This is a genomic window from Citrobacter sp. CRE-46 (assembly GCF_059615875.1).
In genome coordinates this window covers 3,388,557-3,614,521 of the sequence record NZ_CM184341.1, presented here as the reverse complement: position 1 = coordinate 3,614,521, position 225,965 = coordinate 3,388,557, and the positions used below count along the sequence as shown (strand labels likewise).

At 50.9% G+C, this 225,965-nt stretch carries 245 protein-coding genes, 5 tRNA genes, 1 other RNA gene, 1 pseudogene and 1 riboswitch (2 of these 253 cut by a window edge); of the genes and pseudogenes, 160 read left to right on the top strand and 92 right to left on the bottom strand.

Annotated features, from left to right (window positions below):
• From AC534G_RS17785 to nei, 43 genes are all read left to right on the top strand, one after another.
• On the top strand, positions 1–356 hold the 3' portion of the coding sequence (locus AC534G_RS17785) for a gp16 family protein (RefSeq protein WP_046275144.1). It extends 193 nt beyond the left edge of the window; the window shows 356 of its 549 coding nt (coding positions 194–549); its start codon lies off the left edge, out of view; its stop codon occupies positions 354–356.
• Positions 353–748 (top strand): Mor transcription activator family protein, encoded by a 396-nt coding sequence (locus AC534G_RS17780; protein ID WP_046275145.1) that lies wholly within the window; start codon positions 353–355, stop codon positions 746–748. Before AC534G_RS17785 ends, AC534G_RS17780 begins: the two co-directional genes overlap by 4 nt.
• A gap of 3 nt (positions 749–751) precedes the next feature.
• A complete protein-coding gene (locus AC534G_RS17775) occupies positions 752–1,264 on the top strand; it encodes a hypothetical protein (RefSeq protein ID WP_046275146.1) in 513 nt (170 codons plus the stop codon).
• A 107-nt stretch (positions 1,265–1,371) separates the two neighbouring features.
• Positions 1,372–1,953, top strand: a complete 582-nt coding sequence (locus AC534G_RS17770; RefSeq protein WP_097471207.1) for a glycoside hydrolase family 108 protein — start codon at positions 1,372–1,374, stop codon at positions 1,951–1,953.
• 2 nt (positions 1,954–1,955) lie between these two features.
• Complete coding sequence (locus AC534G_RS17765) at positions 1,956–2,174, top strand: hypothetical protein (RefSeq protein ID WP_097471208.1); 219 nt, start codon at positions 1,956–1,958, stop codon at positions 2,172–2,174.
• Positions 2,167–2,574 (top strand): hypothetical protein, encoded by a 408-nt coding sequence (locus AC534G_RS17760; protein ID WP_046275149.1) that lies wholly within the window; start codon positions 2,167–2,169, stop codon positions 2,572–2,574. The genes AC534G_RS17765 and AC534G_RS17760 overlap by 8 nt, the downstream gene beginning before the upstream one ends.
• Positions 2,562–3,167: a hypothetical protein gene (locus AC534G_RS17755; RefSeq protein WP_046275150.1), complete on the top strand. Its 606-nt coding sequence runs from the start codon at positions 2,562–2,564 to the stop codon at positions 3,165–3,167. Before AC534G_RS17760 ends, AC534G_RS17755 begins: the two co-directional genes overlap by 13 nt.
• Positions 3,164–3,394, top strand: coding sequence for a TraR/DksA C4-type zinc finger protein (locus AC534G_RS17750; RefSeq protein ID WP_046275151.1), 231 nt, complete (start codon positions 3,164–3,166; stop codon positions 3,392–3,394). Before AC534G_RS17755 ends, AC534G_RS17750 begins: the two co-directional genes overlap by 4 nt.
• The gene (locus tag AC534G_RS17745; RefSeq protein ID WP_097471209.1) at positions 3,375–3,677 is read left to right on the top strand and encodes a DUF2730 family protein; all 303 of its coding nucleotides are present in this window, start codon (positions 3,375–3,377) and stop codon (positions 3,675–3,677) included. Before AC534G_RS17750 ends, AC534G_RS17745 begins: the two co-directional genes overlap by 20 nt.
• An 11-nt stretch (positions 3,678–3,688) precedes the next feature.
• On the top strand, positions 3,689–3,976 hold the full coding sequence (locus AC534G_RS17740; RefSeq protein WP_046275180.1) for a VpaChn25_0724 family phage protein: 288 nt from the start codon (positions 3,689–3,691) through the stop codon (positions 3,974–3,976).
• Between the two features lie 2 nt (positions 3,977–3,978).
• Positions 3,979–4,254 carry a hypothetical protein gene (locus AC534G_RS17735; protein WP_046275153.1) on the top strand — a complete coding sequence of 92 codons (276 nt, stop codon included), beginning with the start codon at positions 3,979–3,981 and terminating at the stop codon, positions 4,252–4,254.
• Positions 4,244–4,825 carry a DUF3486 family protein gene (locus AC534G_RS17730; protein WP_496594446.1) on the top strand — a complete coding sequence of 194 codons (582 nt, stop codon included), beginning with the start codon at positions 4,244–4,246 and terminating at the stop codon, positions 4,823–4,825. The genes AC534G_RS17735 and AC534G_RS17730 overlap by 11 nt, the downstream gene beginning before the upstream one ends.
• Positions 4,822–6,414 (top strand): terminase large subunit domain-containing protein, encoded by a 1,593-nt coding sequence (locus AC534G_RS17725; RefSeq protein ID WP_200019059.1) that lies wholly within the window; start codon positions 4,822–4,824, stop codon positions 6,412–6,414. Before AC534G_RS17730 ends, AC534G_RS17725 begins: the two co-directional genes overlap by 4 nt.
• On the top strand, positions 6,414–7,988 hold the full coding sequence (locus AC534G_RS17720) for a DUF935 domain-containing protein (protein ID WP_097471211.1): 1,575 nt from the start codon (positions 6,414–6,416) through the stop codon (positions 7,986–7,988). The genes AC534G_RS17725 and AC534G_RS17720 overlap by 1 nt, the downstream gene beginning before the upstream one ends.
• Positions 7,981–8,820 carry a phage head morphogenesis protein gene (locus tag AC534G_RS17715; protein WP_109862737.1) on the top strand — a complete coding sequence of 280 codons (840 nt, stop codon included), beginning with the start codon at positions 7,981–7,983 and terminating at the stop codon, positions 8,818–8,820. Before AC534G_RS17720 ends, AC534G_RS17715 begins: the two co-directional genes overlap by 8 nt.
• 135 nt (positions 8,821–8,955) lie before the next feature.
• Positions 8,956–9,999 (top strand): phage protease, encoded by a 1,044-nt coding sequence (locus AC534G_RS17710; protein WP_376741751.1) that lies wholly within the window; start codon positions 8,956–8,958, stop codon positions 9,997–9,999.
• Entirely contained in the window at positions 9,999–10,895 is an 897-nt protein-coding gene (locus tag AC534G_RS17705; RefSeq protein ID WP_191604197.1) for a Mu-like prophage major head subunit gpT family protein, read from the top strand. Before AC534G_RS17710 ends, AC534G_RS17705 begins: the two co-directional genes overlap by 1 nt.
• 83 nt (positions 10,896–10,978) lie before the next feature.
• Complete coding sequence (locus tag AC534G_RS17700; protein WP_181638954.1) at positions 10,979–11,446, top strand: hypothetical protein; 468 nt, start codon at positions 10,979–10,981, stop codon at positions 11,444–11,446.
• Positions 11,446–11,886 carry a gp436 family protein gene (locus AC534G_RS17695; RefSeq protein WP_046275161.1) on the top strand — a complete coding sequence of 147 codons (441 nt, stop codon included), beginning with the start codon at positions 11,446–11,448 and terminating at the stop codon, positions 11,884–11,886. The genes AC534G_RS17700 and AC534G_RS17695 overlap by 1 nt, the downstream gene beginning before the upstream one ends.
• Positions 11,886–12,428 carry a phage virion morphogenesis protein gene (locus AC534G_RS17690; protein WP_046275162.1) on the top strand — a complete coding sequence of 181 codons (543 nt, stop codon included), beginning with the start codon at positions 11,886–11,888 and terminating at the stop codon, positions 12,426–12,428. The genes AC534G_RS17695 and AC534G_RS17690 overlap by 1 nt, the downstream gene beginning before the upstream one ends.
• Positions 12,425–13,027 (top strand): hypothetical protein, encoded by a 603-nt coding sequence (locus AC534G_RS17685; RefSeq protein WP_496594445.1) that lies wholly within the window; start codon positions 12,425–12,427, stop codon positions 13,025–13,027. Before AC534G_RS17690 ends, AC534G_RS17685 begins: the two co-directional genes overlap by 4 nt.
• Positions 13,024–13,221 (top strand): DUF2635 domain-containing protein, encoded by a 198-nt coding sequence (locus tag AC534G_RS17680; RefSeq protein ID WP_046275164.1) that lies wholly within the window; start codon positions 13,024–13,026, stop codon positions 13,219–13,221. Before AC534G_RS17685 ends, AC534G_RS17680 begins: the two co-directional genes overlap by 4 nt.
• Positions 13,222–13,223: 2 nt before the next feature.
• The gene (locus AC534G_RS17675) at positions 13,224–14,702 is read left to right on the top strand and encodes a phage tail sheath subtilisin-like domain-containing protein (RefSeq protein ID WP_200019055.1); all 1,479 of its coding nucleotides are present in this window, start codon (positions 13,224–13,226) and stop codon (positions 14,700–14,702) included.
• 9 nt (positions 14,703–14,711) lie between these two features.
• The gene (locus AC534G_RS17670) at positions 14,712–15,068 is read left to right on the top strand and encodes a phage tail tube protein (RefSeq protein ID WP_046275166.1); all 357 of its coding nucleotides are present in this window, start codon (positions 14,712–14,714) and stop codon (positions 15,066–15,068) included.
• A 3-nt stretch (positions 15,069–15,071) separates the two neighbouring features.
• Positions 15,072–15,455, top strand: a complete 384-nt coding sequence (locus AC534G_RS17665) for a phage tail assembly protein (protein WP_046275167.1) — start codon at positions 15,072–15,074, stop codon at positions 15,453–15,455.
• Positions 15,456–15,553: 98 nt separating this feature from the next.
• On the top strand, positions 15,554–17,362 hold the full coding sequence (locus AC534G_RS17660; RefSeq protein ID WP_496594444.1) for a phage tail tape measure protein: 1,809 nt from the start codon (positions 15,554–15,556) through the stop codon (positions 17,360–17,362).
• Entirely contained in the window at positions 17,362–18,630 is a 1,269-nt protein-coding gene (locus tag AC534G_RS17655) for a DNA circularization protein (RefSeq protein ID WP_496594443.1), read from the top strand. The genes AC534G_RS17660 and AC534G_RS17655 overlap by 1 nt, the downstream gene beginning before the upstream one ends.
• Entirely contained in the window at positions 18,630–19,733 is a 1,104-nt protein-coding gene (locus tag AC534G_RS17650) for a phage baseplate assembly protein (protein ID WP_164562410.1), read from the top strand. Before AC534G_RS17655 ends, AC534G_RS17650 begins: the two co-directional genes overlap by 1 nt.
• A complete protein-coding gene (locus AC534G_RS17645; RefSeq protein ID WP_164562411.1) occupies positions 19,724–20,266 on the top strand; it encodes a phage baseplate assembly protein V in 543 nt (180 codons plus the stop codon). The genes AC534G_RS17650 and AC534G_RS17645 overlap by 10 nt, the downstream gene beginning before the upstream one ends.
• A complete protein-coding gene (locus AC534G_RS17640) occupies positions 20,263–20,715 on the top strand; it encodes a phage GP46 family protein (RefSeq protein WP_164562412.1) in 453 nt (150 codons plus the stop codon). Before AC534G_RS17645 ends, AC534G_RS17640 begins: the two co-directional genes overlap by 4 nt.
• Entirely contained in the window at positions 20,705–21,781 is a 1,077-nt protein-coding gene (locus AC534G_RS17635) for a baseplate J/gp47 family protein (protein ID WP_164562413.1), read from the top strand. Before AC534G_RS17640 ends, AC534G_RS17635 begins: the two co-directional genes overlap by 11 nt.
• Complete coding sequence (locus tag AC534G_RS17630) at positions 21,766–22,341, top strand: YmfQ family protein (protein WP_164562414.1); 576 nt, start codon at positions 21,766–21,768, stop codon at positions 22,339–22,341. Before AC534G_RS17635 ends, AC534G_RS17630 begins: the two co-directional genes overlap by 16 nt.
• 11 nt (positions 22,342–22,352) lie before the next feature.
• Positions 22,353–23,348 carry a hypothetical protein gene (locus AC534G_RS17625; RefSeq protein WP_496594442.1) on the top strand — a complete coding sequence of 332 codons (996 nt, stop codon included), beginning with the start codon at positions 22,353–22,355 and terminating at the stop codon, positions 23,346–23,348.
• Positions 23,348–23,929, top strand: coding sequence for a tail fiber assembly protein (locus AC534G_RS17620; protein WP_496594441.1), 582 nt, complete (start codon positions 23,348–23,350; stop codon positions 23,927–23,929). The genes AC534G_RS17625 and AC534G_RS17620 overlap by 1 nt, the downstream gene beginning before the upstream one ends.
• Positions 23,930–24,078: 149 nt before the next feature.
• Positions 24,079–24,648, top strand: a complete 570-nt coding sequence (locus AC534G_RS17615) for a recombinase family protein (RefSeq protein ID WP_164562416.1) — start codon at positions 24,079–24,081, stop codon at positions 24,646–24,648.
• Between the two features lie 469 nt (positions 24,649–25,117).
• Positions 25,118–25,861: a radiation resistance protein YbgI gene (gene ybgI, locus AC534G_RS17610; protein ID WP_016152273.1), complete on the top strand. Its 744-nt coding sequence runs from the start codon at positions 25,118–25,120 to the stop codon at positions 25,859–25,861.
• A 15-nt stretch (positions 25,862–25,876) separates the two neighbouring features.
• A complete protein-coding gene (pxpB, locus tag AC534G_RS17605; RefSeq protein WP_038638862.1) occupies positions 25,877–26,533 on the top strand; it encodes a 5-oxoprolinase subunit PxpB in 657 nt (218 codons plus the stop codon).
• Positions 26,527–27,459: a 5-oxoprolinase subunit PxpC gene (gene pxpC / locus AC534G_RS17600; RefSeq protein ID WP_038638865.1), complete on the top strand. Its 933-nt coding sequence runs from the start codon at positions 26,527–26,529 to the stop codon at positions 27,457–27,459. The genes pxpB and pxpC overlap by 7 nt, the downstream gene beginning before the upstream one ends.
• A complete protein-coding gene (pxpA, locus tag AC534G_RS17595) occupies positions 27,449–28,183 on the top strand; it encodes a 5-oxoprolinase subunit PxpA (protein ID WP_069323175.1) in 735 nt (244 codons plus the stop codon). Before pxpC ends, pxpA begins: the two co-directional genes overlap by 11 nt.
• A 51-nt stretch (positions 28,184–28,234) precedes the next feature.
• Complete coding sequence (locus tag AC534G_RS17590; protein WP_003831395.1) at positions 28,235–28,957, top strand: DUF969 domain-containing protein; 723 nt, start codon at positions 28,235–28,237, stop codon at positions 28,955–28,957.
• Positions 28,954–29,949: a DUF979 domain-containing protein gene (locus tag AC534G_RS17585; RefSeq protein ID WP_199981176.1), complete on the top strand. Its 996-nt coding sequence runs from the start codon at positions 28,954–28,956 to the stop codon at positions 29,947–29,949. The genes AC534G_RS17590 and AC534G_RS17585 overlap by 4 nt, the downstream gene beginning before the upstream one ends.
• Positions 29,950–29,958: 9 nt before the next feature.
• Positions 29,959–30,603: a pyroglutamyl-peptidase I gene (gene pcp / locus AC534G_RS17580; RefSeq protein WP_038638875.1), complete on the top strand. Its 645-nt coding sequence runs from the start codon at positions 29,959–29,961 to the stop codon at positions 30,601–30,603.
• A gap of 14 nt (positions 30,604–30,617) precedes the next feature.
• A complete protein-coding gene (gene nei / locus AC534G_RS17575) occupies positions 30,618–31,409 on the top strand; it encodes an endonuclease VIII (protein ID WP_110498557.1) in 792 nt (263 codons plus the stop codon).
• Here the strand turns inward: nei and AC534G_RS17570 are convergent.
• From AC534G_RS17570 to AC534G_RS17560, 3 genes and pseudogenes are all read right to left on the bottom strand, one after another.
• Positions 31,406–32,452 (bottom strand): AbrB family transcriptional regulator, encoded by a 1,047-nt coding sequence (locus tag AC534G_RS17570; RefSeq protein WP_038638880.1) that lies wholly within the window; start codon positions 32,450–32,452, stop codon positions 31,406–31,408. The two genes, nei and AC534G_RS17570, sit on opposite strands and share 4 nt — an antisense overlap.
• 174 nt (positions 32,453–32,626) lie before the next feature.
• Positions 32,627–33,910, bottom strand: coding sequence for a citrate synthase (locus AC534G_RS17565; RefSeq protein ID WP_006685463.1), 1,284 nt, complete (start codon positions 33,908–33,910; stop codon positions 32,627–32,629).
• Between the two features lie 203 nt (positions 33,911–34,113).
• Positions 34,114–34,224 (bottom strand): annotated as a pseudogene (locus AC534G_RS17560) (hypothetical protein).
• Between the two features lie 382 nt (positions 34,225–34,606).
• Between AC534G_RS17560 and sdhC the strand changes: the two are divergent.
• The 9 genes from sdhC (at position 34,607) to AC534G_RS17515 (ending at position 45,395) form a co-directional block, all read left to right on the top strand.
• A complete protein-coding gene (sdhC, locus tag AC534G_RS17555) occupies positions 34,607–35,011 on the top strand; it encodes a succinate dehydrogenase cytochrome b556 subunit (protein WP_042309715.1) in 405 nt (134 codons plus the stop codon).
• Positions 35,005–35,352 (top strand): succinate dehydrogenase membrane anchor subunit, encoded by a 348-nt coding sequence (sdhD, locus tag AC534G_RS17550; RefSeq protein ID WP_005122550.1) that lies wholly within the window; start codon positions 35,005–35,007, stop codon positions 35,350–35,352. Before sdhC ends, sdhD begins: the two co-directional genes overlap by 7 nt.
• Positions 35,352–37,118 carry a succinate dehydrogenase flavoprotein subunit gene (gene sdhA, locus AC534G_RS17545; RefSeq protein WP_110498556.1) on the top strand — a complete coding sequence of 589 codons (1,767 nt, stop codon included), beginning with the start codon at positions 35,352–35,354 and terminating at the stop codon, positions 37,116–37,118. Before sdhD ends, sdhA begins: the two co-directional genes overlap by 1 nt.
• 15 nt (positions 37,119–37,133) lie before the next feature.
• Entirely contained in the window at positions 37,134–37,850 is a 717-nt protein-coding gene (gene sdhB / locus AC534G_RS17540) for a succinate dehydrogenase iron-sulfur subunit SdhB (RefSeq protein ID WP_038638888.1), read from the top strand.
• 261 nt (positions 37,851–38,111) lie between these two features.
• Positions 38,112–40,913 carry a 2-oxoglutarate dehydrogenase E1 component gene (sucA, locus tag AC534G_RS17535; protein WP_038638891.1) on the top strand — a complete coding sequence of 934 codons (2,802 nt, stop codon included), beginning with the start codon at positions 38,112–38,114 and terminating at the stop codon, positions 40,911–40,913.
• Positions 40,914–40,927: 14 nt separating this feature from the next.
• Positions 40,928–42,151 (top strand): 2-oxoglutarate dehydrogenase complex dihydrolipoyllysine-residue succinyltransferase, encoded by a 1,224-nt coding sequence (gene odhB / locus AC534G_RS17530; protein ID WP_038638894.1) that lies wholly within the window; start codon positions 40,928–40,930, stop codon positions 42,149–42,151.
• A gap of 91 nt (positions 42,152–42,242) precedes the next feature.
• Entirely contained in the window at positions 42,243–43,409 is a 1,167-nt protein-coding gene (gene sucC / locus AC534G_RS17525) for an ADP-forming succinate--CoA ligase subunit beta (protein ID WP_038638897.1), read from the top strand.
• On the top strand, positions 43,409–44,278 hold the full coding sequence (gene sucD / locus AC534G_RS17520; RefSeq protein WP_003022929.1) for a succinate--CoA ligase subunit alpha: 870 nt from the start codon (positions 43,409–43,411) through the stop codon (positions 44,276–44,278). The genes sucC and sucD overlap by 1 nt, the downstream gene beginning before the upstream one ends.
• A gap of 226 nt (positions 44,279–44,504) precedes the next feature.
• Positions 44,505–45,395 carry a PocR ligand-binding domain-containing protein gene (locus tag AC534G_RS17515; protein WP_110498555.1) on the top strand — a complete coding sequence of 297 codons (891 nt, stop codon included), beginning with the start codon at positions 44,505–44,507 and terminating at the stop codon, positions 45,393–45,395.
• On the opposite strand, the gene cobA is transcribed toward AC534G_RS17515, so the two are convergent.
• Entirely contained in the window at positions 45,374–46,162 is a 789-nt protein-coding gene (gene cobA, locus AC534G_RS17510) for a uroporphyrinogen-III C-methyltransferase (RefSeq protein ID WP_199981177.1), read from the bottom strand. The two genes, AC534G_RS17515 and cobA, sit on opposite strands and share 22 nt — an antisense overlap.
• 405 nt (positions 46,163–46,567) lie before the next feature.
• Between cobA and AC534G_RS17505 the strand changes: the two genes are divergently transcribed.
• Positions 46,568–47,470, top strand: coding sequence for a LysR family transcriptional regulator (locus tag AC534G_RS17505; protein WP_038638907.1), 903 nt, complete (start codon positions 46,568–46,570; stop codon positions 47,468–47,470).
• Positions 47,471–47,552: 82 nt separating this feature from the next.
• Here AC534G_RS17505 and cobO read toward each other — a convergent pair whose 3' ends face one another.
• The 10 genes from cobO to glmS all read right to left on the bottom strand — a co-directional run bounded on the left by cobO (position 47,553) and on the right by glmS (position 58,658).
• Positions 47,553–48,155 carry a cob(I)yrinic acid a,c-diamide adenosyltransferase gene (gene cobO / locus AC534G_RS17500; protein ID WP_038638910.1) on the bottom strand — a complete coding sequence of 201 codons (603 nt, stop codon included), beginning with the start codon at positions 48,153–48,155 and terminating at the stop codon, positions 47,553–47,555.
• A 9-nt stretch (positions 48,156–48,164) separates the two neighbouring features.
• Positions 48,165–49,817: a class I fumarate hydratase gene (locus tag AC534G_RS17495; RefSeq protein WP_110498554.1), complete on the bottom strand. Its 1,653-nt coding sequence runs from the start codon at positions 49,815–49,817 to the stop codon at positions 48,165–48,167.
• Positions 49,818–49,879: 62 nt separating this feature from the next.
• The gene (gene glsA / locus AC534G_RS17490; protein ID WP_038638918.1) at positions 49,880–50,881 is read right to left on the bottom strand and encodes a glutaminase A; all 1,002 of its coding nucleotides are present in this window, start codon (positions 50,879–50,881) and stop codon (positions 49,880–49,882) included.
• A 70-nt stretch (positions 50,882–50,951) separates the two neighbouring features.
• On the bottom strand, positions 50,952–52,259 hold the full coding sequence (locus tag AC534G_RS17485; protein WP_038638921.1) for a dicarboxylate/amino acid:cation symporter: 1,308 nt from the start codon (positions 52,257–52,259) through the stop codon (positions 50,952–50,954).
• 165 nt (positions 52,260–52,424) lie between these two features.
• On the bottom strand, positions 52,425–52,745 hold the full coding sequence (locus AC534G_RS17480; RefSeq protein ID WP_496594440.1) for a DUF4387 domain-containing protein: 321 nt from the start codon (positions 52,743–52,745) through the stop codon (positions 52,425–52,427).
• Complete coding sequence (locus tag AC534G_RS17475; protein ID WP_110498553.1) at positions 52,742–54,112, bottom strand: acyclic terpene utilization AtuA family protein; 1,371 nt, start codon at positions 54,110–54,112, stop codon at positions 52,742–52,744. Before AC534G_RS17475 ends, AC534G_RS17480 begins: the two co-directional genes overlap by 4 nt.
• 3 nt (positions 54,113–54,115) lie before the next feature.
• Positions 54,116–55,357 (bottom strand): methylaspartate ammonia-lyase, encoded by a 1,242-nt coding sequence (locus AC534G_RS17470; protein WP_038638925.1) that lies wholly within the window; start codon positions 55,355–55,357, stop codon positions 54,116–54,118.
• The gene (locus AC534G_RS17465; RefSeq protein WP_038638927.1) at positions 55,357–56,802 is read right to left on the bottom strand and encodes a methylaspartate mutase subunit E; all 1,446 of its coding nucleotides are present in this window, start codon (positions 56,800–56,802) and stop codon (positions 55,357–55,359) included. The genes AC534G_RS17470 and AC534G_RS17465 overlap by 1 nt, the downstream gene beginning before the upstream one ends.
• Positions 56,803–56,814: 12 nt before the next feature.
• Positions 56,815–58,209 (bottom strand): methylaspartate mutase accessory protein GlmL, encoded by a 1,395-nt coding sequence (glmL, locus tag AC534G_RS17460; RefSeq protein ID WP_038638930.1) that lies wholly within the window; start codon positions 58,207–58,209, stop codon positions 56,815–56,817.
• Positions 58,209–58,658 carry a methylaspartate mutase subunit S gene (gene glmS / locus AC534G_RS17455; RefSeq protein WP_038638933.1) on the bottom strand — a complete coding sequence of 150 codons (450 nt, stop codon included), beginning with the start codon at positions 58,656–58,658 and terminating at the stop codon, positions 58,209–58,211. Before glmS ends, glmL begins: the two co-directional genes overlap by 1 nt.
• 1,219 nt (positions 58,659–59,877) lie before the next feature.
• On the opposite strand from glmS, the gene cydA reads away from it, so the two are divergent.
• From cydA to pnuC, 19 genes are all read left to right on the top strand, one after another.
• Positions 59,878–61,446 (top strand): cytochrome ubiquinol oxidase subunit I, encoded by a 1,569-nt coding sequence (cydA, locus tag AC534G_RS17450; protein ID WP_038638936.1) that lies wholly within the window; start codon positions 59,878–59,880, stop codon positions 61,444–61,446.
• Between the two features lie 15 nt (positions 61,447–61,461).
• On the top strand, positions 61,462–62,601 hold the full coding sequence (cydB, locus tag AC534G_RS17445; RefSeq protein ID WP_038638939.1) for a cytochrome d ubiquinol oxidase subunit II: 1,140 nt from the start codon (positions 61,462–61,464) through the stop codon (positions 62,599–62,601).
• Positions 62,602–62,615: 14 nt separating this feature from the next.
• Positions 62,616–62,729, top strand: coding sequence for a cytochrome bd-I oxidase subunit CydX (gene cydX / locus AC534G_RS17440; protein ID WP_061381940.1), 114 nt, complete (start codon positions 62,616–62,618; stop codon positions 62,727–62,729).
• The gene (gene ybgE, locus AC534G_RS17435) at positions 62,729–63,022 is read left to right on the top strand and encodes a cyd operon protein YbgE (protein ID WP_038638940.1); all 294 of its coding nucleotides are present in this window, start codon (positions 62,729–62,731) and stop codon (positions 63,020–63,022) included. The genes cydX and ybgE overlap by 1 nt, the downstream gene beginning before the upstream one ends.
• A gap of 275 nt (positions 63,023–63,297) precedes the next feature.
• Positions 63,298–63,702, top strand: coding sequence for a tol-pal system-associated acyl-CoA thioesterase (gene ybgC / locus AC534G_RS17430; protein WP_003831439.1), 405 nt, complete (start codon positions 63,298–63,300; stop codon positions 63,700–63,702).
• On the top strand, positions 63,699–64,391 hold the full coding sequence (gene tolQ, locus AC534G_RS17425; protein ID WP_003022976.1) for a Tol-Pal system protein TolQ: 693 nt from the start codon (positions 63,699–63,701) through the stop codon (positions 64,389–64,391). Before ybgC ends, tolQ begins: the two co-directional genes overlap by 4 nt.
• Positions 64,392–64,394: 3 nt before the next feature.
• Positions 64,395–64,823: a colicin uptake protein TolR gene (tolR, locus tag AC534G_RS17420; RefSeq protein WP_003022978.1), complete on the top strand. Its 429-nt coding sequence runs from the start codon at positions 64,395–64,397 to the stop codon at positions 64,821–64,823.
• Positions 64,824–64,887: 64 nt separating this feature from the next.
• On the top strand, positions 64,888–66,177 hold the full coding sequence (tolA, locus tag AC534G_RS17415) for a cell envelope integrity protein TolA (protein WP_110498551.1): 1,290 nt from the start codon (positions 64,888–64,890) through the stop codon (positions 66,175–66,177).
• Positions 66,178–66,305: 128 nt separating this feature from the next.
• Positions 66,306–67,598, top strand: coding sequence for a Tol-Pal system beta propeller repeat protein TolB (tolB, locus tag AC534G_RS17410; RefSeq protein WP_110498550.1), 1,293 nt, complete (start codon positions 66,306–66,308; stop codon positions 67,596–67,598).
• A gap of 34 nt (positions 67,599–67,632) precedes the next feature.
• Entirely contained in the window at positions 67,633–68,151 is a 519-nt protein-coding gene (pal, locus tag AC534G_RS17405) for a peptidoglycan-associated lipoprotein Pal (RefSeq protein ID WP_006685431.1), read from the top strand.
• A gap of 9 nt (positions 68,152–68,160) precedes the next feature.
• The gene (cpoB, locus tag AC534G_RS17400) at positions 68,161–68,949 is read left to right on the top strand and encodes a cell division protein CpoB (RefSeq protein WP_038638952.1); all 789 of its coding nucleotides are present in this window, start codon (positions 68,161–68,163) and stop codon (positions 68,947–68,949) included.
• Between the two features lie 165 nt (positions 68,950–69,114).
• A tRNA-Lys gene (locus tag AC534G_RS17395) sits at positions 69,115–69,190 on the top strand.
• A gap of 137 nt (positions 69,191–69,327) precedes the next feature.
• Positions 69,328–69,403 (top strand) — tRNA-Val (locus AC534G_RS17390).
• A gap of 3 nt (positions 69,404–69,406) precedes the next feature.
• Positions 69,407–69,482: transfer RNA gene (locus AC534G_RS17385), tRNA-Lys, on the top strand.
• A 146-nt stretch (positions 69,483–69,628) separates the two neighbouring features.
• A tRNA-Lys gene (locus AC534G_RS17380) sits at positions 69,629–69,704 on the top strand.
• A 32-nt stretch (positions 69,705–69,736) separates the two neighbouring features.
• Positions 69,737–69,812: transfer RNA gene (locus tag AC534G_RS17375), tRNA-Lys, on the top strand.
• Between the two features lie 29 nt (positions 69,813–69,841).
• A non-coding RNA gene (locus AC534G_RS17370) (RtT sRNA) lies at positions 69,842–69,967 on the top strand.
• 276 nt (positions 69,968–70,243) lie between these two features.
• A complete protein-coding gene (gene nadA, locus AC534G_RS17365; protein WP_085047486.1) occupies positions 70,244–71,287 on the top strand; it encodes a quinolinate synthase NadA in 1,044 nt (347 codons plus the stop codon).
• A gap of 26 nt (positions 71,288–71,313) precedes the next feature.
• The gene (gene pnuC, locus AC534G_RS17360; RefSeq protein ID WP_038638959.1) at positions 71,314–72,033 is read left to right on the top strand and encodes a nicotinamide riboside transporter PnuC; all 720 of its coding nucleotides are present in this window, start codon (positions 71,314–71,316) and stop codon (positions 72,031–72,033) included.
• On the opposite strand, the gene zitB is transcribed toward pnuC, so the two are convergent.
• Positions 72,030–72,971, bottom strand: a complete 942-nt coding sequence (gene zitB, locus AC534G_RS17355) for a CDF family zinc transporter ZitB (protein WP_069323184.1) — start codon at positions 72,969–72,971, stop codon at positions 72,030–72,032. The genes pnuC and zitB overlap by 4 nt on opposite strands.
• 113 nt (positions 72,972–73,084) lie before the next feature.
• Positions 73,085–73,459 (bottom strand): YbgS-like family protein, encoded by a 375-nt coding sequence (locus tag AC534G_RS17350; protein ID WP_110498549.1) that lies wholly within the window; start codon positions 73,457–73,459, stop codon positions 73,085–73,087.
• 316 nt (positions 73,460–73,775) lie between these two features.
• Here AC534G_RS17350 and aroG point away from each other — a divergent pair, with 316 nt between their 5' ends.
• Positions 73,776–74,828, top strand: a complete 1,053-nt coding sequence (gene aroG, locus AC534G_RS17345) for a 3-deoxy-7-phosphoheptulonate synthase AroG (protein WP_110498548.1) — start codon at positions 73,776–73,778, stop codon at positions 74,826–74,828.
• Positions 74,829–74,932: 104 nt separating this feature from the next.
• Here the strand turns inward: aroG and gpmA are convergent, their stop codons facing one another.
• The 7 genes from gpmA to modE all read right to left on the bottom strand — a co-directional run bounded on the left by gpmA (position 74,933) and on the right by modE (position 82,722).
• Positions 74,933–75,685 (bottom strand): 2,3-diphosphoglycerate-dependent phosphoglycerate mutase, encoded by a 753-nt coding sequence (gpmA, locus tag AC534G_RS17340; protein ID WP_038638971.1) that lies wholly within the window; start codon positions 75,683–75,685, stop codon positions 74,933–74,935.
• A 232-nt stretch (positions 75,686–75,917) separates the two neighbouring features.
• The gene (galM, locus tag AC534G_RS17335) at positions 75,918–76,958 is read right to left on the bottom strand and encodes a galactose-1-epimerase (RefSeq protein ID WP_069323186.1); all 1,041 of its coding nucleotides are present in this window, start codon (positions 76,956–76,958) and stop codon (positions 75,918–75,920) included.
• Positions 76,952–78,100: a galactokinase gene (galK, locus tag AC534G_RS17330; protein ID WP_038638977.1), complete on the bottom strand. Its 1,149-nt coding sequence runs from the start codon at positions 78,098–78,100 to the stop codon at positions 76,952–76,954. Before galK ends, galM begins: the two co-directional genes overlap by 7 nt.
• Positions 78,101–78,103: 3 nt before the next feature.
• A complete protein-coding gene (gene galT / locus AC534G_RS17325; RefSeq protein ID WP_069323188.1) occupies positions 78,104–79,150 on the bottom strand; it encodes a galactose-1-phosphate uridylyltransferase in 1,047 nt (348 codons plus the stop codon).
• 9 nt (positions 79,151–79,159) lie between these two features.
• On the bottom strand, positions 79,160–80,176 hold the full coding sequence (gene galE, locus AC534G_RS17320; RefSeq protein ID WP_038638984.1) for a UDP-glucose 4-epimerase GalE: 1,017 nt from the start codon (positions 80,174–80,176) through the stop codon (positions 79,160–79,162).
• Positions 80,177–80,393: 217 nt separating this feature from the next.
• A complete protein-coding gene (gene modF, locus AC534G_RS17315; RefSeq protein WP_085047484.1) occupies positions 80,394–81,866 on the bottom strand; it encodes a molybdate ABC transporter ATP-binding protein ModF in 1,473 nt (490 codons plus the stop codon).
• A 67-nt stretch (positions 81,867–81,933) separates the two neighbouring features.
• Positions 81,934–82,722 carry a molybdenum-dependent transcriptional regulator gene (modE, locus tag AC534G_RS17310; RefSeq protein WP_038638991.1) on the bottom strand — a complete coding sequence of 263 codons (789 nt, stop codon included), beginning with the start codon at positions 82,720–82,722 and terminating at the stop codon, positions 81,934–81,936.
• 130 nt (positions 82,723–82,852) lie between these two features.
• Here modE and AC534G_RS17305 point away from each other — a divergent pair, with 130 nt between their 5' ends.
• The 4 genes from AC534G_RS17305 to modC all read left to right on the top strand — a co-directional run bounded on the left by AC534G_RS17305 (position 82,853) and on the right by modC (position 85,724).
• A complete protein-coding gene (locus AC534G_RS17305) occupies positions 82,853–83,002 on the top strand; it encodes an AcrZ family multidrug efflux pump-associated protein (protein WP_003023026.1) in 150 nt (49 codons plus the stop codon).
• 198 nt (positions 83,003–83,200) lie between these two features.
• Entirely contained in the window at positions 83,201–83,974 is a 774-nt protein-coding gene (gene modA, locus AC534G_RS17300; protein ID WP_087857616.1) for a molybdate ABC transporter substrate-binding protein, read from the top strand.
• The gene (gene modB, locus AC534G_RS17295; RefSeq protein WP_038638996.1) at positions 83,974–84,663 is read left to right on the top strand and encodes a molybdate ABC transporter permease subunit; all 690 of its coding nucleotides are present in this window, start codon (positions 83,974–83,976) and stop codon (positions 84,661–84,663) included. Before modA ends, modB begins: the two co-directional genes overlap by 1 nt.
• A 2-nt stretch (positions 84,664–84,665) precedes the next feature.
• Positions 84,666–85,724, top strand: coding sequence for a molybdenum ABC transporter ATP-binding protein ModC (modC, locus tag AC534G_RS17290; RefSeq protein WP_038638999.1), 1,059 nt, complete (start codon positions 84,666–84,668; stop codon positions 85,722–85,724).
• Here modC and AC534G_RS17285 read toward each other — a convergent pair whose 3' ends face one another.
• Entirely contained in the window at positions 85,725–86,543 is an 819-nt protein-coding gene (locus AC534G_RS17285) for a pyridoxal phosphatase (protein ID WP_110498545.1), read from the bottom strand.
• A gap of 165 nt (positions 86,544–86,708) precedes the next feature.
• On the opposite strand from AC534G_RS17285, the gene pgl reads away from it, so the two are divergent.
• The gene (gene pgl / locus AC534G_RS17280) at positions 86,709–87,704 is read left to right on the top strand and encodes a 6-phosphogluconolactonase (protein WP_038639009.1); all 996 of its coding nucleotides are present in this window, start codon (positions 86,709–86,711) and stop codon (positions 87,702–87,704) included.
• 82 nt (positions 87,705–87,786) lie between these two features.
• Here the strand turns inward: pgl and AC534G_RS17275 are convergent, their stop codons facing one another.
• Entirely contained in the window at positions 87,787–89,070 is a 1,284-nt protein-coding gene (locus AC534G_RS17275) for a putative acyl-CoA thioester hydrolase (protein WP_110498843.1), read from the bottom strand.
• A 224-nt stretch (positions 89,071–89,294) separates the two neighbouring features.
• Between AC534G_RS17275 and hutI the strand changes: the two genes are divergently transcribed.
• The 5 genes from hutI (at position 89,295) to hutH (ending at position 95,607) form a co-directional block, all read left to right on the top strand.
• Positions 89,295–90,518 carry an imidazolonepropionase gene (gene hutI, locus AC534G_RS17270; protein ID WP_038639011.1) on the top strand — a complete coding sequence of 408 codons (1,224 nt, stop codon included), beginning with the start codon at positions 89,295–89,297 and terminating at the stop codon, positions 90,516–90,518.
• Positions 90,515–91,456 (top strand): formimidoylglutamase, encoded by a 942-nt coding sequence (gene hutG, locus AC534G_RS17265; protein WP_038639014.1) that lies wholly within the window; start codon positions 90,515–90,517, stop codon positions 91,454–91,456. The genes hutI and hutG overlap by 4 nt, the downstream gene beginning before the upstream one ends.
• An 86-nt stretch (positions 91,457–91,542) precedes the next feature.
• The gene (locus tag AC534G_RS17260; protein WP_038639017.1) at positions 91,543–92,262 is read left to right on the top strand and encodes a histidine utilization repressor; all 720 of its coding nucleotides are present in this window, start codon (positions 91,543–91,545) and stop codon (positions 92,260–92,262) included.
• A 137-nt stretch (positions 92,263–92,399) separates the two neighbouring features.
• On the top strand, positions 92,400–94,085 hold the full coding sequence (hutU, locus tag AC534G_RS17255; RefSeq protein ID WP_110498544.1) for a urocanate hydratase: 1,686 nt from the start codon (positions 92,400–92,402) through the stop codon (positions 94,083–94,085).
• Between the two features lies 1 nt (position 94,086).
• Positions 94,087–95,607: a histidine ammonia-lyase gene (gene hutH / locus AC534G_RS17250; protein WP_069323196.1), complete on the top strand. Its 1,521-nt coding sequence runs from the start codon at positions 94,087–94,089 to the stop codon at positions 95,605–95,607.
• Positions 95,608–95,702: 95 nt separating this feature from the next.
• On the opposite strand, the gene AC534G_RS17245 is transcribed toward hutH, so the two are convergent.
• Together AC534G_RS17245 and bioA are read right to left on the bottom strand one after the other, a co-directional pair.
• A complete protein-coding gene (locus AC534G_RS17245) occupies positions 95,703–96,179 on the bottom strand; it encodes a kinase inhibitor (RefSeq protein WP_038639028.1) in 477 nt (158 codons plus the stop codon).
• Positions 96,180–96,236: 57 nt separating this feature from the next.
• Complete coding sequence (gene bioA / locus AC534G_RS17240) at positions 96,237–97,526, bottom strand: adenosylmethionine--8-amino-7-oxononanoate transaminase (RefSeq protein WP_038639031.1); 1,290 nt, start codon at positions 97,524–97,526, stop codon at positions 96,237–96,239.
• Positions 97,527–97,602: 76 nt separating this feature from the next.
• Here bioA and bioB point away from each other — a divergent pair, with 76 nt between their 5' ends.
• The 5 genes from bioB (at position 97,603) to uvrB (ending at position 103,875) form a co-directional block, all read left to right on the top strand.
• A complete protein-coding gene (gene bioB / locus AC534G_RS17235) occupies positions 97,603–98,643 on the top strand; it encodes a biotin synthase BioB (RefSeq protein ID WP_038639034.1) in 1,041 nt (346 codons plus the stop codon).
• On the top strand, positions 98,640–99,797 hold the full coding sequence (gene bioF, locus AC534G_RS17230; RefSeq protein WP_110498543.1) for an 8-amino-7-oxononanoate synthase: 1,158 nt from the start codon (positions 98,640–98,642) through the stop codon (positions 99,795–99,797). Before bioB ends, bioF begins: the two co-directional genes overlap by 4 nt.
• Entirely contained in the window at positions 99,781–100,545 is a 765-nt protein-coding gene (bioC, locus tag AC534G_RS17225) for a malonyl-ACP O-methyltransferase BioC (protein WP_110498542.1), read from the top strand. The genes bioF and bioC overlap by 17 nt, the downstream gene beginning before the upstream one ends.
• Entirely contained in the window at positions 100,538–101,236 is a 699-nt protein-coding gene (bioD, locus tag AC534G_RS17220) for a dethiobiotin synthase (RefSeq protein ID WP_110498541.1), read from the top strand. The genes bioC and bioD overlap by 8 nt, the downstream gene beginning before the upstream one ends.
• 617 nt (positions 101,237–101,853) lie before the next feature.
• A complete protein-coding gene (uvrB, locus tag AC534G_RS17215) occupies positions 101,854–103,875 on the top strand; it encodes an excinuclease ABC subunit UvrB (protein WP_038639047.1) in 2,022 nt (673 codons plus the stop codon).
• 92 nt (positions 103,876–103,967) lie between these two features.
• On the opposite strand, the gene yvcK is transcribed toward uvrB, so the two are convergent.
• A complete protein-coding gene (yvcK, locus tag AC534G_RS17210; RefSeq protein ID WP_496594439.1) occupies positions 103,968–104,876 on the bottom strand; it encodes a uridine diphosphate-N-acetylglucosamine-binding protein YvcK in 909 nt (302 codons plus the stop codon).
• A gap of 289 nt (positions 104,877–105,165) precedes the next feature.
• Positions 105,166–105,311, top strand: a riboswitch (molybdenum cofactor riboswitch).
• Between yvcK and moaA the strand changes: the two genes are divergently transcribed.
• The 6 genes from moaA to AC534G_RS17180 all read left to right on the top strand — a co-directional run bounded on the left by moaA (position 105,299) and on the right by AC534G_RS17180 (position 108,745).
• Positions 105,299–106,288, top strand: coding sequence for a GTP 3',8-cyclase MoaA (moaA, locus tag AC534G_RS17205; protein ID WP_069323202.1), 990 nt, complete (start codon positions 105,299–105,301; stop codon positions 106,286–106,288). Its footprint overlaps the riboswitch before it by 13 nt.
• A gap of 18 nt (positions 106,289–106,306) precedes the next feature.
• Positions 106,307–106,819: a molybdenum cofactor biosynthesis protein B gene (moaB, locus tag AC534G_RS17200; protein WP_003035187.1), complete on the top strand. Its 513-nt coding sequence runs from the start codon at positions 106,307–106,309 to the stop codon at positions 106,817–106,819.
• Between the two features lie 2 nt (positions 106,820–106,821).
• A complete protein-coding gene (gene moaC / locus AC534G_RS17195; RefSeq protein ID WP_061381915.1) occupies positions 106,822–107,307 on the top strand; it encodes a cyclic pyranopterin monophosphate synthase MoaC in 486 nt (161 codons plus the stop codon).
• Entirely contained in the window at positions 107,300–107,545 is a 246-nt protein-coding gene (gene moaD, locus AC534G_RS17190; protein WP_038639062.1) for a molybdopterin synthase sulfur carrier subunit, read from the top strand. The genes moaC and moaD overlap by 8 nt, the downstream gene beginning before the upstream one ends.
• Before the next feature lies 1 nt (position 107,546).
• Entirely contained in the window at positions 107,547–107,999 is a 453-nt protein-coding gene (gene moaE / locus AC534G_RS17185; protein WP_110498539.1) for a molybdopterin synthase catalytic subunit MoaE, read from the top strand.
• Between the two features lie 41 nt (positions 108,000–108,040).
• Positions 108,041–108,745, top strand: coding sequence for a Bax inhibitor-1/YccA family protein (locus AC534G_RS17180; RefSeq protein WP_038639068.1), 705 nt, complete (start codon positions 108,041–108,043; stop codon positions 108,743–108,745).
• A 51-nt stretch (positions 108,746–108,796) separates the two neighbouring features.
• Here the strand turns inward: AC534G_RS17180 and AC534G_RS17175 are convergent, their stop codons facing one another.
• From AC534G_RS17175 to AC534G_RS17165, 3 genes are read right to left on the bottom strand one after another with little or no spacing between them, the layout of a single operon-like run.
• Entirely contained in the window at positions 108,797–109,759 is a 963-nt protein-coding gene (locus AC534G_RS17175; RefSeq protein WP_110498538.1) for a lysylphosphatidylglycerol synthase domain-containing protein, read from the bottom strand.
• Complete coding sequence (gene clsB, locus AC534G_RS17170) at positions 109,759–111,000, bottom strand: cardiolipin synthase ClsB (protein WP_038639075.1); 1,242 nt, start codon at positions 110,998–111,000, stop codon at positions 109,759–109,761. Before clsB ends, AC534G_RS17175 begins: the two co-directional genes overlap by 1 nt.
• On the bottom strand, positions 110,997–111,758 hold the full coding sequence (locus AC534G_RS17165) for an endonuclease/exonuclease/phosphatase family protein (RefSeq protein WP_069323204.1): 762 nt from the start codon (positions 111,756–111,758) through the stop codon (positions 110,997–110,999). Before AC534G_RS17165 ends, clsB begins: the two co-directional genes overlap by 4 nt.
• A gap of 132 nt (positions 111,759–111,890) precedes the next feature.
• Between AC534G_RS17165 and AC534G_RS17160 the strand changes: the two genes are divergently transcribed.
• Complete coding sequence (locus AC534G_RS17160) at positions 111,891–112,301, top strand: YbhQ family protein (RefSeq protein ID WP_006685384.1); 411 nt, start codon at positions 111,891–111,893, stop codon at positions 112,299–112,301.
• Here the strand turns inward: AC534G_RS17160 and AC534G_RS17155 are convergent.
• Genes AC534G_RS17155 through cecR form a run of 5 tightly spaced genes read right to left on the bottom strand, consistent with a single transcriptional unit; the run spans position 112,263 to position 117,904 of the window.
• A complete protein-coding gene (locus AC534G_RS17155; protein ID WP_110498537.1) occupies positions 112,263–113,369 on the bottom strand; it encodes an ABC transporter permease in 1,107 nt (368 codons plus the stop codon). The genes AC534G_RS17160 and AC534G_RS17155 overlap by 39 nt on opposite strands.
• A gap of 10 nt (positions 113,370–113,379) precedes the next feature.
• Positions 113,380–114,513 carry an ABC transporter permease gene (locus tag AC534G_RS17150; RefSeq protein ID WP_038639081.1) on the bottom strand — a complete coding sequence of 378 codons (1,134 nt, stop codon included), beginning with the start codon at positions 114,511–114,513 and terminating at the stop codon, positions 113,380–113,382.
• A complete protein-coding gene (locus AC534G_RS17145) occupies positions 114,506–116,242 on the bottom strand; it encodes an ATP-binding cassette domain-containing protein (RefSeq protein WP_085047471.1) in 1,737 nt (578 codons plus the stop codon). Before AC534G_RS17145 ends, AC534G_RS17150 begins: the two co-directional genes overlap by 8 nt.
• Positions 116,235–117,230 carry a secretion protein HlyD gene (gene hlyD / locus AC534G_RS17140; protein WP_069323206.1) on the bottom strand — a complete coding sequence of 332 codons (996 nt, stop codon included), beginning with the start codon at positions 117,228–117,230 and terminating at the stop codon, positions 116,235–116,237. The genes AC534G_RS17145 and hlyD overlap by 8 nt, the downstream gene beginning before the upstream one ends.
• Positions 117,227–117,904: a transcriptional regulator CecR gene (gene cecR, locus AC534G_RS17135; RefSeq protein ID WP_061381910.1), complete on the bottom strand. Its 678-nt coding sequence runs from the start codon at positions 117,902–117,904 to the stop codon at positions 117,227–117,229. Before cecR ends, hlyD begins: the two co-directional genes overlap by 4 nt.
• A gap of 221 nt (positions 117,905–118,125) precedes the next feature.
• Between cecR and rhlE the strand changes: the two genes are divergently transcribed.
• From rhlE to AC534G_RS17115, 4 genes are all read left to right on the top strand, one after another.
• On the top strand, positions 118,126–119,466 hold the full coding sequence (gene rhlE, locus AC534G_RS17130) for an ATP-dependent RNA helicase RhlE (protein ID WP_069323207.1): 1,341 nt from the start codon (positions 118,126–118,128) through the stop codon (positions 119,464–119,466).
• Between the two features lie 96 nt (positions 119,467–119,562).
• Positions 119,563–121,713, top strand: coding sequence for an ATP-dependent DNA helicase DinG (gene dinG / locus AC534G_RS17125; RefSeq protein WP_110498536.1), 2,151 nt, complete (start codon positions 119,563–119,565; stop codon positions 121,711–121,713).
• Between the two features lie 28 nt (positions 121,714–121,741).
• Positions 121,742–122,710 (top strand): DNA-binding protein YbiB, encoded by a 969-nt coding sequence (ybiB, locus tag AC534G_RS17120; protein ID WP_069323209.1) that lies wholly within the window; start codon positions 121,742–121,744, stop codon positions 122,708–122,710.
• A 163-nt stretch (positions 122,711–122,873) separates the two neighbouring features.
• Positions 122,874–124,004, top strand: a complete 1,131-nt coding sequence (locus AC534G_RS17115; protein ID WP_110498534.1) for a malate/lactate/ureidoglycolate dehydrogenase — start codon at positions 122,874–122,876, stop codon at positions 124,002–124,004.
• A 52-nt stretch (positions 124,005–124,056) separates the two neighbouring features.
• Here AC534G_RS17115 and ybiJ read toward each other — a convergent pair whose 3' ends face one another.
• The 3 genes from ybiJ to mcbA all read right to left on the bottom strand — a co-directional run bounded on the left by ybiJ (position 124,057) and on the right by mcbA (position 125,289).
• Positions 124,057–124,317: a DUF1471 family protein YbiJ gene (ybiJ, locus tag AC534G_RS17110; protein ID WP_006685371.1), complete on the bottom strand. Its 261-nt coding sequence runs from the start codon at positions 124,315–124,317 to the stop codon at positions 124,057–124,059.
• 301 nt (positions 124,318–124,618) lie between these two features.
• Positions 124,619–124,885, bottom strand: a complete 267-nt coding sequence (locus AC534G_RS17105) for a DksA/TraR family C4-type zinc finger protein (RefSeq protein WP_003831562.1) — start codon at positions 124,883–124,885, stop codon at positions 124,619–124,621.
• Positions 124,886–125,028: 143 nt separating this feature from the next.
• Complete coding sequence (gene mcbA, locus AC534G_RS17100; RefSeq protein ID WP_069323210.1) at positions 125,029–125,289, bottom strand: DUF1471 family periplasmic protein McbA; 261 nt, start codon at positions 125,287–125,289, stop codon at positions 125,029–125,031.
• Between the two features lie 211 nt (positions 125,290–125,500).
• Here mcbA and rlmF point away from each other — a divergent pair, with 211 nt between their 5' ends.
• The gene (gene rlmF, locus AC534G_RS17095) at positions 125,501–126,427 is read left to right on the top strand and encodes a 23S rRNA (adenine(1618)-N(6))-methyltransferase RlmF (protein WP_110498533.1); all 927 of its coding nucleotides are present in this window, start codon (positions 125,501–125,503) and stop codon (positions 126,425–126,427) included.
• On the opposite strand, the gene ybiO is transcribed toward rlmF, so the two are convergent.
• From ybiO to rhtA, 6 genes are all read right to left on the bottom strand, one after another.
• Positions 126,424–128,661 carry a mechanosensitive channel protein gene (gene ybiO, locus AC534G_RS17090; protein ID WP_038639109.1) on the bottom strand — a complete coding sequence of 746 codons (2,238 nt, stop codon included), beginning with the start codon at positions 128,659–128,661 and terminating at the stop codon, positions 126,424–126,426. The genes rlmF and ybiO overlap by 4 nt on opposite strands.
• A 117-nt stretch (positions 128,662–128,778) precedes the next feature.
• Positions 128,779–129,501, bottom strand: coding sequence for a glutamine ABC transporter ATP-binding protein GlnQ (glnQ, locus tag AC534G_RS17085; RefSeq protein ID WP_042309588.1), 723 nt, complete (start codon positions 129,499–129,501; stop codon positions 128,779–128,781).
• The gene (glnP, locus tag AC534G_RS17080; RefSeq protein ID WP_110498532.1) at positions 129,498–130,157 is read right to left on the bottom strand and encodes a glutamine ABC transporter permease GlnP; all 660 of its coding nucleotides are present in this window, start codon (positions 130,155–130,157) and stop codon (positions 129,498–129,500) included. Before glnP ends, glnQ begins: the two co-directional genes overlap by 4 nt.
• 137 nt (positions 130,158–130,294) lie before the next feature.
• The gene (glnH, locus tag AC534G_RS17075) at positions 130,295–131,041 is read right to left on the bottom strand and encodes a glutamine ABC transporter substrate-binding protein GlnH (protein ID WP_110498531.1); all 747 of its coding nucleotides are present in this window, start codon (positions 131,039–131,041) and stop codon (positions 130,295–130,297) included.
• Between the two features lie 365 nt (positions 131,042–131,406).
• A complete protein-coding gene (gene dps / locus AC534G_RS17070; protein ID WP_038639118.1) occupies positions 131,407–131,910 on the bottom strand; it encodes a DNA starvation/stationary phase protection protein Dps in 504 nt (167 codons plus the stop codon).
• 303 nt (positions 131,911–132,213) lie between these two features.
• Complete coding sequence (gene rhtA, locus AC534G_RS17065) at positions 132,214–133,101, bottom strand: threonine/homoserine exporter RhtA (protein ID WP_038639121.1); 888 nt, start codon at positions 133,099–133,101, stop codon at positions 132,214–132,216.
• A gap of 399 nt (positions 133,102–133,500) precedes the next feature.
• Between rhtA and ompX the strand changes: the two genes are divergently transcribed.
• On the top strand, positions 133,501–134,016 hold the full coding sequence (gene ompX / locus AC534G_RS17060; protein ID WP_003035257.1) for an outer membrane protein OmpX: 516 nt from the start codon (positions 133,501–133,503) through the stop codon (positions 134,014–134,016).
• 63 nt (positions 134,017–134,079) lie between these two features.
• Here the strand turns inward: ompX and AC534G_RS17055 are convergent, their stop codons facing one another.
• From AC534G_RS17055 to AC534G_RS17035, 5 genes are all read right to left on the bottom strand, one after another.
• Complete coding sequence (locus tag AC534G_RS17055; protein WP_496594437.1) at positions 134,080–135,666, bottom strand: phosphoethanolamine transferase; 1,587 nt, start codon at positions 135,664–135,666, stop codon at positions 134,080–134,082.
• Between the two features lie 276 nt (positions 135,667–135,942).
• Positions 135,943–136,071, bottom strand: a complete 129-nt coding sequence (mntS, locus tag AC534G_RS17050; RefSeq protein WP_003831584.1) for a manganase accumulation protein MntS — start codon at positions 136,069–136,071, stop codon at positions 135,943–135,945.
• 168 nt (positions 136,072–136,239) lie between these two features.
• Entirely contained in the window at positions 136,240–137,280 is a 1,041-nt protein-coding gene (locus AC534G_RS17045; RefSeq protein ID WP_326285074.1) for a phage integrase, read from the bottom strand.
• A gap of 3 nt (positions 137,281–137,283) precedes the next feature.
• Positions 137,284–137,853 carry a PH domain-containing protein gene (locus AC534G_RS17040; RefSeq protein ID WP_174770530.1) on the bottom strand — a complete coding sequence of 190 codons (570 nt, stop codon included), beginning with the start codon at positions 137,851–137,853 and terminating at the stop codon, positions 137,284–137,286.
• A gap of 13 nt (positions 137,854–137,866) precedes the next feature.
• Positions 137,867–138,463 (bottom strand): phage repressor protein CI, encoded by a 597-nt coding sequence (locus AC534G_RS17035; RefSeq protein ID WP_174771595.1) that lies wholly within the window; start codon positions 138,461–138,463, stop codon positions 137,867–137,869.
• Positions 138,464–138,563: 100 nt separating this feature from the next.
• On the opposite strand from AC534G_RS17035, the gene AC534G_RS17030 reads away from it, so the two are divergent.
• From AC534G_RS17030 to AC534G_RS16980, 11 genes are all read left to right on the top strand, one after another.
• Positions 138,564–138,785, top strand: coding sequence for a regulator (locus AC534G_RS17030; RefSeq protein ID WP_242457618.1), 222 nt, complete (start codon positions 138,564–138,566; stop codon positions 138,783–138,785).
• A 30-nt stretch (positions 138,786–138,815) separates the two neighbouring features.
• Entirely contained in the window at positions 138,816–139,319 is a 504-nt protein-coding gene (locus tag AC534G_RS17025) for a phage regulatory CII family protein (RefSeq protein ID WP_021293717.1), read from the top strand.
• 9 nt (positions 139,320–139,328) lie between these two features.
• Positions 139,329–139,502 (top strand): phage filamentation protein Fil family protein, encoded by a 174-nt coding sequence (locus tag AC534G_RS17020; protein ID WP_000643378.1) that lies wholly within the window; start codon positions 139,329–139,331, stop codon positions 139,500–139,502.
• 9 nt (positions 139,503–139,511) lie between these two features.
• Entirely contained in the window at positions 139,512–139,940 is a 429-nt protein-coding gene (locus AC534G_RS17015) for a hypothetical protein (RefSeq protein WP_163183934.1), read from the top strand.
• Entirely contained in the window at positions 139,940–140,341 is a 402-nt protein-coding gene (locus AC534G_RS17010) for a hypothetical protein (protein ID WP_174770527.1), read from the top strand. The genes AC534G_RS17015 and AC534G_RS17010 overlap by 1 nt, the downstream gene beginning before the upstream one ends.
• Before the next feature lie 67 nt (positions 140,342–140,408).
• Positions 140,409–140,642 carry a DUF2732 family protein gene (locus tag AC534G_RS17005; protein WP_032950234.1) on the top strand — a complete coding sequence of 78 codons (234 nt, stop codon included), beginning with the start codon at positions 140,409–140,411 and terminating at the stop codon, positions 140,640–140,642.
• Positions 140,633–140,962: a DUF3850 domain-containing protein gene (locus AC534G_RS17000; RefSeq protein WP_275148273.1), complete on the top strand. Its 330-nt coding sequence runs from the start codon at positions 140,633–140,635 to the stop codon at positions 140,960–140,962. The genes AC534G_RS17005 and AC534G_RS17000 overlap by 10 nt, the downstream gene beginning before the upstream one ends.
• Positions 140,952–141,821: a DNA adenine methylase gene (locus AC534G_RS16995; RefSeq protein ID WP_496594436.1), complete on the top strand. Its 870-nt coding sequence runs from the start codon at positions 140,952–140,954 to the stop codon at positions 141,819–141,821. The genes AC534G_RS17000 and AC534G_RS16995 overlap by 11 nt, the downstream gene beginning before the upstream one ends.
• Entirely contained in the window at positions 141,818–142,030 is a 213-nt protein-coding gene (locus tag AC534G_RS16990; protein WP_003838016.1) for a hypothetical protein, read from the top strand. Before AC534G_RS16995 ends, AC534G_RS16990 begins: the two co-directional genes overlap by 4 nt.
• A 1-nt stretch (position 142,031) precedes the next feature.
• Positions 142,032–144,047, top strand: coding sequence for a replication endonuclease (locus AC534G_RS16985; RefSeq protein ID WP_496594609.1), 2,016 nt, complete (start codon positions 142,032–142,034; stop codon positions 144,045–144,047).
• 119 nt (positions 144,048–144,166) lie between these two features.
• On the top strand, positions 144,167–144,373 hold the full coding sequence (locus tag AC534G_RS16980) for a hypothetical protein (RefSeq protein WP_000364823.1): 207 nt from the start codon (positions 144,167–144,169) through the stop codon (positions 144,371–144,373).
• Here AC534G_RS16980 and AC534G_RS16975 read toward each other — a convergent pair.
• From AC534G_RS16975 to AC534G_RS16965, 3 genes are read right to left on the bottom strand one after another with little or no spacing between them, the layout of a single operon-like run.
• On the bottom strand, positions 144,347–144,670 hold the full coding sequence (locus tag AC534G_RS16975; protein WP_012602735.1) for an Ogr/Delta-like zinc finger protein: 324 nt from the start codon (positions 144,668–144,670) through the stop codon (positions 144,347–144,349). The genes AC534G_RS16980 and AC534G_RS16975 overlap by 27 nt on opposite strands.
• Entirely contained in the window at positions 144,667–145,728 is a 1,062-nt protein-coding gene (locus AC534G_RS16970; protein WP_199966252.1) for a phage portal protein, read from the bottom strand. Before AC534G_RS16970 ends, AC534G_RS16975 begins: the two co-directional genes overlap by 4 nt.
• Complete coding sequence (locus AC534G_RS16965; RefSeq protein WP_003838038.1) at positions 145,725–147,500, bottom strand: terminase large subunit domain-containing protein; 1,776 nt, start codon at positions 147,498–147,500, stop codon at positions 145,725–145,727. Before AC534G_RS16965 ends, AC534G_RS16970 begins: the two co-directional genes overlap by 4 nt.
• 161 nt (positions 147,501–147,661) lie before the next feature.
• On the opposite strand from AC534G_RS16965, the gene AC534G_RS16960 reads away from it, so the two are divergent.
• The 25 genes from AC534G_RS16960 (at position 147,662) to AC534G_RS16840 (ending at position 165,840) form a co-directional block, all read left to right on the top strand.
• Positions 147,662–148,465 carry a GPO family capsid scaffolding protein gene (locus tag AC534G_RS16960; RefSeq protein WP_096878326.1) on the top strand — a complete coding sequence of 268 codons (804 nt, stop codon included), beginning with the start codon at positions 147,662–147,664 and terminating at the stop codon, positions 148,463–148,465.
• A 61-nt stretch (positions 148,466–148,526) separates the two neighbouring features.
• Positions 148,527–149,549: a phage major capsid protein, P2 family gene (locus tag AC534G_RS16955; RefSeq protein ID WP_003838043.1), complete on the top strand. Its 1,023-nt coding sequence runs from the start codon at positions 148,527–148,529 to the stop codon at positions 149,547–149,549.
• Between the two features lie 3 nt (positions 149,550–149,552).
• Positions 149,553–150,254, top strand: a complete 702-nt coding sequence (gene gpM, locus AC534G_RS16950) for a phage terminase small subunit (RefSeq protein WP_199966254.1) — start codon at positions 149,553–149,555, stop codon at positions 150,252–150,254.
• A gap of 96 nt (positions 150,255–150,350) precedes the next feature.
• Positions 150,351–150,803 carry a head completion/stabilization protein gene (locus tag AC534G_RS16945; protein ID WP_024143839.1) on the top strand — a complete coding sequence of 151 codons (453 nt, stop codon included), beginning with the start codon at positions 150,351–150,353 and terminating at the stop codon, positions 150,801–150,803.
• Positions 150,800–151,306, top strand: a complete 507-nt coding sequence (locus AC534G_RS16940) for a phage tail protein (RefSeq protein ID WP_199966256.1) — start codon at positions 150,800–150,802, stop codon at positions 151,304–151,306. The genes AC534G_RS16945 and AC534G_RS16940 overlap by 4 nt, the downstream gene beginning before the upstream one ends.
• Positions 151,303–152,010, top strand: a complete 708-nt coding sequence (locus AC534G_RS16935) for a hypothetical protein (RefSeq protein WP_199966258.1) — start codon at positions 151,303–151,305, stop codon at positions 152,008–152,010. Before AC534G_RS16940 ends, AC534G_RS16935 begins: the two co-directional genes overlap by 4 nt.
• The gene (locus AC534G_RS16930) at positions 152,007–153,134 is read left to right on the top strand and encodes a DUF2586 domain-containing protein (RefSeq protein ID WP_048225933.1); all 1,128 of its coding nucleotides are present in this window, start codon (positions 152,007–152,009) and stop codon (positions 153,132–153,134) included. Before AC534G_RS16935 ends, AC534G_RS16930 begins: the two co-directional genes overlap by 4 nt.
• Complete coding sequence (locus AC534G_RS16925) at positions 153,131–153,586, top strand: phage protein (RefSeq protein WP_000044253.1); 456 nt, start codon at positions 153,131–153,133, stop codon at positions 153,584–153,586. Before AC534G_RS16930 ends, AC534G_RS16925 begins: the two co-directional genes overlap by 4 nt.
• A gap of 9 nt (positions 153,587–153,595) precedes the next feature.
• On the top strand, positions 153,596–153,889 hold the full coding sequence (locus tag AC534G_RS16920; protein WP_048225932.1) for a phage holin family protein: 294 nt from the start codon (positions 153,596–153,598) through the stop codon (positions 153,887–153,889).
• Complete coding sequence (locus tag AC534G_RS16915; RefSeq protein WP_000175561.1) at positions 153,886–154,227, top strand: M15 family metallopeptidase; 342 nt, start codon at positions 153,886–153,888, stop codon at positions 154,225–154,227. The genes AC534G_RS16920 and AC534G_RS16915 overlap by 4 nt, the downstream gene beginning before the upstream one ends.
• Positions 154,227–154,607 carry a hypothetical protein gene (locus AC534G_RS16910; RefSeq protein ID WP_496594435.1) on the top strand — a complete coding sequence of 127 codons (381 nt, stop codon included), beginning with the start codon at positions 154,227–154,229 and terminating at the stop codon, positions 154,605–154,607. The genes AC534G_RS16915 and AC534G_RS16910 overlap by 1 nt, the downstream gene beginning before the upstream one ends.
• Positions 154,537–154,725: a hypothetical protein gene (locus tag AC534G_RS16905; RefSeq protein WP_024137079.1), complete on the top strand. Its 189-nt coding sequence runs from the start codon at positions 154,537–154,539 to the stop codon at positions 154,723–154,725. The genes AC534G_RS16910 and AC534G_RS16905 overlap by 71 nt, the downstream gene beginning before the upstream one ends.
• Positions 154,712–154,969 (top strand): putative phage tail assembly chaperone, encoded by a 258-nt coding sequence (locus AC534G_RS16900; protein WP_021293731.1) that lies wholly within the window; start codon positions 154,712–154,714, stop codon positions 154,967–154,969. The genes AC534G_RS16905 and AC534G_RS16900 overlap by 14 nt, the downstream gene beginning before the upstream one ends.
• A complete protein-coding gene (locus tag AC534G_RS16895; RefSeq protein ID WP_371321192.1) occupies positions 154,966–155,160 on the top strand; it encodes a DUF6890 family protein in 195 nt (64 codons plus the stop codon). Before AC534G_RS16900 ends, AC534G_RS16895 begins: the two co-directional genes overlap by 4 nt.
• On the top strand, positions 155,157–157,217 hold the full coding sequence (locus AC534G_RS16890) for a phage tail tape measure protein (protein WP_199966260.1): 2,061 nt from the start codon (positions 155,157–155,159) through the stop codon (positions 157,215–157,217). Before AC534G_RS16895 ends, AC534G_RS16890 begins: the two co-directional genes overlap by 4 nt.
• Positions 157,214–157,543 (top strand): DUF2590 family protein, encoded by a 330-nt coding sequence (locus tag AC534G_RS16885; protein WP_000004502.1) that lies wholly within the window; start codon positions 157,214–157,216, stop codon positions 157,541–157,543. Before AC534G_RS16890 ends, AC534G_RS16885 begins: the two co-directional genes overlap by 4 nt.
• A complete protein-coding gene (locus tag AC534G_RS16880; protein ID WP_086551040.1) occupies positions 157,540–158,724 on the top strand; it encodes a baseplate J/gp47 family protein in 1,185 nt (394 codons plus the stop codon). The genes AC534G_RS16885 and AC534G_RS16880 overlap by 4 nt, the downstream gene beginning before the upstream one ends.
• Complete coding sequence (locus tag AC534G_RS16875) at positions 158,717–159,304, top strand: phage tail protein (RefSeq protein ID WP_048998134.1); 588 nt, start codon at positions 158,717–158,719, stop codon at positions 159,302–159,304. The genes AC534G_RS16880 and AC534G_RS16875 overlap by 8 nt, the downstream gene beginning before the upstream one ends.
• Positions 159,305–159,314: 10 nt before the next feature.
• On the top strand, positions 159,315–161,537 hold the full coding sequence (locus tag AC534G_RS16870) for a phage tail protein (RefSeq protein ID WP_496594434.1): 2,223 nt from the start codon (positions 159,315–159,317) through the stop codon (positions 161,535–161,537).
• Between the two features lie 11 nt (positions 161,538–161,548).
• Positions 161,549–162,082, top strand: a complete 534-nt coding sequence (locus AC534G_RS16865; RefSeq protein WP_096878336.1) for a tail fiber assembly protein — start codon at positions 161,549–161,551, stop codon at positions 162,080–162,082.
• Positions 162,072–162,797, top strand: coding sequence for a hypothetical protein (locus AC534G_RS16860; RefSeq protein WP_199966262.1), 726 nt, complete (start codon positions 162,072–162,074; stop codon positions 162,795–162,797). Before AC534G_RS16865 ends, AC534G_RS16860 begins: the two co-directional genes overlap by 11 nt.
• Positions 162,769–163,314 (top strand): baseplate complex protein, encoded by a 546-nt coding sequence (locus AC534G_RS16855; RefSeq protein WP_137397120.1) that lies wholly within the window; start codon positions 162,769–162,771, stop codon positions 163,312–163,314. The genes AC534G_RS16860 and AC534G_RS16855 overlap by 29 nt, the downstream gene beginning before the upstream one ends.
• Positions 163,314–165,017, top strand: coding sequence for a hypothetical protein (locus tag AC534G_RS16850; protein WP_199966264.1), 1,704 nt, complete (start codon positions 163,314–163,316; stop codon positions 165,015–165,017). The genes AC534G_RS16855 and AC534G_RS16850 overlap by 1 nt, the downstream gene beginning before the upstream one ends.
• Before the next feature lie 105 nt (positions 165,018–165,122).
• Positions 165,123–165,455 (top strand): hypothetical protein, encoded by a 333-nt coding sequence (locus AC534G_RS16845; RefSeq protein ID WP_001738742.1) that lies wholly within the window; start codon positions 165,123–165,125, stop codon positions 165,453–165,455.
• A 148-nt stretch (positions 165,456–165,603) separates the two neighbouring features.
• On the top strand, positions 165,604–165,840 hold the full coding sequence (locus AC534G_RS16840; RefSeq protein ID WP_199966266.1) for a hypothetical protein: 237 nt from the start codon (positions 165,604–165,606) through the stop codon (positions 165,838–165,840).
• A gap of 195 nt (positions 165,841–166,035) precedes the next feature.
• Here the strand turns inward: AC534G_RS16840 and AC534G_RS16835 are convergent, their stop codons facing one another.
• The gene (locus tag AC534G_RS16835) at positions 166,036–167,046 is read right to left on the bottom strand and encodes a hypothetical protein (RefSeq protein WP_233618222.1); all 1,011 of its coding nucleotides are present in this window, start codon (positions 167,044–167,046) and stop codon (positions 166,036–166,038) included.
• A gap of 185 nt (positions 167,047–167,231) precedes the next feature.
• On the opposite strand from AC534G_RS16835, the gene mntR reads away from it, so the two are divergent.
• Complete coding sequence (gene mntR / locus AC534G_RS16830) at positions 167,232–167,705, top strand: manganese-binding transcriptional regulator MntR (protein WP_038639127.1); 474 nt, start codon at positions 167,232–167,234, stop codon at positions 167,703–167,705.
• A complete protein-coding gene (locus AC534G_RS16825; protein WP_038639130.1) occupies positions 167,702–168,811 on the top strand; it encodes an anion transporter in 1,110 nt (369 codons plus the stop codon). Before mntR ends, AC534G_RS16825 begins: the two co-directional genes overlap by 4 nt.
• 94 nt (positions 168,812–168,905) lie before the next feature.
• On the opposite strand, the gene ldtB is transcribed toward AC534G_RS16825, so the two are convergent.
• Positions 168,906–169,826, bottom strand: coding sequence for a L,D-transpeptidase (gene ldtB, locus AC534G_RS16820; protein ID WP_038643088.1), 921 nt, complete (start codon positions 169,824–169,826; stop codon positions 168,906–168,908).
• A 394-nt stretch (positions 169,827–170,220) separates the two neighbouring features.
• Between ldtB and AC534G_RS16815 the strand changes: the two genes are divergently transcribed.
• Together AC534G_RS16815 and AC534G_RS16810 are read left to right on the top strand one after the other, a co-directional pair.
• The gene (locus AC534G_RS16815) at positions 170,221–170,667 is read left to right on the top strand and encodes a hypothetical protein (protein ID WP_033878385.1); all 447 of its coding nucleotides are present in this window, start codon (positions 170,221–170,223) and stop codon (positions 170,665–170,667) included.
• Positions 170,664–171,020: a hypothetical protein gene (locus AC534G_RS16810; RefSeq protein ID WP_033878387.1), complete on the top strand. Its 357-nt coding sequence runs from the start codon at positions 170,664–170,666 to the stop codon at positions 171,018–171,020. Before AC534G_RS16815 ends, AC534G_RS16810 begins: the two co-directional genes overlap by 4 nt.
• Before the next feature lie 70 nt (positions 171,021–171,090).
• Here the strand turns inward: AC534G_RS16810 and AC534G_RS16805 are convergent, their stop codons facing one another.
• The 20 genes from AC534G_RS16805 to AC534G_RS16710 all read right to left on the bottom strand — a co-directional run bounded on the left by AC534G_RS16805 (position 171,091) and on the right by AC534G_RS16710 (position 191,523).
• Positions 171,091–173,436, bottom strand: a complete 2,346-nt coding sequence (locus tag AC534G_RS16805; RefSeq protein WP_033878389.1) for an SHOCT domain-containing protein — start codon at positions 173,434–173,436, stop codon at positions 171,091–171,093.
• 2 nt (positions 173,437–173,438) lie between these two features.
• Positions 173,439–173,747: a hypothetical protein gene (locus tag AC534G_RS16800; protein ID WP_128969887.1), complete on the bottom strand. Its 309-nt coding sequence runs from the start codon at positions 173,745–173,747 to the stop codon at positions 173,439–173,441.
• A gap of 74 nt (positions 173,748–173,821) precedes the next feature.
• Complete coding sequence (locus AC534G_RS16795) at positions 173,822–174,118, bottom strand: hypothetical protein (protein ID WP_033878393.1); 297 nt, start codon at positions 174,116–174,118, stop codon at positions 173,822–173,824.
• A gap of 79 nt (positions 174,119–174,197) precedes the next feature.
• Positions 174,198–174,518 (bottom strand): hypothetical protein, encoded by a 321-nt coding sequence (locus tag AC534G_RS16790; RefSeq protein ID WP_033878395.1) that lies wholly within the window; start codon positions 174,516–174,518, stop codon positions 174,198–174,200.
• Between the two features lie 16 nt (positions 174,519–174,534).
• The gene (locus AC534G_RS16785; RefSeq protein ID WP_033878396.1) at positions 174,535–175,074 is read right to left on the bottom strand and encodes a hypothetical protein; all 540 of its coding nucleotides are present in this window, start codon (positions 175,072–175,074) and stop codon (positions 174,535–174,537) included.
• The gene (locus AC534G_RS16780) at positions 175,074–175,286 is read right to left on the bottom strand and encodes a hypothetical protein (RefSeq protein ID WP_033878397.1); all 213 of its coding nucleotides are present in this window, start codon (positions 175,284–175,286) and stop codon (positions 175,074–175,076) included. The genes AC534G_RS16785 and AC534G_RS16780 overlap by 1 nt, the downstream gene beginning before the upstream one ends.
• Positions 175,279–175,734, bottom strand: a complete 456-nt coding sequence (locus tag AC534G_RS16775) for an endonuclease domain-containing protein (protein ID WP_033878398.1) — start codon at positions 175,732–175,734, stop codon at positions 175,279–175,281. Before AC534G_RS16775 ends, AC534G_RS16780 begins: the two co-directional genes overlap by 8 nt.
• Entirely contained in the window at positions 175,712–176,008 is a 297-nt protein-coding gene (locus AC534G_RS16770) for a hypothetical protein (RefSeq protein WP_033878400.1), read from the bottom strand. The genes AC534G_RS16775 and AC534G_RS16770 overlap by 23 nt, the downstream gene beginning before the upstream one ends.
• Positions 176,009–176,069: 61 nt before the next feature.
• The gene (locus tag AC534G_RS16765; protein ID WP_496594433.1) at positions 176,070–179,750 is read right to left on the bottom strand and encodes a phage tail tip fiber protein; all 3,681 of its coding nucleotides are present in this window, start codon (positions 179,748–179,750) and stop codon (positions 176,070–176,072) included.
• Positions 179,750–180,166 (bottom strand): DUF6950 family protein, encoded by a 417-nt coding sequence (locus AC534G_RS16760; RefSeq protein ID WP_033878401.1) that lies wholly within the window; start codon positions 180,164–180,166, stop codon positions 179,750–179,752. The genes AC534G_RS16765 and AC534G_RS16760 overlap by 1 nt, the downstream gene beginning before the upstream one ends.
• 79 nt (positions 180,167–180,245) lie before the next feature.
• Entirely contained in the window at positions 180,246–180,734 is a 489-nt protein-coding gene (locus AC534G_RS16755) for a hypothetical protein (protein ID WP_033878402.1), read from the bottom strand.
• A 65-nt stretch (positions 180,735–180,799) separates the two neighbouring features.
• Positions 180,800–183,655, bottom strand: coding sequence for a tail fiber domain-containing protein (locus tag AC534G_RS16750; RefSeq protein WP_202859671.1), 2,856 nt, complete (start codon positions 183,653–183,655; stop codon positions 180,800–180,802).
• A 52-nt stretch (positions 183,656–183,707) separates the two neighbouring features.
• Positions 183,708–184,736 (bottom strand): hypothetical protein, encoded by a 1,029-nt coding sequence (locus AC534G_RS16745; RefSeq protein WP_152065732.1) that lies wholly within the window; start codon positions 184,734–184,736, stop codon positions 183,708–183,710.
• A gap of 7 nt (positions 184,737–184,743) precedes the next feature.
• Positions 184,744–185,142 (bottom strand): hypothetical protein, encoded by a 399-nt coding sequence (locus AC534G_RS16740; protein WP_033878234.1) that lies wholly within the window; start codon positions 185,140–185,142, stop codon positions 184,744–184,746.
• Positions 185,135–185,437 carry a hypothetical protein gene (locus AC534G_RS16735; protein WP_033878235.1) on the bottom strand — a complete coding sequence of 101 codons (303 nt, stop codon included), beginning with the start codon at positions 185,435–185,437 and terminating at the stop codon, positions 185,135–185,137. Before AC534G_RS16735 ends, AC534G_RS16740 begins: the two co-directional genes overlap by 8 nt.
• A gap of 124 nt (positions 185,438–185,561) precedes the next feature.
• A complete protein-coding gene (locus AC534G_RS16730) occupies positions 185,562–186,647 on the bottom strand; it encodes a phage major capsid family protein (protein WP_496594432.1) in 1,086 nt (361 codons plus the stop codon).
• 42 nt (positions 186,648–186,689) lie between these two features.
• Entirely contained in the window at positions 186,690–187,499 is an 810-nt protein-coding gene (locus AC534G_RS16725; protein ID WP_496594431.1) for an HK97 family phage prohead protease, read from the bottom strand.
• Positions 187,500–187,552: 53 nt separating this feature from the next.
• Positions 187,553–189,118, bottom strand: coding sequence for a phage portal protein (locus AC534G_RS16720; protein WP_033878238.1), 1,566 nt, complete (start codon positions 189,116–189,118; stop codon positions 187,553–187,555).
• Entirely contained in the window at positions 189,115–189,597 is a 483-nt protein-coding gene (locus AC534G_RS16715) for a hypothetical protein (RefSeq protein WP_033878239.1), read from the bottom strand. The genes AC534G_RS16720 and AC534G_RS16715 overlap by 4 nt, the downstream gene beginning before the upstream one ends.
• Positions 189,598–189,627: 30 nt before the next feature.
• On the bottom strand, positions 189,628–191,523 hold the full coding sequence (locus tag AC534G_RS16710) for a terminase gpA endonuclease subunit (protein ID WP_103753481.1): 1,896 nt from the start codon (positions 191,521–191,523) through the stop codon (positions 189,628–189,630).
• Positions 191,524–191,764: 241 nt separating this feature from the next.
• Here AC534G_RS16710 and AC534G_RS16705 point away from each other — a divergent pair, with 241 nt between their 5' ends.
• The 4 genes from AC534G_RS16705 to AC534G_RS16690 all read left to right on the top strand — a co-directional run bounded on the left by AC534G_RS16705 (position 191,765) and on the right by AC534G_RS16690 (position 193,582).
• Positions 191,765–192,193, top strand: a complete 429-nt coding sequence (locus tag AC534G_RS16705) for a GntR family transcriptional regulator (RefSeq protein ID WP_033877628.1) — start codon at positions 191,765–191,767, stop codon at positions 192,191–192,193.
• Complete coding sequence (locus AC534G_RS16700) at positions 192,190–192,765, top strand: YadA-like family protein (protein WP_051429409.1); 576 nt, start codon at positions 192,190–192,192, stop codon at positions 192,763–192,765. Before AC534G_RS16705 ends, AC534G_RS16700 begins: the two co-directional genes overlap by 4 nt.
• A 133-nt stretch (positions 192,766–192,898) precedes the next feature.
• Positions 192,899–193,060: a hypothetical protein gene (locus AC534G_RS16695; RefSeq protein ID WP_158662736.1), complete on the top strand. Its 162-nt coding sequence runs from the start codon at positions 192,899–192,901 to the stop codon at positions 193,058–193,060.
• Positions 193,061–193,402: 342 nt separating this feature from the next.
• Positions 193,403–193,582 (top strand): hypothetical protein, encoded by a 180-nt coding sequence (locus AC534G_RS16690; RefSeq protein WP_033877630.1) that lies wholly within the window; start codon positions 193,403–193,405, stop codon positions 193,580–193,582.
• Positions 193,583–193,606: 24 nt separating this feature from the next.
• On the opposite strand, the gene AC534G_RS16685 is transcribed toward AC534G_RS16690, so the two are convergent.
• The 3 genes from AC534G_RS16685 to AC534G_RS16675 form a co-directional block, all read right to left on the bottom strand.
• Positions 193,607–193,921: a hypothetical protein gene (locus tag AC534G_RS16685; RefSeq protein WP_033877631.1), complete on the bottom strand. Its 315-nt coding sequence runs from the start codon at positions 193,919–193,921 to the stop codon at positions 193,607–193,609.
• 2 nt (positions 193,922–193,923) lie between these two features.
• On the bottom strand, positions 193,924–194,139 hold the full coding sequence (locus AC534G_RS16680; RefSeq protein WP_033877632.1) for a hypothetical protein: 216 nt from the start codon (positions 194,137–194,139) through the stop codon (positions 193,924–193,926).
• A gap of 184 nt (positions 194,140–194,323) precedes the next feature.
• Complete coding sequence (locus AC534G_RS16675; RefSeq protein ID WP_033877634.1) at positions 194,324–194,929, bottom strand: hypothetical protein; 606 nt, start codon at positions 194,927–194,929, stop codon at positions 194,324–194,326.
• Positions 194,930–196,039: 1,110 nt separating this feature from the next.
• Here AC534G_RS16675 and AC534G_RS16670 point away from each other — a divergent pair.
• Genes AC534G_RS16670 through AC534G_RS16655 form a run of 4 tightly spaced genes read left to right on the top strand, consistent with a single transcriptional unit; the run spans position 196,040 to position 197,596 of the window.
• The gene (locus AC534G_RS16670; protein WP_234620575.1) at positions 196,040–196,210 is read left to right on the top strand and encodes a hypothetical protein; all 171 of its coding nucleotides are present in this window, start codon (positions 196,040–196,042) and stop codon (positions 196,208–196,210) included.
• A 9-nt stretch (positions 196,211–196,219) separates the two neighbouring features.
• The gene (locus AC534G_RS16665) at positions 196,220–197,083 is read left to right on the top strand and encodes a cell division protein ZapB (RefSeq protein ID WP_033877635.1); all 864 of its coding nucleotides are present in this window, start codon (positions 196,220–196,222) and stop codon (positions 197,081–197,083) included.
• Entirely contained in the window at positions 197,070–197,279 is a 210-nt protein-coding gene (locus AC534G_RS16660; protein WP_033877636.1) for an FmdB family zinc ribbon protein, read from the top strand. Before AC534G_RS16665 ends, AC534G_RS16660 begins: the two co-directional genes overlap by 14 nt.
• A complete protein-coding gene (locus tag AC534G_RS16655; protein WP_033877637.1) occupies positions 197,276–197,596 on the top strand; it encodes a hypothetical protein in 321 nt (106 codons plus the stop codon). The genes AC534G_RS16660 and AC534G_RS16655 overlap by 4 nt, the downstream gene beginning before the upstream one ends.
• A gap of 14 nt (positions 197,597–197,610) precedes the next feature.
• On the opposite strand, the gene AC534G_RS16650 is transcribed toward AC534G_RS16655, so the two are convergent.
• The 4 genes from AC534G_RS16650 to AC534G_RS16635 form a co-directional block, all read right to left on the bottom strand.
• Positions 197,611–198,156, bottom strand: coding sequence for a hypothetical protein (locus AC534G_RS16650; protein WP_343465976.1), 546 nt, complete (start codon positions 198,154–198,156; stop codon positions 197,611–197,613).
• 342 nt (positions 198,157–198,498) lie between these two features.
• Positions 198,499–199,395: a TIR domain-containing protein gene (locus AC534G_RS16645; protein WP_033877639.1), complete on the bottom strand. Its 897-nt coding sequence runs from the start codon at positions 199,393–199,395 to the stop codon at positions 198,499–198,501.
• A complete protein-coding gene (locus AC534G_RS16640; protein ID WP_033877640.1) occupies positions 199,395–199,682 on the bottom strand; it encodes a YuaX family protein in 288 nt (95 codons plus the stop codon). The genes AC534G_RS16645 and AC534G_RS16640 overlap by 1 nt, the downstream gene beginning before the upstream one ends.
• 352 nt (positions 199,683–200,034) lie before the next feature.
• On the bottom strand, positions 200,035–200,556 hold the full coding sequence (locus tag AC534G_RS16635) for a glycoside hydrolase family protein (RefSeq protein WP_051429411.1): 522 nt from the start codon (positions 200,554–200,556) through the stop codon (positions 200,035–200,037).
• A 48-nt stretch (positions 200,557–200,604) separates the two neighbouring features.
• On the opposite strand from AC534G_RS16635, the gene AC534G_RS16630 reads away from it, so the two are divergent.
• Both AC534G_RS16630 and AC534G_RS16625 read left to right on the top strand, forming a co-directional pair.
• The gene (locus AC534G_RS16630) at positions 200,605–201,165 is read left to right on the top strand and encodes a hypothetical protein (RefSeq protein WP_033877641.1); all 561 of its coding nucleotides are present in this window, start codon (positions 200,605–200,607) and stop codon (positions 201,163–201,165) included.
• Positions 201,165–201,818: a DUF2163 domain-containing protein gene (locus tag AC534G_RS16625; protein ID WP_078168526.1), complete on the top strand. Its 654-nt coding sequence runs from the start codon at positions 201,165–201,167 to the stop codon at positions 201,816–201,818. The genes AC534G_RS16630 and AC534G_RS16625 overlap by 1 nt, the downstream gene beginning before the upstream one ends.
• A gap of 84 nt (positions 201,819–201,902) precedes the next feature.
• Here the strand turns inward: AC534G_RS16625 and AC534G_RS16620 are convergent, their stop codons facing one another.
• Both AC534G_RS16620 and AC534G_RS16615 read right to left on the bottom strand, forming a co-directional pair.
• Positions 201,903–202,079: a hypothetical protein gene (locus AC534G_RS16620; RefSeq protein WP_158662715.1), complete on the bottom strand. Its 177-nt coding sequence runs from the start codon at positions 202,077–202,079 to the stop codon at positions 201,903–201,905.
• Positions 202,080–202,158: 79 nt separating this feature from the next.
• Entirely contained in the window at positions 202,159–203,658 is a 1,500-nt protein-coding gene (locus AC534G_RS16615; RefSeq protein ID WP_033877642.1) for a recombinase family protein, read from the bottom strand.
• A 39-nt stretch (positions 203,659–203,697) separates the two neighbouring features.
• Here AC534G_RS16615 and AC534G_RS16610 point away from each other — a divergent pair, with 39 nt between their 5' ends.
• A complete protein-coding gene (locus AC534G_RS16610) occupies positions 203,698–205,293 on the top strand; it encodes an ABC-F family ATPase (RefSeq protein WP_149282224.1) in 1,596 nt (531 codons plus the stop codon).
• A gap of 187 nt (positions 205,294–205,480) precedes the next feature.
• Here the strand turns inward: AC534G_RS16610 and AC534G_RS16605 are convergent, their stop codons facing one another.
• Together AC534G_RS16605 and AC534G_RS16600 are read right to left on the bottom strand one after the other, a co-directional pair.
• Positions 205,481–207,844, bottom strand: a complete 2,364-nt coding sequence (locus AC534G_RS16605) for a glycoside hydrolase family 31 protein (RefSeq protein WP_162620733.1) — start codon at positions 207,842–207,844, stop codon at positions 205,481–205,483.
• 17 nt (positions 207,845–207,861) lie between these two features.
• Complete coding sequence (locus AC534G_RS16600; protein WP_110498528.1) at positions 207,862–209,163, bottom strand: MFS transporter; 1,302 nt, start codon at positions 209,161–209,163, stop codon at positions 207,862–207,864.
• 288 nt (positions 209,164–209,451) lie between these two features.
• On the opposite strand from AC534G_RS16600, the gene AC534G_RS16595 reads away from it, so the two are divergent.
• On the top strand, positions 209,452–210,525 hold the full coding sequence (locus AC534G_RS16595; RefSeq protein WP_038643091.1) for a LacI family DNA-binding transcriptional regulator: 1,074 nt from the start codon (positions 209,452–209,454) through the stop codon (positions 210,523–210,525).
• On the opposite strand, the gene AC534G_RS16590 is transcribed toward AC534G_RS16595, so the two are convergent.
• The 4 genes from AC534G_RS16590 to AC534G_RS16575 all read right to left on the bottom strand — a co-directional run bounded on the left by AC534G_RS16590 (position 210,522) and on the right by AC534G_RS16575 (position 216,306).
• On the bottom strand, positions 210,522–211,784 hold the full coding sequence (locus AC534G_RS16590; protein WP_110498527.1) for a DUF1479 domain-containing protein: 1,263 nt from the start codon (positions 211,782–211,784) through the stop codon (positions 210,522–210,524). The genes AC534G_RS16595 and AC534G_RS16590 overlap by 4 nt on opposite strands.
• A gap of 146 nt (positions 211,785–211,930) precedes the next feature.
• Positions 211,931–212,746 carry a Cof-type HAD-IIB family hydrolase gene (locus AC534G_RS16585; protein ID WP_110498526.1) on the bottom strand — a complete coding sequence of 272 codons (816 nt, stop codon included), beginning with the start codon at positions 212,744–212,746 and terminating at the stop codon, positions 211,931–211,933.
• Positions 212,747–212,968: 222 nt separating this feature from the next.
• Entirely contained in the window at positions 212,969–215,401 is a 2,433-nt protein-coding gene (locus tag AC534G_RS16580) for a glycyl radical protein (RefSeq protein ID WP_110498525.1), read from the bottom strand.
• Positions 215,402–215,406: 5 nt separating this feature from the next.
• Positions 215,407–216,306 carry a glycyl-radical enzyme activating protein gene (locus AC534G_RS16575; protein WP_110498524.1) on the bottom strand — a complete coding sequence of 300 codons (900 nt, stop codon included), beginning with the start codon at positions 216,304–216,306 and terminating at the stop codon, positions 215,407–215,409.
• A 132-nt stretch (positions 216,307–216,438) separates the two neighbouring features.
• Here AC534G_RS16575 and fsa point away from each other — a divergent pair, with 132 nt between their 5' ends.
• Together fsa and AC534G_RS16565 are read left to right on the top strand one after the other, a co-directional pair.
• Entirely contained in the window at positions 216,439–217,101 is a 663-nt protein-coding gene (fsa, locus tag AC534G_RS16570; RefSeq protein ID WP_110498523.1) for a fructose-6-phosphate aldolase, read from the top strand.
• A 174-nt stretch (positions 217,102–217,275) separates the two neighbouring features.
• Entirely contained in the window at positions 217,276–218,217 is a 942-nt protein-coding gene (locus AC534G_RS16565) for an Rpn family recombination-promoting nuclease/putative transposase (protein ID WP_110498522.1), read from the top strand.
• 48 nt (positions 218,218–218,265) lie between these two features.
• Here AC534G_RS16565 and moeB read toward each other — a convergent pair whose 3' ends face one another.
• The gene (gene moeB / locus AC534G_RS16560; protein ID WP_069323222.1) at positions 218,266–219,015 is read right to left on the bottom strand and encodes a molybdopterin-synthase adenylyltransferase MoeB; all 750 of its coding nucleotides are present in this window, start codon (positions 219,013–219,015) and stop codon (positions 218,266–218,268) included.
• The gene (gene moeA / locus AC534G_RS16555; protein WP_038639168.1) at positions 219,015–220,250 is read right to left on the bottom strand and encodes a molybdopterin molybdotransferase MoeA; all 1,236 of its coding nucleotides are present in this window, start codon (positions 220,248–220,250) and stop codon (positions 219,015–219,017) included. The genes moeB and moeA overlap by 1 nt, the downstream gene beginning before the upstream one ends.
• A gap of 175 nt (positions 220,251–220,425) precedes the next feature.
• Here moeA and AC534G_RS16550 point away from each other — a divergent pair, with 175 nt between their 5' ends.
• The 5 genes from AC534G_RS16550 to gsiC all read left to right on the top strand — a co-directional run.
• The gene (locus AC534G_RS16550) at positions 220,426–221,214 is read left to right on the top strand and encodes an aminoglycoside adenylyltransferase family protein (RefSeq protein ID WP_110498521.1); all 789 of its coding nucleotides are present in this window, start codon (positions 220,426–220,428) and stop codon (positions 221,212–221,214) included.
• Positions 221,215–221,403: 189 nt separating this feature from the next.
• Positions 221,404–222,369 (top strand): beta-aspartyl-peptidase, encoded by a 966-nt coding sequence (gene iaaA / locus AC534G_RS16545; protein ID WP_069323360.1) that lies wholly within the window; start codon positions 221,404–221,406, stop codon positions 222,367–222,369.
• A complete protein-coding gene (gene gsiA, locus AC534G_RS16540; RefSeq protein ID WP_110498520.1) occupies positions 222,356–224,227 on the top strand; it encodes a glutathione ABC transporter ATP-binding protein GsiA in 1,872 nt (623 codons plus the stop codon). Before iaaA ends, gsiA begins: the two co-directional genes overlap by 14 nt.
• A 28-nt stretch (positions 224,228–224,255) precedes the next feature.
• A complete protein-coding gene (gene gsiB, locus AC534G_RS16535) occupies positions 224,256–225,794 on the top strand; it encodes a glutathione ABC transporter substrate-binding protein GsiB (RefSeq protein WP_110498519.1) in 1,539 nt (512 codons plus the stop codon).
• A gap of 46 nt (positions 225,795–225,840) precedes the next feature.
• A protein-coding gene (gsiC, locus tag AC534G_RS16530) for a glutathione ABC transporter permease GsiC (RefSeq protein ID WP_110498518.1) crosses the window boundary here: on the top strand, positions 225,841–225,965 show its 5' end (the start). It continues 796 nt past the right edge of the window; the window shows 125 of its 921 coding nt (coding positions 1–125); it begins with the start codon at positions 225,841–225,843; its stop codon lies beyond the right edge, outside the window.

Here is a 225,965-nt window from a genome sequence, read left to right as displayed (position 1 = left end):
CGCGTCGCATGTCTTCTCCGTCAGATACAAGCCTTAAAATCCGCGCGGTCTGGCGCACTATGCACAGCGATGGCTTCGTCCGTGACGGTAGTGATGCTGGCCTCGATCGCTTTGTTAAGCGCCATACCAACCAGATTAACGGCGGTCAGGGTGTCGCCAGTGTCGAATGGCTTCGAGGTGATATGGAGGTTAACTTTCTGGAGAGCCTCAAGCAGTGGCATATTCGGGCGATGAAAAAGTCGCTGACTGAACATGGGCTGCGCCTACCGATGAACCCCCGCACTGGCGATGAAGTCAGGGACTACGACACAATTTGCTGGGCCTATTCTGAAGCCGTGAAAAGGTGGACAAAATGAATGGCGAACTCTTTGATGATGTACGCGACGACAGTATTCTTGACCATATTGATGATGAAATTGAAGGGGCACGATTCCCTTCACTGTTGTCCGAACTGAATGCGCTACTTCGCGTCGAGCTGGAGCGTCTGGGTTACGAGCCTAAACATTCGATTGAATTAGTTGCCGCTATCAGCAGTAAAATTGGCGGAATGCAGGTTTATTTTCCACGTGGTCAGGTACTGGAGTATCTGGTTCGTGACATGCGAATCTGGCGTGACTTCACTGGCGATAATGTTCCCGAATTGGTAGAGCGCTACCATGTGACCTACAAAACAGTGTATAAAGCTATCAAACGAATGCGTAGACTGGAGCAACGCAAATATCAACCGGATTTATTTGGCAAGGACTAATGTATGAAATTCTCAAACGTTTTAATTCTGGCTATTGTTTTAGGTGGGGGTTATTCATATTTTTTCCCGAAAAAAGAACCGCAAACTATTAATGAAAAACTAATTGCTCAGTTTGATAAACAAGATGTTATTAAACGTAATGATTGGGAAAAGGGTAACATCATTGATGGGGTTCAGATATTTTCTGTCCGCAAAGACTATTCAGTATTCCAAAGCGTCTGGGCTTTGGGAAAAGATGAAGCAAGTGTCATGGTTTTGACTGAAGGTAAAACACCAAAAATTGAAGCCGCTTTTGCTTTAAGTCAATGTAATCAGTTGGCCAAAGCGGTAGCTGACAGCGATGATTCTACTGTTCACGATGCAGTTTTTTCCATTTTTCAGAATGCTCTTGCGACTGATAAAGATAAAAACGGTATCTTACGTGCCACTGGTAATGTAGATGGAAAATCTTATGATATATCCGTCCGTACTATAGGTTCCACGGTAACATTCGGTTGCGGCATCAGAACTACTTGATAGCACAACTATATTAAATGAAGCCGGTAAATCCGGCTTTTTTTATACCTGCAACAAAATGAATGAAAGTGACATTTACCTCTTTCCTTCATAAAAAAGGTGCAGGCATGACAACTCAACTCCTTTCTCCAGCCTTTCAACACGCACTCGACTTCGTTCTCGCCAGAGAAGGCGGCTATGTCAACGACTCCACCGACAAAGGTGGTGAAACTAAGTTCGGTATTTCCGATAAACGCGATGGTATTGCTGACGGCAAAACTGACGTAAACGGCGACGGCAAACCCGATACCACCATTAAAGAACTTTCCGCCGAACAGGCTGCTCAGATTTATTACCGGGATTACTGGCAGGCGGCGTATTGCACCAACTGGCCAGATGGCATCTCACTTTTCGTATTCGATGCTGCCGTACAGCATGGCGTGAAAGCCGCGATTCGTCAGCTTCAGTCGGCAGCAGGCGTGACCGCCGATGGCATCGTAGGGCCGAACACCAACCGGGCTGTCATTGGCGCTGACCCGGAATGGTTATTAAACCGGTGCTTCCTGCGCCGTTCCCGCTTCTACGCCGACATCATCAAATCAAATGCTTCCCAGGGTAAGTTTCTCAGTGGATGGTTTAACCGTCTTGATGAACTGGCGAACGCCTGTCAGGAAGTTATCGGCGGTTCAGTTTCTGTTACCCGGAGCTGAGCATGGGAAAAGGATGGGACGCGTCAATGCTTCAGGGGCGGCGTGATCGTCTCCGTCAGGAGGTGCTGCATCGTGTGGCGAACGGCCCGCCTCCCGCTCCTGTTGATTACACTGGCTGCGATGGTACTCACGCGAGCTTCTATCGCAAAGGCTGGGACTCCGTTGATATCAGAGACATCGTCTGGCAGTGCCAGCGTTATAAGGAAAAACACTGTGTTTAAATCGTTTGATACGACCTGGTTAAAACAGGCATTACTCCGCGTTTGTCAGTCCGGCTGGACCATCCTGGTGCTGGCAGGCATCTCAATGTTTCTGTGTAGTTTCCACGGACGACCTGCCTTCATGGTGTGGTGGCTGGCATTCTCCGGGGTGGTACTGCTGGGGTTCAGTATCTTCCTGGGTAACCTTCCATATCGTCTGATTCAGGCAGAGCGTCATCTCAATCGTTACGCTTATTTCTGGTCGTGGGTTATCTGGGCGGGCGGCTTCATTTGCCTTTTACTTAGTTCACTATATGCAACACCCGCTATCCTTTTACTTCTTTTTCCGGCTGGTGCTTTTCTTGGCGTCCTCTTCTGTTTGTGGGTTTCGCGTAAGGGGCTGCTCGCATGGATCCAGTAACCCTCACCACCATCGCTTCCGTGCTGCTCAAAGCTGGTCCCTCTCTCGTTCGTACCGTTGGCGGCTGGTTTGGCGGTGATGCCGCCAGGACTGCAGATTCCGTCGCCGGCATTGTTGAAACCGTTAATGGAGCCATCAACCCCCAGGACCAGCAGCGGGTGCTTGAGCAGAAGCTGGCCCAGTTGCCACCCGAGCAGTTCGTCCAGCTTGAATCCCTGAGAGTCCAGCTGGAACAGTATCAGCTTGAGCGTCAGAAGGCGCTGCTGGCAGACCAGCAGGCCGCACACCACGAACAGCAGGAAACCATCCGCAACGGTGACAACGCCACCGACGAATATGTCCGCCAGACCCGGCCACGTATGGCGCGACTGTCGCTCTACAGCAGCATTGCTTATGTGATGCTGATGTCGCTGGGGCAGCAGGCTGGCGCTATTGCAGCCGGGTTTGGTCATGTTTTTTCCATGCCAGCCCCTGACTGGGATATCTCCCTGATGCTGGCGACACCGGCGCTGGGATATCTCGGTTTCAGGACACTGGACGGCTTTGCCCGATACAGCAAATCCAGTAAGCACAAGGCGGTGATGCCCAAATGACAGATTCCTTTGATCATGCCAGCAACCTCGAAACCGAAGAACGACAGCGCGTGTTAAACAGCCATTTAAACCGGGTTAAAGAGCAGCCTGACGAACCCGGTTTCTGTAACGACTGCGGTAATGACATTCCGGCCGACAGGTTGGCTGCCTGCCCCGATGCGGTGACCTGTTTCACCTGTCAGGACATCAGAGAAAAAAGGGGGAAGCGTGGACTGGGAAGTCGTTAAAGGTAACTGGGCGATCATCTGGGCACTGTTCATGTCAGGCGTGAACCTGCTCCATCTTCTGCTGGCGAAAACCTATGCCCGCCGTGAGGAGATGGAGAAAGTCAGCGGCCGGCTGAACATTCTTGAAAAAGCTGTTGAGGGTATGCCAACCCGTCAGGAACTGCACAACCTGCAGCTTGATATGAGCAATTTGCGTGGTGAGATACGTGAATTCTCCGGCACGCTCAGACAGGCATCCCGCATCAGCGATTTACTTCTGGAAAATGAACTGAAGGACAAATAGAGGCTATGAGCATGCGTGATTTACTCGACCAGGACCAGCGTCTGGTCCTTTTGCGATCTCTTCTTGACTGTGGCGACAGTGCCAATGAGTCAATCCTGCAGACCTGTCTGCAGACATATGGCCATAAGGTTTCCCGCGATACCGTTCGCACCCAGCTTGCCTGGCTTCGTGAGCAGGGCCTGGTTACGCTGAGCGATGTCTCGGGCTGCTATGTGGCGGAAATCACCGGCCGTGGTGATGAGGTGGCCAGCGGTCTTGCTACCATTCCCGGTGTTAAAAAACCACGGCCACGGGGGTAATCATGACAAAGCCCAAGCCACTGACCCGGGGAGAACGAGAGGTTATCCGCAAACTTGCCACGGTGATTGTCTGCGCTGACGTTGAGGTCAACATGATCGCCAAATTTTATGAAGAGAAACTGGGGAAGCCCTACGATCGCAACGCGCCCGACAGCTATCTCAATACCTTCCTGAACAGCGACCCGGAATGTAAACGGCTTAACCAATTGCTGAAGCGTGATATTGAAACCTGCCGCAACGACCTCGCAGAAGGTCTGGGGAGGGAGCTTGGCAAATGAACAACGTCCGACCCGTGGACGCCCCTCAAAGATAGACCTCCTTCCGGATGTGGTTCGCGACCAGCTGCACCAGCTGCTGCGCGACAAACGTCACACCCAGGAAGAAATCCGCGAAGCCATCAACGACCTGATAGCTGAGCACAACCTGCCGGAGGACATGAAACTCTCCCGCACCGGTCTGAACCGCTATGCCAGCCGTATGGAAGAGTTCGGCTCTAAAATCCGCGCCTCCCGTGAGATGGCTGAAATCTGGGCTGGCAAACTGGGCTCAGCGCCGACCTCTGACGTCGGCAAGCTGCTGATGGAGTTTGTGAAAACGCTGGCGTTTGAAACCTCCATGTCCATGGCCGAGAGCGACAACCCGGTAGAGCCAAGAGCCCTGGGGCAGCTGGCACTGGTTGCCCAGCGACTGGAAGCCGCCGCGATGGCCAGCCACAAACGTGAGAAGGAAATCCAGCAGGCCTTTGCCGAGAAAGTCGCTGCAGAGGCGGAAACCATCACCAAAAAAGCCGGGCTGTCAGCGGAGACCGCCGCTGATATTCGTCGCCAGATTCTGGGGATTGCAACATGACCTATACCCAGCAGGAACAGTTACGTAATCAGTCTGCGGCCGCGATTATTTCCGGCCGTTTTGACGCAGATCAGGTACTGCTGCCTTATCAGCGCCGGTGGATTGCGGATGATGCCCAGCTCAAGATTGCGGAGAAATCGCGCCGTACCGGTCTGACCTGGGCAGAGGCGGCTGATGCGGCACTGAATGGCTCCCTTTCTGCCAGTGCTGGCGGTAGCGATACTTTTTACGTCGGCACCACCAAGGATATGGCGCGAGAGTTTATCGATGCTTGTGCGATGTGGGCAAAGGCCTACGGTCTGGCAGCCTCTGATACCGGTGAAGAAGTGCTTAACGATGATGACAAAGATATCCTGGTCTACGTTATCAACTTTGCCAGCGGCTTCAAAATCAAGGCGCTGTCCTCCAACCCGTCGAACCTGCGTGGTATGCAGGGCAACGTCATCATTGATGAAGCCGGTTTCCAGAAAGACCTTGCAGCGGTACTCAAAGCGGCACTGGCGCTCACCATGTGGGGGGCAAAAGTCCGTCTTATCTCCACCCACAACGGTATTGAAAACCTGTTCAACACCCTGATACAGGACAGCCGCGCCGGTAAAAAACGCTATTCCGTTCACCGGGTCGATATCGAAACGGCGATTAATGAGGGGCTCTACCGGCGCATTTGCCAGGTAAAAAAAGACACCTGGTCTGCGGAGAAAGAAGCGGAATGGCTGACTAACCTGCTGAGTGATACGGCCACCGAGGAAGATGCCCGGGAAGAATATTACTGTGAGCCGAAGAACGGCGGTGGCACGTATCTGCCACGCTCGATACGTGAACGAGCGGCTCGCGGCTCCGGCCCCGTTCTGCGCTTCACCGGAACGGCTGCGTTCAATGCCACGCCCGAAGGGATTCGTGCGAGAGAGATGCAGGAGTGGATTGAGAAGGCCATTCAGCCTGAGCTGGATAAGCTTCCGCAAAATCTCCGACACTGCCTCGGAGAAGACTTCGCCCGCTCCGGCCACTTGACGGTTTACGCCCCGATGACGGTCAATGATGACACCACCCGTATCGTGCCGTTCCTGGTGGAACTGGCCAACGTGCCCTACAAGCAGCAGGAGCAGGTGCTGTTTTATATCTGCGATCGCCTTCCCCGCAGGGATGGCATCAAGCTCGATGGCCGTGGGAACGGTAACTATCTGGCCGAGCAGGCTGCTGAACGTTATGGCGATGAGGTTGAAGTGGTCATGCCTTCCGTTGGCCACTATCGGGAGAACATGCCGCGCTTTAAATCGGCCTTTGAAGACGACGAAATGGTGCTGCCTAAGCATGAAGATGTTATCAGCGACCTCGGGCAAATCGTCATCCAGCGCGGTACGCCGGGAATTGATGACCGGGAGAATACCGGCAGTGATGGCCACAAGCGCCACGGTGACAGCGCCTATGCCATCTTCCTGGCGTTCCTGGCCAGTAAAGAAGAGTGCCGTCGGTATGAGCTGCACCGTCTCAATAAAACCCGGGATACCAGACACCGTCCGGACGGCGATGACGATCGCCGTCAGATGCATCTGACCCGGGGTCTTAAAAATCAGCGGGGATTACTCTGATGCTTAAACAACTTGCCGGCGCGGTTCGCCGCCTTCTGCACCCCGCGACAGGGGATGCTGTTGTCGTCAATGACACTGATATAACAGAGGCTGAGGCGCGCGGCCGCAGTATGAGCGTCCGCCGTCCTTCATCGGGGGTCAGCGTGGCCAGCACCTTATCCCCGAGCCGTCTGGCGGGAATACTGCGCAATGCCGCCGACGGAAATGCCCGTGATTACTTCATCCTGGCAGAAGAGATGGAGGAGCGGGACCTCCATTACGCCAGTGTGCTTCGTACCCGCAAACTGACGGTGGCGGGAATTGTGCCAACGGTGGTCGCCGCCAGTGATGATGACAACGACGTGCAGCTCGCTGACGCAGTACGCCACCTGATGGAGCAGCCGCAGGTGCCTGAGCTGCTCTTCGACCTGCTTGACGGGCTGGGCAAAGGCGTCAGTGTCTGTGAAATTCTGTGGAATACGCGGGAGGCGATGTGGAAGCCCCGTGATTATGAGTGGGTGGACCAGCGTTTCCTGAAGCCAGACCTCGATACCCTGCGCGAGTTCCGGCTTATTACCGAGAAGGAGCCTGTCGAGGGTGAGCCACTGAATCCGGGCAAGTACATTGTTCATCAGCCCCGCCTGAAGTCTGGCCTGCCGCTACGCAACGGGCTGGCCCGTCTGGTTGCCGTGATGTACATGCTGAAGTCATTCACCGTGCGGGACTGGTGGGCGTTTGGCGAGAAATTTGGTCTGCCTATGGTCGTCGGACGATACGGTAACAATGCCAGCCCTGAGCAAATCCGCACGCTCATAGATGCCATTGCCTCACTGGCGTCTGATGCCGGCTGCGCCATTCCTGAGAGCATGAAGCTCGACATGGTGGAGACGGCGAGCCGTACCGGCGGTGGCGCACTGTTCAAAGAGATGGCCGACTGGTGTGATGCCCAGACCAGTAAAGCGGTGCTGGGCCAGACCATGACCACCGATGACGGTAGTTCCCGGGCACAGGCCGATGTGCATGACAGGGTGCGCATGGACATTGCGCGTTGGGATGCGCGGCAACTGGCGGACACGCTCAATGAGTTTCTGGTACGCCCCTTCATCCAGTTCAACTATGGTCCCCAGGAAAACTACCCGCGTATCGAGCTGCGACTCAGCGAACCTGAAGACCTGAAGGCATTCGTGGATGCACTGACCCCGCTGATTGACCGGGGGATGAAGGTTCAGGAGTCGGAAATTCGTGACAAGTTTGGTCTGGCAGAGCCGGAAGCCGGTGCAACGGTTCTGGCACCGTCAAGTACCTTTACCGCGTTCGCCTCTGCAACGGCTTTGAATCGCGAGCAAATTGCCCTCAACCGCAGCCAGGAAGATGATATTGATGCTCTGGTGGCCGAAGGCCTCAAAGACTGGGCGCGTACCGGTGATGCCTTCACCAGTCCGGTGCTGCAACTGGTGAACGAGGTGGACACTTTTGATGAGTTCCTTGCCCGCCTGCCGGAGCTGCAGCAGTCACTGAAGCCGGATGAGTTCGTGCAGCAGCTGGCGCTGCTGAGTTTTAAAGCCCGTGCACTGGGAGATGTTAACGATGGCTGAACCGTCCATTGCCCCGAAGGAAGCACTCGCCTGGCTGAAGTCCAAAAACCTGAAGCCGGGGTTTGATTATCGCGATGTCTGGCGTGACGAGCAGAGCGTCGGCTTTACCGTGGCAAAGATGACCCAGCTCGATTTGCTGCAGGATGTGAAGACGATCCTGGAGGAGGCGCTGGAGAACGGGCAGACCTTTGCGCAGTTTCGTGAAACGCTCAAACCCCTGCTGGTGAAACGTGGGTGGTGGGGTATGCAGATGATGGATGACCCGCTGACGCAGGAGACCAGAGCAGTGCAGCTTGGCAGCGACAGACGCCTGCGTACCATTTACGACACTAACATGCGCACGGCTCGCAGCGCGGGCCAGTGGGAGCGTATCGAGCGCACCAAACGTGCCATGCCCTATCTGCTTTACACGCTGGGTCCGTCGCGCGAGCACCGGCACGAACACCAGCAATGGGCTGACCTCTGCCTGCCAGTCGATGACCCCTTCTGGGCTACGCACATCGGCCCCAACGGCTGGGGCTGTAAATGCGGGGTGCGACAGGTCAGTAAGTATGAGTACCAGCAACTGCAGCAGAATGGCGTCACCCGCACCGTGCAGCAGCTCGATGACAACGGCAAACCGACAGGCCATGTCACGCGCAGTTCTGTGCCGGTGCGTACCGAAGCACCGCCAGTCAAACGGGTGAAATGGCTGAACAAACGCACCGGTGAAGAAGATATGGTGCCGGAGGGTATCGACCCGGGCTGGGACTACAATCCCGGCACAGGCCGCCGGGTGGAGCTTGAGCGCCAGCTGCAGATGAAACAGCAGGCCTTTGACGCAGGTGAGTAAGCGAAGCGGTAACGCACCTGAATCGCTCATGGTGACGTTATCGCGCTTTATGATACGATGACGTTCTGAAATTTTCTTAAACGCTTACAGCGATTTTTAAACGGGTTTTAAACGGGGTTCCCCGTCTCGTATACAGTGAAGCCGGTAAATCCGGCTTTTATTTTCCCTTCCGCATACTGTCCGTACCCTTTTTCAACGGACAGCATCATGAGCAAACTGCTCCCGCAAATCGAACTTCTGGCTCTCTGTTTCGAACTGCCATCGGCTGACGATGACGCGCCGCTGCCTGAGTGGCTGCCGATGATACCGGCGGGCACGTTCGCCGGCCGCGATGGTCGCTCCTGGGTGAACAACCAGCCCGACGCGGTTATCAGTGCCACCCTGAGCTATCCAAAGCTTCCGTTTGATATGGAACACGCCACCGAGCTGAAAGGCCCAAAGGGCGAAGAAGCCCCTGCGTATGCCTGGCTTGACGACTATCGCGTCCGCGATGACGGCGTCATAGAAGCACACGTCGAATGGACGCCCGATGGTGAAGCACTGGTCCGTGGCAAGAAGTACCGCTATTACAGCCCTGCATTTGGTTATACCGCCGACGGTCAGGTGACCCGCATTTCCAGCGCGGGCCTGACCAACAAACCCAACCTTGATTTTCCTGCCCTTAACTCGGAGAACCACGAGATGACCGTACCTGTCCAGATTGTGACGGTGCTGGGACTCGCTGCTGCTGCGTCTGTCGATGACGCGGTAAAAGCCATCCAGCAAATTAAAGACCGCGAAACGGTGGCGCTGAACCGCGCTGAAAACCCGGACCTGTCGAAGTTCATTCCTGTCGAGACGCACCAGCTGGCGCTCAACCGTGCCGAGAGCGCGGAAGGCAAACTGAAAGTGCTGGACGATAAGGCTGCAGTTGCTCTGGTGGATGCCGCCATTGCCGACGGCAAGGTCGCCCCGGCCAATCGCGAGATGTACCTCGCCACCTGTCGCAGTGAGGCGGGTCGTGAACAGTTCGCGAGCTTCGTGAAGACTGCCCCGGTACTGGTCAGCGCAGACCCGACTAAGGGCAAGGACGACAAAGGCAACGTCACCCTGAATGAAGCCGAGATTGCCATGTGCCGTTCCATGGGGGTCACCCAGGAAGAGTTTCTCGCCGCCCGTAATAAAGAAGGAGCCCGTTAATGGCCGTCACGATTGATGCAAGCATTCTTAATGCCCTCAGCACGTCCCTGAGTGCTGCCTTTACACGTGGTGTGGGGCGTATCACTCCTCAGTTCCGCTCGGTAGCAACGGTGGTGCCGAGCAGCGGCGCATCCAACACCTATGGCTGGCTCGATGATTTCCCGGGAATTAAAGAATGGGTCTCCACCCGTCAGCTTCTGACGTTAAAAGAGATGGGTTACAGCATCACCAACAAGACCTGGGAAAGCTCCATCAAGGTCAAGCGTGAAAAAATCGAAGATGACCAGCTTGGTCAGTACTCGGTTATCGCTGAACAGTTTGGTCGCAGCGTCACCATGTTCCCTGATTCGCTGGTCTTTAAGCTGCTGTGCGACGGTTTCACCACGACCTGTTTCGACGGTCAGTATTTCTTTGACAGCGATCACCCTGTTGGTACAGGCACAGCCAGCAACGTTGTCGGCACGCCAGCGACAGATACCGGTGAATCCTGGTTCCTGGTGGATGCCACTCAGGCATTGCTGCCGATCATCTTCCAGGACCGCCGCCCGTTTGATTTCAAGGCGCTGGATGACCTGGACAATGAACATACGTTTACTAACAACGAATTTCTGTTCGGCACCGATGGTCGCTGCAACGTGGGCTATGGATTCTGGCAGACCGCAGTAGGCTCTAAAGCCGCCCTGACCACGGAGAACTATGAAGCAGCAGTCTCCGCAATGCTCAGCCTGACCAAGTCCAATGGTGAGCCACTGGGCGTATCTCCGACGTTGCTGGTTGTCGGTAAGGGTAACCGTGCTGCGGCGAAAAAACTGATTGAAGCCGTCAACAACGACGCTGGCGCATCCAACATCTACTACAAAGACGTGGATGTGCTGGTCTCCCCTTACGTGAAATAACACGTAATTACGTAACCCATTACGTCACTCGCGTTTAACCGGTCTTTAAGGCCGGTTAAACCGGACTCTAAGAGGATGGAATTGTGAGTGGAAAGAAAACAAAAGCAGCGGGTCAGCAAGTCACTGAAAACAGCTCTGGCAAGGCATCACCGACGGAAGTGGCATCGGTTGTTGTTACTGACAGTCCGGGACATGAGTCGCCAGTCGTCCTGTCAGGGCATTATCTTCCGGTGGGTTCACAACCCGTCAGCGTCCAGACAGGTGTAAGCGAGTCGGCAAAACCCCACGCACTTGTGCCTGACACCTATGATGTCGTAGCTCTTGAGGTTCGTGCCGTACGTGATACCGGCTTTTATCGCTGCGGACGCTTCTGGCCCCGTGAGCCAGTACATGTCTTTGCAAGCGATGACCCACTGGCGGATAACGCAGCCAACAATGCCCACTCTGGCATCCAGGCTGACTGCTTCATCAGCCATGAAGATGCTGCGCGTCTGAAGGCCGAGCCGATGCTGGTCGTGACAGTACTCGATGCAGTGGCGGAGCAACAATAATGGGCATTTACGTCACCCGGGACGACCTGCTGGCAGTGGACGGGTCTCTGGTCTGGAACATGGCCATTGACAAATCCACGCAGCAGCTGGACGAAGCGAAGATTGAAACGGCCATTGATGATGCTGACGCAGAGATTAATTCGTTTCTGGCGAAGCGTTTTCAGCTTCCGCTGAATATCGCCCCGATCCCGCGTCCACTTCATCGGGTGGCGGTGTCCATTGCGATTTACTGGCTGTCCGAACGCGACAGCCAGATTACCGACCTCATCCAGAAGCGCTACGACGAGGCCATCCGCACGCTGAAGGAGATAGCCAACGGAACACGTGACCTCGGCCTGCCGGTGGCTTCGCAACCCCCGGAAACCGACAGCGGCAAAATCATCATCGTGTCGGATAACGAACGTCTGTTTACCCGCAACAAGCTGCGTGGGGTGCTGTAATGGCGATTTCCGTTGAGGTCATGGGCGCTGAAAAGCTGGCGCAAATCCGCCTGGCCATCGAGAAACTCTCTGACAGCTCACTGCAGGCAGAGCTTCTGGAGAGCATCGGAGCGGTTGTGGAATCCCAGACCCGCCGGCGAATCAGTGATGAGAAGACCAGCCCGGCCGGTGAAAAATGGCAGGACTGGTCTGAGGATTACCGCAAAACCCGGCATGGCAATCAAAGTCTGCTGCAGGGCGACGGTGGTCTGATGGACAGCATCCAGTACATTGTCGAACGCGGCCGGGTTCGTGTTGGTTCACCGCTCGCCTACGCCGCCGTCCACCAGGATGGCTTTGCTGGCAGCGTTTCCGTCAGTGCTCATAAGCGCCTCATCACGCAGGCTTTTGGCCGTGCCCTGAAGCACGGCGTCTGGCAGTCCGTCGGCGCTCACAAACGACAGATGGATATGCCGCAGCGCGAGTATCTCGGGCTGTCATCTGAAAACTCTGAAGAACTGATGCACGTCATCGGTGACTTCTGGCAGGGAGTACTTCCATGAACCAGCGTCCCCCACTGCTGACGACAGGTAGCACCATTGCGGCCGCAGAAAACATTGTGGCCTGGCTTAAACCTGCATTGCTGGGCGATAACCCGGACCAGGTGAAACTCATTGAGCGCCACATCGGCCAGTTCAACACCCCGGCGGAGGTGAAAACTTACCTCACAGATCGTGATGGCTGCATTCGCATTGCGGCCCTGCGTATCCGCAACATCCGCCAGCGTGCCGGCGGCACGATCGGTGATGTGACCTGGGCGGCCTACATCATGGCCACCGATTCATGGGCGCATCCCCGCGATACCCGCTGCGAAGTCCTGGTCGGCAAGCTGGCCCGTCGTATCGCCTCCCGGGAGGCGTCATCCGGTATGAAAGCGGAGCGTGCCGCCAGCACCATCAGTGCTGACAATATCTACTCCCCTGGCCTCAACGAACTGGGGCTGACCATGTGGGCAGTGACATGGGAACAGGAGTTCCGGCTGGATGAAGAGATCGACATTAGCGCACTGCCGGACTTCCTGCGACTGGGGGCAACGCTCGCAGTGAATGGTGGCGCAACCAAAATTGACGGTGTGATTAACGTAAGGGAGCAGAACCCATGAACCACCTGATTAAACCTGCCCGTGAAGGCCTGCGGGTCCGTAAATCCAATGGCGAGCATCTGAAGCCTGAGGGTGAAAACCTGCCGATGAGTGCCTGGTGGCACCGTCGCCAGGCGGAAGGTGATGTGACCGTCACCGATATCGCTGAGCCGGTTACGGCTGAGACCCAGAAACGTAAAGCCGTGGAGAAATAACAATGGCACTTGGCAGCATTCCTGATGATATCCGCGTCCCGCTGGTATACATCGACATCGACAATTCACAGGCAATGAGCAGTGCGCCGGCGCAGTCCCGCAAAGTGATTGTTATTGGACATCAGGGCTCAGCCGGCACGGCAGCGGCACTGACCCAGCATCGCATCACCAGCGACGGCATGGCGGAAACGCTCTATGGAAAAGGCTCCCAGCTCGCTGAAATGCTGAAAATCCACCGCAAGGCAAACAGCTATACCGAGACCTGGGCTATGGGTGTTGCAGACCTGACAACCGGCGCGGCCGCAAAAGCCACAGTGGCAGTGGTCGGCACAGCGACGGCCGCCGGGACGGTGGCGCTGATGATTAATGGCGTATCGGTTCAGGTGGGTGTTGAGAAAGGCGATGATCGTGAACATGTCGCCACGGCCATTATCGATGCGGTAACAAAACTGGCCTCCACCCAGGTGACTGCAGCGCTCAAGGCCACCACGACGGACACGGTTGAGCTTACTGCCAACTGGAAAGGTGTCAGCGCCAACGGCATGGATGTACGCCTGAATTACTATACCGGCGAGCAGCTGCCTGCGGGGATTAATATCACCCTGACCGGCTTTGCCGGCGGAACGGGAACCCCGGATATCACGGCTGTCGTGGCAGCGCTCGGTGATGACTGGTACACCGATATTGAGTTTGCCTTTAACGACACCCAGAGCCTCGACAAAATACGCGATGAGCTGGTTGTGCGCTGGGGACCTCTGAAGATGATTGAGGCCCAGCTCTGGGCAGGCTATCGCGGAACGCACGCTGAGAGCGGTACGTTCGGTGATGCCCGTAATGACTGGCTGATTTCCTGCATGTCCACCAACCTGGCTCCACAGCCACACTGGCTCTGGGCTGCATCCTACGGTGGCATCGCATCCTACTATCTGGCCATCGACCCGGCCCGCCCGCTGCAGACGCTGGTTCTGCCAGGCATTCTCCCGCCGGCGAAAGAAGTTCGCTGGGATATGCAGGAGCGTAACCTGCTGCTGCATGACGGCATGGCCACCCACTTTGTTGACGCCGGCGGCAACGTCTGCATTGAGCGTGAAATCACCATGTTCCGGGTGAACCAGTATGGTGATCCGGATACGTCATACCTGGATGTGCAGTCGCCGGCAACGCTCGGACGCATCCGTTACATCATCAAAAACCGCTTCTCCAGTCGCTATCCCCGCCACAAACTCGCCGGTGATGACGTGCTGGAGCTGCTCGACCCGGGTCAGCCAGTAATGACACCGAAGATTGCCCGCGCCGAATTGCTGGATATCGCGCTGACCGAACTGGTGCCGGCAGGTCTGGTGGAAGACTTCGACGACTATAAAGAAACACTCGACGTCGATATCGACGGCAGCGATGCCAACCGCCTGAACTTCGTGGCACATCCTAACCTGGTCAATCAGCTCCGTGTGCTGGCCGGCCTTATTCAGTTTAAACAGTAAGGAAGAATTATGGCGACAATCCTTGGGATGGCATCCATCCGAATTAACGGGCGTGAGATTAAGACAGAAGGTAAATCCACCCTCAATCCTGGTGGTTTTGCCCGTACCCAGCATATGGGCGGCGGTAAGGTCTGGGGCCTTTCCCGCAAGATGGCGGCCCCTTCCATCAAGCTGACTATTGCCGCTGCAGATGACATGGACGTGATTGAAATCAGTGGCTGGGAAGAGGTAACGGTCATGTTCGAAGGTGATAATGGCCTCAATTATATGATGACCGGCTCAGCCACTGACAATCCGGCAGAACTGGACGAAGATGCCGGCACCATCAGTGCCAACTTCATTGGCACCAAACTGGTGAAGGTGTAAGCCATGGCACAGATGAGCGTCAAACTGAAGTATGGTTTTGTCACAGGTAAAGGCACAGAAGACGAGGCACGCCACACCAGTGTTACCTTCCGTGAACTGACGTCAGAAGATGTCATTAATTCCCAGTTGGCAGCTGAGCGTGTGGTTATCGGTGAAAATGGCAAGGCCGTCGCTTACTGCTCTGAGGTGCTTATGGGACTTGAGATGCTGCGCCGTCAGATTCTGAGTGTTGGCACGATTCCTGGGCCGCTGTCTGTCAAACAACTGTATTCCTTCCATCCTGAGGATCTGGAGTTACTCACAGAAAAAGCGGGTGCAATGGATGACTTACTGGCGGAGACCGGCAAGCGGGGGCGACCTGATGCCGCTGGCGACGGCGCTCAGTAGTCTCATCGTCAATCTTTCACAGCGCTTTGATATTAACCACCTCCAGCAGTTGCCCTTGCGGCAACTGCTTCGTCTGACAGACCAACTGAGGAAGCAACATGGCAAGCCGCCTCACCACTGAAATCCTCATTAACCTGGCCGGGAACCTGACGGCCAAGGCCCGCCAGTACGGTGCCAATATGTCCGAGTTCGCCCGCCGCAATGAACGGGCCATGTCCGTCGTTAAGGCCACCACCGCCGCTGCAGGACGTGGCCTTGATGCGCTGGGTAATCGCTATACAGGCATGATTGCCGGTTTTGCGGGCGGAGCCATGCTGCGTGAATTTGCCCAGACAGATCGTCGCATCACGCGCATGGGCCTTGCAGCAGAAAAAACGCGTGCCGAAATGGCGCAAATTTTTAGCGGTATTCAGGATTCGGCTATCAAATTCCGGGTTGATGATAGCGAGGTCACCAGTGCTGTTGAAAAAATTGGTACTGTCACCGGTGATATTGATTTTGGTGTCAAGAATAAAGACAACCTTGCTGCTTCAATAGCAGCCTCAGGTGGCACTGGGGAGTCCATTGGGGGGTTGTTCGCTCAATTTCCAAAATTTCAGGTGACGAGTGAAAAACAAACACTTGAGGCGATGGACACCCTGAATAAACTGGGAAAGGAAGGTGCATTTGAGTTAAAAGATATCGCTGAAAAAGGGGTTCGCGCATTTTCAATGTATTCTGCTGCGGGCGGTAAAGGTGTAAAGGGTATTAAGGATGTCGGTGTTGCAATGGAATCTGCAATTGATGCCACCGGCGATCGTGATACGGCTGCCACTGCTGTTGAAAATCTTATCCGTGATTTGCAAGCACCGAAAGTTGTTAAGGAGTTGGGGCGTAATGGTATTAACGTCTTCGGTAATGATGGGAAAATGCGCTCACTTCCTCAATTAATGGAGGAAGTAGCTAAGCGTTCTGGTAATAAAGGAGCCAAAGAACAAAATAAACGTCTGGTCGAAGCCGGTTTTAATCAGGACAGTATTCTTTTACTAAGTAGTGTGACAACTGGTAAAGGTGCTGAAAATCTTAAGCGATATAACGGCGTTGTAGCTGATGGTTCAGGTATTTTATCTGATGCCAAATATGCTGCTCAGGATTTCACGTCCGCCATGACCAGCCTGAATGTGACTTGGAAAAAATTCACCAACAGTAATCTGGCAAAGCCCGTGCAGGAACTGGCTGATGCTTTGAATTCTGTTGACCAGGAAACAGTCCAGCGCAGGCTGGAAATTGGCAAAAATATCACTATTGCAGTTGGCGGTATTATTGCGGCACGCAAAGCCTTTCAGTTAGGGAAAGGTGCCTTGGATATACTTGGCGTTGGTAAAGGCAAAGGTATACCAAAAGGTGTTTCTGATGTATTTGGTTCAGGAGTTATGCCTGTATATGTTGTGAATATGGGCAAAGGAGGCATTGGAGGGCCTGGGGATTTTATCCCGAATGAACCTGGATATGATCCTAAAAATCAAAAACCTCGTGGTCGATTTGGTAATGCATTCTCTGCTATCGGAACAACATTATTAATGTCGTCAATTCCGTATCTTGATGAAGAACCTAATATTTCTGACAATGATAAAGCTGGAATGATTAAATGGGCCCAGGATAGAGCAAAAGGTCCATCTGTCTGGGATAAAGTTCTTGGCTGGTTTTCGTCTGCAGGTAATGATCCACAAATCACCGATCCACGACCATGGGCAAGCCTGCAGCCACAGAATCAATCTCCGACTTATCCTGCGTTTACTTTGCAGCCTCTGAAGGGGGAAATTCGTGTGGTGGTCGAAGGTGAAGCCCGCGTGAAGAGCGTCAAAATGGACCGCCCCGGCATCACGCTCAGTGCACAATCTGGTGTCTCTAACGTGGAGCAAAACTGATGGTTAAAGGTGAATGGGAATCTCTGCTTGAGGCATCATTCCGAAATGTAGCCTTCTATCTCGTTGATAATGAGGGCACCAGCGGGCGTAGGGCAATCCCCCGAGCATACCCCAAAAAAGAAGTCGGCTGGACCGAGGACAACGGTGCCGTGCTCACCCAGCAACAGATTAATGGCAAGCTACTCGGGAAGAACTTTCAAAAGCAATTAGAAGCCCTTTTAAACGCCCTGAACACCCCCGGGCCCGGAGAGCTTGTACACCCATGGTTTGGGATTGAGAAAGTCCAGGTAGGTAAGGTTTCGCACCGCCTGAGCACTGAAGAAGGTGGCATTGCCTTTATTTCTTTCGAAGTATTTGAAGCGGGCGAACGCCTGTTCCCGGCTCCCAGAGAGAATACCAGCCTGACTTCCCTCAGTGCAGCCGATGCCGTGAAAGAGGCGCTGGCCAATGGTGATTACTTTGCCGCTCTCGACGGGCTGGGTGACATGACCGACACCCTTCTCGATGACATGCAGGGTCTGGTAATGAACCTGCCGACGATCCCCTCAGGGCTGACTGACTGGGTGGACCGTGCGAGTCGTTTCAAGGACCTCGCGGGTGTCATCATCGCAAAACCCGGTGAGCTGGTTCGTCAGTTCACCAGTCTGGCCAGCAGTATCCGGGATATCGTGAGTGAGCCGCCATGGTCACTACGGGTTTATGATCAGCTCAAAAGCAAATGGGACGGAGAGCGTGCGGCTGAGGCTGCGACTAAAAACCTGCCGGGCGACATGACTGTCATCAGCAGTTCCCCTTCAAACGGAATCCAGGGTATTGCCAGCAGTGTGCCGGCAACGGTCATTGCACCATCCCCCGCATTGCAGGCTAACATCACCGACTTTCGTCAGATGGTGATCGTCACGTCGGTAGTAGCTCAGGCTGAAGCGGTGGCCACAATGGACTTTGCCACATCAACAGAAGCAACAGAAGCAGGTGACAAACTGGCGCAGCAGCTAGCTGAGCAGGCTGTGACAGCCGTTGAGAACGGACAGCGTGAACTGTGGCGTACTTTGCGCGATCTACGTTTTGCTGTAGTGAATGATGTGCGGGTTCGTGGTGCGCAGCTGCCTGACATTCGCCAGTTACACACCACTGTGACAACGACAGCCGCATTACTGGCATGGCGAGAAACTGGCGATACAGAGACCCGCGAAGCAATCGTCTCTCGTAACCGGCTGCGTGACCCGTCCTTCATTCTGCCATCTACCCCCATTGAGGTTATTGAGTAATGGATAATTCGCAGAAACCGGAAGCGGTGGTGCTTACCGTAGCCGGTCAGCAGTGGGATGGCTGGACGGACATGTCGGTTACCAGTTCGCTGGACGCTATAGCCGGTGAGTTTGATCTGACCATCACCACACAGTGGTCTGAAGCGGCCCCGCGAACCATCAAGGAAGGCTTACCCTGCTCCGTGACCATTGGCGCTGATAAGGTGCTAAACGGCTACATCGACGATTTTATTCCGAGCTATGATGCCGAAAACGTCTCCATCAGGGTGATGGGACGTGACAAGACCGGTGACCTGGTGGACAGCTCGGTAGTGCATAAATCCGGGCAGTGGAAAGGTGTTCGCATCGAGCAGCTGGCGGCTGAAATTGCGAAGCCCTATGGCATCACCGTCATCAACGAGACTGACACTGGCGAGGCCTTCCCGAGCGTGGTGCTGGAACAGGGTGAAACGGGATTTGAGCTGCTCGACAGGCTGGCTAAGCAGCGTGGTGTGCTGCTCACATCGAATGCCGACGGTAATCTGGTTATCACTCGTGCGTCGAAAAAACGCGCCTCCGTGGCGCTGGTCCTCGGTGAGAACATCCTCGCCGCTCGTGGGCGCTTCAGCTGGCGGGAGCGTGCCAGCCAGTACATCGTCAAAGGCTCATCGAGCGCCGGCGGTGCAGCATGGGATGACCAGCCTGCAAAGGTCATCGGCGGCCGTCAGGTCAGCATCGACGACGATGAAATTAACCGCTACCGTCCGAAGATACTGGTGAATGAAGACAGTCTGACGGTAGGCGGTGCCAGCACGCGTGGTGACTGGTATAAAGCCCGCATGATGGGTGAAGCCAATACCACCGAAATCACCGTCGCCGGCTGGCGCGAGAACGGCGATACTGGGCCGCTCTGGAAGACCAATCTTCTGACTGATATTCGTGACCCGATTCAAAACCTCGACACCACCTGGCTAATCAAGTCAGTGACGCTTACCGAGGGAGATGGTGGTCGCATTACAGTGCTTGCCCTGGTGCCACCGGAGTCACTCGACCTTCCTCAGACGCAGGCTAAATCCAGCGGCAAGAAGGCAAAAAAAGCAAAGGTGACCGCAACATGGGACTGAATCCGGCAAACTTCAGCCGCACGCTGAATCAGATTGGCCGACGTCTGCGACTACTCGTTGACCGCGCCGTCGTGCGTATTGTCACTGATAGCCTGGGTCGCCAGAACCTGCAGGTACAGTCGCTGGCTGATGCCATAAATGACGATGTAGAACGTTTTCAGCAGTACGGATTTACCTCTGTCCCACCTGCTGGCAGCGAGGCAATTATTCTTGCCGTTGGTGGCAGACGTGAGAGTCTGGTGGCGATTGCGGTTGAAGATAAACGCTGTCGTCCAAAAGGGCTGGCACCCGGGGACGTCTGTCTTTATCATCAGGACGGCCAGTCAATGGTTATTCTGAAGAAAGACGGAATAATCGATATAAGAGGGAAAACGGTAAATTACACCGCCGACGATTTATTTGAGATTAATAGCGCTCAACTTAAATTCGTCGGTCCTTCTGAGTTCACCGAGGATATTACTGTTAAAGGTAAACCCTTCCTCAAACATATTCATAAGGATGGCGACAATGCTGATACAACTGCGCCCCTATGACTATCGGACTGAGCTGGCAAAATCTCTTATCTCGCGGTGATATCACCATTAAACATGACGGCCTGTCGCTCGACGACGGGCTTGTCACCTTAGTCCTTATCTGTCTTTTCACCGATGCCCGTGCTGATGTCGATGACGAACTTCCTGACGGTTCAGGCGACCCTCGCGGCTGGCCCGGTGACACCTTCAGTGATTCCCCGTGGGGTTCAAAGCTCTGGCTACTTGAGCGCGAGAAGCTGACCGAGTCAGTTCGTCTGCGCGTTGAGGATTATGCCCGTCTGTCCATGCAACCACTGCTTCGTGCGGGTTATGTTCGCACTGCAGACGTCTCGGCTACGATCGCGGCCGCTGACCGCATTAACTTTACGGTGGCCCTGACGCGCCCTGACAAATCCCTGCTTACCATCCAACTGAGCCGTCGCTGGGAGGCCACCGCCAATGCCGTATAATGTACCGACATTACGCAAGATTATCGCCGACGGTGAAAGGGATATTGAGATTGAACTTAATATTCCTTTATTGCCGCCTGTGGGTGTCGAAAAAGCCATTAATGTTTCGGTCAGTAGTCAGGTGCGCGATTTATATGACCACCAGAGCTGGATTGCCGACCAGATAATTCCGTCACCGAAATCAGACGACCAGACCATTATTGATACGGCGGCATCCGAAGGGGTTATTCGCAAACAGCCGACATTTGCCACCGGTCCGGTCACCTTCACCAGCACGGCTGCGCTGCCGGTTGATACCGAAATGCAGACTGCAGGTGGTATCGTTTACCACGTTGTCAGTTCATCCCAGCCAGCGGCCGGGGCTGTCACCGTACAGGTGCAGGCGGATGAAGCCGGTGTTGCCGACAATCTGCCTGCCGGTGAGGTGCTGACGCTGCTGTCGCCACTCGCGGGAACGGACAGTAACGGTATTGTGGCCAGCGCCGGTATTACGGGCGGGGCAGATATCGAACCCATTGACGAGCTGCTGGACCGCCTGCTGTTTCGAAAGCGTAACCCACCCGTGGGCGGTGCTGTCCATGACTACGTTCTTTGGGCGCGTGAGCTGCCCGGAGTTAGTCGCGCCTGGGCCTTTGATGTATGGCACGGTTCCGGCACAGTTGGCCTTGCGTGGGTTTATGACGATCGCGCCATCATCACGCCGACTGCTGCCGACAGAACGGCTATGGAGACGTACCTTTTCCGCCACGCTGACCCGGCCACAGGGAACTATGTTGGTAAGCCCGGTGGTACTGAGGTCTGGCCGGTGGTGCTGACGCTGAAACCAGTGGCCATGTCCATAAAAATTACACCGGACAACGACTCATCACGAAGTGCTGTTCAGGTCAGCCTGGCGGCTTTGCAGAAAACCCTGTCTCCCGGTCAGAAGCTGCAGGTTTCCTCCCTGCGCACGGCAATAGGATCATCTGCCGGCGTCACAGACTACACGCTGTCGGTCACGGCTGATGTACCGGCTACAACCGAAGAGCTTATTACGATTGGGGCGATTACATGGCTCACAGCGTAGACGACTGGCTCCATGCCCTGCAGCAGGTCTTACCCCGTGGCAAAGCCTGGCCGCGTGAGATAAGCGCGGATTTAACCAAATTTGTACGGGCATTAGCACGGCGTTTAAGCCAGGCAGAGGCATCGGGTGATGCACTGCTGTCTGAGATGCGCCCTGAAACCACCTTTTTGCTTCTTCCTGACTGGGAGGCCTATCTCGGCCTGCCAGAATGCGAACTGCCAAACGGCACCGTCGAAGACCGCCGCGCGGCCGTTGTGGAGAAGTACCACCGCAAGGGAGGCCTGGCCCCATGGCAGATTGAGGATGTGGCGAAGGCGCTGGGGTTTACAGTAACGGTACGGGTGGTTCTCCCGCATCACTGTATGCGTGACTGCATGTACCCCCTGTATCCCGCGCGTTATCGCTGGCTGCTGCAGGTGGATGTCCGGGATATGCAGGGCGGCAGATTCACCTGTATGGATAACGTCATGACACCACTGTTGACTGACCGTGCCCGTAACCTTGAATGCGTGCTGTCGAAATACCGGCTGGCAGGCACTAACTATGAATACTTTTATTAAGGGGTCCGACAATGTTTCATGTCGATAATAATTCAGCCGTTCCGGTGATGCCCGCAGTAAAGCCTGTGGTCAGTGCTGTGACGTCCTTCTTTACCGAAGGCGGGAACGGCGTTCCTCCAACTTATCCGGGGCCTGACTGGTTCAATATTATCCAGAGTGAACTGTTGGCCGTTCTGGCCGCTGCGGGTATCACCCCGGACAAAGCCAACAATGTGCAGCTCCTTGCGGCGATGAGAGCGCTCTTCCTCGATACATCTCAGAACGGCGCTGATATTCAGGACAAAGCACTCTTTCTCCAAAATCTTGGTTTGTCTTCATTCGCTGATAAAGCTGCGGAAACCAAGCAGACATTTTCTTACACAGTTCAGGCAAAATATGGTTATGAAGTATTAAGCGCCGCAGGAGAGATTGTTGCAGCGCTTTATGCTGATAACCGTTCGGCGTATTTGCACTCGGTGTCAGGAAAACCGGTAACCATCCCAGATAAAGCTGGCACGATGGCTCTTGTTGATGACCTCAAGGCGGGCCTGCCTCCAATCGGAATCCCCTTTTTCTGGCCGCAGGCTGCGATGCCAAATACGGTTGTGGATGAGTGGAGCCAGATGGTGTTTTTGAAAATGAACGACACCACGTTTTCAGCTACGCAATATCCGATCCTCGCCAAAGTGTGGCCCGGTCTGAAATTAACTGACTCCCGTGGTGAGTTCATTCGTATAAACGATGATGGACGCGGTATAGACGCAGGGAGAGCGCTACTGTCCGCGCAGGGTGATGCGATACGTAATATCACAGGCGGTCTGGGGTTTGTTCCGATGGTCGGGAATGTAGATGCATATGGTGCGTTTACAGTCGGAGGATCGCAAAATATTGTAAATCTGGGCGTTGACGGAAACCCTACTACGATTGCGCAATACATGTATTTTGAGGCCGCAAAATCGGGCGTACCTGTAGCGGCAGAAAACAGACCGCGCAATATCACATTTAACCTGGTCGTGAGGGCGAAATAATGATCCCAGTTTTTGATGAAAATGGACTGGCAACTGAGTCGGGTGAAATTCGTTGTTTTTATTACACCGCTGATACCGGGGAGTATATGGGCTGGTCTGACGAATTTATCAACGTCGGCGTCAGTCTGCCTGGTAATTCCACCACGTTGGACCCAGGAGATTGTGCTGTTGGTCAGGTTTCAGTGTTCGTGAATGGGGCGTGGTCCCGACAGGAGGACAATCGCGGCACTCTCGTGTATTCAACACTAGACGGAGGCGAGCTAACGGTAGATTACATTGGAAAAATTAAAGACGGATTCGTTGCCGTTGCGCCAGCTACTCAGTTTGACAGTTGGAATGGCTCGGCGTGGGTTACTGACGAAGTAGCACAGCACGCAGCGAGGGTGTTAGCGACAGAGAATAAACGGCAGTCACTGATAACGGCGGCGCATCAATCCGTCAGTCTGCTGCAACTGAAGCTGCAAGCTGGGCGTAAATTGTCAGATGCTGAAACAGCAAGGCTCAACGAAACGCTGGACTATATCGAGGACCTGGAAGCCGTTGATGACGAAAATCCTGTATGGCCAGAGAAGACAGAATAGGAACCTTTGGTAGAACGCCGATTTAAGCCCTGTTCACCAGGGCTTTTTTACGCCATTAAAGTGTGTTTATTTTTCTCCGTCGCCGGGGTTATTTGAGAAAAAGTCGAATTTGTTAACCTGGTTTTATCTCAACGACAGAGGTAAGACTGATGATTATTGGATATGCACGCGTAAGCTCAAACCACCAGGACACAGAGATGCAGATGCTCGCCCTGCAGGCGGCTGGCTGCGAACAGATTTTCGAAGAGAAGGCCAGCGGCCGTAATACAAAGCGCCGCATCCTGCGGCAGGTGGTGGCGATGTTGCAACCTGGTGATGAGCTTGTTCTCTGGAAGCTCGACCGCATTGGCCGCGACGTTCTGCATGCACTGGTCACGTTTCAGGAGCTGCATTCCCGCAACGTCAACATCCGATCCATCACTGACGGCGTGGACCTAAAGTCAGCATCGGGACGCTACAACTTTCGCAATATTCTTTCTGCTGCTCAGTATGAGTCCGATCTGAACAGTGAGCGTACTCTTGCAGGTTTGGCCGTGGCTAGGTCTAAGGGGCGTTACGGTGGCCGTAGGCCTAAATTTATGGATGAGCACTGGGCTCAGTTCGGTGCGGCCATCAAATCGGGTATGACGCACAGGGAGGTGTCGCAAAGATTTGGTGTAGGAATGTCCACGCTGTATAAAAAATTTCCCGGAAGCAGCAATTCAACGCCGACCATGTGATCCTCTGCTCGCTGGCCGCCAGTTTAAGGCGGCTTTAAAACCGCTTAAAATCAGTATCAAATGATTTTATTTTTGCGCGAACGCGCGGTATCAAATGATTTTCAAATCAGTATCAAATGATTTCGCGCGCTATACGACAACGTAATAAATCGCCCGCGGTTGAGATGCTTGTTTATTCATTGTTTTCTCGAAGTAAATGTCTCGCAACAGGTTGAATGTGCTGTGCGAGCGTGTTTCCTTAAAGTTGTAACTTTGATACAGATCTGATTATTTTTGCAATATGCTGTCTGATTGCATAAATATACATGAATTAGATCGCGTGGTGGTATGCAAATTACGTTCTACAGTGGTGTGATTGTTTCTTAATGTGTCAATGAAATGACTATCGACGAACGCAGGCGAGGACGCTATTTTAACCTAAGCTGTGTTGCTGATTGGGCAGGCAGAACTTATGACAACGAGGACGATGATGAAAAACACCGAACTGGAACAACTGATCAATGACAAACTGAACAGCGCCGCCATTAGCGACTATGCGCCGAACGGTTTGCAGGTTGAGGGCAAAGAGACGGTGCATAAAATCGTGACCGGCGTGACCGCAAGCCAGGCTCTGCTGGACGAGGCGGTGCGCCTGCAGGCCGATGCGGTCATCGTTCATCACGGTTATTTCTGGAAAGGCGAATCTCCGGTGATTCGCGGCATGAAGCGCCATCGTCTGAAAACGCTGTTGGAAAATGATATCAACCTGTATGGCTGGCATCTGCCGCTGGATGCCCATCCGGAACTGGGTAATAACGCGCAGCTTGCCGCGCTATTGGGGATTACCGTGATGGGGGAAATTGAGCCGCTGGTACCGTGGGGTGAACTCTCTATGCCGGTTCCAGGGCTGGAGCTGGCGTCGTGGATTGAAGCGCGTCTGGGCCGTAAACCGTTATGGTGCGGTGATACCGGGCCGGAAAAGGTGCAACGCGTCGCGTGGTGTACGGGGGGCGGTCAAAGCTTCATTGATAGCGCAGCCCGGTTTGGCGTCGATGCCTTTATCACCGGTGAAGTCTCAGAGCAAACCATTCACTCTGCCCGCGAACAGGGGCTGCATTTTTATGCTGCCGGTCACCATGCGACCGAACGCGGCGGGATTCGCGCATTAAGCGAATGGCTGAATGAAAATACCGATCTGGATGTCACTTTTATTGATATTCCTAACCCAGCGTAATAAAGAGGGACGAAAGTGCAGCGAGCGCGTTGTTATCTGTTAGGTGAGACTGCGGTAGTTCTGGAACTGGAGCCGCCCATTACGCTGGCGACTCAAAAACGTATCTGGCGTCTGGCCCAGCGTCTGGTTGATGCACCGAATGTACGTGAAGCGATTCCAGGAATGAACAATATCACGGTGATCTTGCGTGACCCACAAACGCTGGCGCTGGATGCGATTGAACGCCTGCAGCGCTGGTGGGAAGAGAGCGAAGCGCTGGAACCGGATTCGCGTTTTATTGAAATTCCCGTGACTTATGGCGGTGAGTTTGGCCCCGATCTGGCAGAGGTCGCCCGGCACAGTGGATTAAGCGACAAGCAGGTTGTTGAACTTCATGCGTCAGTCGACTATGTGGTGTGGTTTATTGGTTTTCAGCCAGGGTTCCCCTATCTGGGGAGCTTACCTGAACCACTCCATACCCCCAGACGGTCAGAACCGCGTCTGCTTGTTCCGGCAGGTTCTGTAGGTATCGGTGGATCGCAAACGGGGGTCTATCCGCTTGCCACGCCCGGCGGATGGCAATTGATTGGGCGTACCTCCGTGTCGTTATTTGATCCAAAACGAGAAGAGCCGATCCTGTTGCGCGCTGGGGATACCGTGCGTTTTGTTCCGCAGAAGGAGGGAGTATGTTAAACATCATACGTGCGGGCATGTACACCTCGGTCCAGGACGGCGGACGCCACAATTTTCGTCAATCCGGCATCAGCCACTGCGGCGCGCTGGATAAACCGGCGTTAAACGTTGCTAACCTGCTGGTGGGAAATGATGCGAATGCTGCTGCGCTGGAAATCACGCTGGGGCAACTGGTAGTCGAATTTGAAGCCGATGGTTGGTTTGCCCTGACCGGCGCCGGATGCGAAGCGCATCTGGATCGTGCTCCTGTGTGGAGTGGGTGGCGACTGCCGGTGAAAGCGGGACAGCGACTGACGCTAAAACGTCCACATCATGGTATGCGTAGTTATCTGGCGGTTGCGGGCGGATTTGATGTTCCCGAAGTCATGGGCTCGCGCAGCACCGATCTTAAAGTCGGCATTGGCGGGCTGGAGGGGCGTCTGCTGCGTGATGGCGATCGGCTGGCGATTGGGGCATCTACCCGGCAATTCAGCGGACCTCAGGGGGTAAAACAGCTGATGTGGGGAAACCACATTCGCGCGCTGCCCGGGCCTGAATACCAAGAATTTGACGAGGTCTCGCAGGCGTCTTTCTGGCGTTCGCCGTGGCAGCTTAGCCCGCAAAGCAACCGGATGGGCTATCGCCTGCAGGGGCAGCCGTTGACGCGTATGACCGATCGCGAGTTGCTGTCGCATGGCTTACTCCCCGGCGTGGTGCAGGTTCCGCATAATGGTCAACCGATCGTGCTGATGAATGATGCCCAGACGACGGGCGGCTATCCGCGCATCGCCTGTATCATCGAAGCGGATATGTACCATCTGGCGCAGATCCCGCTCGGTCAGCCGATTCATTTTGTGCAGTGTTCGCTGGAGGAAGCGCTTAAGGCGCGCCACGATCAGCAGCGTTACCTGCAACAGTTAACATGGCGACTTAATAATGAAAATTGATCTCAACGCAGACCTCGGTGAGGGCTGTGCTAACGATGCAGCGCTGCTGCAACTGGTGTCGTCAGCTAATATCGCCTGTGGATTTCACGCCGGTGATGCGCAAACCATGCTTTTAAGCGTGCGTGAAGCGCTAAAAAATGGCGTGGCGGTAGGCGCACATCCGAGCTTTCCAGATCGGGAGAATTTTGGCCGTAGCGCCATGACTCTGCCTGTGGAAACGGTTTATGCGCAGACGCTGTATCAAATTGGCGCGCTGGCAGCCATTACGCGTGCGGAAGGCGGCGTGATGCGCCATGTGAAACCCCACGGTATGCTTTATAACCAGGCGGCAAAAGATCCACAGTTGGCGGATGCGATTGCGAAAGCGGTGCATGCCTGCGATCCCTCGCTGGTTCTGGTGGGGCTGGCGGGAAGCGAACTGATTCGCGCCGGGGAACATTATGGCCTGGTGACGCGTCAGGAGGTTTTTGCCGATCGGGGTTATCAGGCTGACGGCAGTCTGGTTCCGCGTAGCCAGCCTGGCGCATTGATTGAGGATGAAGAGCAGGCGCTGGCGCAAACGCTAGAAATGGTGCAATCCGGTAGAGTAAAAAGCCAGAGCGGAACATGGGCGAACGTGACGGCCCAGACGGTATGCATTCATGGGGATGGCGAGCACGCACTCGCTTTTGCCCGTCGCTTGCGCAGCGCATTCGAAGCATGCAATATTCAAATTAGCGCATAATTTTTCATACAAAACAATAATATATTACACAACAACATAAGGGATTTAATTATGGGAGAGGTCATTTCTCTCTGGCCATTGACGGGTATCGCCGTCATTGTGGTCGGATTTCTTTTACGTTTTAACCCGGTATTGGTGGTCATTATTGCCGGGATCGTCACCGGACTGGCGGCGCATATGCCAATCGCTACCATTCTGGAAAAGCTGGGTGAGGGATTTCTCAACACCCGCAACCTGCCGTTTATCCTGCTGATCCCCCTGGCGGTTATTGGTCTGCTGGAGCGTCACGGACTCAAAGAGCGCGCTCAGGCGTGGATTGCCAAAATCCGCAGCGCCACCAGCGGCCGTCTGCTCATTGTCTATCTGTTTATTCGTGAGGCGACCGCCGCCTTAGGACTGACCAGCCTGGGCGGACATCCACAGATGGTGCGTCCGCTGCTGGCGCCAATGGCGGAAGGGGCCGCCGAGAAAAACCACGGTGAGATACCGGGCGCGGTTCGTTATCGTCTGCGCGCCATGTCTGCCGCGACTGATAACGTTGGGCTGTTTTTCGGTGAAGATATCTTTGTTGCCTTCGGTGCCATCATATTCATGCACAATTTTATGCTGGAATCGGGCGGGATCCAGACCGAACCGCTGCATATCGCCCTGTGGGGGATCCCGACGGCAATTTGCGCCTTCCTGATCCACGGCACGCGTCTGTGGCGGCTGGATAGCTATTTGCAGCGTGAAGTGGCGAAAGCGAATGCCGCAGCGAAAGGGGAAGCGAAATGAATTTTCAGCAAAGCTATCTCTACTGGCTGGCAGGCGCGGTATTACTGATTGTGGCGCTGATGTCCTGGCGGGATAAGGCTAACCCGCGTCGCTTAACCACCGGTCTGTTTTGGGGCCTGTACGGCGTTCTCTTTCTGCTTGGCGACTGGACATACTCGCTGTTTGGCGATAAACGCGCGGTGCATATTGCCGTCGGCGTCGCGGTGGTCATACTGGCCCTGATCGCCGGTTTCGGCGGCGTAAAGCTGGGAAGCTACCATCAACGAACGCAGCAACAGCGCGAAGAGAGCGCCAGTCGTCTGGGTAATCGCCTGTTTTTCCCGGCGCTGGCGATCCCGGTGGTAACCGTTATTGGCGTACTGATGTTCAACCATATTCCGGGTTTACAGGATGTGCTGTTTGGGCCGGGTAATCATGCCACGCTGGTGACGCTCTTTTCGATGACCGCAGGTTCGTTGATTGGTCTGGCGATGGCGATAAAAATGACCCATGAGCGGGTGCATCAGCCGATTCAGGAGGCACGCCGACTGCTGGACTCCATCGGTTGGGCATTCATCCTGCCGCAGATCCTGGCCACGCTCGGACTGTTGTTCACTGCGGCGGGCGTCGGCAGCGGCATTTCATATCTGACCCAGGAATATCTGGCGGTGGATAGCCGTTTTATCGCGGTGGCGGTGTACACCATTGGTATGGCCTTGTTGACGATGGTGATGGGCAATGCGTTTGCCGCTTTCCCGATCGTGACCGCGGGAATCGGTATTCCGATCCTCGTACTGCAACACGGTGGTAACCCGGCGGTGATGGCGGCGATTGGTATGTTCTCCGGCTATTGCGGAACATTGATGACGCCAATGGCGGCGAACTTCAATATTGTGCCTGCGGCGCTGCTGGAGCTACCAGACAAAAACGCGGTGATTAAAGCACAGGTGCCAACCGGCATACTGCTGCTGTTGGTTAACGTTTTTCTGATGTATTTCCTGATGTTCCTGTAAGGAGGAAGGATGAAAACAGTACTCATCACGGGATTTGAACCCTTTGGCGGCGAGTCAGTTAACCCTTCCTGGGAAGTGGTCTCGGGCCTCGACAATGCTATCATCGATGGATGCCGTGTCGTTGCCCGCCAGTTGCCGTGCGTCTTTGGCGAGTCTCTCTCCGTACTCAATGCCGCGATTGACGCATTGTCGCCATCGCTGGTGCTGGCGGTGGGGCAGGCGGGTGGCCGAACGGATATCACCGTGGAGCGCGTGGCGATCAATGTTGACGATGCGCGTATTGCGGATAATCAGGGGCAACAGCCGATTGATGTACCGATTGTGGCCGATGGCCCTGCGGCGTGGTTCAGCACATTGCCGATCAAAGCGATGGTTGTCGCCATGCGCAACGCGGGAATTCCGGCCTCGGTTTCTCAGACGGCGGGTACCTTCGTGTGTAACCACGTGATGTATGGCCTGCTGCATAAATTACGCGACGTTCCGGCAGTGAAGGGCGGTTTTATTCATATTCCTTATCTGCCACAACAGGCCGCGCAGCACCCCGGTGCGCCAAGTATGGCGGCGGAAACAGTACGTCGGGCGCTGGAGGTCGCGATTGCCACCGCATTGCAGTTGGAAAGCGATATCGCGGTGACAGGCGGCGCAACACATTAACAAAGGACAGTATTATGCCTGAAGGCCCGGAGATCCGCCGCGCGGCGGATACCCTGGAGACGGCAGTCAAAGGTAAACCTCTGACGGATGTCTGGTTTGCCTTTGAGCAGTTAAAACCGTATCAATCCCAACTCATCGGGCAGAGTGTTACCCAGCTTGAAACGCGGGGTAAAGCCTTGTTGACCCATTTTTCCAATGGCCTGACGCTGTATAGCCACAATCAGCTTTACGGCGTGTGGCGAGTGGTCGATACCGGCAACATGCCGCAAACCACGCGGGTGCTGCGCATCAGGCTGCAAACCGAGGATAAAACTATCCTGCTGTATAGCGCGTCTGACATCGAAATGCTGACGCCAGAGCAGCTCACCACCCATCCATTTCTGCAACGGGTTGGACCGGACGTGCTGGATTTGCGTTTAACGGCCGCAGAGGTAAAAACGCGTCTGCTGTCATCCCGTTTTCGCAATCGCCAGTTTTCCGGTCTGCTGTTGGATCAGGCATTTCTGGCGGGACTAGGTAACTATCTGCGGGTAGAAATTCTCTGGCAGGTGGGGTTGACCGGTCAGCATAAAGCGTCACAGCTTAGCGATGAACAGTTGGATGCGCTGGCGCAAGCGCTACTTGATATTCCTCGCCTGTCGTATAACACTCGCGGCCAGGTCGATGACAATAAGCACCACGGCGCGTTGTTTCGCTTTAAGGTCTTTCATCGGGATGGCGAATCCTGTGAGCGCTGTGGCGGCATCATCGAGAAAACGACACTTTCCTCGCGACCCTTTTACTGGTGTCCGGGCTGCCAGCATTAGGTGGGCTGTCTTGGCGCATGTGCTGAAATAAAACGCGCCACCGCCGGACCGGTCAATAAAATACTGAACAGCCGCAGGGTTTGCATCGCCATGATTAGCGCCATATCGGCGTGGCTGCCAGCGGCAATTACCGCGACGGAATCGACTCCGCCAGGGCTGGTCGCCAGATAGGCGGTGAGAAAGTCGATTTGCATATAATGCGCCAGCCCCCAGGCCATCGCCGCACAAATCGCCATCAGTGAAAAAATGGACAACAGTATTTGCGGCAGTGGCCGCAGCGCCATTAAAAAGATCTGTTTGTCAAAGCCAAGACCGATTTGCCAGCCAATCGCCATATACGCTATCGCCAGTAGCCATTCCGGCAGTTCAATCACCATTATACCGCCTGCGTTTAGCAATGCGCCCGCCAGCATGGGCAGTAACATCACGCCGGAGGGGATACGCAGTAAGCGCCCGGCCACACCAGCAACTGCGGCCAGCAGTATGGTACTTAACAGATTAAGACTCAGCGGTGGAAACCAGACGATTTGCTGGCCGACCGTTTGTGCCTGTTCGCCCATGACAAATCGGGTGACCAGCGCGGCAGCGCCGACCACCAACAGTACGCGCAAATACTGCATAAACGCCACCAGCCGGATGTCAGCGCCATAATCCTGCGCCATCGCAACCATCGCGGCTGCCCCGCCAGGTGATGACCCCCACGCGCCGGTGTTCCCCGGTAGATTGCTGTAGCGAACCAGCAGCCAGCCGATCACCGCGCTGCTAATCAGGGTTGCCAGCAGGATGACAATCACCATCGGCCAGTGTGCCGCAAGTGTCGTTAAAATGGATCCGGTGAGGTTTTGCGCAATCATGCAGCCGAGAATGGCCTGAGCGGCAAGAAATGTGCAGCGGGGAGGCTGCAGGGAGATCCCACGCATACTGAAAATGATACCGACAATCATCGAGCCGAGCAGCAATGCGCCTGGAAGATGTATCAACAGAAAGAACAGGGAAAGAAGGAGTGATAGCAGAAATAGCAGGCTCCACTGCAAAACAGGCATCCCATGCTCCTGAGTGAAATGAGGAAGATCTCAGTAAATCATAGAGAAAACGTGATGAGAATAAAATAATGTGGGTCAAGAATAAACAGACCGGACAGCGGCATTAACACCCTGTCCGGCCTGGAAGATTCAAGGGAGTAGGCCGGACAGGCGAGAGCGCTATCCGGCAGACAATTAACGCTTAATATCAGACTTAAAATCGCGCTTGTCGTAGCCGGTATACAGCTGACGAGGACGAGCGATTTTCATGCCGTCGGTGTGCATTTCATTCCAGTGTGCAATCCAGCCAACGGTACGCGCCATGGCGAAGATCACAGTGAACATGGAGGACGGAATGCCCATCGCTTTCAGAATGATGCCAGAGTAGAAGTCGACGTTCGGGTAGAGTTTCTTCTCGATGAAGTACGGGTCGTTGAGCGCAATGTGCTCAAGCTCCATTGCCACTTCCAGCAGATCATCTTTGGTGCCCAGCTCTTTCAGCACTTCATGGCAGGTTTCACGCATCACGGTGGCGCGCGGGTCATAGTTTTTGTAAACACGGTGACCAAAGCCCATCAGGCGGAAAGAATCATTCTTGTCTTTCGCGCGGCGAACAAATTCCGGAATGTGTTTAACTGAGCTGATTTCTTCCAGCATTTTCAGCGCAGCTTCGTTGGCGCCGCCGTGTGCCGGTCCCCACAGGGAAGCAATACCAGCCGCGATGCAGGCAAACGGGTTCGCGCCAGAAGAACCTGCGGTACGTACGGTAGAGGTCGAGGCGTTCTGTTCGTGGTCAGCGTGCAGGATCAGGATACGGTCCATGGCGCGTTCCAGGATTGGATTAACTTCGTATTTTTCGCACGGCGTGGAGAACATCATGTTCAGGAAGTTACCGGCGTAGGAGAGATCATTGCGCGGGTAAACGAACGGCTGGCCGATGGAGTATTTGTAACACATCGCTGCCATGGTCGGCATTTTGGACAGCAGACGGAAAGCGGCGATTTCACGGTGACGCGCATTATTTACGTCCAGCGAATCGTGATAGAACGCAGCCAGCGCCCCGGTGACACCGCACATAACGGCCATCGGGTGAGAGTCACGGCGGAAACCGTGGAACAGACGCGTGATCTGCTCGTGAATCATGGTATGGCGAGTGACCGTGGTTTTGAACTCGTCGTACTCCTCCTGCGTCGGTTTTTCGCCGTACAGCAGGATATAACACACTTCCAGATAGTTGGACTCGGTCGCCAACTGGTCAATCGGGAAGCCGCGATGCAGCAAAATGCCTTCATCACCATCGATGAACGTAATTTTGGATTCGCAGGATGCGGTAGAGGTGAAACCTGGGTCAAAAGTAAACATCCCCTTTGAGCCAAGGCTACGAATATCAATAACATCTTGACCGAGCGTACCTTTCAGCACATCCAGTTCAATAGCAGCGTCACCATTTAGAGTGATTTTTGCTTTAGTATCAGCCATTTACGGTCTCCTTAGCGCCTTATTACTTAAGACTGCGGAAGTCAGACTTGTTTTCGATACATCAATCAACCGTTACCAGTTTTTTATTCGGCTCGCCGCTCTGCGATAGAGGCGAAAACCAGGGTACAGAGCAATGGGCGCTTGCAGGTAAATCAGTTAACTCATGGTGAAATAGTAACAAATCAACAACTTAGCAATCCGAATTATTTAACCTGTCTATCACTAATAACTGTCCTGAAGGTATTGGTCAATACTTCCACACTGTTACATAACTAAATCTCCGGTGAAAGAGTGACCCCATAACTTTTACGCATTATATGCTTTTTCTGGTGTCGTTTGTAACAACTTTGTTTAATGATTGTCAAATCAGATGATTAAAAATTAAAATAATGTTGTTATCGTGACCTATGTCACTGTTCGGGATAAAACCCGACAAACTATATGTAGGTTAATTGTAATGATTTTGTGAACGTCCTATACTGCCGCCAGGTCTCCGGAATACCCTGCAATCCCGAGCCAACCAGCGTTGTAACGTGTCGTTTTAGCAACTGGAAGCAGTGTTTTATATGACGCGTAGTTATAGTAAGGACGCTGTCTGACCCGCAAGCAGACCGGAGGAAGGAAATCCCGGCGTCTTTCAGACTACAGAAGTCTTATCTTCTGTGCCCGAAGTCCAAAGGGAATAATAAGAACAGCATGTGGGCGTTATTCATGATAAGAAATGTGAAAAAACAAAGACCTGTCAATCTGGATCTGCAAACGATCCGGTTCCCAATCACGGCGATAGCGTCCATTCTCCATCGCGTTTCCGGAGTGATCACCTTCGTGGCGGTCGGGATTCTGTTGTGGTTATTGGGTACCAGCCTTTCCTCCCCTGAAGGTTTCCTCACGGCGTCATCCATTATGAATAACTTCTTTGTGGAGTTAATCATGTGGGGGATCCTGATTGCGCTGGCCTATCACGCCGTAATGGGCATTCGCCATCTGTTGATGGATTTTGGCTATATCGAAGAAACCCTCGAAGCAGGGACACGCTCCGCCAAAATTTGTTTCGTTATCATTGTCGTGCTTTCACTTCTCGCAGGAGTCCTCGTATGGTAAGCAACGCCTCCGCATTAGGACGCAACGGCGTACATGACTTCATTCTGGTCCGTGCTACCGCTATCGTTCTGACGTTATACATCATCTATATGGTCGGCTTCTTCGCCACCAGCGGCGAGTTGACCTTTGAAGTCTGGACCGGTTTCTTCTCATCGGCATTCACCAAAGTCTTCACCCTGCTGGCGCTTTTTTCCATCTTGATTCATGCCTGGATTGGCATGTGGCAGGTGTTGACCGACTACGTTAAACCGCTGGCTGTACGCCTGATTCTGCAACTGGCTATCGTCGTTGCGCTGGTGGTTTACGTCATTTATGGATTTGTTGTGGTGTGGGGTGTGTAATGAAACTGCCAGTCAGAGAATTTGATGCTGTTGTGATTGGTGCCGGTGGCGCAGGTATGCGCGCGGCGCTGCAAATTTCCCAGAGCGGACAGACCTGTGCGCTGCTCTCCAAAGTATTTCCAACCCGTTCCCATACCGTATCCGCGCAGGGTGGCATCACCGTGGCGCTCGGTAATACCCATGAAGATAACTGGGAATGGCACATGTACGACACCGTCAAAGGGTCGGACTACATTGGCGATCAGGACGCAATTGAATATATGTGTAAAACCGGCCCGGAAGCGATTCTGGAGCTGGACCATATGGGCCTGCCGTTCTCTCGTCTCGATAATGGCACCATTTATCAACGTCCGTTTGGCGGTCAGTCGAAAAACTTCGGCGGCGAGCAGGCGGCACGTACCGCCGCAGCGGCAGACCGTACCGGCCACGCGCTACTGCATACCCTGTATCAGCAGAACCTGAAAAACCACACCACCATCTTTTCTGAGTGGTATGCGTTGGACCTGGTAAAGAACGCTGACGGCGCGATTGTCGGTTGTACCGCACTGTGTATCGAAACCGGTGAAGTGGTTTACTTTAAAGCCCGCGCAACCGTACTGGCCACCGGCGGCGCAGGCCGTATTTATCAATCCACTACTAACGCCCACATCAATACCGGTGACGGCGTCGGTATGGCTATCCGCGCTGGCGTGCCGGTGCAGGATATGGAGATGTGGCAGTTCCACCCCACCGGTATCGCCGGCGCGGGCGTGCTGGTCACAGAAGGCTGCCGCGGTGAAGGCGGCTATCTGCTGAACAAACACGGCGAGCGCTTCATGGAGCGTTATGCCCCGAATGCGAAAGATCTGGCGGGTCGTGACGTGGTGGCGCGTTCCATCATGATCGAAATCCGTGAAGGCCGCGGCTGTGATGGCCCGTGGGGGCCGCACGCCAAGCTGAAACTCGATCATCTGGGTAAAGAAGTGCTGGAATCCCGTCTGCCGGGTATCCTCGAACTGTCACGTACGTTTGCCCACGTTGACCCGGTGAAAGAGCCGATCCCGGTAATTCCTACCTGCCACTACATGATGGGCGGTATCCCGACCAAAGTAACCGGCCAGGCGCTGACCGTAAACGAGCAGGGCGAAGATGTGGTGATTCCGGGGCTGTTTGCGGTAGGCGAAATCGCCTGCGTATCGGTTCACGGCGCCAACCGTCTGGGCGGCAACTCGCTGCTGGATCTGGTGGTCTTTGGTCGTGCGGTGGGTCTGCATCTGCAGGAATCTATCGCGGAACAGGGCGACCTGCTGGATGTGACGGAAGACGAGATCGATGCTTCTCTGGCCCGTCTGAATCGCTGGAACGGCAACCGTAACGGCGAAGATCCAGTGGCCATTCGCAAAGCGCTGCAGGAATGTATGCAGCATAACTTCTCGGTATTCCGCGAAGGCGATGCGATGGCGAAAGGACTGGAAGAGCTGAAAGCGATTCGTGAGCGTCTGAAAAACGCCCGTCTGGATGATACCTCCAGTGAATTTAACACCCAGCGCGTTGAGTGTCTGGAGCTGGATAACCTGATGGAAACCGCTTACGCCACCGCAGTCTCTGCAAACTTCCGTACCGAAAGCCGTGGCGCGCATAGCCGCTTCGACTTCCCGGAACGTGATGATGAAAACTGGCTGTGCCATTCCCTGTATCTGCCAGAGTCGGAAACCATGACGCGACGTCAAGTCAATATGGAACCGAAGCTGCGCCCGGCATTCCCGCCGAAGATTCGTACTTATTAATGCGGAGACAGGACAATGAAACTCGAGTTTTCAGTTTATCGCTATAACCCGGATGTTGACGATGCTCCGCGTATGCAGGATTACACCCTGGAGGCGGAAGAAGGGCGCGACATGATGCTGCTGGATGCGTTAATGCAGCTGAAAGAAAAAGATCCGTCGCTATCGTTTCGTCGCTCCTGCCGTGAAGGGGTCTGCGGCTCCGACGGTCTGAACATGAACGGCAAAAATGGACTGGCCTGTATCACACCTGTTTCTGCGCTGAATCAGCCGGGCAAGAAGATTGTCATTCGCCCGCTGCCGGGTTTACCGGTTGTGCGCGATTTGGTGGTAGACATGGGACAATTCTACGCACAGTATGAGAAGATTAAGCCTTACTTGTTGAATAATGGGAAAAATCCACCGGCTCGTGAGCATTTACAAATGCCAGAGCAGCGTGAGAAGCTCGATGGGCTGTATGAATGTATTTTGTGTGCATGCTGCTCAACGTCCTGCCCATCATTCTGGTGGAATCCGGACAAATTCATCGGTCCGGCAGGTCTGCTGGCCGCGTATCGCTTCCTGATTGACAGCCGCGATACCGAGACCGACAGCCGCCTGGAAGGTTTAAGTGATGCTTTCAGCGTATTCCGCTGTCACAGCATCATGAACTGCGTCAGCGTATGTCCTAAGGGGCTGAACCCGACGCGTGCTATCGGCCATATTAAGTCGATGCTGCTCAAGCGTAGTGCGTAAGTTGTTGTAGTGGTTGCCGGATGGCGACGTACCGTCTTATCCGGCCTACGGGTTACGTACCTTGTAGGCCTGATAAGTGAAGCGCCATCAGGCAAATTGTTAATGTAGGAAACCTCTAAAAACTGCCACATGATTAGACAGTTTTTAAAGGTTCCTTCGCGAGCCAAACAAAAAGAGCTCGCAAGTGAACCCCGGCACGCACATCGGTGTGCGTGGTAGTATCCACGGCGAAGTAAGCATACAAATGCTTAAGGGATCACGATGCAGAACAGCGCTTTGAAAGCCTGGTTGGACTCTTCTTACCTCTCTGGCTCGAACCAGAGCTGGATAGAACAGCTCTATGAAGACTTCTTAACCGACCCTGACTCGGTAGATGCTAACTGGCGTTCGACGTTCCAGCAGTTACCTGGCACCGGAGTCAAACCGGATCAACTCCACTCAAAAACACGTGATTATTTCCGTCGGCAGGCGTTGATTACCCCACGTTACTCTTCTTCTATTTCCGACCCTGATGCCAATGTGAAGCAGGTTAAAGTCCTGCAGCTCATTAACGCCTACCGTTTCCGCGGTCATCAACATGCGAATCTTGATCCGCTGGGACTGTGGCAACAAGAGAAAGTGGCCGATCTGGATCCGTCTTTCCACGATCTGACCGATGCGGATTTCCAGGAAAGCTTTAACGTAGGTTCTTTTGCCGGCGGCAAAGACACCATGAAGCTGAGCGACCTGGTTGTTGCGCTGAAACAAACCTACTGCGGTCCGATTGGCGCCGAGTATATGCACATCACCAGCACCGAAGAAAAACGCTGGCTTCAGCAGCGCATCGAGTCTGGCCGTGCCGCGTTCAGTAGCGAAGAGAAAAAACGCTTCCTCAGCGAACTGACCGCTGCGGAAGGCCTGGAACGTTACCTGGGCGCGAAGTTCCCGGGCGCGAAACGCTTCTCGCTGGAAGGCGGTGATGCGTTAATCCCGATGCTCAAAGAGATGATCCGCCACGCGGGCAACAGCGGTACGCGTGAAGTGGTGCTGGGCATGGCGCACCGTGGTCGTCTGAACGTACTGGTCAACGTGCTGGGTAAAAAGCCACAGGATTTGTTCGACGAATTCGCGGGCAAACATAAAGAACACCTCGGCACTGGCGACGTGAAGTACCACATGGGCTTCTCATCGGATATCGAAACCGAAGGCGGTCTGGTACACCTGGCGCTGGCGTTTAACCCGTCGCACCTGGAAATTGTTAGCCCGGTGGTAATCGGTTCCGTCCGTGCGCGTCTGGATCGTCTGGATGAGCCGAGCAGCAATAAAGTCCTGCCTATCACCATTCACGGCGATGCGGCAGTCACCGGGCAGGGCGTGGTTCAGGAAACCCTGAACATGTCGAAAGCGCGTGGTTACGAAGTGGGCGGTACCGTTCGCATCGTTATCAACAACCAGGTGGGCTTCACCACCTCTAACCCGTTGGATGCGCGTTCTACCCCATACTGCACCGACATCGGTAAGATGGTTCAGGCGCCGATTTTCCACGTCAACGCGGATGACCCGGAAGCGGTCGCTTTCGTCACGCGTCTGGCGCTGGACTTCCGTAATACCTTCAAACGCGATGTCTTCATCGATCTGGTGTGCTACCGCCGTCACGGCCACAACGAAGCCGACGAGCCGAGCGCAACCCAGCCGCTGATGTATCAGAAAATCAAAAAGCATCCGACGCCGCGCAAAATCTACGCCGACAAGCTGGAAGCGGACAAAGTCGCCACGCTGGAAGATGCGACCGAAATGGTCAACCTGTATCGCGATGCGCTGGATGCTGGCGAGTGTGTAGTGAAAGAGTGGCGTCCAATGAACATGCACTCCTTCACCTGGTCGCCATATCTCAACCACGAATGGGACGAAAGCTACCCGAACAAAGTTGAGATGAAGCGTCTGCAGGAGCTGGCTAAACGCATCAGCACTGTCCCTGAAGCGGTTGAAATGCAGTCGCGCGTTGCCAAAATTTACGGCGATCGTCAGGCCATGGCCGCAGGCGAGAAGCTGTTCGACTGGGGTGGCGCAGAGAATCTGGCTTACGCCACGCTGGTTGACGAAGGCATTCCGGTTCGTCTGTCGGGTGAAGACTCCGGTCGCGGAACCTTCTTCCACCGTCACGCGGTAATTCATAACCAGGCGAACGGTTCAACCTACACGCCGCTGCAGCATGTGCATAACGGCCAGGGCACGTTCCGCGTATGGGACTCCGTACTGTCTGAAGAAGCAGTGCTGGCGTTTGAATACGGCTATGCCACGGCGGAACCGCGCACGCTGACCATCTGGGAAGCGCAGTTCGGTGACTTCGCCAACGGTGCTCAGGTCGTTATCGACCAGTTCATCTCTTCCGGCGAACAGAAATGGGGTCGTATGTGCGGTCTGGTTATGCTGCTGCCACACGGCTACGAAGGTCAGGGTCCGGAGCACTCCTCCGCGCGTCTGGAACGTTATCTGCAACTTTGCGCTGAGCAAAACATGCAGGTTTGCGTCCCGTCTACCCCGGCACAGGTGTACCACATGCTGCGTCGTCAGGCGCTGCGCGGTATGCGCCGTCCACTGGTGGTGATGTCGCCGAAGTCGCTGCTGCGCCATCCGCTGGCGGTCTCAACGCTGGATGAACTGGCAAATGGCACCTTCCTGCCGGCCATTGGCGAAGTCGATGAGCTTGATCCGAAAGGCGTGAAGCGTGTCGTGATGTGTTCTGGTAAGGTTTATTACGACCTGCTGGAGCAACGCCGCAAGAATGATCAAAAAGATGTTGCCATTGTGCGCATCGAACAGCTCTATCCGTTCCCGCATAAAGCGGTACAGGAAGCGCTGAAACCGTTCGCTCACGTACATGATTTTGTCTGGTGCCAGGAAGAGCCGCTCAACCAGGGCGCATGGTATTGCAGTCAGCATCATTTCCGTGAAGTGATTCCATTTGGGTCCGCTCTGCGTTATGCAGGTCGCCCGGCCTCTGCCTCTCCGGCAGTAGGGTATATGTCCGTTCACCAGAAACAGCAACAAGATCTGGTTAATGACGCGCTGAACGTCGATTAAATAAAGGATAAATAATGAGTAGCGTAGATATTCTTGTTCCCGACCTGCCTGAATCCGTAGCGGATGCAACGGTTGCAACCTGGCACAAAAAACCGGGCGATGCAGTACGTCGTGATGAAGTACTGGTAGAAATCGAAACTGACAAAGTGGTACTGGAAGTACCGGCATCAGCGGACGGTATCCTTGATGCGGTTCTGGAAGATGAAGGGACAACCGTCACCTCTCGCCAGATCCTCGGTCGCCTGCGTGAAGGCAACAGCGCGGGTAAAGAAACCAGCGCCAAGTCTGAAGAGAAAGATTCGACTCCGGCACAGCGCCAGCAGGCGTCGCTTACTGAGCAGAACAACGATGCCCTGAGCCCGGCGATCCGTCGCCTGCTCGGTGAACATAACCTCGAAGCCAGCGCCATCAAAGGCACTGGCGTCGGTGGCCGCATCACCCGCGAAGATGTGGAAAAGCATCTGGCCAAAGCGCCGGCAGCAACAGCCGAAGCCAAAGCACCAGCCGCCGCGCCTGCGCCTCAGCCTCAACTGGGTGCGCGTGGCGAAAAACGTGTTCCGATGACTCGTCTGCGCAAACGCGTAGCCGAACGTCTGCTGGAAGCGAAAAACTCCACCGCCATGCTGACGACGTTCAACGAAGTCAACATGAAGCCGATTATGGACCTGCGTAAGCAGTACGGCGACGCGTTCGAGAAACGCCACGGTATCCGTCTGGGCTTTATGTCTTTCTACGTGAAAGCGGTGGTTGAAGCGCTGAAACGCTATCCGGAAGTCAACGCCTCTATCGATGGCGATGACGTGGTGTACCACAACTACTTTGATGTCAGCATGGCGGTCTCCACGCCGCGCGGCCTGGTAACGCCGGTCCTGCGTGATGTGGATCTGCTGGGTATGGCTGACATTGAGAAGAACATTAAAGAGCTGGCAGTAAAAGGTCGCGACGGCAAGTTGACGGTTGAAGATCTGACGGGCGGTAACTTCACCATCACTAATGGCGGTGTGTTCGGTTCCCTGATGTCTACGCCGATTATCAACCCACCGCAGAGCGCCATCCTGGGTATGCATGCCATCAAAGATCGTCCGATGGCGGTAGACGGCAAGGTTGAAATCCTGCCGATGATGTATCTGGCGCTGTCTTACGATCACCGTCTGATCGATGGTCGTGAGTCAGTAGGCTTCCTGGTAACCATTAAAGAGTTGCTGGAAGATCCAACGCGTCTGCTGCTGGACGTGTAACGAAAAAGAGTATCACCTGCCCCGTAGGTCTGGACGCCTTATCAGGCCTACGGGTAAAAGATAACGATTACCTGAAGGATGGACAGAACACATGAACTTACATGAATATCAGGCAAAACAACTTTTTGCCCGCTATGGCTTACCGGCACCGGTGGGTTATGCCTGTAATACTCCGCGTGAAGCTGAAGAAGCCGCATCTAAAATCGGCGCAGGCCCGTGGGTAGTGAAATGTCAGGTTCACGCTGGTGGCCGTGGTAAAGCGGGCGGTGTGAAGGTTGTTAACAGCAAAGAAGACATTCGCGCTTTTGCTGAGCACTGGCTGGGGAAACGTCTGGTGACTTACCAGACAGACGCGAATGGCCAACCGGTAAATCAGATCCTGGTTGAAGCGGCGACCGATATCGGTAAAGAACTTTACCTCGGCGCAGTGGTTGACCGTAGCTCCCGTCGCGTGGTCTTTATGGCCTCTACCGAAGGCGGCGTGGAAATTGAAAAAGTGGCGGAAGAAACCCCACACCTGATCCACAAAGTGGCGCTGGATCCACTGGCAGGCCCGATGCCTTACCAGGGACGCGAGCTGGCGTTCAAACTGGGTCTGGAAGGTAAACAGGTTCAGCAGTTCACCAAGATCTTCATGGGCCTGGCGACTATCTTCCTGGAGCGTGACCTGGCGCTGATCGAAATCAACCCGCTGGTAGTGACCAAACAGGGCGACCTGATCTGCCTCGACGGCAAACTGGGCGCTGACGGCAACGCGCTGTTCCGCCAGGCTGACCTGCGTGAAATGCGCGACCAGTCTCAGGAAGATCCGCGTGAAGCGCAGGCGGCACAGTGGGAACTGAACTACGTTGCGCTGGACGGCAACATCGGCTGTATGGTTAACGGCGCGGGCCTGGCAATGGGCACCATGGATATCGTTAAACTGCACGGCGGCGAACCGGCTAACTTCCTCGACGTGGGCGGCGGCGCGACCAAAGAGCGCGTGACCGAAGCGTTCAAAATCATCCTCTCCGATGACAATGTAAAAGCCGTACTGGTTAACATCTTCGGCGGTATCGTACGTTGCGACCTGATCGCTGACGGTATCATCGGCGCGGTAGCGGAAGTGGGCGTTAACGTTCCGGTTGTCGTTCGTCTGGAAGGCAACAACGCCGAACTCGGCGCGAAAAAACTGGCTGATAGCGGCCTGAATATTATTGCAGCGAAAAGTCTGACGGATGCAGCTCAGCAGGTTGTTGCCGCAGTGGAGGGGAAATAATGTCAGTTTTAATTAATAAAGATACCAAGGTTATCTGCCAGGGCTTCACCGGTAGCCAGGGGACATTCCACTCCGAACAGGCGATTGCTTACGGTACGCAGATGGTTGGCGGCGTAACGCCAGGCAAAGGCGGCACCACTCACCTGGGTCTGCCGGTGTTTAACACCGTGCGTGAAGCGGTAGAAGCGACCGGCGCAACCGCCACCGTGATCTACGTTCCGGCGCCGTTCTGCAAAGACTCCATCCTGGAAGCAATTGATGCAGGCATCAAACTGATTATCACCATCACCGAAGGTATCCCGACGCTGGATATGCTGACCGTGAAGGTGAAGCTGGACGAAGCGGGCGTGCGCATGATCGGCCCGAACTGCCCAGGCGTGATCACCCCGGGCGAATGCAAAATCGGCATCATGCCGGGTCACATTCACAAGCCGGGTAAAGTGGGTATCGTTTCCCGTTCCGGTACGCTGACCTATGAAGCGGTTAAGCAGACCACCGATTACGGTTTCGGCCAGTCCACCTGTGTCGGTATCGGCGGTGACCCGATTCCGGGCTCTAACTTCATCGACATTCTGAAGCTGTTCCAGGAAGATCCGCAGACTGAAGCGATCGTGATGATCGGCGAGATCGGCGGTAGCGCGGAAGAAGAAGCGGCGGCGTACATTAAAGATCACGTCACCAAGCCGGTTGTCGGCTACATCGCGGGCGTCACCGCGCCGAAAGGAAAACGTATGGGCCACGCCGGTGCGATCATCGCCGGTGGTAAAGGTACCGCTGACGAGAAATTCGCGGCTTTGGAAGCTGCTGGCGTGAAAACCGTTCGCAGCCTGGCCGATATCGGCGAAGCGCTGAAAACCGTTATTAAGTAAGAAGTAAAAAAACAGCCCTGACTATCTGCATGGTCAAGGGCTGGTCCCGTTTCGACATGGTTGGCCATCTGATGATGGCCTTTTTTGTTTTCTACCGTCTATTCTCTTGCGATTCGATCATAATCATATTCATAAATGAGATTATTTTTTGCGGTCAGCATCATTCTTTCTCTTGATTAAATTCTGCATATTACCGGCTTTAATATCATGAGTGCCGGAGGAGAGCGTGCCGCTGAAAATCCAGAATGACTATTTACACGTTTTTTTCTCAATAGCTGAAGTATTTTCTCGCGCGACCGGGTTAGCCGCGGTCGTGATTGATATTCACGGCAAGGCACTGTCGGATTGTCATAATTTTAATTCGTTCTGCACATTAATGCGGGCGGATGAGCGGTATCGTGTAGGTTGCGAAAAATGCGATAAGCAGTGCGCTTTTGAGGGGCTAAAACAGCTTAAACCCAGAATACTCACCTGTCATGCAGGGTTAAGTTTGTTCTCGATGCCAATAATTAATGAAGGGCATCTTTATGGTTTTATTGTTTGCGGGCAGGTCCGGTCAAAGTATCAGGAATATAAAACTATCGTAATTAATAATAAATTTTCATGGATGGATGACCCAAAAATAAAAGCTGAATGGGGTCAGGTTGCGGTAGTGGATAATAATACGCTGGTGGCATCGGCTAATTTGTTAAGTTTTATTGTTGATAACTTTGAGCAAGAGCGACAATCCGATCAGATATTCACCCCGCCGACCCGTTACGTTCGTCATTATTTCACTGAACCTTCTCGTCATGAGAAAAAACTTCTGGCGGCACTGCGTTATATTGATGAAAATTTATATGGTGAATTATCCCTGGAATCCGTAGCGGCGCATGTGTGCTTAAGCGCGAACTATTTCAGCCGATTTTTTAAGAAGCGGCAGGGCGTTAATTTTAAAACCTGGGTGAATCAGAAAAAAATGCAAAAAGCGGGGGAGTTGTTGCACGATCCCGTGCACTCAATAGACAGTATTGCCCGGAAACTTCAATACGCGCAAACCAGCTACTTTTGCCGCGTTTTCAGGGCGGCGCATCAAACGTCGCCCCAGTCTTTTCGTCATGCCAGACTTTCGCAGTAAAGATCTTCTGCCATGGTGATGGCTTCCGGTATAAAAGAGAGTCGATCGCTCAGGGTCACCACCTCGCCAATAACAATCAGCGCAGGTGGAGCAATGTTAGCCTCCTGCGCTTTGCTCAGTAATGAACCGAGCGTACAGGTTAGTCGGCGTTGATTCTCTCGGGTGGCGGACATAATTAGCGCTGCGGGTGTATCTGCTGATTTACCGCCCATCAACAGTTCTTCGCAAATAAACGCCAGATTGGCGATTCCCATGACGATAACCAGCGTGCCATTTAGCTTCGCCAGTTGACGCCAGTCCTGCTGCTGGTTGCCTTCCCGCGTATGGCCTGTCACCACGTGAAAACCGGAGGCGAAATCGCGATGCGTCACCGGGATCCCGGCATAGGCCAGGCCGCCGATGGTAGAACTGATACCCGGCACAACTTCAAATGGGATACCCGCTTCAACAAGATCTTCAACTTCTTCGGCCCCACGACCAAACACATAGGGATCGCCCCCTTTCAGGCGTACGATGTTGTTATGTGTTTGGGCATACTGGACCAGTAATGCGTTAATTTCATCCTGGGGAACACAATGAAAGCCGGGATTTTTGCCGACATTGATAAGCTGGCAATCAGGTAATGCCCATTCCAAAATTTTGGGATTGACCAGCCGATCGTAAATAATGACATCAGCCTGTTTAATGCACATCATCGCTTTGAGGGTGAGCAATGAAATATCACCGGGACCTGCTCCAACGAGCCAGACCTTTCCGAAAGTTTTCACATTGTGTCCTTTATCACGTCTAACAAAAAAAGGCAGAAACTACATCAAGGAATGATTAAAAGCAGTCGTTTGCCCGTAAGTTATAACGTGAAATTATCTAAAATTATCGCATGGATAATATTGATTAATCTCGCAAAGTTTTTTCTGCAATAAACAAGTTAACTTGAAAAATTATTAAGAACTTATTGGCACTATTTGCATAGGTTTAACCTTATTTAAATTGTGTTTATTGTTGTGCTTGAGTATTATTGGTTAATATTTATCCGCCATCTGTATGAGTAAATCATGGATTGGATCAATGACATCAATGGATGAAATAAAATATAACTCTCGATGCTTATCTGGGTGTCTTGAATTATTTTTTATAAATTAAACTATTTTTGTACGCTGCATATGGAAGAGGTTATGAGAGGAAAAATACCGAAGACGGAGTTGCTGGTAACTTTTGAAGTTGTTGCGCGTCACGAAAGTTATACCCGGGCTGCTGAAGAGCTGGCTTTAACACAAAGTGCTGTTTTCCGTCAGGTGAATGCACTGGAGGATTTTCTGAATACTTCGCTATTTAATCATGCCAAGAAACGCATTTTTTTAAATGCGGCGGGCAAACATTATTTAAGTATCGTTAAAGAAACGTTAAATAAACTTGAGCGAGATACGACGACGATAATGACCTGGCAGCCGACGGTGCAGGTTATTGAGCTGGCAGTGAATCCGACCTTCAGCACGCATTGGCTGATCCCGAATCTGCGCGAGTTCAACAAACTCAATCCGGATATTATCGTGAATATCCATTCGCTGGCGAATATTGGTGATTTTCTCAATCGGGAGTATGACGCGGCAATCATGCGTGAAGATTTCTACTCGCCATGGTCGGGCGTTGAGTACCTGTTTGAAGAGGAAATCCTGCCGGTCTGCAGCCGCTGCTTGCTGGCTGAGCCGGAGCGGAAACTGGCGGTCGAGGAGTTGCTGAACGAATTCCCGCTTTTACACCAAAGCACGCGTATCAAAGGCTGGCAGGAATGGTTTGCGCTGTCAGACGTCAGCAGCCCGTTGGTCAATAAAGGTCCAAGATTTGATCTGCTGTCGATGCTGATTGCGGCGGTTCGCTCTAATCTGGGCGTGGCATTGCTTCCTCGTTTTGCCATTCAGCACGATCTGGACAGTGGTGATATGGTCATTCCTTGCGATGTCCCGATGCGAACCGGGAACCGTTTCATCATGACGTGGCGTGAAGAGAAAGCGGAATCTGTGCATTTACAGATCTTCCGGGACTGGCTGTTGAATAAATCTGTGGTATCGCCTGCCTGATGGTACCGTGTGCCTTGTCGGGCCTGCAAAGAACGGTAGGCCGGATAAGACGCCAGGGCGTCGTTATCCGGCAAAAGAATGGCTACCAGTCGATTCCCACCTGCGCCTGAATACCGCTGTCAAACGCGTGCTTGACCGGGCGAATTTCGCTGACCGTATCGGCCAGTTCCAGCAACAGTGCGTGGCATCCGCGCCCGGTGACGATAACACTCTGACCGACAGGGCGATTTTCGATGGCGCTGAGAACCTCCTGGGTATCCAGGTAGTGGTAAGCCAGCATGTAAGTCAGTTCATCCAGCACCACCAGATCGTAATGCGCATCAGCCAGCATGCGCTTACTTTCTTGCCAGACTACCGTTGCCGCGTCGATATCCGCTTGCCGGTTTTGGGTTTCCCAGGTAAATCCGGTGCCCATAATATGGAATTCAACGCCGAGCGGCTGCAGGGTGTTGTACTCGCCATTATCCCACTGACCTTTGATAAACTGCGCGATGCCAACGGTTTTTCCGTGACCAACCGCGCGCGTTGCCGTGCCAAAGGCTGCGGTGGATTTCCCTTTACCGTTACCGGTGAAGACAATCAGGATCCCTTTCTTCTCCGTTGCCGCCGCCACGCGGGTATCAACCTGTTCTTTCAGTTTCTGCTGACGTTGGCGGTGTCTGTCATTATTGGCTCGCGCTTCCATTACGTCTCCTTAATGTCCTGCCGGACAGGTTGCGCAGCGATGTTGCTGCTCAAACTGACTAAAGAAGTTATTACCTTTGTCGTCGACTAACACGAAGGCCGGCATATTTTTAACTTCCATCATCCAGATCGCTTCCATTCCCAGTTCGGGATATTCCAGGCAGTGCAGGCTTTTCACGTACTGTTGGGCAAGCAGGGCCGCGGCGCCGCCGATGCTACCGAGGCTAAATCCACCGTGTTTATGGCAGGCATCAGTGACCTGTTGGCTGCGGTTACCTTTGGTGAGCATAATGAGACTACCGCCTTGTGCCTGGAAAGCATCGACATACCCATCCATGCGCCCGCCAGTGGTGGGACCCATTGAACCACAGGCCTGATTCTCCGGCGTTTTGGCGGGACCTGCGTAATAAACGATATGCTTTTTCATGTATTCCGGCATCGGTTCGCCGTTATCCAGGCGCGCTTTGATGTTAGCGTGGGCAATATCACGGGCGACAACAATTGGACCACTTAACGACAAACGAGTACCAATAGGCAGAGCGGACAGGTCGTGCAGAATCTCGCGTAGCGGGCGGTTGAGATCCAACTGTACGGTTTGGGCGCCATTTTCTACCCGTTGGGAATCAGGAATGAATTTGCCCGGGTTATGCTCCAGTTTCTCCAGCCAGATACCGTGTTTGTTAATTTTAGCCTTAATGTTGCGGTCGGCTGAGCAGGAGAGGGCCATGGCGATAGGGCAGGAACCGCCGTGACGCGGCAGGCGAATCACGCGGATATCGTGGGCAAAGTACTTGCCGCCAAACTGCGCGCCGATACCAAACTCACGGCTGGCATTGAGCAACTCGGCTTCCAGGGCCGTATCGCGGAACGCCTGACCCAATTCGTTCCCGCTGGTGGGCAGGTTGTCGTAATACTTGGTTGAAGCCAGCTTGGCGACTTTCAGCGCCTGGTCGGCCGACAAGCCTCCAACGACGAAAGCGATGTGATACGGCGGGCAGGCGGCTGTGCCCAGTGATTTCATTTTTTCGATCAGAAAGGCGGTGAGCTTTTCCGGTTGCAGAATGGATTTTGTTTCCTGGAACAGCGCCGCTTTATTGGCCGAGCCGCCGCCTTTGTTGACGAACAGGAAGCGGTATTCATTGCCAGGCGTGGCGCTGATATCGATTTGTGCCGGCAGGTTAGTCTGAGTATTGACCTCGGTGTACATATCCAGCGGGGCATTTTGCGAATAACGCAGGTTGTTTTCGGTGAAGGTGGTATACACGCCTTTGCTTAACGCTTCTGCGTCATCGCCGCCGGTCCAGACATGCTGACCTTTGCAGGCCACAATCGTTGCCGTTCCGGTATCCTGACAGTTAGGCAGCACGCCTTTGGCCGAAACTTCAGCGTTGCGCAGCAGTTGCAATGCAACATACTTATCGTTACCGCTGGCCTGTGGATCGTGCAGAATGCTGGCGATCTGCTTCAAATGTCCGGCGCGCAGGAAGAATGAAGCCTCATAAAATGCCTGCTGTGCTAATAAGGTTAACGCTTCAGGCGCAACCTTAATCACTTCCTCTCCGTCTAACTCCGAAACTGTAACGTGCTGATTACTCAGTAATTCATATTCGGTACTATCTTTACCCTGAACAAAGAGTTCCTGCCAGACAAATGGTTTAGACATGTTTACTTCTCACCTCTTCGTGTTGTTTGCCGGATAAGCGAAGCGCCATCCGGCATAGAGTTTTATTTTGCTAAAAAGACATTCGCTTCGGTCGCTTCGGCGACATATTCGATCGTTTTCTGGGCACGAACGCTGTTACCGGCTTCATCCAGCGGCGGGGAATAGACGGCTATCGCATATTCGCCTGGCACAACGGCAACCATCCCACCGCCGACGCCGCTTTTCGCCGGGATGCCTACGGTGTACAGCCACTTACCACTACCGTCGTACAAGCCGGCAATGGCCATTTCAGCCAGTACCTGCGGGACATATTTTTCATTCAGCAATTGCTTACCGTTGAACGGTGATTTGCCTTTGTTCGCGAGTACCGCGCCCATTTTGGCCAGTTGCTCAACGGTGATATCGACGGAGCACTGACGGGTATAAATTTCGACAGCGTCGTCTGTGTTGCCATAGAAGCTGTTATAGGATTCCATCAGCTTCGCCAGCGCCTGGTTGTGCTGGTTGGTTTCCATCTCGGATTTGAAAACCGGCTCGTTCACGGTGAGTGTGGCATCAGCCCAGACGTTCAGGTTGTCGAGGATTTTGTTCCAGCGATCGGTTTTATCTTTGGCTTCGATCAGGCTAACGGTGCTCATCGCCCCGGCGTTTACCAGCGGGTTTTCCGGTGCGCCTTTAGTCAGTTCTACGGCCAAACCAGAATTGAATGGCATGCCGGTGGCATTGGCCCCAAGTTTCTCCAGGACGACCTGAGGGCCATGTTGTTCCATGGCGAGCGCCAGGGTGAAGACTTTACTCAGGGATTCCATTGGGAAGGGTTTATTAACATCGCCCACCTGATAGATCTTGCCGTCCACCGTGGCAATGGTGATGGCAAAATTTTTCGGGCTGTAGGTCGCCAGGGCAGGGATGTAGTCGGCGACTTTGCCATCGTTGTTACTTTTATATTTCTGATGTGCCTGGTCGATAATCTTTGCGTAATCCGGCGCGGTTTGCGCGAATGAGGTGGCGCAAAACAAGAGGCTGAAAGAAAAGAGACTCACGCCGATAAGGGTTTTATTCATGGTGTAATCCTGTTGGTGTGTTCATCATCTTGCCGGATAAGCGTGAGCGCCATCCGGCAATCGCGTGCTATCAGGACATCGCAACTTCTGACGGTTCGGTCGCCGGACGTTCTTGTTCCGGTGTCTTCACTGGCGCAGTTCCGCGACAGCCCTGGCCGAAGTGTTCACCTTCCCAACGACCTACAATGGCAGCACCCATGGCGTTACTCATGACGTTGGTAGCGGAACGACCCATATCGAGGAATGGATCCACACCCATTAGCAGGATCAGACCGGCTTCCGGAATGTTGAACTGGTTCAGGGTAGCGGCGATAACAACCATTGATGCACGCGGTACGCCCGCCATCCCTTTCGAGGTCAGCATCAGGATCAACAGCATGGTGATTTGCTCGCCCATGCTTAGTTCGATATTGCACGCCTGAGCAATAAATACGGTGGCAAAGGAGCAGTACGCCATCGAGCCGACCAGGTTAAAGGAGTAACCGATAGGCAGAACGAAACTGGCGATTTTTGAGGAAACGCCGAATTTTTCCAGTTTGTCCAGCGTGCCTGGGAAGGCGGCTTCAGAGCTGGAGGTGGTGAAGGCCAACAGTGCTGGTTCGAGGATTGATTTCGTTAAACGCGCGATGCAAGGCCCTACGATCATGGTGGACAGACCGATCAGGATCGCCCACAGCATACCCAGCGTCAGGTAGAACTCACCCATAAAGATCCCGGCGCTGACCATTACTCCCAGACCACGTTCGGCAATCAGACCCGAGATAGCGGCAAACACGGTCAGTGGCGCAAACAGCATGACGTAGCCCGTCAGCTTCAGCATTACGTGCACCAGTGAGTCCAGAACCTTCACGATCGGCTCGGCTTTTTCACCAATCGCAGCCAGGCTGCAACCGAGGAAAATTGAGAAGACGACGATCTGCAGAATTTCGTTACGTGCCATCGCATCAACAATACTGGTTGGTACCGCGTGCGAGATAAATACTTTCAGCGTGAACGGTTCAGATTTAACGGCGGCAACGGCCCCGGCGTCATGCGGAACAAAGTTGATGCCAGCGCCTGGCTGGAAAATATTAACGATAACCAGGCCCAGCGCGATTGACAGCAGTGAGGCGCAAATAAACAGGAAGAAGGTTTTCGAAAATATACGTCCCAGCGTTTTGGCATCGCCCATTTTGGCAATACCCACAACCAGAGTTGAAATAACCAATGGCGCGATAATCATTTTCACCATGCGTAAGAATATGGTGGTAAAAATGGAAATATCTGCTGCATAAGATTTTGCCGTTTCAGCCGCGACCATATTATTTATGGCCACCCCGGCAATCATGCCGAGTATCAGACCTAATATGATCATCTTCGTTAAACTTATTTTCTTCATGTGTACTCCATCGGATAAAGGTTGGTAATTGGAATTGTGTAGGGCGGCGCGCGCCTGAACCTGGACAGCAGTTCAGACGCACGCCTGTTGTGACCAACCGCATGAATAATTCGAAGCACTGTGATACAGCTGAATTCTGTGCTCCAATGGCTGTTATTGTGTTTTTTACTTCAGGTCGAACTCAATACTTAATAATGGCGCGTGTTGCTGCGCACCATAAACATCATTGTCACCAATGTTGCCGGAGATAATATCGCGCGGCATGACAATTTTTACGGCATTTGCTGGGTCAAACCAGACAATATTATGAATAAAGTCAGGTTTGACATTATACAAACCAGCAATAAGTTGTGGCGTTAATTGTTCTGAACGCTTCACTCGCTGATAATCTTCACGGGTTTTAAATAAAATATCTAAAACCAGTTCGTACGGCCCGGCATTTTTGGAACGAATGACTTGCGCCAGCGAACAAATTGAGTGTTTCATGCCTGAACTCCTTCTGGCGTCACCTGTTCAATGTGGAAATCAAAACGCAGCGTATCGCTCGCTTCAATCAGGTGATAGATCGAGAACTCATACACCGGTCCACTCTGAATATCGGATGGCGAGAACGGGAAGGCGAGGTTGCCCGCGGTCGCAATGCGATTTTCATAACCGTAGTGCAGCAGGGTAGAGCGCACCAGCGAGCAAACGCTGTTGGCGATATCCTGCGTCGGCGCGACGACGTCCAGCAAAATCCCCAGTTCATGACCGGCGGTTTTCATCGGCTCATGGTTGCCCATCACACCGTTCTTACCGTACAGGTGGAACGTCATACGGATACTGTCGTCATTCAGCGAGAGGTTACGCTTAACGCTGGCCTGTACCTCTTCGAGAATAGTGTCAATTCCGGCAATCATGATCGGGTCGCGCGTTCCGGCGATGGTCAGGCAGCGGAAGCCAACCTGACGTGCGCCTTCCAGTTTCAACGCATACGGCGTTTCTTCATGACGTGAACCGCTGACATACACTTCGCCCTCGTTAACCTGGGTGAAAGTGCACGCTTTCAGGTTCAGCACGCCGCCTGGCCCCGGCAGGAAGTACGGATCGGACTTCTCATACAGGGTGTGCGCCGCCGCGGAAGTTTCAGTGAACTTACGCTTGGGATTGAACGCTTTCAGCGTAAAGCCGTTGTCGTCAATGATCCCCATCGCACAATCTGAGCCAGAGCCAGGGGTGGCGGCAATGGCGGCACACTCAAGGATCTTACCGCAATGAAGCGCCAGACCTTCATCAAAGCCCTGCATAATCGGCAGCGCGGCGAAGCAGGCCGGATCGTAGGCTCGTCCGCCCAGTACCACCTGCGCACCGGCTTGCAGCGCGCGCTGGAATGGCTCGACGCCCATCTGCGCGACAATGTAGGTGCTGTCTTCAATTGCCTCGTGAGTCAGTTCAGGCACAAAATCGAGCGCGGTGATTTTGCCGTTATCCAGCGCCTGATGAACGATTTCTTTGTCAACATCAGACGGGATGAGCGCCATGGAGAAGGACAGTTTTTCTTCCTGGGCAATCTCATGGATTATCTGGCGACACCACTCCAGATGCGGAGCGGCGCCTGAACCACCGGCCGTGCCAATCACTACCGGGATGTTGTTCTTAACGCCTGCTACGATCATATAGCGCAGATCGCGTTTCACTCCGGCCCTGTCGGTAAAAGGTTTACCCGCCCCCAGGTAGTGAGGGCCAGGATCGGAGGAACCTGCGTCAACAGCAATAAGATCCGGTGACTCTTCCATGGCTTTACGAAAACTCTCTTCCGGGAAGCCATAACCCAGGATAGCCGTAGGCGATAAGATCTTAAATGTGCGTGCCATCTCTTAATCCTTAGTTTGCAACAGCGCGATGGTGCGGTTCATTTCGTTAAACACGATGTTGAGACCTTCATCGAAACCCATACCTGGTTTGACCAGCATGCGCATAGGACGCGCAGCCAGCGCGACGTGTACGCAGGTGCGAGCACTGATTTCCGTTTCGTTACAGGTACCGCCCTGATAGGCTTCCATCGCGTGTTTGTTGCAATACAGCACTGCGTCAACGATGTTGTGAATACCGCCCAGATCCGGGGTTTTGATCTGCACCATGTGGCAGCTGCCCGCATCGGTGAAGTCCACAATGTCCTGATAGGTGTTACACCACTCATCCGCAACGATTTTCACGCCGGAACCCAGACGGGTCAGCTCTTTGGTAATGGCGGTTAACATGCGGATCTGATCCGGCTTGTTACCGGCATCCACCGGACCTTCAATGTAGAGCGGCAGGCCCTGAGCTTCCGCTTCCAGGCTGGCGATGTATTCAGCGCAGCGCACCGGATCCATATCGAAGATCAGACCGATAGTGCCATAGACATCAATGTGCAGCGTCGGGTGATAACGCTCGCTGGTGCGCAGGGTTAAGATGCGATTAGACAACCAGCGCACATACTCACGCAGCTTTTCACCTTTAAAGCCCAGCTTCTCTTCCACGTTGTTGATCAACGCGTGCGGCAGAACGTCCACGCCTTTAAGGATCATCTTGTCGACGGCGATATAACGGTCATCACCACTCTGACCAAATAATGGAATGGCTTCCGGGACGCATGGCAGTTGCCACTCGTCGCACACCACTTCAGTTTTCAGACGGCCGGTCGCCAGCGCCGCCGCGTCGAGCAGTGCCTGAGAAAGACCGTAACGGACGGCGGTATGCAGCAGATGGCCATCGATACGCAACTGATCAAAGAAGCGGGCGTTTGGCAGGAAAGCATCCACGTCACGGCCTTCCAGCAGCGGCTTGATATGATCGTTGAGGAAAGGAATAAAGTTTTCAGCCAGGAACAGCGGGTCGCGACCGCCTGCGCCTGAATATTGCACCGCAGCACAATCGCCTACCGCCACTGCGCCGTTTTCCAGAACCAACTGCACAGAAACGCATTCACCCGCCTGGCGGACAGAGGTAAAGCCAGGCGTTACCGGGGAGCCGGTATAGATAAACCCGTCATGACCGGCACCGTTTTTGATGGCCTGCTGATCGTCAAAATAAAATGAGGAGTAGCCAGCGGTGAAAAGGGCCTGTTTAATTTTCATTATGGTCTTCCTATTAATTTACTGTGGGATACGGCGTTGATGTCATCAATGACCATCTGGAAAGAAGGTTTACGGCCTTCGAAATGCGCGCGCTCTGCGACGTAGTCGTGGTGCAGGGCGAGAATGTCTTTCGGCAGCGGAACAGCGCCGGCTTCGAGAATACGGATGGCGCCTGTGTTATCGCGTACCGGCAGAATCTTCCCGGCGTTACAGGCGGCAGGGGCGAAAGGCACATCCAGCACGCCTGCTTCAAAGGCCAGCACCGTACCGCGTGCAATATCGCCATTGCCGAGTTCAAAGACTTTTTTCAGCACCGCGCGGACTTCGCTCTTGATCAGCTCGACTTCCTGTTCCACGGCTGCGCACTGCGGGAATTTCTGGTCGCTGACCATGTTGAGCATCTGGCGTGATGCTTTAAGACCCTGAGCGTTAGCGGCCGCTGTTGGGATACCGAACGCTTCGTGCGGGCTTTTGGTGATCACTTTTGTTGCGCCCGACATACCGGCAACCGCTGCGCCCCAGGCGATAACGGAGAAGGCTTTCGCTTCATCTTCCGGGAACCCGCCCATCCACTGGTGGAAAACGGTGCTCAGCTCGTAATCGTCGAAGCCGTGGTTATGGAAGTATTCGTGGGATAGCTCACGCAGCGCCTGAATTGCGGCGATATCCTGCGTCAGGCTACCGACCTGACCGTAGCCGACGGTGATTGACTTCACGCCCTGTTCCAGCGCCAGCAGACCTTCAATAATCGCAACTGAGTGGGACATAAATGGTGGGATCAGGGTGCCGGTCAGCGGACCAAACGGTTCGCGGTTGATGCGAATACCGTTCTCTTCATACAGACCCATCAGACGATCGCAGTACTGCCAGTCGCGGATGGATTTTTCCAGGGTGACGCGTTTGGCATAAGGGATGTTGTAAGAGATACCGCCGCCTTCGTAGCTGGTAAAGCCACTGGCCATGGCGATTTCTGCCAGCAGGCGCGCGTCCGGCGTACCGTGGCGAACCTGGATCGGTTTTTCCAGCGACTCAGTCATACGGCGGCAGGCAGCAACCCCGTGATTGACGACCGGTAAACCATTCAGCTTGGAAGTCCCTGCTTCGATGGATTTCTGGATCCCGACAGCGGCTTCTTCATAGCGGTTCAGACGGGTGTAGGCATCAATAGTACTTGGCAGGAGGTCGCACTCTTCCTGCAACGTTTTGAGCAGCGCAATATGCTCGTCCATTAACGCCACGCCTGCGCGCGGTTGGCTCAGGGTTCTACCTTCCTGATCGGCCTTCAGCAGGGCAAGGGAGAAGCGCTTTTTATCCGGAATTGATTGCTGGTACTTCACGCCATCTTCGAAGTTCTCAACGTCTTTACCGGTTTCCCAGGTTTGCAACACCTGATGCCTTTCGGTCATGAATTCGTCATGGGTCAATTTTTTATTTCGAAGTTCCATTCGTAGCTGCCTTTAGTTTTGTAGGGTTAAACACTGAATGCTGGTGCGAGCAGCGGCTTGCGGGTACAGCCTGGCGACATTTGCCAGTAGAGGGAGCAGGCCATTTGAATCGCGGTAATACTCAAACTGGTTCGGTAACAGAATTCTTTTACCCTGGTCGTCCAGCTCCCGGTATTTGAGCCAGTTATGGATATCGAACTGGCTGGCGCGAGAGAGCCATCCACCTGAACCGACGACTTTGCGTACGGTGGTGAGATCGCGACCCATCTGTAAATCCACGTTACCCACGCAGGTGCAAACCTGCTTTTTAGTGCCCGCGTGGCGCTCAGCGGCATAGCCCACGCATAAACCTGCCAGCAGAGTGTCGAAATATTTCTCCTCCTCGCTGAGTGGCAGGTAATCCGGCTGCCCAACCAAATGACGCAGGTAGCGGTAAAACGCTTCCTCGCGCTGCGGCTGTTGGGCGAAGATGACTTTCACCATTTCCTGTGTGCTTTCTCCCACCACGACGGCGGAAACGCGCATTCCCAGGTCGCCTTCAACGGTACGTTTGACGAAAGGTTCTGGAACGCCATGCAGGACGGTATCGGGGGAGAGGGTATTCGCGCTGGCCGAATAGACATCCGTGGTGGCTCCGCCCATATCAATCAGCATGAATTCCTTCCATGCGCTGTCGTAATCGCTAATGGCTTTGACTAACTCATATACCGTCCATGGCGTCGGCATTGGCTCTTCGCCTGTTTCACCGACAATGACATCCAGACCTTTGCCTTTCACAATGCGCGACAAAAACACATCACAAATCGCCTGGCGTGCGGCAAACGGATTCGGGTGATCGAGATCAGGCAGAATGTTATCTACCGTGGTCAGATCCTTGTGTCCGAGAATCGTTTGTATTTCATCCTGAATGTCCCGGTTTCCTGCGTAGATAATGGCGCAATCCAGCTTCGAGTCTGCCAATGCACGCGCATTCGCCAGACCATAGCTTTCTTCTCCACCGTCTGTACCGCCGGTAAATAACAGGATGTCCGGTGGTGATGATTCCAGCTCCTGTATGTCATGACGGTTCAGCTTGTACGAATAATATTGCGCGATTTTCGCTCCTGCCGAATGGGCGGTAACTTTTGCCGATTCCAGCGTAATGGAAGGCACCAGCCCCATCGCTGCAACGGCGAGCCCACCTTTAGCCGAGGAGGAGTATTTCAACTGCACTTCACCACTTTTCAGTAACGGGCGAGCATCGGCAACATTCAGCACCTGATTCAGGCTGGCAAAAAAACCGTCTGCCAGATGATGTGTGGTGGTTGGGGTCAGGACATGGTTTACCAGGGTTAACTCCTCGCCTTCATGGGCGAAGAGGGCTGCCTTGGTCCAGGTCGAGCCGATATCGACAGAAACTGTTTGCATCAGATAGCCTCTTCCAGGCAACGCTGTTCGAGGCCATTGTGTTGGTGAATATCATTGGCGATAAGCGCGCAGACATCTTCCAGATCGTGGCTGGGGGCGAAGACGCGGTTAAATCCCATCTCTTTAAACTTCACTTCCACATCGGCGAAGTCATGTTTGCCTACAACCAGGTTGCCGCCGACGTACAGCAGAATGTCACCGAGTCCGCGTTCGATGCAGCGTTCACGTAACCCGAGGCAGTCGATGTCACCATGTCCGTAAATAGAGGACACCACGATGGCATCGGCGCCTGTTTCGATCGCGGCATCGATATATTCATCCTGACTCACCATCACCCCGAGGTTGATTACGTGAAAATCATGCGCAGTAAAAACGCGATCCAGAACTTTATTGCCTACTGCATGGCAGTCAGCACCGATAACGCCAATAACAAGTGTAGATTTTTTCATGGGTAATCCTCTGTAGGGCTGATGGTCAATAAGTGAAAATACTTTTCTAATATTCAGAGCTTGGATTGTGACAACCTTTTAATAGGGTTGGAGTTTCTGTGGAAGAGAAAAAGGAAGCAATTGATCTATTTTCAAAATATCCTGACAAAAATGATCGTTATATTTATTTCCATAAAAATGTGTTTGTAATCATGTGGTTACTATGTGTTTTTTGTTCTTATTTTAATTTTTTAGAAAATCGAGTAATAAATAACTTGCCATGTTTGTGATCAAAATCTTATTTTGTTGGGCGCGTCATTCAGGTAACAATTTTAATAATTTCAAAAATTCCCTTCACTAAATAACTTGTGAACAACCTAACGGTTTTTTATTTATTAATCTTATATGTCACAATTATTCCTTTGTTAAATTTAGGATAAAAATGATAATGAATTGTTTGTGGCATATTTAATCTTTGCCATAGAAGCAAAGACGCGACGTGAACGATAACTTATGGTGATGACAAAAGTGACAGGCGGACTTTCTGCGCCAGAACGCTCAATGCAATGCGTTGGCCAATGGGGAGCGTTTCCGCTTCCAGTTGAGATAGTTACATCACGGTGTTAATTATAAGTAAAAATAAAATGAATAATTTGTATTAAATAACTATTCCACGCCTTGCTAAACAAAAAACTGTGAGCTACCCAGCAATAGTGACTCTTTATCTGCTGGCAATTTTATTTGCCTGGTCGGTTAAAAGACCGTGTAGATTTAAATAAATATCCTATCATTTATAGTAACGACAAATACTCATTGAAAAACATGTTGTTAACATGGTGTTCACTAGTCATCGTAGTGTTAAACACCATTAACAACAAATTTGAAAATTGATTTAAATCAAAGTTTAAAACTTGGAAAACATCGTCAAAAGAGGTTAAATTGCTGCAGATCAAATTGGTCTGAAAGTGGTAAATTAGCTATAAATTGATCACTATCGAAAAATGCAAATTTGTCTCGATAAAAACCTGTTTATTGTAAGGATTTTACGGCGTAATATAATTGCGGGATCAATTTGAGTGTTTTATTAACATGTTTGTAACCTTTCATCATTGTCTTTTCTTCAAATGAGAAGAATGAACGGCGGCGGAAGGAAGCAGATAAATTTGTATTGGGGCATGCGTGTGACCCTTTCTAACGGGGTTCACTCTCGGAGTCTTCATGCGATGAGCAAGGAGTCATGATGTTAGATATAGTCGAACTGTCGCGCTTACAGTTTGCCTTGACCGCGATGTACCACTTCCTGTTTGTGCCACTGACGCTCGGTATGGCGTTCTTGCTGGCCATTATGGAAACGGTCTACGTCCTTTCCGGCAAACAGATTTATAAAGATATGACCAAGTTCTGGGGCAAGTTGTTTGGTATCAACTTCGCTCTGGGTGTGGCTACCGGTCTGACCATGGAGTTCCAGTTCGGGACTAACTGGTCTTACTATTCCCACTATGTAGGGGATATTTTCGGTGCGCCGCTGGCTATCGAAGGTTTGATGGCCTTCTTCCTCGAATCCACCTTTGTAGGTCTGTTCTTCTTCGGTTGGGACCGTTTGGGTAAAGTCCAGCATATGTGCGTCACCTGGCTGGTGGCACTGGGTTCTAACCTGTCCGCATTGTGGATTCTGGTAGCGAACGGCTGGATGCAAAACCCAATCGCTGCGGATTTCAACTTCGAAACCATGCGTATGGAGATGCTGAGCTTCTCCGAACTGGTGCTCAACCCGGTTGCCCAGGTGAAATTTGTTCACACGGTGGCGTCAGGGTATGTCACTGGCGCGATGTTCATTCTTGGCATCAGTGCTTATTACATGCTGAAAGGCCGTGACTTTGCGTTCGCAAAACGCTCCTTCGCGATTGCTGCCAGCTTTGGTATGGCGGCTGTGCTGTCTGTTATCGTGCTGGGTGATGAATCCGGTTACGAAATGGGCGACGTACAGAAAACTAAACTCGCCGCTATTGAAGCTGAGTGGGAAACTCAACCTGCTCCTGCTGCGTTTACCTTGTTCGGTATTCCCGACCAGGATAAACAAGAAAACAAATTTGCGATTCAAATTCCTTATGCGCTGGGCATCATTGCCACCCGTTCTGTTGATACACCGGTCATTGGTCTGAAAGACCTGATGGCGCAGCATGAAGAGCGTATCCGTAACGGGATGAAGGCGTATCAGCTGCTGGAAGAATTGCGTGCGGGGTCGACCGATCAGGCTGTTCGTGACCAGTTCAACAGCATGAAGAAAGATTTGGGTTATGGTCTGCTGCTGAAACGCTATACGGACAACGTCACCGACGCAACCGAAGCGCAAATTCAACAGGCAACGAAAGATTCTATCCCTCGCGTTGCGCCGCTGTATTTCGCTTTCCGTATCATGGTGGCATGTGGCTTCTTGCTGCTGGCCATTATTGCGCTTTCCTTCTGGAGCGTCATTCGTAACCGTATCGGTGAGAAAAAATGGCTGCTGCGTGCCGCGCTGTACGGTATTCCACTGCCGTGGATTGCTGTAGAAGCAGGTTGGTTTGTCGCCGAATATGGCCGACAACCATGGGCAATCGGCGAAGTATTACCAACGGCGGTGGCAAACTCATCGTTGACAGTAGGCGATCTGCTGTTCTCCATGATCCTGATTTGTGGCCTGTATACCCTGTTCCTGGTGGCAGAATTGTTCTTAATGTTCAAGTTTGCACGCCTCGGCCCGAGCAGCCTGAAAACCGGTCGCTATCACTTTGAGCAGTCCAATGTGACTTCTCAGCCGGCACGCTAAGACAGGAGTCGTCAAATGATCGATTATGAAGTATTGCGTTTTGTCTGGTGGCTGTTGGTCGGCATTCTGCTGATTGGTTTTGCGGTCACTGATGGCTTCGACATGGGGGTGGGCATGCTCACCCGTTTCCTCGGTCGTAATGATACCGAGCGTCGAATTATGATTAACTCCATCGCCCCGCACTGGGACGGTAACCAGGTTTGGCTCATCACCGCGGGTGGCGCTCTGTTCGCTGCCTGGCCGATGGTGTATGCCGCTGCGTTCTCTGGTTTCTATGTGGCGATGGTTCTGGTACTGGCGTCTTTATTCTTCCGTCCGGTCGGTTTTGATTACCGTTCCAAGATTGAAGACACTCGTTGGCGTAACATGTGGGACTGGGGCATTTTCATTGGTAGCTTTGTTCCGCCGTTGGTCATTGGCGTGGCGTTCGGTAACCTGTTGCAGGGCGTACCGTTCCATATCGATGAGTACCTGCGTCTGTACTACACCGGTAACTTCTTCCAGTTGCTGAATCCGTTTGGTCTGCTGGCAGGTATCGTGAGCGTTGGAATGATCATCACCCAGGGCGCGACCTACCTGCAGATGCGTACGGTTGGTGAACTGCACCTGCGTACGCGTACCACCGCGCAGGTAGCGGCGCTGGTGACTCTGGTCTGCTTCGCGCTGGCCGGCGTGTGGGTGATTTACGGTATTGACGGTTATGTTGTGACCTCTGCAGTGGATCATCATGCCGCCTCTAACCCGCTGACCAAAGAAGTGGCGCGTGTTGCTGGCGCATGGATGGTGAACTTTAATAATGCACCTATTCTGTGGCTGGTTCCTGCACTGGGCGTGGTTCTGCCGCTGTTGACCATCCTGACTTCTCGTATGGAGAAAGGGGCATGGGCGTTCGTCTTCTCCTCACTGACGTTAGCCTGCATCATCCTGACTGCCGGTATCGCAATGTTCCCGTTTGTGATGCCATCCAGCACCATGATGAACGCGAGTCTGACCATGTGGGATGCGACTTCCAGTCAGCTGACGCTGAACGTGATGACTTATGTGGCACTGGTGTTTGTACCGATCATTCTCATCTACACCACCTGGTGTTACTGGAAAATGTTTGGTCGCATCACCAAAGAAGATATTGAACGTAACACCCATTCTCTGTACTAAGTAAGGAGCTAAATATGTGGTATTTCGCATGGATTCTGGGAACGCTTCTTGCCTGTGCATTTGGGATAATCACAGCCCTGGCGCTTGAGCACGTTGAATCAGGCAAAGCCGGACAAGAAGAAAGCTGATGATCAACCTTATCGCGATGGTTTATGCGGTAATGGACAAGCGCCCCTTGCGGGCGCTTTCCTTTGTGCTGGCAATCGTGTTGGCTGGCTGCATATTCTGGGACCCGTCACGTTTCGCGGCCAAAACCAGTGAGCTTGAAATCTGGCATGGTTTTCTGCTGATGTGGGCTGTCTGCGCTGGCATCATTCACGGCGTTGGCTTTCGTCCTCGCGCGGTGCACTGGCAGGGCATCTTCTGCCCGCTGATCGCGGATATCGTCCTCGTTGTTGGTCTGATTTTCTTCTTCTTTTGAATAAGAAACATCCTTAAATATTTATGGGCTTGCATAAGCCCATAATTTTTTACTCTCCGTTTACTTTCCCCCATTCCAAAGCACCATTCCCGCGCGTATAGTAGCGAAGTTTGAAAGCACTAACCTTTTGTTGCATTACCGGGATGTACAGTGAAGACAGCGCGATATACAACGACATTCTTGATGCATCGCGGCGGCAAAAACGCGAGTCACCAGGCGCTTACCAGGGTAAGCAACGGGTGTGAGTGGACGAAGCCAACAAAGAGGCAGTAAGAATGAATAAGTATATGTTTCGATGGCCGGTTCGTGTCTACTATGAAGACACTGATGCCGGTGGGGTGGTTTACCACGCCAGCTACGTCGCTTTTTATGAAAGAGCACGCACAGAGATGCTGCGTCATCATCACTTCAGTCAGCAGGTGCTGCTGGCAGAGCGCGTAGCCTTTGTGGTGCGCAAGATGACTCTTGAGTATTTTGCGCCTGCGCGGCTCGACGATATGCTCGAAGTCCAAACCGAAATTACGTCAATGCGTGGCACCTCATTGGTTTTCACGCAACGCATTGTCAACGCAGAGAACACCGTGCTGAATGAAGCCGAAGTTCTGATTGTTTGCGTTGATCCACTCAAAATGAAGCCTCGTGCGCTTCCCAAGTCTATTGTCGCGGAGTTTAAGCAGTGACTGACATGAATATCCTTGATTTGTTCCTGAAGGCAAGCCTTCTGGTTAAACTTATCATGTTGATTTTGATTGGTTTCTCAATCGCATCCTGGGCCATTATTATCCAGCGGACCCGTATTCTGAATGCCGCTTCACGTGAAGCAGAAGCATTTGAAGACAAGTTCTGGTCTGGTATTGAGTTGTCACGCCTGTATCAGGAAAGTCAGGGGCGTCGTGATAATTTGGCGGGATCGGAACAAATTTTTTATAGCGGATTCAAAGAATTTGCGCGTTTGCACAGGGCCAATAGCCATGCGCCGGAAGCGGTCGTTGAGGGGGCATCCCGTGCGATGCGAATCTCGATGAACCGTGAACTGGAAACGCTGGAAACACATATTCCATTCCTCGGCACCGTCGGCTCCATCAGTCCGTATATCGGTCTGTTCGGTACCGTTTGGGGGATCATGCACGCGTTTATCGCGCTGGGCGCGGTAAAACAGGCAACGCTGCAAATGGTCGCACCGGGTATCGCGGAAGCGTTGATTGCGACGGCTATCGGTCTGTTTGCGGCAATCCCGGCGGTTATGGCTTACAACCGACTGAATCAGCGCGTGAACAAGCTGGAACTGAATTACGACAACTTTATGGAAGAGTTTACCGCGATTCTGCACCGCCAGGCGTTTACCGTTAGCGAGAGCAACAAGGGGTAAGCCATGGCCAGAACGCGTGGACGAGGTCGTCGCGAACTTAAGTCCGAAATCAATATTGTACCGCTGCTCGACGTACTGCTGGTGCTGCTGCTGATCTTTATGGCAACCGCGCCGATCATTACCCAGAGTGTGGAAGTCGATCTGCCGGATGCGACCGAATCGCAAGCCGTCAGCAGTAACGACGAACCTCCGGTCATTATTGAAGTTTCCGGTATTGGGCAATACAGCGTGGTGGTTGAAAAAGATCGTATGGATCAACTGCCGCCGGAGCAGGTTATTGCAGAAGCGAAAAGCCGCCTGCAGACCAATCCGAAAACGGTCTTTTTAATCGGTGGTGCGAAAGACGTGCCTTATGATGAAATAATTAAAGCGCTGAACTTGTTACACAGTGCAGGTGTGAAATCGGTTGGCTTGATGACGCAGCCAATCTGATGTCTGCGTATTGCTGGCTTGAAAGATAGCGCGTAACAGGCGAACAGTTTTTTGGGAACCGAGAGTGTCAAAGGCAACCGAACAAAACGACAAGCTCAAAAGGGCGATAATTATTTCAGCGGTGCTGCATGTCATTTTATTTGCAGCGCTGATCTGGAGTTCGTTCGATGAGCACATTGATGCTTCAGCCGGCGGCGGTGGCGGTTCGTCCATCGACGCCGTTATGGTTGATCCTGGCGCCGTTGTGCAACAGTACGACAGGCAGCAGCAACAGCAGGCAAGTGCGAAACGTGCAGAAGAGCAGCGTGAAAAACAGGCGCAGCAACAGGCTGAAGAACTTCGCGAGAAACAGGCCGCTGAGCAAGAGCGCCTGAAGCAGCTGGAAAAAGAACGTTTAGCCGCGCAGGAAAAAGTGCGCGAACAAGCGGAACAGCAGAAACAGGCTGAAGCTGCCGCCGCGAAAGCGCAAGAGCAGCAGAAACAGGCTGAAGAAGCTGCGGCGAAGGCTGCTGCAGACGCGAAGGCCAAGGCGGATGCACAGGCGAAACAAGCGGCAGATGCCGCGAAGAAAGCCGCTGCGGACGCACAGAAAAAAGCTGAGGCTGAAGCCGCTAAAGCCGCCGCTGATGCGAAGAAAGTTGCCGAAGCACAAGCCGCTAAGGCTGCCGCAGACGCCGCGAAGAAAGCCCAGGCTGAAGCTGCTAAGCAAGCTGCAGCAGAAAAAGCTGCCGCCGAAAAAGCAGAAAAAGCCGCTGCCGCAAAAGCAGCAGCTGCTGAAAAAGCGGCGGCTGAAAAGAAAGCTGCTGCGGAAAAAGCCGCTGCAGACAAGAAAGCTGCCGCTGACAAAGCTGCTGCAGACAAGAAAGCTGCCGCTGACAAAGCTGCTGCTGACAAGAAAGCTGCGGCAGATAAAGCCGCTGCTGCGAAAAAAGCGGCTGCTGAGAAGGCCGCTGCGGCCTCGGGCGTTGACGACCTGTTGGGTGACTTAAGCTCCGGTAAGAATGCGCCGAAATCAGGTGGTGGAGCGAAAGGAAACGGTCAGCCGGCGAAAGATAGTGGTACAAGTGGTGCAAATGGCGGCGCATCTGGCGCTGATATCAGTGCTTACGCCTCTCAAATTCGTAATGCGATCCAGAGCCGTCTGTATGGTGCTGATTTGTATGCGGGCAAATCTTGCGTACTACATATCAAGTTAGCACCCGATGGTCTGTTACTGGATGTGACCGAAGAGGGCGGCGATCCGGCATTGTGCCAGGCTGCACTGACGGCTGCGAAAACAGCCAGAATTCCTAAACCGCCTAGCCAGGCTGTTTATGAAAAAGTAAAAGATGCCAAACTGGACTTTAAACTGTAATAACAACCCCTGAGAAATCGGGGGAAACAGTCTAAGGTTGAGACAGAGTTCTGGTAGTTTTGTGTATTTGAGTTTGTTAACATTCTGCTAAATTATCGTGGGCGTTCCGTCCAGATAAGGGAGATATGATGAAGCAGGCATTACGAGTAGCATTTGGTTTTCTGATGCTGTGGGCAGCAGTGCTGCATGCAGAAGTACGTATCGAGATCACCCAGGGGGTGGACTCGGCACGCCCGATTGGCGTTGTCCCATTCAAGTGGGCAGGGCCGGGTGCTGCACCTGAAGATATCGGTGGTATCGTTGGCGCTGACCTGCGTAACAGCGGTAAATTTAACCCATTAGACCGTTCTCGTCTGCCGCAGCAGCCGGGCACCGCGGCGGAAGTTCAACCTGCTGCATGGTCTGCGCTGGGTATTGATGCCGTCGTGGTCGGGCAGGTAACGCCGAATCCGGATGGCTCCTACAGCGTGGCTTATCAACTGGTAGATACCGGCGGCGCGCCGGGTACCGTACTGGCGCAGAACACCTATAAAGTGAACAAGCAATGGCTGCGTTACGCGGGCCATACTGCCAGTGACGAAGTATTTGAAAAACTGACCGGTATTAAGGGCGCATTCCGTACCCGTATCGCGTATGTTGTCCAGACCAACGGCGGTCAGTTCCCGTACGAATTACGCGTGTCCGACTACGATGGTTACAACCAGTTCGTGGTACACCGTTCTCCGCAGCCGCTGATGTCTCCGGCGTGGTCTCCGGACGGTTCAAAACTGGCTTACGTGACCTTCGAAAGCGGTCGTTCTGCGCTGGTTATTCAGACGTTGTCTAACGGCGCTGTTCGTCAGGTCGCTTCTTTCCCGCGTCACAACGGCGCACCTGCGTTTTCTCCGGATGGCAGCAAACTGGCGTTTGCCCTGTCTAAAACCGGTAGCCTGAACCTGTATGTTATGGACATTGGTTCTGGTCAAATCCGTCAGGTGACGGATGGTCGCAGCAACAACACTGAACCTACCTGGTTCCCGGACAGCCAGAATCTGGCCTTTACTTCTGACCAGGCCGGTCGTCCGCAGGTATACAAAGTTAACGTCAACGGCGGTGCTCCGCAGCGTATTACCTGGGAAGGTTCGCAAAACCAGGATGCGGATGTGAGCAGCGACGGTAAATTTATGGTAATGGTAAGCTCGGCTAACGGTCAGCAACACATTGCCAAACAAGATCTGGTAGCGGGTGGCGTACAAGTTCTGTCGTCAACGTTCCTGGATGAAACGCCAAGTCTGGCACCTAACGGCACTATGGTAATCTACAGCTCTTCTCAGGGGATGGGATCCGTGCTGAATTTGGTTTCTACAGATGGGCGTTTCAAAGCGCGTCTTCCGGCAACTGATGGTCAGGTTAAATTCCCTGCCTGGTCGCCGTATCTGTGATAATAAATAATTGATTAATAAAGGAATCATTGAAATGCAACTGAACAAAGTGCTGAAAGGGCTGATGATTGCTCTGCCTGTTATGGCTATTGCGGCATGTTCTTCTAACAAGAACGCCAGCAATGACGGCAGCGAAGGCATGCTGGGTGCCGGCACTGGTATGGATGCAAACGGCAGCGGCAACATGTCTTCTGAAGAGCAAGCGCGTCTTCAGATGCAGCAGCTGCAGCAGAACAACATCGTTTACTTCGATCTGGACAAGTACGATATCCGTTCTGACTTCGCTGCAATGCTGGATGCGCACGCTAACTTCCTGCGTAGCAACCCGTCTTACAAAGTCACCGTAGAAGGTCATGCGGACGAACGTGGTACTCCTGAGTACAACATTTCCCTGGGTGAGCGTCGTGCAAACGCCGTTAAGATGTACCTGCAGGGTAAAGGCGTTTCTGCTGACCAGATCTCCATCGTTTCTTACGGTAAAGAAAAACCTGCAGTACTGGGTCATGACGAAGCGGCTTACTCCAAAAACCGTCGTGCCGTACTGGTTTACTAAGAGAATTGCATGAGCAGTAACTTCAGACATCATCTGTTGAGTCTGTCGTTACTGGTTGGCATAGCGGCCCCCTGGGCCGCTTTTGCACAGGCGCCAATCAGTAGTGTCGGCTCAGGCTCGGTCGAAGACCGTGTCACTCAACTCGAGCGTATTTCTAACGCTCACAGTCAGCTTTTAACCCAACTCCAGCAACAACTCTCCGATAATCAGTCCGATATTGACTCTCTGCGTGGTCAAATTCAGGAAAATCAGTATCAACTGAATCAGGTTGTTGAACGTCAGAAACAGATATTGCTGCAGATGAATAATCTTGGCAGCGGTAGCGCGCCTGCGGCGCAGTCTGCGGGTGGGGATCAGAGCGGGGCGGCGACCCCTGCGCCTGATGCGGGGGCTGCGGCAACGTCAGGGGCTCCGGCACAAACTGGCGATGCGAATACCGATTACAATGCAGCAATCGCCCTGGTACAGGATAAATCCCGTCAGGATGACGCGATTGAAGCATTTCAGAACTTCATCAAAAAGTACCCGGACTCTACTTACCTGCCAAATGCCAATTATTGGCTGGGTCAGTTGAATTACAACAAGGGTAAAAAAGATGATGCCGCGTTCTATTTCGCTTCGGTAGTTAAAAACTTCCCAAAATCACCTAAGGCTGCAGACGCGATGTATAAAGTCGGCGTCATCATGCAGGACAAAGGCGACACAGCAAAAGCTAAAGCGGTTTATCAGCAGGTTATCACTAAATATCCTGGCACTGATGGCGCGAAACAAGCGCAAAAACGCCTTAACGCGATGTAATGACCACCATGCGACCAGAAATCGTGTTATTTCTGGTCGCGTCGTGTGATTCCTAAGCAGTTGAGTTATTTACCTCGAAATTTTTGTTGCGCTAAAATCTGAAATCAGTAATATATGCCGCCGTTGCCAAGGGATATCAAACAGCCTGAAAGCGGCGAAAAAAGTGGGTCGTTAGCTCAGTTGGTAGAGCAGTTGACTTTTAATCAATTGGTCGCAGGTTCGAATCCTGCACGACCCACCAATCGTTCTGGTGGAACGCGATAGTAAAACGTGAAGGATAACGTTGCGTAAGCAACGGCCCGTAGGGCGAGACGAAGTCGAGTCATCCTGCACGACCCACCACTAACTCAGTTAGTAAGTAGTATCCAGCGTAGTATCGGGTGATTAGCTCAGCTGGGAGAGCACCTCCCTTACAAGGAGGGGGTCGGCGGTTCGATCCCGTCATCACCCACCACTCGGGGCGTTAGCTCAGTTGGTAGAGCAGTTGACTTTTAATCAATTGGTCGCAGGTTCGAATCCTGCACGCCCCACCAACTTTAACATCGTACTCAGATGTTAAACGTGAAGGATAACGTTGCTTTAGCAACGGCCCGCCAGGGCGAGACGAAGTCGAGTCATCCTGCACGCCCCACCAATTCCTGGTGGTTCCGAGTAAAATTTTTTCAGGTGACATCCGAGCGGGTCGTTAGCTCAGTTGGTAGAGCAGTTGACTTTTAATCAATTGGTCGCAGGTTCGAATCCTGCACGACCCACCATCCTGAAAGTATAAAGAAGTAAACCCCATAAGGGGGCGTTAGCTCAGTTGGTAGAGCAGTTGACTTTTAATCAATTGGTCGCAGGTTCGAATCCTGCACGCCCCACCAGTGTAAAAAGGCGCCCTAAAGGCGCCTTTTTGCTATCTGCAATATGAAAGATTCGAACCTGCAGCAGGTTCGGGTCGAACGTAGTGAGACAACGGAGCCGTTTACGGCGACGACCCGAAGGGCGAGTGAAGCGAGTCATCCTGCACGCCCCACCAGTGTAAAAGAGGGCGCTGGCGGCGTCTTTTTGCTATCTGCAATATGAAAGATTCGAACCTGCTTGCCTGATGCGCTTCGTTTATCAGGCTTACGGGTACCAAATGTAGGCCGGATAAGACGCCAGTCACCATCCGGTACTCATCACACGCAATTATTGTGACTTTTCTGCACTAATCCGCTATCTTGTTTAGCATATAAAACAAACTAAACCGAATATGGCGTGTGTCACGCTTTTAATCGGTTATTTCGTTAAGCCAGTAAAACGAGAAAGCAAGATGAGCGTGATGTTTGATCCTGAAGCTGCAATTTATCCATTTCCGCCGAAGCCAGCACCGCTGAGTGCGGACGAAAAACAATTTTACCGTGAAAAAATCAAGCGCCTGCTGAAAGAGCGTGATGCCGTTATGGTCGCGCACTATTACACCGATCCTGAAATCCAACAGTTGGCCGAAGAGACCGGCGGCTGTATTTCTGATTCTCTGGAGATGGCGCGGTTCGGCTCAAAACATCCCGCTTCTACGCTGTTGGTTGCGGGCGTGAGATTTATGGGAGAAACCGCCAAAATTCTCAGCCCGGAAAAGACCATCCTGATGCCAACCCTGCAGGCAGAATGTTCATTAGATCTGGGTTGTCCGATTGATGCGTTCAGCGCGTTTTGCGACGCGCATCCGGATCGCACCGTAGTGGTTTACGCCAATACCTCAGCAGCAGTTAAAGCTCGTGCCGACTGGGTCGTGACCTCCAGTATTGCGGTTGAACTTATTGAGCATCTTGATAGTTTGGGTGAAAAAATCATCTGGGCCCCGGACAGACATCTGGGCAACTACGTGCAAAAACAGACCGGTGCAGACGTTCTTTGTTGGCAGGGGGCGTGTATCGTCCACGACGAGTTTAAAACTCAGGCTTTAACACGCATGAAAGCGCTTTACCCCAATGCCGCCGTGCTGGTGCATCCGGAGTCCCCTCAGTCCATCGTTGATATGGCCGATGCGGTCGGGTCAACCAGCCAGTTAATCAACGCAGCAAAATCGTTACCGCACCAGCAACTGATAGTGGCGACAGACCGGGGTATTTTTTACAAAATGCAGCAAGCTGTTCCTGATAAAGAGTTGCTTGAAGCGCCAACGGCAGGCGAGGGGGCAACCTGTCGCAGTTGCGCGCATTGTCCGTGGATGGCGATGAACGGCCTCAAGGCGATTGCTGAGGGTCTGGAGCAAGGGGGGACTGCTCACGAGATACATGTAGATGCAGCGCTGCGAGAAGGTGCATTGCTGCCGTTAAACCGCATGTTGGAATTTGCGGCTACACTTCGGGCTTAAGTAATTTATTTGCTCTGGGGGAAAAGATGGACTTTTTTAGCACGCAGAACATTCTGGTACATATTCCGATCGGTGCGGGCGGTTACGATCTGTCGTGGATCGAAGCCGTGGGGACGATCGCCGGGTTATTGTGTATTGGCCTGGCGAGCCTTGAGAAAATCAGTAATTACGTCTTCGGACTGATAAACGTCACGCTGTTTGCGATTATCTTCTTTCAGATCCAGCTCTATGCCAGTCTGTTGCTGCAGGTTTTCTTTTTTGCCGCGAATATCTACGGCTGGTATGCCTGGTCCCGGCAAACCAACCAGCATGAGGCAGAGTTGAAAATACGCTGGTTGCCGTTACCGAAAGCGATCGGTTGGCTGGCTGCTTGCGTGGTGGCGATTGGCCTGATGTCGGTCTATATCGATCCGGTGTTTGCCTTTTTGACGCGTATTGCCGTGAACATTATGCAGGGGCTGGGATTACAGGTAGCGGCTCCAGAGTTGCAACCCGATGCATTCCCGTTCTGGGATTCCTGCATGATGGTGTTGTCGATTGTGGCGATGATCCTGATGACGCGCAAATACGTTGAAAACTGGCTGTTGTGGGTGATCATTAACGTCATTAGCGTAGTGATCTTTGCTCTGCAAGGCGTATATGCCATGTCACTGGAATATATGATCCTGACGGTTATCGCCCTGAACGGAAGCAGGTTGTGGATTAACAGCGCGCGTGAGCGGGGTTCCCACGCGCTGTCCCATTAATGGTGATGATGTGCATGGCCGGACACGCCCTGATACAGGTGGCAGTCCGGCCCATTGCACGGCTGATATTCCATCTGGATCGTGGCGTGTTCAATCTGGTAGTGATGAATCAGGAAATGTTGAATACGCTCCAGCAGCGCGTCGTGATCGTGCGGCGGGACCACCTGCACATGCAGCGTCATGACCGGTTTTTCACCTACCATCCAGACGTGTACATGATGCACATTGCGAACTTCGGGGATATCCCGGCTGAGATGGCGCTGCAATGCGGCAATATCCAATGTAAGCGGAGCGCCTTCCAGTAATTCATTGACGCTATCTTTCAATAACCGCCAGGCGCTACGCAGTACCAGCACGGAAACCAGAATCGAGAGAATTGGGTCCGCTGGCGTCCAGCCCGTCCAGATAATAATCAGCGCAGCGATGATTGCTCCAACCGAGCCGAGCAAATCGCCCATTACGTGTAGCGCTGCGGCGCGGACGTTAAGGTTTTTCTCTTCACTGCCGCGATGTAAAACCCAAAAAGCGAGCACGTTCGCCAGTAAACCCGCGACAGCAATGATCATCATCATGCCGCCCGCAACGGGACGTGGCGTATGGAAGCGCTCAATCGCCTCCCAGACGATTAAAATGGTGATCACAACCAATGCGATGGCGTTAACAAACGCGGCTAATGTTGTGAGTCTCAACCAGCCGAAAGTGTGCCGTATAGTGGGCGGGCGTCTGGAGAATTGGACCGCCAGCAGGGCAAATAGAAGCGCGGCGGCATCTGTGAGCATATGTCCGGCATCAGCCAGTAACGCCAGCGAGCCTGAAATAATTCCACCCACCACTTCAACCAGCATAAATCCGGCTGTAATGCAGAATGCGAAAAGCAATCTGCGGGCATTATTGTCCTTAGGTTGCTCAGGGGAAGTATGAGTATGTGAGTGCGCCATTATGCCATCCCTTTGTTATTCTCACCTTTACTGTATGTCATGATACCGTTTTTGGGATGATAAAATTAAAAAGGAGAGCTATTGCTCTCCCGTTATTAGCTTTATTTTCAGCGTTACTGGGTAGTACCGTCAGTTTTGGTGTCGGCATCATTATTGATGCCGTTTCCGGTCTCAACTTTTTTATTCACATCCGGGCAGCGTCCGTCCTTACACATGGTGTTTTTATGCACCTCGTCTTTGGTCATTCCTTCATGGTTCATTGATGAACCGTCCGGATGCAGCATTGTGCCACCCGAATTCACGTTGTTGTTATCGACATTATTTGGCGCAACGTTTTCGTGCGCGTCTGGCGCGACTTGACCGGCATCTGCCGCGGAATTAGCCTGGCCGTTATTCGACTGCGTGTTGGTGTCAGCTGCGAGCGCCGCGCCGCTGGCGAGGCTGAGTGTGGCCGTCAAAAAGAGTGAAGTCAGCTTTGTCATATGCATATTATGCTCCTGTTATGATTGAGATGTCGGATAACGTCTTCCAACAGTGCATGTGCCAGTACATCAGCAGGACATGGTTAATAGTTTTGCTATGCAAATTAAAACCAGCATAGAATCTTGAAATTTATGAGAATTTAAGCTGTTGCAGTTATAAATTGTAGTCTGGATCTCTTTTTTCGCTACTTTATTGCGTTTTTTTGGCCTATTCCAGGATTAATCCGTCCAAAGTGTAAAACCCCGTTTACACTTTATGACTGAAGATATAGATTGGAGGGATTGCATTCATTTATATAAGTATGGCAACGCTGGAATAATCATGAATTATCAGAACGACGATTTACGCATTAAAGAGATCAACGAATTATTACCCCCGGTCGCACTGCTGGAAAAATTCCCCGCTACTGAAAATGCCGCCAATACGGTGGCGCATGCCCGTAAGGCGATTCATAAAATTCTCAAAGGCAGTGACGATCGTCTGCTGGTGGTGATTGGGCCGTGTTCTATTCATGATCCGGCAGCGGCTAAAGAGTATGCCGCTCGCTTGCTGGCGCTACGTGAAGAGTTAAAAGGCGAACTTGAAATCGTCATGCGCGTCTATTTTGAAAAACCGCGTACTACCGTAGGCTGGAAAGGACTTATCAACGATCCGCACATGGATAACAGCTTCCAGATCAACGACGGTCTGCGCATTGCCCGTAAACTGCTGCTGGATATCAACGACAGTGGTTTGCCGGCCGCAGGCGAGTTCCTGGATATGATCACCCCACAATATCTTGCCGATCTTATGAGCTGGGGCGCGATTGGCGCACGTACTACAGAATCTCAGGTACACCGTGAATTGGCGTCAGGTTTGTCCTGCCCGGTTGGTTTTAAAAACGGTACTGATGGCACCATCAAAGTCGCCATTGATGCAATCAATGCTGCCGGGGCGCCGCATTGCTTCCTGTCTGTAACCAAATGGGGCCATTCGGCGATTGTGAATACCAGCGGTAATGGCGATTGCCATATCATTCTGCGCGGCGGCAAAGAGCCGAACTACAGCGCTCAGCACGTTACCGACGTGAAAGAAGGTTTGGTCAAAGCGGGGCTTTCTCCGCAGGTGATGATCGACTTTAGCCATGCCAACTCCAGCAAGCAGTTCAAAAAGCAGATGGATGTTGCGAAAGACGTTTGCGGGCAGGTTGCCGGTGGCGAAAAAGCAATTATTGGCGTGATGATTGAAAGCCATCTGGTTGAAGGTAATCAGAACCCGGATAGTGGTGAACCCCTGACCTACGGCAAGAGCATCACCGATGCCTGCATTGGCTGGGAAGATACCGATGCGGTGTTACGCCAGTTGGCGGAAGCGGTAAAAGCGCGCCGCGGGTAAAAAACTTATCCGGGTTAGCCTCGGTAGGCCGGATAAGGCAACGCCGCCATCCGGCAATAAAAAAAGCGTGGAGCATTCCACGCTATTTATTGGGAGCGAAAAAGTTACTTCGCTTTACCCTGGTTAGCAACGGCTGCGGCTTTTGCCGCGATCTCGTCAGCGTTACCCAGATAGTAGTGTTTAATCGGCTTAAAGTTTTCGTCAAACTCATACACCAGCGGTACGCCGGTCGGGATGTTCAGTTCGAGGATTTCATCTTCGCTCATGTTATCCAGGTACTTCACCAGCGCGCGCAGGGAGTTACCGTGAGCAGCGATAATTACGCGCTCACCGCTTTTCATACGCGGCAGAATGGTTTCGTTCCAGTAAGGAATCACGCGATCGATAGTCAGCGCCAGGCTTTCGGTGAGCGGCAGTTCTTTGTCAGTCAGTTTGGCATAACGCGGGTCGTGACCCGGATAACGCTCGTCATCTTTGGTCAGTTCCGGCGGGGTGACCGCAAAGCCGCGACGCCATTGCTTAACCTGCTCGTCACCGTATTTTTCAGCGGTTTCTGCTTTGTTCAGACCCTGTAGCGCGCCGTAATGACGCTCGTTCAGTTTCCAGGATTTCTCAACTGGCAGCCAGGCCTGATCCAGTTCGTCCAGGACGTTCCATAGGGTATGGATGGCACGTTTCAGCACAGAGGTATAGGCAAAATCAAAGCTATAGCCTTCCTCTTTCAGCAGCTTACCGGCCGCTTTTGCTTCACCTACGCCTTTCTCGGACAGATCAACGTCATACCAACCGGTAAAACGGTTTTCGTTGTTCCACTGACTTTCACCGTGTCGTACCAGAACCAGCTTAGTTACAGCCATACACTCACTCCTATCAATCATATTTAATGATAATAATTCTCATTATATTGCCGTAATGAGTCAGCGGCAATGCTTACGCATAACCATAGCGAAAATAGCGCCACAGTGTAAGGTTCTTGTGAACTCAAGGTTGCGATTTTGTCTTTGGATGATGGGGGGGGAGCGGGTTTACTGCGGAAAACAAACAACAGGCCCGATAAATTTATGCTATCGGGCCTGTCAGGATGAACTGTCAGGCAGGAATAAACTGATATTCCGTCACGCTGGCATACTCTTCACCCGGATGCAGGAAGCAGTCCGGCTGTGGCCATTCCGGATGGTTCGGGCTGTCTGGCAGAAACTCACTTTCCAGCGCCAGACCTTGCCAGTCTTCATAGGCCTCCGGCCCACGTGAAGGCGTACCGCCAAGGAAGTTTCCTGAGTAAAACTGCAATGCCGGGGCTGAGGTGTAAACCACCATCTGCAGTTTTTCATCCTGAGACCAAACCTGAGCCGCCGGAGTACGCGCATTGCCTTGTGCCTGGAGCAGGAAGGCGTGATCGTAACCTTTTACCTTGCGCTGATCGTCATCGGCCAGAAATTCGCTGGCGATGATTTTCGGGGAACGGAAATCAAAAGTGCTTCCGGCGACGGATTTCAGCCCGTCATGCGGGATGCCCATTTCGTCTACGGGTAAATACTCGTCCGCCAGAATTTGCAGCTTGTGCTGGCGCACATCCGTTTTGTCACCGTCGAGATTAAAATAGACATGATTCGTCAGATTTACCGGGCAGGGCTTATCAACCGTGGCACGGTAGGTTATCGAAATCCGATTATCGTCAGTCAGGCGATACTGCGCGGTGGCGCAAAGATTACCAGGGAAACCCTGGTCGCCATCGTCAGACGTTAAGGCAAACAGCACCTGACGGTCATTCTGATTCACTATCTGCCAGCGACGTTTGTCGAAACCGTTCGGTCCGCCGTGCAGTTGGTTATCACCCTGGCTTGGCAGCAATTCAATGGTTTCGCCGTCAAAGGTATAGCGGCTGTTGGCGATACGGTTAGCGTAGCGGCCAATGGAAGCCCCCAGAAACGCAGCCTGTTCCGGGTACTGCTCCGGACTGGCGCAACCGAGCAGGGCTTCGCGCACACTACCATCGCTAAGTGGAATACGCGCAGAGAGCAGCGTTGCGCCCCAGTCCATGAGCGTGACCACCATCCCCGCGTCGTTACGCAGGGTAAGCAGGCGGAACGGCTGACCGTCGGGCGCCATTACGGGAATTTCGTTTAACATTGTCCGGCTCCTTGTGAAGGTTTACAGACGTAAAATGTTTCTTTAATACCGGTTTTAGCTTCGTACTGTTCGGCGACAGCCTGCTGCACGGCAGGCACCAGATCTTGCGGGATCAGCGCCACAATACAGCCCCCGAAGCCGCCGCCTGTCATACGAACACCACCTTTATCGCCGATGGTTGCTTTGACAATCTCAACCAGTGTATCAATTTGCGGCACGGTAATTTCAAAGTCATCGCGCATTGAAGCGTGAGATTCCGCCATCAGCTGACCCATGCGTAACAGGTCGCCTTTTTCCAGCGCATTCGCAGCTTCCACGGTACGCGCGTTTTCCGTGATCACGTGACGAACGCGTTTGGCGACAATCGGATCCAGTTCGTGAGCAACTGCGCTAAAGGTTTCAAAGCTGACATCACGCAGAGCAGGTTGCTGGAAGAAACGCGCCCCGGTTTCACACTGTTCGCGACGGGTGTTGTACTCGCTACCCACCAACGTACGTTTAAAATTGCTGTTGATGATTACCACCGCCACGCCTTCAGGCATGGAAACGGCTTTGGTGCCCAGCGTACGGCAGTCGATCAGCAGCGCATGATCTTTCTTGCCAAGCGCGGAGATCAACTGATCCATAATGCCGCAGTTGCAGCCGACAAACTGGTTTTCAGCTTCCTGGCCGTTCAGAGCAATCTGCGCCCCGTCGAGCGGCAGATGATAAAGCTGCTGGAACACGGTGCCTACCGCCACTTCCAGCGAAGCCGAAGAGCTTAAGCCTGCGCCCTGAGGCACATTACCGCTGATCACCAGATCCGCGCCGCCAAAGGCGTTATTACGCTTTTGCAGATGCTTCACCACGCCACGCACGTAGTTTGACCACTGCTGGCTGTCATGAGCGATAATTGGCGCGTCCAGAGAGAACTCGTCCATTTGATTATCGTAGTCAGCCGCGATAACGCGAACTTTTCTGTCATCGCGTGTCGCACAGCTAATCACGGTTTGATAGTCGATAGCGCAGGGCAGAACGAATCCGTCGTTATAATCGGTATGTTCGCCAATCAGGTTTACACGGCCCGGAGCCTGAATAGTATGGGTGGCAGGGTAGCCAAATGTTTCAGCAAACAGAGATTGTGTTTTTTCTTTCAGACTCATTATTTAAACTCCGGATTCGCGAAAATGGATGTCGCTGACCGCACGCAGTCGTTCAGCCGCTTGTTCTGCTGTCAGGTCGCGCTGGGTTTCCGCCAGCATTTCGTAACCGACCATAAATTTGCGCACGGTTGCCGAACGCAGCAGCGGCGGATAAAAGTGTGCGTGCAACTGCCAGTGTTGGTTTTCTTCACCGTTAAACGGTGCGCCGTGCCAGCCCATGGAGTAAGGGAATGAGCACTGGAACAGGTTGTCGTAACGACTGGTCAGTTTTTTCAACGCCAGCGCCAGATCAGCGCGCTGTTCGTCGGTCAAATCGGTGATACGCAGGACATGCGCTTTTGGCAGCAGTAGCGTTTCGAACGGCCATGCCGCCCAGTAGGGCACGACTGCCAGCCAGTGTTCTGTTTCAACGACCGTCCGGCTACCATCCGCCAGTTCACGCTGGACGTAATCAAGGAGCATTGGCGCGCCCTGTTCGGCGAAGTACGCTTTTTGCAGGCGATCTTCACGTTCGGCTTCGTTGGGCAGAAAGCTATTGGCCCAAATCTGTCCGTGCGGATGGGGGTTCGAACACCCCATTGCCGCGCCTTTATTCTCAAAGACCTGCACCCAGGGATAGGTTTTGCCTAAATCTGCCGTCTGTTCCTGCCACGTTTTCACGATTTCTGTTAGCGCAGGCACGCTGAGTTCCGGCAGCGTTTTGCTGTGATCGGGCGAAAAGCAAATCACGCGGCTGGTACCGCGCGCGCTCTGACAGCGCATTAACGGATCGTTGCTGTCCGGCGCGTCCGGGGTATCGGACATCAGCGCGGCAAAGTCGTTAGTAAAAACATAGGTCCCGGTGTAATCCGGGTTTTTATCGCCGGTAACACGTGTATTGCCTGCACACAGGAAGCAGTCCGGGTCATGTGCGGGTAGAACCTGCTTAGATGGTGTTTCCTGCGCCCCTTGCCAGGGGCGTTTTGCACGATGTGGTGAGACGAGGATCCACTGCCCGGTGAGCGGGTTAAAACGGCGGTGTGGATGATCGACAGGATTGAATTGCGTCATGATTGATCCTTAATCCGTATATCCCTGCGGATGGCGTGATTGCCAGTGCCAGGTGTCTTGCGCCATTTCATCCAGGGTGCGAGTTACGCGCCAGTTGAGCTCGCGATCGGCTTTACTGGCATCTGCCCAGTAGGCCGGAAGATCGCCATCACGACGCGGGGCAAAATGGTAATTCACCGGTTTACCGCAGGCTTTACTGAAGGCGTTGACCACATCCAGCACGCTGCTGCCGATGCCCGCCCCGAGGTTGTAAATATGCACGCCCTGTTTGCCCGCCAGTTTTTCCATCGCGGCGACGTGGCCATCTGCGAGATCCATGACGTGGATATAGTCGCGAACGCCGGTGCCATCTTCGGTAGGGTAGTCGTTGCCAAATATGGCAAGGGACTCGCGGCGGCCAACGGCAACCTGTGCGATGTAAGGCATCAGGTTGTTTGGAATACCTTGCGGGTCTTCACCCATATCGCCTGACGGATGCGCGCCAACCGGGTTGAAGTAGCGCAGTAAGGCGATACTCCAGTCGGGCTGTGCTTTTTGCAGATCGGTCAGGATCTGTTCAACCATCAGCTTACTTTTGCCATACGGGCTTTGTGGTGTGCCGGTGGGGAAACTTTCAACGTAAGGAATTTGCGGTTGATCGCCATAGACGGTCGCGGAGGAGCTGAAAATGAAGTTTTTCACGTTAGCGGCGCGCATGGCATTCACCAGACGCAGCGTCCCGTTGACGTTGTTGTCATAGTATTCCAGCGGCTTGGCAACGGACTCGCCAACGGCTTTTAACCCGGCAAAATGGATGACCGTGTCAATGGCATGATCGTGCAGAATTTCGGTTATCAGCGCTTCGTTACGAATATCCCCTTCCACGAAAGTCGGGTGCTTGCCCCCTAAACGCTCGATGACGGGCAGAACGCTGCGCTTGCTGTTGCAGAGGTTATCCAGGATCACCACCTCGTGACCGTTTTTCAGCAACTGCACGCAAGTGTGGCTTCCTATGTAACCGCTACCACCTGTAACCAATACTCTCATAATTCGCTCCGTTAAGCCTATGGTATGCAATAACCATAGCATACCAAAGATGCGAAAAGTGTGACATGGAATAAATTAGTGGAATCGTTTACACGGTGATGCTTTCACTCGTTTTCATTGGTTATTTTATTTTAAATCCTCAGGTTAAGTTGTTATCTCGGAGTTTATCTGAAAAAAATGCAGAAAAAAGGGCGTGTTAAACGCCCTCAAATGAAAATTAACGCAGAGAGGTTTGTTGATAGGCGTAGACATCACCCTCGGGCACAAACTCCAGTCGATGGGTAATGCAGGCCGGGGCGTCTTCAGCATGGTGGGAGACAAACAGCAGTTGGGTTTCGCCTTCACCGATCAGTACATCCACAAACCGACGAATCAGTTGGCGATTGAGCGGGTCCAGGCCTTGCAAAGGCTCGTCGAGGATTAACAGAGTCGGGTGTTTAACCAGCGCACGCACAATCAACGCCAGCCGTTGCTGCCCCCAGGAAAGACTGTGGAACGGCGCATCCGCGGTACGTTTATCCATGCCCAGAATATCCAGCCACTGCTGGACCAGTTTGTGCTGTCTGTCAGAGACGGCCTGATAGATGCCGATTGAGTCAAAGTAGCCGGAGAGAATCACGTTGCGTACCGTCGTACTGACCCGGTAATCGAGATGCAGGCTACTGCTGACGTAGCCGATGTGTTTTTTAATATCCCAGATAGTTTCACCACTACCCCGGCGGCGGCCAAACAGCGTTAAATCGTTGCTGTAACCCTGGGGGTGATCGCCGGTGATTAAACTCAGTAGGGTTGATTTTCCCGCTCCGTTGGGGCCGACGATTTGCCAGTGTTCCCCCGGATTTACCTGCCAGCTCAGATGATGCAGGATAGGGCGATCGTTATACGAGACGGTGCCATCGTTAAGCACAATACGCGGTTCGTTATCGGACAGCGTGCGACGGACCGAAGGCTCGTCCGGCTCGGGTAATTGGATGCCTTCCAGGCGTTCACTGTGGGCAAGTTGAGCGATTAATGCCTGTTGCAGGAGGTCTGCTTTTGCGCCGGTTTCAGTCAACGTGCAATCGGCAAGTACGCCGGCAAATTGCACGAACTCGGGAATCTCATCAAAGCGGTTAAGCACCAGTACCAGCGTAAAACCGGTCTGGTGCAGTTCAGCGAGCAGTTCTGCTAACTGGCGACGGGACGCCACGTCCAGCCCGTCAAAAGGCTCATCAAGGATCAGTAAATCCGGTGCGGACATTAACGCCTGACAGAGCAGGGTTTTGCGTGTTTCACCGGTGGAAAGGTATTTGAAACGCCTGTTGAGCAGGGAAGAAATACCAAACTGCTGCGCCAGCGCAGCGCAGCGAGTGGGGTCGTTGACCTCATCCTGAATGATTTCTGCGGTGGTACGCCCGGTGTCATCTTCACCGGGGCTGAGAAGATCGGTGTTGTTTCGCTGCCACTCGTCGCTGACCAGCTTTTGTAGCTGCTCGAAGGAGAGTCGGGTAATACGTGTAAACTGACAGTGCCGCTCACCTTTCAGTAGCGGCAATTCTCCTGCCAGCGCACGGGCCAGCGCGGATTTCCCGCTGCCGTTAGAGCCCACAAACGCCCAGCTATCACCCGCGTGTAATGTCAACGCATCTAACTGGAGCGTTTTTGTGTCGCTAAGACGAAACGTGCCTTGCGAAATTTGCAATGATGACATTTTGTATCCCATTATTTGCAGCAATTAATGACAGGGATACGTGTTCTTCAGGCTAATGTCAATTAACTCAGCACAGCGTCGCAATAATCACTTTGTCAGCATTAAAATATGCTGTTGCGTTAGCACCTTCCGCTAAAGCGTGAGTCTGCTCCACTGGCAGCGTCGCACACAGCGTCTGGCCGTCTGGCAACGTCATTAACACCTCACATTGTTCTGCGCCACGTTCGATATGACTGATCATTCCATGCAACTGATTATCAGCGGCCTGAGCGATAGCCTCGTCCTGGGTAATGCCTACCCACGGTGCTTTCAACAGAATTAATACTTCTTTACCTTCCTCAAGACCCAAACGCTCACCGCTTTGCGCAGTAATCGCGACTTTCAGACGCGTTTCGCCATCGGCCAACAGGACGTCTACATGCTGTTGAACCTGATCGTGGTCGCGAGCGGTAATCGTGCCAAACCATTGGTTACGGGCGCTGGTTTGCAGTGAAAAGCGGGAAATGGCTGCCAGCAGGCTATTGAGCGGCAGCGCATCGTCATCGCTCAACACATCAAACGCTTTTTGTTGAATTTGTGCGAGCAAATCATACAGTTGGATCAGACGCTGGCCGTAACGCGTCAACACCGCGCCGCCGCCGCCTTTACCGCCGGTGGCACGCTCAACCAGCGTTTGCTCACTGAGCTGGTTCATTTCGTTAATCGCGTCCCAGGCGCTTTTATAACTGATACCCGCATCCTTCGCGCCCTGACTGATGGAGCCGGAAAGCGCAATGTGCTTGAGCAGAGAAATGCGACGGGGATCGGCAAACAGTTTTTGCTGAAGTTTCAGCGTAAGAAGGATTTCGGCCTGCATCACAAGCTCCTGGCAAAAAAGGGTATTGTGACGGAAAACCGTGTGTGCGCAAAGCCAACCGCACAAAAGGGGAGTGCTTTTCTGCGTGATGTGGTTAGAATACAACTAAGGACTATATCTGGAGTTGACCATGTTAGAGTTATTGAAAAGTCTGGTATTCGCCGTAATCATGGTACCTGTGGTGATGGCCATCATTCTGGGTCTGATTTACGGATTGGGTGAAGTGTTCAACATTTTTTCCGGTATCGGTCAGAAAGACCAGTCCAGACAGAATCATTGATTCCCCAAACGCCCGCTCAGTCGGGCGTTTATATTTTTGCCTTTCAGCTCGTTTTCACAGACAACAGTTTCTCAAGATCCTGCTTCTCGTGCCGATATTTTCATGGCGTAACCTCTAATTGGTATCAATAACCGCTGGGAAAATTCTGGCTTAACCGTTATATTTGCGCGTACATAACGAAACTCAAAGGAGCTACAGATGGCACGCACATGGTTACGCTTGTTTGCAGGGGCGACGCTTTCTCTTTCTGTCGCAGGACATGCATTGGCGGATGAAGGGAAAATCACGGTATTCGCAGCGGCTTCGCTCACCAACGCGATGCAGGATATTGCGACGCAATACAAAAAAGAGAAGAACGTTGACGTCGTCTCCTCTTTTGCCTCTTCTTCTACGCTGGCGCGTCAGATTGAAGCAGGCGCGCCTGCTGACCTGTTTATTTCTGCCGATCAGAAATGGATGGATTATGCGGTCGATAAAAAATCGATGGATACCGCCACGCGTGCAACGCTGTTAGGCAACAGTCTGGTGGTGGTGGCGCCGAAAGCCAGCGCCCAGCAAGACTTTACTATCGACAGTAAAACCAACTGGACCCATTTGCTGAATGGTGGACGCCTGGCTGTCGGCGATCCGGAACATGTTCCGGCAGGCATTTATGCCAAGGAAGCACTGCAAAAACTGGGCGCATGGGATACTCTGGCGCCGAAACTGGCACCTGCGGAAGACGTTCGCGGTGCGCTGGCGCTGGTGGAACGTAACGAAGCGCCGCTGGGGATCGTCTATGGTTCCGATGCTGTCGCCAGCAAAGGCGTCAAGGTTGTCGCGACCTTCCCGGAAGATTCACACAAAAAAGTGGAATACCCTATCGCGATTGTTGATGGGCACAAAAACGCAACGGTCAGCGCGTTCTATGATTACCTGAAAGGACCGCAGGCTGCTGAAATTTTTAAACGTTATGGATTTACGACCAAGTAATGATACTGACCGATCCTGAATGGCAGGCCGTCATACTGAGCCTGAAAGTTTCTTCCCTGGCCGTGTTGTTTAGTCTGCCGTTTGGGATCTTCTTTGCCTGGCTGCTTGTGCGATGCACCTTCCCGGGCAAAGCGCTGCTCGACAGCGTTTTGCATTTGCCGTTGGTGCTGCCGCCGGTGGTGGTGGGGTATCTGCTGTTAGTCGCCATGGGGCGGCGCGGATTTATCGGCGAGCGGCTGTATGACTGGTTTGGCATCACCTTTGCCTTTAGCTGGCGCGGTGCGGTGCTGGCTGCGGCGGTGATGTCTTTCCCTCTTATGGTACGGGCAATTCGTCTGGCGCTGGAAGGTGTCGACGTCAAGCTGGAGCAGGCTGCCCGAACGCTCGGGGCCGGACGCTGGCGCGTATTCATGACCATTACCTTACCGCTGATGTTGCCCGGCATTATTGTCGGGACGGTGCTGGCGTTCGCGCGTTCCCTCGGGGAATTCGGCGCAACGATTACCTTTGTCTCCAATATTCCTGGCGAAACCCGCACTATCCCCTCGGCGATGTATACCCTGATCCAAACGCCTGGCGGCGAAAGCGCAGCGGCAAGATTATGCATTATTTCTATTGTGTTGGCGCTGATTTCACTGCTGATTTCTGAATGGTTGGCGCGTATTAGCCGTGAGCGGACGGGGCGATAATCATGCTGGAACTTAACTTCTCCCAGACGTTGGGAACCCATTGCCTGACGCTCAACGAAACGCTGCCTGCCAGTGGGATTACCGCTATTTTTGGTGTCTCCGGCGCGGGAAAAACGTCGCTGATTAACGCCATCAGCGGTCTGACGCAGCCGCAGTCCGGACGTATTGTGCTTAACGGTCGGGTGTTAAACGATGTTGAAAACGGAATCTGCTTAACGCCTGAAAAGCGTCGGGTGGGTTATGTATTCCAGGATGCGCGTCTGTTTCCCCATTATAAGGTGCGCGGTAACCTGCGTTACGGTATGGCGAAAAGCATGGCCGGGCAGTTTGATAAGCTGGTGGCGCTGCTGGGCATTGAACCGCTGCTCGATCGCCTACCGGGAAGTCTTTCCGGCGGCGAAAAACAGCGCGTTGCTATTGGTCGGGCGCTGCTTACCGCGCCAGAGTTATTGCTGCTTGATGAACCGTTAGCCTCACTGGATATTCCGCGCAAACGCGAACTGCTACCTTATCTGCAACGTCTGGCGCGTGAAATTAATATTCCGATGTTGTATGTCAGCCACTCGCTTGATGAAATTTTGCACCTGGCAGACAAAGTGATGGTGCTGGAAAACGGGCAGGTCAAAGCATTTGGTTCGCTGGAGGACGTCTGGGGGAGTAGCGTAATGCACCCCTGGCTGCCGAAAGAACAGCAGAGCAGTATTCTGAAAGTCAGCGTGCTGGAGCATCATCCTCACTATGCGATGACCGCGCTGGCGCTGGGCGATCAGCATCTGTGGGTCAACAAGCTTGAGCAGCCGCTGCAATCCGTGCTGCGCATTCGCATTCAGGCGTCTGATGTTTCGCTGGTACTCCAGCCGCCGCAGCAGACCAGTATTCGTAACATACTGCGTGCGAAGGTCGCCCAGTGCTATGACGATAACGGTCAGGTGGAAGTGCAGCTTGAGGTGGGCGGGAAAACGCTGTGGGCGAGGATCAGCCCGTGGGCCAGGGATGAGCTTGGCATCAAACCTGGCCTGTGGCTGTACGCGCAAATTAAGAGCGTGTCGATCACCGCCTGATTACAGCAGGTGGGTGTAGATAAACTTCGCGATGCTGTCGGTGGTATTGTCACCAATCACGATGTTGGCGCGGGCTTTGACCGCGTCATCAGCGTTACCCATCGCCACGCCGGTGCCTGCGGCTTCCAGCATGCTGATATCGTTAAAGTTGTCGCCAAAGGCGATCACATTTTCCATTGACCCACCCTGCGCTTCGATCCACTGAGTAAGACGTCGCCCTTTGCTGTTACCTTTACGGGCAATGTCGACTTGATCATGCCAGGACCATTCACACTCCAGCCCCAGTTGTTGTTCAACGTCTTTACCAAACTGCTGCAGTTTTGGAATATCTTCGTCGGTCAGGGCAAATTTCCACACGGCGTTGACATCATGCGCGGCCTGCGACAGCGAAGGAACCTGGGTGAAGGTTGGGCGCTGTTCCGGCGGTAGCGTTTGCGCCCAGTTAGCGGTACGCACCACATGCCCGGTCGGACGCTCATACAGCATGGCCTCGTCAACATACATCAGTCCATGAATTTGATGTTCATCCAGCATTTCGATGAGCTGCAATGCCTGGTCAACCGGGAGAGGATCGGATTCCAGTACCTTTTTTGCATGATAATCATACAAGTAAGTGCCGTTGCAGCAAATTGCAGGTGTATCCAGCGCCAGTGCCTGATAAAAAGGATGAATAGCAACGTGATGGCGACCTGTGACAATGATAAGTTGGTAGCCTGCTTCTCTGGCGCGTGAGAGCGCTTCAAGAGAGGATGGCAACAAGGTCTTTTTCGGGGTCAGCAAGGTACCGTCTAAATCCAGGGCAATCACGCGTGCGGTCATAGGTTTTTCCAGATTAAGGTTGAGAATTGTGTCTGCTGGAATGGTACACCGAGACGGGAGCCGGACAAAATTCTGAGTCTTGATTAAGCATTCACCGTTAAAAGCGTCTACCTTAGGCGTGTGTCAGGCAATTGCAGCCACCTGCCAACAAGCAAAGGAGTATTCATGAAACAAACCGTTTATACCGCCAGTCCTGAGAGTCAGCAAATTCATGTCTGGAGCCTGAATCACGATGGGTCTTTGACGCTGACCCAGGTGGTTGATGTACCGGGTCAGGTACAGCCGATGGTCGTCAGCCCGGATAAGCGCTATCTCTATGTCGGTGTGCGTCCGGAGTTTCGTGTTCTGGCATATCGTATTGCGCCTGATGACGGTGCGCTGACCTTCGTTGCGGAGTCTGCGCTGCCGGGTAGTCCGACGCATATTTCTACCGATCATCAGGGGCGCTTCGTGTTTGTCGGTTCCTATAATGCGGGCAGCGTCAGCGTCACGCGTCTGGAAAATGGTCTGCCGGTGGAGCTCCTGGATGTGGTTGACGGTCTGGATGGTTGCCACTCGGCCAACATCTCTCCGGATAACCGTACTCTGTGGGTTCCGGCATTGAAACAGGATCGTATCTGTCTGTTTGACGTCAGTGATGATGGTCATCTGGTCGCGCAGGAGCCGGCAGAAGTGACCACCGTGGAAGGCGCGGGTCCGCGTCATATGGTGTTCCATCCGAATAAGCAATACGCCTATTGCGTGAATGAGCTGAACAGCTCTGTTGACGTCTGGGAACTGAAAGATCCGCACGGCAAAATTGAATGCGTACAGACGCTGGATATGATGCCTGCTGATTTCTCCGATACCCGATGGGCGGCAGATATTCATATTACGCCGGATGGTCGTCATTTGTATGCCTGCGATCGTACCGCCAGTCTGATTACGGTGTTTAGCGTCTCAGAAGACGGAAGCGTGCTGACTAAAGAAGGCTTCCAGCCGACCGAAACGCAACCACGCGGTTTTAATATCGACCACAGCGGTAAATACCTGATTGCCGCCGGGCAAAAATCTCATCACATCGCGGTGTACGAGATTGCTGGCGAACAAGGATTGCTGACGGAGAAAGGTCGTTACGCGGTAGGACAAGGCCCGATGTGGGTGGTGGTTAACGCGTACTAATATTGCGTCTAATGCCGGATGAGTATCCGGCACATTGCCCGGCAGAGCATGAGTCTGCCGGGTTTACATCAGAGAATGGCAATTACTGCTTAGGCTCTGCAACCACTTTGCTACCAATACCGCGGTTGTTGTATTCCCACATGCGGTTGAAATTGGTGTCGTTCAGGTTGCGCTGGATTTCGCCTTTATCATCTTCCGCGCCGGTATTACCGGTAAAGGGATGTTTTGAGATAACGCTGTCAGCCCACGGTTTCGCCATGTTAAAGCCTTCGTTAATCACGCTGTCGCGAATAACCACCTGTCCATTGGTGTTAGAATCAACATCCAGCGAGCGGCCCAGTTGCGCCACGCCATCACCACTTGCCGTGAAGCGGCTATTGATAGCCAGGAAACCGTAGTAGATGTTTGACAGGGTAGCCGGTGCAAACACGTACGCTTCCTGCTGGGTACGGGAGTTCACAACGCGGAAATCGGTGTTATCGAATACCACCGCGCCACGACCAGACACGATATCCACATCGCCTTCAATGTAGCTGTTCGTCACCAGCGTACGCGGCTGACGATCGTTTTCCAGACGGTTTTGTACGCCGCTATTGGTCACGAAGAAGGTGTTCTGGCGACCCAGGATGTTGACGTCGTTGATCTGTACTTTATCGCCATCGGTACGCAGTGCGACTGCCGGATGGTTCCCTGCATCAACGCTATCACCGAGGTTGTTTTCAATGGTCAGGTTCTGCAATTGCAGACCGTTATTTTGCGACCAAACGACCGCAGAACACATCACGCCAATATTGGTGCCGCGCTTGCTCTGGCAATTATCAAACATATACCATGCTGGTTTGCCCGGCATATATTTACCGCCCGGGTTCACCGTACGACGCCAGTCAGCGGTGCTCATATCACCGTCAATGGCCTGGCCAATTTTCACATCCAGCGGTTTTTCGCCAGTACCGTAAAGCGTCAGGCTACCTGTCGCTGCCGGGATATAGACCGTGCCCTGATATTCGCCCGGCATGATCGCGATGTACTGACGTTTGTTGGTACGTTTGATGATTGCCGCATCAACCGCGGCCTGAATGCTGGTATGCGTCACGCCCTGGGTACCTGCCGGGCCAACGACAAAGTCAGGCTGCGCGGGCAAAGTAATAGCAGAAGGGCTCCACGGCGCGGTGTTTGGCGTCAGCGCGGAAAAATAGTGCGCGGCGACGAAGTTTTTCGCTTCATTGGCCGACAGAATCGGGCGCGAAGCGGTGCCTGGCGCGGTCTGATCGGAAGGAATTTGATCGGGCGGTGTAGAGCTACAGGCGGTCAGCGTCACGCCAAAAGCCATTGCCAGCGCCAGACGGGAAACTGATGATATGTTCACAGGTTGCTCCGGGCTTTGAAAGTTATCCATTGAAGCCTGCTTTTTTATACTAAGTTGAGCGAAACGGGAAGGTTAAAAGGTAAAAAGTTCTTTTTTATCGCCGTAATGCCCGGCGCGGAGAGACCTTATATCACAAATAGATAACAATTATGCTCATCCAGGTTGACAACATCCGCCGAATCAAAAATAAATGTCTATACAACCTATGACAAGTGGTGAGTCAAATGCAGCAATTCTTCCCTGATGATGTTATCTGGCGCAATGTTCGCCTGGCGACCATGGATCCTGAACGTGATAACCCGTATGGGCTGGTGGATGGACATGCGTTGATCGTCCGCCAGGGTAAGATTCGCGCTATTGTGCCGGAGTCTTCGTTATACCTCACACATGACAATACCTTTGATATGCAGGGCCGGCTGGTGACGCCTGGCCTGATCGACTGCCATACGCACCTGGTCTTTGGCGGGAATCGCGCAGGTGAATGGGAGCAGCGGCTTAACGGTGTTTCCTATCAGCAGATAAGCGCCCAGGGGGGCGGTATTAATGCCACCGTGTCGGCGACCCGTAGCGCCACTGATGAACAACTTCTTCATATAGCGCATCAGAGAATGGAGAGGTTAATCAAAGAAGGCGTTACGCTACTGGAAATAAAGTCTGGTTATGGTCTGGATTTGCAGACAGAAGAGAAAATATTACGTGTGGTGGCAGCGCTGGCGGCGGAGGATGTGATTGAAATAAGCCCGACGCTGTTGGCTGCCCATGCTACCCCGGCGGAATACCGGGGCGATCCTGACGGCTATATTACGCTGGTGTGCGAGACGATTTTGCCGCAGTTGTGGGAGCAAGGGCTATTCGAGACCGTCGATCTGTTCTGTGAAAGCGTCGGTTTTACGCTGGCGCAGAGTGAGCGGGTGTTTCAGGCCGCGCAGGCGCTGGGCATCCCGATCAAAGCGCATGTTGAACAACTGTCACTGCTCGGCGGCGCCCAGTTGGTGAGCCGCTACCACGGTTTATCCGCCGATCATATTGAATATCTCGATGAAGCGGGCGTGGCGGCGATGAGCCAAAGCGGTACGGTTGGGGTGTTGTTGCCCGGCGCTTTCTATTTCCTCAATGAGCAACAGCGTCCGCCGGTAGAGCTGTTACGGCAATATCAGGTGCCGATGGCGGTGGCGACCGACTTCAACCCTGGCACCAGTCCGTTTATCAGTCTGCACTGGGCGATGAATATGGCTTGCGTCCAGTTTGGCTTAACGCCGGAAGAAGCGTGGGCTGGCGTCACCCGTCATGCGGCCCGGGCGCTGGGACGTCATGCCTCTCACGGTCAATTGAAGGCCGGGTTTGTGGCTGATTTTGTGGTGTGGGATGCCGAACTCCCGGTCGAGATCCTCTATGAGCCCGGGCGTAACCCGCTCTACCAACGTGTATTCAAAGGACAACCTGCATGACTAACTGGCAACCTGCGTCTCCTGCGCTATGGCAGGGGCGAGATGACCGCGCCGAGTCGCCGACTGCGCTGCGCCTGTTTCAGACTATCACGCTGAGTCCGGCGTTTTCACCGGAAATGCACTCTGAGCAGATAGCGCTACTTGGTTTTGCCTGTGATGAAGGCGTTAAACGTAATCAGGGGCGTACGGGAGCCGCCGGAGCGCCAGATGCGCTACGTAAAGCGCTGGCGAATTTAGCCAGTCACGACGGGCATCAGCGGCTGGTGGATCTGGGGAATATTGTGGCGCAGGCCCCCGATCTTGAGGGGGCGCAGCAAGCGCTACGCAAGGCGGTACAGCGCTGTCAGCAGGCGAAAATGCGTACCCTGGTACTGGGGGGAGGACACGAAACCGCGTTTGCCCATGGCGCTGGCGTGCTGGATGCGTTCCCGCAGGCAAAAGTGGGCATCATCAATCTCGACGCGCATCTCGATTTGCGTCATGCCGAACAGGCCACATCTGGTACGCCGTTTCGCCAGCTGGCACACCTTTGCGATGAACAGCAACGCGGATTTCACTATGCCTGTATCGGCGTCAGTCGGGCGGCAAATACCCAGGCGCTGTGGGATGAAGCGCAGCGGCTTGGTGTCACCGTGGTGGAAGATTTGCACTGTGATTCGGCACAGGCCCAACTGGCGCAGTTTGCCTCTGGCGCGGATGTCATCTATCTGACTATCGACCTTGACGTACTGCCGGTTTGGGAAATGCCCGCGGTGTCAGCGCCCGCCGCGCTGGGCGTACCGTTGGCGACGCTGTTGGGGCTGATTGAACCCCTTTGTCGTAGCGGTAAACTGCAGGCGGTAGATATGGTTGAATTTAATCCACGCTTTGACGATGATGGCAGAGCGGCACGCGTTGCGGCGCGATTAGGCTGGCAAATCGCGCACTGGTGGCGCTGACATGCCTGAGGGCGTTACGCTTATCAGGTTCGGGTAATGTCTGTAAACTATACCCATTCACATTTCAGCTTAAGGAAGGCACACGCATGCTCCCATCCCGTTCTGCTCCAGCTCCTTTTTACGAAAAGGTAAAGCAGGAGATCAGCGAAAAGATTGCCAGCGGTATCTGGCAAGCTCACGATCGTATCCCGTCTGAGGCAGAGCTGGTGGCACAGTATGGTTTTAGCCGCATGACCATCAATCGGGCGCTGCGTGAGTTAACGGATGAGGGGTTGCTGGTGCGTTTGCAGGGGGTGGGGACGTTTGTCGCCGAGCCAAAAGGCCAGTCTGCGCTGTTTGAAATTCGCAGTATTGCGGATGAAATCAACGCGCGTCAGCATCAGCACCGCTGTGAGGTTCTGACGCTGGAAAGAACCCAGGCAAATGCGCAGCAGGCTTTAGTGTTAAACGTTAAAGAAGGCACCCCCATTTTTCACTCCATCATGGTGCACTACGAGAACGATTTGCCGGTACAAATTGAAGATCGCTGTGTGAATGCGGAGATTGTGCCGGAGTATCTGGCGCAGGATTACAGCCAGACCACGCCTCACGCTTACCTGTCGCTGATCGCCCCCTTAACGGAAGGTGAGCACATTGTCGAAGCGGTACGCGCCAGTGCGGAAGAGTGCGCGCTGCTGAAAATCAAAGAACACGATCCCTGCTTGCTGATCCGCCGCAAAACCTGGTCCGCATCATCCATTGTCTCTCATGCCCGTTTGCTGTTTCCGGGTTCCCGCTATCGCCTGCAAGGACGGTTTATGTCCTGATGTCGGGATACCAAAACCGTGATTGCTGACGCAATATAATAAAAATGTATCTTAATTGTTAAAATCACCCTTGCGGCAACTTGTATAGACAAGTATATGTTACTTATCTATCCGACGTTCGCGAGGAGTTTTCTGTCATGTCCCATAGCAAATATCGTCAGCAGGATATTCGTGCCCCGCGTGGCACTACCTTAACGGCCAAATGCTGGCTGACCGAAGCGCCGCTGCGCATGTTAATGAACAACCTGGATCCCGACGTGGCGGAAAATCCGCATGAGCTGGTGGTATACGGCGGGATTGGTCGCGCTGCACGTGACTGGGCGTGTTACGACGCCATCGTCAATGCGCTGACGCAACTGGAGAGCGATGAGACCCTGCTGGTCCAATCGGGTAAACCGGTCGGTGTGTTCAAAACCCATGACAATGCCCCGCGCGTACTGATTGCTAACTCCAACCTGGTTCCGCACTGGGCAACCTGGGAACACTTTAACGAGCTGGATGCCAAAGGGCTGGCGATGTACGGTCAGATGACCGCCGGGAGTTGGATCTACATCGGCAGCCAGGGCATCGTGCAGGGGACGTATGAAACCTTCGTTGAGGCCGGACGTCAGCATTATCAGGGTAACCTGAGCGGACGCTGGGTGTTAACCGCCGGGCTGGGCGGCATGGGCGGGGCGCAGCCGTTAGCCGCGACGCTGGCGGGCGCATGCTCGCTGAATATTGAATGTCAGCAAAGCCGCATTGATTTCCGTCTGCGTACCCGTTACGTGGACGAGCAGGCGACATCGCTGGACGATGCGCTGGCGCGTATCGATAAGTACACCCGCGAAGGGAAAGCGGTTTCCATTGCGCTGTGCGCGAATGCCGCCGACGTTGTGCCGGAGCTGGTGAAGCGTGGTGTGCGCCCGGATATGGTGACCGACCAGACCAGCGCCCACGATCCGCTGCATGGTTATCTGCCGTCCGGCTGGAGCTGGGAAGAGTATCAGGCGAAAGCGGTGTCCGATCCGCAGGGCACGGTGCAGGCGGCGAAACGCTCAATGGCAACGCATGTCGAAGCGATGCTGGCGTTTAGCAAAATGGGCGTACCGACGTTTGATTACGGCAATAACATTCGCCAGATGGCCAAAGAGATGGGCGTGGAAAACGCCTTTGATTTCCCCGGTTTTGTGCCAGCGTATATTCGACCGCTGTTCTGCCGTGGCATTGGCCCGTTCCGCTGGGTGGCGCTTTCCGGCGATCCGCAGGATATTTATAAAACCGATGCCAAAGTGAAAGAGATCGTGGCTGACGATAAACACCTGCATCACTGGCTGGATATGGCGCGTGAGCGGATTAACTTCCAGGGCTTACCGGCGCGTATCTGCTGGGTCGGCCTGGAATGGCGGCAGAAGCTGGGGCTGGCGTTTAATGAAATGGTGCGCAGCGGCGAAGTGTCCGCGCCAATTGTTATTGGTCGTGACCATCTGGACTCCGGCTCCGTTGCCAGCCCGAACCGCGAAACCGAAGCCATGCGCGACGGGTCTGACGCCGTATCCGACTGGCCGCTGCTGAATGCGCTGCTGAACACCGCCAGCGGCGCGACGTGGGTGTCATTGCACCACGGCGGCGGAGTGGGAATGGGTTTCTCCCAGCATGCCGGGATGGTCATTGTTTGTGATGGCACCGATGAAGCCGCTGCGCGTATTGCCCGGGTATTGCATAACGATCCGGCTACCGGTGTAATGCGCCACGCTGACGCCGGATATGATATTGCGGTGGAATGCGCCGTTGAAGAAGGGCTGAATTTGCCGATGGTCGCTGCGACGCAGGGGAAACGCTGAGATGAATACCATGACATTAACGCCGGGCCAACTGACTTTTGCACAACTTCGTGACATCTGGCAGCAGCCGGTCCAGCTAAGCCTTGATGCCAACGCGATTGACGCCATTAATGCAAGCGTCGCCTGCGTCAATAACATTGTTGCTGAAGGCCGTACGGCATACGGCATTAATACCGGTTTTGGCCTACTGGCGCAGACCCGTATCGCCACAGAAGATTTGCAGAATTTACAGCGCTCGTTGGTGCTTTCTCATGCGGCTGGCGTCGGCGAGGCGCTGGACGACGCGATGGTGCGTCTGATTATGGTGCTGAAAATCAACAGCCTGGCGCGCGGTTTTTCCGGTATTCGCCTGAGCGTGATTGAAGCGCTGATTGCGCTGGTGAATGCCGGGGTGTATCCGCTGATCCCGGCGAAAGGTTCAGTGGGGGCATCGGGTGACCTGGCGCCGTTGGCGCATATGTCTCTGACGCTGCTGGGTGAAGGGAAGGCGCGCTGGCAGGGGGAATGGCTCCCGGCGACCGAAGCGCTGAAAAAGGCCGGGCTGGAGCCTATAACGCTGGAGGCGAAAGAAGGGCTGGCGTTGCTTAACGGGACTCAGGCTTCGACGGCTTTTGCGCTGCGTGGGCTAATTGAAGCTCAGGAACTGTTTGCGTCGGCGACGGTGTGCGGGGCGCTGACCACCGAAGCCGTGCTAGGCTCCCGTCGTCCGTTTGATGCGCGGATTCATGCCGCGCGAGGACAACGCGGACAGATTGACGCCGCGGCGCTGTACCGCCATGTGTTGACGGATTCCAGCGCGCTTTCGCAGTCGCATCATAACTGTGAAAAAGTACAGGATCCGTATTCTCTGCGCTGTCAGCCGCAGGTGATGGGGGCATGTCTGACGCAAATGCGCCAGGTGATGGATGTTCTGCTGGTGGAAGCTAACGCGGTTTCCGACAACCCGCTGGTGTTTGCCGAAGAAGGCGATGTGATTTCCGGCGGCAACTTCCATGCTGAACCCGTGGCGATGGCGGCGGATAACCTGGCGCTGGCGATTGCGGAAATCGGGGCATTATCGGAGCGACGCATTGCGTTAATGATGGATAAACACATGTCGCAACTGCCGCCTTTCCTGGTGAAAAATGGCGGAGTTAACTCCGGCTTTATGATTGCGCAAGTCACGGCTGCCGCGCTGGCGAGCGAGAACAAAGCGCTGGCGCATCCGCACAGTGTAGACAGCTTACCGACCTCCGCCAACCAGGAGGATCATGTGTCTATGGCGCCGGCGGCGGGTCGCAGGCTGTGGGAGATGGCGGCGAATACGCGCGGCGTGATTGCCGTCGAGTGGCTGGCGGCGTGTCAGGGAATCGATCTACGTGAAGGGTTAACCTCAAGTCCATTGCTGGAGCAGGCGCGCCAGGCGCTACGCGAGCAGGTTGCCCACTATACGCAGGATCGCTTTTTCGCCCCGGATATTGAGTCCGCGACCGAACTGTTAGCGCAAGGAACGTTGTTGAAATTGCTGCCCGAATTTCTGTAGAAAATTGCCTGATGGCGACGCTAACGCGTCTTATCAGGCCTACGATCTGCTTTGTAGGCCGGATGAGGCGAAGCCGATATCCGGCCCAACAGAGATTAACTAAACATTGCGGTAATCGAGGCGCTGGCGAGCGAGTGGAAGTGAACATTAAATCCAACCATCGCGCCGCTGGCGTCCTCATCGACATCAATACGCTCTACATCCAGCGCGTGAACCGTAAAGATATAGCGATGAGTTTCCCCCTTCGGCGGCGCTGCGCCGCCATAACCGGCTTTACCAAAATCCGTACGGGTCTGAATCACCCCGTCCGGCAGTGCAACCAGCCCGGAGCCGAAGCCTTGCGTGAGAACGCGGGTATCCGCAGGCAGATTAACGACTACCCAGTGCCACCAGCCGGAGCCGGTGGGCGCATCAGGATCGTAACAGGTCACGACAAAGCTCTTAGTCCCGGCGGGCACATCATCCCATGCCAGATGCGGGGAAATATTATCCCCGTCATATCCCATGCCGTTAAAGACGTGACGATGCCCAAGCTTCTCCCCATCGCGCAGATCGTTACTGATTAGTTTCATACTGACTCCTCTCGTTAGCCAAAAAGTGTAGCCAGAAACCGTAGAGCTTACCGCTGTTTAATCGCTAAAAAATGTTGCATGGCGCACAGCCTCATTGACGGCTTGCGTAAGGCGGCGCAACTGCTCGGGCTGGATAATGTACGGCGGCATCAGATAGATCAGCTTACCAAACGGTCGTACCCACACGCCCTGTTCGACAAAGAACTTCTGTAGTGCCGCCATATTTACCGGCTGGGTGGTTTCTATCACGCCGATTGCGCCGAGCACGCGCACGTCGGCGACCCGGCTGGAGTCTGCCGCCGGGGCGAGTTCTGCACGCAACTGCGCTTCAATGGCTGCGACCTGCGAGCGCCACTCGCCGGTGTTAAGTAGCGACAGGCTGGCGGAGGCGACGGCACAAGCCAGCGGATTGCCCATAAAGGTCGGACCGTGCATGAAGCAGCCCGCTTCGCCGTTGCTGATGGTTTCTGCGACCAGACGGGTGGTCAGGGTCGCGGAAAGGGTCATCGTTCCGCCGGTTAATGCTTTGCCGAGGCACAAAATATCCGGCGTAATATCGGCGTGTTCACAGGCAAACAGCTTGCCGGTGCGGCCAAATCCGGTGGCAATCTCATCGGCAATCAGCAGGATGCCTTCCCGGTCGCACATCTTACGGATACGCTTTAACCACTCAGGATGGTACATGCGCATACCGCCAGCGCCTTGCACAATTGGCTCGAGGATCACCGCCGCAATTTCGTGACGATGCGCGGCCATCAGGCGGGCAAAAGGCACCATGTCCAGTTCGTCCCACTCGCCGCCCATGCGGCTTTGCGGCGCAGGCGCAAACAGGTTTTCCGGCAGATACCCTTTCCACAGACTGTGCATTGAGTTGTCGGGATCGCAGACCGACATCGCGCCGAAGGTATCGCCGTGATAGCCGTTACGAAATGTCAGGAAACGCTGACGAGATTCCCCTTTGGCCTGCCAGTATTGCAGCGCCATTTTCATCGCCACTTCCACCGCGACCGAACCTGAATCCGCGAGAAAAACGCACTCTAGCGCTTCTGGCGTCATGTCCACCAGTTGGCGACACAGCGTAATGGCCGGGGCATGGGTAATGCCGCCAAACATCACGTGCGACATGGCGTCAATCTGCGTTTTCATTGCGGCGTTCAACTGCGGATGATTGTAACCGTGGATCGCCGCCCACCAGGATGACATCCCGTCAATGAGCCGCTCGCCGCTGGCTAAAATCAGTTCACAACCTTCGGCCCGCGCCACCGGATACACCGGCAATGGGGAGGTCATGGAAGTGTAAGGGTGCCAGATATGGCGTTGGTCAAACGCAAGATCATCCGTTGTCATAATCGACTTGTAAACCAAATTAAAAAGATTTAGGTTTACGAGTCTACACCAAACTGACAACGAAACGTATACCAATATGGCTCATTCTTCTCGCTGGACAATGTCGCAAGTCACCGAATTATTTGAAAAACCACTGCTGGATCTCCTGTTTGAAGCGCAACAGATTCATCGTCAGCACTTCGATCCGCGGCAGGTACAGGTCAGTACGCTGTTGTCGATTAAGACTGGCGCCTGCCCGGAAGACTGCAAATACTGCCCGCAAAGTTCTCGCTATAAAACGGGTCTGGAAACTGAACGCTTGATGGAAGTGGAACAGGTACTGGACTCGGCGCGTAAGGCGAAGCAGGCCGGTTCAACGCGGTTTTGCATGGGGGCGGCGTGGAAGAACCCGCACGAGCGCGATATGCCTTACCTGGAACAGATGGTTCAGGGCGTGAAAGCGTTGGGGCTGGAAGCTTGCATGACGCTGGGAACGCTCAACGAAACCCAGGCTCAGCGCCTGGCCAACGCGGGACTGGATTACTACAACCATAACCTCGACACCTCGCCGGAGTTTTACGGCAATATCATCACTACCCGGTCTTATCAGGAACGTCTGGATACGCTGGATAAAGTGCGTGAAGCCGGGATTAAAGTCTGCTCAGGCGGTATTGTCGGATTAGGCGAAACGGTCACCGATCGCGCCGGTCTGCTGCTGCAATTAGCCAATCTGCCGACACCGCCGGAAAGCGTGCCGATCAACATGCTGGTGAAGGTGAAGGGCACGCCGCTTGCCGATAACGACGACGTCGACGCGTTTGATTTCATCCGTACCATCGCCGTGGCGCGCATCATGATGCCAACCTCTTACGTGCGTCTTTCCGCCGGGCGCGAGCAGATGAACGAGCAAACCCAGGCGATGTGCTTTATGGCCGGCGCTAACTCGATTTTCTACGGCTGCAAACTGCTGACCACGCCGAACCCGAACGAAGATAAAGATTTGCTGTTGTTCCGCAAGCTGGGTCTCAACCCGCAGCAAACGGCGGTGCTGGCGGGGGATAACGAACAGCAACAACGTCTCGAGCAGGCGCTGCGTACCCCGGATACCGATGATTACTACAACGCGGCAACCGTATGACCTGGCAGCAAAAAATTGGCGATGCGCTCACGGCGCGTCGTTGCGCTGATGTGTGGCGGCAGCGCTATGCGGTGACCCAGGGCGCCGGTCGCTGGCTGCAGGCCGACGGTCGCCAGTATCTGAATTTCTCCAGCAACGACTACCTTGGCCTGAGCCACCATCCGCAGATTATCTGCGCCTGGCAGCAGGGAGCTGAACGTTTTGGCGTCGGCAGCGGCGGCTCGGGTCATGTCAGCGGTTATTCCGTGGCTCACCAGGCGCTGGAAGAAGAGCTGGCGCAGTGGCTGGGCTATTCGCGGGCGCTGTTATTTATCTCCGGTTTTGCCGCTAATCAGGCGGTGATAGCCGCATTGATGGAAAAAGACGATCGTATTGTCGCCGACAGGCTTAGCCATGCCTCGCTGTTGGAGGCCGCCAGCCTTAGCCCGGCTGTTCTACGTCGCTTTACCCATAACGATCCGCATCATCTGGAGCGTCTGCTGACTGCCACCTGTCCGGGGCAGCAGCTCGTGGTCACTGAAGGCGTATTCAGCATGGATGGCGACAGCGCGCCGCTCGCTGAAATCCACGTGGTGGCGGAACGACACGGTGCATGGCTGCTGGTGGACGATGCGCACGGCGTTGGCGTAACCGGTGAAGAAGGGCGCGGCTCCTGCTGGCGACAGCAGGTGAAACCCGAACTGTTAGTGGTGACGTTTGGCAAAGGATTTGGCGTCAGCGGCGCGGCAATCCTGTGTTCTGACAGCGTGGCCGACTATCTGTTGCAGTTTGCCCGTCATCTGATCTACAGCACCAGTATGCCTCCGGCGCAGGCTCAGGCTCTACGTGCCGCGCTGGCGGTGATCCGCAGCCGTGAAGGTGATGAACGCCGGGAAAAGTTAGCGATGCTAATCCAGCGTTTTCGCGCTGGGGTGAATACGCCGGGCTTAACGCTGGCGAATTCAACCAGTGCTATTCAGCCGCTGATTGTTGGCGATAACCATAAAGCCTTGCAACTGGCGGATACCCTACGGCAACAGGGATGTTGGGTGACAGCAATTCGCCCGCCGACGGTGCCCGCCGGTACGGCCAGATTACGGCTGACGCTGACCCAGGCGCATGAGGTGCAGGATATCGATCGTCTACTGGAGGTGTTGCATGGCGCAGGTCAATAAACGGGCGATTGCCGCCGCGTTTGGCCGCGCGGCCACCCACTATGAGCAACACGCAGAGCTACAGCGTCAAAGTGCCGATGCGTTACTGGCGTTACTGGCGTTACTGGATGGCGGCACGTTCTCGCAGGTATTGGATGCGGGCTGTGGGCCTGGACGTATGAGTCGTTACTGGCGTGAGCAGGGGAGTGAGGTCTGCGCGCTGGATCTGTCGTCGCAAATGCTGGCTGAAGCGCAGCGTCACGATGTCGCCCACCATTATCTGCTGGCGGATATCGAAGACATCCCGCAGGCAACCGCGAGCTTTGACCTGGCCTGGAGTAATCTGGCCGTACAGTGGTGTAGCGACCTGCGCGGCGCGTTAAGCGAGCTTTACCGGGTGGTGCGTCCTGGCGGGACGGTGGCGTTTAGTACCCTGGCGCAGGGGTCGATGCCGGAACTTCGTCAGGCCTGGCAGGCGGTTGACGATCGGGAGCACGCCAACCGTTTTTTGCCCGTGGCGCAACTGGAAAACGCCCTGTATGGCTGGGATGTTGAATACCAGTCTCATGCCGTCACGCTGTGGTTTGATGATGCGCTGAGCGCCATGCGTTCGCTAAAAGGCATTGGCGCGACGCATTTGCATGATGGGCGCGAGCAACGTGTGCTGACGCGCGCTCAGTTGCGCCAGCTACAGTTAGCCTGGCCCTGTCAGCAGGGGAAATATCCGCTGACCTACCATCTTTTTTTAGGAGTGATTCAACGTGGCTAAAACGTATTTTGTCACCGGGACGGACACCGAAGTCGGTAAAACTGTCGCCAGTTGCGCGCTGCTCCAGGCTGCGGGACAAATGGGGTTGCGCGCCGTTGGCTATAAGCCTGTGGCGTCGGGCAGCGAAATGACGGCTGATGGCCTGCGAAACAGCGATGCGTTGGCATTACAGCGCAATAGCGTTGTGACGGCGGACTATGCGGCGATTAATCCCTACTGCTTCGCTGAACCTACCTCGCCGCATATCATCAGCGCCGACGAAGGTCGCCCCATTCTGGCTTCCGTGATGTCTGCAGGGTTACGCACGCTTGAAGCGCAGGCTGACTGGGTACTGGTGGAGGGGGCTGGTGGATGGTTTACGCCGCTTTCGCCAACGCTGAGTTTTTCCGACTGGGTCAAAACAGAACAGTTGCCGGTGATTCTGGTGGTTGGCGTTAAGCTCGGCTGCATCAATCACGCCATTCTGACCGCCCAGGCGGTGCAGCAGGCCGGACTGACGCTTGCCGGATGGGTAGCCAATGATGTGACGCCGCCCGGCAAACGTCATGCTGAATACATGGCGACGCTAAAGCGCGTGATCCCGGCACCTGGGCTGGGGGAAATTCCCTGGCTGGCAGAAGATCCTGAGCAGGCATCGACCGGACGTTATCTCGATCTCAGCATTTTGTCTTTGACGGCATCAGTTGGTTGAGTCGAGACGGGAAATAACGCTGGTCGCTATTGCAGTAGGCGGACAAGAAAATGGTGAAAATGCGAGCAAGATCTCGGCTCTCCCTGGCCGCCTCGTTAGCTGATAAATATCAAAAAATAGCGATAATTTTTTTTTAGCCCAGCGGAAAAGAGAGTCAGGGTGTTTTTGCCAGGCTACAGTCCACACGGGCTGGAAGCAGTTATCCACTATTCCTGTGGATAACCTTGTGTATTAGGGTTAGAAAACACAATGTAAGCGAGAGAAGACGCGGCCTGCGACTAAATTGATGCGAAAGACGGCTTGAGATAATAATCTTTAAATTACAGATAGTTAGATAAAAGCAATGGCTGTCGCAGAAGTGTCATGTGTTGCCATAAAACTTTCATCGGCTGGCTTGACAAATGTTAAAAAAGGCATTGGTTTGGGGATAACACATTTTTGCTGGTGTTTTATCTTGTCCGGGGGCAAATTTTGGCCTGCAGTCACGGCTATTTTGCGGGTGTAACAGAAATATTCTGGCGCGTTACTGTTTTTTCATCCAGTATATTTTACTGGCAAAATATACGACTGCGAGTAAAATTACACACCTGCCCGCCCATTGCTTCAGGTAGCTGCTCATGAGTAAACCGTTCAAACTAAATTCCGCTTTTAAACCCTCTGGCGATCAGCCTGAGGCGATACGTCGCCTGGAAGAAGGTCTGGAGGACGGTCTGGCGCATCAGACGCTGCTGGGGGTGACGGGATCGGGGAAAACATTCACCATCGCGAATGTGATTGCGGACCTACAGCGTCCTACCATGGTGCTGGCGCCTAACAAGACGCTTGCCGCGCAGCTATATGGCGAGATGAAAGAGTTCTTTCCGGAAAACGCGGTGGAATATTTTGTCTCCTACTACGACTATTATCAGCCGGAAGCTTACGTACCGAGTTCTGATACCTTCATCGAGAAGGATGCCTCGGTCAACGAACACATTGAGCAGATGCGTCTGTCGGCGACCAAAGCGCTACTGGAACGTCGGGATGTCGTTGTGGTGGCGTCGGTTTCCGCCATTTATGGTTTGGGCGACCCGGACCTGTATCTTAAAATGATGCTGCATCTGACGGTGGGGATGATCATTGACCAGCGCGCGATCCTGCGTCGTCTGGCGGAGCTGCAATATACCCGTAACGATCAGGCATTCCAGCGCGGTACCTTCCGCGTGCGCGGTGAAGTTATCGACATTTTCCCGGCTGAATCCGACGACATTGCGCTGCGCGTGGAACTATTCGATGAGGAAGTCGAGCGTTTGTCGCTGTTTGACCCGCTTACCGGGCAGGTTGAATCGACCATTTCCCGCTATACCATCTACCCTAAAACGCACTACGTCACGCCGCGCGAACGTATCGTGCAGGCGATGGAAGAAATTAAAGTCGAGCTGGCAGACCGCCGTAAAAATCTGCTGGCGAATAACAAGTTGCTGGAAGAGCAGCGCTTAAGCCAGCGTACACAGTTCGATCTGGAAATGATGAACGAGCTGGGTTATTGCTCGGGGATTGAAAACTATTCCCGCTATCTGTCCGGACGCGGTCCAGGCGAGCCGCCGCCGACGTTGTTTGATTACCTGCCGGCTGATGGTCTGCTGGTAGTGGATGAATCCCACGTCACTATCCCGCAAATTGGCGGTATGTACCGTGGCGACCGGGCGCGTAAAGAGACCCTGGTCGAATACGGATTCCGTTTGCCCTCGGCGCTGGATAACCGTCCGCTTAAATTTGAAGAGTTCGAGGCACTGGCTCCGCAGACCATCTACGTCTCGGCGACGCCGGGGAACTATGAGCTGGAGAAATCCGGTGATGACGTGGTTGATCAGGTAGTACGACCGACTGGCCTGCTGGATCCGGTGATAGAAGTGCGTCCGGTGGCGACGCAGGTTGACGACCTGCTGTCGGAGATCCGCACGCGTGCGGCGATTAACGAACGTGTGCTGGTCACCACGCTTACCAAACGCATGGCGGAAGACCTCACCGAATACCTCGAAGAGCACGGCGAGCGGGTGCGTTATCTGCACTCAGACATCGATACCGTGGAACGTATGGAAATCATTCGTGACCTGCGCCTGGGCGAGTTTGACGTGCTGGTGGGTATCAACCTGTTACGTGAGGGGCTGGACATGCCTGAGGTCTCGCTGGTGGCGATTCTGGACGCAGACAAAGAAGGGTTCCTGCGCTCTGAACGCTCACTTATCCAGACCATCGGTCGCGCGGCGCGTAACATCAACGGCAAGGCTATACTCTACGGCGATAAAATTACCGCCTCGATGGCCAGGGCGATTGGTGAAACTGAACGTCGTCGCGAGAAGCAGCAGCGCTATAACGAAGAGCACGGTATTACGCCGCAGGGGCTGAACAAGAAAGTGGTCGATATTCTGGCGCTGGGTCAGAATATTGCGAAGACCAAGGCGAAGGGCAAAGGGAAGTCACGTGCGGGTGCGAAGTCTGACGTTGTGGAACTGGATATGACGCCAAAAGCCCTGCAGCAAAAGATTCACGAGTTGGAAGGGCAGATGATGCAGCATGCGCAGAATCTCGAATTTGAAGAGGCTGCGACGATCCGCGACCAGTTGCATCAGCTGCGCGAGTTATTTATTGCGGCATCGTAATCCTGTGCCGGATGCGGGGTAACCCCCTTATCCGGCTTACGGGGGGCTTGCGTTTGTCGGCCTGACAAGCGCAGCGCATCAGGCAACGCCACTCAGCCTAATGCCTGGACCGCTTTCTCCAGCGCGCTGTGCAGCAGCTGACGGTCATGACGGTACGGAATATCGCTGGCTTCCAGCACTTCCTGAATCACAATGCGGTCGGTAACGGCGGAAACATCTACTTTCGGGCCGACAACCACCGCGTCAATCACTTTCTTGCCAACGTACTGTTCGATGATTGCCAGCTTATCGTTAAGCGTCAGGCTGGCTGCTGGCAGGCTTAATTCGCGACCCAGGTTGCCAATGTAGACCATCCTGGCGGGGGTACGCCGTAATGCCTGCGCCAGTTCGTCGAGCAGCAGGATCGGCATCAGGCTGGTATAAAAACTGCCTGGTCCTATCAGAATCAAATCTGCTTCGGCGATTGCCTCAACCGCTTCTCGCGTGGTAGGGACTTTTGGCGACAGCATCAGTTCCTGAGGTGGGATAGTGAGCTGATCGATATTCACTTCGCCATAGACTTCATGCCCCTGATCATCAATAGCCATCAGATCCACCGGCAGCTCAGACATCGGAATTAAATGCGCATCCACCTTCAGCAGGTTGCGAATTAAATTAATAGCTTCGAGAGGCCGCACGCTGAGGTGATCGAGCGCCTTTAACATTAAATTTCCGAGGTTATGTCCGGAAAGCTCGCCATTACCGCCAAAACGGTATTCAAACATAGCGGATGCAACGCTGGGTTGGGTAATTAACTGGTTCAGGCAATTACGCATGTCCCCCCAGGCGATGCCGCCTTCAGAATGACGAATACGCCCCGTGGAGCCGCCATTATCGGTGGTGGTGACGATACCCGTCAGTCGTGAACCTAAAGGGGAAAGTGAGGAGAGAACGCGTCCTAATCCATGCCCTCCGCCGAGAGCGACAACGCGATCTAAATCTGCCAGCGTGCGAGTGCGCATAGAGTTTCCTGATATCAATTGATCGGCGCTACAGTACCGTAAATAGCGTGTTTTCAGCAATTATCCAGTTGGCATTTGCCGAAATTAATTTTCGGCGATCTACTCCTTTCTGACGACATGCACCTGACAGCAAGATGATGTATATCAATGCAAAACTGTGGTTTTTGCTTATTCTGTAGCGAAATTGCACGATCATGCCGCTATATACGTATTTATACAGCGTAAGTGTGCTTGGCATTATCGCCATTTACACGCTAGTATCGGCATAACCACTACGTACTCAAAGTATGATGAGTATAAACACTCTAGCCTCTGCACCTGGGTCAAATGATACGGTGCTTTGGCCGTGGCAATTCTCGAACGAGATTGTCACCAGGGCGCAGGAAGAAATGACTGCGTCTCCCGTATTTGGAAAGGTGTACATGGGCTCTCAACTTACCGATGCTTTCGCGCGTAAGTTTTACTACTTACGTTTGTCGATTACCGATGTGTGTAACTTTCGTTGCACCTACTGCCTGCCGGATGGCTATAAGCCCGGCGGGGTCACCAATAACGGCTTTTTGACCGTTGATGAAATTCGCCGCGTCACCCGTGCGTTCGCCAGTCTGGGGACGGAAAAAGTGCGCCTGACAGGGGGCGAACCCTCATTACGTCGCGATTTTACCGACATTATTGCCGCCGTGCGTGAAAACGACGCTATCCGTCAGATTGCGGTAACGACCAATGGTTATCGTCTGGCGCGCGATGCCGCCGCCTGGCGCGATGCCGGGTTGACGGCACTCAACGTCAGCGTCGACAGTCTCGATGCCCGTCAGTTTCACGCCATTACCGGGCAGGACAAATTTCAGCAGGTGATGGCGGGCATTGACGCCGCCTTTGCAGCCGGTTTTGAAAAAGTCAAAGTCAACACTGTGTTGATGCGCGATGTAAACCATCATCAACTGGACACCTTCCTGGCGTGGATCCAACCTCGTCCTATTCAACTGCGTTTTATTGAACTGATGGAAACGGGGGAGGGCAGTGCACTTTTCCGTAAGCATCATATCTCAGGGCAAGTACTGCGCGATGAGCTTCTGCGTCGCGGCTGGATCCACCAGCTTCGCCTGCGCAGCGACGGTCCGGCTCAGGTTTTCTGCCATCCTGATTATGCTGGCGAAATTGGTCTGATCATGCCTTATGAGAAAGACTTTTGCGCCACCTGTAATCGTCTGCGCGTTTCCTCTGTCGGCAAGCTTCATCTGTGTTTATTTGGTGAAGGCGGCGTAAGCCTGCGTGACTTGCTGGAAGATGACGCTCAGCAATCCGCGCTGGAAGAACGCATTTCAACCGCGCTGCTGGAGAAAAAGCAGACCCACTTCCTGCATCAGAACAATACCGGTATTACGCAAAACTTATCTTACATTGGCGGCTGATCGCTAAAAGGAGTTTCCATGAGTCAGGTAAGCGCTGAATTTATCCCGACACGCATTGCTATTCTTACTGTTTCCAACCGTCGCGGCGAAGAGGATGACACCTCCGGTCACTACCTGCGTGACTCGGCGCAGGAAGCGGGCCATCAGATTGTTGACAAGGCGATTGTCAAAGAGAACCGTTATGCCATCCGTGCCCAGGTTTCCGCCTGGATTGCCAGTGACGATGTGCAGGTTGTGCTCATTACCGGCGGCACCGGACTGACCGAAGGTGACCAGGCGCCGGAAGCGTTGCAACCGCTGTTCGACAGAGAAGTTGAAGGTTTTGGCGAAGTATTCCGTATGCTCTCGTTTGAAGAAATCGGTACCGCGACGCTGCAATCCCGGGCAATTGCCGGGGTTGCGAATAAAACGCTGATTTTCGCCATGCCGGGGTCGACCAAAGCGTGCCGTACCGCCTGGGAAAATATCATTGCGCCGCAGCTTGATGCCCGTACGCGTCCGTGTAATTTCCACCCACATTTGAAGAAATAAGTATGTCGCAACTGACTCATATTAACGCCGCTGGCGAAGCCCACATGGTGGATGTCTCTGGCAAAGCAGAAACGGTACGCGAGGCGCGTGCTGAAGCATTCGTGACGATGCGCAGCGAAACGCTGGCGATGATTATCGATGGTAGCCACCATAAAGGCGACGTTTTCGCCACGGCGCGCATTGCCGGTATTCAGGCGGCCAAACGAACCTGGGATCTTATCCCGCTGTGTCATCCGCTGATGCTGAGCAAGGTCGAAGTCAACCTGCATGCCGAACCGGAACACGATCGTGTACGCATTGAGACGCTGTGTCGCCTGAGCGGGAAAACCGGTGTGGAAATGGAAGCGTTAACGGCGGCCTCCGTGGCGGCGTTGACCATCTACGACATGTGCAAAGCGGTGCAAAAGGACATGGTGATTGGTCCGGTGCGCCTGCTGGCAAAAAGCGGCGGCAAGTCGGGAGATTTTAAGGTGGATGCGCATGATTAAGGTTCTTTTCTTTGCCCAGGTCCGTGAACTGGTCAACACGGATGCTTTAGAGGTCACCGCTGAATTTCCAACGGTCGAAGCGCTGCGCCAGCATCTGGCGGCGCAAGGCGATCGTTGGGCGCTGGCGCTGGAGGACGGCAAGCTGCTGGCGGCGGTGAACCAGACGCTGGTCAGTTTTGACCATCCCCTTAATGCAGGTGATGAAGTGGCTTTCTTCCCACCGGTAACCGGAGGTTAAGATGGCTGAGACGCGAATTGTTGTTGGGCATGCGCCGTTCAGCGTTGGGGAAGAGTATCCCTGGCTTGCCGAGCGTGATGAAGACGGCGCCGTAGTGACCTTCACCGGTAAAGTGCGTAACCACAACCTCGGCGACAGTGTGCAGGCATTAACGCTGGAACACTATCCCGGCATGACCGAAAAAGCGCTGGCGGAGATTGTCGACGAGGCGCGTACGCGCTGGCCGCTCGGACGGGTGACGGTGATTCATCGCATTGGCGCGCTGTGGCCCGGCGATGAAATCGTTTTTGTTGGCGTGACCAGCGCGCATCGCAGTAGCGCGTTTGATGCCGGGCAGTTCATTATGGATTATCTGAAAAACCGCGCACCGTTCTGGAAGCGCGAGGCCACGCCGGAAGGTGAACGTTGGGTGGATGCCCGTGACAGCGATAAGCTAGCAGCAAAACGCTGGTAGAGTACAATTGTTGTAGGCTCATACTGATTCAGGAGATTGTCATGGACCGATTCCCACGATCCGATTCTATTGTGCAGGCGCGTTCCGGCCTGCAAACGTATATGGCGCAGGTTTATGGCTGGATGACCTGCGGGTTGTTGCTGACGGCGTTTATCGCCTGGTATGCGGCAAATACGCCCGCGGTGATGATGTTTGTCTTCTCCAGTAAAATCACCTTCTTTGGCCTGATTATCGCCCAACTGGCGCTGGTGTTCGTTTTGTCCGGCATGGTGCAAAAGCTGAGCGCCGGTGTGGCAACCACGCTGTTTATGCTCTATTCGGCGTTAACCGGGTTAACGCTGTCGAGCATCTTCATCGTCTATACCTACTCGTCTATCGCCAGTACCTTTGTGGTCACCGGCGGGATGTTTGGCATCATGAGCCTGTACGGTTATACCACTAAGCGCGATCTCAGCGGTTTCGGCAATATGCTGTTTATGGCGCTAATCGGGATTGTGCTGGCTTCGCTGGTTAACTTCTGGCTGAAGAGCGAAGCGTTGATGTGGGCGGTAACCTACATTGGGGTGATTGTGTTTGTCGGTCTGACCGCCTATGACACGCAGAAGCTGAAAAACATCGGTGAGCAGATCGATCTGCGTGACAGTTCTAATCTGCGCAAATACGCGATTCTTGGCGCACTAACGCTGTATCTGGACTTTATCAACCTGTTCCTGATGCTGCTGCGTATCTTCGGCAATCGTCGTTAATTCTCTGTTGCCGGATAAGGCATTACGCCGCATCCGGCACTATATACACCATCATTTCGCCATTGCCTTCTCGTTTTTCGCCCGCAGCTTTTTCGCCCGACTTTCCAGCAACAGGTAGCAAATAAGCGCCAGCAGCAGCGGAATAAAATAATAAAGGACGCGATACGCAAGCAGGGCGGCGATAATCTTGCCTTGAGAAGTATCTTCTCCCGCCAGCAACGCCATAAAAACCGCCTCCAGCACACCGATCCCCGCCGGAATATGTACGATAACCCCGGCAATACTGCTCACCAGTAGCACGCCCAGCACGAAGAAAAAGTTGATATCCTGACCCAGCAACAGCCAGATAATGGCTCCCATCACCATCCAGTTGGTACTGGATATCACCATTTGCGCGATGGCAAATTTCCAGGAAGGCAGCACCAGCTTTTGGCCCCTGATGGTGATGTGGCGATGTTTCGCGAAGGCGCAAAACCACAGATAAACGACAATAATCAGTAGCAGCGCAATGCCTAAAATGCGCAGCGTACCTTCATCGATATACCAATGCGCGGGCAGCTCGACCACGCCAAAGGTAAAAATAAAGCCGCCCAGCAGAATATAGCCCAGCCAGTTGGTGGTAATACTCAGTGAAAAAATCCGCGTAATAGTGCTCCCCGGCAACCCGAGGCGCGAGTAGAGCCGATAACGCATCCCAATACCGCCCACCCAGGTGCTTAACGTCAGGTTGAAGGCGTAACAGATAAACGACACCAGCATGACCTGGCGTTTTGCCAGCTTGTGCCCACAGTAATGTCGGCCGAGCAGGTCATAGCAGCCGTAGAGTAAATAACTGACGATTACCAACCCCACGGCGCTGAGCAGGGCAGTCCGATTGTAATCCCGGATTACCGTCCAGACCTCTTCCCAATTGACCTTGCTGGCATAAATGACCAGCAACACGATGACGGCAATGAAAAATAGCCACGTGAGTATTTTTTTCGCTAACCGCCAGCGCGGATGTGCTTTGGCCATCAGGATTTTCCTCCGACATCCTCAGTTTGAATGCGATCCTGCGTTTCCATGGCAGGCTGTGCGGGCGGTTCTACCTCGGTCAGATGCGGTGTATGTGCGGGAAGCCAGCCGACCAGCGCCGGGAAATGGCGTAAAAAGTGGAACGCCAGCACGCTTTTGGTCAGATTCCACCAGGTGCGTTTGGGCAGCATGGATTCATCAACCCGCTTGCAGTCCTGCGCAATAATCGGGTTCAGGTTGTCGCGCAGAGTCTGGTTAAACGCACGGTCATGAATAATGAGATTCGCTTCCAGATTCAGCGACAGGCTGAGCGGGTCAAGATTGCTGGAGCCTACCGTCGCCCAATGATCGTCCATCAGCGCTACCTTGCCATGCAGAGGTTTACGGCGATATTCATAGACATGGACGCCGCCTTTAACCAGATAGTTATACAAGAGGCGGGCGCCCACTTTCACAATCGGCATATCTGGTTCACCCTGCACAATGAGTTTTACCCGAACGCCGCGTCGGGCCGCTTTACGCAGGGCATGCAGAAAGCGATAACCGGGAAAGAAGTAGGCATTGGCAATGATCACTTCCCGCCTGGCCTGGGTAAGCATTTTCAAATAATGACGTTCAATATCATCGCGATGTTCTTCGTTGTCGCGCCAGACAAATAGTACCTGCGCTTCGCCAGGCCGATGATTTTCGACTGCGCGATGATGACGTCGCCACCAGCGGCGTACGGCGCTCTGGCCCGGCAGATTTTCCAGTACGAATGTCAGGATGTCGGCCACGATGGGGCCTTCAACGCGTACGGCGTAATCCTGCTTGGCCTCAGGGCCGTAATCCGACATATGTTCAGCGGAATAATTGATGCCGCCGACGAAAGCAACGCGGTCATCAATGACCACAATTTTGCGATGCATACGGCGAAAGAGATTGGTGCGCATGCCGAACAGACGCGGGCGCGGATCGTAATAGCGGAAAACAATGCCGGCTGCGGTTAGCTCATTAACGAAACTGTCGCTGAGGTCCGGCGAGCCATAGCCATCCAGCAGCACTTCCGCTTTAACACCGCGACGTGCTGCACTCAGCAGCGCGGCATGCAGCTGTTTTCCGACCGCATCTTCAAACCAGATGAAGGTCTCGAGGATAATTTTTTGCTGCGCCTGTTCAATGGCGTCAAACACGGCGGGGTAGTACTGATCGCCGTTTTCCAGCAGTTGAATTTGATTGCCTTCACGCCAGCCAAATTTCATAAATGAATCTCCGCACTCAGAGGGGCATGATCGGACAAATGTCGCCAGTGACGCAGCGCCAGCGTCGTTGGGGTACTGGCATTCGCGTTTTTCACATAGATCCTGTCGAGACGCAGCAGGGGAAACTGCACCGGAAACGTCCGCGCCGGGCGACCGTGGGCGCGGGTAAAGATCTCGTCAAGATCGGCATTGGCTTTCAACGGATGATTAGCTTTTTGTCGCCAATCGTTGAAATCACCGGCGACCACGACGGGCTCACCCTCAGGTAAGGCATTCACCCACTCTGCCAGCATAGCGAGTTGGGCCTGACGGTGGGCTTCACGCAAACCGAGATGGACACACATCACGTGAACCGGGTGGGAGAGCATCGGCGGCACGATGCGGCAGTACAGGACCCCGCGTTTTTCACTCGCGCCGACCGACACATCGCGATTTTCATAATGTTCAATAGGATAGCGCGACAGCACAGCGTTACCGTGATGCCCCTGCGGATACACGGCGTTACGTCCATAAGCGAAGTCGCTCCACATGGTATCCGCCAGAAATTCGTAGTGCGTGGTGTCCGGCCAGTTTTCCACATGCAGAGGATGCACCTCGTGCGCGCCCATGACCTCTTGCAGGCACACAATATCCGCTCCGACCGTTCTGACGGCCTCTCGCAGCTCAGGCAAAATAAAACGCCGATTGAAGGCGGTAAATCCTTTATGAGTATTAATGGTGAGCACATTGAATGAAAACCGTTCTGTTTGTCTGGCCATGATTCTCCCGTTGGCATCACTTTCCTGATTAAAATAGTGTAGTCGTCGTCACAAAAAGATGCGGTGTTGCGGAATTTTCCGTAAAGTCCGGTACTCTGAACAATTAGTCGAAAATCCTTCAGGAGAAAAGCCATGAGGTGGCAACAACGTGTTCGTGTCGCAACGGGTCTAAGTTGCTGGCAGATTGTGTTGCATTTACTGGTAGTGGCATTGCTGGTAATGGGCTGGATGAGCGGCACGCTGGTGCACGTCGGCCTGGGATTATGCGTCGTTTACGGCGTAACGGTTTTATTAATGCTGGCCTTACAACGTCACCATGAACAGCGCTGGCGCGACGTGGCGGATGTGCTGGAAGAACTCACTACGACGTGGTATTTCGGTGCCGCGATGATTGTACTGTGGCTGCTATCGCGCGTGCTGCAAAACAACGTCTTGCTGGCTCTGGCGGGGCTGGTGATCCTTGCCGGACCCGCCGTGGTGTCGCTGCTGGCGAAAGACAAAAAGCTACATCACCTTGCGTCGAAACATCGCATACGCCGCTGAGCCGGTTGTGGCCGCGATCACCAACAGCGGCCACAAACTTCCCCAGACAATCTTCAGACTCGCATCCTTCAGGTAAATCTGTTTCGTGATGTCCGTAAAATGGCGGATCGGGTTTATCCACGTCAGATTCTGCAACCATACCGGCATGTTTTCGACCGGCGAGACGTAGCCTGAGAGCAATATCGCCGGCATCATAAAGACAAATACGCCGATAAACGCCTGCTGCTGGGTGGCGCACAGCGATGAAATCAGCAGACCAAAACCGACCAGCGACAGCCCATAAATCACCATCGTGAAATAGAACAGCCCCAGTGAACCGGCAAACGGAATGTGATAAGCCCAGATGCCGATCGCCAGCACAATGGTGGCCTGAAAAGTGGCCACAATCAGCGCGGGCACTGCCTTGCCGATGAAAATCTGCCAGGTGGTGAGCGGGGAGACCAGCAGTTGATCGAGCGTGCCCTGTTCGCGCTCGCGGGCCACCGACAGCGAGGTGACGATCATTACGCCGATGGTGGTGATCATGGCGATCAGCGACGGAACCACGAACCATTTGTAGTCCAGATTCGGGTTATACCAGTTACGCACCACCAGTTCGCTGTTGTTCGGTTTTGGCTTGCCGTCCATCAGCTCCTGCTGGTACTCCTTCACGATCTGCTGCAGGTAATTGGCGGCAATTTGCGCGCTGTTCGAGTTACGTCCATCGAGGATAATTTGCATGGGCGCTTGCTGGAAGGTATCCAGATTCCGCGAAAAATTGGCCGGGAAGCGCACCAGCAGCAGCGCTTTTTGCGTGTCGATGGTGGACTGGATCTCCTGTGGGCTTTTCAGTAACAGGACATGCGTAAAGGCGCTGGCGCGGGCGAAGCGCTGGGTAAGCTCCACCGAGTGTTTGCCATTGTCTTCGTTATAGATAGCGATAGTGGCGTTGGTCACTTCCAGCGTCGCGGCGAACGGGAACAGAATGACCTGAATCAGCACCGGTAAAATCAGAATGGCTCGCGTCTGCGGCTCGCGTAATAGCGATTGCAGCTCTTTACGAATTAATGTCCATAAGCGATGAAACATGCCCGTCCCCTTAATCCAGCCGACGTTTGGTTTTAAGCCACGTCAGGCCAATAAACATTACCGCCGAAGCGATTAAAAACAGCACGTTGATAATCAGCACCACCGGAATGTTGCCCGCCAAAAAAAGGCTTTGCAGGGTGCTGACGAAATAGCGCGCCGGAATAATGTAAGTCACCGCGCGGATAATCGCCGGCATGCTGTCTATCTGGAAGATAAACCCCGACAACATAATCGAGGGCAGGAAAGCGGCGTTCAGCGCAACCTGCGCGGCGTTAAATTGATTACGGGTGATGGTGGAGATAAGCAGGCCCATGCCGAGCGTACTGAGCAGGAACAGGCTGGTGATAAAAAACAGGATTAACAACGAGCCGCGATAGGGCACGCCAAGAATAAACACCGACACCAGCATACACAGCAGCATCGCCAGCATGCCTAAAAAGTAATAGGGGATCAGTTTGCACAGCAGCAGCTCGACGCGGGTAACTTCGGTAGACAACAGCGCTTCCATGGTGCCGCGCTCCCATTCACGCGCCACCACTAACGAGGTGAGGATCGCGCCAATCACCGTCATGATGATGGTTACCGCCCCGGGAATAATAAAGTGCTGGCTGATAGCCGCCGGGTTAAACCAGTAGCGGGTCTGCACATCGATTAACGGCTTAAATGATTCCCCGCGATCCTCAGCCCGTTGTTGCTGCCAAATCTGCCAGATGCCTTCGACATAACCCTGCACAAAGTTGGCGGTATTCGGTTCGCTGCCGTCAGTGATCACCTGAATAGGGGCTGTGTCGCCAGGTCGCGCCATTTGTTGGGCAAAATCTACCGGGATCACCACCAGCCCGCGAATGCGTCCGGCCTGCATTTTCTCAATCAATTCCTGACGGTTATCGCTGATGGTGGCGTCAATGTACGGCGAACCGGTCATGGTGTGGGTGAAATCCAGCGCCTCTTCGCTCTGCTGTTCGAGCAAAATTCCCACTCGTAGCTTGCTGGAGTCGAGGTTGATCCCGTAGCCGAAGATAAACAGCAGTAACAACGGGATCACCACCGCAATCAGCCAACTGCTGGGATCGCGGACGATCTGGCGCGTCTCTTTTACGCACAGCGCGCGTACGCGTCGCCATGAGAGCGCGGAGTTACTCATGCGTATGCTCCTTATCCCAGTCATTGATGAGCGTAATAAACGCCTGCTCCATGGTGGGGTCCGGCGTGTCGTTATCGGCAGCCTTTGCTTTCAGGTCGTCCGGCGTGCCGCTGGCGATCAGTTTGCCGCGATACACCAGTCCGATGCGATCGCAATATTCCGCCTCATCCATAAAGTGGGTCGTCACCATTACCGTGACGCCTTTTTCCACCATGCTGTTGATATGCAACCAGAATTCTCGACGAGTAAGGGGGTCAACCCCGGAAGTGGGTTCATCGAGAAACAGGATATCTGGCTCATGCATCAGCGAGCAGGCCAGCGCCAGACGTTGTTTAAAGCCCAGTGGTAGCTCGTCGGTAGCGTGGGAGGCGATGCTTTTCAGGCCAAATGCCTCACTCATGCGATCGATCTTCTCTTTCTGCGTCCGACCGCGCAGGCCGTAGACGCCGGAGAAAAAACGCAGATTCTGTTCAACCGTCAGGTTGCCGTACAGGGAGAATTTCTGCGCCATATAGCCCAGATGCTGACGCGCTTTGCCGGAGCTAACCTTGAGATCCATATCCAGCACCAGCGCTTTGCCGGAGGTAGGAACCAGCAGACCGCACATCATTTTAAAGGTGGTGGATTTCCCGGCGCCGTTGGGGCCTAACAGGCCAAAAATCTCGCCGCGCTGCACGGCAAAGTCTACATGGTCGGTAGCGGCAAAATCGCCAAACTTTTTGGTCAACGCTTTGGCTTCGATCACCGTTTCGCCAGGCGTGCCTTCCACGGTATGCAGGATGGCGCCCAGCGGTGACTCTGATGTTCCGGCCCCGCCGAGTAAATCGATAAAAGCATCCTCGAAACGGGGAGCGGTTTCGTTGATGGTTATCTCCGGCATACCGTTCGCGTCTTGAATCTGCTGGGCCGTGGCCTCTTTTTTCAGGATCAAACGGACGGATTTCCCCTGAATCATCCCGTCGCTGACCTGCGGCAGTTTTAACACGCGTTGCAACAGTCGGCGGTTATTTTCCTGCGGGCTGCTCATTAAAAAACTGCGTCCGGCCATCGTCTGCGTAAGCTGGGTCGGATCGCCCTGATACAGCAATTCGCCTTCATTCATCAGCAGCACATCACGACACTGTTCGGCTTCATCCAGATAGGAGGTACTCCAGAGGATCAGCATCCCGTCGCCCGCCAGTTCATGGACCATTTGCCACAACTCGCGGCGGGATATCGGGTCGACGCCCACGCCGGGCTCATCCAGCAGCAACACTTTAGGCTCGCCCACCAGCGTACAGGCAAGCCCGAGCTTCTGTTTCATGCCTCCGGAAAGCTTGCCTGCCAGTCGTCCGGTAAACGGACCCAGCGAGGTAAATTCCAGTAACCGGGCAAAGGTTTTTTCTCGCACGTCGCCGGTGACGCTGCGCAAATCGGCATAGAGATTGAGGTTCTCCATGACCGTCAAATCTTCGTACAGGCCAAATTTCTGCGGCATATAACCCAGCACGGCGTGTAGGGCGCTGTCGTCTTTGATGGGATCAAAGCCAATTACCGCAGCACTTCCGGCGTCGGGTTTTAACAAACCCGCCAGCATCCGCATCAGCGTGGTTTTGCCCGCGCCGTCCGGCCCGACAAGCCCGGTCACGTAGCCGGCATGAACGGTACAGTCGAGCGGGGCGACGGCCGGTTTTTCCATTCCGGCAAAGTTTTTCGTCAGCCCATTCAGCGTAATGACGGCGTCAGTCATGCCGCGCCTCATCGCCAAACTTTATTGTTACCGGCATTCCCTGGCGCAGCGCATCGTCTGCGTCGGTCACCACAATGCGCAGGCGATAAACCAGGTCGGTGCGCAGGTCAGGGGTCTCGACCGTTTTCGGGGTAAACTCGGCGGTAGGCGACACGAAGCCAATTTTACCGTGATAAGGCTTGTCCGGGCGGCCATCGGTGTAGAGCAGGATTTCGCGTCCTGGCTGCGCCTGGCTCAGATTTCGTTCGTCAACGTAGGCGCGAATCCAGACCGGACGCGTGAGTGATAGCGTCAGTACCGTGCCGCCTTCGTTCAGCATACTACCCGGTTCAACCGCCCGGGTGAGAATCGTGCCGTCAGACGGAGAGGTTAACGTGGTGTCATGCAAATTCAGTTCAGCCTGCGCCAGCTCAGCTTGTGCTTGTTCGAGCGTGGCTTTCGCCTGTTCAATATCCTGCACACGATTACCGCTGCGATACTGGGCGAGTTTATCCTGCGCGGATTTCAGTGAGGCCAGCGCCTGGTCACGTGATGAACGGGCGTTTTCCAGATCGTTAGCGGAGATGGTGCGGCTTTTCCACAGTCCTACCTGGCGATTGTAAAAGTTTTGCGCATAATCATAGGCGGCCTGCGCCTGTTTGACCGCCGCTGCGGTTTGCGCAATCTCTTCTTCACGATAACCGGCCAGCATCAGATCGTACTGTGCCTGGGCGGCGGCAACATTCGCTTTTGCCTGCATTAGCGCGTTTTCATACGGCGCGTGGTCCAGTTCGCCCAGCACCTGACCAGCGGTAATGGCGTCGCCTTCGTCAACCGCCAGCGAGGCCAGCCTGCCGCCGACGCGAAAACTCAGATTGACGCTACGGATATCGACGTTGCCGTAGAGCGTCAGACCGTTATCTTGCCGACTTTGATACCACCACGTTCCACCAGCAATCACGGCAACGAGGGCCGCGATAACCAGCCCGAGAACGACAGGTTTTTTCATGACTCCAGACTCCTTTGCGTTAAACCTTGCAGAATAAGATCGATGTGACAGGTAACGGTGTGCTCAATCAGCGCGGTTTTATCCTCATCAAATTGTGACCAGCCCGTACGCAACAGAATAGTTTCTTTCCCCAGACGAAAGGCCAGCACCTCGCCAAGTATGGCGTGGGTGTGCAGAATCATTTGGGTATCGTTGGCATCGCGACCAGTATAGGCAGCAATCAGGCGCGTCAGGTGGGTATGCAGCGGATTGATAACCTGGTCGTGCACCAGTTGATAAGCCGCGGTGGGTGAAAGCTGTTCGCGCGAGATAAATTTGCTCAGGTTAACGGTGTCGTCCTGGGTTAACAGCATGATCATATTTTTACAGGCGCGCAGGATAAGTTCGCGCATCGCGCCACGATCGGGCTCCGGCTGAGCAAACAGACGCTCGGCTTCTTCCGCGTGCGGGCGAAACTGTGAGCCAATAAAATCGGCAATCCACTGGGCGCAGGCGAGGTATAAATCCTCTTTTGAGCCAAAATAGTAGGTGATGGCCGCAATGTTTTGTCCGGCCTGCGCGGCGATATCGCGCGTTGTGGCGTGCAGACCATACTCGCCAAACTGCGCCAGCGCGGCGGCAATGAGCTGGTTTTTCGCTTGTTCGCCTTTGGTTGTCATGGTGGGTGTATTCATTGCGCGGCTCTGATCTTAATCAATCGATTGATTAAGATTATGACTGATGTGCAACCTTGTCCAGTCCGCGAGGTTAATTTCTGTTGAAGGGATAATTTATGCGGTACATCACAAAAACTGCTACACTCCGCCCCTTCATGACATTGTGGTTTTTGTCATCTCTATTGTGTGTATCTCCCTGAAAACGACACCGGTAACGGTCAGGGCGGTTCGGAGTTGTTATGTCTTTTGATTCCCTTGGTTTGAACCCTGAGATTTTACGTGCCGTTGCCGAGCAGGGTTACCGTGAACCTACCCCTATTCAGCAGCAGGCGATCCCCGCCGTGCTGGAAGGCCGCGATCTGATGGCCAGCGCCCAGACCGGTACGGGGAAAACAGCAGGTTTTACCCTGCCGTTGTTGCAGCATCTTGTGACTCATCAGCCGCATGGTAAAAGCCGTCGTCCGGTTCGTGCGCTGATCCTCACGCCGACTCGCGAGCTGGCGGCCCAGATTGGCGAAAACGTACGTGATTACAGTAAGTATCTCAATATTCGCTCGCTGGTGGTTTTCGGCGGTGTCAGCATTAACCCACAGATGATGAAGCTGCGTGGCGGCGTAGATGTGCTGATTGCCACCCCGGGTCGTTTGCTCGATCTGGAACACCAGAATGCGGTGAAACTGGATCAGGTTGAGATCCTGGTGCTGGACGAAGCTGACCGCATGCTGGATATGGGCTTTATTCATGACATTCGTCGCGTTCTGGCGAAACTGCCGGCAAAACGCCAGAACCTGCTGTTCTCGGCAACGTTCTCTGACGATATTAAATCGCTGGCCGAAAAGCTGCTGCACAACCCGCTGGAAATTGAAGTGGCGCGTCGTAATACCGCGTCCGAGCAGGTGACTCAGCATGTGCATTTCGTGGATAAAAAACGCAAACGTGAACTACTTTCGCAGATGATTGGTCAGGGCAACTGGCAGCAGGTGCTGGTGTTTACCCGTACCAAACACGGTGCGAACCATCTGGCGGAACAACTGAATAAAGACGGCATTCGCAGCGCGGCGATCCACGGTAACAAATCTCAGGGGGCGCGTACGCGTGCGCTGGCCGATTTTAAATCCGGTGATATTCGCGTGCTGGTGGCGACCGATATTGCCGCGCGCGGGCTGGATATTGAAGAGCTGCCGCACGTGGTGAACTACGAGTTGCCAAACGTCCCGGAAGATTACGTGCACCGTATTGGTCGTACCGGCCGCGCCGCCGCCACCGGCGAAGCGTTGTCTCTGGTGTGCGTCGATGAACACAAACTGTTGCGTGATATCGAGAAGCTGCTGAAAAAAGAGATCCCGCGTATTGCAACGCCAGGCTACGAGCCAGACCCGTCTATCAAAGCTGAGCCGATTCAGAACGGTCGCCAGCAGCGTGGCGGCGGTCGCGGCCAGGGCGGAGCAGGACGTGGCCAGCAGCCGCGTCGTCAGGATGGCGGTGCGCCAAAAGCGAAACCGCGTAGCGGCGAAGGCAAACCGGCAGGCGATAAACCTCGTCCACCGCGCCGTCCGCGCAGACCGTCTTCAGCGCAGTAATTGCGAGCCCGGCCGAAAGGTCGGGCTTTTCTTTTTGCGACACGTTTCAGAAAGTGCCACAATAGTGGCTGTTTATACAGTATTTCAGGTTTTCTCATGGCACTTACGGCTGCGCTGAAAGCGCAAATTGCCGCCTGGTACAAGGCGCTTCAGGAACAGATCCCCGACTTTATCCCCCGCGCACCGCAGCGGCAGATGATTGCTGACGTTGCGAAAACGCTCTCCGGGGAAGAAGGGCGGCATCTGGCGATTGAAGCGCCGACTGGGGTGGGGAAAACCCTGTCCTATTTAATTCCGGGAATCGCCATTGCCCGGGAAGAACAAAAAACGCTGGTGGTGAGTACCGCCAACGTCGCCTTGCAGGATCAGATCTACAGCAAAGATCTGCCGTTACTGCGCAAAATTATTCCTGACCTGCGTTTTACCGCCGCGTTCGGTCGTGGGCGCTATGTCTGCCCGCGTAACTTAGCGGCGCTTGCCAGTACCGAACCTAATCAGCAGGATCTGCTGGCTTTTCTCGACGATGACCTGACGCCAAATAACCAGGAAGAGCAAAAGCGCTGCGCCAGGCTGAAAGGCGACCTCGACACCTATAAATGGGACGGGCTGCGCGATCACACGGATATCGCTATTGATGACGGACTTTGGCAACGCCTGAGCACCGATAAGGCCAGCTGTCTGAATCGTAATTGTCACTATTATCGTGAATGTCCTTTTTTTGTCGCCCGCCGTGAGATTCAGGAAGCCGAAGTGGTGGTTGCCAACCATGCGCTGGTGATGGCCGCCATGGAAAGTGAAGCTGTTTTGCCGGAGCCGAAAAACCTGCTGCTGGTGCTTGATGAAGGACACCACTTGCCGGACGTTGCGCGCGATGCGCTGGAGATGAGTGCGGAAATCAGCGCCCCCTGGTATCGACTGCAGTTGGATCTGTTTTGTAAGTTAGTGGCTACCTGCCTTGAGCAGTTTCGCCCCAAAACCACGCCGCCGTTGGCAAATGCCGAGCGTCTGAACGGCCACTGCGAAGAACTGTATGAACTGATTTCTTCACTTAACAATATTCTTAATCTGTATATGCCTGCCACCCAGGAAGCAGAACACCGTTTTGCGATGGGTGAACTGCCAGCGGAAGTAATGGAGATATGTCAGCGCCTGGCGAAGCTCACAGAAATGCTGCGCGGTCTGGCTGAACTGTTCCTCAACGATCTCAGCGAAAAAACCGGCACTCACGATATTGTGCGTCTGCATCGGGTTATTTTGCAGATGAACCGGGCGCTGGGTATGTTCGAAGCGCAAAGCAAGCTGTGGCGGCTGGCCTCGCTGGCGCAGTCGTCAGGCGCTCCGGTGAGTAAATGGGCGACGCGTGAAGTGCGTGACGGGCAGAGCCACGTCTGGTTCCACTGCGTGGGGATCCGCGTGAGCGATCAACTGGAAAGACTGCTGTGGCGCAGCGTACCACATATTATCGTTACCTCCGCCACGCTGCGCTCGCTCAACAGCTTTTCGCGTCTACAGGAGATGAGCGGCCTCAAAGAAAAGGCCGGTGACCGCTTCGTCGCGCTGGATTCTCCGTTTAATCATGTTGAGCAAGGCAAAATTGTTATTCCTCAGATGCGCTACGAACCGTTGATAGAGAACGAAGAGCAGCATATTGCGGAAATGGCTGCCTATTTCCGCGAACAGCTGGAAAGCAAAAAGCATCAGGGCATGCTGGTGCTGTTTGCCAGCGGTCGGGCGATGCAGCGTTTTCTTGAGCACGTCGCCGATCTACGTCTGCTGTTGCTGGTCCAGGGCGATCAGCCGCGCTATCGTCTGGTGGAGCTACACCGCAAACGGGTACAAAACGGTGAGCGTAGCGTGCTGGTGGGTCTGCAATCTTTTGCCGAAGGTCTGGATTTGAAAGGCGACCTGCTGACGCAGGTGCATATTCATAAAATCGCCTTTCCGCCAATCGACAGCCCGGTAGTGATCACCGAGGGTGAGTGGCTGAAAAGCCTGAATCGTTATCCTTTCGAAGTACAGAGTTTACCGGCCGCATCGTTTAATTTAATCCAGCAGGTCGGGCGACTCATCCGTAGCCACGGCTGCTGGGGGGAAGTCGTTATTTATGACAAGCGTTTATTGACCAAAAACTACGGCAAGCGTTTACTGAATGCGTTACCCATATTTCCGATAGAGCAACCTGCTGTGCCAGACGTTATAGTAAAACCAAAAGAAAAAGCGAAACCCACGCGCCGCCGCAGGCGTTAACGATGTGAGCAACAGCAAGGAGTTATCGATGGATTACCGCAAAATCATCAAAGAGATTGGGCGAGGGAAAAATCACGCGCGTGACCTGGATAAGGATACTGCTCGCGGACTGTATACCCATATGCTGAACGGCGATGTACCGGAGCTTGAGATGGGCGGCGTACTGATTGCGCTACGTATTAAAGGCGAGGGTGAAGCGGAGATGCTGGGCTTTTACGAAGCGATGCAGAATCATACTATTCGCTTGACGCCGCCGGTTGCTAAACCCATGCCCATTGTTATTCCCAGCTATAATGGCGCACGCAAGCAGGCGAATCTGACTCCGTTGCTGGCAATTTTACTGCACAAGCTGGGCTTCCCGGTAGTGGTGCACGGCGTCAGTGAAGATCCAACCCGCGTGCTGACAGAAACCATTTTCGAACTGATGGGCATTACGCCAACGCGGCATGCGGGGCAGGCACAGGCAAAACTCGATGGTCATGAGCCGGTGTTTATCCCGGTGAGCGCGCTGTGTCCTCCGCTGGAGAAACAGCTGGCGATGCGCTGGAGAATGGGCGTGCGTAACAGCGCGCATACGCTGGCTAAACTCGCCACGCCGTTTGCTGAAGATGCCGCGCTGCGTCTTGCCAGCGTGTCGCATCCGGAATATGTATCGCGCGTGGCGAAATTCTTTAGCGACATCGGTGGCCGTGGCCTGTTGATGCACGGTACAGAAGGCGAGGTTTATGCCAACCCGCAGCGCTGTCCGCAGATAAGCCTGATCGATTCATCCGGTGTGCGAGTGTTGCAGGAGCGTCAGAGTGAGATGCCCGACGAGCCGGTACCGCTGCCAGTGGCAAAAGATCCGGAAACTACCGCGCGCTGGATTGAACGTTGTCTGGCCGGTAGCGAGCCTGTTCCGGCCTCGTTGAAAATTCAGATGGCCTGCTGCCTGGTCGCAACCGGCGAATCTTCCTCGCTGGCTGAAGGCCTTGCTCGCGTCGGGCAAAGCTTCTAATTTTCTTGTTCCCCCCGACAGGTCATTTACCAGGCCTGTCGGTTCATCCTTTGCATCAACGTGAAATTTCTGCACGTTTATTGATCTCCTGACTGCTGTGGCGCAGCATAGTTTGTTGAAAAATAAGAAACACAACAAACACGCGACACAACAGGAGATAACAATGAACAGTGGACATCGCTTCCATGTGCCAACGCTGCACGCCTTTATTCAGGCCGTTTTTCACCAGATGGGGAGTAACGAGCAGGAAGCGCGGCTGGTGGCCGATCATCTGATTGCCTCTAACCTCGCCGGGCACGACTCCCACGGCATCGGCATGATCCCAAGCTATATTCGCTCCTTCTCGCAGGGACATCTGCAGATCAACCGTCATGCCAAAGTGGTTAAAGATGCGGGGGCGGTGATTACGCTTGATGGCGATTGCGCATTTGGTCAGGTGGCGGCGCACGAGGCAATGACGCTTGGGATTGAAAAAGCGCGCCAGTACGGTATCGCCGCCGTGGCGTTACACAATTCGCACCATATCGGACGCATTGGTTACTGGGCGGAACAATGTGCGGCGGCAGGTTTTGTCTCGGTACACTTTGTGAATGTGGTGGGCATCCCGATGGTCGCGCCGTTCCACGGCCACGATAGCCGTTTTGGCACCAACCCTTTCTGCGTCGTTTTTCCGCGTAAAGATACTTTCCCGTTGTTGTTGGACTATGCAACCAGCGCCATCGCTTTTGGCAAAACCCGCGTGGCATGGCATAAGGGGGAACCGGTGGCTCCGGGATGTCTGATTGATGCCGAAGGAGCGCCGACAACCGATCCTGCTGTGATGCAGGTCTCTCCGCTGGGGTCGTTGCTGACCTTCGCTCAACACAAGGGTTATGCGTTGGCGGCGATGTGCGAAATTATGGGCGGCGCGCTTTCTGGTGGTAAAACCACACATGAGGAGAGCCTGCAGACCAGTGCGGACGCCATCATTAACTGTATGACCACCCTTATTATTAACCCGGAACTGTTCGGCGCGCCGGATTGCGATAACCAGGTCGCGGCATTTACTGAGTGGGTAAAAGCGTCCCCACATGCCGATGACGCCCCGATCCTGTTGCCAGGGGAGTGGGAGGTGAATACTCGTGAGGAAAGGCTGGAACAAGGTATTCCGCTGGATGCCGGAAGCTGGCAGGCAATCTGCGAGGCGGCGTTGCAAATAGGGATGCCCGACACCGTGTTACAGGAATTCCGTGAACGGCTGAAACACCAGGCAAAAAAAAGCCCGTCCAGTGGCGGACGGGCAAACAAAGGGTAACAAACAGGGTCAATGAGGGTTGGAGCATTGGGTCGTACAGGTAATCTTTCGGTTATTTATAGATAACCGCGGTGCCGCTCATTTTGTCGTTGCCGACAGCGGAGGTGATGTTGTAGCCCGTTGCGCCGGCAGCGGCGGCTTTCTCAGCCAGTTTTGCTTCCAGACCATCCAGCGTGGTGGCGCCATCAGCAGATACCACACCAATTTTATTCATGCTTTGTGCCTGAGTGGAGGAAACTGGCTCGGCAGCGAAAACGCCAAATGACAGGGTAGAAAGGGCGATGGCGGCAACGGCAAATTTAATATTTTTCATGATTAATCTCTCGCAGGTTTGTTCTGTTAGTCAGTGTTCTGGTAAGAAGACGTTGTTTCGTCGATGTGAGAAGTATCACGTTTTTTTATGCGAGAGAAAATCGAATAGAATTGACGGCGTCAATCAAAAAAATTGAATGACAAATAACTTATTGAATATTAATAAATTCGAAAGAGGGATTTACAGTTCTTGTCACTGCGCTTTACAGTGAAAGCGACAACGGCACATTTTGCTACACAGCATGCGAAAAAGCGTGCTCGTAAAGGAAATTATCTGCGCTGAAACGTTTGGTAAAGATAAGTCAACGTAGCTGGCTGTCTTTCGAACCTCTGCGATTATATCCTGAAAATGCTGAGTTATGTGAATCTTTATCCTGCTGACAGGCTATGCATAAGCGCACGCCTGGCACCGCCTCACGTCTGGCCTGCGGGATAGGATTACCGCACTCTTCGCATTCATACAGACTTTCCCCGGTCGGTAATTCACCACGGGCACGGGCAACAGCATCTTCAATAGTATTGTTGATCTGCTCGTTAACTGCGTCGTCATTTGCCCATCCGGATGCCATATGTACCTCCTGTTATTGTCTACAGAATTAGTATAGCGAATATGATGGCTGAGAAACGACCCCACATCAGCGGTATCAGATTTCAGACCATTCGCGCAGGAAACTGCATTCGGGATGAATGCAGTTGGGCTGAAGTGGAGGGGTTACTTATAGATAGTGGCGCTACCGTACATCTGGTTTTTACCGCCCGCAGAGTTAACGACAAAGCCTTTTGCGCCTTGCTCTTTTGCTTTCTCTGCCAGCTTGTCTTCGAGATCGCTCAGGTTAGTGGCGCCGGTAGCGAATACTGTACCTGAGGCCTGGAGCTGACCGGTTGCTGGGCTGGTGTTGGGCTGTGCGGCAAAGGATGCGAACGTCATACCGGTTAGTACGGTAGCGGCAAGTAATGTGAGGCATTTCTTCATGGTGATATCCTCTGAGAAACAACAGGTGGTGCCTGATAAGTTTAGGCCGCCAGCGGAAGACATTAACCGCAAAAAACTGGTGATAACATGTCTGTTTTTTGAACAATCGGTAAGGCAACGTCCAGGCATAAAAAATCAAATATCCTTGTTGTGTGTGTTTACCGCGTGGCGTTATGCGGGTATCTTACGCCGCTGTTAAAAGGAGAATGCTATGTCCCCCCAGAAACCGGGATTACACCCGCGTAACCGCCACAATGGCCGTTATGATCTTGCGACTTTATGCCAGGTTACACCCGAGTTGACGCAATTTCTCACCCTCACGCCCGGCGGCGAGCAGAGCGTTAACTTCGCCAATCCGCCGGCAGTGAAGGCGCTCAATAAAGCACTGCTGGCGCATTTTTATGCGGTGAAAAACTGGGATATTCCAGACGGTTTTCTGTGTCCGCCAGTTCCTGGTCGTGCGGACTACATTCACCATCTGGCCGACCTGTTAGGTGAAACGACAGGAACTATTCCGGTAAATGCGAGCGTGCTGGATGTAGGGGTTGGGGCAAACTGCATTTATCCGCTGATTGGCGTGCATGAATACGGCTGGCGATTCACCGGTAGCGAAACCAGTCGCGAAGCGTTTAACAGCGCTCAGGCGATTGTTAACGCCAATCCGGGGTTGACTCGCGCAATTCGTTTGCGCCGGCAAAAAGATGCAGCGTCAATCTTCACCGGTATCATTCATAAAAATGAGCAGTATGAAGCCACAGTATGCAACCCGCCATTCCATGATTCTGCGGCCTCAGCCCGCGCCGGAAGCGAACGTAAGCGTCGTAATCTGGGTCAGGACAAAGATGATGCGCTGAACTTTGGCGGACAGCAGCAGGAGCTGTGGTGTGAAGGCGGCGAAGTGGCGTTCATCAAGAAAATGATCGCCGAAAGCCAGGCCTTTGGCCGTCAGGTGATGTGGTTTACCACGCTGGTTTCGCGCGGTGAGAATTTACCTCCGCTGTATCACGCATTAACGGATGCGGGCGCGGTGAAAGTGGTTAAGAAAGAGATGGCCCAGGGGCAAAAGCAGAGCCGCTTTATTGCCTGGACCTTTATGGATAACGATCAGCGTCGTCGTTTTATGGCGCGTAAACGCTAGAGCGTTGGCTCCCCTGGCGGCAGTTGTTCGCTTGCCGCCGACGGAGGGCCATTCACCGGTGCAGGCAAGACCTGATACGTCTGTACCGGGGCGCGTACGTTGGCCAGATCGAAGTGTTTTTTCACCTGGCTGTCGAGCGCGAAACGTACCGTCCACTGTTTCAGCGGCAGGGTCGTAAATGAGACCCGTAGCGTGAAAGCCGTATTGGTTAACCCCACGATCCCGGCAAACGACGGTTCGCCGATAATAAGCCCGCGAATATCGTCCTTTTCCATCAGCTCAGCGACAGCGTCTTTCAACGCCTGATTGGCTTTATCCGCATCTTCATGACGGTCGACATCGTAATTGGCGACGACTGAGCCAATGCCACGCACAAAGTTGGCGAAGGTGGTTATCGATGACCAGGGAATGATATGGTACGCCCCGGTATCCTGACGCACCCCCACAGAACGAATGGACATCCTTTCAACCGTACCGGTGAGTGGACCGATAGTGACTAAATCCCCGGTGTTCATACCATTTTCGAACTGAATGAAGATCCCGGTGATAATGTCTTTTACCAGCGTTTGCGAGCCGAAAGAGATCGCCAGCCCCAGCGCCCCGGCCCCGGCCAGCAAGGGGGCGATGTTGACGCCAATTTCGGACAGCACAATCATGATGGTAATAGTGCTGATAATCACCGCCAGCGCATTGCGGAACAGCGTTAACAGCGTGCGGGTACGGGCACTGGGCAATGGGCGACCGTGTATATCGGAAGCCAGACGATTTTCAATCAGGCTGGCAAGGATCGTCCAGCCAATGGCGGAGAAGAAAAGAATCAGCGCGATACGAATCAGGATATCCACCGTTTTCTCTCCGGCGCCGTAATGCAGCCAGTTCCAGAAGTCGAACAATCCCCAGGCATTGAGCAGCAGCATCACCGCGACGCACACCGTCAGGATCCGGGCCACGCTTAACGCCGTCGACAGCCAGCCATTCAGCCGTTTTTGTAATTCCGGGTAGCTGCGCTGGGTATGTGGCGACAGGGTAATCGTTTTGGCTATCCAACGCGAAAGCATGCCGGAAACAAAGGCGGCAATGCCGATAATCACCAGGCTGCGTAACGTTGCGCCCATCATGAATTTCAGACTGTTTCCAGGGTCAAACAGCGAGAAGAAAAACAGCACAATGAAGTAAGCGCTGGCCAGCCAATGCCATACCAGCGCGAAGGCGCGGATGAACAGGCTGAAAAAGGCTAGCGATCTTTCCGCCAGATTGAGCAAATGCTGCGTGATCTCTTTCTTATTTCTGAAAATCAGATACAGCGCCCATAGCGTGATACACAGCATGATGATGACGTTTGCCATCGCACCGACCTGCACGTTAACCTGATTTGAGATAATAGGAACGGCAACAATCAGTCCGTAACCAATCAGGCTGCTTAATGAACTCAAACGGCGATTCCAGTAGCGCGCGCCGTCATCCTGAATGTTAAACGGGCGTAGCTCCGCTACCGTCGGGCAAAATATCAGACGTAAAATCGCTTTGAAGAACTCAATCAACGCAAAGGCATTGAGGAACAGACTTTGCTGGAAAGCGATGGTGCGGCTCCCGGCGTTCATTCGATCGCTCAGAATCTGCCCTATAAACAACGTTAGCGCCAGCAGTAATAAATCGATAATAAATGCGCCGACGATCATTGCCGGAAGCTGTAGCCAGTTGCTGCGTTCGCGGTTTTTCCGTCGTGCCCATTGCCCCATTTTGCGATACAGCGGCAGCGCGCACAGGCGGATCAGCCAGTAAAACCCAAACACTGACGCTGCCAGCATTAAAAAATGGGTCAGGGCATTGGTGAAGGTTTGCGGGTTAAAGGTTTTATGCGGGGCGTCGGTGATGTTGCGGTAAAGCTGGGCAAAGCGGTCGGAAAGAACTTCACTATAGTGACGACTGACATCTGTCACGTTTTCCAATACCGTTTTTTCTTCAGTTAGCGTGGGGGGGACAATCACCGGCACGGGTTCGGGAGGAGGCGTTGCCGCGACTTTGCGCAATTGACCAATCAACTCCTGGCGCGATGCTTCATTGTCCAGTACGTCAGCCAGCGCGGCGTAAGCGGCTTTCTTTTGCTCAACATCAGGCTCTTTTGCGGGGGTGGCTTGCGGGTCGGCTGAAGTCGAGGTTGTGACGCCGGGTATCGTCACCGCGTGAGACGGTATGCTCAGCAGACAAAAGAAGACCAACAGGATCCAGCGCATGACTCCTCCCATGAGAAAATAAATTCAAAAGGATAAGTATAGATGCCAGAGCGTAAGAGAATGGAAATGAGAGGATTCTGGTGAAAACCTCCCTTCGGGCGAAGGGAGGTCAATGCATCAGGAGACGTGCTGCAAGAACTCCTGTAAACGCTGGCTAGGGGGATTTTCAATCAGGGCTTGCGGATTACCGTCTTCGGCAATACGTCCCTTATCAATGAAAATCAGACGTGAGGCCACTTTTTCGGCAAAGCCGATTTCGTGGGTCACAATCACCATGGTCATTCCTTCTTCCGCCAGATCCTGCATGACTTTCAGAACTTCGTGACGCAGTTCAGGGTCAAGCGCCGAGGTTGGCTCATCAAACAGCATCATTTTCGGCTTCACTGCCAGTGCACGGGCGATAGCCACACGCTGTTGTTGACCGCCGGACAGTTCAGAAGGGTAGTGATGCGCGCGCTCGGCCAGGCCGACCTTCGCCAGCAATTCTTTCGCCAACTTCTCTGCCTGTTCTTTATTCGCCCCGCGTACGCGCTGCGGTCCAAACATGACGTTTTCCAGCGCCGTCAGGTGGGGGAACAGGTAGAACTGCTGAAACACCATCCCGGCTTCCTGGCGAATTAACCGCTCATCGACCTTGGGATCGTTGACTTTCAGACCGTCGACGATCAGATCGCCAGAGGTTATCTCTTCCAGCTTGTTAATGCAGCGCAGCAGAGTAGATTTACCGGAACCGGACGGCCCGATGATGACCACGACTTCGCCCTGCTTAATGTTCAGATCAATATTGTGCAGCACCTGGGTAGGACCAAAGTGCTTAGAAACGTTTTTAAATTCAATCACAGGATTTTCATCCTTCTTTCCAGACGACGCAGAACAAAGCTCAGCACCAGTGTAATGATCAGATAGAACACCGCAACGGCGCTCCAGATTTCCAGTGCGCGGAAGTTACCGGCAATGATTTCCTGGCCCTGGCGGGTCAGTTCAGCGACGCCAATGACGATAAACAGCGAGGTATCTTTAATGCTGATGATCCACTGGTTGCCCAGCGGCGGCAGCATACGACGCAGCGCAAGAGGCAAAATAACGTGACGGATAGTCTCTGTACGTGAAAGTCCAAGCGCCAGTCCGGCTTCACTGAATCCTTTATGGATTGAGAGCACCGCACCGCGGGTGATTTCCGCAATATAGGCACCGGAGTTGATCATAATGGTGACAACGGCGGCGCTAAAGGGGTCAATACGTAAATCGTTAAACGCCATTGGTAGAGCAAAGTAGATAAACATCACTTGCACAACGATTGGTGTACCGCGAATGACTTCGATAAACACCAGCGCTACGTGGTTGGCTATCCAACCGCCGAAAGTACGCGCAAACCCTGCTGCAAGCCCGATTACCAGGCCGCCAGCCAGACCGAGGATCGAGATCCATAAGGTCATTTTGGCGCCTTCAATCAAAAGCGGGATGGCGGGCCAGATGGCACTCCAGTCAAACTGCATATGTCGTTCCTGTTACCGTGGTGTAAATATTCAAATGCCCGTTTTGCCAGATACGCTATGCTTATCCGGTTTACAGGTCTCAAAAATCCTGGGAAAGGCCCGGTATGCATCGCGCCACCGGGCATCACTGCCAGTTATTATTTAGGTTCAGTACCGAACCATTTTTTGTAGATGTCGTTATAAGTGCCGTTCTCTTTCAGCGTTTTCAGCGCGCCGTTCACTTTCTCACGCAGGTCATTGCTGCCTTTCGGGAAGGCGATACCGTACTGCTGAGCTTCCAGCGAGTCACCTACGGCTTTGAACTGGCCGTTACCCGCGGTTTTGATGAAATAAAGAATATTTGGCGTGTCATGCAGCACGGCGTCTGCGCGGTTGGTGCCCAGTTCCATATAGGCGTTATCGATATTTGGGAACTGACGCAGGTCTTTGGTTTTGATGTTAGCTTTTGCGTAATCAACGGAACCGGTGCCGCTCTTCACAGCAACGACTTTACCGTCCAGGTCTTTCACGCTTTTAACGTCGTTATTATTCGCTTTGACCATCACTAACAGACCGCTTTTGTAGTAGCCGTCAGAGAAGTCGATCGCTTTTTTACGCTCGTCGGTGATGGTGATACCCGCCAGTGCCAGGTCGACGTTTTTGGTTTGCAGAGCAGGGATGATGCCGCTGAAATCCATTGGTTTCAGTTCATAATCCAGCTTCAATTCTTTGGCGACGGCAGCCCACAGATCCACATCAAATCCAACGTATTTGTCACCCTGTTTGAATTCAAATGGAACAAACGCGGTGTCAGTTGCGACAACCAGTTTCTTATCTGCGGCATGGGAGGACACCGCAAAAGCCAGGGTAAGTGCAGCCAGTGAAACTTTTAATACAGACTTCATAGGATTTCCTTTTATATCCACGGGGCGATCCCCTGCGAGAACATATGGCTTAATGAAAAAATCGTGCCACTTTTGCAACTCATTGTTTTAAAAAGAAGGTATTTCTTTTCTCTGCACAATAAGTAGGGCAAAGTGGATAATCTGCACTATTTTGGGGCACTCATTTGGTGCGTACCTGACACGGTGCAAACGGTATGACTATTTAGCGTAAAAATTGTTGATAAAACAATCTTTCGTTAACGATTGTGTGAGGTGATTATTACAATTAATTTACTTTGGGGTGGCGAATGATCAATGTTATGCACCATAGATGTGCAAAACCCCCGCCGGAGCGAGGGTTTTATAGGTAATTCTTATGACTACAGTTATTCAATGTTGGCTTCGATAAACCACAGGAATTTGTCGAGATCGCGTGACGCAGCGGTGAAGATATCCGCTGTATCTTCGTCTTTTGCTTCGCTAATGGCTTTACGTACGCTGTTGGCGACCACTGCATAACGATCGGCCAGCTCTTTTAAGTGGTCCTGTACGCTATGGATATCCAGCGGATAGCTTTTTAGCGGCGTTTTGCTGTTAATGACCTGGGTTGTACCCAATGCCACACCGCCTAACTGTACGGCGCGCTCAGCCATGGTATCGAGATGATCGGTCAGGGCAGTACGGAAGCCATCCAGCATTTCATGGACAGCAATAAAGTTCGCGCCGCGCATGTTCCAGTGAGCCTGTTTAGTGATCAACGACAGGTCGATGAACTGGATCACTTGCTGATTCAGCAGTTCTACCGTTGCTTTCTTTTCGCTGTCTGTCACATCGTTGCGAGTATAAACGAGGGCGGATGCTTTTGTTTTTACCAGTTTTGCGGTACTCATATTTTCATATCCTCTTGATATTTATGTCCCAACTCTTCAACGGAAATAAGTATAGCGCTAATTTTGGATTTATTTTTCCGGTGTTACCTATTACTTTAATAGCGAAGAGAGGAGCGGATAATAAAAATCTATTAAAATCATTAGCATAACTGGTTTGATTGTCGCGCAATGTTATTTTTATGTTAATGTGGAAATTAAAAGAAATAGGCGAATAAGAAAAATCTATTTATTAGAAAAATTATCACGAAGATTTACAATTGGATATTCTGCATGATTATGCAAACCATGCAGAATATTAAGGGGTTAATTCACGTCAACTTGCTTAATTTGCGGTTCTTTGCGAATAGTGAGTGTAGAACCCATTGATGCGGCAATAATCGCCCCCAGGGCCAGCGTCTGGATAAGCGTTAGCGTTTCACCGAGGAAGATCATTCCCGAAACCGCAGCCAGCGCGGGCTCCATGCTCATTAACGTACCAAAAGTCCGCGTTGGCAATCGCGTTAGTGCGATCATCTCTAATGAGTAGGGGAGCGCGGTGGAGAGTACGGCCACGGCCAGTCCCAACGGCAGTATTGACCAGTGCCACAGGGCATCGCCGGTCTGAATCGCGCCAATGGGAACAAAAATCAGCGCAGCGATTAATGAACCAACCGCTACGGTTGCCGGACCGTGTTCCGCGCCGGCACGCTGCCCGGTGAGAATATAAACGGCCCAACAGGCGCCAGCTCCCAGCGCCAGCGCTGCGCCGGTTAAATCCACATGAGAAACGTCCTGGCCAAGCGGTAACAGGAACCAAAGCCCAAGAACGGCCAGCGCAACCCAAATAAAATCTACAGGGCGTCGGGATGAAAACAGCGCCACTGCAAGCGGGCCGGTAAACTCCAGCGCCACGGCAATTCCCAGCGGGACAGTCTGAATAGACAGATAAAAGAGGTAGTTCATCCCGCCAAGAGACAGACCATAAAACAGCAGCGGCAGGCGCTGTTCTTTGGCAAAACGTAAACGCCAGGGTTTAAAGAAGGCGATAAGGATGAGCGTGCCCAGCGCGAGGCGCAGCGCGGTAACGCCAGGCGCACCGACGAGAGGGAACAGCGATTTTGCCAGTGATGCTCCGCTTTGAATGGAGGACATAGCAATAAGCAAAACTAAAATAGGTAACCAAACTGGCGCTTTTCGTAACGACCCCGGCATCCTTTCTCCTGACAAATGATGGTACATCTCTTCATCTGCGCGGCGTTGCGACGCGGATGGCAAAATGTATAGAAAAGTAAAACAGCGAGTGTAATGGAAATACACTCAACTGGTTGAGTATTGGTTGAAAAAAAAATTCTTCAGATCCGTACAATGGTACGAAATTGGTGGATTAATAATCTGCGTGATTAGGAATTATCTGGATGAATGTGTCGTATTGTGCGCGCAATAATGGCTCATTAGATTAAAAAAGTGGTGTAAATTGAAAGGTATAGCTGGCTTGTGAAATGTTTTGTTACATGAAAGAGCCCGTTAGACACCGCGAATCGCAAAGAGTTTCCCATCAATTTTTGTTATATTTAAAACTTAGGATTTACTTGAAGCACATTTGAGGTGGTTATGAAAAAAATTGCATGTCTTTCAGCACTGGCCGCTGTTCTGGCTTTCTCCGCAGGTACTGCTGTAGCTGCTACTTCTACCGTTACTGGTGGTTACGCTCAGAGTGATGCTCAGGGCGCAGCGAACAAAATGAACGGTTTCAACCTGAAGTATCGCTACGAGCAGGACAACAACCCGCTGGGTGTAATCGGTTCCTTCACTTACACTGAAAAAGACCGTACCGATGCTTCTGGCGACTACAACAAAACCCAGTACTACGGCATCACTGCGGGTCCGGCTTACCGTCTGAACGACTGGGCAAGCATCTACGGTGTAGTGGGTGTTGGTTACGGTAAATTCCAGAACGCAGCATCTCCGGCTGACAACCACACCACCAGCGACTACGGTTTCTCTTACGGTGCTGGTCTGCAGTTCAACCCGATCGAAAACGTTGCTCTGGACTTCTCCTATGAGCAGAGCCGTATTCGTAGCGTTGACGTTGGCACCTGGATCGCTGGCGTGGGTTACCGCTTCTAATCACTTCGGTGATATAAAAAATCCGCCTTTTGAGGCGGATTTTTTTTGCGTGTAATTTAGAGATTAACGAGATTTGGTCTCAAAGATATCGGTACCCAGATGGTTGTAATCCACCTTCTGCAGTTTGAAGTTGGTGATATACACCGGTCCGGCTTTCTTCTCTGAGATAAAACGGTAGCTGTTGGTAATTTCCTTCGCGCTGATCCCCGTCCATTGAGAGAAAAAGCTGAGGAAATCATTGGCAGAGCGACGGGCTTTGATCACCCGATGCGCTTTATCATCGCTTGACAGCACCATAAAAGGTACCTGGAAATTCTGCTGGAACCGATCGTCATGCGCCAGGTACTGCACCTCTTTTCCCCGCTCTTTAAAGGCGAGGCCATGATCGGAGAAATAGACCATCGAGAAGCTATTGCCGCTGTTACGTAATTGCTCGTAAAGCTGGCGCAGCAGGTCATCCGTCTGCGTCATGGTGTACAGATAGCAAGATGTCTCTTTTGACTGAACGAAGGTCTCGTATTTTCCTTGCGTACGGTCGCAGGCCTGCGGATGTGAATCCATTAAATGCAGCACGATGAGCTGCGGCTGAGTGCGCTCGGTTGCCAGCACCTGGGCGGTCATCTTTAACAGTTCTTCGTCACGGGTATTTTTATCTGCTTCGAAATCACCATTTTTGAGGAAGTGCACTTCATCAGCCCGCTTTGCGATACTGGCGATAGCCGTATCGTATTCACCAATCTGCCCCTGATTGGAAAACCACCATGTCTGGAATCCCGCGCGGTTAGCCAGAGTGACAAAGTTATCCTGGAACTGCGGCTTATTATCAACGACCCGATTAAGCGTTAAGCCAAGCGATTTTTGCGTTGAACCGCTTGCGGCAATGTAATCTGCGAACAGATAGCCGTTAACGGAACTGGCAAACGGGGTGTTATCCCAGTGACCGCCAAACGCGCCTAATGCATCGCGGCGGGCGCTTTCACCAATGACCACGACATAGGTGTGATACTTTGGCTTCACGGCGGTTACTGTCCAACTGTCTTTCACACTCGACAGCTTCGCCATGCGCTCCTGTTCATCGAGCACTTCGTTATTATTGACGATCACGTCTTTGGCGAAGCGGAAAACCGGATAACCGGTGTCCTTAAGCTTGAACACGCCGCCCCAGGCCAGGTTTTGTACCGGGGTAACAAAAAACGCGACGACGCTAAACAACAAGCACAGACTGTCGTACTTATTCCAACTGCGCTTCTGCGCTTCTTTTTTACGGCGTACGGCGATAACGCCGAGGGCAAAAATAAATACCCCAACCAGATAATTGTACCAGGGGAAGATGGTCAGGATCTCGGTGGACTCTTCCATATTGGTTGAATGCAGCGCCAGCAACGTATTGAAGTTAGGCGAACCGTAAGCCTGACCAAACGGAAAGTACATTGCCGCAATAAGTGAGCAAATGCCGATCAGCACTTTCTGCGCGCGCGGCGCGCTGCGCCACAGCAGTATTAATATACAGGTGAAAGCAACGCTGTAGAGCAAGCTAAGCGGATAGCCCAACGCCAGGTTGATCAGCATAGACTGTAAGAAATAGAGGCCAGTCCACGGACTAATGGCCCGGCTACGAGCAATGATTGAATCTTTGAGGGTTAAATTCATACGCCACTAATGCAAAAACGCCATGTGCTTACCCTGGCGTTAAGGGTCATTGCCTGCCTGAGAGAGCGAGAAGAGGGATAGGGTCCGCATCCGCGAGCCGCAATATACGCAGGGCTGCGAAAAGATAGAGTGTGCATGAGAGAAGGTCAACTACTACAAGGAAATTGTTTTGCGAGAGAGGTGGCAAAACTGACAAAAAGCAGGGTTATTGGGACGAAAAACACTACTGTACCCAGCTGACAGCAGGGAAAGGAAGCGGCGTACCGCGACGCCGCATTATTTTTCTGAAGGTTTATCCTGCTCTGGTTTGCTGTTGATCATGTCACACAGCATAGAGATAAGCATCAACCGTACTTTAAAGGGAGAATGGCTAAACACGCGTATACACCTCTTAAATTCATTCATATAAACCTCCTGACTTCACGATCCCATCAGTCCTTGAGGGATGTCTTTATTATATACAGATATAGCACAGGCTATATTATAAAGCATTAACTATCTACGAAAAACAGCAACTTACATTGTTATCAATAAGTTACGTTAGTTAATGTTCGTCAGTATTCGGCAGTATTTCTAAGTTGTCGCGACCATTTTGCGACATTTTAATGGGTTGAGTCGCACGGCTTCTTCAAGGTGGCTAGGGGCGAAATGCGCATACCGCATTGTCATAGTGATATCGGCATGGCCGAGGATTTTTTGGAGAACCAGAATGTTGCCGCCGTTCATCATAAAGTGGCTGGCAAATGTATGGCGTAGCACGTGGGTAAGCTGGCCTGCTGGTAGTTCAATGCCAGCACGTTCCAGAGCAGAACGGAAAGCGTTATAGCAGGGCTTTGGAAACAAAGCGCCTTTCGCTTCAGGTAGTTCAGCCAGAAGTTCATCATCTAAGGGAATCGTACGGTTCCTTTTCCCTTTTGTTTTGATGAAGGTGACTTTCCCGCCAGCAATCTGGGAGCTTTTGAGGGTTGCTGCTTCATTCCACCTGGCACCAGTCGCCAGACAGATTTTTACGACTAACTCTAAGTAACTTACTTTACTACGTTTGCATTCCAGCAGAAGCCGATCAATTTCTTCAGCTGTGAGAAATGCCATTTCAGTTTCATCAGTGCGATACTGTCTGACGTTCTCCAGTGGGTTAGGGGCTGACCACTCACCGATCCGTTTCAGCTCATTGAACATAGCCAGAAAATAAGCGTGTTCAAGGTTCATTGTTTTAGGTGAAACTTTAGAAACACGGTTAGTACGGGCATAATGCCCTTCAAGCCTTTTGGCGCGGTATGCTGTAAACAGCTGGGCATTAAACTCAGTGGCCAGCGGAAGCCCCATACACTCCGCCGCCCAGGTCATTGCGTCTTTACGCTTTTGACCGTTGCGCAGGGCAACACCATGGCGCTCATACCACATTGTAATCAGGTCGATTAAAGTTCGTTTGTCTTTCCCTTCACCCAACCACGGCGCACTATCTATTTTTTGAAGCGTGTGGTTTTCAAATGCCAGGGCTTCTCCCTTCGTGGCAAACTTTTTACGTATACGTTTCCCGTTCTTACCGTTGCTGCGGTTGACGGTGTAGAAGTCGGCAATCCACTGGCCATTTGATAGTTTTCTTACTGACATGAATCAGCCATTCAAAATACGTTGTTTTTGTTGCTGAAATTCTTCATCGGTCAAAATTCCTTCCTCTTTCATTTCCGCTAATCGTTCGATTTTATCCATTACGTCATCGAAGGACGGTTTTTCGTTGGTGTTCTGAGGGGATGGGCTGGTCTTATTGTTAGCACGACTGTTTTTTGTTTCATTCACTAGGTTGGTGAATGGAATCACCGAAGACTTAATTACATTTTTTATTGTGTAATTTTGCCCACTTGTTGAGATCGTGATTTCACCAAACATTAAACCCGTTTTGCCACCAATACTGACAATGTTTTGTAGGTTTACGTCTACTTGTTTTACACCGAAAATCATACCCTTATCTAAAAATATGATTCTCTGATTAGTTAGAGTGATTAACCAAGTATTGCCATCCATCATGCCGCTTACAATCCCCAGCGGTTGTTCATCAGAATTCAAAATTTCAGGTAAGTGAAAGAATTCTTTTTTGGTGCCAAATGGAGTGTCAGATACAGCAGCGGCTAAGCGTTTCATTTCTGCTTTCAACTGATCTTTGGATGCTGTTTTGTAATCTATCATTTTGAATTCCTTATCATTTAATAACTAATACTTTCCGGCCTAATATTTTTATATCATCAATTGCACAATCAAATGCCATTCCAACACCGCTTACCCTGACTTTGCCTACAGGGATACGAGTAAGAGTTCTGACGCTAGTTTTACCCTCAATTTCGACTAACCACTCATCGTCATAAACTTCAGAGAAGTGTTGATCGATAACATATTGTAATGAACCGTCGATTACGCAGATGGGGGTGTGCGGCAAGGGTTTACCCGGCAGAAATGTCACTTTGTCTAACATGAGCACACCAGAATCATAGAGATGGCCATCAACAATTTTTTTGCGTGGCAACTTCATGATGTCTAGCTCTTCGTCATTAAATTTCCGTCCTTCACCAGTCGCAAGCCATTCAAGGGTTACTCCAGTTTCAGCCATACATCTAACGACTATATCAGCAGGGAAAAAATCGCGTTTATAGCGGTTCGCTAAGCTGCTGCTTGCAATATCCAGATGGTCAGCAAGGGCAAGTTTAGTGCTGAACCCATACGCTTGGATGACTCGATCCAACACAGCACCGCCGCCTTGGGAAAACTCAATTTGTAGGTTCACGAAAGTTTTACCTTGCATGTTTTTATGGAGTGAGTTTAAACTCCATTCTGTAGGTTTAAGTGAATATTGACTCATACTAACCGACATTGCCGTGTCGATAGCCTTTGGAGTTTGCCTTATGCGACCAAATATTACAATCGTAATCCCTGAACCATATCTGCCTTTAGACGAGTATTGCCGCCGTACTGGCACAAAGATTGAAACCGCTAGGAATTTGATTGAATACGGAAAATTGCCGATCAAACCAAAAGGTAAGCAAAAAAAGGGACTCGTTGAAGTCAACATGGCCGCTCTTACCGTCCAAGCGTTGAGTGAATGTGATATTTCACTTAACGCGTAATCCATCCTACGGATTAGGGAGAGGCAAACAATGTTTGATTACCAGACCTCTAAACATGCTCACTTTGATGCGGCTTGCCGAGCATTTGCAATTGAACACAATCTGGAAGATGTAGCCGCTGCCGTTGGCATGAGGCCGCAGATTCTGCGCAACAAATTGAATCCAGCACAGCCGCACCGTTTAACCTGTGACGAGCTATTAGCCATTACGGATTACACCGAAGATGCGCGTTTACTGGATGGGATGCTGGGGCAGATTAACTGCCTTCCATCCGTACCGGTGAACAATGCCACAGAAGGCAACATGCAACTGTGTGCACTGAGTGCCACAGCCAGTGTGGGCGCAATTGCTGGGGAAGCCGTATCTACTGGTCATATGACCGCCGCCCGCCGTACACAAATTCTGGATCGCGCTCGCGATGCAATCCGTAGCTTATCCGTGCTGGCTTATACCGTTGAAAGCCGTATCCAGTCTGCGCCTGTTCTGGCCGCAGCGGTGGATCTGGTGACGGCTAACGCCACCGGCTTGATGTGAGGGAGCACCATGAAAGCGTTTGTTACTTATCTGAAAAATGAATCCCCAGCCATGCAGCTGCCAAGCGGTTCCACTGGCTGGATTGAACTGCCAAATGGTCAGCGCTGGAATCCTGGCCATATGTACAAATTCAATGGTCAGCAACCGCGCCGTCCGTGGTGGCGTCGCCTGATGGGGCTATAGGGGGTTGTTATGGCGATTAGTCAGGAACAGCAACAGCGCGGACTGGATCAGCTTAAAAAGATTCGCCGCAAATACTTCAATACCAGCAGTGAGGCTGCTGACTGGTGGGACAAATTAACACCTGAATGGCGCGGGGTAGTTCTCCATGCCGCCGCTGTGAATTCTGGCTTGAGTGTATTCAAAGCCCACTTAAGCAAATGCTGCTGGCGGGAACTGTTTGAACGTCTGGATTACCGGGCAATGATTCAGCTGCGTTGCGGTATTTCCCGCGCGCGTCTGACGATGAACGGATTCGGGTCATTGCGTGACAGTGATTTTTCTAAAAGTACCGCTAACCGTCCAATAAAGCGGGTTTATCCAATCAATAACAATCGGGGGCCGCAGATGATTATCGCGCCTCACATCGTCCATAAGTTGCAACAACAGGGGAATCACTGATGGCCATTATTTCCGTTGAAGGTAAATCGTTAGGGGCTGAGCTGGCCGTGTGGGGAGTTCCACATAATTACGCCGTGGCTTTTGCTGAGAAAAGTACCAGCAAAAATGGCCGCATTGCGTTGCATCCATTCTTCTTTAATGACACTGAGCACATGACTAATCCGCGTCACTGGCTGGCGATAAATGCTGCTTTCTGGTGCTGCGTGTACCGCGAGGCCGAAAGCAAAGAAGCACAGATTGAAGCGCTGGCCGGAATCCGAGCAATTTTCTATACGGCCGGAGCGCTGGGTGTTGGCGAAATTAAAGCACTGATCCAGGAGTGGTGGCGGACAACGTACGCGCTGCACCTTATTCCAGCACCGAACTATTCAGCCGTCACTGTACAACCCGCTTTTCACTAATTAACAACCTGAATTTTTTGGCCACAGCTAAGGTGGCCGGGGATTCTTTTGCCTTAAGGAAACCAAAATGCACATGACACGTCAGGATTTACCCGCAACGAAATCAGGTACTGACCTTCTGGCCATGCTCACCAAAGCCACACAGGAAGGTAAAGCAGCTGCTGCTGATCTGTGTTCCACCCGCTTGGATAAGCTGGCCACTCATGCGGCCAATGAAGGTTTAAGCGCAACGGAAATCGTTGAGTTAATCCGCGAAGAAGCCGCAGCGATTTGCAGCAAAGGCGGTGCCGCATGGCAGTAAAAATTCATACGGTAAAAATCGCGCCCAAGTACCTTAACGCAGTAGTTGCTGGCCAGAAAAAAGCAGAACTGCGTAAGAATGATCGTAACTATAAAACTGGTGATGTTCTTTCGCTGTGTGAGTGGAAGCACGGGAAATTCACCGGGCGAGAGTGGGCGGCGGTTATTACCCATGTTTTGCCGGTGAATGAAATCATTGCCAATACGGATAACTGGGTAGTGTTGTCTGTTCGGCCATTGTCACCCCTTGAAGTGCTGGAATACATCGTTTCTAACGGTGTATCAGAATTGCTTTTAAGTGGGGTTGAATATGGCCGTTAAAACTCCGCTTAAGTGGGTGGGCAGCAAAGCCCGCCTTATGCCGCAGTTGCTTCCCCATCTGCCGGAGGGTAAGCGCCTGATAGAACCTTTTGCTGGTTCCTGTGCTGTCATGATGAATACGGATTATGACGAGTACCTGATCGCTGATGTGAATCCTGATCTGGTAAACCTGTATAAGACGATGGCTTATCACACCGACGCGTTGCTTGTTGAGCTGGAGGCTTTATTTTCTGCCGGTTCAGTAGGTGATGAAGAAAACCGGGCAATTTTCTATTACGCGGTACGTGATGCCTTCAACCAGTCCGGCAAATCCTTTGGTTCTGAATCTGTGGAAGCGGCGGCGCGTTTTCTTTATCTGAACCGTCACTGCTTCAATGGCCTGTGCCGATACAATCGCCGTGGCCAGTTTAATGTTCCGTTTGGTAAGTACAAAAAAACCTACTTTCCTGCTGATGAAATCCGCGCTTTTGCTGAAAAAGCGAAACGTGCCACGTTCATTACTGCCCACTATTCAGAAACGCTTGATTTGGTAAGGGACGGGCATGACGTTGTTTATTGTGATCCGCCTTACCTGACTGATACCGATAATTTCACCGCTTACCATGAGCGTGGTTTTTCGCACATGGATCAGGGACGGCTGGCGCGTAAGCTGCGCCGCCTGACTGAGCGTGGGATTAATGTTGTCGCGTCAAACAGCGATCTGGAAATGGAGCATTACCTGTATGCAGGATTTGAAGCGGTTCGGGTAAATGCGCCACGCAGTGTGGGTGCAGCAGCTGCAAGCCAGAAAGTGGCTGCTGAGCTGATTCTTAAGTCACCTGCTAACCCTGCGATCGATGTTCGGGCGGTGGTGGCATGATGACGGAAATTATTACCGGCTTTTATGCCTTGTTTGCCTGTATTACTTTCGCCTTTCTCTTATGGGACGAATGCCAGGACGAATTTGATCACGATGCTGAGGACTTAGGGTTAATCACTCTGAGTGCGGTTTTCTGGCTACCGCTGGTAGCGGCCGTACTTGTTGCCTTCCTGATAGATTTCTGGCGCAAGTGGGTTAACCGTGGTTGATATGCTGGAGCCAGGCCAACACCATGCCGTCAATGCCTGGCGGCGTGAAACCTTTGCGCCTGGCACCCCGTCAGATGCGACGATCACCGAGCGCCGCCTGTGGGCTGTTAACCCGCAGGATTATGAATGGCGTTCCCAGTACCTGCATGAAATACCCGACTGGTTAGCCGGGTATTTCGGCAACCGTTACGAAAAGCTGCTGGCTGGCCGTGACGGGCGTCGTCGTGCCAATACATTCCTGCGCAAAACTATCGGCGAGAATGTATTGCCACGTCTGCGCAAAGTGGCTGCACGTTACAAGCTGGCCGCTGATGCACTTGATCTTCCTTTCGGTAAGTCGCTGGAGCGACTGCCGTCACTTGACCGCCCGGACCTCAAAAAACTGGCTGGCCAGATATCTGGCTGGATCTCACAGTCACTTTATGACTTCACCGATCAGTTTGTGGGCAGCACTGACGATGCCGCAGAGCTGCGCCGCCGTACGCTGGAGTCTTACCGCCATTTATGCACGTGTTCCCTGATGCTGAACAATCAACCGCCGTACTGGGCAGAACATGAAGCTAATGGCGGACAACTGGAAACACGTAAGGCTGAATCCGGGATTCTCCGCATGATGGCACCTGAATGGTGGTATCTGCGTCTTAAGCGGGCGCGGGATATGCAGCGTGAGCATATGGCCATTGCCGTGGGGCAGGTGCAAAAAGCAGCCAGTGCTTATGTGTCCCGTAAAACCCTGGGTGAATGGATAGACCAGAAAAAGCGGAACCTTGAGTTCTTTAAAAAGTTTGATCTGCTGAATGATGAAGGGCTGCGTATTGCACTGGACAGCATGGTGCACCACAGCGTTGCTAATCCGGCGATCCGTCGCTGTGAGCTAATGGTAAGAATGAGAGGATTTGAAGATATGGCCAATGAAGAAGGGCTAGCCGGTGAGTTTTACACCATCACCGCGCCATCGCGGTTCCATGCGGTACACAGCAAAGGGGGCTTTGTTTCACAGTGGGATGGCTACACCCCACAGGACACCCAGCGCTATTTATGTGGTGTATGGGCGAAAGCCCGCGCTGCTATTTCCCGTGCAGGTATCCATGTTTTTGGTTTTCGTGTGGTAGAGCCTCACCACGATGGGACACCGCACTGGCATATGCTGCTTTTTATGCGTCCTGGTGACGTGGATACCGTGCGCGATATTCTTTGTTATCACGCCAGAATTACCGACTCCGAAGAACTGCAAACGCCAAACGCGCTAAAGGCACGTTTCCATGTTGAAGCCATCGATCCCGCTAAAGGTTCGGCTACGGGTTACATCGCCAAATATATATCCAAAAACATTGATGGGTTTGCGCTGGATGGTGAACAGGACGAAGAAACAGGGGAGAACCTACGGGACATGGCCAAGTCCGTTTCTGCATGGGCTTCACGCTGGCGTATTCGCCAGTTTCAACAGATTGGTGGTGCGCCGGTGACTGTCTGGCGCGAGTTGCGCCGGTTACGTGATCAGGTACTGACTGACCGCAGAATGGATGCGGTTCTGGCTGCTGCGGATGTTGGTGACTGGGCGGCATACACCCAGGCGCAGGGTGGCGCACTGGTTTCCCGCCGTGATCTGGTTGTTCGTCTGGCTTATGAAATCACGGAACAGGGTAATGAATACGCAGAGGACGTGCAGCGCGTTCAGGGTGTCTATTCTCCACTGGTTCCAGATTCGGCGGTATGTACGCGCCTGGTGAAGTGGCAGAAGGTTGCGAAGTTGGCCGAAGCGCCAGCGGAGGCGGGTTTTTCTGGCGGCAGCGCCGCCCCTTGGAGTTCTGTCAATAACTGTACGGAGGGTGGAACCCGCAGACGGTTAAAACTGGAATTGCGCAGCCGGGGTTTTGATGGTTCTGACGATGAAATAGCCATTCTCATGCGGGGCAGTGGTTTGAGATTTGGCCTGGTGGCATTGATTTACCGTAATGGCCGGTTGCAAGAGACACGAAGCGAGCCAATGCACGAGCTGTGGCCGGGGTGGTTGTAGCGGTATAAATCTGTGTAACACGTTCATTTGTCAGTAGATGGCAGGAAAATACATTTCACAATTTGTGCTTTACGGTGTACTGTATGCATATACAGTTATATATTGTTTGTGGGGGCTAAATGGATCTTTTGGAAGCGTCGGCACAGCTGGAGCGCATTGAGTTATTGGCCAAAATTGCCCATGTGTACGAAAGTAACCAGAGAGAAAAAACAATCGCTTTGGCCTGGATTGGTGAGATTGCTGGAGAAATGCGGGAGATGGTCAGAACAGAAGCTAAAAACCCCCAGGAAGGGGGCTTATCAGGCGGCGGGAGTCGCTTTCAGTAGGTCTAATGCCATTTGGCGCTGATCGGGTGAAAGTGCATTCAGTATTTTCTGCACCATCGCATCACCCGTTTTCGCGCTGGGGCTGAGAGTGTGGGAGAACGTCAGATTCATCACAAACGTATGGCCACACTCCACATCTGAACAGGCGCAGTAAATATCCGCAATCTGCCGGTGCTTCCGGTTTGTTTTACGAATAACAGCCTTTGAGCCGCATTCCGGGCATTCGATTTTCAGAACTCGCATATTCCATGCTCCAGCTGTTAAATGATGCCTGGATTTTAGCCTTTTTCGCCTCATGCCGCATCCTTATCCGTTGATTCTGTGTAACTTAAATCAAAGTGAAGGTGCAGACGTTCCGGTATTTCGGGATCGTTGTTAACAGCGGTCATAAACCGGCGCTGAATGGGCGCTATCTCGCTTTTCTTGTAAATCCTTTCCGCCTTTTCAACATCCCCCAGACCGGCAGTGTTCTGCGGGACAATTCCGGCCAGCCCAGCAGGAAAGCGGTGCGCGTTGAGAATGTCCTGCGCACTGATGTTTTTGATGTTGGCAAATTCATCTTTTGCGGAGATATCCCCCATTTCAATGAACTTGATCGCATCCCCATCCCCGCCAGGAATGTTCACCAGAATGGTGGAGAAGTTGCCGATACCTTTGCTGTCACGCAGCTGCTGTTCAATTTCTTCTTCCATTTCATCCGTCATGCTGGGATCGCGTGTATAGAGAATGCCGCCAGTATGAGCGCCGTTGTGGTAGTAGCGGCGGCGGAAAATCACGGCTTCACTGTTAAGCAATGCCGAGTGTACGCCACCGATATAGTCGGGCAGCCCGTAAATATGCTGTTGCGGGTCGTACATCTTGATAAAAATGATATCTTCCTGCGGCCATACCTGCGGTTCCCCGTCCTGTAATACCACATAATCACCGGGCTGATCTGTGGCGTTGTCCCTGACTTTACGGCGGCGGATATACAGGCCGGGTAAAGGTTCCAGGCCAATCACATCCCCCCAGCCGTTGCGGATTTTGCCAATCGCAATATCACCGAAGGTTGTATAGTCAAACGCTGCGGCTTCCAGCTGGTCGTAAGTCAGGCCACCACCCAGATAATCAGACACAATCATATTTTTCCGGGCGTGGATGATGCCGCCATGCTGACCATTCAGATTGATAAGCTGTGCCAGTGCCAGCCGGTCAATCGGCTGGGTAAAGTGATCGGCGGCATTGTCGTACCAGATGTCGCGGTAATCCGTGCCGGTGGTCAGGACAGGTTCCGGTTTGCCGAATGTGATGATGCTCATTTTTTTGGACTTATCGCCGCGCGGGTTGCGCTTAACGAAGCGGTTTTTCTTACTCATGCAGCCTCTTTCCTTACACCCCAGCGGGATTTCGGTTTGTTTTCGTAGTTGAGTGGTTCGTTATGCAGGGCGTGGGTAATTGCCCAGAACGCCTCTGCGTGGCCAGTGTCCTGGCTGCGGTCAGCGACAAATGTCATGGCGTTACCGCTTTGCGTGGTGGTGCGGCGTACAGCCATAAAGCTGGCCGGGATCTCTTTCAGGTTTTTGTCCCATTCAATACGCTGGCTTTCCACCACGTCCGCCGCTTTCAGTACCAGCTGATTTTTCGTGTTCATGTCGTAACGAATGGCGACGGCCACGCGCATGGCAAAATGCTGGATGTTGTCAAAAACACCCTGGCCAATGCCGGTAACGTCCACTCCCAGATAGGTGAAGTTGTATTTTTTAAACAGCAGTTCGATCTGCCTGGCCTGATAGCGGAAGTTCATGCCCTTCCAGTTAATGACCTTCAGAACGCGGAATTTCTCTGCGGCATACATCGGCGGGGCAATAATCACAAAACACGACAAATCGCCGCTACGTGCCGGGTCAAAGCCTCCCCATACTGGCCTGTCACCAAATGGCCGCGCAGCGTCCGGGTTGTGATCCTGCCAGGTGTCCACTTCCACGCCACAGGCTTCCAGGTCTGAAAAGCTGAATACGGAATCCTTGCTGTCCACGAACACGCACATATAAAGCATGTTGAAGGTGGCGGTGTTGTAGCGGTTGCGCAGCTTCTCGATGTTGGCCAGGTTGAAGCCGCCCGCAATGGCATCCTCCATCGTGATGACATAGCGCCACTGACCATCCGGGCAAAGCCGTCCGCCGTTGCGCATTTCATCAAAGGACGGGAACTGAGCGGCCGCGCGTTTTTTGCTGCCCTGTTTCCATTCCTCACCCGTCCAGAACGGGTAGGCCTGGTGCGTTTTGGCCGATGGCGTTGAAAAGTAGGTGGTGCGCCATTTGTCATGGGTGGCCATTGCGCTGGCCACTTCGTTAAGCCTGGCGAAGTTAGGCACCCAGAAATATTCGTCACAGTACAGGTGGCCACTGTAGGACTGTGCCGTGTTTTTGTTGGTTGAGAGAAAACGCAGTTCAGCGCCGTTGCTGAGGCGGATCGGGTTGCCGGTCAGCGTGATGCCAAAATACTGTTCTGCAATGTTGACGATGTAAGACCGGAAGTATTCCGCCTGGACTTTGGAGGCAGACAGGAAGATTTGCGGATCGCCTGTCATGACCGCGTTTTCAAAGGCTTCAAATGCAAAGTACCAGGTGGCACCGATTTGGCGGCTTTTAAGGATGTTCCTGACCTGCTGGCCAATATTCCGGCGCAGGTGTTTCTGGTATTCAAAAAGATGTTCTTCCGCCCAGGTGTCGAAATCCGCCTGGGTCAGAGAGGAAATATCGTTTTTCCTGTTTTTGCGTTTGGGGCGCGGTTCATCGCTGTTGCTGTCCCGTGCCGCTGCCTGACCGTTACTCTGGCCGCTGGCCATCTTTTCTTTATGCTTATTGCTTTGAGCACGCAGCTTTGTGGCGTGGGCAATCAGCATGTCCATTTCTTTCAGGTCGAGATCGGTTTTATTATCGCGGCTGGCCAGCAGCTGGTAGCGGCGTTCAATTGCCTCCTCTGTACTTTCAAAGCTGAGTAAATCCGCCCAGCTGTATTTCTCAGCCCAGTAGTAAACGATCCGCGCATTCGGCAGATTTAATTCTGATGCAATTTCTTTTGGCGTATAGCGGCGCAAATAAAGTGCGCGGACAACGCCTTTTAGTTCTTCTGAGTATTTAGCCATGCGGATAATTATGCCGTGGCTGTTATGAAAAAACGGTGGTGTTAATTCGCGTCTGTTCGGTAATACGTGATAACCGAACTGTTTAGAATAAAGCGTGATGCGGTGGTGGTTTTATTTGGCAATAATTGATTTGCAGCGTCGGTGAATAAATCAGGGGGGATATGTCACATTTAAAAACTGACTGGCTGTGTGTTGCTACCGAAGGGGATACCGTTGACGGCAGAGAGATTAAACGCCAGTGGATTATCGATATGGGGGAAACCTATGACTATAACCACTATGTCGCTTTGATCTGGCCTGAACACGAGAATGATTGCGGTAATTTTGGGGAGGTACTGGAGGCCACCTGGCATGATGGCGATGACGGGCTGGCGCGGCTTTACGTCAGCCTTTGCCCGAATATGCGTTTAATTTTCGCCAACCATGAAGATCAGCTCCTGTTCTTCTCGATTGAACCGGATGAGAACTGGCGCGGTAGTGGGCGTACATACCTCAAGGGGCTGGCGGTAACAGATACTCCCGCCAGTGTTGGTACCACACGGCTGCGCTTTAGTAGTCGGCGCAAAAAATTATCTAAGCAGGGATATTACAGTTGTGTGATTTCCCGTGATGGAAAAATTAAACAGGACATACGAATGAAGAACTGGCAAAAATTGTTTGGTATTAAACCTAAGTTTGAAGATGAAACGCCGCCTGATGATACCGCGCAGGGTGATGATAAGTTACAGGCGCTGGCCAATGCGGTAAACGAACTGGAAGGCCGTGTGGCCAAAATTGAAAATCAGCTCAATGATGTTCAGGGTGATGTGGATACCATTGCTGAAGTGGTCGATACCGAAGAATTTGCGGCTATTCGTGATAATGCAAAAGATATCGTTAAACGTTTTAACGATCTGGGTAATAAATCCACCCGTACACCGGGGCGTAAGATTTCAGAAAAAGCGGGTAAATTTAATTTCCTGTAATACGTTCTGACGTTAATTAGTACAAAACATTTTTATTATCGCTTAATCGCGAGGGAGTTTTATGCACCTTAATAATCGTGCACGGGATTTACTGGATAAATATTCGAGTGGTATGGCGCAGCAGTTTGGTGCACGTGATACCAGTCGCTATTTTTCCCTGAATGACCCGCAGGAAAATGCGCTGCGTCTGGCGCTGCTGGAGTCCGTGGAGTTCCTGAACATGATCACCTGTCTGGATGTTGACCAGCTGAGTGGCCAGGTGATTTCTGTCGGTTCCTCCGTGCTGCATACCGGCCGCAGTGAAAATGGCCGCTTTGTTCGTCAGGTTGGCGTGGACGGCAATGACTATTCACTGGTTGAAACAGACAGCTGCGCCGCACTGCGCTGGGATCTGCTTTCGGTCTGGGCCAATGCCGGTAAGGACGAAAACGAGTTTTACAACCTGGTCCAGGCGTTTACCACACAGGCGTTTGCGCTGGATATGCTGCGCATTGGTTTTAACGGTAAGAGCCGTGCAAAAACAACGAATCCAACGGATAACCCGAACGGCGAAGATGTAAACATCGGCTGGCATGAGCGTATGAAAACGCTGCTGGGTGGTAATCAGATTATGACCGATCCGGTCGTGCTGGATGAAGCCGGTGATTACAAATCACTGGATGCAATGGCTTCTGACCTGATTAACGCCAAGATTCCTGCCCAGTTCCGCAATGACCCGCGTCTGGTGGTTCTGGTCGGTGCCGATCTGGTTGCTGCTGAACAATACCGACTGTATCAGGCCGCAGACCGCCCGACTGAGAAAATTGCGGCGCAGATGCTGGGTAGCACCATTGCTGGCCGTCCTGCTGTTATCCCGCCGTTTATGCCGGGTAAACGTATGGTCGTCACGCCGCTTTCTAATTTGCATATCTACACCCAGCGTAACACCCGCATGCGTAAGGCGGAATTTGTTGAAGACCGTAAGCAGTTCGAAAACAAATACCTGCGCAATGAAGGCTATGCGGTTGAAGTGCCGGAGCTGTATGCGGCCATTGATGAATCCGCCGTGACTATTGGCAAAGTTTCTGAACCAGCAGAGGGCTGATAAATGGCACTTTCTCCCGCGCAGCGTCACAGCCAGCGTATTGCGATGGAACAAAAGCTGAAACGCAGCCAGGCACTGGAAACCACGGAAAGCATGCACCTGCTGATTAAAGCGCTGGAAGCGGATGTGGAACATTGCCGTAACCTGCCGACAATTGCGGATCGCATTGAGTTTAAACGGGAAGTGTTGCTGCCGCGCTGGACACCGACTGTGGAAGCGTATCTGGAAAGCGGGCAGGTGTACGCCAACCCGGTATTTGCCTGGTGTGTTATCTGGCTGTTTGACGTGGGCGATCTGGATAAGGCGCTGGACTGGGCTGACATTGCAATCAGCCAGCAGCAGGCAACCCCGGATCGGTTGCGCAGTAATTTTCCCACGTTCGTGGCCGATACGATGCTGGCCTGGGCGCAGGAAACATCGGGGCGCGGGGAAAGTGTTGAACCGTATTTTTCCCGCACATTTGAGCGCGTTGCCAGTACCTGGCGGCTGCATGAACAGGTCACGGCCAAGTGGTTTAAGTTCGCCGGGTTGAGGCTGCTGCGCAGCGAAGATGGCCAGACAACGGCCGCGAGTGTGGACGACATTGAAACGCTGGAGAAAGCCGATCAGTTGCTGGCCACAGCAGAAAAATACTATCTAAAAATCAGCGTCAAAACGGCACGGCAGACGATTGCCGCCCGTATCCGAAAACTGACGCAGGGGTAAAGACTACCGCAAGCCAGGCGGACGCGGTGGAGGGCAGAACACTCCGTGTGTCGCTGTGCCGTGGATACCGGCCAGTCCGCCTTTTTCGGGGGAATTATGTTTAGCGGAAAACCGCTGGATTATCAGGATGAACCGCTGACGAATAACGGGTTCTGGCCTGATCTTAATCTGAAGGACTTTCAGGCGCAGCGGTCACTGCCAGCCGATATCGACGCGGACACTATCAGTCAGGCGCTGCTGGCCGCAGTTGCGGAGGTGAATGCCGAGCTGGAAAACGTGGAGGCCAGCTGGAAAGCAAAAGGCCACACGCTGGCGGCAGATGTTCCGGGCGTAAAAATGGGCGGGCTTAACAGTCTGTGTGCCCAGTACATGAAAGCGGTATTTGCCAGGGCAAAAGCGGATTTGCTGGGGGAGTTCGCCACTGTAGGGCGACGTGAAACCCATCCGGGACAGGAAAGTATGGAAACCCGCGCCGGGTTACTGGCTGAGGCTTCAGTGGTGATCCGCCGCATGAAGGGACTGAAACGGGCAACGGTGAAAAAAGTATGAGCCAGACGCAGCTTGAGAGCCTGACCGCATTTTTTCAGCATAACGTGCCGCCGCGCGCCATGCAGTCATTTGACAGTGTGCTGGATGAAATGAAGTTCATCCCTGCCGCGAAGGATTACGGGCTGGGGCAGTACCGCCAGGCGGTGATTCGCTATGACGCGGTAATCAGCTGGCAGCGTTTCCCGTATCGTCTGTGTCCGCCGCAGTTGCTTATGTCGCTGCTGGCCGCGTGGCTGGATGAGGCTGACAGGGAATTACTGGATGAAGTCGGCCTGACTGAAGCTGAACCGGACTGGGATGTGTCAGTGGAGGATGAGGAAACCGCCACCATTGTGCTGACGGTACCAATGGCGGAAGAACTGGTGATCAGGGAGGACGAAAACGGGGCGATCCCGTGGCAGGGGAAACGCTGGTCGCTGGTTAACCCTGAAGTCTGGATAGCGATCACCGCCAATATTTATGGCGTGGATGAAACCGGTGCGCCGGTAGGCGGTAACGAATGATTGCCGGTGGCGAGCTGAATAAAAAACAGCTGGCAGAGTTGCGTAAATCACTGGCCAGCATGGAGCTGCCGCCCAAAAAGCGCCAGCGTCTTATCTGGAGGCTGGCTAAATATGGCGTGATTGCCGCCGCAAAACGGCATGTCCGTAATCAGGAAGCACCGGATGGCCAGAAGTGGCCGGGGCGTAAAACGAAGCGCAAAGGGAAGATGCTGCGGAACCTGCCAAAATTGCTGCATATCCGTGAAATGCCAGAAATTCAGGCGGTGCGGATTTATTTGCAGGGCGGTGGCTACCGGAACGGGGAAACGCCGGTACCGGCCGGGACCGTCGGATATGCGCAACAAAACGGGATGCGTGTCAGTGTCAGCCGTCGCAGCCAGCCACGGAAGGTGGAGGCCGGAAAAATGGCCACGCCAGCCCAGGCCAAAAAACTGCGGGCGCTGGGGTTCCGGGTACGCACCGGTAAACGCTGGAAAAAGCCCACGCTGGGCGAGTTAACCCAAACGATGCCATACAGCCGGGCGGGGTTACTGATTCGAAAACTCAGCGGTAAGGCGGTGAAAACCAGCTGGACAGTGGATCTTCCTGCCCGTGTCTTTCTGGGCATGAGTGACGATGAATTTGATAACGCGCTGGCGCGCCAGCTTCAGGCCATCGGCTTTGGCTGGGATGTTAAGGCGCAGGATATTAAGGGGAAAGCATGACCTGGCCAAACGTGACCGTGAACCAGGTAAACCAGCTGCTGGGTGAAACCAATGAAGTGGAACGCACGCTGCTGTTTATCGGTACGGGTACCAAAAATGTGGGGAAAACGCTGGCGGTGAATGCCCAGAGTGACTTTGATGCACTGCTGGGAGAGGGGGAAAGCCCGCTGAAAAACGATGTTCTGGCGGCACTGGCAAACGCCGGTCAGAACTGGTGGGGATTTATTCATGTGCTGCCCGCAGATGCTGAGGACGATGCCTGGGTGAAAGCGGTTCTGGCCGCACAGGTGGTGTGTTCGGTGGAAGGGGTGGTGCTGTCCAGTGATGTGACGGCAAAAGCCCAGGTGAATCAGGCGGTGACGTTACGATCCACGCTGATTTCCAAATATGGGCGCTGGGTGTGGTTCATCCTGGCCGTGCAGGGAATGCAGGAAGAAGAAGCCCAGGCGGATTACCTGACCCGTGTGTCTGCCATCCAGGACGGTATTGCAGAGAAAGCGGTACAGCTGATCCCGCGTCTGTGGGGAAATGAGCCGGGTGTGCTGGCTGGCCGTCTGTGCAGCCGTGCCGTGACTATCGCAGACAGTCCCGCCCGTGTGAAAACCGGGGCGCTGCTGAATCTGGGCAGTGATGAAATGCCGGTTGATGGTACCGGGGCGGTACTGGAGCTGGCCACGCTTCGGGCACTGGAAGCGCAGCGCTTTAGTGTGCCGATGTGGTACCCGGATTATGACGGTTTTTACTGGGCTGACGGGCGAACGCTGGATGTGGAAGGCGGCGATTACCAGTCGATTGAAACCCTGCGAGTTGCCGATAAAGCGGCGCGTCGTGTGCGTCTGCTGGCTATCAGCAAAATTGCGGATCGTTCACTGAACAGCACACCGGGCAGCATTGCTGCACACCAGACGCTGTTTGCACGTCCACTGCGTGAAATGTCCACGGCGGCCAGTATCAATGGCGTGTCATTTCCGGGAGAAGTGAAGCCGCCCCAGGAAGGTGATGTGACCATTGTCTGGAAGAACAAAAAGACGGTGGATATTTATCTGGTGGTACGCACCTGGGAAGTTCCGCTGCAAATCACCATCAGTCTGTTACTGGATGCCAGTCTGGAGGGCGCTGCATGAGTAAACGTATTTCGGGTATGTCGTTTGATACCTATCTTGATGGCGATCTGATCCATATCGAGAAAATCACACTCGATATCACGGATAACAGCGCCGCCGCCCAGACCCGTGGTGTGCCGGATGGCCATGTTGATGGTGATGTGGCCGCAGAGGGCGAAATTGAAGTCAGTTCCAAAGTGCTGGGTGTGCTGACGGCCAAAGCCCGCGCAGCAGGTTCGTGGCGTGGTATTCCGCCGCTGGATTTTCTTTTCTATGCCAAAGCGGGCAGCGAAGAAATGAAAGTGGAATCGTTCGGCAACAAACTCCAACTGAGTAATCTGCTGGATATCGATCCAAAGGGCGGCGGTGTGGCGACTCACAAAATCAAATATTTTGTGACCAGTCCCAAGTTCGTGAATATCAACGGTGTGCCGTATCTGGAAGCGGAAGCCACGGAAAACCTGATCGGATAGGGGGCAGGGATGCAGGACTATGAGAAAGGGTTTATTGCCCTGGCGGTGATGGGGGCGCTGATTGCGCTGGGCAAAATGTTGAGCAGTGGGGAGCCGATAACTCTGCGGCTGGTTGCGGGGCGCGTCATTGTCGGTAGCGCTCTGTCGGTTGCGGCTGGAGTGGCACTGTACTTTGTCCCGGATATTCATCCACTGGCGCTGGCCGGGATTGGTTCCGCGCTGGGTATTCTCGGTCTGAATGGCGTTGAAGCCTGGCTGCGCCGAAAGGGGATCGATTTTTTAGGTAAAGGGGGTAGCAAGTGACGTTAAGTGAAAAGCAGCAACTGTTTACTGTCATGGTGGCCAATCTAATCCACTGGGCGGAAGAACGCGGCTACCGGCTGACGTTTGGTGAAGCGTACCGCACCCCGGAACAGGCGGCGCTGAACGCGAAGAAGGGCAGCGGTATTTCGAACAGTCTGCACACCCAGCGTCTGGCCGTGGATTTTAATCTGTTTGTGAATGGCCAGTACCAGACCCGTACAGAGGACTATCTGCCACTGGGTGAATACTGGGAATCACTGGGCGGAAGCTGGGGCGGGCGCTTCAAATCCAGACCGGATGGTAATCATTTCAGCCTGGAACATAACGGGGTGCGCTGATGAGTCACGCGCAGTGGCTGGTTGTGGTGGCGCTGGCGTTTGTCTGGGGCTGGCTGACCGCTGACTGGCGGCGCGACAGCCTGGAGCTGGCAATCAATACGGCGGCACAGGTGGCTGGCAATGAATCGCGAAAGGCTATGCAGGGCATTGCCAGTGATTCCGCCAGGGAGCTGGAAGATAAACTGGAGGCGCTAAGAAATGCGCAACCGCGAGAGATCCGCACGGAAGTGCTTAAGCCGGTTTTTACTAACAGGTGCCTGTCTGATGAGTTTGTCAGCATGTACAACAGCGCCGTCGCCGGTACCGAACGTGCGTTATCAGGAAAACCTGAAAACACGATGTGCCACGCAGCTGCCGCGCCTGAACGGGGCAACAGGTAAAGATGCAGCGGAACTGCTGACTGTTTACCTTGAAATATATGGCCAGTGTGCGGCGCGTCATAATCAGTTAGTCGATGAAATTAATTTAAGAGAGCGTGTTATTTATGGAACAAATTAAACTGAGTGTCTGTGGGGCTGATATTGTTTTTGAACCTAATCAGACTGCTTATAATAAACTGATTAATGAAATGGCAATGGATAATAAAGTTGCACCTGCAAATAATTATCTGATGCGTATTGTTACCCCAGAAACGAAAGAAGCACTGATTGACGTATTAAAACGTCCGGGTGCAGCGTTGCAACTGGTCAGTAAGGTTAATGATATTTACGCGCCGGAACTGGAGATTGAAGTAAAAAACTGACAAAGCGAGTCCATGATATTGAACGAAATGGACTCGAACAGTATTTAATTCTTCGCCGTCATTATTTACCACATGGTCAGGATTCCGTTGACGATATTGCCGCCGCTATATGGCTGGATAACCGTCACTGGGAATATACGGGAATAGCCGTGGCTAATGGCGTGGCTAAAGCATTTAAAGGCACTGAATGAAACAGTTAGATTTTACATTAAGCCTGATTGATAAATTGTCCCGCCCGTTAAAACAGGCGCAGGGCAACGTAACGGGCTTTGCTGAAAAATCAAAAGAAGCCTTTATGCAGACTGGCGGCGGTGTTCTGGCGCTGGCGGGTACAGGGATGGCCATTAAAGGTGCGCTGATGCCCGCCATTGAAATGTATGACGCGCTGAATGATGCGGCCGCAAAAGGGATCGATGATTCTGCTCTTAAGGCCGTTCAGCGTGATGCGCTGCGCTTCAGTACAACCTACGGTGCCAGCGCGGTGGAGTTCGTCCAGTCCACGGAAAGTATAAACGCCTCCATTGCCGGGCTGACCGGGAATGAGCTGCCGAAAGTGACGAAAGTCGCCAATACCCTGGCGTTTGCGCTCAAATCCACCGCAGCGGAAACCGCTGAGTTTATGGGGCAGATGTTCGGTAACTTTTCCGCCGATGCCAACCGGCTGGGGAAGGTTGAGTTTGCTGAACAACTGGCCGGAAAAATGGTGTACATGCGCAAAACCTTTGGCACAGAAATGGCCGCTATCAAGGATTTGATGGAAGGGGCGCGCGGCGTGGGTACCAACTACGGCGTGGGGCTGGATGAACAGCTGGCCGTGCTGGGACAGCTTCAGCGGACACTGGGCACGGAAGCCAGCAGCGCTTATGAAGGCTTTATGACCGGAGCCATTGAGGGCGGTAAAAAGCTGGGGCTGTCCTTCACGGATTCCACCGGCAAAATGCTGTCCATGCCTGAAATGCTGATCAAGTTACAGGGCAAGTATGGCAAAAGCCTGGAAGGGAACCTGAATGCCCAGGCTGAACTGGATGCGGCATTTGGTGACAGTTCGGCCGTGGTGAAGCACCTTTATGGCAATGTTGCGTTGCTTCAGCGCAATATCACTGAGCTGGGCGGTGCTGATGGTCTGAAGCGTACCCAGGAAATGGCGCAGAAAATGGTGAAGCCGTGGGATCGCTTTGTCGCAATCCTGAAGGCTATCCAGACCGTGATTGGCCTGACGCTGATCCCGGTATTATATCCGGTACTGAATCGCCTGGCTGATATGGGGCAGACCTTTGCCCGCTGGATGCAGCTGTTTCCCAACATTGCGCGTGTTGTCGGGTATGCGGCAATGGCCTTGCTCAGCTTTGCGGCTGTGGGCGCAGTCGCCAACATCGTGATGGGTGTCTCCAGATTCATCATGATGGGGTTGCGCGGGATCTGGGTAGCGCTGACGGCCGTCACGAAAATCTACACCGCCACTGTCTGGCTGGGGAACATTGCCGTGGTTGCCTGGAACGCCACGCTGAAATTTCTGCGCGGTACGTTGCTGGCGGTTCGTATGGCGGCAATGATGGCCGGGATAGGTATCAATCTGATGAGCTGGCCGATCCTGCTTGTGATTGGTGCCGTTGCCTTACTTGCTGCCGGTTGCTGGCTGCTGATTAAACACTGGGACACGGTAAAGAACGCGGTCATGGATACCGCTGCATTTCAGGCATGCGCCAGGGTAGTGGCATGGCTTGCCGGGGTGTTTGCTTCAGCCTGGCAGTTTATCAGCGAAGGCTGGAACAGTTTTATTTCCATGCTGACCGGGTTTTCTCCTTCCCAGGCATTAAGCGGGCTGGCCACGGGCATTGTGTCATTGTTTGATAATGTCTGGCTGTCCGTTAAAAACGGCTTTCTGAAATCATGGAACTGGATTGTAAGTAAATTAAATAATATTCCGGGTGTTGATATTGAACTGGCGGGCGCTGCTTCAGCGGGTATCGCTAAAAATGAAACAGCGGTGTATCCGGTACCAGAGTTAAAACAATCCGCAAAAGCTGAAGGCGCACTTCCTGCGGTGACGCAAAATAGTTTCACCCCAGACAGGCTTTTAACCGGAGGTGAATTAAAAGGCATTGAGAAGGGCGGAATTACCAAAACGATTAACAGTAATGCTAAGTCCGTGACCGACAATAGCCGGAAAATTGACACGGTAAACATTTATCCGAAAGAAATGATTACACCCGGTCAGTTAATGGAATTTCAGGAGCTGGGCGCATGAGTGAGAGCCTTTATATAGATTTGCTTATTCAGGGCGGTGATTTTGTTCTGAATACCGGATATGAACCTGAACTGTGTAATAACCGTAAAAGTATCGGGCAGGACATTATTCATTCCATTATTGAAAGTGGGCTGGCAACGGAACTGATTGCCGAACGCAGCCCAACAATGCGGGCGGATATTTTTACCCGTATGGAATTACTGATTGAAGATGATGAACGGATTATTCCGGGAACAGTGGAAATAAGTGAGGAAAGCCAGAAACGATTATGGATAACGGCCAGCACCTATGACTTTGGCGGCATATCTGCGCAGGTGGATTTATGACGGAAAAACCGCAGGTTGATTTTGAGGAAGTGGTGAAGGCCAGCGGGATGCCGGTGACGGAATCTGAAGTGCGGGATCGCTTTAATGCGATTGCGGCTGAGGAAGGCATGATCACTAACACATCCCGCATGTCACCGTTCTGGCGGTTAATTACGGCCATTGTGACTGCGCCAGTGATGTGGCTGAAAGAGGTTCTGGTGTCCACGGTGCTGGCCAATATGTTTGTGGCCACGGCCAGCGGGAGCATGTTGCGTCTGCTGGCCTGGGCGGTGAACGTGACGGCGAAACCCGCCAGCGCTGCACAGGGTGTGATCCGCTTCTTTAAGGAGGATACCAAAGCCGTTGTGACGGTGAAGGCCGGGACAGTTATCCAGACTGAACGTATTAACGGCAGGGTGTACGAGCTGGCGACCACGGCCGATGTGGTGATCCCTTCCGGCACGGCCAGCGCCTTGCTGCCGGTGAAAGCCACCGGAACCGGGGGAGCCTATAACCTTGCGCCAGGGTATTACCGCATTTTGCCTGTGGCCGTTGACGGCATCAGCCATGTGGCCAGTGAGGAAAACTGGCTGACAGTGCCGGGTGCCGATGAAGAAAGCGATGATGAACTGCGTGAACGCTGCCGCAACCAGTTCAACCTGGTGGGCAATTACCACACGGATGCGGTTTACCGTTCAATGATTGCCGGTGTTGCCGGGCTGAGTATTGACCGGATTTTCTTTGAGCATGAAGCGCCGAGGGGACCGGGTACAGCAAACGCTTATTTATTGCTGGACAGCGGGGTGACTTCCGCGCCGTTTGTGAATGCGGTGAATGATTACATCAACACGCAGGGGCATCACGGCCACGGCGACGATATGCAGTGTTATGCCATGCCGGAAACCCGCCACGATCTGGCGGTGACGGTGTACGTCAGAAATCTGGCCAACCTGACAGACGACGAACGTAACAGCCTGAAGGCCGGGATTGAAAACATGATCCGCTGTGCTTTTCGTGAAAACGCTGATTTTGACGTCAGAAAGACGTGGCCATATTCGCGGTTCTCGTTTTCTCAGCTGGGACGGGAGATCCACAAAACCTTTGCGCTGGCGGATTCGCTGTCCTTTTCACTGGGTGACATTACCAGTGAGCTGAATGTGCCGCGCCTGAAGTCACTGGTAGTGAGTCTTGAGAATGAATGAGTTCATGAAAAAGCTGGCCGGGATGGTGCTTCCCTCCTGGATGAATCAGGGGGAGCCGAACAAGCTGCTGAAAACAGCCCGGCGATTCTGGGCGGAGGTTTACGGCTGGATAACCTGGCCACTGAACCAGTTTGATCCGCTGACCTGCACACCGGCATTACTGAACCTGCTGGCGTATGACCGGGACATAACCCGCTTTGATGGTGAGCCATTGAGTCTGTTCCGCAAACGGGTGGCGTTTGCCTTCGTGAATGCGCGTGATGCCGGTTCCGTTGAGGGATTTATCAACATCTTTGAACGGCTGGGCATTGGATATGTGGAGCTGCGGGAGCGCCAGCCAGGTATTGACTGGGATGTGATCCTGGTACGTGTGACAGACAGCCAGATTGCGGACAACACGCAGCTGCTTATCCAGATAATCCGGCAGTACGGGCGAACATGCCGCCGTTATCAGTTTGAGGTGATCACATCGGAAAAAATGGCCATCAGAGCCGGATGGGATCAGGGGGAATACGTGGTTTATCCGGCTTCGTTAGCAGGGACGGAAACCCGAAGCGCGACATTCAGCGCAGGTTTGTAAGGAGTTTTTTATGTCACAGACAGCTATCACGCTGGCGTTTGAACACTGGAAAGCGCAGCAGGGTGCGACCGGCGAGCCGGTGTTACTGGATGAATTTGTGTTTGCGAATGTGCCAGGGCTGAACCCGGATATTCCCGTTGATCGCAGTGAAGCACTGCCGCCTGTGGAGCAGATTGTGCACCGGCAGCCTGTTACCCGCACTGGTGTGGTGAATGAAAATGGCGTGGTGTATTCCGCTGTTCTGGGTGCTGACGTGGGCGATTTCAGTTTCAACTGGATTGGTCTGCTGAATAAGGCCAGCGGCACCCTGTCCATGATTGTTCATGCGCCTGTGCAGCAAAAACTGAAAACAGCGGAAGGGCAGCAGGGGAACGTGCTTACCCGTTCGTTTCTGATGGAGTACAACGGCGCACAGACCGAAACCGGGATTACTACACCGGCTGAAACCTGGCAGATTGATTTCACGGCGCGAATGGCCGGGATGGATGAACGTCAGCGCATGGAGAATGTGGATATTTACGGCGCTGCGGCATTCTTTGACGATGGCTGGCTGGTTGGTAAAACGGGCAATCAGTTCTTTGTCACCAAAGGCACCGGCTATGTGGCGGGACTGCGTACGTCACTGGCTGCAAATCAGAATATCACCGTGACGACAAAGCCGGTCAAAGTCTGGCTGGATGTGTGCTGGACGGGAGCACTGACCAGTGTCTGGAATGCGCTGTGCAAAATCACGGTGGCGGAAAACCTGGCTGATTACGTGCAGAACGGTGTGCAGCATTACGTGTTTGCCGTGGCCAGTATTGATGTAAATGGCAATATCACTGATTTACGGCCTAAAGGGACGCTAAATGAGCAGGTGGCCAGCGATGCGCTAAAAAAGCATGAGCAGTCCCGAAATCATCCTGATGCCTCAACCAGTGAAAAAGGGTTTGTGCAGTTAAGCAGTGCCACGGACAGCGATTCCGAAAAGCTGGCCGCCACGTCAAAAGCAGTAAAAGCGGCTAATGACAACGCTGATAAGCGACTGGCTAAAGAGCAGAACGGCGGAGACATTCCCGACAAAGAATTATTCGTCCGTAATATCGGCGCAGCGCGGGCTTTCAGCGGAACGGTAAGCATCGGTGGCGGTGGTGACTGGACGACAGCGGAGTTTATCGCCTGGCTTGAATTGCAGGGGGCATTTAATCATCCGTACTGGATGTGTAAAGGTTCGTGGTCTTATGGTGCTAACCGAACTATCACCGATACAGGGTGCGGAAATATCCATCTGGCAGGTGCAGTTGTTGAGGTTATGGGTGTACGTGGCGCGATGACTATTCGGGTCACGACTCCAACATCCTCAACGAGTGGTGTTGTAAATGCTCAGTTTACCTACGTTAATCACGGTGAAGGTTATCCGGCAACATGGCGGCGGGATTTTAATACCGCAAACAAGCCAACATCCGAAGATGTTGGGGCGCTGCCAAAAACGGGCGGAGAGATTAGTGGTGATTTAGATGTTAAAGGCATTACATCAACTAAAGCGCTTTATACGTCTAAGTTGTTTACCCAGCGTTCAGAGGTTCCATTCGAATTTGGATTAGCAAACCAGGTTACCGGACCACAGTATTGGGATATTCACACGACATATCCTGAAATTGATTACGATTACAGGGTTGCATTTAACAGTAATGCTAACCGGATCGATTTATTACATAAAAGTGGATACGCTGGTTTAAATCTTGGCGGTCTGGCATTGCGTGCCATGCAAATTGATAATGTTGGCAGAGTGGATGGTAATGCTCTTATTCCTCATTTTGATTCTTCCGGGAAATTAGTCATGAACTATGGCTATTATCAGGATGGGTTTAGTATTAATTTTTATGATGCAAATGGTGCGTGGCAATCAAATCCGTTTTTTGTCGGGCGTAATGGAAATGCGTCAGTGTCAGGTAATTTATCAGGTGGCCGAGTTTATGAAGGTGGAATCCGGGTTTACTCACCCAACAACCCACAGCCTGTAGATTTATCGCCCTACGCAACGATGAGTTGGGTATTGCAGAACTTTGTCCAGAATATCGACCTTACAGCCCCTGCTGAGGTTGGATTTTGGGACGGGCGGGGTTATATGCGCCCGACTGATGGTGCGGCTATGTATAACTTTAATATGGTTGGAGGCAGCAGCAACGTTGGTAATTTTATTATTCGCTATATGCGAAAACTTGTTAATAACACCTGGTATGTCATTAACTAAAAGGAAATAAAATGCAGAGTTTTGGTAAGTTTATTCCGTACACTCCTGATACCACCAACAGGCCAAAAGTCATTGACGGCCAGAATGTCCTGTTTTTACAGGATGACAAAGGTAATGACTGGTATGACGTAATAGAGTTATTTGATGAGTCAAAAACGCTGAAAATTGGCTATGACGATGATGGTCGAGTAAGAACGTTCACAACAAATATTCATGCGCTTTTCCCGGTTAATCTGAGCGTTGTAGAGCTTCCGGCAACAAAAGCTAATCTGCGCATCACGCTGGGTGATGACTGGTTTTATAAAAACGGCAAATTGCAGCAAATCCGCAATTACCTGGCTGACGCTGAAGCGGAACGTGACAACCGTATGGCGGAGGTGACAACGCGTATTGACTGGCTGGAGGATGCACAAAAAGACGGTGATATTTCATCCGATGAAGAAACAGAACTGGCGAAACTGCGCGCTTACCGCACGGCATTGCGCCGTCTGGATCTGAGCACTGCGCCAGATATTAACTGGCCGGAGGTGCCTGATGTGGCGTGAAGCGCGTCTGGCTTTTACTGACTCACTGGCTGCGCTGAATTGTTCCATAGTTCCGGCGCATCCGTGGATAAACGGTCTGGGGCAACAGACGGATAACGGGGCATATCTCAGCCCGGTGAATGCTGTTAGCTATCTTGCTGAAAGGCTTACCGGAACGGGCGGGAATGCCGATGTGATGATCATGATGGTGACAGGCCAGACGCATGAGAATTTTATGACCCGCCTCAACGGTCTGGTGGATGTTTTCCCGGCACCGGCATTCACTCAGGTAAAACGCCTGGCACAATCCGCAGCGGCGCTGGCCATCGAAAAAATGCAGATCCCCGCTAAAACCGGGGCGGGGTTGCCGGTGGCCATTCCGCTGTCTGTGCCAACCAGCAGGGCGGCATTGTCTGCGGCGGCTGTCAGCCAGGCACAAAAAGCGGCCAGTGCGGGATTCAGCCTGGACGGACTAAAGCAGCAACTGGGTGAGTTCACGCAGCTGCGCGACAGCCTGATCAGTGATGTGGCCAGCGGGCTGAATGATTTGCAGGGGAAAAGTGCCAGAGCATGGGTGTTTACCCGCACCGGTGATACGGCCACCACGCTGCTGGAACTGGTAAAGGATATCCCGCAACCGTCAGCCGTCTACACAGCGGCGGTGATGCTGGTCGGTGACAATCTGGATGGAATAAAGGGAATGATTCATGACTTCGATCCCAACGCTGGCGCTTAATGGTGAGGCTATCCAGCTGAAAAATATGCGCGTGACCGTATCGCAGCAGTTTCAGGATAAAGACCAGTCCGGCCAGACAAGTGCCACAACCAAATCAGAACAAGGGGCAAAAGGGAAAGAGCTGCGTATCAGTGGCGAAATTCCGTTTAAAAGCCCGGAGATCCTGAAGCGTATTTTCGAACTGGCCAGCGCCACGGATGCCGGAGGCAACCGCCAGAAATACCGCGTGGCGCATGAAGTGGCCAGAGCCGTGAATTTTCGTGAGGCGACATTCAGCGGAATGCTAGATGCCCCGCAGCAGGACGGGAAAATGGCCTGGCTGGTCACGTTCACGCTGGCAGAACATATCAGCGTGCAGGAAAAGCGGGAAGCCAGGGCAACAGGCAAAACGTCAGCCAAAAAACAGACGGCCGGTAATGCGGGACAGCCTGGTGGCCAGAGTGCCGGGGAAGATGAAGAAAAACTGACGTGGTTTGAAAAACGGGTGCTGAAACCCGTCAATGATGCTTTGGGTTAATGATGAAACCAGTTAAACGCCTGTACCTTTCAACGGATGAAGTTCACCTGGCTGATGCCAGCCTGGTGTTGGAGCTGAACAGCTGCGGCCGGGGATTTATTACCGCACAGACTGACGCGGATTACACCGGGAAACTGGTGCGGCTGGATGTGGGATATTCCGAACTGCTTTTGCGTTGGTTTACCGGCTACGTGGAACGCTCGCAACCCGCCGAAAATGGTTTTCAGCGTCTGTTTGTGCGCGAGCTGGTTGGCGTATTTGAGAGAATGTGGCCATGTTCATTTCAGCATCCCACTTTGCGCAAGGTAGCCAGCTGGCTGGAGGAAAACAGCGGAATTGCTGTCAGTGTGCCGGATGCCCCTTACAGCGATAAACCGATCCCCCATTTCACCCATAACGGCACGGGCTATCAACTGCTGAATAATCTGGGCAGGGCGTTCAGTATCCCGGATTACATCTGGTACCAGCTGCCGGATGGTTCCCTGTATGTGGGCGGTGCGGAAAAAGCGATGTTTGCCGATCGTCCGGTCGATATCCCGGCAGAGTTCAGCCAAGGGGCGGCTGGCGGTAATTCCATGACGGTGCCACTGATCCAGAGTTTGCGGCCGGGTGTGGAGCTGAACGGGGAGCGCGTGACCAAAGTTCATCTGACCAATGACACCATGGCCATCACCTGGACACCCAGAAACCGCGCAACAGGTCAGCCATTACAGAAAACACCGGCACAGCGTCAGATTGAAAGCCATTACCCGGAACTGGCTTCCGGGCTGCACCTGCCAAAGCTGGCCAGAGTGGTGGCACCCAGTGAGACTGTGAAAAGCGGTAATTTTGCCGATCCGTTCCGGCCGCGCTATGCCGTTGATGTGCAGCTGCTTGATGCAGACGGCAACCCGGACAACCAGACGCCGGTTTATTCTGCGGTGCCGCTGCCGGTACCTATGGCCGGGAATGACTCTGGCATGTTCCAGTTCCCGCCAGAAGGGACGCTGGTTGAAGTTGCGTTTACCGGAGGGCGCCCGGATAAACCTTTTATCAGGCAGACGTTGCCGGATGGTACCAGTCTGCCGGATGTTAAACCCGGCGAGCAGCTGCAACAGCAACGGGCGGAGGTGTCGCAGCGTGTTACCCAGGCTGGCGACTGGGTGAGGCAGACCGATCAGACTATCATTGAAACATCGATGGTGCGGACGGTTAAAGCCGATATGGAGCAGCGTGATCTTGTCAGCCGTGAAACCACGATTAAGGCTACCGATAAGACCACGGTACTGGGTACCGCCACCCTGATGGCCGGAGCCATTCAGCAGGTCAGTGCCGGTGATTTTAGCCAGGCCGTGAAGGGCAACCGGCTGGCCAGCATTGAGGGGAATGACGAAGCCGATATAACCGGCAAACAATCCACGAAAGTGGCCGGTGCCGTGGATGTTGATGTGGGGGGAACCCTGACAGAAAAGATTGCCGCGTTGCGTAAATCGGTGGCGGCGGGCGGCCAGCAGATTATGGGGCCAACCGTCCATATTGGCAGTGAGAGCATCAACACCCTAACCATGATGTTGGACACCATTGATTTGCTGGCAGAGCTGGCGCAGCAATGTGCGAGCCATTCACACCCCAGCGTTGGTACGCCAACCAATGCCGGAGCATTTACCCAGACAGCAGAGAAGGCCGGACAGACCCGGAGTAAGTACCAGAAAATAATCGCCTGATCATCCCATCAGCCCGCGCATAATGCGGGCTTTGTCGTTTGCTCAGTTCCTTGTTAGGATTGTTGCGATAGGATTATTGCTGACTCAAAGGATAGGAAAAGGGATATGAAAAATTTCATTATGTTAGCTGTAGGCGCAGCAGTTTCATTCAATGTGTTAGCCGCTGAAGTTTTTACTGTGCCAACGGATACGAAGGCTAGCTATACGGTCTTAGAGAAGACGCGTACCGGTGATATGGCTACGATAACAACCAAGAGAGAGGGACCATCTGGAGTGTCATATTCTAAGCGCTTGTACGACTGTACGGCCTCGACAGTCAAGTATCTTGGAAGCGGTGACACTATCGAGCAAATGAATGGCTCAGCACCAGATCCAAATATGGCACCTATAATTGACCGTTCAATTGCATACTATGTTGGTCAGAAAGCCTGCCGATAACCATAGCTTCATATCAGTTGATATAAATTGAGTATTCCGCTAACCCGCACAATGCGGGTTTTTTTGTGCCAGTTAACAGGCGGCACAGAACGCACACTGTACGCATTGCAATGCTCAGATACCACACGAGACACCTCAATAGGATCAAATGCACAGCGAAGCACTGACGGCTCTACATGCTGACAAAAAAATACTTCACAGACAAAAACGGCACTACACCGCACCCGCCTGCGGTTTCTGGATCGATAAAATTTTTCAGTTTTCTTTTTCTACAAACCAGAGCGCCAGACAGCGCCAGTTCTGGCGGCTTGCGGGAAATCTCCAACTGAAAAGATTGAAAGGAATTTCAGTGATTTTCATTTTCATGGAACAGGTGAGGATCTGATTGAAATCATAACTATCAGATAATTAATGATATTTTTGATATTTGGTGAGGAGGGTAGATCAAATATTATGAGACGAGACACTTCAAGCATAACCCGCAAGGTGAGAGGTGATGCGGGTTTGGCAGAAGAAAAGAGCTTATGAAAAACTGAAAAGTATATCCGTGTCAGGCTATTCTTGATTTTATTGGTGCATGTTATGGATGCAATTTGCCAAGTCGTTCCAAAGCCCTCTCTTCATTAAATTGACCGAGTATGTAACTCTTAATTTCTACTCCTACTTTCTCACATATGTAGGGGTAATGATGCTCAGTGATGTAGAACTGTATATTGCAGTTATCAATAAATTCATCAACTTCATATGTTTCGTACTTAATCACTGGAGCGTAATTATATCTATTTTGATAAATAACTAAAGGTATGTTAAATATATGTTCTTCGTCAAAAGTGACCTTTTGAAATTTTTTCATTAACATTTTTAGACCGTCAGGGTTGAAATCAAACAAACTATCAACTTCTTTTCGATGTTTTAATTCAAATAACTTTGTTACTACTTCTTTATATATCGGGTTAATAGTGCAGAAAGTGGTTTTTTCATCTAGCCTATGTAGCGGTATTACAATTTTGCTTTCAAGAAGTCCCATGAATGCCTTATTGTGTTCGGATTCGTGATATGCTTCCAAAGCAATTGTGCAATCGTTATCTTTAAGCTTCAACATAATGTTATGGGCTTTGTACGAATAATCGTTGAAACTACTTTTGAGTAACTCTATTTTTCTGTGGATATTTATCTCTTTTTCCTTTTCTTGTTTTTGGAGTTCTAATTTATTTTTTCTATTTTGTATTCTTTTTTTCGTAAAGTTGAAAGCCAAGTCTAATGAGTTGAATAGAATGGATGAAGTTAAAGCCCCCATTGAAAAACCAATTACTGTTATTAAACCTAATGACAGTTCGCTAGGTAAGTTAAATGGGGTTAGCATTGGAGCAATAAAAACCCAGCAGAGAATAATCGAACCAGCGATTATTAATAGCCTTAATGATGATCTAAATGAAACAAGATTTGTTAGGTGTGATAAAACCGTTGCTAATGGGTCAGCCATTGATTCCTCCTCATTTTGCAACAAGCTATCATATTTGTAATTGTTAAGCATCAGCGAGTAAGCGTAACGCACTTCATAAATCGTAATTGTACCAATCGCTTGCGACATTTTTGAGTCATTGTGATGTTTTTATATTGTTATTGTATTGATTTTTCTGCGTTTATTTAAAATATACAAGCTATATTATATAGCTATTGCTAAAACGTTAATTTTTTGTGCCCACGCAACTCTGGTTTACAATGAGCGCTCTCTAATCAGATGCCGTTAACGCGTCACAGTAACGAGGAAGCAGAATGAGTCGTCGCGCAGGTACGCCAACAACAAAAAAAGTGACGCAATTGGTGAATGTCGAAGAACACGTTGAAGGATTTCGTCAGGTCCGGGAGGCGCATCGCCGCGAGCTGATTGATGACTACGTAGAGCTGATTTCCGATCTCATTATTGAGGTAGGTGAAGCGCGCCAGGTGGACATGGCTGCCCGACTCGGGGTTTCCCAGCCGACGGTTGCCAAAATGTTGAAGCGCCTTGCTTCCGTCGGGTTGATTGAAATGATCCCCTGGCGCGGTGTGTTTTTAACCGCAGAAGGCGAACGTCTGGCCCAGGAGAGCCGGGAGCGTCATCAGATTGTGGAAAATTTCCTGTTGATGTTAGGTATCAGCCCGGAAATTGCCCGCCGTGACGCAGAGGGAATGGAGCACCACGTCAGTAAGGAAACGCTGGAGGCTTTTAGCCGTTTTACGCAACAGCAAGGATCTGGCTCTGAATGAGTTTTCCTTTACTACGCGCCTTGCAGCGCGATCGTTTTTTCCAGCTGTTAATCATCGTCGGGGTTGTACTGAGCGTGTTCACACCATTTACGCCCCGTTCCTGGCCTGGAGCGATTGACTGGCACACCATTATTACGCTTAGCGGCCTGATGTTACTGACCAAAGGCGTTGAATTAAGCGGTTACTTCGATGTGTTAGGGCGCAAGATGACCCGCCGCTTTCACACTGAACGCCAATTGGCGATATTTATGGTGCTGGCGGCGGCGCTGCTGTCGACGTTTCTGACCAACGATGTTGCGTTGTTTATTGTTGTCCCGCTGACCATCACCCTGAAAAAATTGTGCGCCATTCCGGTGAATCGCCTGATTATCTTTGAGGCGCTGGCGGTAAACGCCGGATCGTTGCTGACGCCAATCGGCAATCCGCAAAATATCCTGATGTGGGGGCGCTCCGGGTTGTCATTTACCGCGTTTACCTGGCAAATGGCGCCGCTCGCGGGTGCCATGATGTTGACGCTGGTGGTGCTGTGCTGGTTCAGTTTCCCGAACAAAGCATTGCACTATCATACCGGGACGCGCGCGCCGGCCTGGCAACCACGCCTGGTGTGGAGCTGTCTCGCGCTGTATATCATCTTTCTGACGGCGCTGGAGTTAAAACAAGAGCTGTGGGGTCTGGCGATTGTGGCGGCGGGGTTCATGGTTCTGGCGCGTCGCGTCATCCTCAGCGTGGACTGGACGCTGCTGCTGGTATTTATGGCGATGTTTATCGATGTGTATTTGCTGACGCAGCTACCGGCATTGCAGGGGATAACCCACCAGATTGGCACGCTCTCAGCGCCGGGTCTCTGGTTGACGGCCATTGGCCTGTCGCAGTTTATCAGTAATGTTCCCAGTACGATTTTGTTGCTGAACTACGTTCCGCCGACGCTGCTGTTGGCCTGGGCGGTTAATGTGGGTGGGTTTGGTCTGCTGCCGGGATCGCTGGCGAATCTTATCGCTTTACGCATGGCAAACGATCGACGGATCTGGTGGCGTTTTCATTGGTATTCGTTGCCGATGCTGATATGGGCGGCGCTGGTAGGGTATGTTTTGCTGCAGATGATGTAATTGATATGGTGTGCCGGATGGCGGCTGGCGCCTGATCCGGCCTACTGCGTTGGTAGGCCCGATAAGCGTAGCGCCATCGGGCATGTATAGCAGATTAGTTCAGACGAACCGGCATACCAGAACGGTTCTGTACCGCCTGCTCAACGACGGACTGATCGACATCAGACTGACCGGTGACGCTGGTAATGCTCTTGTTCAGCGTAATCGGTACGATTTCCCCGCCTTCAAACTGTGCTTCCGTGGTGGACAGCGGGTTGTGTACCTCGATGTAGCGGCTGCCGTCTGGTTCGGTAGTGGCTTTCACCGGCTCATCGATAAACTGTACGCGAGTGCCGACCGGCACATTTTCAAACAGGAATTTGATGTCGTCGTTACGCAGACGGACACAACCGTGGCTGACACGTAAACCAACGCCGAAGTTAGCATTGGTGCCGTGAATAGCATACAGACGGCCGATATACAGTGCGTACAGCCCCATCGGGTTATCCGGGCCTGCCGGAACCACGGCCGGCAGCGGTTCGCCCGCAGCGCGGTATTCCGCATGCATTTTCGCCGTTGGCGTCCAGGTTGGGCCCGCTTTCTTACGTTCTACTTTGGTGGTCCAGTTGATTGGCGTGTCTTTGCCTAACTGGCCGATACCGATCGGCAGAACGATAACGGTGTTGGTGCCTTTCGGGTAGTAGTACAGACGCATTTCAGCGCTGTTGATAACAATACCTTCATGCACGGTATCCGGCAGGATCAACTGCTGAGGAATGTTCAGTACGGTGCCGCCCTTCGGCAGGAAAGTATCCACGCCAGGGTTCGCTTCCAGCATGTTAGACAGACCCATCTGATATTCTGCCGCAAAATACTCCAGCGGTTGGGTATTGCCTTCAGGAATGGTGATGACCTGGTTTTGGCCAATCAAACGGCTACCATCGGTAGGCAGCGGGTACGTGACGGCTGAGGCAGTGTTGCAAAAACCAACTACCGCAAGTGCCGCCGCGAAAAGCGTTGTCAATTTCATATTCATCTTCATGTATGCGAGATTCAGTGCCAGGCAGGCGAGTGGGTTGAGATTTATGTAGTGTTGGGCACGCATTATATGTGCAATCTGAGCAACAAGGAATTCGGATGTGTACTAAATCACATTTTTTTCCTTTTGCTTTCACTTTCCCCCTTCAGCATGAAGGGGCGATCTTATCGTAGACTTATGGCATAATAAGCGGTTTGTCACATATTTCTTTCTCTTTCAGGATACGCCAGTGTTAGTTTCCAGCAACGTCACAATATAGTTTCAAAGCAACTAATTTTGCTGTGAATTTAGAGTTGGTTTGAAAGTGATGGTATTATGTTGATAAGACGAATATAAGGTTAGATCCTTCGATTAATTAGCTACAATTTTGAATATACGAAAGGAGCATTTCGTGGTTTTTGGGAATAGGCATCAACCTGATACGGAACCAGAAGAGCCTGTAAGTGTGGGGATACCAACAGCTGTTCCCAAGGGGAATTCTGGACGCAAATCATTCTCAAATCTTCGCAGAGAGCTAACTGATGAGGAGCTTAGCTCTGCTGCGGTACAACGAATGTTGCTTGATGAGATTGAAAGATTAGATGGTGAATGCAATGATTTGCGTGTGATTCGCGATAAGTTTCATACATCCGATAAACTTGTAGGAGTATTAGAAGAAAAATTCAAAACAAAAATTGCTTTGGAAATAATGCATGTGACATGTTTTCTAATTTCAGGCTCTGCCTTTGGATATGCCACTTCAAACTGGTCAACTCAGCCGACTGCCGCTGTGCTCGCGTTAGCTTTTGGTAGTGTGCTCACTGTCGGGGGGATAGCTGCAAAGGTGGTCAAGCCATGAAAGTTAATATTACAGCAATTCGCGAACCTGGAAACTTAGATAAGGAACGAATTGTCATTCGAGTTGACAGTTCATGCAATATTGGAGAGTTTATACTGCTACAAACGGGATTTGAGAATGAGTCGGTAAACACTGGTATTTACGAAACATTTTGGTTTCCGGATAAACCTGTTCGCGCTGGCGATCTTGTTGTCGTATATACAAAAGCAGGAAAAAGTAGTGAAAAGAAAAGTAATGATGCAACATCACATTTTTTCTATATAGGGAAAGCGATTCCTATTTGGAATAGAAATGAACAAAGCGCGGTACTTATGCATGCACCTGAGTGGCAAAGTTTTCAGGCTGTGCTTTAGTTTTTAAAAAGAAAATAATTAATGGGCGATTTTAATCGCCCGTATTGCCTGTGAATAACTTGAAGATTATTTACATTTTGCGTCTGTTTCCTGATTGAACAATTGATGTGATAATCTTTTCTTGCTTCTTGAGTTGTTCAGCAAACCAACGCTGATCAGTCACGTTTCCTTGTACGATTACACGAGCATCAATAGGCTGAGTCTTAGACTCGCTTTGATTATTCAAGAAGTCTTTCAAATCTCCGTTAGTTCTCTGATCAACGACTCTTTCACCACCATCAAGCAGCCATGTTCCTTCTCTTGGAATTTCAGAAATGCCATCGTGAGCCATACCAGTCATATTCACAGATTTCATGGACATAACTTGTCCTAAAACTTGCGCATAACTTGATGCGGCTAATGCGTATCCCAAAGGACCAGGATAAGTTGCCATTGCTTTAGTTGCAGATTGATATGCGTTTAACATACCATTTGCGATAGCTGTTCCTTTAGCTACTGCAAACGCAGCTTGAGCGGCTTTAGAGTTTTCACCCGAAATACCGGAAATAACACCAGCCATGCCTTGAGCAAAACCGTTATACATTCCCATTTTCGTTTGAATTTCCATCATAGCAATATTTTCAGACTGAACAGAATAAGCCTTGTCTAGTCGTCTTTTTTGCTCTAAAAATTGTTCATGCGACAAAAGTCCAGATTCGTACATTTTCTGATTCTGTTCTCTGAACCTTTCGAACTGTTGATTTAATGCTTCTTGCTCTAATGCCATTCTTTCTTCATCAGTTGCGAAACCAATTGAATTCAAGTTCTGCATATTCACCTGATTAGCATCGATCTCTTTAATTGCTTTCATCTTCTCTTGATGTGCAATTTGGAGATTCTCTAACTGTTCGTTGTATTGCTGTTCTGAAATCAAGTTCTGTTGACGTTTAATATCCAGTTCTTGCTTTTGAATATCGAACATTTGATTCATCGACTGAGTGATAATGCCAATGTCAGCAGGATTAGCCTTAAGACTGTCGGAGAATTCTTTTGACGAGTTAATCAATAGAGAATTACGACGTTCTAGGAATTGCTCCTGTGAGATTATCCCTTTGTCTCTTAGTTCTTGAAGCTTTGTTAGTGCTTGCTGAGTCTGATTAATCTGAGAAGCATATGAACGTCCTTCTTGAGCAATAACCGCAACGTCTAACTGTTTCAGAGATTCAACTGCCTGAGCACGATCAGCCATCATTTTGTCATAATCAGCTTTGGCTTTAGCCATTGCAGCTTTACGTTCCCTTTCGGCTTTATCAGCAGCAGATTTTCTTTCACGTTCAGCTTTATCAGCAGCGTCTTTTTCTTTCTTCGCTTTTTCTTCTAAGACTTTCTGGCGAGCCTTATTTGCCATCGTTTCTTGTTCAGCTAAACGAACTAGCTGATTAACTTGTTTTTTAAGCAACTTGGCATTTTCTGCAATAAACGCCTGACGCTTTTCAATTTCGATTGCTTCAACAGACTTTCCGATATTCTGCACTTGACCAGAGGACATACCAGAAGGAGTTATACCCTTTTTGTTATTCTCTCTTAGCCATTTCGCAAAAGACGTTTCACTCCAATCAATACCATCCATCCACTCATAAAGATTGTTAAATTCACGAACTAATGGACTAGCAGCTTCGACCGTGAATTCATTAGTTGCTTTCTTCAAAGAATTCATGTTTCTTTCATATTCTTTGAATTCGTCGGCAACGTCTTGAGTAATTGAAACTGTTTGACCTTGAATTGCGTTTAATGCGTCTTGGGTATTAGAAAAATTCTGTAATGTTGAAATCAAATGAGAACCATCAGACGCCATTGATTCCATTGCGTTAGTAATTTCAGCAGATGATTTACCAGCGGCTCTTAATTGATAGAACGTGTCGATTAATGCTTTAATACCACCTTCGGCATCACCAGCATATTTTGCATAATCTTCAAGTTTTAAACCCCATTCTTCTAAGTCGTCGGCAATACCACCACCGCCAGCTCTCAAAGAATCACCGAGTTTATCCATTGCGTCTTTGTTTAAATCACCGAATTTCTCAACGTCCATTCCGGTAGCTTTGAACGTTGATTGCAACTGTTGAAGCATTTCAATAGAAACGCCAGTTGTTGTGTTAACCTGATTTAATACGTTAACAGTTTCAGCAGCTTTATTAATTGCAGCAAAACCAGCACCTGCAACTAACCCCGCTGCACCCAATGCGCGTAACGCAGGGGACATACTTTGAATCGTGCTGAGACCATCGCTGAGACCATTTAGTGGACCTGTGAAATTACTAAAAAGACCCTGAGCGGCTGAATCAAGTTTATTCAGTTCGTCCATAGAGTCTTTTACAGCAGTAGACAGTCCTTTATTATCTCCGCGAATCTCAACATCATAACGAGAATTCGCCATTATTATTTCCTATTTTTAGCTTTTGCTTTCGCAAGAAGTTTCGGGTCGAACATAGATTCCATTTTCTTTCTGTTGGCTTCTGCGGCTTTTTTCTGTTCTTCTTCCAGTTCTTCAGGAGATTTAAAAACTTTATCCTTGATGAACATGAAATCTTTCAGTTTTAATTTCTTCGAACCTTCTTTTGTAATATTTGGATTATTAGCAAAAACAGAAAATGCTATATGCGCTTGATGTAAGTCATTTACAGCAGGACCTTGAGGTTCAATGAAAGTTTCATATATCCACAGTTCATAGAAATCCTTAATACTCATATCCAGAATTTCACGTTCGGTAAAACCTCTACGCAACATGGTTCTGAATTTGAATATTTTATAAGGATTCTGCCTTAATTCTTTTCCACAGCGTGAGTTTCTTCTTTCATAACAGAAGCAGCAGAAACAGCAGCAGAAAGTTGAGCGCGAACGGTGGTATAAAGTTGTTTGACTTGTTCGATATTTTCAAAAACAGGGGATCCGTCTTCGTTCTCAATGCATTTCAGAATCATATTATCGGTCTGGTCTTCCATAAAAAAGAATTTACCAAATTCTTCAACGGTCATTGCGCGAACATAAAATTTAAAACCTTTGATTTCTACAACTTCTCGTTTTGCTCCGAGAGCGGCGATCATTTCTTCGAATTTCATTTCTTAATCCTATAGTTAATTTAAATGTTTACTTTATTTATGCCGAAAAAGGAGCTATCACGAAGATAACTCCTTTTGATTACTCGATGAATTGGAAGAAATATCCAATCATTCTGAATCCTTTATGAATATATTCTTGCTGAAAAATACAAACAGCATTTTGTTCAAAGAAAGGACCATTGATTTCTACGATTTCATTATTCTTGAAATGATAACGAGGTTTCTTTTTCTGAGTGCTAACAATAAAAACGTTTTGGTCGTTTTGAAGATTCCTTTTTATACGAGTTTCTTTCACCAGTTCAAAGCTATAAGGAATAGTCATCGACTCTGGATTGTGCTCTTTGATAAAAATAGAATCGAGTTCGTCAACACGATATGTTTCAAAATCATTTAAGTTCATTTTGTCTCCTTTTCTTTTATTTAGTAGCAACACGACGAACCGTTTTTATGATGTCATTACCAATATCAGTCCAAGAACCAATAGATTTCTTACGAGTTTGATGACGTTTGAAAATAGCAATAACTCTTTTGTTCTGTTTTTTAACATTTGTCTTAATCAGAATCGTTCTGTTAATACCATCTTTCTTTTGTTTGACTGCCTCTAGGTTTCTACGAGTTTTTAATCCTGGAATGTTACCGAACTGGTTAGTCGAACCTCTTACCCCTGTTGGAACATATTTGTTAATCGGACTGTTATCATCTATCAAGTGTGAAAGATAATTCGCCTGAACGTCTTTGATAAAGATTCTGTTAGTTGTTCCTTCTTTATCAATCTTAAATCTGAACCCAACGGCGTTCTTGGTGAAATTCACAGGTCCTTCAACACGTCGATTAATCTTTCGTTGTAACTCAACAGAAGCGAGTTTAGACGCTTTAGTTACTCTTTTAGAGAACTGATCAGATTCTTTTATTCGCCATTTGTCTAAGTCTTTTTTAACTCCACCAAGTTTCGCCATTACATACTCCCAAATGAAACAATTGCAAAGATATATTTCATAGCTTCATCAAGAGGAACGATAGGAAGAACTATTCCGAAGAAACTCAATGCACACGGAACAACGATGTAATTATAAACAGCCATTGCAATCATCGCGTAAATGAATTTCTTTTTAAAGTCCCCTGTCATTGCTGGAAGTTTCTTGAATGCAGCTTTCATTTTTTCAATCATACTTCACCTTTAAATTTTGTTTGTACAAGTTAATGAGAGATTTTTTATCACCAACTGGATTTATGTCCTCTGCTAATAAAGTCTCTTTCATTTGCTTTAACGTCATTTTCGAAAAGCGCTTTGATAGGTCTGTTACAAGTTGAGGATGAATAGGATTTTTAGAATTATCTTTTTCGAGATAAGTTACCAATCTTTTTAAAAAATCAATATATTCGATGTGCTTCGCTAAACCTGAATACATGAATTGATGTTTTAATCTGCCCTCAAGGACGTTTGCCTGTGCGAGTAATAATCCTCGGCATCGTCCAGCTTGAGAACCATCAAGAGCGTGGTCATGGTCTAAATGGGCTTTATTAACATCGGTAATTTCTATCCCAGTTAAAGCACATCTTTTATTTTGTTTATCAAAAAGGGTTTTCTTGTAATTATTTATTTCTTTTCGTTTCACTGTCTATCACCGCTAATCGAATTTCGATTTCTCTAATTCGATTGTCTATACTTTTCATATCACCTTTAAACTCCTTAAACGAATCACGAACGTTGGTTAATTCAGTATTTGCGTTTGAATCGGTCGCACTATTAAGAGCAACGCTTTTCTCGATTTCAGATAGTCTCTGTTCGATTTTTAAAGCGTCGGCTTCCATTGCGTTCTTTTGAGACCAAATCCATCCAAAGCCAGCGCATAGCAGTCCCGCGAAAGAAATGATGGCTTCAACACCCATTTTCTTTCTCCTTTTAAGACCTCCATGTCTTATTTAGAAAAACGGATTTGGGGGAAAGAAATCAAACTTTACTGATAAAATAAACTGCCCTTGAGGCTTCTGCTCGGTTTAATTCGACCGTATAAGTTAAATCAACAGCTTGTCCCGCTTCGATGTATGCGACACCACCGTTTGAACCGTTTAGAGATTGAGATTGAACGTAAACAACTTCTTGGCCGTTTGAGAGTCTTAACCACGCTTTGCCACCACCCCAACCAGTACCACCAGAATAAGTTCTTCCGGCGATTGCAACGTTAGGAATAGCAATCATTCTTCTCCAACCAACAGCAGGAATATGAACAGATCCCCACGGATCGACAAATCCCATTTTGATAACGTCACCTTCGATTCTGTCAGCGTAAACAGTCCCTGTGAAATAACCAGAACCACCTCTGATTTCTCCTGAGAAATAACCAGAATCAGCTTGAATATTTCCTTTAACTGTAACGTTTTGGAATGAAGCCCAACCATCTTTTCTAATTGTCCATCCTTGAGTACCACCGGAAGGAACCCAGTTATCAGAGGATATTTCCCAGGCAATTTGTGCTGAACCGATTTGAGCATTACCAATTTTCGCTGTTGTAATAGCACCGTCTTGAATCTGCGCGTTATTAATTGCAGCATTAGCAATTTTGGCATTATCAATTGCAGCATTAGCAATTTGAGCATTACCGATCGAAGCATTGCGAATCATCGCGCTTTGTAAATAAACTCTATCATCTGCGACCATGAACGGTGGAACAGCATTAGGAGCAGTGTTATTATTTGTTATAGCAATCTTATCAGCGTTAAAAATAATGCTTGAGGCTTTATTTCCCGCAGCGTCCTTAGATGCCAACATACTAATACCAGCTACGACACCATCGGCGTTTGTAGAAACAGCCCATTTACTGTTAACAGTTCCTGCTAAATCGTCAACGCTTGCTTTTGCTTCGGTAGAAACAGTCGCGACCATATCCGTAGTTTCAGCTTTTAATTGGCTGATTTGTGAAGCTGTTGCAGCACGATCATCCGCTTGGGTTTTCTCAACTTCGGTTATAGCAGAGTTTAACTTACCGTCAAAATCAGCCGTTTGAATCGTAATAGCCTGATTGATAGCGCCTTGCGTTTCATTCGTTATCTGAGTATGCAACGTTGTATTAGACGTGCTGATCTTCTGATCAATCTCGGTTGTTACTTCCTGCTTAGTTGATGTTATCTGAGTATCGGTATAAGCATTTGCGAGTTCTAAAGCGTCCTCGATAGCACCATCAACTCGTTGGTCTAAATCAAGCAAGTCGTTTAACTGGTCTTTCATATCTTCTGTCCATGGAATATCCCATTTCATGTTGATATAAACTGATTCAGTCCAAACTAATTGGTCTTGTCCGAAAACGTCATACCATGCAGCTCGAACATAATATTCACCGTCAACTAACGGGAAGTTTTCAATGAACTGGCTAGAACTCAACTGAACTTGATTAATGTCAGTGAATTCAGGATTATTTGAAACTTGAATAACAGTTCCAGAATAATCAGGTGCAACACTCATTGGATCGTTCCAAGAACACATCAATAATCCAGGACCATTCGAAGCAGTAAAACCGATTATTGCAGGAGCTTGATTATTTCTTACGATTAATTCAGTAGGTTCAGATCTTAAACCTGAATAACCAACAGCAGTGATTTCAAATTTAATTTCACGACTGATACCGTTTTGCTGGTTCATTCGTAAATCATAAATGAAGCTCAAATCTTTAGTTCTGTATACAACAGGTCTTTGTCCAGTGATTTTGATTTCGTAATACTGAAATACTTGTTCGAAAGTCTGTTGAACGCCGTCAACTTCGAATTTCTCTGAACTCTGATTATCCCATGCAAATTCAAATTGCGTTTGTTGCGTAACGTTGTTATTAAACTCAGAGTTAACAAGTCTTAGACCACGAACTTTAGGCAGATTATAAACGACATCAGGGTTAACATTCATTGAATAAACCCATTCAGACGTATAGAAAACACCAGAAGCACAAACACGAATATCATATTTCTGCAATGGGTCCATGTTCATAATCAAGTAAGAATTTCCTGATGTGAATCCTGCTTGAGTCCATTGGTTTGTTCCTGCAACTGCATATTGAATATAAAAACCTGAACGGTTAAAATCTTGCTCTGAATTCCATGAAACTTTAAAAGTTCTTCCTAAAGCTGTTTCTGAAACGCTTGAAACTTTAAGATTCGTAGAAGCAATCAAGTATCCTTTGTTTGGTACGTTTGAACCGTTGTTATTAGGATCTTTCGCATAGTCTAAATCGGTATAAACTTCTTCAATATATTCAGTAGCTGTGATGTTAACGATACCAGCAACGCCCTTATTCATTGAACGACTAACGTTAGTAACGCGCCATAACGAATCTTGCAAATTTAATTCATCAAAGTTAACTCTGATAACATCCCAAACTTGAATAGTATAGGAATCAGGAGAACTAAAGCTGATAATCTGTTTTAACAGTGATTTGTTACGTTCGATTGAAGCAAGTTTGTCCAATTGGTCTTTAGATTTCACAAAACGATAATTAACATCTTTCGCGATAATACGTTTATCATATTGAATTGTTTTGTCGGTCGTCACGTCAGATGGATAACGAAGAACTTGCTCGGAATAATCGATTGCAGGATCTTGATATTTCACGTTCAGCGTATTGTAATATTCCTCTGAACCACCTGAATTCAACGAAACTGAACCAGCAGAAATATTTTCTTCATCGAAATCAAATGAAACAACATCAGGACCATCGATTTTGCAATAAACTTGTCCGAATGATTCGAAAATCATTCCGTTAAAAGCACCTGCAAGCTGAGTTAAGTTTTCTTTAAACGTTGCGTTAGGGTCTGTTGCACCATCGGAAAATAGTTGATTGCTTAAAGCATAATTTGCAGCAGCTTTAAAACTATCAAGGTTAATTTTATCAAGTGAAACTCCTAATCCGTATCGTTCGTTCGTCAGATAATCGACAATCTGACTTGCACCGTTGCGAGATGGAACGATTTGTCCCGTGTTTAAGTCAGTAATCAAACGTCCTCTAACATCAACAGCGACCTGACTGTTAGGTTGTAGGATATCAGCTTGGTTTTGTAAGTCTGAATTTCGTTTCTGCATTACGATACAGCAAGAAGCGACACCGTTACCTGTAGCAGAAACAGGCCAGCCACTTGGGTCATTTCCTAAGTATTGTTCAGCAAGTTTGAAATGATGACCTTGTTCTTTACCAACAGAGAATTCAACTTGCACATAGTCTTGATATTGAGAAACGATTGAACCTCTTGAAACAATTCCATCACGATAAACGGCATCATTCAGAATACGCTTGTTATCGATATAAAGGTTTTTAAAGCTATCAACTTCACCTTCGGCAATTGCAAAAATTTGCACCAAATAAGTCGTATCATTTCCTACAGCATCCCAAACGTTAATTGTTCCTGTGCGTTGTTCACCGTAGATAATCGGTAATACAGTTGAAGGATCAGACGTTGTTCCTAATGTTGTTGCGGTATCACTTGTATTAAATCGAGGAACAGTTGGTTGCATAGCTGTTGACATTAAAGCGGAAACAGCAGCAACAGCAACACCAATACCGATTGAAATAGCTAATGCCATCCCAGCGGCATAAGCAGCAAGACCAGCAGAAGCACCAGCGATGATTGCACCAATTGCGACAATAGCCATTATTTTCTCCTGTTAAAAATTAATTCGTATTCAAAATCTTTTACGTTTATCAAAGCGTATTTGTTGTTGTGTTCAATAATTGCTTTGTCGTTAAAGACAATCGACGCAACGTAATAAACTCGGCGTCTGTATGTTTTTTTAATTAAGACAATTGACCCTGTTTCGATAATGTTTGATTTTTCGAAATGCTTTTCACAAGCTTCTAAAACGTTATTAAAACCTGTAAGTTCTTTGCAGTGTTTTAAACCCGATTGAACAGAGTCATATTTGGAAATAAGTTTGCTTGCGTAATCTGTTCCGCAAGTCATATCGATATATTCAGCGACAAGGATATTACAGTCGTTTTGACCGTATTTGTGTTCTTTGTTGATATAACGATTTAATAATTTTGATAAGTCAGCTTGAAATTTAAACATTTTAAGATTCACCTCTGACTTTATTTAGAGCCAAAAAAAGACCCCGTTAGGAGTCTTTTAAGATTGAACAATAAAACGATTAGCCTTCTGGAGTTGGAGCAGTCAAATCAACCAAAGCTTCGGCAATTGGACCACCATCAACACTCAGAGTCATAGCCTGTGCAGCAACTTCTGATTCACCACCGGAATAAGTAGCGCTTGACAGGAAACCGTTATACATTTTTGCAACACCGATTTCTTTAGAAGCATCCATCCAATAAACGATTTTGAACTGACCACGTTTACCATCTTCCGCAAGCTTATAAAGCTGATCATGAATAGACCCAGGAATATAGTTAACAGTCAAATCGATATCAGGAACAGAACCACGACCAACCAGTTTACGGCTGTATTTGTGAGTAAAGTTAGGAGCAACGATTACCTCACGTTCGATACCAGTCGTAGGAAATGCGCCAACTTCAGGAACTTCTACGAATTTCTCTGAGTCGATATCTTTGTTCAATACGTCAGAGTTGAAAAATACACTGACGTAAGAGCCAGCGAAAATATCATATGCTTTATCAGCCATTTTAAATATCCTTTATTAAGTAATAACGTTATTATTTAGATGAAAGGGACTTTCGTCCCTTTTTATTATTTAGCAAGTTCTAAAGCATCAAGACGCGCTTTTGTTTCTTTCAAATCAGCACTTAATTCCTTGATAGCATTAACAAGCAACGCGTTTACAGCAGCAGAGTTAACACCAAGAATTTCATCTTCGCCGAAAGAACTAACAGCTTCTGGTAATACTTCTTTCAGTTCTTGAGCAATAATACCTGCTTCGCGAGTTACGAACGAATATTCAGTTTCTTTCAAATCTGATTTCTTATCGTAAACGTAACCAGTTAACGTATTAACCTTATCAACTGCGTTTTCGATTTTTTCAAGATTTGATTTCAGACGTTTATCGGAAGTTGAAACCCAAGAAACAGCATGGGCAGCACCATCAACGCTTCTAAATGTAAAGTTTGCACCTCTAACATGAAGCATGGCTTCATAAGCGCCGCCTGCTGGATTATAAATGTCCATTCCAGCAGACCATTCGGTTCCCCACTGAACAGATTTCCAAATGTTAATGCATTTATCAGTTGAACCCGCTTCTACGATCATTCCAGCAGGACGTTCACGCCATGCTCCCCAATCAGCCCAGCCATCAACTTGACCAGCAATTAATGCGTTTGCGCTGCCTGTTCTGATATTATGAACATATACGCCACGAGAATCGTTTGGAGAAGAAACGCGCATAGTGGTTAATGAATTAATTCCCGCGTGGTCGAATGTTGCAACATGAACGCTATTTGCCAGAATTTCTAAGTTTCCATCAGTTCTTTGACGAATACCGGTGTCACCATCACCAAACGCAATTGAGTTTCCGCCTAGCACGTTAAGAGTATTAACACCGAAACTTGTTATCTGTCGGGTTTCAACTTTAGGAGTATCAACAATATTCGGTGATGCGAATCTTCCGTTTATATCAAATTCATAAATGGACTGATTTTTTCCGGCCATCGCAGCATGGTTCGGTTCAGAAACACGTATTACACCTTTTCCGTACTGTGCACCGGCTCGAATTATTCCCATTTCAAAACGAGTATGATATCCATGCTGAGTTGACGTATTTTGCATTGCATATCCGGGATAATAATCGCTTTCGCCTGGAATAGACCCAAAGTCCAGTAAAACCGGAGGCGGCTGTTTCCATTGATCAGCCCAAGCGTGACTGTTTGTTGCTGCCCACTGAACACCACTAATTTCAACTCGGTTATCAAGAACTGCCATCGTGTTAATACCATTGGCATTAAGTTGAAGATGATTCTGTTTCAAAATAACAGCAGATGATTGACCGGTGACCATGTTATTCTGGAAAAGAATGTCTGTATTCGCATCGGTCTTACCTAGCAACCAAGAGTTTTCTTTACCGTCGTTTTGTCCGCTAATATAAGAAGATCCGGCAGTTGCACTTATAAGCTTATACGCAGGACCGCCGCCATGTGCCTCAAATCTATTAGTTTTAAAGTTACCAGTTTCGTTCAGTGATGCAATCCAATTATCTGCACCAGTGCCATGCCACCATGTTAATGCTTGTGCGTATTTAGGATTATCGTGATGTGCCCATGCTAGTTCGTGCCACCATGAAGCTTCACCACATGCTCTAAAGTTTCGCATACGGTTAAAAGCTTGCGTAGATTGAGGCCAGTTGACCATGGAATAAATGTCATGCGTTCCGGGTGACTTACCAGAAGTCACTATTCCCGCAAGAGGATGGGTCTGTCCACTTACTCTCAGACCATCAACTGAATCAATAAACGTAGCACCAGTTCCTCTCAGATAGTTATGATATTTACCGGCATTTGACAATCCGAAATAAGTGTATCCGTCTCCGATTCCGTTTCCATCGGTCGTTGTATCGATTTTAAGCAAAGATGTGCCAGCAGGTGCCAGACCGTTAACGTTTCCTGCACCATCGCTTCTATATCTAATCGTAACTTGACGATTAAAAAAGTTTTGAGATCCTGCAACACTTGATACAACAACATTATTGGAATAAGTGTCTAACCAACCGTCTTCTCTCCATTTAAATCCTGTATCGGAATCTCCCATCATAATACTGTTAGCACCTAAACTATTAGGATTAGGACCCAAGTTAATATAATTTGCTTTGATACCGTCGGCATTCAATTTAGGAACAGTCAAGTCGCCAGTCATTGTGTCACCAGCTTTTGAAACCTTGGTATTAATCATGTCGGTCAAAGTCTGATTATCAACAGTCAAACGATCATTAACAGCTTTAATCTTTGAATCTGCGTCGGCTTTGTTAGCGTCAACTTTCGTGTTAATAGTCGTATTGTTTAAATCAATCTTAGCGTTAAGACGATTGTCCAGCTCGGTGTTCGCTTCGGTCTGTTTCGTGTCGTTAGCGTTAACTTTATTCTCTAAAGCTGTCAGATTCGTTCCTGTTGCGTCGGAGACTTTCTTAATCTCTGAATCAACATAGTCTTTACGCGTTGCGTTATCAGCTTCAATTGGTGCAACTGGTAAACGTAAACGACCATTAACGAAATCATAAGTTGAATAACCTGTTGAAGCGTTTTTACCGTTCGAAACAACAACTTTCAAAGAGCCTTCGGAATCAGTTTGCTTTTCAGATTTCAATTCGACTTTTGCTTTACCGTGTTCATCTTCAAAAACGATAGAACTTTTCTCGGAATTTTTCAGAGAAATATCAGTGTCAGATTTTAATTTATTTGCTTGAACGTCACCGATAAAAGTCTGTCCACCTTCGACGACAGAATCAGCACCATTACCGATATTAACGATTTCAGTTCCACGTTTCGTGAAAATGCTTTTATCGGTCATGTTAATAGCAATTTCACCTTCAAGCATTTTTGAAGCATCAGGTTTACGTCCTGCGACATCAGTCCTATAGTGTTTGACTTTGTTATTAGCCATTTCATTCTCCTGTTGAAAAATAACATCCTTGTTATTTAATTAATCAAATTTTTTAGAATGTTCCGGCGTCTAACGTTTCACCTTGAGCTACTGCGTTAACATCAACAGGAGTTGGTTTATTCGTAGGAGAATAAACTTCTTGACCTTTGACTTTCACCGAATCAGATTGAATTTCTTTAGTATTTAGATTGTCGATTTCAACAAGCGGGGCGTTTATCTTTTTGCGTACAGTCAAATAATCCTGAATCGTCAGTGAACCTTGTAACGTTCCTCCCGTAATAGGAAGCGCTCCAATGTCTTCTGTTGTAGGACGTTCAAGTTCTGTATAGACCTTAACCCAATTCGATTCATTGATTGTCCCGTCGGGATTCATCTGCTTGTTACGAATACGTATGCTAGGATTACCGATACTTGCTCCAATCAGTTCCCATCCTTGACCACTTGGATGCTGAATTGCCATAGCAGACGTGCCAGAGTTATATGGATTATCAGTGTTAACCCCATCAACAGTTATCCATCTGTTACCAGTCAAAAGACCTAAATCTTTTACACCTTCGATTTCTTCTGTTCCTGCACCAACACCATAATCGCCAACGTTTAACGGAGTTGAATACTCAGCGTAACCTGAAAATAATTTACCGTCTGGACTTAAAGTATAGTTGTTAATTACAGCGGAACTCTCAGACCCGTTTGTTTCTTTCTTCGTAACATAAGCATCAAAGATATGATAAAGACCGGATTGTCTTTCTCTTGTATGTTCTGAATCGACAACATAAAGATTTCTAAATCGAAGTTTTTTCTTATTCATTAACGCATTGTCTAACAATTCGGAAACTTCATCATCAGATTCAAATATGCTTAAAACAGTGTTATCAATTGTTTGATCACCTGATAATTTAACTTCAAAATCTTCTCGATAATCTTCGAGTGATTGAACTTGATTTGAAAATCCTATTACCGGAAAAGCAGCAACATTTTCAGTTTCAATATATCCTGGGTCAAAGTAGCTAGGAATCTCCGACGTTGCTTCTTCATTTACAGAAACACGGACGAGATTAGCCACAAAAATATCATTTGTCATAGTGTCCTCACATTAAGTATTCAAGAGTTAACACGACTTGAGCAGAAACTTGACCATTTGAGGACTCGTTATTGTAAGAGGTGAAACTTGAACTTGGATAAATTTTATTAATTTTGAATTCACGAAGTTTCGGATGAATAGCAGTAATAGAAATTAAATCGTATACAGCTTTATGAACTCCCGTTTCATTGATTTCCGAGAAAATGTCGATGGTCATATTCAATGTGCAACCGAGTTTTGATTGCATTTGGATTCTTGTGTATTCTTCCGTCATTTCTGGAATCATTACTTGAATCTCTTTTTTAACGCCTGTCGTGAAAGCATCTTGAACATATTTTAATTTAAGTTCGTTCTGAATGATTTCTTCAAAAGCGCGTTTAATTCCTAAACGCGGTAAATTATTCATATTTGCTAGTCCTTCCGCTGTTATCACCAATTAAAGACAAATAAGCATTAACAAGTCCTGAACCATCGTTAACGATATAAGCAATTCGGTAGATGTTTTCTTTGTAATGAACTTCGAGATCTTGGCGAGCTATTACTTCATCAATTGTTATATAAAACGTTTCTGATACTTGTCCATCAACGTTAGTAATTTCAATTTCGACAATAGCCAGAGTTTCTTTATTATCGATTAATAGCGTTTGACCAAATCGTTTTAAGAATTCTTGTTTTTGTTTTTGTGTGTATGGAAAAAGCATGTTGTCTCCTTTTTCTTTATTTAGTTCCAAAACGAAAAAAGGGACTCCGAAGAGTCCCTAATTTATTTTGTTACCTTAAGAGCGCGTGGCTTTCTGACAGGAGCAGCTTGTGCTCCTGTATCAGTTAAGCTCCCGTCTTTTTTTCGTGCAGGAACAGACGATCGTCAGCACAAACTTTCCAATCGATATCAGCCCAAACGCGAGGAACGATAGCGCCTTTGTTACGATAAGTTGTGTCGTCTAGGTCAAGAGCAAGACCTTCCCATTCAGCTACAGTTACAGCGGAGAAGTCACCAGAGATAACCTGACCATCTTTAACCAGACCAGAACCGATAACATCATGTCCGCCGATTTTGTTCATGTCGTCGATGATATAACCAGAAACACCAGCATCACGCAGAGTGGTTTTCAAATCACCTTCAAGAGCAGCAGCCATCAGATATTTAAATGCAGCCATATCAACGCCATTGCCTTTAGCTTTTGCAGCTTCAACGATGAACTCTTTGTAGGTCATTCCCATTGCCTGTGCAGTCAACTGAGCAACGATTGAATCAGGTGCTTTAGCATCAGTCAGAGAACCAAACATCAGACCTTCCAGTTTAGCGCGTGAGTGCTTAACAATGTGGTCAGAAATGAAAGCGCCCAGATTTGGCAGAGTCAACAGAGCTTGACGAGAAATTGGGTTACCACCAGTAAATGTTTTTGGTTCAAACTTAATGTTGGTGAATGCGCTTTCGCCTTCTGGAGATTCACCGTTTTCATCAACGAAACCGAATGCTTCAACAGAAGATTTAGTTTGTTTTGGTACAGAAATCGGAGTTTTCAAACCAGTCAGGAAGTTAACACCCAATTTATCAGCAACAGTACCTTTCAATAGCATTTCAACGAATGAATCATAACGCTGAACAGTTTCCTGAATTGGAGAAACAGTAGGAACAGTGTTAATTGCGCGTGAGTTCTGAGCAATAGCATTTACAGGCATATAGATACCGGTTGAAACGCTAAGACCACGTTGTAGACGCTTACGAGTCATTTCTTGTGTATATTCAGCAGCAGCGCCACGAACAGCTTTACCATTCATCATAGAGCGAACAGCATCGCCAAGGTCGAATTTATCTTCCAGATTTACTTTAGTATCTTTAGTCATGTTACGAATTACCGCCGGAGCTTTGTTAGGTTTAATAGAACGTTTAAATTGACGTGCGGTCATGCCTTTAGCGATTGCGCTTGCAACGTCTTTTTGTGCTACTTTTTAGCGCTGTGCGATTTCAAGAATTTCTTCCGTTTCTTCTTCGCGTTCTTCTTCTGTTAATTCATCACCAGCAGGAACAACAGCAGGAGAATTGTCAGTTTCGACAACAGCAGAATCACCAGAATTTTCAGTTTCGACTTTTACTTCTTCCAGAATTTCTTCACGTTTCGCGCGATCTTCTTCGGACAGCATTTCGATTTCGTCAATGGTCATTTCTACCAGTTCGTCTTTCGTCATTTCATCAATGCGTTTCATTCGAGTACCTTTGTTAGTTAAATTTAATTCGCGTAATTTCTTAACGCTTTTGTTATTTGTATTTAGTAATCTTCCCAACCCCACGGAATCGTCAGCAGGAACAGTTACAAAACTTATTTCATATGGAGACCAAAGCGTAACTAATAAGTCTTGACCCTTGAGTTCATATTCATTCAAGTCATATCCGAAAGAAATCTTGCTGATTGTTCCTTCTTTGACTTTTTCATAAACTTCTTGGGCTAAAGAGCCATGTTTACTGAATTGGACATTTGCGCGACCGATACGGTCTGAATCAATTCGAACAGAACCAGGAATTACTTTTCCGAGATGTTTATCGAAATCGTGATTAAACAGCAAAGCAGCACCGTTATTAATTCTTGTAAGGTCTGCATTATGAGGACCGTCATGAACAAGAATTTCATTAACCGTAACTGGATGTCCGTATTCATCTTCAATCTGACGCTCAACAGGAGTTTCAGAGCTGAATGCGATTTCAAAAACGCCATCGGTTTCAGTAACGTCTTGGACTGTATATTCTCGTTTTAACTTGAGCATTTTAGTCCTCTTGAATGAGCGTCTTTCGACGCTCTTTTGTTTTACTGATTTATTTAGATGTCCTTCCCAGAGTTATCCGAATTAATTTCTGCAACTTCTACCTGTGCATAAGCAGCTAATTCAGCAGGTGCAGCAGCAACCGCAATCGACTGAGAATGTTTAGGAATATAACGAGATTTTTCCTGTTCAATCTGAGCAAATACGATTTCTGGGTCTTCACCGCGAGAAATAATAACGTCGGAAGCAGATTTAAATCCGTTATCAACATCAATTTGGTCTTTCTGAGCATCTTTAATAGGGTCGATAGATTCCCATTTTGGATATGTCCAAACAATCTGATTAAGAACAGAAGGAATAGAAGTCATTTTCAGACTAATTTTTTCATTCATGATTGACCATGCTAACCATTTTTCAAAAATAACCTCAAAAACTTGTTCTTTAAGATTTCGTTGAACAGATTTAAACATTACTCTCTGAGCTTGATCACCGAAACGAGCCGCAGAATAGTTAATATTACTGGTGTCACCTTTCCATCCTTGCTTATAAAAGCCGTAACCCATTGCAAGATGGTCTTCCAAGCGATCCGTAAAACTCAAGAAATCATCACCGCCTTGAGTAGAACTGAATTGTTTAATATCATGACCAGCAGGAAGTTTATGAATCGTACCAGCTTCGAATTCTTGAATAATTTCAGGCTGTTCTATATTTTCGGATTCATCTTCATCAATGCCTAAATCGAGAGATTCCTGACCGTCTTTGTCTTGAACAATAAAGCCCATAGAGCTTGCCGCAGCGCGCTTTTGGACAAGAGTCGCAAAAGCAAACTGATTATATTGGTTCATTGTGTCGATATTCGCGATAGCTTCTGGAATTCCTCTGCGTTGATCGGGAAACAGTTCTCTGTAATAGTGAATAATTTCATCAGCAGAAACACCGTAAGAATTACCACCTTCCGTCTGAGTGGTTTTATTAATCTCTTGGAACCAGTAACGAATAGGAGAATCATCGTTATCATATTCAATTCCATCAAGAATATAACCATCATCGGTTTGTTGTCTGTCGCCGAATTTACAACGAGCAGCCTCGATAATTTCTAATTTAAATTCATCACCTTCATGAACACGAATAAAAACTTCACCATCGATAAAACGAGCGCGTTCAACGATTTCTTGGAAACGACGCCAGTTAATACGTTTATTTTTGCTGAAACGTCTTGCCGAATTCGACCAATAATTGAAATTATCGCTAATTAAACTATTCAGTTCTTTATTAGGCTTTCCTTCTGAATCAAGCAAACGAGGTTGAGGGTTTATTCCTTCACCGATAACGTTATCAACTTGATATTGCACAGCACGTTTACCCAAAGGAGTATTAATGCTAATCGTTCTGGACATAGCCCTGATATTATCAGCACTTGCTCGGATTTCGTTATTAATTGTTGCAGTTCGAATCAGGTTTTGCTCAAAGTCACCATCTAAACGATCAGTTCTTGGACCAAGTTGACGCTTTAATTCATTACCAAAAGCCGTATCATTATCGATAATAAGTTTTGGTTTATGACGCTTTTTAATTTTACTTACTTCGGGTTTACGTCTTAATAAAAAATCTAAAAATTTCATGACGGATTATTGAACCTCGCTTTAATCGTAATAATAGGAGATTTTCCTTTCGCCATTTCTTCTGATTTGATTAAGCTATCTAAGTTTGCAGCTAATCTTTTACGAGCACTCATAAGAGCATCGAGAGATTCATATACGAAGGATTTTCCGTTAATACTCATTTGTTGAATTGCTTCTTCGTTACTTGTCAATCTGTATTGAATAACTTTATCCAAATCGTTGATCATTTCTCGAAGCTGTTGTTTTTTTGTTTTTGAAACAAACGGTGATTTAACTTTAATTAATTCATTTGAAGTCAAAGCGCCCTGATTGAAGATAACAATAGAAAAATTCCCTTCGATAAAATCTGAGGTATCAACCCCGAAATTTTCGGGGCAATTATCTTTTTTAAACAAAATGGTCTCATTTGAACCAATTTGAACGTTAGCGCCTTGTGGATTTGTTAATTGAAGTTTTTCACCGATGAAAATTTCTTTCATTTTTGTATCCTCATCAGTAATATTCTTTATTTAGTTAAGCCAACCACGTTTCTTTTTAGAAGGTCGAACAATAGGACGAGTAGGAGGACGTTTTGTTCTTTCGGTCGTGTCTTCTACTGCTTGAACTTCAATATCATCGGAGATGTCATCCTCTGAATCGGAAACGATGATTTTTGCAGTCATCTTTCTCCACTCATGCCATTTGATTTTTTCTAAGACTTGCAAACGAGCACAATAGCCATAGTTGAAGCAGTCCAATCCTTCGTTACGAACACCGCCTTGTTTAATAACCCATCTGACAGTATTACCAGAACGTTTCAATTCTTCGGACATAAGCTGTTCGCAATAATCATCTGGAACGTCATCGGATATTTCAACGCGAACCGGAGTCGTGTTAGGACTTTTGACAGTTCTGTTTAATAGTTCACGAACTAAGTTTTTCCCTTGGTTAACACCAATCATGTAAAGTTCATAACCGCCAGTTCTTGTAATTTTAGTAGGAACGTATGGAGCATCGACGCTTGAAGAACCTTTAATAGCTTTCAAGTTTGTCCACTGAGAGCAGAAACGATATATTGTTTTTGTTGCTCGACCGTTAGAACTATCGACGTTAACCCATGCAACAGGCACTTTTCTTCCTGACGGAGTTTTAAAAGGTGCTCTAACATATGCTAAGAGTTCTTTATAAGCAGGAGACTCGACCACTTCGGCATTCATCGTCATGAAAGAACGATGGTCCAAGATATAAACAGTTTTCTCGTTATGACCCATTAGAGTGATTTCCAAACGGTCTTGCTGTTGGTCAACTCCAGCGGTAATAAACATCGTGTCTTCTGGAATATTTCTTATACCGATTTCAGTTTTCAAAGCTTCGAGTTTTGAAGATTCTAATTCTTCGTTTAAGTCATCGAATGGTAATCCCAAAACGGTGTTATAAAACGTTGATAAACTGAATGTCTGAAATGCTTGTTTAAAGTCTTCAACAACCGATTTAATAGAACTCATTGGAGAATATAAACGACTAACGTGGAATCCTGCGACGTTGCTTTCTGGATTAGTTTGAATCCATTCACCGTGTTTAATTGCCCTTGCTCGTTCTCCTTCAGTAAAATGATGTTCACATTCGGGACATTGAATATAAGCAGAATCAGGATCTGGTACAGATTTTCCATCTTGTTTAATCCATTCAAACTTAACATTTTCCCAAATTAATTCATGAGAATGTCCACACGAAGGACACGGAACATGGTATATGCGTTTATCAGACGTTTCATATTGAGTGTTAATAGCACCGTAACGACCTGTCGGAGTTGAACAAATGAAAACGCGAGCCTCATCACCGAACGTTGTAGCGCGTTGCTCGGCAATCATTATTGGATTTCCTTCTTCTGTATCTGTTTCTACTGCATCAACTTCATCAAGTAATAGAAGTGGCAGAGTTTTACCGCGCAAGTGAGAAGGGGAGTTTAACGACATGAAATACCAGAAACCGCCATTTCGTAGTTGAATCTGACTGGTGTTATTTACTGCGTTTCTGTCATTTTTATCGGTAACAATCTTCTGCATTTCCTCCGAAGCGTCAATCATCGGACGGATCTTTCCTGATAACCACTGCGTAGTTTCTTTACCAGTTGACTGTAAAACACCTGCGTTGCCTGGATCTGTTGCTGATTTATAAAACAGAACTCCGTTTAATATCGTAGTCTTGCCAATTTGGGCACTGGTCATCATTACGATTTTTTTCTTTCGTTCTTTTACTACATCAATCATTTCTTTCTGAAACTCATAAAGTTTCATTGGCTGTCCTGAATACGGACCATCTGGAAATATTAAATTGTGCTCGACCCATTCCGACGGCGTGTAGTCAGGCGGTGGCATAATAAATGTTTTGGCATTTCTTAGAATGCGCATTAGTTTTTTATTCATTTTAATCCCATTCGTTTCTCTATAGAGCAAAGACGGGTTTCAATGCTTCTCAGTCGGTTTCTGTTGTGAATGAAAAATCCAACGAATACTACCGACACAATGGATGCAATAACCATGCTGTCTCCCGTTGTGTTAATAGTTTTATTTATGAAGAAATCCAACAAAAATATTTTCCAACTGTTGCGTCCTACCTTGCCCTTGTTAAAGTTCATTCCAACAAAACGCAACTGAGAAACACAAAATGATTATTGAAAACATCATCGCAGCAGAAATTAACGCGGGTACTGATTTATCTGAGCGCAAACTTGCAGAAAAGCATGGTGTAAGTCGTTCGGTTGTTCGTCGCGTTAAAACAAATATCGAAAAATACACTGTTGTTGAAGTCGCGGAAGCTAAAGCTGAAACAGTTGAAGTTAAAAACGTTGAAGTCGTAGACGTTAAAGAAGCAACGAAAATTGTTTCTAAAATCGCAGGTTTCGGAATTGATAATATCGATAAACTTTTGAAATCTAAAAGTTCTCACAAACTGCCTAGCGCAATCAGCGTTATTTGTTATCAGCAAGCGGAAGGAGATTTCGAGAAGTTTTCTAAAAGAATGTTGGGTAAGTCAAAAGCTTATATTCGTGATCAATTTCTTCGGGTAATTAATTCATTAAAGGAATCAAAATGAACTCTGTAAAAATCATCGCTCTTGCAATCGCGCTTTCTTCCATTTCTGCCAATGCTAACGAAATGATGTCTTCTTATGACCAGAAGCAAGATTCAAAAATCGATTTCGCAACCAATCAGGCAAAAGTTGCAAATGACACAGCGCGTAATGCACATAATTCTGCATGGGAAGCGAAGACCCAAGCAAACAGCGCTATGAACATGATAGAAGGCACCCAACGGACGCTGAGCTGGATGAACGAGGACATATATTATAACTCCCAGCAGATTACGAGTATTCAAAATGGCATGACCAGAATGAATAAGCAGTTTTCCGCGCTATCAAGTCGAATCAACGATGTCGAGAAAAAATCCTCAAAGGGTATTGCAGGTGTCGCGGCTATGACAAACATTCCAGCGCTAACTGGTAATAAAACATTTTCTTTCGGAATGGGGGTCGGTAACTTTAATTCCGAAACGGCAATCTCAGCGGGATTTCAATCTCGTGTGCATGAAAATGTTGTGACGAAAGTTAGCTTTGCAACTGACGGGGATGAAAACGTGTTAGGTGCTGGCGCATCATTCGAATGGTAATCTTCAATGTTGTAATGATTGTTCTTTACGTTGCGTTGATAATCTGGAATATCAAGATTCATCGACAACTTAAAAAGATTTTAAATCGATTTTAACAAAGGGGAGCTTGCCTCCCCGCTTATGAGAAAACACAATGAAACTTAAAGCTATTGTGTTTGCTTTTCTGGTAACTGCTCCTACTGCGTTTGCTGTAACTCTTGAATGTGATGCTTTCGTTATCAAAACGATAAACGTAAGAGGGGAGAAATCTGACGAAGGTCAAGCGTATGTTTTCACAAACTGTGAAATAAAATAAAATGAAAATACACTTGGATATTCCTAAAGGATGGAAGCACGATTTTATAATAAGTCGATGCGGTAAATTCATAACTCTGAAACTCATGATTCCTAATATCTCAGAGAAAGCGGGACACAAAGCAAAACGAATTACAATTAATGCAATGTTTGACTGTTTTCAGTTTCATGATAGGAATATTCAACAAAGACTTATTCACTTTTTGGATGAAATGAATAAACAGTATTATTCAAGAATTGAAATATATCCTAAATAAGAAAAGGGAGCATTAAGCTCCCTTTGTTGTATTGATTTTGTGTTCGAAATATGGAATCATATGATTTTTAATGCTAAGGAAAAAGAATGATTGTTAAAGTTATATATAAAAATGGTGAAGTTAAAATGGAAGATTTGTCGGTTAACGATGCGGCGATCAGATTAAAAACTGAATGCGATGTTCAGGCAATCGAGTTTCCTGATAACGCTTTAAATGGACTACTTGAGAAGAAATTAGCCGAGTTGCTTAACTGCGGTTTTGAATAAAAACAGGGAGCAATTGCTCCCTTTTTAGATCTCTCCCGTCATAATATCAGCAAAGAATTTTCTTGCTTGCGCGTTTGTTCCTAGAAATGCGATGAATTCATCATCCAGAACCACTTGAATAGCTCGCTTGATGAAATCGTCTTGAACTCGCTTAGAAAGAATAATGTCAACAGGTCTTGGGTCAACAGCCGTTAAATCTGGTTCTTCTGTAAGAGGTCGAATAATTTTTTCAGACTGACGAACAATAATAGGCATTATGTCTCGAAGTGATTCGAGTTCGTCATTTGAGAATTCAGTTTTTCCATCAAGTAAGAGTTTTTTGATTTCAATTTCGGTCATTATTAGTCCTTGAAAGATTTTCTACAAACATCGATATCGAGTTTTGCAGTTTGTGGATTATATTCTTGATTAGCGCAAATAATATCACGCTTTACGATAGCGTCGATTGTGACCTCGGTTTTTAACATCGAACCTATAGCCATTAAAAGAAATACGCCGACTATTGTCAGCGCTATTAAAACAGGTTTAAAAACTTGCTTTGCTTGCTCGTTTGTCATTTACGCATCTCCGATAAAAATCTGATTCTTAAATTCTGTCTACTGATAACGTTTGTCTTGTTTATGCAGGCAGCGAACAAGATTTCATTTTCAGGTTTCAGATTAGCGATTACGGTTTCATAATCGCGAATAATTTTATTCATATCTTTAACGTTTGAGTTATCAACTAACTTAGATTGAGCCATTATGCTGCCTCTCTTAAACGTCTTGCTTGCTGTGCAAGTTTCATGTTTGCGATTTGTTCAACAGATTTACGACCAGTTTTAACTCCCTTCTTCGCATCGCTGATAGCTTTACAAGTAGAAGCTGAACGCTTCTTACCTGTTTTTGCGATAGAGATATTTTTACGAGCTTCATCAGAGACAACACGACCTTTCATTGTCGCGGAGATCTTTTCGTTACGAGCTTTGATAGCTTCTGGTGTCATAGAGCAGAAAACGTTACCACCTGCATTTCCTGAAGATATATTCAAAAGTGATAGACCTTGTTTACGAGCATCTAAAATAGCTTCGTGTTCGCATTCAAGAGCTTCCTCGTTAGTATCAAAGATATCGATCACGACTTTATAAACCGTGTCTGTATCTTTCATTTCAGCAAGTTTTTCCTGAACAAGACGACCAGAACCAATGTAAGACATATCAGGATTCACGTTAAAAGCTTGCTTACCGAAATAAACGAATTTCTGACCACTGATAACAAAAGTTGTTTTGTAAACTGCATAACCAGTGATTTCTGCGTGAATCTGTGAGCGTGTTTTGTAAGTTACGTTATTGATAGTACGTTTGAACATTTTAATTTCCTTAAGTTTAAGATTGACATTTTTTTGTTTTTCTGAATTACACTTGTATTTAGTAACTAGGTAAGTCTTAGTAAATAACTTGACAATCAATAAAAACTGTGAAATCAAAACGAGGAGATAATATTAAATTAATGAACGTTAATAAATTCAGGAGATAAACGGAGGTCGATTGATGAACAAAGAGATGCAAAGAGATGAACAGCAGAAGAAAACGAAGGAGATAGAAGGAGGGATAGAACCTGATACGATAGAGAACTGATCAATGATCACTGATAAACCATGATGTTAGATAAATGTTAAAAAATGATCGAGATAACCCTAATAGTCTATTAGAACTAAGTCGATCACCGTATAACTGATTATATAACGATGAAAGCGCCTCCGGCGCGTCGAGACGAGCGTAGCGAGGTGAGACTATTGATCGAATCTGATTTAATTAACGATCATTATGTTTATCTGAAAAACAATGATCAGTATAATGCATTTAGATAACTTACTGATTATGATCATTATTATTAAAAACAAGATAACGAGCGTAGCGAGTGCGCGAAGCGCTAATAACTGACTTCTAGAAATAATTACTGATTAATGTCGATTAAACTTCTATGATCATTAATTCTATCGGTCGCGCTTCGCGCTATTGTTATCAATTGGGGCTACGCCCTGCGCTTCGCGCGTTCTTATCGCTTCGCTTTGTTTTCTGGTCTTTCCAGTTCTTCTAGATGTTTTAAGTTCGATTGTTATCAATTGCTGGTTATTGTTCTTATAGGGTGTTTTTACCTTTATGGTTCAGTAGTTTGCCGACTTTTGCGATGCATTTGCGATGCACTTCAAAACGCATCGCAAATTTGAAATGCGCTATCGATATTAATTTGAAATTATTTTTCGAGTTTGTTTACTCTTTCGGTAGGACGCATAAATACTAGTATAAGATAAAGAACGTTCAGACAGAGCAAGAGATTTTTCCTCGTTTGTTTACTCTTGTTGATGGACGCGATAAATTATCTATGTAAGTTCAATTGATTCCAAATAAAATTCCTTAAGTTTTAAGCGCTCGCAAGAGCGCTCTTTTTTCTACTCAACAATAGGTCATAAAAGATTATGAAATCCAGAACAAATAAAGTTTTAAATAAATTTGAAGTTGAAAGCATGATTGATAACGGTTCAACGCTAACTTTCATCGCTGAGAAACTCGGTATAAATTATCAAACATTTGTATCACGCTGCAAAGCTCAAAACATTCGCACTAAACGCATTAAAACTAACGCATAAGGAAATAAAATGAACTTTAAATTCGCTATCTTCGAAAACTTAAACGGAACCACAATCGCTTCACTGAACAAGAAAGTTGTTCAAGTAAATGACATCAGCAATAACCGTAACAAGCTGAAAGCGTTTGTTGATTCTTCTATCGAAACTAAGATTCGTAATCTTAAATCTAAATTTCTAGGACTGCTTGAGAACGCTTTGACAGTTCAGCAGATGTATAACGTTAAAATCGGTGTTGCAACGCTTGAGAAAGCTCCTGCTATCGTTGCTTATGATGATAACAAAGCTGTAATTGTTGGTCAGTTTATGAAAGGTAAACGTCCAGTATATAAAGCAATGTCCGCTGAAATGCGTTTGAACAAAGCCAAAGACGGTGACGAATTCGTTTCTATGAAAACTGGTGCGTTTATTGAGATTAAAGAAAAGGTTGAATTCAAGACTGAACAGAAAGTTAACGATATCGTTGATGAAATGGCAGAACTGAGAAAGGAAATTGAATCTCTAAAAAAGAAAAACGCTGAACTCAGTAAAGAGAACAGCGCTTTAAGGAAAGAAGTTAAGGGTGAAGAATTATCTTTTGACGAAGAATTATTTATTGCAATGCTTCATGTTTCTGAACCGACCAAAGTTGAAGAAACTGAAACTGTTGAAACTGTAACTGAAAAAGAAATCGTATCAACTGTATTTAGTTTAAACGAACCTGCTGATACCGTCAACGAACCTATGATCGTTTGTAACGATCAATCAAACACGAATAAAACTTTTACATCGATTACTGAAAACACGCTTTCAGCCAGGGAGCGTCGTTTAGAAAAAATTAAACAAGAACGACTAAATAAAGTTTTAACTGATGGAGAAACCCATGCCGATTTATAATTATTCCTGTTCTTGTGGAAATGATTTCGAAAAAATGCGAAGTATTTCACAACGCCAAGAAGCAGAATGCCCGAAATGCAACTCTATTGCAAAACAATCTTTATCAGCACCCGCTGGAATTCAAAACGGTTATTATGAGCAAGGAAGAATGTTCATTAATCGCCCAAAACAAACCTTTAAAGGAGCCACAAGATGATTATTACTATAGCTGTTATCGTAACCGCGTTATATTTTTTCAGACGTTTCTATAAAAATCGAAACAAAGAAATTATCGATTTCTTGAAACAAGACGTAAACCACATCAGAATCAAAGCCGATGAAATCAAAGAATTAACGTTCGCCACTTCTCCTGAATATGCGAAAAGCTTTGATGAAAATTTCAGTCGTGTTAATAGTCGTTATCACTTTGTTGTTAATGGCGACAATTCCGTTTTAGTAATTAAAACAGAGAAAAAGAAAAACCGAGTTATCGTAACTCTGAAACGCGAAAAAGTTTTTCCGAAAATTAAATAAGGGAGCATAGCTCCCTAGTTCAAATCGATTTCAATTTCGGATTCAGATTCTTTATCAGATTCTTTTTCTGAACCACTTTCTGTTTCTTCTATTTCTTCATCAAACAATTCACCAACTTCTAAAAGAGTTTCATCGATAATTCTTTTAAGACAATCTTTCAACGTCTGAATGTCAGTTGCAGATTCCAGAATTTCTAAAGAATTTTTATTAGGGATAAGCCTTATCGTAATTTTCATTCGACCGACAAATTCATTTAATTCTCGTTGAACGTATTCTACCGGAATTAATTCACCAGATTTTTCTTGCGCGGTATAAGTTGCTAAGTCGGCTTTTGCCACCTGCTCACGAAGTTTTTCTTTTTCCATTTCATCGCGAACGGACATATTTCGCATAGGGTTAATTTTGTTCTGAACAATCCAAATTGTTCCTTCATCTTCTGGAATTCCAGCAGGATTATCAGAATACGGAAGTCCTTCTGCGCGCCATGCTTTTAGAGCATTCAAGGTATAACCGTAACGACGCGCCATTTCGGACATACTGATATAAGTTTTACGTGCCATTTTTATCTCCAAACGTAGAGGGCATAAGGGTTTATTTGATTATTTATCAGACTGGTTTTGGTGGATTATCCGGGATTTTTGTAATGGTCCTTGAACTGCACTGTAATGGAAAATTTACAGAGGCGTAAAAGGTTGAGCGCTCGAAACATCTCGGTGTTTCAGAAGTCCCAGAGTAACTATTATTTTTTGTTAGAGGGGATGGGGGCGCAGAAAATGAGTCGTTAAAACTTTTTAAACAATATCATTAATCATTTATATTTGGCTGCGTTTTAGGTTAATCAGCAGCCAAATTTTTTATTGTTGATGAAGCGCCAGTATCGCTAAAAATAAAGCTATATAAAATCAACTCCGCATTACTTTATTCCAATCAATATTGTGACCAGCAGCTTCAAGTTCTCGTGCGAGTGCTTGCTTCCAGCCTCCACTGCTATCCATATTCTCCCAAACAACCCCAGCAAAATCACTTGGAATCTCTAGTGAGCCGCGTTTTAGTGCGCATACTTTCTCTCTGCCTAAACGCCCGATAAAATATCCTAATTCTAGCATCACATTCTGCCTTGCCCTTGGTTCTGGTATTCCTCCTTTAGCACAACCTTCATCATCTGGTGTTAGCAATACAACAGCAAATCCAACATCACTATTTGCTATAACTTTCTCAATGACAGTTCGTCCCTGATTAGCTTGCTCATGTAATATGATTGCTTCTAAACCTATACGTTCAAGAAACCTTGCGACTGTTTCACGGGCACCATCATCATGACCATGAACAATGAAAACTTTGTTCGAAAACTGCGGCTTCAACATAGTTTCCGTGCTTCCCTTAGACTGAACATAATTTTTGTAATCTCTAACGAAAGGAATGATAAGTTGTCCTGTCATCGAATGAATGCCTGCTATAACTTTACTTCCGGAATAGAAAAAATGATGTCCAAAGTTGATTGCATAATTAGGGTCTTCTGCTAACTTAAAAATCAAAAGTAATGTAAGTCCTAATGTTTCTCTAGCATCATCTGGCCAGACAAGCTGGGCACTCCCAGCCATACTTCCCCCAGTCTTTTCACTTTCTGCAAGAAATTCTGTAAGATTGAGTCCTTCCGTTAGGTCTGCATTGTATGATTCAAGATCGGGATGCTTTAGAAGTTGAGCAAGCTTTTTGAGTGGACGTTCAAAGGTCTGATATTGCGAAGCCTGTAAATCCAGAACAGCATTGTTCATTTCAGAAAAAATATCTTGAGCCATTACTCATCCTCACTTGAAGTCAATCTGGCTTCGGCAGCTTTTTTAAGAATGCCTTCTCTGTATGTTTCCTTCATCTGTTGCGCAAGCGAGCCGACTATGGAGTTGGTTGAGCATCCGTCAATGCGTTCATCAATCATGTGATTAACTGTTTGAATTGCCGACTCGATGCTAGCAGGATCGTTAGGGTTAAACTTTACGACTCCTAGCTCGCCATCCAGCTCGCTCAGTATACGCTTTGCATCCTTGAGTTCTTTCTGAAGCTTATCAAGACCAGTAACTTTTAACATATGCACCTTCAATTATCAATTTAATCAGTACGTTACAAAAATTGGCTGTTGCTTGCTTAATCTGGCTATTGATCATGTATGAATGCTCTATTTTGAAGCCTCAACCAAATTTTCTCAATAGTGTAAAGCTATTATCATTTCCGAGTTTCTTTCGATATCACATTCTAAAATAAGCATTGCTAATATTACTAACCTCTATAAAAGCGGTTTTGTTTACATTATCCTAACAAAACTTCGTTGAGTCGTAAAAATTATCACAAGTTATATGTAGACTAAGCTGATGGTGTTAATTACGTATCTGCTTATTCCGATTCATCAACTTGATGCTGTTCAAATTAGACAATATAAATTTTTAATTATAACTTCTGAAATCTCCAAATCTTATAACGTCAGTAACACGCTTTGCTCTATTAGGTGTTTGCTTACTCCACAAACTATCTAATGCTTCATCAGCCGCTTTATCAAACTCTAATACGTTCATATAACGAATCATCTTTCTGAATTTCAGAACACCCGAAACTCCCAACTGAAAGCACATATTTACTAAAGCGGCACGTCTTGCACTATCAACTTTAGTGTAAGTGTTAAACAGTTCTGTATCTGAGATATTTTTGATTGTTCTGTTAATGTCGTTTTGTAAGATATCAGCAGATTCTCTTTCATTGATATATCCGTTGGTCTTATGACCAACCAGTGTATCAAGTTCGAAGATTGCTTTTTCTTTTGATTTTTCTTTAGTCAGCAAGTGACCAACGCCTACTGTATAATAGCCTTCTGTATCTTTATAAATTGTGAGTTTTTCACCTTCATCATATCGAATCATATCGGTGATGCTAATAGTTATAATTGGTCGAACAGTGTTTGTAATAGACATTAACGCCTCGCTAAATAAGTTAATTAAACTCTTATTTAGCGAGGCGTTATGTTCGAAAATTCAGAATTAAAAATTACTGACGTAAAAGTTACGTCTAATGCTCCTTATTTCTCTAACAGAGCGGTAAGTGGTAAGTTTCAAAAGAGATTCACTGGGGTTCAGTTCTTCGAATTGGAGTTTACGTTGAATTATATGTCGCATGACACAAAATACGTTCAGCAGTTCATAGCATCGCATCAGCAATCACAAGGTTTCGATTTCCCTATGAGCTACTTAACGAACTATACAGGTTCAGCTCAAGGTCTTTTGAGTTCAGCAGTTACAGCTAACAAAGGAGCGCGTAAGGTCACTCTGGGTGCGTTTTCTGGTGTTTTAGAAGCGGGAACACTTGTTCAGTTTCAGAATCACTCCAAACTCTATACCGTTACGGAGAACGTAACAGCAAACGGAGAGATGAAACTCTTTCCTAATCTTCGTGCGAATGTTCAGGCGGGTGAGACTGTCAACTTTAGAAACATCAAAGGGCGTTTCGTACTGACTAATGAATCTATTCCATTAAATATTCAAAGCTTATCCAAGCTGAGTATTAAAGCAACTGAGGTATTATAATGAGCGTAAAAGACCAATTCGATGCTCTTAGAAAGAATCCTGACTTTATTGAATGTTTTAATGAGTTCAACGGGACTCATTTTACTGAATTAACCGAATCTCAAGTTTTTTCTGTTGGCACTTTGTTTCATATCGTACAGATTCAAACGAGAGATAACAGGGAAATTCTGTTAACGGATGCCTATACAGATATTACTTACAGAGGTAAAAATTATATCGCTTCTGGAGATTTTACCGATATCAGTTCAATAGATGATTCAAAAGAAATTAACAACATAGGCTTAACGGTGAAGCTTGCTAACGTTCGAACTGAATATATCAGTTTAGTGACATCAAAAGCGCTTGATCGTTCGGACGTTCGTATTGATATCGTATTTCTGAATCCGAATACAGGTGAAGTCCAAGCAGATTTTAACCTGTTTGTCGGAACTATGGATAAACTGAGTATTAATATTGATTATGAAGACAACGAATCTAAGAATGAAACAGAGGCGGTTATTAACAGTATTTGGGAAGTCTTAGAGAAAAACGCAAGAAATCACGCATCAGACGCCGTTCATAGAAGTTATGCAGGAAATGAAAACGACACATTCTTTTCAAGAATCGGTAAATGGAACTCTGAGAAGCGTTGGACTTCTCTGGATAACACATAACGAAAGGGGAGCAAAAGCTCCCTTTTTATATGTTGATTTAACAAATAATCATGAGCATAATCAAACCCATTAACTCTAAACGGGTCATACGTCCTCCGTAAATCTGTAAGACGTACCAGCAAGAGTTATTTTCTTTTCTGCCAACAGAGTTTTATTTTTAAAAATCCTTACTCTGTATTCACCTTTCTTTTTTGAAATTAACTGTTTAAATCCAGTCTCTCTTGAGTAAAGCAAATTTTCAAATTGTTCTTTGTTTTTCATATTTCCTCCATAGTAATCAGGAGCTTAATCGTACAGTTCCTCCTAAGGAGGTGAAGCATTATCCCGGATTATTTAAGGATTACTCCTTTTCTTCTATGGAATTCATGAACTCCAACAGTTTTTTCGTATCAGATTTGAAAGTTATATTCTTACCATCCCATCTAAAGCTTTGTGAATGACCGTTCAAATAAAGAACTTTGATTCTCCAAGACTTCTCAAGATTGCTAACAACGATACTTTTAATTACTCGTTTTAACAGCATGTTTAATTCTAAAGGATCTTTCACCTCCGACAACAGGTTAAAATCAACCGAGTTCTCTGATATAACCATATCGGTTTGTTTACTGATTGCTTGGTCGAGTTCCTGTAGCTTTTCCTCAAGATTGCTGATTGTCGTTAAAACACTCATAGGAGGTTTAGCCATCGTCATAAGCATTTCATTCAAACTGGCGATTTTCTCTTGAGTCTCTGTTCGCTCTTTTACGAGAGTTCCATCCAGAGTCGTTTTCTTTTCAAGCTTTAGATGCTTCATGATTTTATACAAAGCAATTTCGATATTCTTAAAATTTTTAGTAACAGAACAATTTCCATCACGCGCATTTGCACAAACATGATATTGATAAGTTTTGCCAGTAACGACATGGAATTTTCTGACTAACGCCCCTCCGCAAGAATGCTTGATTAATCCAGTGAAAGCGTTTTGTTCTGACTTGTATCCCGGTTTATTCTGTTTCGCGTCAGATTGCAATAACATCCAGTCTTCTTTGCTTATAACAGCAGGATAATAATTTTCGATAATATCTAACAGAATAACTTTTCTGTCTTTCGTCGTTTCTGTTGTTTGATAAGCACCGTATAACGCAACTGAACTAATAGTTTTTCCTACAGTCGTATGATTCCAACCAGCAGAGCGTAAAGGCTTAAATCCTTCATCGTTTAATGTTTTGGCTATTTTATTTGTTCCAAGTCCTTTTCGTTTGAGTTCGATAATTCTTTTCACTGCGTCGAGTCTGTCAGAGAAAACAAACTGGTCTTTCTCGCGAGATAACCAGAAAGGCAATATTTTGTTAATAACTTTACCCTCAAGAGCGGCTTTTCTCTGTTGTCCTTTTGTCTCGCGTAGACGTTGAGATTTCTTTTCGGATTCTTTATGCGCAAGGTCAGCAGCCAGAGCGATTCTAATCACGCTTACAAGGTCGTTAACTGATTCTCTATTGAGTAACAGACCATCGACTAGCGAAGCAATGAAAACGTTATGCTGTAAGATACTCTTGATTATCTGTTGAGTCACATCGATACCACGACGACTCAAACGGTCAAGACTCTCTATGATAATCGTTGACCCCGATTCAATAGCTCCTTGCTCGATGGCTGAAAGCATGTCACCGAGAGAAGGACGATTGCCCTCTTTGAACGCTGAGATCCCCAAGTCCTGAAAGTTTTTCTCAGATAGGGTAAGATTGTTTTCATGAGCGTATTTTTCAGCAAGTTCTGTTTGTCTGCGTACTGAGTCGCCTTGTTCTTGTTTCTTGCTAGAAAAACGTATGTAACTGTAAGCTAACCCGTTTTGCTTTTGCATAGTCTTACCTTTTCAATCACTTAGCAGAGAGTATCAATTTTGCTCCTTAGCAACAATATCACCATGCAGTTTGGCAGTAAGCCGCTGTTTGAAAATATTTCCGTCAAATTTGGCGGCGGCAACCGTTACGGCCTGATTGGCGCGAACGGTAGCGGTAAATCCACTTTTATGAAAATTCTCGGCGGTGATCTCGAACCGACGCTGGGTAACGTTTCCCTCGATCCGAATGAGCGCATCGGTAAGCTGCGTCAGGATCAGTTCGCCTTTGAAGAGTTCACCGTGCTTGATACCGTGATCATGGGGCATGCTGAACTGTGGGCAGTGAAGCAGGAGCGCGATCGTATATACGCGCTGGCCGAAATGAGTGAAGAAGACGGCTATAAAGTGGCTGACCTCGAAGTTCAGTACGGTGAAATGGACGGTTATTCTGCTGAAGCGCGTGCGGGCGAACTGCTGCTGGGCGTGGGTATTCCGGTAGAACAACATTACGGGCCGATGAGCGAAGTCGCACCCGGCTGGAAGCTGCGTGTGCTTCTGGCGCAGGCGCTGTTCTCTAACCCGGACATTCTGCTGCTCGACGAACCAACGAACAACCTGGATATCGACACCATCCGCTGGCTGGAGCAGACGCTGAACGAACGTGACAGCACCATGATCATCATTTCGCACGACCGTCACTTCCTGAACATGGTCTGCACGCACATGGCGGATCTGGACTACGGCGAACTGCGTGTTTATCCGGGGAACTACGACGAATACATGACGGCGGCCACCCAGGCGCGTGAACGTCTGCTGGCCGATAATGCCAAGAAGAAAGCGCAGATTGCCGATCTGCAATCCTTCGTCAGCCGCTTTAGCGCCAACGCCTCAAAATCTCGTCAGGCGACTTCCCGCGCCCGTCAGATCGATAAAATTAAACTGGAAGAAGTTAAAGCTTCCAGCCGTCAGAACCCGTTCATTCGCTTCGAACAGGATAAGAAACTGTTCCGTAACGCGCTGGAAGTGGAAGCGCTTACTAAAGGTTTTGATGAAGGCCCGCTGTTTAAAAACTTCAATCTGCTGCTCGAAGTGGGTGAGAAGATTGCCATTCTGGGCGCCAACGGCGTGGGTAAATCCACTATGCTGAAAACGCTGGTTGGTGATTTGCAGCCGGATAACGGTACCGTGAAGTGGTCCGAAAACGCGCAAGTTGGTTACTATGCGCAGGATCATGAATATGAGTTCGAAAACGATCTGACCGTATTCGAGTGGATGAGCCAGTGGAAACAAGAAGGCGATGATGAACAGGTTGTGCGCAGCTTCCTCGGTCGTCTGCTGTTCAGCCAGGACGATATCAAGAAGCCTGCAAAAGTGCTCTCCGGTGGTGAAAAAGGGCGCATGCTGTTCGGTAAGCTGATGATGCAGAAACCGAATATTCTGGTAATGGATGAACCAACTAACCACCTGGATATGGAATCGATTGAGTCGCTGAACATGGCGCTGGAAATGTATCAGGGCACGTTGATTTTCGTTTCTCACGACCGTGAGTTCGTCAGTTCTCTGGCAACCCGTGTGATTGAAATTACGCCGGAGCGCGTGATCGACTTCACCGGTAACTACGAAGATTACCTGCGTAGTAAAGGTATCGACGGCTAATTTCCCGTCGTCTTTCACGCTGCAGATGTGTTGGCTTCACCTGTTCACCCCGGTCACTTACTAATGTAAGCTCCCGGGGATTCACAGGTTTGCCGCCTTCCTGCAGCGCGAAATACTTAGGGAAAGGCGTCGAGCCTTTATTCCCTCTCCATGTGGGAGAGGGGTAGGGTGAGGGCATCAGGCAGCACTACACCAGCCACTCGCCCCCTTCAACCCCATTCACCAGCAGCTTACGTTTTTCCCCCGCCGGTAACGACACCTTCAGCGCCTTCCACGCCGGACGATAATCCCCACGCGCGTTGACCTTCAGATTGATCGCTGCGCCATCACACACCATCTCCCATTCCACCCACAGCGCATTGCCATTCTGGTAGCCCCAGCTTTCGCCGTCATCTTCAAACAGCAGGCCGGAGGTTGTGCCGACGCCTTTCACCGGGAACAACTTCAGCTCTCGGGTGTTGTCTTTTTCAGCGGACACGTGGGTAATGCGTTCGCTTAGCGGAAGAGCAGCACCTGCGCGTACCAGCAGCGGCAGTTTTTCCAGCGGCGCGTCGAGAACGATCGATTGCCCGCCAGCGAACCACTCGTTGGTGTAAAAATCGTACCAACCGGTTTCGTTATCCGGCAGCCAGACGCGACGCTCGCGCTGCCCGGCTTCGACGACGCTTGCCACCAGCAGGTCGCGGCCCAGCAGGAAGTCATCGCACTCTTCAAAGGTCTGTGCATCGTGCTCGTGATCGAGGAAGGTCGGGCGCAGCATCGGCTCGTCGTCGGCATGCGCCTGCCAGAGCAGGGTGTAAAGATACGGCAGCAGGCGATAGCGCAGTTCAATGGCACCACGAATGGCAGGTATCACGCCCGGATACATCCACGGCTCGTTCACCGTGTGGTCATCATTCCATGAGTGAATGGTAAAGCGCGGATGCATCACGCCGTTTTGTACCCAGCGGACAAACAGCTCGGCGTCCGGTTTGTCGCCGGAGAAACCGCCGACGTCGTGACCGACGTTGAACAGCCCGGACAAGCTCATCCCCAGCCCCATGCGGGTATTGAAGCGCAGGGTGTCCCAACTGGTGCGGTTATCACCGCTCCAGGTCTGCACGTAGCGCTGCATCCCGGCGCAGCCGGAACGGGAGATGAGATACGGGCGCTTCTCCGGGGCGAAACGCTGCTGCGCTTCCAGCGAGGCGCGCATCATCAGCAGCGGCATTACCGGGCGAATGTGTTTGATAGCGATCTCCTGGCCGAAGCCATGGCAGCGCGCTTCGCCGTCCCACACTTCAAACTCGTTGTTGTCGTTCCAGGTGGCGTCGATCCCCATCTCCAGCAACTGCGTGGTCACGCCTTCCTGCCACCACTGGATAGTCTGCGGGTTGGTAAAGTCAAGGTTAGAGCCTTCGTCATCCCAGAAGCTGGAACGTTCTGGCGCATCGGTTTCTGAATCGCGAATAAACAGGCCGCGTTCTGCCACTTCGTTATAACGCGGGTGATCCTGCAACAGACACGGTTTGATATTGGCCGCCAGTTTCAGCCCCGCGTCGTGGAACGCCTGGCTCATCACCTTCGGCTGCGGCACTTTGTCGTAGTTCCAGTTAAAGACGTAGCGCTTGCCGTTGATCGAGGTGTAGCCGGACGAGAGCTGGAACGAGTCGCACGGAATAGCGTGGTCTGCGCACAGGCGGATGAAGTTCATGAGCTGGTTCTGCGCGTCCGGTGCGTCGGTGTAATGCATGGTCGAGCCGCTGTAGCCCAGGCTCCATTTGGGTCCGAACAGCGTTTTGCCGGTCAGACGGACAAAGGCTTTGGTGACGTCCAGCACGCGCTTGCCGGTAAAGATGTAGTAATCAATATCACCGGCTTCCGCCTGCCAGCGGCGATAGGCGGTGTGGTAGTTATCGATTTCGTTACCCAAATCCAGCCAGCAACTGCTCAGGTTGTCGTAGAACAGGCCGTAGCTCACATCATGACGGCGGGCGATAGTGAACGGGATGTGCTTGTACAGCGGGTCAGTGCTGACTGCGTTATAGCCCATCGCATCGAGGTTGCGCATTTCATAGCGTTTACCGTTGCGCTGCAGATCGCCCGCTTTCTCGCCCAGGCCGTAGAAACGCTCATCCTTAGAGCGGCTCAGATAGTGCGCCACGCCGTCGCCGTGGGCATTCAGCAGGTAGGCGCTGGTTGGTCGGTCATTGACCAGCGGCTGCCACTCGCCCGCCTCATTGCGGTAGTGCCACTCCAGCCACAGCGGCTGGTGGACGGTCACGCGTAGCTGTTCGGTTGCCACGGTTAGCGCACCATCCTGCTGCGTCAGGTTCCAGGCCGGGCAGGAGAAACCGCTTATGTCGTCACGATGGCGGCCTTCCCACGGCACGTCTTTTTCCGGTGCGATGCTCCAGGTGCGGTCCAGCGCCAGCTCGCCTTTGCGCTTAACCAGCACGCGAAAAAGATTCTCTTCCAGCACATACAGACACAGACGGTGCTGGTTATCGACCAGCAGTTCAAGATGGTTTGCTGACTGCTTATCTACGATCCAGTTTTTCAGGGTTTTCATATGCAATACATCCACTATCAGGCGCGTTTAGCGCGACGTTCAGCAATAAATGCTACCAGGAAGACAGCGCCAATCAGGTCAAAGAAGCCCATGGCAATAAACAGCGGGTTAAAGCCGATTTTGTCGGCGGTTACGCCGATTAACAGCGAGAACAGGAAGCTGGCGATCCACGCAGCAGAGCCGCGCATGCCGTTGACAGTCGCCATCTGGCCTTTGTCGAACGACTCCACGACCAGGGCGCTCAGCATGCAGGAGATGATCTGGTGCCCGAAGCCGCCGATGGAGATCAGCACGATGGTGATATACGGGTCGCGGGTGATGGCTACGATGCCCAGAGAGATCATCAGGAACGCGCCCGTCACGGAGCTTGCTACCACAGAGTTAACGCGGGAGCAGCCGAACAGACGGGTATACAGACGCGTCAGGTAACCGCTCACCACGCTACCGAGGTCGGCGGCGAGGAACGGCAGCCAGGCAAACATCGCAATCTGCTTCAAATCCATACCGTGCTCTTTGGCAAGGTACAGCGGCACCCAGAAGCTCAGCACTGCCCATGCTGGCTCCGCCATAAAGGCCGGGATGGCGATGCCGTAGAAGCGTTTGTTTTTTGAGACGGTCTTTAGCGCAGTCAGGAAGGGCAGTTTGACCGCTGGCGGTTCGTTATCCTGCTTAATAAACGCCAGCTCGTCCTTACTCTGATTCGGGTGCTGTTCCGGATTGTGGTAGAACGCCCACCACAGGATCACCCATAGCAGCGCCAGCACGCCGGTAAACATAAACGCGCCCTGCCAGCCGAACGAGGCGTGAGCAAAGTAGATGATAGGCGGCGCCAGCATCGCGCCGATGGAGAAACCCACACCCGCCCAACCGGCAGCAACAGGGCGTTCTGATTTCGGGAACCATTCGCCAATGGTTTTGGCGTTCGCCGGGGTCGCAGCCGCTTCGGTCGCTCCCATAAAGAAGCGAAGAATGGCCAGGTGTAGCCAACTTCCGGCGCCCGCGTGGAAAATACACATCAGCGCCCAGATCGCGGCGCAGATCATAAAGCCAATCTTCAGGCCGATAACGTCGATCAGCCAGCCGCACAGGGGCTGGAAAATGGTGTAGGCAATCTGAAACGCGCCGACGATCCAGGAGTATTGTTCGGTGGTGATCCCGAGGCTCTCTTTCAACTCCGGAGCGAGAATACCTAACGAGTTTCGGGTGATGTAGTTAACGGTGACGCCAAGTAAGAACAGCACCAGGATGTACCAGCGCAAGTTCTTAATGACGCGACGGGTTTTGCTTATCGCAACGGTGTTATTGATGTCCTGACTCATTTTACTCTCCACAAGACGGACGGTAAGGGGACGGAGGTTCAGGTGTCACACAAATTTTTATAGCTTTGATTTCTATACGTTTTAAATACGAAAGTTGATATACAACTAGTATGGAAGTGGTGTGACAAGTTCACCTTAAGGGAGAACATGAGCGGGAAATAGTCGTTTTTGTACAAAATTTCTCATAAATAACGTAAGTCATTTGGCATGATGGCTCCCATGCCAGTTATTTACTGATAAATGCGCCATGAAAATTTTTTCATTTTGCAAATGGAGCCAGATCACAAAATGGACAAAAGGCTAAAAATTACCGAAATCGCAGCCCGTACTCAGCTCTCTATCAGCACGGTTTCCCGCGTGCTGGCGGGGAAGGCCAACACCAGTGAGAAAGCACGGGCAAAGGTGTTGGCATGCGCGCGGGAGTTGGGGGTGATTGACGGCATGGCGGCCGGGCGTTTGCTGCTTAACACTCTGGTGGTTTTTGCGCCGCAGCGGGCGTTTGACGAGCGGTCCGACATCTTTTACTACCGCGTGATCCAGAGCGTGAGTAAAGGCCTGGCATCCCACGAGGTTCGCCTGCGCTACTGCGCGCTGGAAGAGAATGATAGCGATGCGCAGTTGTTTCTGACGCGAATGAACGAGCCGGACACCCAGGCCGCCATTCTTCTCGGTATCGACGATCCTCATATCCACGATCTGGCGGTGGATGTCGCTAAACCCTGCATATTAATTAACTGCCGGGACCGGCACATGCGCCTGCCCGCCGTCACGCCCGATCACCGCGCCATTGGCGAACGGGCGGCGGAATATCTGTTCGAAATGGGGCACCGGGAGGTGCTGAATGTAATGTGTCTGCGCCGCTACACTATGGAGCTGCGCCTGTCGGGGATCCGCGACGCGTGGCAGTCACACAACCTGAAATTTAATGACCTGCGCGATCTGCTGGTGGTGCCGAGCTTTAGCGCTCGTGAAACGGAGGAGCTGGTAAATGCCTGGCTTATTGAGCGGCAGGGTAAGGATCTGCCGACTGCATTTTTAGTTGGCGGCGATTTTATGGCGGCGGGTACCATCAGTGCCCTGCAAAAACACGGCCTGCGCGTACCTCAGGACGTCTCTGTCATGAGCATCGACGGCTTTAATCTGGCGGCGATTCAGGATGTACCCTTAACCGCAGTGCATGTTCCCCGCGATGAACTTGGAACGGAAGCGGTATATATGCTCCAGCAGCGGCTGATGCGCCCGGATGCGCCGGTGGGGACGTTGTTGCTTAACGGCACGCTGGCCGTACGGGAATCAGTACGGCGGATACGTCAGGGGAAACGACGCACCGCCGTTGATCGGGAAGGACTGTACGACAGCTAAGCTATACCCAGCGCGCGTTTACCGTGGATATTCAAATCCTCCAGCGTGAAGCGTCCTTCCCAGTCAGCTTCATAATCCTCGCGCGGGAAATCCCCCGGCGACGCGCCTTTTTCCAGCGCGGCCTTCACTTTGTGGGCGTAGGCCAGATTCTTTTCGCACATCGGCGCGGCAGGGATATACATCACATTGCCCCAGCCCTGCTGATTTTCCACCGGCGCGACGGAGTGGATCACATCGCAATGCCACCAGACGGAGTCGCCGGCGTCCAGTTGCGGAATACTGGTTAACGCCTCTATCAGCAGCGGATGCCATTGCGTGGAAATCGGCAGAACTCTGCCGGGCGCGACGCCGCAAAGCTCATCTTCCGGCACATCGTCAAGCAATGGACGTAATAGCACATAGGCCATCGCTTCAGGAATCGGGACTACGTGCAACAATCCCTGACCTGGCAACATATCGGACAGTGCCGTCCAGCCCTGGAAGGTACGAAATACTGAACATTTAGTGGTGTTATCTACCGTGTACTCTTCAACTTCTGTGCGATGCGCCGCCTGCCATGGATCGTAATCTTCCAGCTTGCCATTGAAAACATTAGCAAAGACCTGCTGATATACCGGCAGAAGCCAGCGCTCCAGCGCGCCGGAATCCGTATGCGCGCCCAGCCCTTTGGACGTTGTTCCCGGCGGACGACGACGTATGCGGTCAGGATAGATGACGCTGACGTCCGGGTTAAACCATTGTTTCCCTTCGCTTGTAAACGTCCACAGGCGATTAAGGAATGACTGCGCATTGGCCATTTCTTCGCTCTGGCGCGCCTGCATTTGCGCCTGGGACCAGTAAATGGGGTAGATCTCCGGGCGGGATGCGCTGAGGGTGCCAAAAAAGTTATCACCGGGGCCTTTGTAGACCTCATCAAAATGGTTGCGATCCAGGTAATCGAGCATCGACTGATCCCATGCCAGCGCCTGTTCGCGGGGGAAATGTCCCTTGATGACCACGCATCCGCGACGCTTAATCTCTTCACGCTGCTCTGCGTTTACGCGTCCCGCCTTGATATCCGCATAGGACAACGTTGGCCAAACCGGGGAACCTTGCGCTTTGAGGGCGTTGATTTCCGCCACGCGAGTGGCAATGGCATCGCTCAGCTGATTGAAAATCAACTGAACATCCCCAAGCTGTGCCCGCAATTGCTGTTTCATCTGACGGATTGCCGCTTTGTGATCGGCGGGCAATGTGTCGCAGGTAAACGTAAAAGCCATAACCACCTCGCATTAACTTTCATTCGAAACTATTTAACTTACATATGCAATATAAGTTAAAAATAGGTTAATGCAAGTTTAAAAACTTGATGGTGTGCACGGAATGATAAAAGAGTGAAAACCGGAGCAGGCCCCGGTCGACAGGATCAGACGTTAAAAGGAGAGGTGTTATCCAGCACCGCCTGAATCACGTTCAGCGCGCCCTGATGGTTATTGTCGTCGGTCTGAAAGCGGGCAATCGCTTTGATGCTCTCTGCCGCGTTGGCCATCGCGAAAGAGTAGTGCGCCATTTTCAACATTTCTGCATCGTTACCGCTATCGCCAATGGCGACCACGTTTTGAGGGGACAGGTTCCAGCGTTTCAGCAGGCGGCTGATACCGTTGGCTTTATGTAAGCCCGGAATAATCAAATCGATAAACCCAAAGCCGCTGGTGACGGGCTTCATTATGCCATCCAGAGCGGTATGCAGGTGATCGATAACCAACGGGATTTGTTGGTCGGGTAAGTTCAGCGAAAACTTAAACAGCACATCATCAATGTCCTGATAATCCTTCACCGGTTTCAGGCGATGGTAGTGTTTCGACATCAATGCCACGAAAGACTCAGGAGCATTCTCACTGACGTAGGCGCTTTGCAGACCACAGGCAACAAAATTGAGCTGCTTGTCTTTGAGGAGTTCGCCAATAACAATGCGTGATTCGTGACGGGTAAGCTCGCCGTGAAACAGCTGTTTGCCATGCTCATAAACCAGCGCGCCATTCTCAGCGACAAACGATATTTCGTCTTTAAGCTCCGGGAAAAAGGAGATCAGCTGGAAATACTGGTTTCCGCTGGCCACGACAAATTCAATATCTCGTTTTTTCAGTTCCTGATACTGCGCCATAAAACGTGCACGATCGTATTTCTTGGCGTCGTCGAGAAAAGTTCCGTCCATATCGGTGACGATAACTTTGATGGTCATACTTGCTCCTGGCTCATAACTGCGACCAGAAACATTCTAATAACAATGTGACCTGAAGCACAAATTTAATTTCGAATGAAAGTAAAAGGCCGGGTGGCAGCTTCGCCTTACCCGGCTAAGGGGAGAGCAGTTGTAGGCCGGATAAGCGTCAGCGCATCCGGCAATGGGGAGGGTAGCGTGCCGGATGGCGGCGTGAACGCCTTATCCGGCCTACAATATTGCTTACAGCATGTGCTCAGTACGCGCGATGATATCGTCCTGCGCATCCGGAGACAGGGCAGTGAAGAAGGCGGAATAGCCTGCGACACGCACCACCAGGTCACGGTATTGATCCGGGTGTTTTTTTGCTTCCAGCAGCGTTTCACGGGACACAATGTTGTACTGAATATGCCAGCCTTTGTGCTCTTCAAAGAAGGTGCGCAGCAGGATCATCAGCTTTTGTTTATCTGATTCATTCTCCAGCGTGGCCGGATTCAGCTTCTGATTTAACAACACACCGCCGAGAATGGAGCCGGTAGGCAGTTTACCCACTGAGCCAATTACCGCCGTCGGGCCGAGATGGTCCGTCCCGGAAGCCGGACTTGCGCCTTCAGCCAGCGGGGTGTGTGCTTTACGGCCATCCGGCGTTGCCATGGTTGCCGCGCCAAACGGCACGTTGGCGGAGATAGAAGAGGTCCCGGCGTAGTAATTGCCGCCAACCGGACCGCGACCATAACGTGGATTATGGTACTGTTTCAGTTCATCAATATAGGTCTGATAAGCGCGGGCCAGCAGCGTATCAACGGAATCGTCATCGTTGCCGTACTTCGGCGCGCCGTTGATCAGTCGTTGGCGTAATTGCTCGTGAGTCAGACCGTCAAAATCATCAGCCAGTGCCGCAGCTAATTGCTGCTGGCCGATAGCGCCTTGATCGAAGACCAGTTTCTTCACAGCCGCCAGGCTGTTGCCGAGGTTGGCAATACCCACCTGCAAACCTGATACCCAGTCATACTTCGCGCCGCCTTGCTTAATGCTTTTCGCGCGTTCGATACAGTCGTCTACCAGCGCCGAACAGAGAATATCGTGTACGTTCTCTTCCAGCATGGTGTCGACGACATACTCGATTTCGATGGATTTACGCGTGTAGTAGCGAATCTGTGTATCCCAGGCGTCCATCACTTCATCGAAATTGTTGAAATTGCCGGCCGAGAGCGCTTTTTCCTGCGGCAGGAAGACTTTGCCGCTGGTGGCATCGCGTCCGCCTTCCAGCGCCGCCAGCATCACACGGGCAAAGTTAATAAAGCTCATACCGGTACAACGATAGCCCCATTTGCCGCCAACGGCGGTTTCGATGCAACCAATGGCCGCATAGTCGTAGGCATCCTGCGGTTCAATGCCAAGCTTGATAAATTCAGGTATGACGATTTCATCGTTGTTAAAGGCTGGCATCCCGAAGCCGCAGCGAATGACCTGCACACAGGCATCAAGGAAATCGTTACTCATCCCCGCATGATAGCGCACGCTCAGGTTAGGCTGAGTAGAGCGCAGGCGGCCGCAGGATTCGAGAATGGCGTAGGAGAGCGGGTTGACGGCATCCACCGCCTGACCGTTAACCAGATTCTGTCCGCCAATGGTCACATTCTGATACAGCGGGCTACCTGCCGATGCTTTGGAGTGGGAGCCGGAGCGAATTTTGTTCACTTCCAGCAGCTTCAGCCAGCAACTGTGCAGCAGCTCAATAGCGTGTTCGCGATGCAGCGATTGATTCAGCTCCACATCACGACGATAGAAAGGATAGAGATACTGGTCCATGCGACCAAACGACACTGAATGGCCGTTGGATTCAATTTGCAGAATCAACTGGATGAAGTAGCACAACTGCAGCGCCTGCCAGAACGTTTTTGGCGGTTCATGGGCAATCACATCACAGTTTTCTGCCATGGTCAGGAGTTCCTCGCGACGGCTGGCGCGGGTCTCCGAGGATGCCATTTTACGTGCCAGGGTGGCAAAGCTCTCAATATGCAGACTGACGGCCTCCAGCACGATATCAATCGCTTTCAGGAACTGATCGCCATGGAGGTCTTCCAGACAAGTCAGATTGATGCGGGAGCGACGTTCATCAACTTTGTGGCGCAGGCCGTCGAGACCTTTTTCCAGCAGCAGCGGGAAGTTCACCGCCAGGTGTGCGTCGCCGGAAGTCATATTGCCTTCGGCTTTGATAATGCCGGTTTCCAGCAGACCTTTCTGCTCATCGGTAAACATCCCGTAGCAGCGATCCTGTACGGTCTGGCCGCGCCACCACGGGCACACCTCGTGCAATACGCGTTTGTTCTCTTCACTTACCGAAAAGCCAGCGCCCGGCCTGTCGGCGAGATCATCGATCTCTTTTTCAATCCAGGAGACGGTGTATTCCGGGAAGATCGGTGCAGCGCGCACTTCGCTCGCCTGGTTACCAATAATCAGTTCGTCATGCTTGATCCAGATAGTACGTTCCGCCAGATGATGGGCCAGTGCCAGCGCACGGCGTACCGGGATCGGCTTATCCAGATGTTGTTGATACATCTCGGTATAGTGCTGGGCGCGCTCGGTGCAAACCGGCGGCTTCACGATGTGGATCAGGGCTGTTTTATGCGCTTTGATACGGTCGCTGAGTGTGTCCAGTTTCAAAGTGGTCATGGCGATTATCCTCGTAGGGTCGCGGTTAAACCTTTATGGCGGGCATACTGCTGAGCAAATTCGAGCAGGGCAGGCGCCTCAAGCGGTTTATCCGGTGCGTTGTAGGGTTGACTGAGTAAGTGGTATTTATTGATGCCCAGGGTGTGATAGGGCAAAAAATGGATCTCACCGACGTGAAGCTCGTCGGCAGCAAAATCGGTAATAGCCTGGATGGCGGCTTCGTCAGCGTTGAAACCCTGAATCAGCGGTACGCGGATAATCATTTTTTTACCCGCAGCGGCCAATTTTTTCAGATTGTCTAATACACGAGAGGCACTGCCATCGGTCCACTGCTTAAACGGCGCGTCGGCGACATGTTTTAAATCAGCCAGGAACAGATCAACGTAAGGTAATGACGGCTCGATATACTTCCACGGTACATGCAGACAGGTTTCGACCGCCGTATGAATACCCGCATCGTGGCTGGCCTTGAATAATTCTGCCGCCAGTTCTGGCTGCATAAACGGTTCGCCACCGGAGAGGGTGAGACCCCCACCGCTACGATCGTAAAACGGTTTATCACGCAATACGGTCGCCATGATGTCGTCCACGCTTTTTACCTCTCCGCAGACGGTCAGCGCCTGGGTTGGACAGCAGTCAGTCAGCGCGGCGAAAGCGTCATCGGTCAGTTTTTCGCGATGAATAAGCAGACCGCTTAGCGCTCGCTCAATCACCGCAGGTGCCGCCTGAGCACAGAGATCGCAACCGTCGAGACACAACCGTGCGTCGTAGAGCAGGTCCTGTGTGCGGGCGCGGCTTTCCGGATTCTGACACCAACGACAGCCCAGGGAGCATCCCTTAAGGAACACCACGGTACGGATACCGGGACCATCATGCGTGGAATAGCGCTGGATATTGAAAATCATAAGCGGCCTCTTTTCTTTCGTATAAAGATTAAATTACTTTCGAATGAAAGTTATATTGACGTGCGTCAACTAACCGTGAGGTTTCGCCGTGCTACCTTTTATTCATGCTAATTATTCGTTTGAGGAAAGGTTATGGAACTCTATTTAGATACGTCTGATGTTGCCGCTGTCAAAGCTCTGGCGCGTGTTTTGCCGTTGGCTGGGGTGACCACTAACCCGAGCATTGTGGCGGCTGGTAAAGAGAGGCTGGAAGTGTTGCTGCCGCAACTGCAGGAAGCGATGGGGGGACAAGGCCGTCTGTTTGCGCAGGTGATGGCGACGACCGCCGAAGGCATGGTCAAAGATGCACGTAAACTGCGGGCAATTATCGCGGATATCGTGGTCAAAGTGCCGGTGACGGCAGAAGGTCTGGCGGCAATTAAGCTACTGAAAGAAGAAGGGATCCCGACGCTGGGTACCGCGGTATACGGTGCTGCTCAAGGGCTGTTAGCGGCGCTGGCAGGAGCGGAATATGTTGCGCCATACGTAAACCGCGTGGATGCGCAGGGGGGAGATGGTATTCAGACGGTGACCGATCTGCAAACCTTACTGAACATGCATGCGCCGCACGCCAAAGTACTGGCAGCCAGCTTCAAAACGCCGCGTCAGGCGCTGGATTGCCTGCTGGCAGGCTGCGAGTCTATCACGCTGCCGCTGGACGTGGCGCAGCAGTTTATGACCTCTCCGGCTGTGGATGCGGCGATTGTGAAGTTTGAGCAGGACTGGCAGAGGGCGTTTGGACGGACGTCGATCTAGTTTTAGGTCGGATTACTCCGGCATATTTGCGTAGGTGATTCCGTTAAAATGAATCTGTTGCAGTTAAGAGCAATAAACTGCGAATCCCCCTCGTAAAACCGGTAAAGCCTGCATGCTACCCGTCATCGCGACGGGTACATTCACGTCATCATGTTTATCAGGTGACGGACCGCCATGAAAAAAACACCTACAGCCACACCGCACGATGCGCTGTTTAAAACATTTTTAAAATACCCTGCCACAGCCCGTGATTTTATTGAAATTCATCTTCCTCCCACGCTACGGGCGCTTTGTGATCTGGCGACGTTAGAACTGCAACCCACCAGTTTTATTGAAGAAAACTTACGCGCATATTATTCAGATGTGCTTTGGTCGATGAAAACCAGTGAAGGGGAGGGTTATATCTATGTTGTGATTGAACATCAAAGTCGTCCTGATGTGCATATGTCGTTTCGCCTGATGCGTTATGCGATAGCGGCAATGCAAAGCCACCTTGACGCCGGGCATACCCGCTTACCGTTAGTCGTGCCGATGTTGTTTTATCATGGCGTCGATACGCCTTATCCCTTCTCTTTATGCTGGCTGGATGAGTTTGATAATCCGCTCCTGGCGCGCCAGCTTTATCTGTCGGCATTTCCATTGGTGGATATTACCGTGATCCCGGATGAAGAAATTATGCAGCACCGGCGTATCGCACTGCTGGAACTGATTCAAAAGCATATTCGTCAGCGCGATTTATTAGGACTGGTGGACAATCTGGCTACGCTGCTGGTTACAGGAAGTGCTAATGACAGCCAGCTAAAAGCGCTGTTTAATTATCTGCTAATCCAGCATGGTCACAAACCGCGCTTTGGGCGATTTATGCGTAAGCTGGCGCAGCAGGTACCCGAACACAAGGAGCGTACAATGAATATTGTTGAAAAAATACGTAGGGCAGGGGAGCGAAAGGGGCTACGGAAAGGCATGGAGCGCGGTCATGAAAAAGGTTTAGCTGAAGGTCGTCGCGAGGAAGCGCAGCGCATTGCCCACTCAATGCTGGCCGATGGTCTCCCACGGGAGCTTATCGTGAGAATCACTGGGCTATCTGAGGAAGATATTAACTCTTTGACGCATTGAATGTATGTTAATACAGCCCCGGAAAATAAATGCCGCCGGGGCTTACCGTTACTGCCCGCACACCTCACATCCCGGGTTACGCATCAGCTTCATTTCGCGAAACTGGCAGGTCATGGCGTCGTACATGACGATTTTTCCAGATGCGGGTTTACCGTAGTTTGCCAATAATTTAATGGCTTCCATGGCCTGTAATGAGCCGATCACGCCGATTAGCGGAGCCATTACGCCAGCTTCCACGCAGGTGAGGGCATTTTCACCGAACAGGCGGCTCAGGCAATGGTAGCAAGGTTCGCCTTCCTGATAGGTAAAGACGGTAATTTGTCCTTCCATGCGAATTGCCGCCCCGGAAACCAGCGGAACCTTTGCGCTAAAGCATCCGGCATTAAGCTGATTGCGGATGCTGACGTTATCCGTACAGTCCAGCACCAAATCGTGTTTGGCGATCAGCGCGTGAATTTCGCTATCATCCAGCAGTGCGTTCACTGGCGTAATGGCGATATAAGGGTTAATCCGCGCCAGCGCGTCGCGGGCGGATAGCACTTTCGGTTGCCCTACGGTTGCATCGCTGTGCAGCGTCTGGCGCTGGAGGTTCGACACGGAAACGGTGTCAAAGTCGAGCAGCGTTAAATGCCCGACACCAGCGCCTGCCAGGTATTGGGTCGCGGCGCAGCCAAGTCCCCCCAGACCAACGACCAGTACCCGCGCCTCCTTCAGCGCTTCCTGACCTTCAAAATCGAAGCCGCGCAGAATGATTTGCCGGTTATAGCGCATCATCTCCTGGTCGCTGAGTTCCGCCATTACAGACCTCCAAACAGCGCGTTAAACGGCTCGACTTCAACCCACTCTCCGGCTTCAACGTTACCACGATCGCGTTCCAGCACGATAAAACAGTTGCCGAGGCTAAAGGAGCTAAAAATATGCGAACCCTGGTGTCCGGTGGTGGTGACTTCCAGTTCGCCTTCTGCGGTGCGCTGCAATACGCCACGTTGAAAATCCAGACGGCCTGGCGTTTTCTTCAGACGTGACGCGGTGCGTACGCGTTGACGAGGAGGCAACCCACAGCCCGTGTTGCCGCTAAGCTTCGCCAGCATTGGTTGCACCAGTTGATAAAAGGTGAGGGCTGCTGACACCGGGTTACCCGGCAGGCCGCAAAACCAACTGTTGCTTAGTTTGCCAAAGGCGAACGGTTTGCCCGGTTTGATGGCCAGCTTCCAGAAGGCAATTTCTCCCAGTTCCTCCAGAATGGTTTTGGTGTAATCCGCTTCACCGACAGAAACGCCGCCGGAGCTGATAACGACATCGGCCTGGCTGTCGGCTTCAATAAACGCCGCGCGTAGCGCGTTGGGATCGTCGCGAATAATTCCAAGGTTGATTACCTCGCAGCCCAACTGTTGCAGCATCAGGTGAACGGCCAGACGGTTGGTGTCATAAATCTGTCCGTCGCTCAGCGGTTGACCCGGCAGTTGCAGTTCATCACCGGTGGAGAACAACGCCACGCGGACTTTGCGCACAACAGGCACATCAGCAATACCGAGCGAAGCCAGAACCGGGAGCTCGGCGGTTGTCAGGCGAGTCCCGGCGGGGAAGACGACTGCACCGTTTGCAATATCTTCACCGCGCAGACGAATATTTTGTCCGCCGCGGACTTCGGCGGTAAAACGTACACCGTCATCGGTTTGTTCTGTTTGTTCCTGCATGACCACCGCTTCACAACCGGCAGGCACCGGGGCGCCGGTCATGATGCGGATACAGGTCCCCGCGGGCCATTCGCCGTGAAAAGGCTGTCCGGCAAAGGCTTTGCCTGCTACCGCAAGCGGCAGACCCGAGCGTAAATCGTCTAATCGTACCGCATAGCCATCCATTGCCGAATTATCGAATCCTGGTACATCAATGGGGGAAACGACGTCGGCGGCCAGAATGCGGCCAAAGCATTGAACCAGCGGCAGCGTTTCGACAGCGGTGAGCGGGGTAATACGCGACAGCATCTGAGAGAGAGCCGTTTCAAGCGGCATCAGTCCGGCGGTAAATTCCATGAGAAGACTCCTGCGGGCAAAATCGAATCCGGCCATTATGTCAGAAAATGGCCGCGGACAGTATGCTACCTCAGGCTTAGAATCAGATCTGGTCAAGGTTTCATGCCAGAGGATAGCGCCACAGGAAAAATGCAGTATAGACTCAATATTTCCGCTCTTTTCCCCAGGGGGCTAAATGGCTACTCCTATTCCGGACGCAATTCGACGACAGGTGAATGCCGCCAGTGCGCTCATCCGCCAGCTTTTCGAAGAGAATCTCGTGGCTATTCATCTGTATGGTTCTGCTGTCGACAGCGGTTTAAAACCTCTCAGCGACATTGATTTGTTGGTCACCATACGGGAACCAATGGATGCCCGGTTAAGAGAAACCGTGATGCGGGAATTGCTGACCATTTCAGCGCCGCCCGGGACTTCAGAGCGTTATCGCGCGCTGGAAGTCACCGTTGTTGTGTACTCGCTGATCGTACCGTGGCAATTCCCACCCGTAAGAGAAATGCAGTTTGGCGAGTGGTTGCGTGAGGAGATCGGCGCCGGCGTGTTTGAACCGGCGCTGGCGGATGCTGATCTTGCCATTTTGCTGACCCAGGCCCGGCGCGCCAGCGTACCGTTGTTCGGTGAACCCGCTGATATATTTTTCAACGCCATTCCTGCCAATGATGTCTTAAAAACGTTTCGACATACTCTTGAACAGTGGCAAGAACCCGCAGATTTAGAGGGTGATGAGCGCAATATCATTCTGGCTCTGGCGCGCATCTGGTACAGCGTTGTGACCGGCGATATTGTCGCTAAGGATGAGGCCGCGTCGTGGCTCATGCCTAAATTGCCCGTTGAGCATGCTGACACGCTGCAAGCTGCATGTGCGGAATATCTTGGGGTGGCCAAAACGAACTGGGCTGAATCCATGCCGTCAGTACAACGGTTTGTATGGTATGCAAAAAAACAGATTACCGATCTGCTTGAATAGGTTATTCAACGTCGTCGGGGATTCATTCCTGTTAACTCCATCTGAATGACCTGACAGCATCGATTATGAGAGGCAGGCCTTTACCTTTACATGACGTCTGCATCTTTCTATATTCAAAAATCGAATCAATAAGTCACCGAAATTCTGATATTTATAACCCCGGAACCGGTCACCTTAATGGACGAAAAAATGGGTAAAGCAGTTATTGCAATTCACGGCGGCGCCGGGGCTATTACCCGTGCACAGCTGAGCCAGGAGCAGGAGTTGCGTTATATACAGGCGCTGTCAGATGTTGTCGAAACCGGTCAGCGGATGCTCGAAGAGGGGCGTAGCGCACTGGATGTGGTGACCGAGGCCGTGCGTCTGCTGGAAGAGTGCCCGCTGTTTAATGCCGGAATTGGCGCAGTATATACCCGTGATGAAACCCATGAGCTGGACGCCTGCGTGATGGACGGTAATACCCTGAAAGCGGGAGCCGTCGCGGGAGTCAGTCATCTGCGAAATCCAGTTCTCGCGGCACGCCTGGTGATGGAACACAGCCCACACGTCATGATGATAGGTGAGGGGGCAGAGAATTTTGCCATTGCGCAGGGTATGGAGCGCGTTTCGGCGGATATTTTCTCGACGCCAGAACGCTACGCTCAACTGCTGGCGGCGCGAACGGCGGGTGAAATGGTGCTGGATCATAACGCTACCCCACTGGATGAGAACAACAAAATGGGTACCGTGGGGGCGGTTGCGCTGGATATGTCTGGTAATCTGGCGGCGGCGACATCGACCGGCGGGATGACCAACAAATTGCCGGGCCGGGTGGGTGACAGTCCACTGGTTGGCGCAGGCTGTTATGCCAATAACGCCAACGTGGCGGTTTCCTGCACCGGAACCGGAGAAGTCTTTATTCGTGCGCTGGCGGCTTATGACATTGCGGCATTGATGGATTATGGCGGCCTGAGTTTATCTGAGGCGTGCGAGCGTGTGGTGATGGAAAAATTACCGGCGTTGGGCGGCAGTGGCGGCTTAATTGCTATCGATCATGAGGGCAATGTCGCCTTACCGTTTAACAGTGAAGGCATGTACCGTGCCTGGGGATACGCGGGCGATACGCCAACCACCGGTATTTATCGGGAAAAAGGAGATACCGTTGCCACACAGTGATGAGCTTGACGTCAGTGACGTGCTGGCAGTGAGTAACCTGAACATTGCCTTTGAACAGGAACAGCAGCGCGTAAGTGCGGTGCGTAATCTGTCATTTCGCCTGAAGCGTGGCGAAACGCTGGCGATAGTTGGCGAGTCCGGTTCAGGAAAGTCGGTCACGGCTTTGTCGCTGATGCGTCTGATAGAACAGGCTGGCGGTGAGGTGAGCTGTGATGAAATGCTCCTCCGACGCCGCAACCGCCAGGTTATTGAGCTGGGTGAACAGAGCGCATCACAGATGCGCCACGTGCGCGGCGCGGATATCGCGATGATCTTTCAGGAGCCGATGACATCGCTAAATCCGGTGTTTACCGTGGGTGAGCAGATTGCCGAGTCTATCCGCTTACACCAGGGGGCCAGTCATGAAGAGGCGATGCTGGAAGCTAAACGGATGCTCGATCAGGTCCGTATCCCTGAGGCGAAGGCGATTTTATCGCGTTATCCGCACCAGCTTTCCGGCGGCATGCGCCAGCGCGTGATGATCGCCATGGCGCTGTCGTGCCGCCCTGCGGTGCTGATTGCCGATGAGCCGACCACCGCGCTGGATGTCACTATTCAGGCGCAGATCCTGCAACTCATAAAAGTGTTGCAGCAGGATATGTCGATGGGGGTGATCTTTATTACCCACGATATGGGTGTGGTGGCGGATATTGCCGACCGTGTGCTGGTAATGTATCAGGGTGAGGCGGTTGAAACCGGCAGCGTTGAGCAGATCTTTCATGCTCCCCAGCATCCCTATACTAAAGCGTTGCTGGCAGCCGTACCGCAGCTTGGCGCCATGAGCGGACAAGCGTATCCGCGCCGTTTCCCACTTATTTCTTTACACGATCCCAGTCATGTTGAACCGCAAACCGAGCAGGACACCGTGGTTGAAGGCGAGCCTATCCTACGGGTACGCAATCTGGTGACGCGTTTTCCTCTGCGCAGCGGCATTCTTAACCGGGTAACCCGTGAGGTGCATGCGGTGGAAAACGTCAGCTTTGACCTGTGGCCGGGAGAAACGCTCTCGCTGGTGGGCGAGTCGGGCTGCGGCAAATCCACCACCGGGCGGGCGTTGCTGCGCCTGGTTGAGTCTCAGCGTGGAGAGATCATCTTCAACGGACAGCGGATTGATACCCTCGCCGCCAGCAAACTGCAGCCGCTGCGCCGGGACATTCAGTTCATCTTCCAGGACCCTTATGCATCGCTCGATCCTCGCCAGACGGTGGGATATTCCATTTTAGAGCCGTTACGGGTGCATGGATTACTGCAAGGTGATGCGGCGGCAAAACGGGTTGCCTGGCTGCTGGAGCGCGTAGGATTGCTCCCTGAGCATGCCTGGCGCTATCCGCACGAGTTTTCCGGCGGTCAGCGTCAGCGTATCTGCATTGCCCGGGCGCTGGCGCTCAATCCCAAGGTAATCATTGCCGATGAGTCGGTCTCGGCGCTGGATGTCTCGATTCGTGGGCAAATTATCAACTTGTTGCTCGACCTGCAGCGCGAAATGGGGATCGCATATCTGTTTATTTCCCACGATATGGCGGTAGTGGAGCGGATCAGTCACCGTGTGGCGGTGATGTATCTGGGGCAGATTGTCGAGATCGGTGCCCGGCGGGCGGTATTTGAAAATCCACAGCATCCGTATACGCGCAAACTGATGGCGGCAGTACCGGTGGCCGATCCATCACATCATCGGCCCCAGCGCGTGCTGTTATCGGATGATATCCCCAGCAATATCCGCAAGCGCGGCGAAGAGATTTCCCCCGTGTCACTACAGTTAGTTGGCCCGGGGCATTATGTCGCGCGTCCACAACCAGAAAATGCGCTTTCGCGTTTATAACAGGCAGACAGGGTTTAAGGAGAATAACATGACAAAAATTGTTGCTCGAAAATGGCTGGTTGCTGTGGGAGTGGCCTCGGCGCTGGCCGCCGCACCGGGCTGGGCCGCCAAAGACGTGGTGGTGGCAGTGGGATCTAACTTCACCACGCTCGACCCCTATGACGCGAACGACACGTTGTCGCAGGCGGTAGCAAAGTCGTTTTATCAAGGACTGTTTGGCCTTGATAAAGAGATGAAGCTGAAAAATGTGCTGGCGGAGAGTTATACGGTTTCTGATGATGGCCTGACTTACACCCTTAAGCTGCGTCAGGGCGTGAAGTTTCAGGATGGCACTGACTTCAACGCCGATGCGGTCAAAGCTAACCTCGATCGGGCCAGTAATCCGGAAAACCATCTGAAACGCTACAACCTGTATAAGAATATTGATAAAACCGAGGTTGTCGACCCGTCGACGGTGAAGATTACGCTGAAGCAACCGTTCTCGGCATTCATCAATATTCTGGCGCACCCGGCAACGGCGATGATTTCGCCTGCCGCGCTGGAGAAATACGGTAAGGAGATCGGCTTTCATCCTGTCGGCACCGGACCGTATCAGCTTGAAACCTGGAATCAGACGGATTTTGTGAAGGTTAAGAAGTTCGCGGGCTACTGGCAGCAAGGGTTGCCAAAGCTTGACACGATTACCTGGCGTCCGGTGACCGACAACAACACGCGTGCGGCCATGCTGCAGACCGGGGAGGCGCAGTTTGCCTTCCCGATCCCTTACGAGCAGGCGGCGCTACTGGCGAAGAACAAAAACCTGGAACTGGTGGCCAGTCCGTCTATCATGCAGCGCTATATCAGCATGAACGTCACGCAAAAACCGTTCGATAACCCGAAGGTGCGTGAGGCGCTGAATTATGCCATCAACCGTCAGGCGCTGGTGAAAGTCGCTTTTGCCGGGTACGCGACGCCTGCCACCGGTGTTCTCCCGCCATCGATTGCCTATGCGCAAAGCTATACGCCGTGGCCTTACGATCCGGCGAAAGCGCGCGAGTTGCTGAAAGAAGCGGGTTACCCTAATGGTTTTACCACCACGCTATGGTCTTCGCATAACCACAGTACCGCGCAGAAAGTACTGCAATTTACTCAGCAGCAGTTGGCACAGGTGGGCATTAAGGCGCAGGTAACGGCGATGGACGCTGGTCAGCGAGCGGCGGAAGTTGAAGGTAAAGCGCAGAAAGAGAGCGGAGTGCGGATGTTCTACACCGGCTGGTCTGCTTCTACAGGTGAAGCGGACTGGGCGCTGTCGCCGCTATTTGCATCACAAAACTGGCCGCCGACGCTGTTTAACACGGCGTTTTACAGTAATAAGCAGGTGGACAGTGATTTAGCCGCGGCTCTGCAAACCAACGATCCGGCGCAGAAAGCGAAGCTGTACAAAGATGCGCAGGATATCATCTGGAAAGAGTCGCCGTGGATCCCGCTGGTAGTGGAAAAACTGATTTCGGCGCACAGCACCAGGTTGACGGGATTCTGGATCATGCCGGATACCGGATTTAGCTTTGATGATGCGGATTTAAACTAAGCGATGCATTCGGCTCCGTAATGCAGGGGCCGGCGAAGGGAGCGTGATGCTTAACTATGTTTTCAAGCGCCTGCTGGGGTTGATCCCAACGCTGTTGATTGTGGCGGTGCTGGTGTTTTTATTTGTTCACCTGCTACCCGGCGATCCGGCCCGGCTGATTGCCGGACCGGA

Bases quoted from the DNA above. Each gene is read 5' to 3' on its own strand.
- AC534G_RS17780 (WP_046275145.1), top strand. From the start codon at position 353: ATGAATGGCGAACTCTTTGATGATGTACGCGACGACAGTATTCTTGAC.
- AC534G_RS17775 (WP_046275146.1), top strand. From the start codon at position 752: ATGAAATTCTCAAACGTTTTAATTCTGGCTATTGTTTTAGGTGGGGGT.
- AC534G_RS17770 (WP_097471207.1), top strand. From the start codon at position 1,372: ATGACAACTCAACTCCTTTCTCCAGCCTTTCAACACGCACTCGACTTC.
- AC534G_RS17765 (WP_097471208.1), top strand. From the start codon at position 1,956: ATGGGAAAAGGATGGGACGCGTCAATGCTTCAGGGGCGGCGTGATCGT.
- AC534G_RS17755 (WP_046275150.1), top strand. From the start codon at position 2,562: ATGGATCCAGTAACCCTCACCACCATCGCTTCCGTGCTGCTCAAAGCT.
- AC534G_RS17750 (WP_046275151.1), top strand. From the start codon at position 3,164: ATGACAGATTCCTTTGATCATGCCAGCAACCTCGAAACCGAAGAACGA.
- AC534G_RS17740 (WP_046275180.1), top strand. From the start codon at position 3,689: ATGCGTGATTTACTCGACCAGGACCAGCGTCTGGTCCTTTTGCGATCT.
- AC534G_RS17735 (WP_046275153.1), top strand. From the start codon at position 3,979: ATGACAAAGCCCAAGCCACTGACCCGGGGAGAACGAGAGGTTATCCGC.
- AC534G_RS17725 (WP_200019059.1), top strand. From the start codon at position 4,822: ATGACCTATACCCAGCAGGAACAGTTACGTAATCAGTCTGCGGCCGCG.
- AC534G_RS17720 (WP_097471211.1), top strand. From the start codon at position 6,414: ATGCTTAAACAACTTGCCGGCGCGGTTCGCCGCCTTCTGCACCCCGCG.
- AC534G_RS17715 (WP_109862737.1), top strand. From the start codon at position 7,981: ATGGCTGAACCGTCCATTGCCCCGAAGGAAGCACTCGCCTGGCTGAAG.
- AC534G_RS17705 (WP_191604197.1), top strand. From the start codon at position 9,999: ATGGCCGTCACGATTGATGCAAGCATTCTTAATGCCCTCAGCACGTCC.
- AC534G_RS17695 (WP_046275161.1), top strand. From the start codon at position 11,446: ATGGGCATTTACGTCACCCGGGACGACCTGCTGGCAGTGGACGGGTCT.
- AC534G_RS17690 (WP_046275162.1), top strand. From the start codon at position 11,886: ATGGCGATTTCCGTTGAGGTCATGGGCGCTGAAAAGCTGGCGCAAATC.
- AC534G_RS17685 (WP_496594445.1), top strand. From the start codon at position 12,425: ATGAACCAGCGTCCCCCACTGCTGACGACAGGTAGCACCATTGCGGCC.
- AC534G_RS17680 (WP_046275164.1), top strand. From the start codon at position 13,024: ATGAACCACCTGATTAAACCTGCCCGTGAAGGCCTGCGGGTCCGTAAA.
- AC534G_RS17675 (WP_200019055.1), top strand. From the start codon at position 13,224: ATGGCACTTGGCAGCATTCCTGATGATATCCGCGTCCCGCTGGTATAC.
- AC534G_RS17670 (WP_046275166.1), top strand. From the start codon at position 14,712: ATGGCGACAATCCTTGGGATGGCATCCATCCGAATTAACGGGCGTGAG.
- AC534G_RS17665 (WP_046275167.1), top strand. From the start codon at position 15,072: ATGGCACAGATGAGCGTCAAACTGAAGTATGGTTTTGTCACAGGTAAA.
- AC534G_RS17660 (WP_496594444.1), top strand. From the start codon at position 15,554: ATGGCAAGCCGCCTCACCACTGAAATCCTCATTAACCTGGCCGGGAAC.
- AC534G_RS17655 (WP_496594443.1), top strand. From the start codon at position 17,362: ATGGTTAAAGGTGAATGGGAATCTCTGCTTGAGGCATCATTCCGAAAT.
- AC534G_RS17650 (WP_164562410.1), top strand. From the start codon at position 18,630: ATGGATAATTCGCAGAAACCGGAAGCGGTGGTGCTTACCGTAGCCGGT.
- AC534G_RS17645 (WP_164562411.1), top strand. From the start codon at position 19,724: ATGGGACTGAATCCGGCAAACTTCAGCCGCACGCTGAATCAGATTGGC.
- AC534G_RS17640 (WP_164562412.1), top strand. From the start codon at position 20,263: ATGACTATCGGACTGAGCTGGCAAAATCTCTTATCTCGCGGTGATATC.
- AC534G_RS17635 (WP_164562413.1), top strand. From the start codon at position 20,705: ATGCCGTATAATGTACCGACATTACGCAAGATTATCGCCGACGGTGAA.
- AC534G_RS17630 (WP_164562414.1), top strand. From the start codon at position 21,766: ATGGCTCACAGCGTAGACGACTGGCTCCATGCCCTGCAGCAGGTCTTA.
- AC534G_RS17625 (WP_496594442.1), top strand. From the start codon at position 22,353: ATGTTTCATGTCGATAATAATTCAGCCGTTCCGGTGATGCCCGCAGTA.
- AC534G_RS17620 (WP_496594441.1), top strand. From the start codon at position 23,348: ATGATCCCAGTTTTTGATGAAAATGGACTGGCAACTGAGTCGGGTGAA.
- AC534G_RS17615 (WP_164562416.1), top strand. From the start codon at position 24,079: ATGATTATTGGATATGCACGCGTAAGCTCAAACCACCAGGACACAGAG.
- ybgI (WP_016152273.1), top strand. From the start codon at position 25,118: ATGAAAAACACCGAACTGGAACAACTGATCAATGACAAACTGAACAGC.
- pxpC (WP_038638865.1), top strand. From the start codon at position 26,527: ATGTTAAACATCATACGTGCGGGCATGTACACCTCGGTCCAGGACGGC.
- pxpA (WP_069323175.1), top strand. From the start codon at position 27,449: ATGAAAATTGATCTCAACGCAGACCTCGGTGAGGGCTGTGCTAACGAT.
- AC534G_RS17590 (WP_003831395.1), top strand. From the start codon at position 28,235: ATGGGAGAGGTCATTTCTCTCTGGCCATTGACGGGTATCGCCGTCATT.
- AC534G_RS17585 (WP_199981176.1), top strand. From the start codon at position 28,954: ATGAATTTTCAGCAAAGCTATCTCTACTGGCTGGCAGGCGCGGTATTA.
- pcp (WP_038638875.1), top strand. From the start codon at position 29,959: ATGAAAACAGTACTCATCACGGGATTTGAACCCTTTGGCGGCGAGTCA.
- nei (WP_110498557.1), top strand. From the start codon at position 30,618: ATGCCTGAAGGCCCGGAGATCCGCCGCGCGGCGGATACCCTGGAGACG.
- AC534G_RS17570 (WP_038638880.1), bottom strand. From the start codon at position 32,452: ATGCCTGTTTTGCAGTGGAGCCTGCTATTTCTGCTATCACTCCTTCTT.
- AC534G_RS17565 (WP_006685463.1), bottom strand. From the start codon at position 33,910: ATGGCTGATACTAAAGCAAAAATCACTCTAAATGGTGACGCTGCTATT.
- sdhC (WP_042309715.1), top strand. From the start codon at position 34,607: ATGTGGGCGTTATTCATGATAAGAAATGTGAAAAAACAAAGACCTGTC.
- sdhD (WP_005122550.1), top strand. From the start codon at position 35,005: ATGGTAAGCAACGCCTCCGCATTAGGACGCAACGGCGTACATGACTTC.
- sdhA (WP_110498556.1), top strand. From the start codon at position 35,352: ATGAAACTGCCAGTCAGAGAATTTGATGCTGTTGTGATTGGTGCCGGT.
- sdhB (WP_038638888.1), top strand. From the start codon at position 37,134: ATGAAACTCGAGTTTTCAGTTTATCGCTATAACCCGGATGTTGACGAT.
- sucA (WP_038638891.1), top strand. From the start codon at position 38,112: ATGCAGAACAGCGCTTTGAAAGCCTGGTTGGACTCTTCTTACCTCTCT.
- odhB (WP_038638894.1), top strand. From the start codon at position 40,928: ATGAGTAGCGTAGATATTCTTGTTCCCGACCTGCCTGAATCCGTAGCG.
- sucC (WP_038638897.1), top strand. From the start codon at position 42,243: ATGAACTTACATGAATATCAGGCAAAACAACTTTTTGCCCGCTATGGC.
- sucD (WP_003022929.1), top strand. From the start codon at position 43,409: ATGTCAGTTTTAATTAATAAAGATACCAAGGTTATCTGCCAGGGCTTC.
- AC534G_RS17505 (WP_038638907.1), top strand. From the start codon at position 46,568: ATGAGAGGAAAAATACCGAAGACGGAGTTGCTGGTAACTTTTGAAGTT.
- cobO (WP_038638910.1), bottom strand. From the start codon at position 48,155: ATGGAAGCGCGAGCCAATAATGACAGACACCGCCAACGTCAGCAGAAA.
- AC534G_RS17495 (WP_110498554.1), bottom strand. From the start codon at position 49,817: ATGTCTAAACCATTTGTCTGGCAGGAACTCTTTGTTCAGGGTAAAGAT.
- glsA (WP_038638918.1), bottom strand. From the start codon at position 50,881: ATGAATAAAACCCTTATCGGCGTGAGTCTCTTTTCTTTCAGCCTCTTG.
- AC534G_RS17485 (WP_038638921.1), bottom strand. From the start codon at position 52,259: ATGAAGAAAATAAGTTTAACGAAGATGATCATATTAGGTCTGATACTC.
- AC534G_RS17480 (WP_496594440.1), bottom strand. From the start codon at position 52,745: ATGAAACACTCAATTTGTTCGCTGGCGCAAGTCATTCGTTCCAAAAAT.
- AC534G_RS17475 (WP_110498553.1), bottom strand. From the start codon at position 54,112: ATGGCACGCACATTTAAGATCTTATCGCCTACGGCTATCCTGGGTTAT.
- AC534G_RS17470 (WP_038638925.1), bottom strand. From the start codon at position 55,357: ATGAAAATTAAACAGGCCCTTTTCACCGCTGGCTACTCCTCATTTTAT.
- AC534G_RS17465 (WP_038638927.1), bottom strand. From the start codon at position 56,802: ATGGAACTTCGAAATAAAAAATTGACCCATGACGAATTCATGACCGAA.
- glmL (WP_038638930.1), bottom strand. From the start codon at position 58,209: ATGCAAACAGTTTCTGTCGATATCGGCTCGACCTGGACCAAGGCAGCC.
- glmS (WP_038638933.1), bottom strand. From the start codon at position 58,658: ATGAAAAAATCTACACTTGTTATTGGCGTTATCGGTGCTGACTGCCAT.
- cydA (WP_038638936.1), top strand. From the start codon at position 59,878: ATGTTAGATATAGTCGAACTGTCGCGCTTACAGTTTGCCTTGACCGCG.
- cydB (WP_038638939.1), top strand. From the start codon at position 61,462: ATGATCGATTATGAAGTATTGCGTTTTGTCTGGTGGCTGTTGGTCGGC.
- cydX (WP_061381940.1), top strand. From the start codon at position 62,616: ATGTGGTATTTCGCATGGATTCTGGGAACGCTTCTTGCCTGTGCATTT.
- ybgE (WP_038638940.1), top strand. From the start codon at position 62,729: ATGATCAACCTTATCGCGATGGTTTATGCGGTAATGGACAAGCGCCCC.
- ybgC (WP_003831439.1), top strand. From the start codon at position 63,298: ATGAATAAGTATATGTTTCGATGGCCGGTTCGTGTCTACTATGAAGAC.
- tolR (WP_003022978.1), top strand. From the start codon at position 64,395: ATGGCCAGAACGCGTGGACGAGGTCGTCGCGAACTTAAGTCCGAAATC.
- tolB (WP_110498550.1), top strand. From the start codon at position 66,306: ATGAAGCAGGCATTACGAGTAGCATTTGGTTTTCTGATGCTGTGGGCA.
- pal (WP_006685431.1), top strand. From the start codon at position 67,633: ATGCAACTGAACAAAGTGCTGAAAGGGCTGATGATTGCTCTGCCTGTT.
- cpoB (WP_038638952.1), top strand. From the start codon at position 68,161: ATGAGCAGTAACTTCAGACATCATCTGTTGAGTCTGTCGTTACTGGTT.
- nadA (WP_085047486.1), top strand. From the start codon at position 70,244: ATGAGCGTGATGTTTGATCCTGAAGCTGCAATTTATCCATTTCCGCCG.
- pnuC (WP_038638959.1), top strand. From the start codon at position 71,314: ATGGACTTTTTTAGCACGCAGAACATTCTGGTACATATTCCGATCGGT.
- zitB (WP_069323184.1), bottom strand. From the start codon at position 72,971: ATGGCGCACTCACATACTCATACTTCCCCTGAGCAACCTAAGGACAAT.
- AC534G_RS17350 (WP_110498549.1), bottom strand. From the start codon at position 73,459: ATGCATATGACAAAGCTGACTTCACTCTTTTTGACGGCCACACTCAGC.
- aroG (WP_110498548.1), top strand. From the start codon at position 73,776: ATGAATTATCAGAACGACGATTTACGCATTAAAGAGATCAACGAATTA.
- gpmA (WP_038638971.1), bottom strand. From the start codon at position 75,685: ATGGCTGTAACTAAGCTGGTTCTGGTACGACACGGTGAAAGTCAGTGG.
- galM (WP_069323186.1), bottom strand. From the start codon at position 76,958: ATGTTAAACGAAATTCCCGTAATGGCGCCCGACGGTCAGCCGTTCCGC.
- galK (WP_038638977.1), bottom strand. From the start codon at position 78,100: ATGAGTCTGAAAGAAAAAACACAATCTCTGTTTGCTGAAACATTTGGC.
- galT (WP_069323188.1), bottom strand. From the start codon at position 79,150: ATGACGCAATTCAATCCTGTCGATCATCCACACCGCCGTTTTAACCCG.
- galE (WP_038638984.1), bottom strand. From the start codon at position 80,176: ATGAGAGTATTGGTTACAGGTGGTAGCGGTTACATAGGAAGCCACACT.
- modF (WP_085047484.1), bottom strand. From the start codon at position 81,866: ATGTCATCATTGCAAATTTCGCAAGGCACGTTTCGTCTTAGCGACACA.
- modE (WP_038638991.1), bottom strand. From the start codon at position 82,722: ATGCAGGCCGAAATCCTTCTTACGCTGAAACTTCAGCAAAAACTGTTT.
- AC534G_RS17305 (WP_003023026.1), top strand. From the start codon at position 82,853: ATGTTAGAGTTATTGAAAAGTCTGGTATTCGCCGTAATCATGGTACCT.
- modA (WP_087857616.1), top strand. From the start codon at position 83,201: ATGGCACGCACATGGTTACGCTTGTTTGCAGGGGCGACGCTTTCTCTT.
- modB (WP_038638996.1), top strand. From the start codon at position 83,974: ATGATACTGACCGATCCTGAATGGCAGGCCGTCATACTGAGCCTGAAA.
- modC (WP_038638999.1), top strand. From the start codon at position 84,666: ATGCTGGAACTTAACTTCTCCCAGACGTTGGGAACCCATTGCCTGACG.
- AC534G_RS17285 (WP_110498545.1), bottom strand. From the start codon at position 86,543: ATGACCGCACGCGTGATTGCCCTGGATTTAGACGGTACCTTGCTGACC.
- pgl (WP_038639009.1), top strand. From the start codon at position 86,709: ATGAAACAAACCGTTTATACCGCCAGTCCTGAGAGTCAGCAAATTCAT.
- hutI (WP_038639011.1), top strand. From the start codon at position 89,295: ATGCAGCAATTCTTCCCTGATGATGTTATCTGGCGCAATGTTCGCCTG.
- hutG (WP_038639014.1), top strand. From the start codon at position 90,515: ATGACTAACTGGCAACCTGCGTCTCCTGCGCTATGGCAGGGGCGAGAT.
- AC534G_RS17260 (WP_038639017.1), top strand. From the start codon at position 91,543: ATGCTCCCATCCCGTTCTGCTCCAGCTCCTTTTTACGAAAAGGTAAAG.
- hutU (WP_110498544.1), top strand. From the start codon at position 92,400: ATGTCCCATAGCAAATATCGTCAGCAGGATATTCGTGCCCCGCGTGGC.
- hutH (WP_069323196.1), top strand. From the start codon at position 94,087: ATGAATACCATGACATTAACGCCGGGCCAACTGACTTTTGCACAACTT.
- AC534G_RS17245 (WP_038639028.1), bottom strand. From the start codon at position 96,179: ATGAAACTAATCAGTAACGATCTGCGCGATGGGGAGAAGCTTGGGCAT.
- bioA (WP_038639031.1), bottom strand. From the start codon at position 97,526: ATGACAACGGATGATCTTGCGTTTGACCAACGCCATATCTGGCACCCT.
- bioB (WP_038639034.1), top strand. From the start codon at position 97,603: ATGGCTCATTCTTCTCGCTGGACAATGTCGCAAGTCACCGAATTATTT.
- bioF (WP_110498543.1), top strand. From the start codon at position 98,640: ATGACCTGGCAGCAAAAAATTGGCGATGCGCTCACGGCGCGTCGTTGC.
- bioC (WP_110498542.1), top strand. From the start codon at position 99,781: ATGGCGCAGGTCAATAAACGGGCGATTGCCGCCGCGTTTGGCCGCGCG.
- uvrB (WP_038639047.1), top strand. From the start codon at position 101,854: ATGAGTAAACCGTTCAAACTAAATTCCGCTTTTAAACCCTCTGGCGAT.
- yvcK (WP_496594439.1), bottom strand. From the start codon at position 104,876: ATGCGCACTCGCACGCTGGCAGATTTAGATCGCGTTGTCGCTCTCGGC.
- moaA (WP_069323202.1), top strand. From the start codon at position 105,299: ATGGGCTCTCAACTTACCGATGCTTTCGCGCGTAAGTTTTACTACTTA.
- moaB (WP_003035187.1), top strand. From the start codon at position 106,307: ATGAGTCAGGTAAGCGCTGAATTTATCCCGACACGCATTGCTATTCTT.
- moaC (WP_061381915.1), top strand. From the start codon at position 106,822: ATGTCGCAACTGACTCATATTAACGCCGCTGGCGAAGCCCACATGGTG.
- moaD (WP_038639062.1), top strand. From the start codon at position 107,300: ATGATTAAGGTTCTTTTCTTTGCCCAGGTCCGTGAACTGGTCAACACG.
- moaE (WP_110498539.1), top strand. From the start codon at position 107,547: ATGGCTGAGACGCGAATTGTTGTTGGGCATGCGCCGTTCAGCGTTGGG.
- AC534G_RS17180 (WP_038639068.1), top strand. From the start codon at position 108,041: ATGGACCGATTCCCACGATCCGATTCTATTGTGCAGGCGCGTTCCGGC.
- AC534G_RS17175 (WP_110498538.1), bottom strand. From the start codon at position 109,759: ATGGCCAAAGCACATCCGCGCTGGCGGTTAGCGAAAAAAATACTCACG.
- clsB (WP_038639075.1), bottom strand. From the start codon at position 111,000: ATGAAATTTGGCTGGCGTGAAGGCAATCAAATTCAACTGCTGGAAAAC.
- AC534G_RS17165 (WP_069323204.1), bottom strand. From the start codon at position 111,758: ATGGCCAGACAAACAGAACGGTTTTCATTCAATGTGCTCACCATTAAT.
- AC534G_RS17160 (WP_006685384.1), top strand. From the start codon at position 111,891: ATGAGGTGGCAACAACGTGTTCGTGTCGCAACGGGTCTAAGTTGCTGG.
- AC534G_RS17155 (WP_110498537.1), bottom strand. From the start codon at position 113,369: ATGTTTCATCGCTTATGGACATTAATTCGTAAAGAGCTGCAATCGCTA.
- AC534G_RS17150 (WP_038639081.1), bottom strand. From the start codon at position 114,513: ATGAGTAACTCCGCGCTCTCATGGCGACGCGTACGCGCGCTGTGCGTA.
- AC534G_RS17145 (WP_085047471.1), bottom strand. From the start codon at position 116,242: ATGACTGACGCCGTCATTACGCTGAATGGGCTGACGAAAAACTTTGCC.
- hlyD (WP_069323206.1), bottom strand. From the start codon at position 117,230: ATGAAAAAACCTGTCGTTCTCGGGCTGGTTATCGCGGCCCTCGTTGCC.
- cecR (WP_061381910.1), bottom strand. From the start codon at position 117,904: ATGAATACACCCACCATGACAACCAAAGGCGAACAAGCGAAAAACCAG.
- rhlE (WP_069323207.1), top strand. From the start codon at position 118,126: ATGTCTTTTGATTCCCTTGGTTTGAACCCTGAGATTTTACGTGCCGTT.
- dinG (WP_110498536.1), top strand. From the start codon at position 119,563: ATGGCACTTACGGCTGCGCTGAAAGCGCAAATTGCCGCCTGGTACAAG.
- ybiB (WP_069323209.1), top strand. From the start codon at position 121,742: ATGGATTACCGCAAAATCATCAAAGAGATTGGGCGAGGGAAAAATCAC.
- AC534G_RS17115 (WP_110498534.1), top strand. From the start codon at position 122,874: ATGAACAGTGGACATCGCTTCCATGTGCCAACGCTGCACGCCTTTATT.
- ybiJ (WP_006685371.1), bottom strand. From the start codon at position 124,317: ATGAAAAATATTAAATTTGCCGTTGCCGCCATCGCCCTTTCTACCCTG.
- AC534G_RS17105 (WP_003831562.1), bottom strand. From the start codon at position 124,885: ATGGCATCCGGATGGGCAAATGACGACGCAGTTAACGAGCAGATCAAC.
- mcbA (WP_069323210.1), bottom strand. From the start codon at position 125,289: ATGAAGAAATGCCTCACATTACTTGCCGCTACCGTACTAACCGGTATG.
- rlmF (WP_110498533.1), top strand. From the start codon at position 125,501: ATGTCCCCCCAGAAACCGGGATTACACCCGCGTAACCGCCACAATGGC.
- ybiO (WP_038639109.1), bottom strand. From the start codon at position 128,661: ATGCGCTGGATCCTGTTGGTCTTCTTTTGTCTGCTGAGCATACCGTCT.
- glnP (WP_110498532.1), bottom strand. From the start codon at position 130,157: ATGCAGTTTGACTGGAGTGCCATCTGGCCCGCCATCCCGCTTTTGATT.
- glnH (WP_110498531.1), bottom strand. From the start codon at position 131,041: ATGAAGTCTGTATTAAAAGTTTCACTGGCTGCACTTACCCTGGCTTTT.
- dps (WP_038639118.1), bottom strand. From the start codon at position 131,910: ATGAGTACCGCAAAACTGGTAAAAACAAAAGCATCCGCCCTCGTTTAT.
- rhtA (WP_038639121.1), bottom strand. From the start codon at position 133,101: ATGCCGGGGTCGTTACGAAAAGCGCCAGTTTGGTTACCTATTTTAGTT.
- ompX (WP_003035257.1), top strand. From the start codon at position 133,501: ATGAAAAAAATTGCATGTCTTTCAGCACTGGCCGCTGTTCTGGCTTTC.
- AC534G_RS17055 (WP_496594437.1), bottom strand. From the start codon at position 135,666: ATGAATTTAACCCTCAAAGATTCAATCATTGCTCGTAGCCGGGCCATT.
- mntS (WP_003831584.1), bottom strand. From the start codon at position 136,071: ATGAATGAATTTAAGAGGTGTATACGCGTGTTTAGCCATTCTCCCTTT.
- AC534G_RS17045 (WP_326285074.1), bottom strand. From the start codon at position 137,280: ATGTCAGTAAGAAAACTATCAAATGGCCAGTGGATTGCCGACTTCTAC.
- AC534G_RS17040 (WP_174770530.1), bottom strand. From the start codon at position 137,853: ATGATAGATTACAAAACAGCATCCAAAGATCAGTTGAAAGCAGAAATG.
- AC534G_RS17035 (WP_174771595.1), bottom strand. From the start codon at position 138,463: ATGCAAGGTAAAACTTTCGTGAACCTACAAATTGAGTTTTCCCAAGGC.
- AC534G_RS17030 (WP_242457618.1), top strand. From the start codon at position 138,564: ATGCGACCAAATATTACAATCGTAATCCCTGAACCATATCTGCCTTTA.
- AC534G_RS17025 (WP_021293717.1), top strand. From the start codon at position 138,816: ATGTTTGATTACCAGACCTCTAAACATGCTCACTTTGATGCGGCTTGC.
- AC534G_RS17020 (WP_000643378.1), top strand. From the start codon at position 139,329: ATGAAAGCGTTTGTTACTTATCTGAAAAATGAATCCCCAGCCATGCAG.
- AC534G_RS17015 (WP_163183934.1), top strand. From the start codon at position 139,512: ATGGCGATTAGTCAGGAACAGCAACAGCGCGGACTGGATCAGCTTAAA.
- AC534G_RS17010 (WP_174770527.1), top strand. From the start codon at position 139,940: ATGGCCATTATTTCCGTTGAAGGTAAATCGTTAGGGGCTGAGCTGGCC.
- AC534G_RS17005 (WP_032950234.1), top strand. From the start codon at position 140,409: ATGCACATGACACGTCAGGATTTACCCGCAACGAAATCAGGTACTGAC.
- AC534G_RS17000 (WP_275148273.1), top strand. From the start codon at position 140,633: ATGGCAGTAAAAATTCATACGGTAAAAATCGCGCCCAAGTACCTTAAC.
- AC534G_RS16995 (WP_496594436.1), top strand. From the start codon at position 140,952: ATGGCCGTTAAAACTCCGCTTAAGTGGGTGGGCAGCAAAGCCCGCCTT.
- AC534G_RS16990 (WP_003838016.1), top strand. From the start codon at position 141,818: ATGATGACGGAAATTATTACCGGCTTTTATGCCTTGTTTGCCTGTATT.
- AC534G_RS16985 (WP_496594609.1), top strand. From the start codon at position 142,032: ATGCTGGAGCCAGGCCAACACCATGCCGTCAATGCCTGGCGGCGTGAA.
- AC534G_RS16980 (WP_000364823.1), top strand. From the start codon at position 144,167: ATGGATCTTTTGGAAGCGTCGGCACAGCTGGAGCGCATTGAGTTATTG.
- AC534G_RS16975 (WP_012602735.1), bottom strand. From the start codon at position 144,670: ATGAGGCGAAAAAGGCTAAAATCCAGGCATCATTTAACAGCTGGAGCA.
- AC534G_RS16970 (WP_199966252.1), bottom strand. From the start codon at position 145,728: ATGAGTAAGAAAAACCGCTTCGTTAAGCGCAACCCGCGCGGCGATAAG.
- AC534G_RS16965 (WP_003838038.1), bottom strand. From the start codon at position 147,500: ATGGCTAAATACTCAGAAGAACTAAAAGGCGTTGTCCGCGCACTTTAT.
- AC534G_RS16960 (WP_096878326.1), top strand. From the start codon at position 147,662: ATGTCACATTTAAAAACTGACTGGCTGTGTGTTGCTACCGAAGGGGAT.
- AC534G_RS16955 (WP_003838043.1), top strand. From the start codon at position 148,527: ATGCACCTTAATAATCGTGCACGGGATTTACTGGATAAATATTCGAGT.
- gpM (WP_199966254.1), top strand. From the start codon at position 149,553: ATGGCACTTTCTCCCGCGCAGCGTCACAGCCAGCGTATTGCGATGGAA.
- AC534G_RS16945 (WP_024143839.1), top strand. From the start codon at position 150,351: ATGTTTAGCGGAAAACCGCTGGATTATCAGGATGAACCGCTGACGAAT.
- AC534G_RS16940 (WP_199966256.1), top strand. From the start codon at position 150,800: ATGAGCCAGACGCAGCTTGAGAGCCTGACCGCATTTTTTCAGCATAAC.
- AC534G_RS16935 (WP_199966258.1), top strand. From the start codon at position 151,303: ATGATTGCCGGTGGCGAGCTGAATAAAAAACAGCTGGCAGAGTTGCGT.
- AC534G_RS16930 (WP_048225933.1), top strand. From the start codon at position 152,007: ATGACCTGGCCAAACGTGACCGTGAACCAGGTAAACCAGCTGCTGGGT.
- AC534G_RS16925 (WP_000044253.1), top strand. From the start codon at position 153,131: ATGAGTAAACGTATTTCGGGTATGTCGTTTGATACCTATCTTGATGGC.
- AC534G_RS16920 (WP_048225932.1), top strand. From the start codon at position 153,596: ATGCAGGACTATGAGAAAGGGTTTATTGCCCTGGCGGTGATGGGGGCG.
- AC534G_RS16910 (WP_496594435.1), top strand. From the start codon at position 154,227: ATGAGTCACGCGCAGTGGCTGGTTGTGGTGGCGCTGGCGTTTGTCTGG.
- AC534G_RS16900 (WP_021293731.1), top strand. From the start codon at position 154,712: ATGGAACAAATTAAACTGAGTGTCTGTGGGGCTGATATTGTTTTTGAA.
- AC534G_RS16890 (WP_199966260.1), top strand. From the start codon at position 155,157: ATGAAACAGTTAGATTTTACATTAAGCCTGATTGATAAATTGTCCCGC.
- AC534G_RS16885 (WP_000004502.1), top strand. From the start codon at position 157,214: ATGAGTGAGAGCCTTTATATAGATTTGCTTATTCAGGGCGGTGATTTT.
- AC534G_RS16880 (WP_086551040.1), top strand. From the start codon at position 157,540: ATGACGGAAAAACCGCAGGTTGATTTTGAGGAAGTGGTGAAGGCCAGC.
- AC534G_RS16875 (WP_048998134.1), top strand. From the start codon at position 158,717: ATGAATGAGTTCATGAAAAAGCTGGCCGGGATGGTGCTTCCCTCCTGG.
- AC534G_RS16870 (WP_496594434.1), top strand. From the start codon at position 159,315: ATGTCACAGACAGCTATCACGCTGGCGTTTGAACACTGGAAAGCGCAG.
- AC534G_RS16865 (WP_096878336.1), top strand. From the start codon at position 161,549: ATGCAGAGTTTTGGTAAGTTTATTCCGTACACTCCTGATACCACCAAC.
- AC534G_RS16860 (WP_199966262.1), top strand. From the start codon at position 162,072: ATGTGGCGTGAAGCGCGTCTGGCTTTTACTGACTCACTGGCTGCGCTG.
- AC534G_RS16855 (WP_137397120.1), top strand. From the start codon at position 162,769: ATGACTTCGATCCCAACGCTGGCGCTTAATGGTGAGGCTATCCAGCTG.
- AC534G_RS16850 (WP_199966264.1), top strand. From the start codon at position 163,314: ATGATGAAACCAGTTAAACGCCTGTACCTTTCAACGGATGAAGTTCAC.
- AC534G_RS16845 (WP_001738742.1), top strand. From the start codon at position 165,123: ATGAAAAATTTCATTATGTTAGCTGTAGGCGCAGCAGTTTCATTCAAT.
- AC534G_RS16840 (WP_199966266.1), top strand. From the start codon at position 165,604: ATGCACAGCGAAGCACTGACGGCTCTACATGCTGACAAAAAAATACTT.
- AC534G_RS16835 (WP_233618222.1), bottom strand. From the start codon at position 167,046: ATGTCGCAAGCGATTGGTACAATTACGATTTATGAAGTGCGTTACGCT.
- mntR (WP_038639127.1), top strand. From the start codon at position 167,232: ATGAGTCGTCGCGCAGGTACGCCAACAACAAAAAAAGTGACGCAATTG.
- AC534G_RS16825 (WP_038639130.1), top strand. From the start codon at position 167,702: ATGAGTTTTCCTTTACTACGCGCCTTGCAGCGCGATCGTTTTTTCCAG.
- ldtB (WP_038643088.1), bottom strand. From the start codon at position 169,826: ATGAATATGAAATTGACAACGCTTTTCGCGGCGGCACTTGCGGTAGTT.
- AC534G_RS16810 (WP_033878387.1), top strand. From the start codon at position 170,664: ATGAAAGTTAATATTACAGCAATTCGCGAACCTGGAAACTTAGATAAG.
- AC534G_RS16805 (WP_033878389.1), bottom strand. From the start codon at position 173,436: ATGGCGAATTCTCGTTATGATGTTGAGATTCGCGGAGATAATAAAGGA.
- AC534G_RS16800 (WP_128969887.1), bottom strand. From the start codon at position 173,747: ATGAGTATTAAGGATTTCTATGAACTGTGGATATATGAAACTTTCATT.
- AC534G_RS16795 (WP_033878393.1), bottom strand. From the start codon at position 174,118: ATGAAATTCGAAGAAATGATCGCCGCTCTCGGAGCAAAACGAGAAGTT.
- AC534G_RS16790 (WP_033878395.1), bottom strand. From the start codon at position 174,518: ATGAACTTAAATGATTTTGAAACATATCGTGTTGACGAACTCGATTCT.
- AC534G_RS16785 (WP_033878396.1), bottom strand. From the start codon at position 175,074: ATGGCGAAACTTGGTGGAGTTAAAAAAGACTTAGACAAATGGCGAATA.
- AC534G_RS16780 (WP_033878397.1), bottom strand. From the start codon at position 175,286: ATGATTGAAAAAATGAAAGCTGCATTCAAGAAACTTCCAGCAATGACA.
- AC534G_RS16770 (WP_033878400.1), bottom strand. From the start codon at position 176,008: ATGGGTGTTGAAGCCATCATTTCTTTCGCGGGACTGCTATGCGCTGGC.
- AC534G_RS16765 (WP_496594433.1), bottom strand. From the start codon at position 179,750: ATGGCTATTGTCGCAATTGGTGCAATCATCGCTGGTGCTTCTGCTGGT.
- AC534G_RS16760 (WP_033878401.1), bottom strand. From the start codon at position 180,166: ATGTTTAAATTTCAAGCTGACTTATCAAAATTATTAAATCGTTATATC.
- AC534G_RS16755 (WP_033878402.1), bottom strand. From the start codon at position 180,734: ATGGCTGATAAAGCATATGATATTTTCGCTGGCTCTTACGTCAGTGTA.
- AC534G_RS16750 (WP_202859671.1), bottom strand. From the start codon at position 183,655: ATGGCTAATAACAAAGTCAAACACTATAGGACTGATGTCGCAGGACGT.
- AC534G_RS16745 (WP_152065732.1), bottom strand. From the start codon at position 184,736: ATGACAAATGATATTTTTGTGGCTAATCTCGTCCGTGTTTCTGTAAAT.
- AC534G_RS16740 (WP_033878234.1), bottom strand. From the start codon at position 185,142: ATGAATAATTTACCGCGTTTAGGAATTAAACGCGCTTTTGAAGAAATC.
- AC534G_RS16735 (WP_033878235.1), bottom strand. From the start codon at position 185,437: ATGCTTTTTCCATACACACAAAAACAAAAACAAGAATTCTTAAAACGA.
- AC534G_RS16730 (WP_496594432.1), bottom strand. From the start codon at position 186,647: ATGACCGCACGTCAATTTAAACGTTCTATTAAACCTAACAAAGCTCCG.
- AC534G_RS16725 (WP_496594431.1), bottom strand. From the start codon at position 187,499: ATGCTCAAGTTAAAACGAGAATATACAGTCCAAGACGTTACTGAAACC.
- AC534G_RS16720 (WP_033878238.1), bottom strand. From the start codon at position 189,118: ATGAAATTTTTAGATTTTTTATTAAGACGTAAACCCGAAGTAAGTAAA.
- AC534G_RS16715 (WP_033878239.1), bottom strand. From the start codon at position 189,597: ATGAAAGAAATTTTCATCGGTGAAAAACTTCAATTAACAAATCCACAA.
- AC534G_RS16710 (WP_103753481.1), bottom strand. From the start codon at position 191,523: ATGAATAAAAAACTAATGCGCATTCTAAGAAATGCCAAAACATTTATT.
- AC534G_RS16705 (WP_033877628.1), top strand. From the start codon at position 191,765: ATGATTATTGAAAACATCATCGCAGCAGAAATTAACGCGGGTACTGAT.
- AC534G_RS16700 (WP_051429409.1), top strand. From the start codon at position 192,190: ATGAACTCTGTAAAAATCATCGCTCTTGCAATCGCGCTTTCTTCCATT.
- AC534G_RS16695 (WP_158662736.1), top strand. From the start codon at position 192,899: ATGAAACTTAAAGCTATTGTGTTTGCTTTTCTGGTAACTGCTCCTACT.
- AC534G_RS16690 (WP_033877630.1), top strand. From the start codon at position 193,403: ATGATTGTTAAAGTTATATATAAAAATGGTGAAGTTAAAATGGAAGAT.
- AC534G_RS16685 (WP_033877631.1), bottom strand. From the start codon at position 193,921: ATGACCGAAATTGAAATCAAAAAACTCTTACTTGATGGAAAAACTGAA.
- AC534G_RS16680 (WP_033877632.1), bottom strand. From the start codon at position 194,139: ATGACAAACGAGCAAGCAAAGCAAGTTTTTAAACCTGTTTTAATAGCG.
- AC534G_RS16675 (WP_033877634.1), bottom strand. From the start codon at position 194,929: ATGTTCAAACGTACTATCAATAACGTAACTTACAAAACACGCTCACAG.
- AC534G_RS16670 (WP_234620575.1), top strand. From the start codon at position 196,040: ATGAAATCCAGAACAAATAAAGTTTTAAATAAATTTGAAGTTGAAAGC.
- AC534G_RS16665 (WP_033877635.1), top strand. From the start codon at position 196,220: ATGAACTTTAAATTCGCTATCTTCGAAAACTTAAACGGAACCACAATC.
- AC534G_RS16660 (WP_033877636.1), top strand. From the start codon at position 197,070: ATGCCGATTTATAATTATTCCTGTTCTTGTGGAAATGATTTCGAAAAA.
- AC534G_RS16655 (WP_033877637.1), top strand. From the start codon at position 197,276: ATGATTATTACTATAGCTGTTATCGTAACCGCGTTATATTTTTTCAGA.
- AC534G_RS16650 (WP_343465976.1), bottom strand. From the start codon at position 198,156: ATGGCACGTAAAACTTATATCAGTATGTCCGAAATGGCGCGTCGTTAC.
- AC534G_RS16645 (WP_033877639.1), bottom strand. From the start codon at position 199,395: ATGGCTCAAGATATTTTTTCTGAAATGAACAATGCTGTTCTGGATTTA.
- AC534G_RS16640 (WP_033877640.1), bottom strand. From the start codon at position 199,682: ATGTTAAAAGTTACTGGTCTTGATAAGCTTCAGAAAGAACTCAAGGAT.
- AC534G_RS16635 (WP_051429411.1), bottom strand. From the start codon at position 200,556: ATGTCTATTACAAACACTGTTCGACCAATTATAACTATTAGCATCACC.
- AC534G_RS16630 (WP_033877641.1), top strand. From the start codon at position 200,605: ATGTTCGAAAATTCAGAATTAAAAATTACTGACGTAAAAGTTACGTCT.
- AC534G_RS16625 (WP_078168526.1), top strand. From the start codon at position 201,165: ATGAGCGTAAAAGACCAATTCGATGCTCTTAGAAAGAATCCTGACTTT.
- AC534G_RS16620 (WP_158662715.1), bottom strand. From the start codon at position 202,079: ATGAAAAACAAAGAACAATTTGAAAATTTGCTTTACTCAAGAGAGACT.
- AC534G_RS16615 (WP_033877642.1), bottom strand. From the start codon at position 203,658: ATGCAAAAGCAAAACGGGTTAGCTTACAGTTACATACGTTTTTCTAGC.
- AC534G_RS16605 (WP_162620733.1), bottom strand. From the start codon at position 207,844: ATGAAAACCCTGAAAAACTGGATCGTAGATAAGCAGTCAGCAAACCAT.
- AC534G_RS16600 (WP_110498528.1), bottom strand. From the start codon at position 209,163: ATGAGTCAGGACATCAATAACACCGTTGCGATAAGCAAAACCCGTCGC.
- AC534G_RS16595 (WP_038643091.1), top strand. From the start codon at position 209,452: ATGGACAAAAGGCTAAAAATTACCGAAATCGCAGCCCGTACTCAGCTC.
- AC534G_RS16590 (WP_110498527.1), bottom strand. From the start codon at position 211,784: ATGGCTTTTACGTTTACCTGCGACACATTGCCCGCCGATCACAAAGCG.
- AC534G_RS16585 (WP_110498526.1), bottom strand. From the start codon at position 212,746: ATGACCATCAAAGTTATCGTCACCGATATGGACGGAACTTTTCTCGAC.
- AC534G_RS16580 (WP_110498525.1), bottom strand. From the start codon at position 215,401: ATGACCACTTTGAAACTGGACACACTCAGCGACCGTATCAAAGCGCAT.
- AC534G_RS16575 (WP_110498524.1), bottom strand. From the start codon at position 216,306: ATGATTTTCAATATCCAGCGCTATTCCACGCATGATGGTCCCGGTATC.
- fsa (WP_110498523.1), top strand. From the start codon at position 216,439: ATGGAACTCTATTTAGATACGTCTGATGTTGCCGCTGTCAAAGCTCTG.
- AC534G_RS16565 (WP_110498522.1), top strand. From the start codon at position 217,276: ATGAAAAAAACACCTACAGCCACACCGCACGATGCGCTGTTTAAAACA.
- moeB (WP_069323222.1), bottom strand. From the start codon at position 219,015: ATGGCGGAACTCAGCGACCAGGAGATGATGCGCTATAACCGGCAAATC.
- moeA (WP_038639168.1), bottom strand. From the start codon at position 220,250: ATGGAATTTACCGCCGGACTGATGCCGCTTGAAACGGCTCTCTCTCAG.
- AC534G_RS16550 (WP_110498521.1), top strand. From the start codon at position 220,426: ATGGCTACTCCTATTCCGGACGCAATTCGACGACAGGTGAATGCCGCC.
- iaaA (WP_069323360.1), top strand. From the start codon at position 221,404: ATGGGTAAAGCAGTTATTGCAATTCACGGCGGCGCCGGGGCTATTACC.
- gsiB (WP_110498519.1), top strand. From the start codon at position 224,256: ATGACAAAAATTGTTGCTCGAAAATGGCTGGTTGCTGTGGGAGTGGCC.